Origin of the sequence: Chroogloeocystis siderophila 5.2 s.c.1 (assembly GCF_001904655.1) — a bacterium.
Taxonomy (GTDB): domain Bacteria; phylum Cyanobacteriota; class Cyanobacteriia; order Cyanobacteriales; family Chroococcidiopsidaceae; genus Chroogloeocystis; species Chroogloeocystis siderophila.
In genome coordinates this window covers 1-230,686 of sequence record NZ_MRCC01000002.1, presented here as the reverse complement: position 1 = coordinate 230,686, position 230,686 = coordinate 1, and the positions used below count along the sequence as shown (strand labels likewise).

Below are 230,686 nucleotides of genomic sequence, written 5' to 3'. Positions count from 1 at the left end.
TTTGTAATGTAACGACATGACCAATTTTATCCATACCGCGACGTCCCGCACGCCCTGCCATTTGGAGAAATTCTGAAGGGTTAAGCAGTCGGTGGCCGCGATCAGTGCGTTTGGAAAGCGTTGAAATTACGGTTGTCCGCGCAGGCATATTAATTCCTGCGGCTAGCGTTTCGGTTGCAAACACAACTTTGATCAGTCCCTGCTGAAACAGTTCTTCGACTAACCCTTTCCAAGTTGGTAGTATCCCTGCATGGTGTGCGGCAATTCCGCGATAAAGTGGTTCGATTTGCCCTGCGCGTCCGGCTTCCGGATTGCGGGCAAGAAACGCATCGATTTGTTGCCTCAGTTGTGCGGCTTCCGCTGAGTTAACTAGCGACATTTCTAAACTTGCGACAGCTTGGTCGCAGCCTCGACGGCTGAAGATAAAGTAAATCGCTGGTAGCATATCTTTCGCTGCTAACCGCGAAATTGTGTATTCCAAACTCGGTGATTCGAGCCGCGCTCCATTTCTCCGCCCACCCCGCGCATGACTTGCATCGCCGCTACCTGGCTTGGGCTTCAAACGCGGGTTAATTTTAGATTTGCTGTTGTCGAGAAGTGGAAATAATCCTTTGGGGTTGCAAAAGTAGAATTCTAAAGGAACTGGGCGAAATTCTGAGTAGATGAGTTCTGTAGGACCGTGAACTTGATTGATCCAATCGGTGAGTTGCTGGCTATTGGCGATCGTTGCAGAAAGCGCGACTAACTGAATTGTCGAAGGGCAGTAAATAATCGATTCTTCCCAAACCGTACCTCGCTGGCGGTCGTTCATGTAGTGGCATTCATCGAGGACGACAGCTTCGACATCTACCAAAGAAGTTCCAACTTCCCCGATGGGCGTGCCATAGAGCATATTACGGAATATTTCTGTAGTCATGACTACAATTGGCGCATCGCGGTTGATTGAGGCATCGCCGGTGAGGAGTCCTACCATGTCTGCCCCAAAGCGATCGCGAAAATCTCGCAGTTTTTGATTAGAAAGTGCCTTTAACGGAGTTGTGTAGAAAACTCTTTTCCTACGGCTTAATGCCCGATAAATCGCGTATTCCCCAATTAATGTTTTTCCCGAACCTGTCGGCGCGCATACCACAACCGAGCGACCAACGTTCAATGCTCGAATTGCTGCCAACTGAAACTCATCGAGTTGGAACGGAAATATCCTTTCTAAATTTAGTTCGGGAAATAGTTGCGAATTCACTCAATAATTACTTTTCGGCGATTTACTGATGCGATTAACTTACCTTGACTTGATTAAATTATAAACGTTAAAAGCATCCCATAATTTTTCTAGTCCTTTGCGCCCAATTCTTGCGATCGCTCTGCTGCGGCTTTAACGGCTGCCATCAGCGCTGCTCGAAATCCCCCACGTTCTAACTCGGTGACTCCGGCGATCGTTGTGCCGCCTGGACTTGTCACGCGGTCTTTCAGTTCGGCGGGGTGTATTTTGGTTTCTTGTAACAATTGTACTGTTCCGCGTACAGTTTGTAGTGCAAGTTGAGTTGCGAGCGCGCGTGGTAAACCTGCGGCAACGCCACCATCAGATAATGCTTCTACGAGTAGAGCAACATACGCAGGTCCCGAACCTGATAACCCTGTGACTGCATCCATCAACGTTTCTGATACTTCTACGACTTCTCCAACTGCAGAAAATAGCTGCTGTGCCGTTTGTTTGTCACGCGCACTGGCAAGCGACCCTGATGTAAACGCCGTCATTCCAGCGCCTACAGTGGCTGGCGTGTTGGGCATTGCGCGAATTACGGGAAGTTGAGGAAAAGCCGTTTCTAACTGCGATAACGAGACTCCTGCTAAAATGGAAATGATCAAGGGTGCTGAGGCTAGAGGTGATGCTGCTAACTCAGCCGTAACAGCAGCAAATACCTGTGGTTTGATTGCCAACAACAGCGTAGATACCTGCTGCGCAACAACTTGATTGTCATCCGTAACTGATACACCATATTGCTGCGCTAAGTAATCGCGTCGTTCGGCTGATTTCTCGCCGACGATCACCTCGGTTGGTTGATAAATTTTTTGAGAAATCAAGCGGGATAAGAGCGCTTCTCCCATTACCCCGCCACCAATCATGCCAAGCTTAACAGACAACTGAACGATTCCTGTATTAAAAACAGTATTAGCAACAGATTCAATAGAGTTAGATTCAAAGTGCGATCTTAACTCGACTGCGCAATTCGAGTCGAATCTGCTGACCAAGCGTGGCTGTTGACCGTTGTTGTCCTTTCTGTACGCACTTGAGTTTGGGGAACTTCTTGCACAACTCCCGATTGAGTTGTGACTTGGACGCAAATAGGAGTAAACAGAAAAATACTGTCGCCGACACGCTCTTGATGACCATCAATTGCATAAGTTCCCCCAGCAACAAAGTCAACCGCTCGTTGAGCCAGATCGGGATCCATCATTGTCAGATTAAGGACAACTGATTTACGCTCGCGCAAAGCTTGAATTGCTTGCGGCATTTCTTCAAATGAACGGGGTTCCATCACGATCACTTCATACATCCGATTTCCAGCCTCATGCATGCCGATCACGTTGTTCATCGAAGCTGCTCCTACTTCGGAATTAGGTTCTAATGTAATTCTTTCACGTACGCGCCGCCGTGGGCGAAATTCTTCTTCGACTGGTTGCGGAGCCTCAGCCTGATAAGGATGGCGGTAGCCATTATCATCGACTTCGTATTCAATTTCATCATCGATATACGGATCGTCGTCTAACCCAACAATCTTTTTGATCTTCGTAAAAATTTTGCTCACTGTTTCACTCTCCCTGTCTATTCACAACTATCTAGTTAACTGGGAAAACTTATTTTTATCAAGTAGAAATGTGATCGCCTAATTTAGATTACTTTATTCGCCATCCTTTTTTATCTAGGTCATATGCTCAGCGAGATTCTTAATTTTGAAGTGCATTCGCAAACCCAGGATTTCTCCTGATTTTGTCGCATTTTCGATTAAGAAAAGCTCTTTTAAAGAGTGTGAGGCATTCGAGCGTAAGAAGCTTTAAACCAATTAAAGTTAAAAACTTAACTTGTCGCCTTTGATTTAAATTACATAGTGCTCTGGTTAATACTATCTTTTTTATCTGTAATTCAACCGCAATCCCACTGAACTTTCCCTACTTTTTAAGTTACTTTCGTGCTATAATACCCTCATAATTGACTTTCCGATTCGGTAGAATTGTTTATGGTTGGTCTTGCACCAAACAGAATACGCCCTAGTCTCACCATCGTTGCTCCGGCTTGCACTGCGAGGAGATAGTCGTCAGACATTCCCATTGAGAGGTGGTGCATTGGCATATTAGACCAATGTTGTTTTTGAATGTTCGTTGCAAGTTCGCGCGTCTGCTCGAAAAGATTAAGAATTTCTAAATCACTCAATCCTAGCGGTGGAATTGTCATCAAACCTTGAATATTTAAGCGATCGCATTCGTTAAGCGCGGGTAAATCTTGAAGCAGTTCAGACACACTCCATCCCGTTTTATGCGGATCGCTGCGCAATTTTACCTGCAAACACACTTTTGGCTGACACGACATCTGTAGTGCCAGTTGATTCAAGCGTTGTGCCAGTTTTAAGCTATCAACCGAATGAATCCACTGAAATTGCTCTAAAGCTTTTTTGGCTTTGTTGGTTTGCAACCGTCCGATCATGTGCCAAGTAACATCGGTTAAGTCGTGTAGCTGTGCTTGCTTACTCGCGGCTTCCTGAATGCGACTTTCACCAAAATCTCGTACTCCCGCTGCATAGGCTTCGCGCATCGCTGCGACTGAGACTTGTTTGGTGACAGCGATCAAGCGGACTGTGTGTGGCAGTTTTTCGCGGATTTGGGTAATCCGTTCAGCAATCGAACTCATTGGAAGGTACGTTGCAAAATTATTTGTAGCTGGTCGTATTCTTGGGTTTGTCCGGTGCGACGTAGCATACGTAAGCGATTTTCTAATAATAAACGAGCCTCAGAGCGACCAACTGGCTCAAACTTCATTCCTGATGGTGTGGTCGATACCAAAAAGAATAGTCTTTGCGCATAAAGCGTCGTAAACAGTTCCTGGTGTTCCTCAACAAAACAGACTCTGTACAATAGACCGAAATTTGGATGATTGATGTAATGTTCTGTACTCATTCCCTCTTGGTATAACGAAGATTTAGCTTTGTTGAGACTACCCGATTCACAGTGCTGATGATATCTTGATTTGGGTTCTGTATTCTACTATTGGGTAATGAATAATTGGCGAAAAGAAAGCTGTTAAAGCTTAGCTATGGAAATTGCTACCAATAACTAGCCTTGTGCTAACAACGTTGAGTTTTACTCACTTATTCATGAATCAAAATCACCGTAGCGATCGCATAATCGCGATCGTGGCTTAAACTCAACTGCCAAGATAAATGATTCCAAGTTGCAACTAACGCAGCAGCTTTCCCGTGTAAGTATACTGTAGGTGCGCCACTCGTGTGACGCCGAATCTCTATTTCGGTGTAACTAATACCCCGCCAACCTGTTGCTAGTGCTTTTGTCACGGCTTCCTTCGCCGCCCAACGCCCAGCTAGCTGATGAATCGAAGGGCGACTAGGTGAGTTAATCGCGTATCCGCAATCGTATTGTTCGGTTATGGTATAGACGCGGTGCAAGAAGCGATCACCGAACCGATCAAGCGCTGCTTGAATGCGGGGAATATAAACAATATCAGTTCCTAGTCGAATCATTATAGTAGAGGTCAGAGGTCAGAGCGGCAAGGCAGTGCCTTGCCCGTAGGGTTCAGCGTTGATTAAGGTTGAAAAGTCATGAAGTGTTGAGTTTAAGAAAGTTAAGAAAATCTAATGCTTCCCAACTATGAGCGCGAACAATTCAAAACTCAAAACTAGCCACTCTCTTACTCACCCCTCATCCCTAGTTTGATTTAATGCGGCAAGTTGTGCTTGCGCTTTATACAGCGATTCGTACCATTCTTTTTCTGGGTCGCTATCAGCAACGATCCCAGCACCAACTTGACCCCAAACTTTTTGAGTCGCTGGGGTAGAGGTAGAAGACGCCGGAGCAAGTAGCAGTGTGCGAATTAAGATATTCAAGTCTATGTTACCGCGCCAATCGAGATAACCACACGAACCATAAAATAAGTTGCGGCGGACAAGTTCGAGTTCTTCAATAATTTCCATACAGCGAACCTTTGGGCAACCTGTAATCGTTCCACCAGGAAACATTGCTTGAATTAAGTCTATTGGGCTGTAATTTGCATTTAAAGTGCCTTTAATATTACTAACAAGGTGCATAACGTGGCTGTAGCGCTCGATCGTGAGTAATTCATCAACCACTACCGAACCCCAGTTACATACGCGCCCTAGGTCATTGCGTTCGAGATCGACAAGCATGATGTGTTCGGCGCGTTCTTTGGTATTTGAGCTCAACTCTTGAGCAAGCTGGCGATCGCGATCGGGTGTGGTACCACGTGCTCGTGTTCCTGCAATTGGTCGTGTTGTTGCTTGTTGTCCGACAAGCTGCACTAATCTTTCAGGCGAGCAACTCGCGATTTCTCCCCAGGGCGATCGCCAGTAACTCGCAAACGGCGACGGATTGATTTTGTGTAATGTTTGATAAATTTCCCAGCCTGAAGCGGTTGTCTCGGTTTCAAACCGCAGCGAAAGATTTGCCTGAAAAATATCTCCAGCTTGGATGTACTTTTTAGCACGCCAGACTGCGTTTTCGTACTCGGTCTGAGACGTGAGAAAGAGTGGTGGGGGAGATGGGGGGCAGGGGGGCAGAGGAGCAGAGGAAGATTCTACTAGATGATGTTCTAACTTATCTAATTGCTGCGGATCGGAGGTTGCCAGATAAAGAACTTGTTCCCAATGATCGAGGACGGCAAAGCACTCAGGTTCGTACCAAAATGCTACCGGAAATGGCAATAGATCTTGTTTGAGAGTTGGCAGTTTTTCGATTTCCCAAGCTAAGTCATAGCCTAGCCACCCCAGCCAACCTCCTGTAAATGGTAACGTTGGCTGGGGTGGTATGACGAGCCAATTTGCAGCGCTCAGGAGCCGCTGACGAAGACACGATAGAACTTCGCCCACTGCTGGAGTCCACATTTGCAGATGATCGTTAATTGTCCGAGGTTTACCGGCACAAATCGAGTAGCGAGCTTGTGGTAAGCGCTCTAAAGGTGACGGATAAGGACTTTCCAACAGCGTTGCAATGGTATCATTTGCAAACAGGGCAGCAAAAACTTGTGCTCCAGTACGATTTTTGAGAGGAAGCGATCGCCAATACCAAGGTTGCATTTATGCTTCGTTACCCCAAACAAATCTTGCGCTCCAGAAAGCTATTAAACACACTATGGCAATCCAGTCACGGCTTCTTAAGCGTAGATCGTGCCATTGTACGCGATGTTCATTCGGGCTTGTAAAACCGCGTACCATCATCGCATTAGCCATTTGTTCGGCTCGGAGTAAGAGATTTTCTAGCAACCGTTCTGCTACCATCATCCAGATTTTTACTGCACCTTTCAACCCCAGTTTTTTCCAATTAATTGCTCGCGTACGCACTGAACGCGCTAAATTTTGTACTTCTTCTAAAACTAAGGGAATAAACCGCAATGATAGCGTCAGTGTCAAAGCAACTTCTGTTACAGGAAACTTGAACCAGCGTAAAGGTCGCATCAAGCTTTCCATCCCAGCGGTAATTTCCTCAGGAGCAGTTGTCAATAAAAATAAATTAGTACTGTAAATTAAGGTAAACAGTATCGTACTTAAGCGAATTGCCAAAACCAAAGAACGACGAGTGACAGTAATTGGTCCGCGCTGAAACAGAACGTACTGATAATCCGAAAGTTGCGGTATAAAACTCAACTCATCACTGGGAAGGCGGGGTTGATAATCGATGCTGAGCGTATCTGGACTTGCAGCACCGAGTAATAGGACAAAAAAAGCTACTGTCAATAGCCAGCCCATCTGCTGACGCCATACTCGTAAAGGAATTTTAGCTACAAGCGTAATCAGCACAAGCAATCCCACAAGCATAATCCGCCAAGCAGAATTTGCCAGAATGGGCATGAGTAAGAAACTCAATAACCAAGCCAACTTTACCCTAGGATCTAGCCGATGCAACCACGTTAGCGGTTGTTCTAGGTAAAGCCCCATTGGTAGCGATCGCAGTAGATCCATCTTGTGAAGAGGTCAGAGGTCAGGGAGGATAGAGAATTATGAGTAGCGAGTTAGGAGTTTATGAAAAATTCTAATTTCTCCCAACTATGAGCGCGAACAATTTAACACTCAGCACTCACAACTAACTACTAGCCGCTGTTTACACGCGGGTAGCACGATTTGCGGTATTTTCTACGTCACGGGCTTTTTTACTACGCCATAGTAGACGGATGGGAGTCCCGTTAAAGCCGAGTTGCTGTCGAAATTGACGTTCGATGTATCGCCGATAGTTCGTGTTAAACCGCTCAGCTTCATTCACAAACAAGGCTATTGATGGAGGTTGGGTGCTTACTTGCGTGCCATAGTAAATTTTACCTTGACGCCCTTGACGCGTCGTAGGCGGTGAATGCCATCTCACAGCTTCTTCTAAGATTTCATTAATCACCGAGGTAGAAACTCGGCGTTTGTGCGCTTCGGCTGCTTGCATCACAAGTTCTAGAATCTTCTCAACACGCTGTCCTGTTTTAGCACTAACAAAGATCATTGCTGCCCAATCGACAAAATGCAGTCTTTCTTTTGTGTGCTTTTCGTAGTCATAGATTGTGTACGAGTCTTTTTCGACAGCATCCCATTTATTCACAACGATGACACAAGCCCGCCCTTCTTCTACAATCCGCCCTACAAGCTTTTGATCTTGTTCCGTCACACCATCAAGCGCATCAATGACTAATAAAACGACATCTGCACGACGAATTGCTTTAAATGCGCGATTGATCCCAAAAAATTCGGGACCGTACTCGACGTTTTTCTTTTTGCGAATACCAGCAGTATCGATTAAGCGGTAAACTTTTCCCTCGCGTTCAATCACAGTGTCAATCGAGTCACGGGTTGTACCAGAGATAGGACTCACGATCGCTCTTTGCGTCCCAACAAAGGCATTTAACAAACTCGACTTACCTACATTCGGTCGTCCCACAATCGCCACTTTAATTTCGTCGGTTTCGGGAAGTTCGCTTACGGGTGGTATGTAGGTAATTAATTGATCGAGTAATTCTCCGGTACCGCTACCATGAATTCCAGAAACAGGATACGGTTCGCCGAGTCCTAATTCCCAAAATTGCGCAGCTTGGGCTAAACCTTGGTCGGGTGATTCGCATTTATTAACGGCTACAAGTACAGGAACCGGTTGTTGTCGTAGCCATTCGGCGATCGCTTCATCAGCGGGAGTTGGTCCTGTTTGTCCATCTACGACAAAAATTGCGGCTACGGCTTCTGCTAATGCTAAGCTTGCTTGTTCTCGAATTAAAGGTAAAAACTCAGTATCATCATCAAAAACGAGTCCGCCCGTGTCAACTACGACAAATTCGCGATCGCGCCAGTACGCATTCGAGTAAGTGCGATCGCGCGTGACGCCAGGTTCATCGTAGACAATCGCCTCGTGCGCGCCAGCTAAACGATTGACTAGCGTTGATTTACCCACATTTGGGCGTCCAATAATAGCAACAATGGGCAAAGACATAATTGTGGCTGCAAGCTTCAGTCTTCTATTCTAGCTGCTTTCTTAAGGAGGCAGTAAACCGAAGGCAGTTTTGAATTTGTATCAATAAATTTTGGAAATGGCAACTGGTCACTAAAAGTGAAGGGTTGTTAGTAACTAGTCACTAACAACAGCGTAATGACACCGATATTCTGGTTATTTTACCGGAGATGATCATTAAGGCTCAACACTTTCTTCTGTTGTTGGAATTTTTTGCCCTATTTTAGGTTCTTTCCCTGCGAGTAAGCGCTGTATATTGCTGCGATGGCGCATAATCACATAGACACCAGCAGCGATCGCAAAGAGCAGATAAGGTAAAGGCTGACCAAAGACAAGCATCAACAGTGAAACTGCGATCGCACCTGCAATCGAACTGAGTGAAACAATTCGCGATATTGCTAAAACTAAACCAAATACCGCAGCAGTAGACACCGCAACTTGCCACGACATTGCGAGTAATACGCCTAAACTCGTCGCTACCGATTTGCCACCCGTAAAGCCCAACCAAATCGATTTACTATGTCCCAGGATGGCAAAAATCCCCGCAAATGCTACCATCCATGCTAACCAGTTTGTCGGATTGACATCAGCAGGAATCAGGTTTTGACTTGCGGCAAAATTGAAACTCCAGCGAACAAGGGCGATCGCTAAAATACCTTTCAACGTATCAATCACTAACACAAAAAAACCAGGACCTTTTCCAAGCGTCCGTAGTACATTTGTCGCGCCAGTAGAACCCGAACCATGTTCGCGAATGTCAATACCTTTTAACACTCTTGCTGCGGTGTAGCCTGTAGGAATCGAACCCAGCAGGTAAGCCACTAGCAAAATTGCTGCACACAAAATTAACCAAACTGCCATATAAGTATAGTGGGTAAAAATTAGCACAACTTGAATGTTAGTAATTGGTCGCTGGTAACTGGTAAGCGCGAAAAAACATTTAGCAATCAACAACTATACATGACCTATTACCTCATTATTAGCCTGCTTTTTTGCTGAAACCCCTACAGTTGAATAGTATATTGCTCACGTGTGCGGATCTTCTGCAAATTCACAATATTGCGCAATATCCTGCTGCGTAGCTTCACCCGTTGCAATATATTTTTCTGCAAGTTGCTCAGTAGACATTTTCATAACGGTTGCGACTCCTGAGCCTCCTTGAGATAGAGGAGCATCGTTTTCTTTTCTACAGACAGTTGCTGCAAGCCTAAGTGTTGACATATTGCAGGGATTTTCACACCCAGCGCATAATTCATACCTCGACTTGCAAACATTCGCGAAATAGCAGGGTTGACGCGGTTAACTGAGTGACAAGCCGCTGCTTTAAGAGCGATCGCTCTTGCAGTCGAAAAATCAGGTTCTTCAATTACAAGCCATCCACCAGGCTTGCGTAAATCGATCATTCTAGAGAGTGCAACATGAAAGTCAGGAAGATGGATGAGAACGTAACGCGCATGAATCAAGTCAAAGCCACCGTTTTCTAGTAACAATGCCGGATATCTGCTTTTATCACTTCTACGTTTGATCGCTGAATGTTTGCCATAAACCGCGGATCGACATCAACCGCTGTCACTTTACCGTCGCTTCCTACGATCACTGCTAGCCATTGCGTGATCGAATACTCGTTCAATTGCCCGAAGTCGTTCAAGTTCTGAGGAATGCTGAGTATCAGTAAACACATATATTGATTCTGACATTCATTTCTTCTTTACAATGCAACTTCAGCCAGCCAATCATTCCAGCAGGCTCATTCGACTTGCTACCGCGTTCAAAAATCGTATTCTCTTTCTCTTGCCATTCTTTGAGGATCGGGAGCAAAGGCTAACCATAAGGGAAATTGCAGCAGCCCCAAGCTGATTTTATCTTCGGAATCATCAATAATAATCAATGGCATGAAGTTGCTTTTCACAAGGCGTTCAGCTTTTACGGCTACCGCTTCGGGAGTTTCAAATAAACCAACACCGCGATCAGGACCAAAATCAGGGCGCGAAATTCCTAAGCAATCTTGTAAGCCGCGTCGCCAGTCGCCGAGACGTTCGGGAGTGTTGGCTAAAATGAGCGTGCGGAGGCGATCGCCGTGTAATTCGTGTAAGACAGAAATCACCGCCGAAGCAATCAGGATATTCTGTAAGCGGCTACCCATGGTTCGTAAGGCACCGCGCCCACCTTGGGTAAAAAACCAGTTCGCGGCGCGTTCAGCATGAACAGGTTCAAATGTCCGACGCAGCTTCCACGGTGGACCATAGTAATCTGGTTCAGAACGGTATTCATCCAAGAAACGGCGAATTTGCTTTGCTGTCGATTGAAAGCGCGGTTCGGCGAATTGTGGTGCGGGTTGTAGTTCTTCAACAGGTTTGGCTTGTGGGATTTCTGCGGGTTCTTCCTTGACTTTTGAAGCTTTTGGTGCTATCTGTAATTGTTCAGCGGCTGCGGCTAAATCTTGCAAGCTACCTGTGAGATAGTCTTTAAAGCCTTGGACGCGAATTGCCAAGTCTTGCGAGACTCCTGCAAATGTGGTACGCATCTCTGCGCGAATTCGTTCTTGACGACGTTCAAGTTGTTCTACGGCGATTTGTAACGACTGTTTGCGTTGTTCGAGTTGTGCTAAAGATTCTTGTATGACTTGTTCGAGTGCAGTTTGAGTTTGGTTAACTTGCTCAAACAGTTTTTTACGCTGCGATTGGAGTGTGGCGATTTCTGCTTTGAGTTCTGCAACTTGACTTTCTAACTCGCTTAATTGTTGTTGGGCTTTGATGGCGCGATCGCGTTCTAAATCAGCTTCAATGCGCGAAAGTTGTTCTAACTCAACCAAGAAATCTACTCCAGCTTCTGATTCACTGCTCAAAGCTTCTTCTGGTAAAAATTCTTCTTGTATTTCTTCAACGTTTGCTTCTGGTACAAATTCTTGTGTAGAATCTTGACCTTGTGCTTCGTTCAAGGCTTCGTTAGCTATTTCTGGGGTTTGTGGTTCGTCTTGATTCATAAAAATGAATTTGAAATTCAGCAAGCAATTAATTAAGAAATATCATCTTACTATCTGCTAGTGACTAAAAACTATTTTCTCCTCTAGCTTCTAGCTACTCCTTTCGGAAAGCGTTGCTCTAAACAGCTTGCAAGCATTTTTGGGTCAAATATAATGGGTAAAAAATGGATGCTTTTAACTTCTTTAAAGTAGAACAGGATAGGAACATTAGACCAGAAGATTTCCCAATTTTCCCATTCTTGATAGGGAAAGCGACGAATTAAGTTTTCACCGCGATAAATATCAAGTGCTGTGTCTGTAAATTGTAGGCGCAAAGTTCCTGCTTGGAACATCAGAAACAGACCAAATAAAGCGATCGCACCGCCAATCCAAGGTGAAACGAGTAGCAGGGGAATAGCCAGGACTATGATCGCAACAGGTAACTTATAGCTGGGCGCAAGTTCAATCGTTGTTGATGAAATTGGAGAGGAAGGAGTCATTTTGCATCCTGTTCTACAAGTACACTTTTTAACTTACTTCCTATCTTAAAACCTTTAGTTATCAGATACCCCGTAGCACTGCACTACCAGTTCCTTGAAACATGATAGCGGTCAAGAGAAAATTACTGATAAAAATAGCGAGCAATGCTGTCACGACAGCAGTTGTCGTTGATTGTCCAACACCTTTAGCGCCTCCAGTTGTTGTTAAGCCCCAACTACAACCAATGATCGCAATGAGAATGCCAAAACAAGCTGCTTTGATAGCAGCGCTGCAAACATCCCACACATTGAGAAAGTTGCGCGCTGAATCGAGAAATGTGGTTTGAGAAAGGTTGTACACATTAGTAACAATCAGCAATCCCCCAATCATCCCTGTCACTAACGATAAGAGTGTCAAAGCTGGTAGCATCACGCAGCAAGCGATAACACGCGGAATAACGAGGTAATCAATCGGATCAGTTCTTAGCATATACAGCGCATCGATTTGCTCGGTTACTCGCATTGTGCCAATTTCTGCGGCAAACGCCGAACCAACGCGCCCTGCTAAAACAACTGCTGTCAGTACGGGGGCAAGTTCGCGTGTTAAGGCAAGCGCCAGCACGCCTCCCACAGCATTTCCCGCCCCAAATTGAATAAATTCTCTCGCGACTTGGATAGTAAACACAGCACCGACAAAAGCCGCTGTAACCAAGGCGATTAAGAGCGATTCGGGTCCTACAGCCGCCATCTGATCGAGTGTGTTACGGCGATGAATTTTACCTTGCAGCAAGTGAACGATGACCTGTCCACACAGCAAAATTGCTGCTAGCAGCCGCTGACTCCATACTCCTAAACTTGAATTACTGCGCGTATCACTCAAGGTGTTGATGTTAATCTAATATGGTTTTAGAGGAAAAGTTTCCCTTGTATCTCTTCAACACAATAGCAGCTTTAGCTCCGTACTCCCATCGCCAACATCCCACAAGAACCGAGCTTAATTTACTGTAAAAAACTTTTCAGAATTCTCAAAGTCGTAGTGAGTCACTCAAATATGAAGCAACGCCTGTAAAACAAGGACTAGTTAGGCATTTTTGAGCTATTGCTAAAGCGCAAAGAGCACTGGGAAACTTTACGACACTTAGAACAAGTAGATAAATCTTTTAATAGAAATTTAAGATTGTTGAAATTTGCACGCGTTGAGCGCGATCGCTCGTATTGTAGAAAGTAACAAATGTCCTTTGGCTATCAACAACGGAAATTGCCTGCATGAGCATGAGCATTTTGTCCAACTTCCTCCGTTCGCTGCTACTTTCCATTATTCTGAGTTTTATCGTACCGATGTTGATTATTGGTGCGGTATTAGTCAGTACTTCGATCGTTGGTTATATCCCTGGATTGCATGGGATTTCTCAGGCGATCGCCAACCAAGTTTTGCTGTTTTTAGCGACTTTCGGTAGCGGTAGTCCTGTTGATGGATTGATTGTCATCTCAATGACTTGTAGCCTTGTGGGAGCCTTGTTTGATACCTACGCTTTTTATCGTTATCAGAATTTACGGGGCGAGTGATGAGTAGCTAGTTATTCGCGATTAGTTTTGTTCGCGAACAAAGGTGGCGGAGGCAATTATTTTGAGAGGAACTTCTTAACTCAACACTCAGCACATTGAGAACTTATAAATCCTCTACCTCCTCTACACCGAAGCTTTGCTGCTATAACAATGGGGACGGAAAGATGAACTTTTGCTGTGCAAACAACCGAACATACTCGCTTTCTTGCATTTGATACCTTGTTATCAGGTTGAGCTAAGTAACTCAACTAACTGAAAAATCAGTGCTTAGAGTTTCCTTAAGACTTGAGTACTCACTTCAAATCAAGATCTATTAGCTATTAAGAGAAAGCCCAGATTCGGAGGTAAAGAAAATGGCATTAATTCGTTGGGAGCCTTTTCGCGAAGTTGATAGTTTACAACGGGACATGAATCGCCTATTTGACAGTTTAATGCGTGCAACTGACGGTGAGCCAGCCAGCAGTATGGCGTTTGTCCCCGCCGCAGAGATCGAAGAAACTCCCGAAGCTGTTCATCTCAAGTTAGAAATTCCAGGAATGGAAGCCAAAGACTTGGATGTACAAGTTACAGCCGAAGCGGTTGCAGTCAGTGGAGAGCGCAAGTCAGAAACGAAAACCGAAGAAAAAGGCATGACTCGCTCAGAGTTTCGTTATGGTTCTTTTAGAAGAGTGATTCCTTTGCCGGCTCGAATTAAAAATGACGAAGTTCAAGCAGAGTACAAAAATGGTGTTTTGAACTTGACTCTACCCAAAGCGGAAGCTGAGAAAAACAAAGTTGTGAAAGTAAATATTGGTTAAGGCTGTTGGATAAATACAACCTAAGTGTGGTAAGTCCTGAGTGCAATCTCAGGCTTTTTTGTTGTTATAGCAGAGGACAGAGATCATACCATTTCACCAAATAAAAGCTCCAATTGTAGCAAATTTACAGTGATATGGTATCAGAGGTCAGGGATTAGGGTTAAACTTCGCTCAGGGCAGTCACTACGAGCTTTTATAGTGTCCTAACTGTTTACAATGTAAATCCTCAACTAAGGCGACAAAGCGATCGCGAGTTGTTGCCAACGCGATACAGCTTTACCAATGACGCTGAGTTCTTGCATTAAACGGTCAAAACGTTCTGGTGTTAACGATTGTGGACCATCTGATAAAGCTTTTGCAGGGTTGGGATGGACTTCAATCATCAAAGAATCGGTTCCTGCTGCAACTGCGGCAAGCGACATCGCCGGAACGTATTCTGCTTTACCTGTACCGTGGCTGGGATCGATCATGATTGGTAAGTGTGTCAGTGATCGCAATACAGGAATAACTGCTAAATCAAGTGTGTTGCGTGCATACTGCCGATCAAAAGTCCGAATTCCGCGTTCGCACAAAATAACATTGGAATTTCCGGCAGCTAAGATATATTCTGCTGCCATTAACCACTCTTCAATTGTTGCAGACATGCCGCGCTTGAGTAGCACGGGCTTAGGTTGCGCGCCGACTTTTTTGAGCAGCGAGAAATTTTGCATATTGCGCGCCCCGACTTGAACAACATCTGCAACTTCGACAATTTTGTCCAGGTCAGCCGCATCCATAACTTCGGTAATAATTCCTAACCCACTCGCTTTGCGTGCTGCTGCGAGTAATTCTAAAGCACTCTCGCCATGTCCTTGAAACGCATACGGCGAAGTTCTAGGTTTATATGCACCACCGCGGAGGAACGTTGCACCTGCGGCTTTGACGCGCCGTGCCGTTTCGACAATCATTGCTTCATTTTCTACCGAGCAAGGTCCTGCTACTACAACGACAGGATGATGTTGTCCAAAGTAAACTGTACCGTTAGGGGTGGCAACAGCTACCTCACTGGCTTCGCCATGACGGAACTCGCGACTGACTCGTTTAAAAGGTTGCTCTACGCGTAGCACTTGTTCAATCCAAGGGCTAATCTCTTGAATTTGCAGTGGATCTAGACTTGCGGTGTCTCCCACCAAGCCTAAAACGACTTTGTGCTTGCCAACAATCTTTTCCGGTGTTAAACCCCACGTAGTAAGTTCTTCGCTTACACGAGTGATTTCGACTTCGGGAGAGCCGACTTTCATGACTACAATCATGTGTAAATTCCTTGCTCAGTATTTCGGTGCTCTATGCTCTGTAAAAATAAATCCTACACAATTCAAATATAATGCCCATTCGCTCACCGCATGAATTACGAATGAACGCAGCAATCTTGGGCGATCGCAGTTATTGAAAGTCAAGTTCTAAAACCGTTACACGTTTTTCTGTCGTCTTGAACGCCAAGCTGACAGCATCCGTCCCCAGTTGCTGGTGAACTCTTGCCAGCCTAGCATACTGCCCACAATTTCTTCATCCCAAGAAGCAGAAAGGACACCGTAGGATAGACCCAATACACCTAAACCAAAAAAGCCCATACTGACTAGTAAAACTGCTACGTTTGGCAATTTAAACCAGCCGTGACTGACAATTAAGTAGCTGACAATAAACGTGGACATACCTAACGCCGTTGGTATACCACAAAAAGCTGCCATGCGTCGCGCCATGCGATCGCTCACTACTTTTGGTACAGCCATTTGCGCTCGTGTTACCGGTGGGGATTGATCGCTTTTAGTTGCTACTTCTTGTATTTTTTTGACGACTGGTGCTTGTTTTTTGGCTTTTGCCGTTTTTTGATTTTTTTTACTCGGTTCAAAGGGCAAACGCTTATTTTTAGGTTCAGGTGCCATGCAATCGATTACTCCTTAACCGCGAATACCAAGGCGGCTAATTAAATTTTGATACTGTTCTCGATCTTCTGTTTGCAGATAGGATAGCAAACGCTTGCGCTGACCGATCAGTTTTAATAATCCTCGTCGAGAAGAATGATCTTTCTGATTGCTTTTAAGATGTTCGCTCAAGCGGTTAATGCGCTCAGTCAGCATCGCAATTTGAACAGCCGATGAGCCAGTATCAGTTTCGTGCAGTTGATAGTTAGAAATTAACTCTTGTTTGCGCTCTTGCGTCAAAGTCATGGTTTACTCGATTAAGACTAAATAGATTTATTGCAGCAATCTCTCATGTTACCACAGCCTTCACAGATGTGAGAGGGGCTAAGAGTGGAGGATGCTACGCCAACCTGCGTTTCAAAGGTCAGGGGTTAGAAAAGAAATTTCGTCTTTTTGTTGGAACCACTGTTGATATTGATGAACGAACATGATACGTGAGCTATTATTCCTGAGCTTCGGTTGTGGCTTAACTCAGCCATGCACGACAGGTCTTAGTGTATAAATTCATACTTAGCAATTTGTGAAGTTGCGATCGCCTAAACTCACAGTAATAGACTGCACTCATCAATTACCCCAACAATTGTTGTCAGCCAGCAACTTTTGATCTAGAACCTCTTGTAGATACGCGATACTTTCTGTATGTAAACCGAATTTTAAAGACGTAGCGCAATTATTTCTCTTCAAAGTTAGTATGAACATCCTAAAATAAACTATCAATAAGTTCTTTAATAAAATATCTACTAACTTTTAAATATTAACTTATCTAATTATACAAAAAAGAAGAAGTGGTAACGCTTCTTCTCCAACAGATTAATTGCTTAATTTATTTTATGTTGCTAACTGCTCTAATAATTGTTGCTCAGTTGATACTTCTACTGTTTGGTTATCATTTGAACCATTATTTTGTAATTTAGTAGAAGCTGAAGAAACGTTATCTAATATGGGCTTGCGAGTTTTGAGATTGAACTTGTAGCCATGAGGTAAGATATGCAGTTTAGCACCACAAACAGCTAAAGCCTCATCCTTTAGTATTTCGTTAACATTGGTATGATTAACATTGGAATCATCTACAACTGTAACTGAACCTTCCCCAACAACTTCAAATTGGTCATCACTTACAACTATAGCGGTATTTTCATCAATACCAAATCCTAAAACAGCAGGCTGTTGTGCTAGCGCCGCAATTAAGCGTCCTAAGCGCCCGCGTTGTGAGAAATGTTGATCGATGACAACTCCTGGAAGAAAGGCCATACCAGGACCTAAGTCTACAATTTCCATGCGAGGGTTTGTCTCAGAGTCGCCTTCTACAATCATGACATCAGGCATCACCGCCGCTCCCGCGCTTGTTCCGCCAACAACAATTCCTGTTTGAAAGCGTTCGTGAATTTTTGTATCAATTTCTGTATCTTTTAAAATACTTGTAATACGGGCTTGATCCCCTCCAGTAAAAAATACACCTGTTGCTTTTTCAATTGCTTCCAATGCTGTTGAAGAGCTAGCATCTTCACGTGTTTCTGTATCTATTATCCGTACATCTTCAGCGCCTAAACGCTCAAAAATTCTAATATAATTTTCTCCAACTTCGCGTGGTAGTTCGGTTGCGGCTGTCATAATCACAACTCTAGCTTTTGTTCCTCCTGCACGGCGAACAAATTCACGTAAAATCGTGCATTCTCCCTCTTTATCTTCGGCTCCACCGATAATCACCAATTGACCTTTTGCTTGGCTTTGTGCCATATTTCCTCCGATTGTTGCTGAGAATCAGGACTTAAGCATCATCGACGGACGTTTGAGTTTCAACCTTTGTTAGTTCTCTGTTCACCTACTTCTAATGACAAAATAATCTTACGTAGAAAAGAACAAGAACTTGCATAAATCCTGCTTATACATGTTAACTAGACCATAATAATTTTGTTTATGCTATTACCCTTTGGTAGATTTATATACAGAAGATTAAAACCTACGGTGTCTGAGTTAACACGAATTGCAGAATGGCTACAAACAACTTTTATGGACATAAAAAAGACCCTAAAACTAGGATCTGTTACTAACGGCAGGTATATTTAAGGTTAAAATTTTTATTACAAAGTACTTATTGATTGCCTACACTGAAGAAGCTTCTCTAACACGGCTTCGCAAAATTAAGTTGTCTAGGAAAGCGCGCGCCCGTTTAAGCGGAAGGTGCCTTGGTTTTCCTTTAAAAACAATTTGATACTCATTTTTGGTTGGACCATCACCATAACCTGAGATGAGTTTTCTATGAAATGCTTCTTCTGCTAGTTGCCGAATTTCTTCTCGAAGAGCAGCTTCCATATCGTTCATAATTGTGCTGTCTCCTAAACTTCTTTAATTAATATTTATATTTACTCATGGCAGTAGTCAGAGCGCACCTTTCGCAGGTTATATATCTAAGCTAAAAAATCAACGAGATTAAACACTGAGTTGGAAAAAAGCTTTAGCCAAACTATACCCTCAGATAGCTGAAAAATAGCGCTATTAAAGTTAATCTTGGTCGCAGACGTGGCTAGTCATATTTGGTTTGATATTCAAGGACGTTCACGCGCAAGAGAATGCTAGCCATACCAAAACAGCTTGTGCATTAATTGCACATATCTATAGCCTTCGGCTTCTCCAGAGGTAATTAGTAAGCAGTGAAGTTGAGGCGCAACTGAGCGTCCATAATGATTTTTGGGAGAAACTCGATGGTACAAAGCGCAAGTACAGATGTAGTTAGAGTGAATGCTAGAGCAACTGATGTCTTTGATATCTTTAATTTAAAACATTACGAAGGTCCTAATCGTTATTTAGAAACAGGCGCATTAGTCTTTGATTTAGCGCTGACAGAGTATCAGGAACCTTTAGCCATAGAAGATTATATTGCAGCAGTAAGCGATCGCTATCCGCAACTGCGTACCGAACAGTATCAATCTCACGCACATTTGTTTGCCCGCACAGTGTCCGAAGTCGGGAAACTTGACATGGGCTTACATTTAAGTCGTTGGAGTATTGAACACCATCTAGAGTACGCCAGCATCGCAGTGCAATCATTGCATGGTAAAACAGTCCGCGCAGTTGTTTATTTTGTTTGGGATTGGTTTGAAGCTATTACACAAAACCGAGAAATCATCTACGATGAGCAGATTAGAGTCCTTCAAGATAAATTCCGGCAATCAGTTTACGGTGGTCCTACAGTTTATGCTTTATTGCGCACCGCTGATCAAAAACGCATTCCGACATTTTATCTGTGGGATGAAGGTTTGATGCAATATGGCTATGGTAGAAAGCAAGTACGCGGTGTAGCCACAACTTTTGACTCTGATAGTCACCTCGATTCAGACTTTACCACACGCAAAGATGACTGCAAGGCTTTTCTCGCTACGCTTGGTTTTCCTGTTCCGAGTGGCGATCTGGTAACTTCGCTCAAAGAAGCCTTAGCAGTAGCCACAGACATTGGTTATCCCGTCGCCGTGAAGCCAGTAGTAGGACATAAAGGAATCGGCGTCACCGCAGATGTGCAAAATTCTGAGGAACTCAGATCTGCTTACAATAGGGCAGTCAAGGCGATTCCCGAAGATCAGCCGGTTCGGATCATTGTTGAAAAGAGTATCTCAGGGTCAGATTTTCGATTACTTTGTGTTAATGGTAGGTTTGTAGCTGCAACCGAACGGCGTCCTGCATCGGTTGTTGGTGACGATGAATCGACAATTGCCGAATTAATTGAGCGTGAAAATTGTAAACCAGCGCGTCTTGATACACCCACCTCTGCAATGAGTAAAATTCAGTGCGATGAGGCAATGGAACTCTACTTAGAAGAACAAGGTTTATCATTAGATAGCGTACTGGAAAAAGATCGGACTGTATATCTGCGTAAAGTTGCTAATCTTTCTGCGGGCGGATTTAGTATTGATGCAACGCGCAATGTTCATCATGACAACATTATTTTGGCACAGGATATTGCCCAGCATTTTCGATTGACTTGTCTTGGTATTGACGTCATTACGTGCAGTCTTGCTGAGTCTTGGAAATCAGGTAATTTTGGTATCATCGAAATTAATGCAGCGCCTGGCATTTTCATGCACCTCAATCCTGCTGTTGGTGAAAGCGTTGATGTGCCATCGCATATTCTCGAAACATTTTTTGATTCTGGCAGTCATGCCAGAATACCGATTATTACATTCAATCGCGTTTCTGTAGGAGAACTCCAAGAAACAATTGACCACATTCTCTTGCAGCATCCTGACTGGACAATCGGTGCAGTTTGTCAAGATGGTGTTTTTGTCAATCGTTCGCAAAAAGTTTTGAATAAAGTCTACAACAACAATGTTCAAAACTTACTACGCAATCCCAAGCTTGATTTACTCATTGCCGAGTATAACGAAGACGTTTTAGAAAAAGAAGGAATGTTTTACTACGGTAGTAACATGGTTGTCCTCAACGATCCGACAGAAACAGAAATGATGTTGACGCGAGATGTTTTTGAAGACTCAACTATCGTTGTTAAAGAAAGAGACAATATTTCTATTCGGCGTCGAGGCTTGATTGAAGATTACACGTTAGGTGTAGGTGAGCCATTCACACGAGTCTATCTTAAGGAGATCGGCACAATATTATAAAGCCTAGCAATTAAAATCGCACCTCGCTCAACTAAAAAACAATGTTAAAAAACGTATGAAGATAGGTTTCGTTTGTATAGCTGCGGTGTCAACCGCTGAGCTTATTTCCATTGAACAGACGTTAGGATAATGTGCGTAAAACCAAAAGTGAGCTACACGAATGAAGCTCACCTGAGGAATGCTTAACGCATTTAGCTAACTCATTACTGTTGCCAAACAAACACTTTGGCTTCGTAACCTCCAATGTCAAGCATCATGCCATCGTCTCCAGACTCTATATCGTAGTCTCCTGTCCATTCATGCCACGTACCAGCCGCAGGGAAGTTAGGCACATGATAACCACCGAGGAAGTTTTCTGAGAAGTTCGCAATGACAACAACACGCGAACCTTCCTCATTCCAGCGCGTGTAAGCGAGAACTTTAGCTTCTGGATTTTCGTGAAAGAAGTCAATATTTTCGGTGTAAAGTGCATGATTTTGCTTGCGTAGCCCAATCATTCCTTTGTAGTACTCAAATAAACCACGATTGAGGTCGTTGCCTAGCAAAGTCCAATCAATTTTGGCAGAATCAGGAGTTTTAGACTTGTATTCGCCAAACTCTTCACCCATCCATACAAGTGGAACGCCGATTGCTGTCATTAAAATGGCGACCCCAAGTTTGATCCGCTTGAATGCTTCTTCATCAAAAATTTCGCGATCGCCTAACTCGACCATCAGGTGGTTGTGGTCGTGATTTGTTAAATAATTAACGACGTTCACTGTCCCCATGAAGCCTTGACGTTTACAGTCGATGACATCCTTGAGGCGTTCTAAATCAAACGTGTCACCGCAGATATGTTCTAAAACACAGTGATAAAAGCTATCATGCCAGCAACCATCCATTGGTCCATCAGCGTTAGTAATGCTGGGAGTTTCGGGAATATGTTCGGCAACGGTATAAAATGGCTTCATATCAGCCGTCTTTTTGGCTTCTTGCACAATCCAGTGCATAAAGTCGTAGTTAGCAATTTGCCGTGCGGCATCGAAGCGAATACCGTCTGTGTGATACTCCTGAATCCAGAAACGGACATTATCACCAATAAATCGCCGTGCTGGATAAGTTTCTAAATTTTCGTCGTAATGCTCATAATTAAATTCTGGTCCCCAGTTGTTATCAGGATCGCGAGGAGCATGATGATACCAATAATCATGATCAATTTGTGTCAGTGGGGCTGATGCCTCGGAGTGGTTATAAATACCATCCATAATGACGCGAATTCCTCGCGCATGGCATTCATCGATCAAATGTTTTAATCCCTCTGTTGGACCGTAACTCGATTCTGTAGCGAAGAAATGCCGAGGGTTGTATCCCCAGCTATGATCTCCTGGGTATTCTTTAACGGGCATAAGTTCGATCGCATTAATGCCCAATTCGCAGAGATAGTCGAGTTTCTCAACAACGTGCTTGTACTTACCACGCGCATAAGGGTCATCCTCGCCCCCAGAGAAATCGCCTACGTGTAATTCATAGATGACTAACTCATGGTCTGCGGGTAATGGCTTATCATCGTGTTGCCAAAGATAGGTGTCAACGATGCGTTGTCCGTCTTTGATCCGTACAACTCCATTTTGAGTAGGGTTATCAATATCTACCGCATAAGGATCGACAACCTCAACCCATTGATCTGGTTCAAAAAACCAAGATTTGGATTGAACGCGAAATTTATATTGATAACTACCGTCTTCAAGTTCTACTTGCGTACGGAAATAACCGTCTTCACCTTTTTGCATGGGGATATCTTCCCAATTTGAGAAATCCCCGATTAAGGCTGCTCCTTTGATGTATGGAGCAAACAATTCAAATTCAATCGGAGCTGCCATAGACGTAGTTAAATTAGCAATATAGATACCCGTATTATCTTGTTTCTGGTCGCATCAGTCTATAAGCCCCAAGAAGTATGTTGCTCTATATATGTGGCTTTCTCCACAATCAAGCGATAATTAGCATTTAAGATAGTTTAAGATTGATTTCTCCTAATAATCGCTGTAAATCGAATTTTATCAAATTCTATATTTATATATGTAATGATGTTTTTCGAGGCAATAGTATTTTTTATTACTTGTTTTTTAATATTTATTCAGCAAAAATACATAAGCATTGAATAATGTTTACTGAATTTTTTCGACAAAAATGCCGTTTTTCTTCAAGAATTACTTTGATTTAACCAATGCAATGACACCTGCGATCGCACAGTTAATACAATGCCAATCCGGTTGACAGCCTCACACGTTCCTCCGTACTACACCATTTGGCAACGTAGAGAAAATACACTTTATCGGTCGGAATATGTGGTTTTATATCAAAAAAGTTCTGCTAAAATTGGCTGAACGATAAATACTTTGATAGCAGCTATATGAGCTTTCCGGTACGACAAGCAGCGCAGCACTCCGCAGACGCAATGTTTTACTACTTTGCGTACGGTTCTTGTATGTGTCCGGTAGATCTCAAGCGATCACTCGGTGAAAAAACGCACATTTACGTAATCGGGCCCGCCCAGCTAAAAGGATATCGTCTGGGATTTTATTCGTATTCGGCGCTGCGTCATTCGGGAGTTTTAGACATCATTAAAGACAAAAGTGCTGTTGTAGAGGGCGTATTGTATCAATTACCCTGGCGCTTAAGCGCTCATTTAGACGAACGCGAAGGCGTGCTACAAAATTGGTATCGTCAAGAAATTATTAGTGTTTCCAGCAGCGATCGCCTATATCAAAACGTTCGTACTTACGTAGTTGTCGATAAACTAACCGAAGAACTCGCTCCAAACGATTGGTACTTTAACGTTGTGCTGCGGGGTGCAGTGACGTGTGGACTCACCGAGCAATACTGCTGGAACTTATTCAATCATATGCATCAACTACAACAGCGCTACACTCATAATCAGATATTGCGCTCAGCTTGAGCAATTAAGATGTCACGAGGTAAAAGTCAAGGATCAGCACAATGAATCGTTGTCCGCATTTCCTGACCTCTGATCCCCGACCTCTGACCCCTCTCTATCTTCATGCAAGCCCAACGAGCTTTTCACTCAAATCCCACATCCGCTCAGCTTTTGTATCATCACTCGCCTGGGGAGAAACCTTTTGCACAAATGGCTTACCATCTTTCTTCTGGCGATTACCCCAACTCCAATAAACACCCGACTGTTTGTATTCAGGATCGATGACTACCGCTGCGACGCGCTCACCAGCTAATTCTTGCGATACATACCCTCCGGTGATGTACTTTTGAAACAAAGGGAAAAGTTTCTGAAACAGCGGATAGTGATTGCGAAAGAGCGGAGTATCAGCAACACAACCTGGATACAGCGAAGTGAAAGTAATTCCAGTTGCATCGTGATAACGTCGATGTAACTCTCGCATCGTCAAGACATTACAAACTTTGCTATCTTTGTAAGCTTTTACAGGTTCAAATTTCTTACCATCAACCATTGAGATTGGGGCTTTGAAGCCCTCAGCAAAACCATCTAAGTTTCCTAAGTCAGGGCGCGGGGGAATCTTACCACCCAATTCATCAGGATTATGCGTCACAGTTCCCAAAATGACGACTCGCTTATCCGTAGCCGGTGAATTCTTGAGATCTTCAAGCATAAGGTTGCACAGCAGAAAATGACCAAGATGGTTAGTCGTCATTGTCAACTCATAACCTTCTGGGCTGCGCTGTGGCTCTTTTAACAAAGGCATATAAATCGCAGCATTGCACACCAAAGCATCTAATGATTTGCCACTTGCCCTAAAGTCGTTTACAAACTTGCGAACGCTATCGAGCGAACCAAGGTCAATATGCATAACAGTGTAGCTGTCTTGTGGTATTTCTACACTTTCAGCAGCGTCTTTTGCCTTCTCCAAATTGCGACACGCCATCACTACGTGCCATCCTCTTTGAGCAAACGCTTTTGCCGCGTACAAACCAACTCCTGACGATGCTCCTGTAATGACAACTGTTGACTTGTGATGTTGTTCCATGCTACGTTCCAACTCCGTTAACTGCTTCTAAGCTTTTCTTAGGATCTCACACCACTGATCCAACTTATATGTAGATATGTAGAAATGAAACTATGGTAAGAATGTGAAAATAAACGTAACTCAAGGGTGGTAATTGATGGTTAATTCTCCCATGACCTATTACCCATTACCAAAAGACGACTAACTACTAACTTCTAATTTTTCGATTATTTGCTCTTGTTGAGTTGCTTCAGGGTGAGTGCTTACCCGATGTTGAACAGTCAATACCGAGCAAGGTGCATGATGCAAAACATAGTTGCTCACACTACCCAAAAGTAGCTCGCTTAAGCCAGAAAGACCTCTACGCCCGATGACAATCAAGTTAGCTTGCCAATCACGCGCTGTACTGCATATCGTGCGACCAGGACTACCCGCACATTGATTAAACTCTGTGGTGATGCCTGCAACTGTTGCTTGGTCTGTATATGATCGCAGTAACTCTAAGCCATGTCTTTCCATTTCTTGCCACTGCTGTTGATACAGTTCCAACGTGCGATCGCTCACGCCAGGATAATATCCCATTGTGGGAAATATCGGCACACTTGCACTTCCTTCGGCTTCTCCTGATAGAACGTGCAACAGCATTAACCGAGCATTACTAACTTTTGCCAGACACAGCGCTTCTTCAAATACAACTTTACCAATTGCAGAGGTATCCATTGCAACGAGAATTCGGTCGAACATATAAACTGCCTCCAACTATGCATTGTCATTCGTACCAGAAAGCAGGATAGCAATAACCGTTGGGTATACTTCTAATTTATGTATATATACAAAGAATTTGAGGAAATTGTGGGGAAACTTAAAAAATGGCAACTCCACTAACTTGGCTGACAAAGCATAACTAGGACGCGTGATGCGTCAGGCGCGATCGCGTACCAGCCCAGCATAATTTTCATCTTGTTGCTCACTCCTAAGTCGCCAATATTTAAGCTTTTTGAGAATTTAATCCAGAAAGCTGATTTTTGAGAAGTTATAACGATGATTGCACGCTAATACATCGTTTTCATATCCCGCGATAACACTTATATCTAGCTTTCTTGCTTAGATAATTTCAGTATTGATACGGTTACTGAGTTAATTATAGCAATGTCATGATCGACTCAACTTAACGAGGAGTGGTATTTGTTGCAATCAAAACAGAGTAGGAACTGTGGTTTGCTTCACGCTCTGAATTGCGAGTGAAAATAAACGCATATTTTGACATAGTTACATGATTAATATTATTGAATAATTTAAATGATAAACGATATTTAAATGCTTAGGATTTTAGTAAGCCATTCCAGTTAAGTATTCAATTTATGGCAACTGGTAGTACACAAAAATGTAGCGAGAATTCAATATTATGCTTGCTGAAACAATCAATAATACCGATTTTGTCAGTAAACTGGCAATATTAAAGCAAGAAAGATTTAGTGGAAAATTAATACTCAAAGACATTCAAGGTCAAGAGTGGAATATTTACCTATTTCTAGGGCGGATTTTATATGCTACAGGTGGTAATCATCCTGTCAAGCGGTGGCGAAGAAATCTACTGACTTACTGCCCCCAAATTGATGTAAATGCCCTCAAGTTTCCAGAAAATACTGACAATAGTAGTGGTGAGATCTCTTGGGAATATCTTTTGTTGTATTCGGCAGTCGAACAACAACAAACAACGCGCGATCAAGCAGCCAAAATTATTACTTCAATTGTTGCCGAAGTGTTATTTGATATCACTCAAGCAACAAATATTACAGGTAAAGTAAAGCCAGATAATCTCTCGGTTCCGCAACTCGTATTGCTCGAACCAGGACAAGCAATTGCCGAAGCCCAAAACGCGTGGCAAAACTGGCAAAAAGCAAAACTCGCAGATCGTTCGCCCAACCGCGCCCCGATCATTCGCGAACCCGAACAGTTACAACAGCAAGTCTCACCAGCAGTCTTTCAAAACTTGACAAAATTACTAGACGGACAGCGATCGCTACGCGATATTGCAGCGGGAATGAAACGTGATGTGATGGAAGTCACTTCTTCACTTCTACCTTATATTCAATCAGGCTTAATTGAATTTGTAGATATTCCTGATGCGGCACCACCAATTTCCCCACCTGCTACCGTCGCATCACAACCAACTATCGCTTCCTCAAAAGCTTTAATCGCCTGCGTCGATGATAGTCCGTTAGTTTGTCAAAGTTTAGAAAAGATCTTAACAACCGCAGGCTATCAATTTATCTCTATTCAAGACTCGTTACGCGCGATCGCAACATTACTAACTCGCAAACCAGAGTTAATTTTTTTAGATTTAGTCATGCCAAATACAAATGGCTATGAAATTTGCAGTCAATTACGCAAAGTGTCTGTGTTTCGCGATACGCCAATTATTATTCTCACTGGTAATGATGGCATTATTGATCGCGTTCGAGCCAAACTTGTTGGTGCCACAGATTTCTTAAGTAAACCAGTGGATGCCCAAACGTTACTAGAAGTAACACAAACGCACCTCAACAAAACTCCACAGGTGTAATTTTGTTGCTTTGAGATTTACCTGACAACACCCTCGTGTCAGGCAGCTTAGCGCTGCTTTTAGCACAACGATAAACACAACTAGTTATTATTTCTGAGGTTAAACGATGAGTACAGTTTTAGTTGTTGATGACTCGATTACTGAGATCGAAATTATCAGTAGCTGTCTGCGTCGTAGCGGCTTAAATGTCATCACAGCGTGCGATGGTGGCGATGCGATGAACAAACTCAGCAGTCAAAAACCAGATGCGATTATTTTAGATGTCGTGCTACCCGATAAAAGTGGTTTTGAACTTTGCCGCGATCTGAAAGCCGAAGCAAGCACCAGTAAAATTCCTGTCGTGATCTGCTCAACCAAAGGCAGTGATATGGATAAATTCTGGGGTAAAAAGCAAGGTGCAGACGCGTATCTATCTAAACCTGTCGATCAAGAAGAACTCGTACGTACTGTTAAACAACTAATTCAAAGTTAAGGCAATAATGATCGCCTCGCCAGGAGATGAGCCATGATATCGGAGTTTTTGACAAGAGGCACGACACCTAGCATTGCAACTGAACAAACCACAGGTGTCACTCAACAGTTTTTGCGAGTACACCTCGTTCCTGATACAACAGCTATGCTGGCAGTGAATCAGATAACCGAAGTGCTAACGATCCCGATCGCTCAAGTTGTCCCGATTCCCCATATGCCAGTTTGGGTGTTAGGTGTTTATAACTGGCGGGGTGAAATTTTGTGGATTGTCGATTTAGGACATTTGTTAGGGCTGACTCCATTGTCGCAACAAACGACCTATTATTCAATTTATACCGCTGTCGTTATTCGTAATGCCCAGTCAGAGAAATTTACCCCAGGAAATCAAAATACCGGTGAAAAGATGCTGGGATTGTTGGTTAATCGTGTAGAAGATCTCGAATCCTGTAACCCAGATATTATTCAATCTCCTCCACAATCAGCAGTTAAACCTGAATTAGTTCCTTTTCTGCGTGGTTATTGGCTCAAACCAACAGGTGAAATCACAGTGGTGCTTGACGGCAACTCAATTATTGCGGGAATGGCTCAAAACTAAATTTTTCATACATGGTCTTTTTACTAAATTTAGCTCAATTTGTGCATAATTTTTGTTTTCGCTAATTGTTATTTGCCAACAGCAATGCGCAATTAGTCATTCGCGTGCTTGCCGTATAAGCAAGCGACTAAAACATACATCACATCAAGCCTTTGTTTCCAGGTTTTGATGTCAATAACTATATTTTTTATTAGTTTTTACCTATGGTTCCCTCTTCTGAACCCCATACAAATACATCTACAACTGATGCTCCGAATTCCTCTGAGCAAGGTACAGTGGTAATTCATAACCAGTTACCGCAAACCGAATGGGTTACGCCTCAACAAGATACAGATACGATCGCGGAATTATCACCGCCAGTAGACCCCAACGAAACCAAACAGCGCAAGTCCAAGGGAATTAGCTTACGGTATAAAGCAACCGCACTGGCAATCGCAATAGGAACTTTACCTGTCCTAGCAATTGGGGCGACTGCATATCGGTTTGCGCGCCAAGCATTTGTCAAACAGGTGATTCAAGGGCAAGTTGAAAAAACATCTCTCATCGCCAATAAAGCAAATGGCTTTATGCTAGAGCGTTATGGAGATTTACAAACGTTATCAAGTTTGGCAATTTTTACCGATCCGCAGTTGCGATCGCAAACAACGCTGGAACAAAAGCAAGAAATTCTTGATGGTTACATCAAAAATTACAAAGCATACGACAGTATTGCTGTACTCGATCTTGAGGGAAATATCTTATTTCAATCGCAAGGTGCTGCGCTACCAAATCAGGGCGATCAATTGTATTTTCAGTTCGTTAAGAAAAACGCAAAATCCTATATTGACCTTCCCACAAAGTCGCCAACATCTGAAGAACTCGTTATTCATGCTGCGGCACCCATTCGCGATCGCACTACAAGTGAAATGATTGCGATTTTGCGTACGCGGATGCCTGTCAAGCAACTTGCAAACTTTCTTTTAACTGAAGGTGTCGAAGATGAATATCATATCCTTGACGCGGCAGGAGAAGTCTTTATTGCAACTGGTGAAGAGTATCGACTTGGTAGAGAATTTTTCGAGCACTTCCCTGGGTTGGCAAAACCTCTCATCACTAGAAAATCTGGCTCTGAAATTGTGACAGATATAAAAGATAACAAGGAAGAAATCGCTGCGTATACTCCCACGCAATCGCTTGAAGGACTACCGGATTTGTACTGGCAAATTGTTCTTCTCAAAGATACCTCGATCGCTTTTGCACCTCTTCAACGCTTAGAAACAACACTCATACTAGGAACTGGATTAACCGCGCTGCTGGTTGGTTTACTGGCTGCATACCTTGCTAACCGTGCAACTAAACCAATTTTAACCGCAGCCGATACTGTAGAACGACTTGGAGAAGGAGAACTTGACAGTCGGATTCCTGTTAAAGGCAATGACGAACTTGCCACTCTAGGCAGTAACATCAACTCAATGGCAGCCCGATTACAGCAATTACTAGATACTCAAGCCGCTGAAGCCGAACGTATAAAACAAGTAAAAGATATTACAGTTAAGCTAGTTCAATATACACAAATACAAGACATTTTTGAGTCTGCTGTTATGGAGGCTCGTCAAGCCCTCAAGGTTGATAGAGTTGTTGTTTATACGTTTGATGAGCGATGGCAAGGTACAGTGGTTGCGGAATCAGTTGTCGCCGGATTTCCGCAAGCCTTGGGTGTAGCTATCAACGACCCCTGCTTTGCGGATAAATATGTAGAACGCTATCAGCAAGGTCGGATACAAGCTACAGATAATATTTACACAGCAGGTCTTACTGAGTGTCATATTAACCAACTCGAACAGTTTGCAGTCAAAGCAAATTTAGTTGCTCCTATACTGCAAGACGGTCAGCTTTTAGGCTTATTGATTGCGCATCAGTGTTCTGTACCGCGATCGTGGCAGCAATCGGAAATTGATTTATTCTCCCAAGTTGCATCGCAAGTCGGCTTTGCTTTAGACCGTGCTAAGTTGCTAGAACAGCAACAAACTGCTAAAGAACAGCTACAACAACGCGCGCTAGAGCTACTGCAAGAAGTTGACCCTGTCAGTCGTGGCGATCTCACAATCCGCGCCAAAGTGACTGCGGATGAGATTGGCACAGTTGCTGACTCTTACAACGCTACTATCAATAGCTTACGGCAGATCGTTGCTACAGTACAAAATGCAGCGGCGCAGGTAGCTAATACAACGTCAAGTAATGAAGTTGCTGTCGCTGAGCTATCAACGGAAGCATTGCGGCAAGCAGAAGAAATTGCGCTGGCACTCGAAAAAGTTCGCCAGATGTCATTATCAATTCAAGCTGTTGCCGAAAGTGCCGCCCAAGCCGAAGCAGCAGTACAACAAGCGAATGAAACCGTACTTGCAGGCGATCGCGCAATGAACCGCACGGTGGATGGTATTGAGGCGATTCGCGAAACTGTGGCAGAAACATCCGCTAAAGTACGACAACTGGGTGAATCTTCACAAAAGATTTCCAAGGTTGTGAGTTTGATTAGTTCCTTTGCCGAACAAACAAGCTTGCTATCACTCAATGCAGCGATTGAAGCGGCACGTGCTGGAGAAGAAGGACGTGGATTTGCTGTCGTTGCGGATGAAGTTGGTTCGCTCGCACGCCAATCGGCTGAAGCTACAGCAGAGATTGAAAAGCTTGTTGCAGAAATTCAAGCTGAAACAAATGCCCTAGTAGCTGCAATGGAAGCTGGAACCGAACGAGTTGTGACTGGAACTCGTTTAGTTGATGAAACGCGTCAAAGCCTTAACAAAATTACAGTTGTCAGTGCTCAAATTAGCTCTTTGGTACAAGCAATTAGCGAAGCATCGGTCATGCAGTCACAAGCATCTGAGGAAGTTACAAAAACAATGTCAGATGTAGCAGCGATCGCTGATCGCACTTCTAATGAAGCAACGCAAGTATCTGCCGCCTTTAAGCAACTACTAGCAGTCGCCGACGAAATGCAAACGAGTGTTGGTCAATTTAAAGTTAATTAGGGAATCAGGGCAAGTGGCTAGTTATTTTTTCGAGCCTCCCCCAATTCCTGCACTCTAATTTCTATATTTATTTATAACTATGTTAGAGCATCGCCTTGAAGAATCTGTAAATAATAGTAGAACTAGTGATTCGGCGTCTAGCAGCTTAGACTCTGAAGCACTAGAAGTAGACTTAAGAACGTCAAAACCAACTTCTCCCCAACCATTGCAGCCCAAGTCTAAAAACGCCTTTTCGTGGCTGCGTCGTGGTTGGGATAACCTCACTTTTAGAACTAAGCTGACGCTACTTTTAGTTGGTAGTGCGGCAATACCTGTACTTGTGGTGACGCAAGGTTTGATTTCTCTAAATCGCGATCGCGCTTTAGAAGATTTGAAACAAACTTTGCAGCAACAAGGACAAATTTTTGCAAATGAGTATGTTCTTTGGACGCAAGTAGATACAGAAGCGCAAGCAGAAAATCTAGCTAAAATCTTACAAGCAACCGAAATTGACCTCAATAATCCAGCGCAAGTAGCAGCGCGTCGGGAATTTATAGAAGATTACTTAGTTATTAACAAGAATAAGGAAAATCCTGAGTTAACTAAAAATTTTAAAATTATTACCGATGCGCAAGGTAGAACAGTAGCACAAAATATTTTTGTAATTGATGAAAATTTTACAAATCCACCACTTTTACCTGCCTCAAATCAAGAACTACAATTACCCAAATATCGTCAGCTTTCTTTACCTACAGGCATTTCTCTCACTGATATTCCGATTGTCCAAAATGCGCTGAAAACAGGACAACCTCTTGCCGGTATAGAACTAGTTAAAAGTCAATCTCTGCAAAAGCTAGGCTTAGATAAACAAGCGAATATTGGGTTACGGCAACAACCTAATCGAAACTTGCCCGAAGAAAAAACGCCATTTCCTGAAGGAAAGTATGAAATTGATGGTGGAAAGGCTGGTTTACTGAGTATGGCTGTTCACCCCATCAAAGCAAATAATCGAGTTGTTGGCTCGGTTGTTATTGGTACTTTACTTAATCGCAACTATGGTTTAGTCGATAAGTTTTCGCAAAACTATAACGTGCCTACAGCAACAGTATTTGCTAAAGATTGGAGGGTCGTCACCAACGTTCCTTATACAGATAATAAAACACGAGCGATTGGTACGCGAGTTGCGCGTGGGGTAGCAGAAAAAGTCCTCGACCAAGGCGAAGAATTTATTGGGGAAACAAGTATTATTGGCAGGCAGTATCTTGCATTTTATACACCGCTTTACGACCATCAGCAAATTCTTAATCCTCAACAAGCAAAGCCTGTAGGAATTGCTTATGTTGGCGAATCTTTCTTAGACGCAGAAAACCAGTTGGCAAACCAACAACTAATTGCCTACAGCATTGGAGGTGGTATCCTTTTCATCGTTGGTTTGATTTCGATTCCGATCGCGAATTCGTTTGCGCGTCCGATGCGGAAGTTGTCGAGGTTTGCACAGCAGGTAGCATCAGGTGAAGCGGGATTTGATTTAGATGCAGATAGCGATCGCCAAGATGAACTCGGCGTCCTTTCACGCGAAATGAATATCATGGCGCAAAACATCGCCGCCAACTTAGAAGCCCGTCGTCAAGAAGCTGAACGCGCCAGAATCCTAAAAGATATCACGATTCGCCTCAGTCAAGCGCTTGGTACGCAAAATACATTAGATACCGCAGTAAAAGAAATTCGTTTGGCACTCAAAGCGGACCGCGTTGTTGTATACAGCTTCGATGAACAATGGCAAGGTACGGTAACTGCTGAATGTGTTGCTGATGGTTTTCCGCAAGCTTTGGGGGCTAACATTGCCGATCCTTGCTTTGCGGATCGCTATGTGGATAAGTATCGTCGGGGGCGCGTTCAAGCGACAGAAAATATCTATACAGCAGGCTTAACTGAGTGTCACATCCAGCAACTCGAACAATTTGCGGTTAAGGCAAACTTGGTCGCATCAATTATCACCAACGGGAAGTTAATTGCTTTATTAATTGCACATCAATGTTCCGCACCGCGTGCTTGGCAACAAGTCGAGATTGATTTATTCTCGCAGTTAGCAACTCAAGTCGGATTTGCGTTAGACCGCGTTAATCTTCTAGAACAGCAGAAAGCCGCAAAAGAACAGCTACAACGCCGTGCGTTAGAGCTATTGATAGAAGTCGATCCGCTCACGCAGGGGGATTTGACGATTCGGGCAAGTGTGACTGAGGATGAAATTGGGACGATCGCCGACTCATACAACGCAACGATCTCCAGCCTCCGCCAAATCGTTACGCAGGTACAAGAAGCAGCGCAGCAAGTTGCGATAACAACGACGACAAAAGAAAGTTCGGTTGCTGAACTCTCACAAGAAGCATCGCGCCAAGCCGCAGAAATTACGAGTGCCCTAGCACGAATTCAGCAAATGGCAAACTCGATTCGCGCGGTTGCGGCGAGTGCGGAACAAGCAGAAGCGGCGGTACAACAAGCAAGCCAGACCGTAGCTGAAGGCGACACCGCGATGAACCGCACCGTTGATGGAATTTTAGCGATTCGCGAGACTGTAGCACAGACGTCTAAAAAAGTCAAGCGACTGGGTGAATCTTCGCAAAAGATTTCTAAAGTCGTCAACCTGATTAGTACATTCGCAGATCAAACAAACTTACTCGCGCTCAACGCCGCAATTGAAGCCGCGAATGCTGGCGAACAAGGACGGGGTTTTGCTGTCGTCGCCGAACGCGTCCGCGCCCTCGCCCGCCAATCTACTGAAGCAACCGCAGAAATTGAAAAGCTGGTGACAGACATTCAAACCGAAACAAATGAAGTCGTCGCAGCAATGGAAGCTGGTACAGAACAAGTCGTCGCAGGTACGCGGCTTGTTGATGAAACGCGTCACAGCCTCAACAAAATTTCTGATGTCAGCAACCAAATTAATGAACTCGTCAAAGCGATCGCAACAGTTACAGTCGAGCAAAGCCAAGCCTCCGCCGAAGTCACGCAAACCATGTCGGATGTTGCGGCGATCGCTAATAAAACTCTAACTGAAGCAACGCAAGTCGCGGAATCTTTCAAAGAACTCTTAGCCGTTGCACAAAAACTCCAAGCTAACGCTAGTCAATTCAAAGTGAATTAAAGAGGCTTCGATCCAATGACTCAAATTTCTCCCAAGCTTACCACTCACGATCAAGCGCAAAACGCCATACATTTGCCTCCTGCACACAATAGCAACAAATCAACACCGCCACCACCAAAACCACATTCGCGTCGCGTCAGTTTGCGGGCTAAAGCAACTGCCTTGGCGATCGCGCTGAGTACGCTACCAGTGATCGCGGTAGGTGCAACGGCTTATTACTTTGCTAATCGTTCCATTACTCAGCAAATTATTCGTCAGCAGCAGTCTACTGCAATTGACCTTGAAGACAGATTAGAGTTATTTGTCCAAAGTCGCTTTTTAGATGTACAAGCGATGGCTAATCTCGATGTCTTCGCCAATCCACAGACACGTTCGATTACGACTCGCCAGGCAAAAGATACAACTCTCAATAACTTAGTTACAGCATACAACGGAATTTACGACAGCATTGCAGTCTTTGATCTCAATGGTGATGTTATAGCGCAATCTAAAGGTAAACCGATTAACAATCATCGTAATTCAGTGTATTTTCAGGAAGCACTGAAAACGGGTCGCGCTTATCTGAGCGAACCAAAAATTGCTGACAATTCATCTAGTGTAGTTCGTACTTTCACAATAGCTGCCCCAATTAAAGATACTGCAACAGGAGAAAATATTGGTGTTATTCGCGCCAGAATGCCGCTAGCTGCTAATAAATTGCTTGATGTTGATAACCGGCGTCAGGAGCAGTTTTACGTGGTAAATTCGGCTGGTCAAATTTTCTTAACATCAAACGAAGAAGCTACAGGAAAATCTTTTGAGCAGCAATTTCCCAAGTTATTTAATCTAGTCCAAGCAGGTAATTCTCTCGATATTGCATCAACTATTGAAAATCAATCAACAGCAAATAAATTAGTTTCTTATGCAGCTGCTGAAGAATTACAAGAATTACATAATCTGAACTGGGGAGTAATCGTTAGTACTCCTAGCAAAATTGTATTTTTACCTCAACGGCAATTACTACTAACTTTCTTACTAGGAACAGGTTTAACAACATTGCTCGTAGGTGTTCTAGCAGCTTATCTTACCAACCGTGCAGTCAAACCAATCTTAAAAGCTAGTGATGCTGTTACTCAAATTAAAGAAGGCAAGCTCGATACTCGTGTTGTCGTCTCCGGCGAAGACGAATTGGCGATGCTGGGTAATAACATTAACAGCATGGCAGCAAGACTGCAACAATTGCTCGACAACCAAGCAGCAGAGGCAGAACGTACTCGGATTGTTAAAGATATTACTTTACGCTTAGGGCAATTTCCTCAAATACAAGACATTCTTAACACTGCTGTCCAAGAAATTCGTGCAGAACTCCAAGCCGATCGCGTAGTTGTGTATGCTTTCAATGACAAATGGCAAGGTACTGTTATTGCTGAATCAGTTGCTGAAGGTTTTCCGCAAGCTTTAAATGCAGATATAGACGATCCTTGTTTTGCCGAAAAGTACGTCGAACGGTATCGTCAAGGTCGAGTACAAGCGACAGCCAATATTTATACAGCAGGGCTTGGTGAGTGCTATCTCAAACAACTCGAACAGTTTGCAGTTAAAGCCAACTTAGTTGCTCCAATTATTCAGGACGGTCAGCTTTTAGCTTTGTTGATTGCGCACCAATGCTCTGCACCACGGAATTGGCAACAAGGTGAAATTGATTTATTCTCGCAGCTAGCAGCACAAGTCGGCTTTGCACTCGACCGCGCAAAGCTCTTAGAACAGCAAATCAAAGAGAAAGAAAAACTGCAAAAACGCGCACTTGAACTGTTAATGGAAGTCGATCCGCTGAACAAAGGGGATCTGACGATTCGCGCGAATGTTACTGAAGATGAAATCGGAACGATCGCCGACTCATACAATGCAACGATTTCCAGTTTGCGACAAATCGTCAATAAAGTTAAAGTTGCAGCAGAACAGGTGACAGCAACGACTAACTATAGCGAAAGTTCAGTACAAGTTTTATCGCAAGAAGCCGTAAGACAAGCCGAAGAAATTAGCGCCGCACTAAACCAGTTACAAGCGATGGATGACTCGATTCGGGCTGTGGCACAAAGTGCAAAACAAGCTGAAGTCGCAGTCCATAAGGCAACCGAGACTGTAGCTGCTGGTGATGCGGCGATGAACCGCACTGTTGATGGTATTGAAGCGATTCGCGCTACAGTTACAGCCACTGCAGAAAAAGTAAGGCAACTTGGAGAATCTTCACAGAAAATTTCTAAAGTCGTCAACTTGATTGGCAGATTTGCGGCACAAACGAACTTACTCGCGCTGAAAGCTTCAATTGAAGCTGCGCGGGCAGGAGAAGAAGGGCGCGGATTTGCGGTACTCGCGGATGAAGTACGCATCTTAGCAAGTCAATCTGCACAAGCTACCGGAGAAATTGAAAAGCTGGTTCTAGATATTCAAGCAGAAACAAATGCGGTCGTCGCGGCCATGGAAGCAGGAACCGAACAAGTCTCTAAAGGTACTATGCTTGTAGACGAAACGCGTCAACATCTTACCCAAATTACGGCTATTAGTGAAGAAATTGGCAACTTAGTGCAAGCAATTAGCGAAGCATCGCTTGTGCAATCGCACGCTGCGCACGCAGTGACACAAACGATGAATGATGTTGCCGCGATCGCTAATCATACTTCGGGTGAAGCGACTCAAGTATCGACTGCATTCCAGCAACTATTGACAGTCGCCGATCAACTACAAACTAGCGTAGGGCAATTTAAAGTCAATTAAGTTTAGAGGCTAGTGGTTAGTGATTAATAGCTAGTGACTAGTAGAAGTTTATCCTAGTTGCCTCTTTTGATCTCTAATCTCGCAATCACTATTTTTATTTCTTGATATTTAAATCTTTATAAATATGGCAATTGATTCTGATATCCGCGACCAAGCTTATCAGTTTTTTATCCAAGAAGCACCTGAACTACTACAGGCAATTGAAACAGATTTATTGACCTTAAGAGAAGACCGCAATACTGCTAAAATTCATAATATGATGCGTGCCGCACACTCTATCAAGGGTGGGGCTGCAAGTGTGGGATTGGATGTCATTAAAACTTTGGCGCATAGCCTCGAAGATATTTTTAAAGGTCTGCATAATCCCGAATTAGAAATTGATGCTGATGTCGAAAGCTTGTTACTTCAAGCATACGACTGTCTGCGTTTACCACTTATTGAGCAACTCAATACAGGACAATTTGATGCAGAGGAGGCTATGGCAAGTGCTGAACCAGTATTTGCACAAATTGAAGCAAAAATCGGAGAATATCTCAAAGGTTCGACAGAAATTCCAAGTTCAGTAGAATTGGGTGTTGATATTGCGGCATCAATTTTTGAAGTAGACGTAGCACAAGGCATCGATCGTTTAGCACAAGTTTTAGCTCAATCACAAGATCGAGCAAACATCGAAGGCGAAGTACGGGCGCAGGCAGAAGTTTTTGCAGGTATCGCCGAACTTCTTAATCTACCTGGATTTGGGAAAATCGCCTCGACAACCCTCGCTGCACTCGATGCGCATCCATACGCCGCGATTCAAATCGCCCAAACCGCGCTAGCCGATTTTCAGGCAGCACGCTTAGCAGTTCTTGCAGGCGATCGCGCGCAAGGTGGAACTCCATCAGATGCTTTAACCCAACTTCTTAAGCAACCTACGAAGGATACTGTAGAACCAGTACAACCATCACTCTTTGAACCCAGCAATGATCTTCCTGTCGCAGGCTTGATGCTTGATAATTTGTTTGGTGGAACGACTGTAGAACCCACAATTGCATCGCCCACAAATCAAGTTGAGGTAGTTGAACAAAAATCTATACAACAAGTCGCACCCGAATTAGTGGCTCCAGCGGCAAGTTTGGATGATGTTTTTGGTAGCTTTGGAGAAGCAGCGACTATTATTTGTGATACCAATTCAGCCGCAACGGTAGAGCAATCAACTTCTAAACCAGCAGATATTACCGAGATATTTGCCGACGCAGCAACTGATGTATCAATACCAGTAGCAACACCAACGGTATCGCAAAAAGCTAACGCTGCTAAGACAACGAAACTATCTGCATCGCCAAAACCCGAACTCAGCACAAATCCTGGGACTACGACTCAGCTTTCGGTACGAGTTGACTTAGACCGACTCGAACGCATGAACAACTTAGTCGGTGAGTTAGCGATTAATCGTAACAGTCTTTCGCTGCAAAACGAACAACTACAAGCAACGATTCAAGAACTCTTACGCCGCTTTACTAAGTTCCAAACAATGGCACGGCAATTACGCGATCTGTCTGATTTAATGGTCGTTGCACCTGAGCATAATGCCAGGGGTCGCACTGCAAGTCATGGCGTTACGTTACCTGCAAAAGAACGCTCAGAGAACCTAGTTACCGCTTCTAGTGCTACTACACTACTTCCCTCGTTGGCATCTTTTGATTCATTAGAGATGGATAGTTACGGCGAGGTTTACTCGTTGTTGCAAGCTACGTTAGAAGACATGGTGCAACTCGAAGAAACTGTAGGTGACGTTGTGCTTCTCGCGGGACAATCGAGCGAAACAATTGAAGGACAGCGCCAAATGCTCGCACACTTGCGCGATGAGTTGATGTGGGCAAGAATGCTACCTTTAGGTGAGGTACTCAACCGCTTTCCTCGGATGTTACGCGACTTGTCGCGATCGTATGATAAACCCGTTGAGTTAAAACTGAGTGGAACTGGAGTTTTAGTCGATAAGGCAGTATTAGAAAAGCTTTACGATCCTTTGTTGCACTTAGTACGTAACGCGTTTGATCATGGAATTGAACCTTCAGATGTCCGTTTAGAGCAAGGTAAATCGGCTCAAGGCAAAATTGAAATTCGTGCTTACCACCAGGGAAACCAAACGATTATTGAAGTTCGGGATGATGGTCGAGGCTTAAATTTAGAGCGGATTCGTGCTAAGGCATTAGAAATGGGCTTGTTGTCTCCAGAGCAAGTCAATACAGCATCATCTGCACGCTTGTTAGATTTAATTTTTGAACCTGGGTTTTCTACCGCCAAGCAAGTTAGTGAGTTATCAGGTAGGGGTGTCGGACTTGATGTTGTCCGCGCGCAATTGCGATCGCTTAAAGGTAACGTCACAGTAACTTCTGAGCCTGGAAAGGGTAGCGTATTTAGTTTGCGGATTCCGCTGACACTGACAATTGCAAAGTTACTTGTTTGTTTTGTCGGTACGAATGCTTATGCTTTGCCTTCAGACAGTATCGCAGAGATTTTAATTCCTGAAGCTAACCAAGTCAAAAACTCAAGCGGGTATCGCTTTTTGCACTGGCAAGACCGTATTATTCCGATCTATCGTCTAGCTGAAGTGATTAGATATAGCTGTCCGCTACCTCAAACGGTGCCTAACCTTAACTTAGAAGCCGTTCCCACGCCAGAAGATTGGGCATCTCCAATGTTGTTGTTGGAGCAAGAAAATAATCTTATTGCCGTCGAAGTTGACCGTTTAGTGACTGAGCAAGAGTTGGTTATTAAACCTTTTGGTAAGGCGATCACACCGCCAAATTACATCTACGGCTGTACAATTTTAGGTAATGGCAGTCTCATTCCAGTGATCGATGGTGCAGAAATGCTAGCATCTTTTACTGGAACTAAAACAGAGTTTTCCCTAACCACATTTAATTCAGAGCTTGATTTACCTATCGCTGCTGCTAGTGATAGTACTTCTATAACTCCTATTAAAAGAGATACAACTACGACGGTTCTAGTTGTTGATGATTCAATTACCCTTCGCCAAACATTGGCACTCACACTTCAAAAAGTGGGTTATCGCGTTTTGCAAGCACGCGATGGACGCGAGGCGATTGAACAATTGCAACAATCAGCGGTTCAACTTGTAGTATGTGACGTGGAAATGCCGAATATGAACGGTTTTGAGTTTCTTAGCCATCGTCGTCAAGATCCACAACTTGTCCGTATTCCTGTTGTAATGTTAACGTCACGCAGCAGTGATAAACATCGACAGTTAGCAAAGCATTTAGGCGCAACTAATTACTTTACCAAACCTTATATTGAGCAAGAATTTATGACAGCAATTAAAGAAGTTATTCAACAAAATACAGCAACAATAGTATCGACTGTTTAGCTAATTTAAGTAGGCAGGCATCATTATATATGATATGTATTTATGTTTGGTAATGGGTAATGGGAACTTAATTTATATTCTTACCAATTACCAATGACCAATTTTTCACTTACTTAATTATCAGAGTTTTTCTAAAGGTTAAAACAAGTAATTTGAAATGAAAAACGCATTCATTAATTCAAGACTTTATAGCTTAAAGCATTCGCACAGCCAAAGTACTGTTAAATCACAAAAAATAGTTGTGTTTAGCATGGGTAATATTCACTTAGCATTACCCAGTGATGCTGTATATAAAGTAACAAATCAAATACCCGTTTACGGTACAGGGTTTAATGGTGTGGGGTTAGCGCATCTTGGCGATCGCCAAATTACAATTGTTGAACTACATCGACGCTTCTTTACCGCTAAAGGCAAATACTTAATCATTGCTGAGAGCAAAGCAGGAGAACTTTATGGTATCCCTGTTGCATCCGTGCCAACGTTGATGGATATACCGTTATCGAGAATTCAAGTTTTGCCAGACTCGTATCGTCATGCCGATTTACTGGCGATCGCAACTCATGTTTGTCATATTCCGCAAGCAGACACGCTCTTGACAGTATTCCTACTTGATGTCGAGCAATTACTGCCATCTTCTTAAATCAAGTATAATTACGTAGAAAGGAATATAAAAATGAAAGCTCCGCTACCTAGTAACGAAGAAGCTAGGCTGAAAGCCCTATACGAGTACAAAATTCTTGATACCGCTCCCGAACAAGCATTTGATGACTTGACTCGCTTAGCTTCGCAAATTTGTGAAACTCCGATTGCCGCAGTCAGTCTCGTCGATTCTGACCGACAATGGTTCAAATCAAAAGTAGGTTTAGATGCCTCAGAAACCTCACGAGAGGTTGCATTTTGTGCGCATACGATTCTCCAATCTGATTTGTTTGTTGTTCCAGATGCTCAGCAAGATATGCGCTTCTCGAATAATCCCCTGGTAACATCAAGTCCCCAGATTCGGTTTTACGCTGGCGCACCGCTCATCACTTCAGAAGACGTTGCGGTTGGTAGTTTGTGTGCGATCGACTATAAGCCTCGCAATTTAACACCAGAACAACAAGAAGCGCTCGAAATTTTGGGTCGTCAAGTAGTTACACAACTCAATCTCCGCCGTAACGTAGCTATGTTAGAAGAAGCGCTACGACAACGCGAAGAAACGGAAAAAGCGCTAAGAGCGAGTGAAGAACAATATCGTAGTTTGCTCGATCTTTCCTCGGAAACGATCGCTGTCCACATTGAGGGAAAAATTGAATATATCAATGCTGCGGGGGCTAGGCTTTTGAGTGCAGTTACTCCAGAAAAACTGATTGGCAAACGGTTTTTAGATTTCGTCCATCCCGATTCGAGAAAAGCTGTCGAATCACGACAAAATCAAGCAGTTGCTATCAACCAAGAAAAATTAATTCGGCTTGATGGTCAAGTTGTTGATGTGGAAATGACAGAAGTACCGATTATTCATTTAGGCAAACCCGCAACGCAGGTAATGATTAGAGATATTACTGTACTCAAGCAGATGAAAGAGGCAATGTTGCGTGCGACAGTGGCTGAACTTGTCAAACAAGAACTGGAAAAAGAAATTACTGAGCGCAGACAGCTAGAAGAAAGCATGAAAGAGTAATTGAAATTTCGCTTTTTATGCGATCGCCCAAAAGTGGGTTACGGTCTTCTGCACTCGGCAAAGGTTGCAAATGTTGATGATAATTAAGATACAGCAACCCAAAACAAGTTATGAGTGCAACCACAATTACTGACAATCCATTACTAATCGGTAAAGGTCTTCCTCCATTTGAGCAAATCAAGCCTGATTGTGTTGTGCCAGCAATGACACAGCTACTAGGCGAGTTGGAAACCGAACTGGCGACATTAGAAGCGAATGTCAGTCCCACTTGGAGTGGTTTAGTTGAGCCACTAGAGCGCATTACAGAGCGTTTGCGCTGGAGTTGGGGTATTGTTGGGCATTTAATGGGTGTCAAAAATAGTCCTGAACTGCGCGAAGCCTACGAAACGGTACAGCCGAAAGTTGTGGAATTTTATAACAAGCTCAATCAAAGTAAACCACTGTATGAGGCGTTTAAAGCTTTACGGCAAAGCGATCGCTGGGATAGCTTAGATACTGCACAACAGCGAATTGTGGAAGCCGCGATTCGAGACGCTGAACTTTCTGGCGTGGGATTAGAAGGAGAGAAGCGATCGCGCTTTAACGAAATTCAACTTGAACTTGCCGAACTTTCAACCAAGTTTTCTAATCACGTTTTAGACGCAACAAAAGCTTTTAGCTTGACACTCACAGAACAAGACGAAGTTGATGGTTTACCTCCGAGTTTAAAAAGTTTAGCAGCACAAGCTGCACGGGCTGCTGGTGAAGAAAATGCGACACCCGAAGTAGGTCCCTGGCAGATTACTTTGGACTTTCCGAGTTTTGGTCCTTTTATGCAGCACAGTACTCGCCGCGATTTACGCGAGAAACTGTATAAAGCTTTCATTAGTCGCGCATCATCAGGCGATTTAGATAACTCACCGCTGATTGAACGAATTTTGCAATTACGTCAAGAAGAGGCTAAATTACTTGGCTTTAATAGTTATGCAGAGTTAAGCTTAGCGAGCAAAATGGCTCCGAGCATTGAAGCAGTAGAAAACCTCTTAGAAGAATTGCGGAGTGCAAGCTATGATGCAGCAATGCAAGAATTTGAAGAACTAAAAGCATTTGCTGCGGCTAAAGGTGCTGATAGTGAATTGAAACACTGGGATATTAGCTATTGGGCAGAACGCCAACGCGAAGAAAAGTTTAACTTTACAGCGGAAGAATTGCGTCCTTATTTCCCGTTACCCCAAGTTTTAGACGGGCTATTTGGTTTAGTTGAGCGAGTTTTTGGTGTCACAGTGACTGCTGCGGATGGTCAAGCACCGGTATGGCATCCTGATGTGAGATATTTCCAGATTGCGGATGAAACTGGGGCGATCGCATATTTCTATCTCGATCCCTACAGCCGTCCCGCAGAAAAGCGCGGTGGGGCTTGGATGGATGATTGCATCGGTCGTGCTAAAATGACTGAAGCAGGAACAACTTCAACGCGCAAACCCGTAGCTTATCTTGTCTGCAACCAAACACCTCCTGTCGATGACAAGCCAAGCCTAATGACTTTCAACGAAGTGGAAACTTTATTCCACGAATTTGGGCACGGCTTGCAGCATATGTTAACGAAAGTCGATTATGCTGGGGCAGCAGGAATCAATAATGTTGAGTGGGATGCGGTCGAATTGCCGAGCCAGTTTATGGAAAACTGGTGCTATCATCGCGATACTTTGTTAGGAATAGCAAAGCATTACGAAACCGGTGAAACTTTGCCTGAGCATTATTATCAAAAGCTAGTCGCTGCACGTAACTACATGAGTGGTAGCGCGATGTTACGGCAATTGCACTTTAGCTTAGTTGATCTCGAATTACACCACCGCTATCAACCTAGTGGTAGTGAAACTGCTAACGACATTCGTAATCGAATTGCTAAAAATACTACTGTGTTGCCACCGTTACCAGAAGATGCCTTTTTGTGTTCGTTTGGTCATATCTTTGCGGGTGGGTATGCAGCAGGTTATTACAGCTACAAGTGGGCAGAAGTTCTCAGTGCGGATGCTTTCGCCGCTTTTGAAGAGTCGGGGTTGGAACCTGAGCAAATCGCTGCCACAGGTAAGCGCTTCCGCGATACAGTACTCGCGTTAGGTGGTAGTAAACACCCGATGGAAGTCTTTCAATCTTTCCGAGGACGCGAACCAAGTACTGAACCTCTACTGAGACACAGTGGCTTAACTAAAGCTGCTTAGTGGTTAACTATAAATTAATTGCAACCAAGCGGTAGCACTTGAGTGTACCGCTTTTTTAGTTGCGAACAATATCACAATAAATATTAAGTCGTCGATATGCGAAAAAGTCATGTCTAACCCGCAGCAATCTGATCTTACTGTCGAAGCAGCGCAGGCACTTTTGAAGGACTTCAACTGTATTGGTGGTAAATTGGTAACTTCTGAAGCTGAAAAAATACTAATTCGTCAGGCTGTGTTGGTTGTCAGTCGTTTTTCTGATTACCAAATCTTGGGGATTTGTGCTGATACAGCAACACAAGGTATAGCAGCCTTGGCAAATTATACAAAAGCCTTAGGCTATCAGCCTAAGCTTGATTTAACTGCGGTTGATGGTGCTGTTTACATTAAATTTAATCCAGTGACCAGTTTGTGTTATCTCAATCCTTATTCTGGTGAACATCGAGGTGTTCTGGTGTCATGTCATTCTCCAGATTCAGGAACCATTAACGAGATTTACGGGCATCTGCCGCTAGATTTATTTGACTAGGGTTTTTAGGGATTTCACCTTATCAGTGCCGATCACCGTGTTACCTGCGAATATAGTTAGGTTACTGTACTAGCAGTAGGAGTTGAATAGACTTCGTGCTGATACACAGTTATTTACCGCGTTAGTAGATCTTATTGTTTTTCTGAAAGAATGATGAAACGTTTCTATCGACTTGCAGTAGTTGCTTTCGTGTTCTTACTTCTTGTCAGCTTTCCTACGGATGCACGCGCAGCTAGTTCCTCGTCTATTTCACGTGGCGCGGCTACTGGAGAAGTTATCGGCAAAGATTACTCAGGGCAAAACTTGCAAACTGCTGAGTTTGCCAATGCAGATTTAGAAGCAGCCAATTTTAGTAATGCCGACTTGCGCGGTGTGGTATTTAATGGTGCAAAGTTGATGAACGCAAATTTGCATGGAGCCGATTTTACAAATGGTATTGCTTACATCGTTGACTTTACGGGGGCTGATTTAAGTGATGCTGTTATGGAAGAGGCGATGATGCTGCGTTCCATATTTAATGATGTTGAGATTACTGGTGCTGATTTTACAAATGCAGTTCTTGATAGAGCCGTGGTGAAAAAACTTTGCGCGCGAGCAAGTGGAGTTAATTCAAAAACAGGTGTAGCGACACGCGATTCGTTGGGTTGCTAAAAGTAAGGTGCGATCGCACCCCAACTCAAACGGAATGCGATCGCACCTGCTATACATAGATTTTTTATTCAAATATTAATATAAAAAGCCATAATCGATCAACTCAATCTATAACTCTATTAATTTTTATTTATCAAAATAACTCATTAATACATCGCATTTTTTCTATCTACTATTAAATAACTTCTTTAATACTGACTAATAAAGACCTGAACTTCTCTGTATCGACAACTCACGAAACATTCTTATATCTTTATATTGTTTATTACGTTCTTATTAAAAAATGCTTGATTAATTGTTAATATTTTTGAACTCATCAATACTAAAATTATGTAAAAAAAATTATTTTCTTTGATAAAAATAGGTCACATATTAAACTTAAAAAAATACAAGCTGCTTAAGTTATTTTAGAAACTGACTATTTCAATACAAAATAAACTTATTATGAAAACTATTCAAGCTGTTGCTCGATACTTGCCAGAAAAATGTGGAGGAATTCAAATTCGTCTTAGCGAACTATTACCAGTTCTCCAAGCATATGGGGTAGAAAGTAAAATAGCAGCGGCTCAAGATGGTAAGCATGAGAATACTTACATACATAATGGAATAGAAGTATATCGCTATCCTGTGTTTCCTCAACCAAAAGCAGAACCAAATCATGGAGAATTATTACATGGTAGATTTGAGTATTTTGAACGTTGGTTGAAAGAACAAAAAGCGGATATTTATCATCAGCATCAATGGACTCCAAAATGTGGTTTACCGCATCTACGCCTTGCTAAAGAATTAGGTATGGTAACAGTTGTTTCAATTCGTTTACCTAATCCTGTTTGTCAGCGAGAAACTCTAATGCTAAATGGGCAAGAAGTATGTGACGGAAAAATAGACGAAGTAAGATGTAGTCATTGTTGCGGCGTGCCTTCAGTAATATCAGATAGCGCAATTAAAAAGTTAGCCCATACGCCTTTAAGTATAAGTAATATAGCAAGTAAAATACTACATCAATTTAGAAAAGTACCTGCACCAATCAATAATGCTGCAACAGCTTTGCTAACTCCTGTATCGCTGCCAGCTTATATAGCTGCTCGAAGACAGGGTTTATTAGAAATGGCAAAATTTGCCGATTGCATAGTGACGTTGAGCGATCGACTTTATGAAACACTGCTACTTAACGACGTTCCTCAAGAGAAGTTGATCATTTGTAAAACAGGCGTACCTGATGTTTTTATTACATCAACTCAAAACGTAAAAAAAGTAGCAAATAAAGCTTTACGAGTTGTGTTTTTGGGACGCTGGAACCGCAACAAGGGAATTCATATTTTAGTAGAAGCAATCAAATCTCTACCGACTGAGTTACCAATTGAACTAACAATTTATGGTAGTGCAGTTGATGATGAAAAATATCGAGAAGATATTATACAAAGTATTAAAGATGAATCACGTATTTGTGTTGCGGAAACCTTAACACGCGAAGAGTTACCCTTTGTTTTAGCAACATATGATATTTTAGCTTTGCCTGCACAATGGTTTGATGTAAGACCGATGTCCATTTTAGAAGGCTATGCTGCGAAGCTACCTGTTTTGGGTTCGGATGTAGGGGGCGTTAATGAACTTATCAAACACAATATTGATGGTTTGTTACTACCTCCTACTGATGTTAAAGCTTGGGCTGAAGCTTTTAGGCAACTATCTACTAACCCAAATTTATTATCTAAACTTCGCCAAGGAATTCAACCTATTCGGACTATGAGTATGGAGGCTATAGACACAGTAAATTTGTATCAAAGTATTTTAGAGGAAAAAGCGTCACAAGCAAAAAGTAGCGTCAGTGATAGACTAAATTTTACACAAGTTGTTGGAACGATGTAGTTTCTAAGCAATTATTGAAGATAGCTGCGATACAGTAAAAAAAATAATTTACTACGTTAAAATATACGATTTATTAACTTTATTACGTTGAAAAGTATACTTATTCAATATTATTAAATTTGATTTACTACAAGTATGAATGCCGTAAAAGCCCTATCTACTTCACAGTGGTTTTGCTGGAAAGAAGCTGTAGTTATTACCTTAGTAGGATGGGTACCATTATCTCTAGGGAGATCTCTGCGTGGGCTAATATATCGTTCTATTTTTGCGCAGTTTGGAAACGCTGTACAAATCAAATCAGGAGTTGAATTAATTCATACGAGTGGTATCACTATTGGGAATAAAGTCAAAATTGACCGTGGTGTTTCTTTAAGAAATGAAGGGCAAAATAGTATTATTCGGTTGGGCAATTCTGTCAAACTGGATCTTGGCGTTATCATTAAAACTCATAGTAATAGTGAAATAGAAATTGGCGATTGTACATATATAGGTCCCTACACTTGTCTATCTGGAAAATACATCAAAATTGGGAAAGATTGCCGGATTGCTTCGCATTTGGGGATATATGCAAATAATCATACCTTCATCGATCCTAATCGCAAAATTAAAGAACAAGGTAGCACTTATAAGGGAATTGTCATTGAAGATGATTGTTGGTTAGCCAGTGGAGTCAGAATTGTAGATGGTGTAACGGTTGGTCAGGGTAGTGTTATTGGTGCAGGAGCAGTTGTAACTAAGGATGTTCCACCTTATTCGATTGCGGTGGGTGTACCTGCTAAGGTGATTAAAAGCCGAAAGCCAAGCGAACAAGCCATAACAAGTATCCCAGAAGATGTTGCTACAAACGATAATCCGTTGTCTGTATCGCTGAGCCGGAGTTTGGCTGAAGTAGAGAGAACTTCTCAACAGAAGTTGCAATATCCATCCCCTAAAGATAGTGCGATCGCTGTGACTCTACAAAACTTACTGTACAAGTTACTCGAATGCACTGGTAAAGCTATGAATGTCACCACAGTCACAGTTCTACTGCGAACCGAGGATCAGCAACATCTGGAAGTATGTGCCTCTGTTGGACTTGAAGATGAGATTGCAGCAGGAATTAAAATTCCGTTTGGGCGGGGTTTTGCTGGTCGCGTTGCAGTTAATTGCCAACCAATGATAGTAGAAGATATATCAACAATAGAGATTTTTAGTCCAATTCTCCGCAATAAGGGACTGCGATCAATACTTGGTGTTCCCTTGCAGATTAATGGACAAGTAGTTGGAGTATTTCATGTTGGTACGACTCTTCCGCGTCAATTCACTAGCGATGAAATTAAACTTATACGGCTTATGGCAAACTGTATCGCGTTTCTAGTTACTCGTGCTGAGATAACATTGGCTAATGTATCTCAAGCTTCAGAAGGATTATACTGGTGGTCTAATTTGGCTTGTTTATTAAATCCATTGTGGCAGCATCATTGCAATTCTTTTACACACGGTAAATATGCATAAATACGCCATGTATCGCTGTACCAAATGGGTATTTTTTTTATAATTATAAATGTTGAATTTTGAATTGAATAAGCTGAAATTTAAAACTCAACATTATAGATTCAATAATAGCGCTTCGGTTACACTCTGTTTGGTTACTGAGCTGCTCAGGCTTAAACTGCTTTAACTTATTAAAATTAGGTAAAAACTGTACTACATTCAACAGCTTTAGGGAGCTTTGCTGAAGAGAAATTCATAGTAAGAAGTCTAAGCGTTTGTTGCGAATACGAATCTAAAATTTTACACTATTTTTTCTTTGATATAAAAATATTTTTTTGCTTGCTTACTAAATTTAAGCGTAGTTAAAATTGGTTCTTTTACATTTGAAGTGACTATTTTTTAGTATAACAAAACTTACTAACAATTTTACATAAAACATGAACTTTGCCCTATCGACTTAATTTTTAACTTGAGGGCATAGTAGCAATATCCTGTTTCCTAAAGTCCTACTTTTTTTAGTAGGATTTTATTTATTTAAATGAATTTTGCAATTGTTTAGGAATTTGTTATGAGAATTGCTTTTATTGTTGGGATTTTTCCTCTTTTGTCCGAAACTTTTGTTTTGAATCAAATTACTGGTTTAATCGATCGAGGACATGAGGTAGATATCTATGCTCTACGACATCCACTCTCTAATTGCAAGATGCATCCCCATGTAGAAAAATATAATCTTCTCGCTCGTACCCACTATACTCCTGCTATACCAAGTAACGTGTTTTGGCGTTACTTGAAAGGTTTTGCGTTACTCTTTACCAATTTTCACAAAGCTCCTTTAATTTGTTTGCGATCGCTTAATTTTTTCAAATATGGTGGCGCCGCAACTTCCTTAAAAATTTTGTATACTGCAATACCGATGCTTGGGCAAAAACCGTATGACATTATTCACTGTCAGTTTGGCTGCTACGCACTTGAAATTTTAACGCTGCGTGACATTGGAGCGTTACAGGGAAAAATTGTCACATCTTTTCGCGGTTGGGATATTAGCCGCTATGTCAAGCAATATGGCGATCGCGTTTATGATCGCCTTTTGGCTACTGGAGACTTATTTCTTCCTGTTTGCGACTTTTTCCGTACTTGGCTGGTTAAACATGGTGGTGATAGCAAGAGAATTATTACACACAGATCGGGAATTGACTGCAATAAGTTCTTCTTTACACCTCGGTATCTAAATTCTGATGACTCGATTCAAATTGTCACTGTAGGTCGCTTAGTTGAAAAAAAAGGCATAAAGTATAGCATTGAAGCTGTTGCTCAATTATCTCAAACATACAAAAATATCCATTACTACATTATTGGCGATGGTGAATTAAAAGAAGAGTTGCAGCGCCTGATTCACGCTTTTGGTATCAGCCATATTGTTACTTTACTTGGTCGAAAAAATCAGCAGGAGATTATTGAGATACTTACTAATTCACACATTTTTGTTGCTCCTAGTGTAACAGCGCAAGATGGAAATCAAGAGGGTATACCCAACACTTTGAAAGAAGCAATGGCAATGGGTTTACCAGTAGTTGCAACTAGACATAGCGGTATTCCTGAGTTAATAGAAGATAGTGTTTCTGGGTTTTTGGTTCCTGAGCGTGATGCTGATGCGATCGCCCAAAAATTAAGTTATCTGATTAAACATCCAGAAACATGGGCAGATATCGGTTTAGCTGCTCGAAAATCTGTAGAAGCTCAATATGAAATACAAAAACTTAACAATGAGCTAGTTGACCTTTATCAAAAATTACTTGCAGATAAATCAGTTACTTATCTTCCTTCTGGTAAATCATATTATAAAGTAGCTTAATTTTTATCTATTTTAATAGATCTGTACTTATATATAATTTATATAGTTATATGTGAAATTCAATATTGTCTCCTCCTCTTAGATAAGCTTTGATAAAGTCAAAAGAATACAGCATAGCAATCATAGCAATCCTTCTTTGCTTCAAAATACAAACATTATGCTTTGCTTTTGGCAACTTAATTATCCGCTATATTTCTATAGTTTGTTAGACAATAATTTTGGCTGAAAAGTCATAAATTTTAATCTACTCAAGGACTTTGAATTATGGAAAAAAGTAAAAATGAAGCACCAAAAAAGACCATGATATTCATCGTTGGAACATCTCGTTCTGGCACAACTTTAATGAGGCAAATTCTTAGCAAACATTCAAACGTTTACATCTCTAAAGAAACTCATTATTTTGATGATTTACGTGTCAAAATGTCTGGACGAGAGCAAAAACCATTATCTTCTCAAGAGATACAAGTTACTGAAGATTACTTTCTTGCTCTAACCCATAAGGCATATGAAGCAAAAGGAGATCCGGAGCAAGGTTGGATGGATCGTATGAAGTTACGTTCTTTAGCTCAGCAAATAGGCTGTGGAACAGATTCGTATTTTGAGGCATATTGCCAGCTTTGCGCTCAGAACAAAAACAAAACTATATTTGGAGAAAAAACACCAAGACATATCTTTAAAATAGCTGAAATTTTAAACCGCTATCCTGATGCAAAAGTTATTTGTATGGTTCGTAACCCAGGAGGCGTCATTGCTTCCTATCGTGACTTTTGGAAGAGTCAATGGAGATCTGATAGTAGTAGCAAGTCACTTACAGAAAAACGAAGAATAAAGAACTCGTATAATTTGATAATTATTAGTTTAATTTGGAAAGCGGCTCTTAATGCAGCACTCAAGGCACGTGCTCAATTTGGGGAAAGCCGTGTTTACATTCAGCAATTTGAAAACTTAGTTACCTGTCCTGAGTCATCGCTTAAATCCTTAACAAACTGGCTATCTTTAGATTATGAACCCTCGATGCATACAGTTGGTTTAGTAAATAGCTCGTACTCAAACTCTTGGAGTAATGGTTCTGGTTTGTCTAGTGAACCAGCATATCGCTGGCAAGAAAAACTTAGTGATGCAGAAGTTGCAATTTTTCAATTTTGCTGTGGACAGCAGTTGCTAAAAGCAGGCTATACAAAACAGCCAGTTCGTCTTCCATTTCTTCTAATTCTTTGGCTATGGATAACTTTACCTTTTGCTGGATCACGAGCTTTATTAGCTAATACAAATAGAATTAATAATATACCTCAATATGTTTGGCGGCGATTACGTTTAGTGATTAGCTAAGGTTGACATAATTTGCTTCAGTTTAATTCGGAAAAACAAACCCCAGTTCAATATTGGGGTTAATTTGTTACGTTTTTAACCAAGAGTATACTTATCTACTAAACAGCTATAGTTTCTAAAGCTTTATCAGATGGTGTTTTGTGCTGGTTTGTTGTCTTTTTCAAAATTGCGATGTACTCGGTGTTCTCTGCATCGATTGTGCCTAAACTTAGCAGCCTAGTTATTGACTTAATTGACGACCATAAGAAACCTGTAACAAAATATGTTTTTCGGAGTCTCATTTGTTTGGGCGACTCATAAGGACTAAAATACTCAACGGAAAGCTCGTTGTCTTGAGCAAATTTCTTAATTGCTGCTGCCGAAATAGAAGATTTTAAGAAAGTGCGAAAAGGTGCTCTATCTTCGATACCTGCTAGTTGCTGACCAAAGATAAATCTATATGACCAGACATGAAACCAATGAGGCGTATACTTTGTAATGATTCCCTTTAATGAGAATACATTAGGAGAAGCAATAATAATTATTCCATCCTCTTTGAGAGCTTTTTGGCAGTTTAATAAAGCTTTTTCTGGTTGTGGTAGATGCTCTAAAATCCACCAGCATACAATTAAATCAAAACTAGATTCAGGGAAGTTATAACTTTGTATATCACCTTGTATTTTTTCATTGAGAGTGTTGTTTCTTTGAAGTTGCTTCTCTGAAATATCAATACCGACCATATTCTTGTTTTGCGCAATATGAAGGCGACTACAAGAGCCACAGCCTACTTCTAACACCTTTAAATAACTTTTATTTGCTAGTTCCTTGTCAAGAATTCTCTGTGCTTTGCTGATCTCATTTTGTAATATTTTGGCAGAACTTTTCATATTTTTCTTCCTACAAACTACTTTGATATAATTCCAAAAATAGGGCTTTTGTAACAAAAATTTTAACTAGAAATTGGTAATACCAATCTCTTTTCCTGTTTCAGTAAAGGTTCCCGAAAGACAGTACCAAGAAAAATTAAACCAGGAGCTACGAGATAGGCAGTCATGTTGAGGCTATCAACAAACGTATTGCAAAATATAATTAGAAGAATCTGAAGGGCACTTTTAGCCGTTTGGCTTTCTTGGGAACGAACAACTAAGCTTATAAAGCTACATGATAAAGACACGCCAAGAGCTAAAACACCAACAATCCCATTAATAAATAGTAAACCAGTCCAATTATTATGAGTGCCAATATTAACATCTACAATTCTACTAGGACCTGAATCGGTAACACCATGACCAGTAATTGGGGCTTCTGCCCAACGTCGGATAGCAATTCTGTCTAAAGCTTCGCGATCGCTGTTAGAATTGGCACGTAAACTCCGCATCCAATCTTTAAATGATGCGATCGCATTAATTAAACTTGGTGCTAATAATCCAGTAACTAAACTGGAAAAACCAGCTGTTAGCCAAAGAAATGGGCGCTGAAAACTAGACAAAATCTGAGTAGCGATCCAAGCTGTAGGTAAAGCTAACATATTGACTCTAGAACCAGAAAACCAGCACATTAAAATTGAGGTAACAATTCCAATCCATCGCAGTCGTCGATTTTTTTCTAAAAGACATAAAGGTAAAAATACATTGCCAACAAACCCAACAACAGTAGCCCATGGGGCAAATAAAGGAAGGCGAAGCCAACCATTTTCAATGGTATAAAAAGTTACGAAAAAACCTAACCTTGCTCCACCAAAAAAGTTGAGGGGAGCAGTATAAGAAATATTGAGACTAACTAATGATGCTACATAGCAAAAAGTAAGATAAATGAGGGATTGAAGACATAATAGACAAACTGCACGGCACACTAACTTTGGTCTAATACTTAGGCAACCAATGAGAGGAAATATGGCTAGAAGTGCCCATCCTTTAGCCCAACCGAACGTAGCTTTTATGAGACTTGCTCTTCCCAAATTGAAATCGGCATGACCAAAAATAGTGGCAAATTCTATCGCTGCCATTGCAATAATCCATACCCAAACTTCCCAAGGGATAGCGATCTTACCAGTTTCAAATGCGTTGTCTTTTTGCAGCCACGCCTTTTTAATCAGATAACAAGCGAGTATCCAAGCGATCGCGGGTGGAACGTAGTAAAGTAAGCCAGTAAAATAGAACCCGTAAGTACCCAGAATAGAATACCAAATGACTTTCTCTTCAAAATTACAAGGTTTCATTGGTACAAGTTATTGTGTGAAATCATTTACAAAACTTACTTTCGTGTCACCTCACTTACCTGGAAAATGACGTCGCAAGTAAGCGATCGCACTTAAACTGATTTACCCTTTGCCAGCTGGGTACAGCAATTAAGCAGGCTCAACTTGTCTAGGAAGTCTTGATGGGGACTGACTTAGCCCGAAGAGTATGAGTCCAGTAGTCAAAAATAGAGAAGCAAAGCTAGCACCTGCAAAAACATAGAATGATTTAGGCGAACTCGGCGATGTTGGTAAGCTTGGTTCTTCGATTAATTGAATCTGAGGATAAGAACCAAAGACATCAGAACTGCGAAGATCGAGTTGAGTAATTGTTGAGGAGAAGATTGCTTCTGCAATTTGTACATCTCGCCGGAGGTTGTTTTCTACAATTTGTTGCTGCGTCAAAGCTTTGAGCCGATTCTCAAGTATTCCCATTTGTCTATCCAATTCGAGTGCTTGCGACTGTAGTCCTTGTTTATCTGCTTGCACTGAAACTAACGTATGTAGCAACTGCTGTCGCGATGGGCTGTTATTGAGGTTAAGTTGCTCTAAGTATTCTACCGTTACGGGTTTATTAAGCAATGCCTGACTGCGTGCTAACATTGCTGTCTGAGAAGCTGCTTGTTTCTCTTGCTCGTTAATCACTGACGGATTATTGGGTGTCAATCGCGAGTTTAAATCGACTAAAGTAGCACTAGACTTCCCGTTGTCACTTAAAATTTGTTGAAAGTAGGGATCAGTTTGCAGGTTAAAAGCCTCTGCCGCTTGTTGCGGTGATAGCTCTAAAGTCGTTGACAGTTGCTGCAAACGAGCGTCTGACAATTGATGTTGCGCGATTATTTGAACTTGCTCTTTGCGCAATGCTTCAATATTAGAAGAAAGCTGGGCAATTTGATTGTCAGAGTTTAATTCCGAACGAGCTTGGAAAGTAGAAAGGCGTTGCTGAGCTTCTTTTAGCTTTTGCCCTGCCGTAGAAAGGGCAGATTGTAGCCTAACATCTTTTTGAGCCGCTTCTTGAGTTCTGAGTTCGTTGAGTCTTTCCTCTAAAGCTTCATGCAGAGCTAAAGATTTTAGCTGTGCTTCATTGGGGGTGGTTCCCTCAAATTCAAACTGGAGAAGCATTGTATCATCCATAAGCTTGATTCGAGGTTCGCCAAAGTCATCTACATCCATATTCAGCTTGCTAGCTGCAACTTGTAGTACAGGCTGGGTTGTAGCGATATATTGATAGTTGGCGCGGGGATCGTCATATTTACTACTGTATGGCGACTGAGCAGATGAAGAAGCGGTTCCAATCCCAGGTAAGTTAACATTAGCTTGCTCACCGCCTTTAGGCAAGGCAACTGTCCAAGAACTCGTGTATGTGCGTGGTGCAGTTTGCAAATAAAAAAAAGCGATGCCCCAAATAGTCGCATTGACTATACCCAAACCTAGATAATTCAAAGCCTTCCAATTTAATTTTGTAGGCACAAAACGAGGAATTCTTAAAGTTTCTGTCATCTTGGTTGATCTTGATTAACAAGTAGTGAACAAAAGTAGGTTTAGCTTGCTCATTGTGGAACGATCTTTGCTTTGTCATGCTGAGTGCAGCAACGTTTCACTTAACATGAATTTATGCTTGATGTAAGGTTCTATATGGTGTTTTTAGCCGACTAACGCAGAAGCTGTTTTCAACATTGATTTACCTTCACAATATTCAGGAATTGCAGCACCCATAAGGTTAAGGATTGTCGGTGCTAAATCGAGTGCATGACCTACTGGTAAACTAGAACCAGGAACAATATCTGGACCTTTTGCTAAGAAAAAGCCTCTAGAACGATGGCTACCTGTGCGGAAATAGGGAACGGGACCAATCCTTCCAAAAGAAGGGCTATCAACTACATCAGTTGCGTGTTCTTCTTGCCAAATCACGACTAAATCAGCATCAGGTAACTTAGGATCTTTATCAGTGGCATCTTGACGCGTACGAATTACCTGTTTGACCATTGGCTTACCCGTGCGCGCATCGATGAGCCGATACAGATGTTGGCTCAGTTCATCGCATACTGCTTCATATTCGGCGGTTGTAACAATTCCTGCGGGTTCTCTTCCTTGTAGATTAATCCGAATGTACCCTTCAGAAAAGCTTGGTAGTGCAAACGCTTTCATTTGCGACCACAAAGGTTTATACCAAAGTGCGGGTTGATAGTACAGAGGCTCAGATTGCTGCTGCAATTGAAATGGAGAAACTAAATCTGGTTGTTGGAAGTTAAGATATGGCTCTAAGCGACCAAAGATTTTACCTGGAGTATTTTTCCGCAAGAAGCTTCGCAGTGGGTTGCGATCGCATTTTAGACTCCAAAGTGCTCCGAGAGAACCTCGCTTAGCTCGTCCTGTTATTAATGGTGGTGTAAGAGGTGTTCCTAATTCGCCTGCAGCTATTCCTATCCGACCTGGAAAGTTAATTCGATACAGTAGTTCTGGTAGAAACACCATACTGGGAAGATCCATGACATTGCTACCCATGCCATGTCCAGAAAACACCAAGACATAAGCATTCTCCGGTACTTGTGCTACGATTTCGCCGATCGCTTGATCCACAGCTTTGAAAACTGCGAGTAGAGGATCGTCAGTCGTATCGGCTAGTAATGAGTACAAGGGATGATCGGGTTGACTGAGATGCCAGAAATAATGTGCTGCTGAATGCGTTTCACCAAAGGCTGTTAAAAATAAGTCCCATGATTCTCGTTGAAGTAGATCTTGACAAATAGCAGCGCGACGAGAGATTCCTGTTATCAGCCCTTGACTGAGGCGGTGCAAAGCAGAAATATCTAAACAGCTAGCAAAATCTTTGTGTAAGGTGGGATGTTTACCATGTTGACGTTCTAGCTCGTGCAACAGTTGTGGAGGTTGTGATTCGGTCGCTGCTAAGGGAGAGTGCGCTCCCCAAGCATGAACCTGTATCCCGTTGACTTGTTCGCTGGGTCGGGAGTGCGGTACGTCAAAAATTGCAACTCGGTAATCTTCGTTGAGCGCATAAAACGGAGGATATTCCGTAAAATCATAAGCGCCAATTTCTGTAATGTCATAGCTGCCTTGACGCAATTTTACAGGTGCCCAATAACCTGTTTTCTGCGGAGAACAACCTGTCAAAAAAGTTGTCCAGGGCGTCTCGGCTCTGTAGTGGTCAAAATTGCGTAAATGGGTATAAGTTCCCTGCTGGCGAAGGCGACAAAGATTTTTGAGATGACCTTGAGACATCCATGCCTCAATGAGTGAATTATCTGCTGCATCCAAGCCAATAGCAATTACAGGAGTCTTCATAAAGCTTTTGTTTGAATAGACAAAAATGGAGAGTAGGACTTGTCTAAGACTTCACAAACTGACACAACTTACGGACTGTTTTGATGGGTTATCTAGTTGCGATCGCTGTTTGTGCCAATATTAGAATTGCAATCATCACGTTTAAGCTATGCAAAATAGAATGTAGTAATTTAATTTGATGTGCTGTTACTTCAATGTGGTGATTCAGAGTGAAAATAAAGATTGCTATCTCAAAAATGAGAATTATTGCAACTATGCATATGATCCTAAAAAGACTCATATGTTTCAATACAGATAAGTTCAGGAACTAGGTAAATATTTCAGGGTTTACCTTTGAACTTAAAAGACGCGTTGTATAAATTATGATATTATCACAAATAAATCAAGTCGTTATTGATACTATTTTTGAAGCTTTTTAGTTAAAATTAATCAAGTTTTGTTTTACTAAAGTCGTACTGAAGCTGATGGTAATTCCACAGTTTACCTCGTTTTTCTAAAAGTTCTTGATAGCCTCCTTGTTCCACAATTCTACCTTGTTCAAGCACTACTACAGAATCAGCTTTGACAATAGTAGAAAGACGATGTGCGATCGCAATCACAGTACGTCCAAGTGAAAGCTTTTCTAACGATTCTTGAATTAATCTTTCGGAAACTGAATCTAACGCACTCGTTGCTTCATCGAGAATAAGGATTTCTGGATTACGCAACAAAGCACGCGCGATCGCAATTCGTTGGCGCTGACCTCCAGACAGTAACACTCCGCGATCTCCTAGCCTCGTATCTAAGCCGTCAGGGAGCTTGAGAATAAATTCCAAAGCATTCGCATGTCGTGCCGCCTCCCAAACAGCTGCTTCATCGACATTCTCTGTACCATACGTAATATTTTCCCGTACAGAAGTATTAAAAATGAATGTATCCTGGCTCACGATTGCCATTTTGCGTCGTAGCGAATTCATTTTAAATTTCTGCAACTCAACGCCGTCAATTAAAATCTTGCCGTAAATTGGATCGTAAAAGCGCGGAATCAAGTCTGCCAGCGTACTTTTACCTGCACCAGAAGCACCAACTAACGCAGTCGTCTGTCCCTTTTTGATTGTTAGTGTAATATTTTGCAACACTAAGTTTTGAGGATTATAACCGAAATCCACTGCTTTAAAATCGATAGCTTTTTTAAGTCCATTAAACTGAATATGACCATCTTGTAAATAAGTTTTATCATCAGTTCTTAGAAGTTCTTTAATATTTGCCAATGAACCCTGAAAACTTGTAAATCTTGACCAAGCCCCGTTTAAATGTGCAACGACGGGTGCTAAACGTAATAATATAAAAACAAAGGTTAATATTGAGGCAAGCTGAAAATCTCGATCCGAAAAAGAAAGTGTAACTGCGACAGCTAAAATAATTAATAAGACAGTTGTAGAAACTCCTTCTGTTAGAGGCTGTACTACTGAAGCAGCTACTTTTGCTTTAGAATTTGCGTTAAATAATTCATCAAGAGCAGTATAAAAGCGCTTGCGTTCATACTCAAGTGATGAAAATGCTTTTACAGTACGTATACCACTGATAAACTCTGTTGAAATTGATGTAAATTTTTGCGATGCTTGGACATTTTCAAAACTAGCTTGCCTTACCTGTCTTCGTAGTGTCGCTAAACCTGTAGCTAATAAAATAAACATTAAAAGTGAAATAATAGTTAGCTGCCAAGACAACCAAAACATCGATGCTACATATACTACTAAGGTGAATCCTTTAGCGATAAAAATAGAGGCAACATTACACGCTAAACGAATTTGATTGACTTCATTGTGAAGGCTATTTAGTAGCTCGCCAAGGCGCTTTTTAGCAAAAAAGCTTAGACTCAGGCTGTGTAGCTGTTCAAATAATTGTTTGCGTAAGCGATATGTCAAATTAATTTCAGAAAGGCTAGTATAATAGTTTCCCAAATAAATGAAACTAGAACGTAGCCACACAGCCAGAAAAATCAAAGCAGTCACTCGGTAAAGCCTATTCAATGGTGATAAAGTTCCACTTAAAAATAAAGTGTCTACCCAGCGAATTTTTGTTTGAATATTGGCAAGATTATCTGGCTCGGCAAAGTTCGATAGAAACAGCGAGATTAGACCAATTGTAACTCCTTCAAAGACTGCTGCAAGTAAAGAAAATGCAATGGCAGCGATCGCAACGAGGCGGAAGTGTTTAAACTGACGGAGAATAAGGTGGTTATTTCTCCAGAATCTCGTAGCTTTCAGTAGCCTGTAACTCAATAATGTTGGTTTGAGGCGCACAGCTTTATTCAAGGATTTCTCTCAGAGTTTGTAAAAATCTATACAAGCTAATCAACGTTAATTAGCTATTAAATAGGGAAAATGTGAGCAAGGAAATTTTAAGTTTGCCTTGCTGACAAGAGAATAGATAAATCTTCAGTAATCTATCTCAGTAAATAACGCTTGTAAGGTATCCAAATCAGGAACGGACTTTCCGTTAACTCGTTTCATCACACCAAAGCCATGATTGTAATCCCACATAGACCAACCAATGTTGTATTTTTCAAGCAGCGATCGCACATCGCGAATCCATGTATTGCGATCGTCTGGAGGAGCAACTCTGCGATAAACACCAAACTCATTACACGTTAAGCGTACTTTATGTTCTTTTGCCCAAGCAGCAGCACTACTAATCAGTTCTTCAAGCTTTTGAGCATTCCACCGTTGTTTACCATATTCTTGTAAACGCTTTCTCGCAGTTTCATTCTTGATTTGTGGCAAAATCGATGCAACTGAAACTGGATTTGAAGGGTAAGGAACACTACGAAAATACCGCAACATATCCCATCCCCAAGTTGCACCTTGGCTAACAAATGGTTTTGGTGTGTAGAAGTGGAAGTTATAGATTACATTAAGATCTTTAATTGGAGATAAAAGTTGTAAAGCTTCGATACCATCCCAATTTCTTCCTACGCGCAGGTTCCCACTAGCAATTAAAGTGTGTAAAGGCGCACCAGAGCGCATTGCTGCTAGTAGTTTGGGTTGAATACCATACCAAACTTTAGGATCTTTGACATCTGGTTCATTAAGTACTTCCAAGAAAACAAGTTCCGGATCTCTTGTACTCAAATGCTGCGCCAACGATTTCCAAAATTTAGCTACATTATTTACAAAGATAACGTCATTATAGAGGCGTTGCTTAAATCGAGCTTGTGGATGAATATCTACAATTACTCCAAGATTTTCTGCCAGAATCATATCCAATGCTCTATCAAAGTCTTTTAAATTATCTTGATTGAGTTTTTCTGCCTGCTTTTCATTAAATAAGACGTTGGGATCTATAGGTACACGCACATGCCTAAATCCCATCTTTTTTATTTGCTGTATATCTTGAACAGAGACACGGGTTTGAAAGTTTTTATGAGTTAAAGGAGCTTGAGCAAACCAATGTGAAAGATTAATACCTTGAGTAAGGCGAGAAAAGCGCTCCTCTTTCACACCTAAGGTAGGTGATGAATTAAGTGTTAATATTCCTACAAATAATAAACCTATAGAAAAAAAAATCCAAAATTTTTTGCTTTTTATACAAGGCGACCAACTTATATTGAGCATAGTATGCCCCCATGCCTAATTATTTCTTAGGTGATTTTAAGGTAATTTGAAGTGAATTTATTTTTATTTAAATAACCATAATATAAAAGCCAAGGCAATGTTAAATTAGTCACAATTTGCCGATCTTCGACACTCATTTTTTCTTTCCATTGTTCATCTATTTTAAGCTGAGTAGCTCCAGCGTTGAACCGATTATTGTTTCCTATTGCTGTGTGATTAGTTGTAAGATTTACTATATTTTTTCCTTTGATAGGTAATTGTGTTACATCCTCCTGAACTAACTGAAGAATCTGTTGTAAAGCTACTTTTGGTCTTTGGATAAAATCTTCATAGTGCAATCTTAGGTAGTGATTTAGAGAGGAACGCCAAAATAACTCTACTGCTGAGTTGCAAGCATTCCAAGTAAGACAACCCTCAACAATACTATGCTCTTCCCAACGATGTTTTTTACGCAGTTTGCGTTTTATACATGAATACTGCACCGCACGAGGATCGCGAACGAGATGAACAATATATAAATCAATTGTCGGCAGCATACTAAGCGTGTAACTATATAAAGGAGATTTGGAAGAATCAACGATAACTTTACTGCCAGTAGTTGACTGAATTGCTTGATATAGTTTCTCAATACTTGACAAATATTTTTTAAACCTTGGTTTTAATACTTGTTTATTTCCAGGAAGCAGCATGAAAGGGAAATGCTTGCGTTTCTCTTGCAACCCTACTATTTCTTGAGCATTAATGTGCTGCATACCTCCAGGATATTTATTAAAAACTTCTTGCCAAAAACTACAGTCATGGAATCTACTTCCACATCCACATCGAAAGTTCTTTATTAAATTTTCCTCCCAAATACAACGTAATTCTCCCGCTGAAAAGAAACTTTCAATTTCTCCTAAGATATTAGCAAGGATAGTACTGCCACTAAATGAATAGCCAGCGATATAAAGTACTTTAATTTTATTGACTTGCATAATGAACACTATATTGTGCAGGAATAACAAATTAAGTTATGGTATTAGCTCAAAGCTTTAAGCAAGGTATCTTAGATTTAGGATCAGTCTGGGTTTATAGCTTAACTAGTTTGTGGAAATTTAAACAATGGATCTAATGCGCTAGCGACCTGGATAATCTTGAAGTATAGGATTTTGAGTAACTTTGATTCGTTGTAAAACCAGCTTTTCTAGCAGGCGATTTAATGGCAACGGTAGGAGCCAGAGTGAATAGGCAGCTATATATGTTAAAAACATACGTTGCGGCTCCTCAATAAGTATGCGCCAGTAAGTTAGCAAGGATTTGTTTAATAATTGCACAGCTACAGCACCTGATTGCATCCGAACTGCTGTACGTGCTGTTATTCTCAGTTGATATGCCTTAGATTTCTTTTCCCATTTAGCAATGATTTCTGGTGCAAGATGGCGCGATCGCGCAAGAACTTCATCCCAAACTTCAACAGTTCGCAAGAAATTAGCAGAAATTCCCCCAGGTTTCACCCGATAGAGAGTAAGCACTTCAGATATGCCTTCAATTTTCCAAGACGTTAAAAGTCCGATCCGCAGTAAAATTTCATTATCTTGCGATGCGCGGTTACGTTCCTCGAAATAACAGTTTTCTAAGGAATTAGCGAAATTGCTTTTAAATTTAATTGCTTCTAGTGTTTCGCGGCGAAATACTGCGGATGATCCATTGCCAAGAGGGTTACTACATAGTAAGTCGGACACCGTAATATTTTTGAGTTTTGGCGTTTGATAGCTCCCTAAAAGTTGCCCAGTTTCATTAATGAATGCTGATCGACTGAAGCTAACTCCAACATCTAAAGAGCTTTCTAAGTGAGCAATGTGCTTAGCAAGCTTTTCTGGTAGCCACAGATCATCGCCGTCAAGAAAAGCTAGATACTCTCCTTGAGCATAACGAATACCAGTATTAAGGGCTTTAGATGGACCTCCATTTTCTTGACTAATAATTTTAACTCGCTTGTCTGTGAACTGCTGGCAAATTTCTTGAGTGCGATCGCGCGAACCATCATCAACAACGATAACTTCAAAATTCTGATAAGTTTGTGTAAAAACAGAAGTTATTGTTTTTTCTATATACTTTTCTACTTGATAAACCGGAATGATTACTGAAATTTTTTTCATTTGCAACTCGCTGTTAAATATCCATTAAGTATTCACCGTCATATATTGCTTGGAAGGAATATGGATAAACTTAAGCTATGAGTAGGTGTTAATGGATTCAAGATTTTTAGCTCGAAGTGTCTTAACTTCCTGTAATATTCTTTCAGAAAGCTTTGGCGAGAATAGCAGTATTAAGCCAATTTTCATGAGTAGTACTTGTGTTTTTTTTGTTAACAATAGTGAAGGCTGTAAAACAATTGCTTGCCGAAGTTTTTGATATGCTTGTTTAGCTCCATTAGTGCCGGAAATGTAATTCAAGCATAAGTGAGCTAAAAACTCATAGATATTGGCTAAACTCTGATTCTTCAGAAATTGTAATTCTGAAGTCGCTAGGCGAAATCCACGTTCATGAACAATCAAAAGATGTTTTTCCATGACTTCAACTTTAGATGACATGGCAGTGGTAGATTGGCGATAAATAATTTGATACTTAGGTACGACAACAAAAGCACAGTGAGCGGCTAAACGTAGCCAATAATCCCAATCTTCGCAAGAGCGTAATGTTGGATCGAAGTATCCTACGGATGCGATCGCCTGTTTGCGTATCATTATATTAGAACCACTCGCAATAAAATTACTCAACAACAATTGAGGTAAAACATTGCCCTGAAAATACAGTTGCTCTCCTTGATGAAAAGCTGTACCTTCTTCGTTTAAATACAGTGTCCAGCTATAAACTGCATCAGCATCTGGATGCTGTTGTAAAACAGCTAATTGCAACTCTAATTTATTAGGCGTCCATAAGTCGTCAGCATCAATAAATGTAATAAATTCCCCTGTTGCATTGGCGATACCTCGATTTCGGGCTACAGGCAATCCACCGTTTTCATAGGACAACACTTTCATGCGTGGTTCGCGTAGGTGGGCTAGTAGCTCTAATGTAGAATCTGTTGAACCGTCGTTAATGACAATCAGTTCAAAATTAAAAAATGTTTGCTTTTGAACCGATTCAACAGTTTTTAGTATAGTTTTTTCGCCATTATAAACAGGAATAATAACGGATAGTTTAGGCATACTTTATACAAAGCAGTTTTTTATTCTAATTAACTATTTAAAAACTTAGCTTGAAATTGACGTTTTTACAAATGATTCTTGCTTAAAGAAATACCATTTATGTGTAATTTTGATTAGTTTTAAAGCTATAGTTTCTGTGGAGTTATAAATAAAATCTGGGAACAGGAAAAGAAAATAGGCTGCTGCCAAAGTGAGGAGTGTTCGGCGTGGTTCCTCGAATAAAATACGCCAGTACGTAGCCACAGAATGATTAATTAGCTTTACTGCTATGGATGGCGATCGCAGGGTGATGGCTCTACGTGCCAAGTAACGCAATTGGTAGGCTTTAGCGGGCTTTTCCCATTGAGAAATTAACTCTGGGGCAAAAGTACGTATTTTTTCAATGGCTTGTTGCCAAGACTTAAACTGTTCTACCCAATTCGCTGACAACCCAGAGGAATTGATTCTATATAACGTTAAAGCTTCTGGAATCCCTTCAAATTGCCAGAAGGTTTGAACTGCAATACGTAGCCAACATTCAACATCCTCTGAACGTCGGCATTGAGGATCAAAATAACAACTTTCTCCTTGATCGCCTTGCTGCTTAAAAAACTTAATTGCTTCAAACACTTGTTTTCGGATGACAGGTGCAGAGCCATTTCCAATCGGGTTACGGCAAAGGATATATGATGGTGTAATTCCTTGTAGCTTCTTAGGAATTTGATAAACACCTAAATACTGCCCTGTTTCATCTATAAAGACAGAGCAGCTAAAGCTTACTCCAACAGAAGGAGAATTCTCTAAATGGCTCACATGTTGTTCTAACTTTTCTGGCAACCATAAATCGTCTCCATCTAAAAAAGCTAGATATTCTCCTTGTGCATGATAAATACCAGTGTTTCTTGCTCCAGCTAAACCCCGATTTTTCTGATGAATAATTTTAATTCTGGAGTCTCTAAACTGTTGACAAATTTTTATACTCTGATCCGGAGATTCATCATCAACGATTAGAAGTTCAAAGTCTGTATAAGTTTGCGCTAGCACTGAAGATACTGTAGCAGCAATAAACTTTTCAACATTATAAACTGGAATGATAACTGATACTTTTGGCATAAAGCTTGCTGGTTTAATAATGTTTCTGAAAAACTAGGTCTATCGCGCACACAAAGATTGTTCTACATAGCACTACTTTTCTCTTGAAAAACAACTAATAATGTTTTCAATATCAGCTTAATGTCATAGAGAATACTCCATTTTTTTTGATAATCTAAATCTAGTTCTAATACGTCATTAAAATCACAGATTTCTGAACGACCATTAGTTTGCCATTGACCAGTGATACCTGGTTTAACATTAAGACGCTGCCACATCTGCACAGTATATTGATCTACTTCGTCACAGGTAGGAGGTCGAGTGCCTACCAAACTCATATCTCCTTTAAGAACATTCCAAAACTGAGGAATTTCATCTAAGCTTGTTCGCCTCAAAAAATTACCAACCCGCGTAATCCTTGGATCACTTTTGCTTTTAAAAAAAGGACCTTTGACTTGATTTTCAACTTGCTTTTTCAAATCTTCAGCATTGACAACCATCGACCGGAATTTCCAGATGCGAAAACGTCTTCCTAGTAAACCACAGCGGGTTTGACTAAAAAAAATAGGACCAGGGCTATCAAGTTTGATCGCGATCGCGATAGGTATGAATAGAGCTAATACTACCCCTAAGCCAACTATTGCTCCTATGATATCTATTGCTCTTTTAAGCCTAGAATTAACTGACAGATGAACCTTTACTAGCGGATTTTTTATCTTTTTGCGCTCAATTAAGGAAATAGCATTACTTTCAGTATCAAAAAATATTGGTTGAATTCCAGCAGCAATTAACGCTGTCTTAATGTGTGAGTCAATACTCCAAATTATTATATTAGTATTTTGGTATTGAGCTTTCTGGAGAATTTGAATTAGTAAGCCTATACCACTACTATCAATAAAGGTGGTTTGGCTACAGTCAAGGATAATATGTTTTGGGGTATGCAGCAAAAGGTGTTGAAACACTTTTTCTAAATTGACAGCACAAGCTAAATTTAAGTTGACAGGTAGCTGAACTAAAGGAACCTTATTCAAAATTGATAAATGCACATCTTTACTTAATAGAGGTGTTTCTAAAACCATAGATATTTCCTTAAAAAGTTTAGTTTAATTCAATCTGAAAAACTCACTATTTGTTTGGCTAAATATAGCTTTTTCATTATTTAAAACGGTCATGCAGACGAGCACAAATAGTTGTAGCTGAAATGAGTGTTACAGGAACTATTCGAGGTAAAGCTAAAAATCTTACTAAATCACCTGGAGACCAAGCAATAGGAACATTGAATTGAGCAAGAGCTTCTGCTAGCTCAATTTGATGATCGTCAATATGTTCTTTAAACTTTTGGCTTCGAGGCACTAAAATATATGGTTTAGCAGTAGCAGATAAGAGAAGAATAGTACCTTCTCCGCAATGTCCTATAATTATACGGGCTTGTTTCGTAAGCGCCTGAAACTGTTCTGGTGCTAGCAAAGGATAACTCTTAACTCCAGTAGGTACAGTAGTAGAACTACCATACTGAACTACAACTTCTTCAGATATAAACCCACGCTTGGTCATGACTTGAATCCATGACATTAAGCGGTTAAAAGGAAATTGTTCAGTACCAACGGTGACAAGAATCATAGTAGTAGATATGAAAGGAGAAATTCCTACTCAAGAACTTATTATTTCTGCTCTTGGATACCGTGCTTGCAATTGTGGCCAATGTACATATAAAGTATCTAGAAATGGTAAAGCTAATCTAGCAGATAAGCTCAATTGCTTTACTCGTGTAATAGACTCGATAAAAACTGTTTGACTACCTAACAGCTTTGCTAAAATCAAAAAAGGTACTGCTACTCCTGCACCTGTAGAAATAACTAAATGTGGTGTCTCCTGAGAAAGAACTTGCCAGGCTAAAAAAACATTGCGTACCAAATTGACTAAATTGCGATTTGTAGGACTCCACGCCCAATACACTGTTTCTGCATCTAGAGTTGCTTTGGTATTCTCACTATAAAACGTCACCCAGATCCGCTGATGATTTCTCCAAAAAGGATATAAGTTTTGCATTGCCTGAAAATGTCCCCCAGTAGAGCAAACGAGTATAACTTTCATTGTTTGCTACCCAGCCAAATTGCTGATGAAATAGGAATGAAATATAAAACTGAATTTATGGTGATGTTACGAGTGCAGTAGATTCACTACAGCTTGCTCAATAAACATAACTCAATTCGTTAGTTTTTATATGTTCTACTAATAATAAATAATTGTCTATACAGAGAAGTTCAGAGGTTGGTTGTTTTTAGATTGCTGAACTTAAGACGTACTTTAAACCACTGAAGAGACAAACATAGATATATATGTGAGAGAACTGCTAGAAATTATTGTGCTATTTAATTCAGTATTGTAAGCTCTCTTATTGAGTTACAATTCGTTTTCCTGGTAGAGTATGTATCAAATAGTTTATTTCTTTTTTATACAAGTGTTAATTGCTAACATTGTCTTGTCATTTCTATCTATCTGTAGATATGTGCCAAATCTTAATTTATACAACTCCCTCAATAGAGCTTCTTATGAAAACAAAGTGAATATATAAATTCACTACTTTATACTATAACTAATACAGCATAAATGCTAAGCGAAACTGATATAGTTATATAATGAAAAAGAAAGTATATTGATGTAGTAAGCTCTTTTATTAAAAAGCTATCATTAAATATTACGAAGCTTTTAATACATTCAATTGCCCAAAATCTTATAGATGTTATCAATGTTATTGCTGTCAGTTTTGACATCTATGCTAACTATATGAGTATCAAGTTTTTATCATTTTAAAGTAAAAATATTAGAAATTGATTAATTTTTATTAAATCTACGGAAAAGTTTTCTAGATAACATGCTTAGAAATGCAGTACAGCTTAATGTAGTACTTATTAGCTTGGCTCGGAAACTATTTTGGAAAAAAATATATGCAAGTCTCAATACAACTATCTACATTATCTAATTAGGGTTCTTTAAGAAAGTAGATTTCTACTTAGTCAGTTTCTTCAAAACATGCGTGTATCTAGTTATCATACTTTACTTTTGTGATGTAGATCACTGACATTAAGAGATAATTAACATAACGGTAGTTTAGATGGTGGTGAGTGAGTTGAATGTAGTAATGGTAGGATTGCATAAATGTCTTCCTTCGAGTTGTTCTTTCCGCCTTGATTTGGATAGAAGTAGTAGATTAGATAAAGCTTACCGATAACTTCAGCTAATCTGACAACGTAGATCTTAACTTTAGGAAAATGGATTCTATAGCACTTCGTAGCTAAGTACCCTGCTTGATTTGTCTGCTAGATGTAAGAACTTTGGCTGTAGTAAACCTATTTTCTACTCAATCTCTCAAGCTCTATGAAACCTCTACCTTTAAAATCAACTCAATTCTCACCTAATAATATCTTGATGATATGTTGTTATTTCATTTCAATAATTCAACTACTTCATTATTGGAATACATCTGTGAGTTAGGCATGATTTCATAGCTAATTAGTTATCTTTTAGGGATAACTCATACCTATTAATAATCAAGCATTACTCTCTGGAATATGTTTGTAATCCTAGTAAAACTAAATAAGTAAGCATTTCTATTTGCGATCGCTGGCTTGCAGCAGCAAGCTGGTTGACTTGGTCAAGGGGTATCTGTTGTTGTAGTAAAGCTAAAGATTGCTCTAACTCTTGAGCCAAAGTGCGGTTATTAATACGAGCATTTTCTCGTAATTGTTGACCAATGGGTGATAGAAGCAGAAAACTTAACAAACCAGATATAAATCCAGACCGAGAATTGCGTTCGCGCTGTGCTTGAATTTGGATAGCTCTTAGTAATTCTTCTGACATGTAAAAGGTAGGGCGACTGGTTGCATCAGGATTGTGTCGTCCGTAACCATTAGTCATAGCTTTATTTTCTGAATATGGGGGATACATTGAGCTTCTTTTTTGTAAACACTTACTTTCTTATGTATCAATTTTTAAAATATGGCTAGTCAATAAAGTTCTGGAAATCCACTTAATAAACTCTGATAATCAAGTACAAAACTTCTAAAGAACAAAATAAAAGGAAGAGTTATGATTAATTGCTTGAGGATTTTGCAGCAATACAACTGCTAAGTTCTGGGAAATGTGAGTTTTTTTATGAATTTAAGCGAAATTACTTACTAATTGTTTCCAAAAGAACAGATTTGCTATATTCTTGTTTACTAAAGTATGATTTAATGCTTTGCAGCTTCCCGTAAAATATCGTCCTTCCGATAGCGGAGAAAATATTCCCTAACACTAAATAATCTAATTTTTATTTAGCATTCTAATTTTACTAAGCCGAAGAAAAAACATTTATTTTTCTTCAGAAAAGGAACAAACTTTAGGCAGATAGAGGTAAAGATGAACTATTCGGAATCTGACTTAGATTTAGATAAAAAAGAAGAATTTAAAGCCGCAGACAATGCTGTTTATGCTGTAAAAGGTAGTTACTTAACAGATATTCAAAAAATTATTCTTAAAGGTGCGTGGCTAGGTTATACCTATGAAGAAATTGCTGACAAAGAAGGATACAGCGATAACTACTTGAAACGCGATGTTGGACCTAGATTATGGAAAATTCTCTCTGATGCTTTAGGGGAAAAAGTTAGTAAAAAGAATTTTCGCACTGCTCTGCAACGAAAACTAGAAGAAGCAAAATCGACACTGCCTCCAACGAAAAAAATTACTGACACTTGCAGGGATTGGGGAGAAGCAGCTGATGTCGCAATCTTCTATGGTCGTACCCAAGAGATGGTTGTATTAGAGCAATGGATTGTCAGCGATCGCTGTCGTGTCGTCACTATTTTAGGCATGGCAGGTATTGGGAAAACAGCCTTATCAGTTAAATTAGCTCAACAGATTCAAAACAACTTTGAGTACGTTATCTGGCGCTCTTTAGACCAAGCTCCGCCAATTAAAGATATTTTGGCAGAACTCATCTACTTTCTTTCACAAAACACAGAGATTGATCTACCAGAAAATATTAGTTTGCGATCGCTACGCCTACTTGATTATCTACGCAAACATCGCTGTCTACTTATTCTAGATGGTTTAGATGCGATTCTACGTCATCGAGATCAGGAACAATTTCACCGAGAATACGAAGGCTACTCGCAGTTGATTCGGTGCATAGGCGAAACAGCGCATCAAAGTTGTTTATTGTTAACTAGCCGCGAGAAGCCAAGAGATTTTTATCTTAAAGAAGGCGAACATCGCTTAAAAAGCTTACAACTAAGTGGCTTAAATCTAGAAGAAGGACAGCAAATTTTAAAAGATAGCCAATTACATGGAACGAGGGAAATCTATGCAAAAATTATGAATATTTATGGTGGTAACCCTCTATTACTAAAGATGGTTGCTCCGATTGTTCAAGATGTTTTTGATCGCGATATTACAGAATTCTTAAAATCAGGGAAAACAGTCTTTAGCAATATTAAAAATCTATTCGATCAAGATTTTGAGTGTCTCTCACAGATGGAGCAAGGTATTATGTACTGGTTAGCAATTAACCGCGAACCAGTGTCATTGCGAGAATTAGCCGAAGATATTCTCCAAGAAGTACACCCGTTAGAATTAGCCGAGGCTTTAGAGTCGCTGCGGCAACGCGCGCTGATTGAAAAAACGTCAGGACTGTTTACGCAGCAACCGGCGATCGCTGAATACGTCACCGACCGTTTTATTAAGCAAATCTGTTTAGAATTGAAAACACAAGAATTAGCGCTTTTCAAAAGTCACGCTTTAGTCAAGGCTTCTGCTAAAGAGTATATTAGAAATGCACAAACACGCTACATCCTGCAACCGATAGTTAATCAGCTTTTTGCTGATATGGGAAGTCGCAAGAGTATTGCTAATCACCTCAACAAAATTATCAAGAACTTGCAACGATCCCCACTGCAACCTGGTTATGCCAGTGGTAATATTTTGAATCTCCTTCGCCATATGCAGGTCGATCTTAAAGGCTATGACTTTTCACACCTCAAAATCTGGCAAGCGCGTCTTGATGGCGATTTACATCAGGTGAACTTGGCATCATCAGATTTAGATAAATCAGTCTTTTTGGCGAATTTTGGTAGTATTGTAGCGATCGCATATAGTTCTAATGGACAATTCTTGAGTGCAGTCAATACAAGTGGGGCAACATATATCTGGCACGTTCCGCAAATGAAGCTACGGCACCTGAGTAAAGGATACAATTCTTGGTTGCGCATCGCAACTTTGAGTCCAGATGGACAAACGCTCGTTTGTGCTAGCGATTGCATAGTCAAGCTAGGTGATGTCAATACTGGTCAATGCATTAAATCTTTGCACGGACATCGTCATCCCGTTGGCACAGTTGCGGTGAGTTCGGATAGTCAAATGCTTGCAAGTGCAAGTTGTGATGGCACCATTAAATTATGGTCTACTGATACTGGCGAATCGATTACCACTTGGCGCGGAGGAACAAGCCATATAACCTCCTTGGCGTTTAGTCCTAACGGTGAAATTCTCGTTAGTGGTAGCAACACTGGCACAATCGAGTTATGGTCGATTAGCTCACAAAGACGTCTGGCAACATTACACCAGCATACCAGCGCGATTTTGACAGTGGCGTTTAGTCCGGATAGTCAAACTTTAGCGAGTGGTAGTAGCGATCGCACCATTAAACTTTGGTCGGTGAGTACGGGTGAATGTCTTAAGACATTAGACGAACATACTAGTGAAGTTCAAGCGGTGGCATTTAGCCCAGACGGTCAAACATTAGCAAGTGGTAGTAGCGATCGCACCATTAAACTTTGGTCACTCAGCACCGGCGAATTGACAACACTCAAAGGACACACAGGGCAAATCCGCGCAGTTACGTTCAATCCTGATGGTCAAACGCTGGCTAGTAGTAGTAATGACCAAGCGATCAAAATCTGGGAACTTAGTACTGGTGAATGCATTAAAACGCTACGCGCATATGCAAATTGGGCTGTATCGCTTGCTTTTAGTGCTGATGGGTTAATCGCGAGTGGTAACAACGATGCATCTGTAAGGTTGTGGAATCCTCACGATGGCGAAATCCGAACAGTGCAAGGTCATACTGGGCGAGTACAATCGGTTGCTTTTAGCCCAGACTGTCAAACATTAGCGAGTGCGAGTAACGACCAAACACTAAAACTTTGGTCAGTGAGTACAGGTGAATGTCTGACAACCTTATATGGACATCAAAACCAAGTGCGATCGGTAGCATTTCATCCCGATAATTCGACAATTATTAGTGGTAGTGATGATTGCACTGTAAAGTTGTGGGATGCTACAACCGGCGAATGCTTGAGTACAATGCACCATCCTAGCCAGGTACGTACCGTTGCGCTAAGTTCCGATGGTCAAGTGATCATCAGTGGTAGCAAAGATCGAACTATAAGACTTTGGCACGTTTCTACTAAACAGTGCTACCAAACCTTATGCGAACACACCAGTGATATCAAGGTTGTTGTCTTAAGTCCTGATAATCAAAGCTTAGCAAGCGGTAGTGATGATGGAATCGTCAAAGTTTGGGATGTTCATACAGGTCAATGTTTGCAGTCGTTCCAAGTAGATACTAGTACGATTTGGACAATTGCGTTTAGTCCCGATGGTCAGATACTAGCAACGAATGGTGATCATCATAGTGTGAAACTATGGGATGTCAAAACCGGTGAATGTCTAAACGCGTTACAAGGACATAAAAGTTGGGTGCGTGCGATCGCTTTTAGTTCTGATGGTTTAATCGCAAGTAGTAGCCAAGATGAAACAATCAAGCTTTGGCACGTCAACACCGGAGAATGCCAGAAAACGTTAAGAACTGCTAGACCTTACGAAGATATGAACATTACTGATATTGAAGGTTTAACCGATGCTCAAAAAGCAGCTTTAAAAGCGTTGGGAGCAGTCGAGCGATCGTAGCCCGCTATCCAATCAAACGGACATAAAACATCAACAGCAATAAGGGTTTGGAACAACCAAGCCCTTATTAAACGTTTTTGATTGATGAATGATGCTTAAGATAGAACATGAATAGATTAGTAACTTTTCTACTAACTATTAACTAATAGCAACAATACTGATAGTCTGTAGATTCAATCTAAAGATATGCTTCTCAGCAAGCGACCATCGCCCTCACCATAAATTCCTTTCCTAAGGTTAGGTACAATATACTACATATCAATCCTATAACTCAAGTTTAAGATAGCGAGAAGCCCCCCAAAATTGGAGAGGCTTGGCAAAAGTTGAAACACGTAGCGCTGAGATGGCAGAGGTTGAGGAGCAAAAGCAGGTTTTTGGAGTTGATATTAGAGATATGTGTCCACAGTAGAAAATGAGTTAGAGGATAAGAATACACTAGTTAAAATTACCTTGCTTGCGATGATTGTAGTGAAGGTAGATAATTATCTACCCGTGAAAAAACTTTTTGTTTAATATATTTCATTAAACCCATTCTATAAGAAACTACATCTTCATCTGCTGCTTGTAATCTTTCTGCTCCAAATTGCAGAACTCGCTTTGCTCTATTATCCCAAGTGAAGTTTTGCACCTCTTGAAAAGCACACTCAGCAATAGCATTAGCTAGCACAGGATTTTCAAATAATGCCAATATAGCTTCTTTAAAGGAAATAGGATTATCTGGCTCTGCCAAAAGAGCATTCTGTTTATCTCTTGCTACTGTCATGATTGTTGGTAAGGCTGAAGCTACAATTGGTCTTCGAGAAACCATGTAATCAAAGAGCTTAAGCGGACAAGTAGCTCCCGCTAAATTCCAGTACTTACTTGTAGGCAGAATTAGGACATCTGCTGCATATAAATAGGAAGCTAACTTCGTCTGATTGACGTGACCAACGAGTATTATATTGCTTAAACCAATCTTTTTGTAATCTGCTTGTACTCTTTGAATATCATCAGCCCAACCGCCCACAAGTACAAATTTATAATCTGGTAGAAGACGGGCAGTTTCTAAAATTGTTGGAATCCCTTTATATTCATACAAATGTCCTGAGTACAGAACTATTTTATGTTTTTGGCAGATAGATAGTTTCTTTCGGGCTAGTTGTTTATCTTGATATGGTAGAAAATTTTTCAGATCAACTGCATTAGGTGCAACTAGTATTTTACTTCTTAGAAATCCATGCTGAATATAGTTTTCAGCTAACTGAGGCAAGGTCGTCACAATACCAAGCAATTTTTTGTTATTTAAAAGTGCTTGATAAAAAGAAGTAGTTCCTTCAGGTATTGGTTCGTGCCATTCCCATAAAACAGGTACGCCAATTTTTAACAAAAGCGCAGCGATAGTAGGAGTACGAGTATACACAACCGATGGAGACTTCAAACAAGCATATAAAATTGCTAGCTTGTAGAAAATTTCATTTTCATAATTATAAGGAAATGGATACTTAATTTTGAAGTGCATTGGTAAGCGTACAAGCTTAAATTTATGATGCAATCCATACCATGTTTGAAAATCTGAATTCATTCCTTGAATAGCTGACAAAATATCTCCAGAAGTCACCAATTCAAAATCTTCAATATTTTGCGAAAAGGCTTGTGCCATTTTAGCTACTTGTATTGTATGAGCCATTTTTGATGGCAAATTGCCTTTTGACAGATAAACCAAACTTGATAAACTTTTCATTTGCTTCATCTACAAAATAGTTAACACTAACTTGAATACCTACTTAATATTCTATGAAAAGTCGATTTTATGCAATTATAGAAAAGTTCAGGTGTATCAAACTAAGTTCTATGTAAAATAGTTTTGTCATCTACTATTCCTGAATAAACCCAACTTTTTATATGTAGACAAATGTTGATTAAAGTCAGAGAATAGAAGAAACGGAATAAAACCTAAAAAATTACTTTTACAATACACAAAGAATTTTATGCATTTTGCATACGTGTATTTTCCTATATTTTAGGCATGATTAAATATGTTTGTTTTTACCCTCATTTAAGATTATCGTAAGATGTAAAACTTGTAGTTATAGAGAGGTGAGGAAGTGTTAATATTTCAACCAAAAGATATCAAGCGAAAAATCGTAGGCGATCGCTTTCGAGCCTTGCCTGGAATGGTTAACTATCCCTTACGTCAATGGATGTTTTCTTTTGCTACAACAAACCTTGGTTTACAGACAATTTCAAAAGAAAAAATAATAGAAAAAAGTAGTAAATACAACGTTATTAGGTTTGGCGTAGGAGAAACAATCGTAGCTAGAGAACCAGTTGAAGGTTCAGATATTTTACCAAAGCTAATGACGAATCACATTGGTAAATTTACATTACAAAAGCCATTTATATCTGAATTTACAGAAGCCACGCTTGTTGGCTCTACAGCTGTGGGCTTTAACAAAAGTGGTCATGTTATTTCAGAAACAGTTTCTCCAAATCGCTTGAGTAAAACTTTACCCATCAATACTATACTTTCAAGAAAATTAATTCGTCACAAAATTCCTCAAATAGATACAGCTAGTTCTTTAGTCAATATTTACAACCGCAACTATTTTCATTGGATAGTAGATTGTTTACTTAGACTTGAAGGAATTGAATATTACCATGCACAAACAGGAAGAAAACCACTTTTAATTATTGATTCAAATCCTCCAGCTTGGAAGATAGAGTCCCTGAAACTTTTGGGATACAAGCCTGAAGATTATATCTACTGGAATGGATTTGGTATCAACATCAAAAGACTAGTAGTATCTTCTTTCCGTAGAGAGAAAAGCCTTATATCACCAGTAGCGTGTCACTGGCTACGTCAGCGCGTACTCAGCAATCTTCCTAAATCACAGGATAAAAAGTCTTACTCTTCAAGAATATATATATCACGCCCAAAAAGTGCAGGTCGTCAAGTTATTAACGAAGAGGAAGTTTTAACGGCTCTAACTCCGCTCGGCTTTGTGTCATACACTTTAGAGAATATGAGCTTTACTGACCAGGTAGCCCTCTTTTCACAGGCAGAAATAGTAGTCGCTGCTCATGGTGCTGGTCTGACAAATATAGTATTTGCGCAGAAATTAATCGTTATCGAACTTTTCGGTTCAATGGTTGCTCCTTTTTATTTCTTATTAACGCAAGCATTAGGTTTTCAGTATGGATGTTTGCTATCAGAACCAGAGATAAACAATCAGTATAGTGAAAAGTTTAAAGGATTAGTAGTCAAGATTGATAAATTACAGCATCTGGTAGTTCAAATGATGAAAGAACATTCTAGTAAATAATAAAAAAATACTAAATAGTTCCAACACATTTTGATAAACAAAATAAACTACTGATTTTCAGCAGAATGTAACAATCTAGCTTTGAAAACAGTAGGTACGTACTCATATTTAATTTGCTTTTGTACATTGACAAAAATAAATTACTCAGTTTATCCCTAAAATAGGAGAGCTAGAATGACAGCACATATTACTCAAAAAAAATTAGAAGATACAACTAGCGGATTACACTCATCAAACAAATATTCTTACGATTCAAGTTTGAGGCTAATAGATGAAGTATTGGTTTGCCCACTTGACAAAGGTGAACTCATACTACAGCCTCAAGGATTAATTTGTAAAGTTTGCAACACAAAATATTATCAAGCTGAAGTTGATTCAAAGCCTAATAACCTAGATTTTCGTTGTCTTAGTCATAAATCTCAAGTTAGCATTGAGTTTCAGATACCACAACCTTTTTTGAGCGAACAACAAATTAAAAACCTTGGTTATGCAACAAGAGTAGAATACAAATGCATATCGCGTGAGGAGATTAGAGATAAATATCAAACAAAATTGCAGAAAGAGATATTATATTATATTGCTCAAATTAGAAGTGAATTGGGGTCAAATATAAAAGCTTTAGATCTTGGATGTGGCTCTGGTGGTAATAGAAGTTATCTTAACTCTGTAGGAATTGAAAATGTAATCTCAGTAGATTACTCATCGCCTGAAGCAGATATTTTAGTTGATGCACACCGTCTTCCTTTTAAAGATTCTAGTTTTGATTTCATTTTGACGACAGCTACTATAGAGCATTTTTATAATCCATTTATTGCTTTTGCTGAAATTAGCCGCGTTTTAAAGCCTGGTGGGGCTTTAATTGCTTCAGGTAGTTTTTGGGAGAGTTGGCACGATCAGTCTTGTTTTCACTTTACACCAAATGGGTTTTTCATACTCTGCAATTCAGCAGGACTTACATTAGAAGATTTATGGTCTGGCTGGGGATTTATCCCAAGTATATCTTCGCATGCTCTAAATTTAAGAAAATTTAAAAAATATACTTATAAGCTACAAGATTTATTTGATGCATTCTTACGCCTACGTTGGGGTAATAACTTTGCTTTTAAACACCGTTTAAAAACTAGTGGTTCATTTGGTATTTATGCAAGAAAGAATGATTACTCTGTATAAGTCAAAATATCAAAGTTTTAAACAAAATATTTGAGTCACTGATTAACGATAGTTATCAAAAAAAGTTTGGCTCGATTATTCGGAGAGAATTTTGAAAATAATCTACATTTCAGAAGGTAACTTACCCTCGCAAGAAGCAAACTCTATACAAGTTGCCAAAATGGCTCAAGCTTTTGCTCAAAAGGTTGAAGACTTTGAACTCATTACCTTAGGTGACTTATGGTCACTTGTGCAAAACAATAAGTTTGATTTTCAGAATTGGTACGGATTAACAAAAGAATATAAAATTACGCAACTACCTTTACTTTGTAGAAATAGTTATCCATTTCCCCGAAAATATCGCAACAAGTTTCGCAGTCAGCATTTCTCGCGTTGGGCAGCATTCTATGCTGCCATGAAATCTCCTGATTTAATTTATACTAGGTCAAAGCAAGCAGCAAAAAATGCACTAAGTTTAGGCTTGAATGTTTTATACGAATGGCATCTGCCTGTAAAAGATGACTTTTTCCCAAAACAAACCTTTACGAAACGCAATTTTCTAGGAATTGTGACTATCTCTCAACAATTAGCAAGCGAATATGTTACAGCAGGGCTTCCTCTGGAAAAAGTAATAGTTGAGCATGATGGTGTTGATTTAACACATTTTCTTCCTTATCAATTAAAAGAAGAAGCTCGGCAAAAATTACAACTTTCTTTAAGTATACCAATAGTAGTCTATGCAGGTCATTTGTATGACTTTAAAGGAATACCAACGATTTATCAGGTTGCGCGGTTGATGCCAAACTGTTTATTTCTATTATTAGGAGGCTGGCAACATGATATTGAACAAGCCCGAAAAGTATGTCAACGCGGTCGCCTTTTTAATGTAAAAATTATTGGACACGTACCTCAAACTCAACTCCCGACTTATCTATATGCCAGTGATGTTTTGATCTTGCCAAATAGTGGCAAGCATGTTTGGTCGATGACAACTTCACCACTCAAGTTGTTTGAATATATGGCAACACATAGACCTATCGTTGCTTCTGCCCTACCAAATATTACAACTGTTCTACAACATAAGAAAAATGCCCTCTTAGCTGAACCCGATTGTCCTCAATCATTTAAGCAAGCCATAGAAGAATTACTCACTAATCCTCAAATGAGCAAATCCCTTGCACAACAAGCCTTTCAAGATGTTCAATACTATACCTGGGAACAGCGTGCTGAACGTATTCTTCAGTTTTTCACAAAGAAACTATAAGAAAATTATTACTCTACCTAGCCGAATTTTTATCCTTAAGTTTTGAGTAAGCTAGGTTTTAAATCTGGTCAATGTAAATTAAAACAAAATTAAGGAATTAATATATGCTTCAAAAAATATCGACAAATTCTCATAGTTATGCTAATAACATTTCCAAGAAGATATCTCGGAAAGGCATTTACAGCTTTTTAGAAAATGAGTTCGATCAAATTCAAGCAAAAGAAAAAGTTTTGAATATTGGTGCAGGAGGAGATATAGGGTTGTTATTAAAAAAATATGCCCATAAAAATGATTTTCAAATAGTTTCTTTTGATATCGACGAGCGAACTAAACCCGATATTGTAGGAGATATATGTACTCACAATTTTAATTGTAAGGATTTTTTTGATTTTATTGTTGTTTGTGAAGTTCTTGAACATGTTAGTGCACCTCACTTAGCTATTGAACAAATTTACACTTTATTAAAACAAAATGGTAAATTGATTTTGACAGTTCCTTTTATTTTTCCTATTCATTGTCGTCCTTACGATTATTACAGATTTACAAAGTATGGGTTGAAAATACTATTAAAGAATTTTAGGAATTTAAATATTGTTGAAAGAAATTCATGGGCAGATGCTATTCATGTATTGATTATAAGATTGGTTAAAGAGAAGAAAAAATCTACTAAAATAATTGCACCATTTTTAATTATTTTTTCTTATCTTTTTATTCCTCTTAATTTGTTGTTATCCAAACTTATTTCTTCAGACTTTATAACAACAGGCTACTTGGTAACTGCTAAAAAATAATTAAGATAAACATTTATGAGCATAGATAATTTAATTAACTGTCCTTTCTTTATTGTTTTTGAACCAAGATCTGGCTCTACTTTGCTGGCAAATTTGCTAGTTAAATTTGCCAACATAGCTTTGCCCCCAGAAAGTAATTTCATTAAAGTTGTTTTAACAAACTATTCTAAAGAGCTAATAGAAAACGAGCAAGATTTACAGACAATAATTAAGGTCTTATATAAAGATGCAAAGTTTAATGATTGGCAAATTCATGCCGAGGAAATAATTCAATTTATTCAACCCAGTTTACCAGTTAGTGTAAAAGATTTCATTTTATCTATATGTACAGTTTACAAAGAAAAGAACTTTTCAAAAGCCAAACTATTTGGATTAAAGCATATTTACTATTTATCAGAATTTGAGAAAATGAAATCAATGTTTCCAAACTCTAAATTTATTGGAATTATCCGAGATGGAAGAGGAGTTTTTAACTCGCAAAAAAATAGTATATACTCAGCTACTGGCAAACCATTTGAAACAGATCCTTATACAGGAGCAAAGCGCTGGTGTACAACTATGAGTCTACTAAAAAAACTTAGCAATAAATATCCAAAAGATACAACCACCATATACTATGAAGAATTAGTTAATTCTCCAGAGGAAACCGTTAGATTACTATGTAATTTTTTAGGTGTTATTTATCAAGGAAATCTAGAGGTAAACAAAAAATATGTAGTTCCTGAACGATATGGCAATTTACATAGCAATATTGATCAAGAAGCAATAACTGATCGCATAGATGGATGGAAAAAATCTTTGTCAAAGAGCGAAATTTATACGTTTGAATCTGTTGCCTATAAATATTTAACTTCAGCGGGTTATAAATTAATAAACAATTATTTTCTTCTTAGAACGAAGCACATTAAAGAAGTTTGTCAACGCTCATTTAAATACATATTAAACACGTAAATTGCAAATCTGATTTATTGCATTTAATTTTGATATCTTAGTAGAGTAATCTCATAATCTATATTCCAACGCACTCGTCGCCATGATTGTGTAGATATTCTGCTATTCTTTAGCCTATGGGCAAGTATCGCTACATTTTATTTCATAAGCCATATGGTGTTTTAAGCCAATTTACCGATCGCACTCACGAAGCAAGAAGTACACTCAAGGACTATATCGCGGTTCCTGGAGTGTATCCTGTTGGGCGTTTAGATTGGGATAGCGAGGGGTTGATGCTATTAACGAACCACGGACAGCTTCAACATCGACTCTCGCATCCACGATTTGAGCATCCCCGCACGTATTGGGTACAAGTTGAAAGAATTCCTGATGCTGCGGCGCTGCGTCAACTACAGCAAGGAGTCGTGATTGATAACTACCAGACACGACCAGCAATTGTGCGTTTATTCGATACTGAACCAGCAATTGCACCACGATCGCATCCGATTCGCTTTCGCAAAAATGTTCCCACCGCTTGGCTAGAAATGACACTCACCGAAGGTAAAAACCGTCAGGTACGGAAAATGACGGCGAAAGTAGGGTTTCCGACTTTAAGATTAGTGCGAGTCGCGATCGCAGATCTCAAACTTGGCGATTTACAACCAGGACAATGGCGCAATTTAACACCACCAGAACAACAATCTCTCCTAAAACTCTTATCGCCGCGATCGCACCAAAGTAGAGGTCATAATAAATAAATTAAATATATAAGTTTTTAGTAATTGTGGGCATGACGAGTAAATTGTGGCAAGTTGGATGTGTTGTAGCTGCTTACAAAGTGCTATCGTGCCTCAAAGCTATTTATATAGCAATGGAAGTAAAGGTTAGGACATTATTCAAGTTTTGAGTGTTGAGTTTTGAATTAAAGAACTTCTTAACTCCACACCTACGGTAAGTATGCCTTACCCTCATAACTCCCTATCTTCCCTCCCTAATCTCTGACCTCTGACCTCTGACCCCTGCTACAGTATGCTAATTTGCCCCCAGTGCCAGTTTGAGAATCCCAACAACAACAAATTCTGCCAACAGTGCGGTACTTCGCTGACGCATAAATTTTGTGCAGAGTGCGGTACTACTGTGGCATTAAATCAAGAACGGTGCCAAAAGTGTAACGCACTTACTGGAAAGATCTACTTCGCGATCGCACAACAATTGCAGCAGCCGTTGACAACTGCTACCGTTACTGAGACAACAGTCCAAACCGCAGTGACAATTGTAGACAAAACTGCTGATTCAGACTTCGCACCACAACAATTAACAGTTGGGGCATTTTTAGATCAACAACAGCGCTATCAAATTCTTGATATACAGCCCGCAAGCGAATCAGTCAATCAAACCGAAGTTTGCTTGCGCGTCCTCGATTGTCAACCATTGCAAGTATCACCCCTCCTCGCGGGTGCAGCCACCGTCACAGAAATTCCAGCGATCGCGCAAACTTATTTAACACTTCAAGCGCAGCTGCATCAAACATTACCTGCGATTTACGATGCGTGGCAAAGTGATGGCGGACAAATTGTGTTGATTGAGGATCGTTCTGATTGGCAACCGATGATCGCATTGTGGCAAGAAGACAATACTTCTTTGCTACAAATTCTGCACTGGTTGCACGAGATGCTGCAACTTTGGGTAGTACTCGAACCTTGTCAATGTCGGCAAAGCTTGTTAAAACTCAATAATTTGCGCGTCGATGAAGACGGTGTTTTGGCACTACAACGCTTGTATGCTGAGGAAACTGAGGTTACTTTACAAGATTTAGGACAGATTTGGTTTGAGTTATTTCAAGCATCGCAACAAACTCAGTTTATCGCAATAGTTGAACTTCTCAACGAGTTACAAAGCAGTAAACTGCAAACAATCGATGCACTGCGATCGCGTCTAGAAGCAATCGCCGCAGTTCAAGATCAAAGCGAATCGACAAACATTGTTCAAGACTCGCTAGCAGAAATCAAAGACACTCAAATTTCTGCCGAGAATATGCCAACAGTATTGTTACCCATGACATTATCTAGCCTCGAAGACGCAGGTAGTACGGATGTCGGTCGCCAACGCGAACACAATGAGGATTTTTTTGGGATTGCAACAACAATTAATAAACAAGACACTCCCAGCGATCACCAACTCCAAGCGCGTGGGTTATATATTCTTTGTGATGGTATGGGCGGACACGCTGGCGGTGAAGTTGCAAGCAAACTCGCGGTACACGCAATCAAAGAGTATTTTGAAACGCACTGGGAACCTGAAAAACTACCGGAGGAAACTACAATCCGCGAAGCGGTACAATTAGCCAATCAAGCAATTTATGAACTCAATCAACACGAAGCGCGTTCCGGTGTCGGACGCATGGGAACAACTCTAGTCATGGCTTTGATCCACAATACCAAAGTTGCCGTCGCTCATGTCGGTGATAGTCGCCTCTATCGTTTATCGCGTCAGCGCGAACTTGAACAAATCACGACAGATCATGAAGTCGGACAACGCGAAATCTTACGCGGAGTAGAACCTGAGATTGCATATGGACGTCCTGATGCTTACCAACTGACGCAAGCTTTAGGACCACGCGAAGCGAGTTATGTTAATCCTGATGTTCAGTTTCTTGAACTTCACGAAGATACCTTACTGATCCTTACCTCGGATGGTCTTTCGGATAATAATTTGTTAGAACATCATTGGCATACGCACTTAGAACCATTGCTCAGGTCAGAAGCAAGTTTAGAGCAAGGTCTTGCTAATTTAATCGATTTAGCAAATCATTGCAATGGTCACGACAATATCACCGCGATTCTCATCCGCGCAAAAGTTCATCCAACAAGTGATGATTCGGAACCTACAATGCCTTTGGCATAATGCTCGTGACGATAATTTAATCTACTCAACTAGGCTTAGTGTGGTCGCACTGTACTTACTAGATCCTCAACGAAAAACACCACTACAGCAGTGGCAATTTGATTCTGAGTCGCGGATTCGGATTGGACGTTCTCCTGATAATGACATTGTATTGAGCGATCCAATGGTTTCTCGCTACCACCTCGAATTGCAGTGCGTTCATACTGGAGATCCTCAACGTTGGCACCTGACGAATCGCGGTACGAATGGCACTTTTGTTGATGGAATCTTAATGACGCAAGGTCTTGTGCGCGATCACGCGATGATTCAACTAGCGCGCGGCGGCCCAATCCTCCTATTTCACCTAGAAGCAACAATTGTACCCGCTAACTTGCAATGCGATCATAGCGGCAATCTTCCCAACAGCCTATTTTGCACTCGCTGCGGTCAACCTATCACCGTCGTGCGGCAAATTCGGCAATATCAAGTGCTACGTATCCTCGGACAAGGCGGTATGGGAACAACTTATTTAGCGTGGGATGCAACTAAAACAATTGCCAATTCACAACTTCTCGTTTTGAAAGAAATGAACGCGGATATGGCAAAAATCGCCAAAGCGCAAGAGTTATTTGAACGCGAAGCACGTACCCTCGCAACTCTACAGCATCCAGGAATTCCCAAGTATTATGATTTCTTCTTACAAGACGGTAAGAAGTATTTAGCAATGGAATTAATTCACGGTCAAGACCTCGAAAGACGTGTCTTAGAACGCGGACCTGTGACCCCAGCACAAGCGATCGCCTGGATGGTACAAACTTGTGATGTTTTAGATTATCTCCACACGCAAGACCCACCACTGATCCACCGCGACATTAAACCCGCAAATTTACTCGTCCGCCGCGCCGATAACTCTATCGTTGTCTTAGATTTTGGTGCGGTCAAAGAAAGCAGTACAACTCCTGGAACTCGCATCGGTGCAGAAGGATTCGCCGCCCCTGAACAAGAACGCGGACAACCATTAACACAGTCGGATCTTTACGCTGTAGGCGCTACACTGATTTTCCTACTGACTGGAGAAACTCCCTTTAAGTTTCTCAAACAACGCGGTCGCGGATACCGCTTCGACCTTTCCAGCGTACCCACAATAACACCCCAACTACGAAGAGTGATTGAACGAGCAACAGAACCAATTCCAAGCGATCGCCATGCTACCGCCCCCGAATTGGCTGCTGCCCTCAAATCAGCTAATTGTTAGATGCCTTTACTCTTCATCCCAAGCTTCAACTGCGAGTAATTCGCTCACAGGATCTTGCATCGTGAATCCGAAATCTAATAATTCTTGCTTCCAGTAATGCCATTGATTACCGTAGAGCAGAGCGATTTTCCAAATGCTATCACTTGGTTTAAGAATATTTGATTCTACCAGCGATCGCACGTGATGTTGCAATTTCACCATCGGGTGAATAACTTGCTGAGACATAACCTCGATTTGATGTTAATAATGTTTGGTCAATTCTCGACTAGAGAAGCGCGTTCAATTTGATTTAATCTGCAATGCTCAAGCTTCCCTTAGCACGAAAAGCATTTCTATTTACTTACACTACCACAAAGATTTCTAGATGGTATGTTGATTTGCCCCAAAGTACGGGAATCACTACCACAATCGCCTTGTGTACTCATGTAAACCGCAATGCTACTTAGTCGGAACATTCATTATTAAAGCACGTCAGAGTAGAGGCGATACAAAATTATGCTCAATGCTTTTCTACTCACTCATACATATATGGCAATCAAGCAAAACGGTTCTGGGTAATTCATGCGATCGCACCTTTTAGGCAAGTGGGTGGTTTAACAATAGACACAATACCGAGTTGTTATTAATTTAGTTATGGATGCTTACCAAAAGACTTCGCGCAAGCGTTTTCAGCAAATTGTCACCTGGGTGTCAATTATTGCTTTTTTTGGTTCAACCGTGTATGCTGCAATCGGCGCGATCAATCAGGCTGTAAAACCTACAAATAACACAGTCGTATCGCCAGAATCGCAACTGCCAGCACAAGCACGAGGCTATGAAGTTGTTTTGCAACGAGAACCTAATAACCAAGCTGCACTAGAAGGATTAGCCCTGACACAATTGCAGATGAACAACCCAAATGCCGCGATCGCACCTTTAGAAAAACTCGTACAGTTACACCCAGGTCGCCAAGACTATCAAAACGTGCTTGCACAAGTAAAGCAAGCCAATCAGAAATAGCGTTTTATTTGATATATCAAGCGATCGCTTTTCATAGAAAGGTACTTTTGGGCGATCGCATACACCTCGATCCTAGCTGCGACTTCATAAAAAAATTAATTGATGATATAAATAATGAAATTATATCTGATACAGCCATTGAGCTTCTTTGTAGCGATCGTTTGGGTCACGTTTATTAATTGCTGATGTATTAATTGCGGCAACTGCTTTGATTGCTAATGCTTCTTTACTTAGTAAAAATCAGCGATATTATCGCTTGATTCAAAATTTGCATCTTCTACCTTATCCTTAATATAGAAATATTTGCGATCACCCGCAGCCTATTACCTCAAGCAATTACACTTTGTTGGAAAATTCATATCAGGTAAAGATATAGTTGTGATGGACAAGCATAAATAGTACAATCCTAAAAGGAATAGCTCTTGGTGTAGCGATTATATTAGTTCTTATGTAATACATTAAATAAGTAAAAGTTTTCTGAATCAGTCCACAAAGGTGGATCTGGTATGTATAGAAGCGAATTTATTCGCAAATTTCTTTCATACAGATTTATGAATCACAGATGCCTCAGGCGAAAATTCGCTCTAAATTTAACACAAATTTTGGTAACACATCTTCACCAGATAAAGTTGACGGAGCTTGTAAAACTTCGACTGGCTGTGCTTGACGGTAGATTTCAACTTGGCGGTCTTGCGGATCAATTAACCACCCCAAACGTGCCCCATTCTCTATATATTCTTGCATCTTTGCTTGCAACTGTTCAAGACTATCGGTCGGAGAACGTAGTTCTACTAAAAAATCAGGGCATAGAGGTGGGTAGCCGTCTTGCTGCTGCGGGGTAAGTGCATCCCAGCGATTTTGCCTCACCCAAGAAGCATCTGGCATTCGCTTAGCACCATTGGGTAAAACAAACATAGTGTTGGAATCAAAAGTTTTGCCTGCGTTGCTAGCCAAATTCCAAGCCTCTAATTGGTAACAAAGGTTGCTATTCCTGCTTCCAGAGGTTCCTCCTGTAGGTGGCACAACAACTAAATCTCCTGCTGCTGTTTGTTCAAAATTCCACTCTGGGTTAGTTTGAACAATACGTTCAAATTCTGCATCCGAAAGCTTTAATGAATTGATAGTCAGGCTGCTGTTCATTGGAATCTTAATCTACAAGCAATCCTTCTGGTTCAAATGTATCACCTAATTCCGCAGTAATGGCATTTGTTTGCTTCGTTGCTGTTAATCTCAGACAAGATTTTGCCTCAATTTGGCTTTGTTTAGTTACTATTGAACATTACCATAGAAGCGATCGCACTTTAAAGTTGAAACTATTGTTTAGAGTTTAAGCGATCGCTCCTAGAAAAATACCCTTTAGGCAACCAAACGTTAGTCGATGCACATAAGTTAAATCAAGTAAGATTTTCTTAATATGTAGATAAGCGACAATCATACTCACTTTGAATTTTGTTGTAGATAATTGAGATATGGAACAAATATTAAACTGGAAGATTGAACAATCGTTATTAGAGAAAGTAACTGCTTTAGCGCGTCAAACAGGGCAATCACCTGAAAAAATTATTACTGAAGCTGTCAAACAGTATATTGAAGCAGCAACGATACAACAAACCACCGAACCGGATCCTCTTATAGGGTTATTCTCTAGTTCGTCTGACTTGGCAACCCAAGCTGATGATATTTTACAGCAGGAAATCACTCAAAACTCAGGATGGACATGGAAGGAGCCATCGTAGTTGCAGATACGGGTTTTGTTGTTGCTTTGCTCAATCGTTCTGATATTAGACATACTGAGGTAATAGCAGTTTATCTACAGTATCAGCAAATATTACTACCTCAAACTGTTTTAGCTGAAGTGACTTACTTGTTAGGTCGAGATGCAGGTATTTTGACTGTAGTTGCCTTCTTACGAGGAATAGCTGCTAGTCGCTTTAAGCTTGCAGCACTGACTAACTCTGATTTGGAGCGTATAGCTACAATTCTTGAGAAATATGCTGATAGTCGAATTGATTTTGTAGTTGCTAGCGTTATGGCTGTAGCTGAACGCTTCAATATTAGAACTATACTTATTTTAGATCAGCAAGATTTCAGAATATTTCGTCCACAACATTGCGCTATGTTTAATATTTTACCTTAGTGGTAAATACGCGATCGCACTCTTCAAACGATTCGTGAGATTCTTTTTTCACTGATTGCGCAATGTCTAACTTCCATTTTCTTCACCTTCTACAGTATTGCTATAATAAGTTCCTAGTGCTTTCATACTTCGTTGCGTGTTCAAAACTTAATACTAATACTCCACCTGGTAAGACTTCAATGTATCTAGCAAGCCATTGAAACACCAATTCTTGACGAAGTATTTCAAATAACCGTCTAAGTTGAATTGCGTTTGCTTCCACACAGATATCTCTCTACAAAGCAATTACCCATTACCTAATCTTACTAGAACCACTTCCACAGTTATTAGCATCAGTTGGACTCGCTACTAAGTCCATTCCTTTTTCATTTGCCTCACACAAAATTGCTTGAGTAAGTTCTGACGCAGTAAAAACACCACCTGCATACCCTTTAAGTTTAGCGTTATCTGCTTGTGCTTTATTCGCAACTCCTCTTTGAATGTTATTAACGGCTGTTGCTGAGTAGATATAATTTGCGCTATCTTCCACACCAATACCTAATTTTTCAATAGCAGTACTATCACTTTCATCTTCCACAAACTTTTGATTTTCAAAATAGTATGTTTGCTGAGCGCGATTCATAGCACCAACATTAGTTTTAGCCTCAGATTGTCGTGCTTTTGTGGTTTGACCAAGAAATGAAGGCATTGCGATTGCAGAGAGGATGCCAATGATAATGATAACAACAAGTAATTCAATAAGGGTAAATCCTGCATTTGTAGCATAAGGCATATCTTTTCTTAAGCTTTCTGTTATAAATTTTATCATCTGGATTAACTACCAAATAGTGTTTTGAACTACCTGCTTAAAGCTCAGATGAACAACTTTAAGTCAGTTAATTACAATATATAAATTTAGTTAAATAAGTTGCTAATCGCTAAGATAATTATAAAGATATAGAGAGGCGGAAGACATAAGTTTTCCACCTCTTAATGTTGAAGAAATTAATTTCAACTAAAATTAACTCAGCTTTTTATCGCTTCCTGTACAGCTATCTGCATTTTCTGGAGTACCTGCTGCTGCTTTTCCTGCTTTCTCTGCTTCACAAAGAATAGCGCGTGTAGAATCACCTTCTTTAAAAACTGCACCAGCGTAGCCTTTAAGATCTTCATTTTTAGCTTCAGCTGTGTTTACTACACCTTTATTATCAGCCCCAATAGCTGTTGCTGCATACTTGTAGTTATCAGTTTCCTTAATGCCAATACTTAAGTTCTCTATAGCCTCATCACCAACAGCAAATTTTTGATTTTCCAAATAATATGCTTGTTGCGCTCTATTCATCGCACCTACGTTTGTTCTTGCTTCAGAGGCACGTGCTTTAGCAGACTGGTTGAGGAAGGAAGGCAATGCAATAGCTGACAAAATACCAATGATGATGATGACAACGAGTAATTCAATTAAGGTAAAACCTTGTTCTTTTTTCTTGCCGCTTAGGTGTTGTAGTAACTTTACTTTTAGTTCGGTTTTCATGGTGAGCTTTTCCTTTCGGTATATGTTTAACTTTTAACCTCTAGATATAACTTGCCCACTTATGATCAAATACATATCACCCCCAGAAAATTTTTTTGACTTTGTAGCTGCAATTTTGATACAGGAGGCTCTAACCCTTATCTAGACAGCAATTGATATACTAGCCCCCTAAATTCCCCACACGTGGGGGACTTTGAGTAGTATAGAAGCCCCCAGAATTGGGGAGCCAGTCCGTTGCGGGGGTTCCCCCTGTTGTAGGAACTGGCGTGGGTTGAGTGGTAACTCCAGGTTTTTGATGCCGATACAACAGCTTAAGTCTAAAGAACAAGCTCTAATTCAGGCAGGAGTTTCAATACAGGGTTTTACGACAATTCAAATGGCAATTAGTGTATAAAATGTTTTAGCAAAACCAGTATTTTCTCTGAGTTATTTAGGTTTATTTAGACTCACGTTAGCCGATACCGTTTTTCCTAGCGAGAAGCAGCGATCACCTACACGCCTTCTGTGGATGTGATAGGAAAGTGCGATCAGGGCAATTAACAAAAGTGCGATCGCCCCTTAGATCAGTCAAACACACTAGCTATCTCCGGCTTGTGTTTTTTCGATTACAATTGCATTTCTCACTTGCTCATGCAGAAGTGGTACTTTATTGTGCACCACATGCCACAAAATTGTTGTACTTAGGCGAAAGTAAGTGTGAATGAGAATGTCTCGTAAACCAGCAATCTTACGCCACTCAATCTCAGGATAGCGATCGCGTATCTCTTGAGGGATGTTTTTTGCTGCTTCGCCAATCATCTCTAAATTACGCATCACAGCATCAAAAGTGCGTTCATCTGCAATAAACTCCTCAAAATCCATTCCATCTGTGTAGCGCTGTACCTTGCTGCGACTTTCCAATATGTCTTCTAAAGACAGTAGGTAATGTCGCAATTTCAATCAACTCGCCCTTTGGGTTCGGGAGTTCGCAATCGACGCAAAGCGCCAAGACTGCGACTCCCTCACTTTCGACGTGTGAACGCAAAGATGGATGAAGTGTCTCGTTTTCGACTAAATCAACATTTCTCCCTAGCAAATCCTCCAAGTAAAATTTTAAATTCATGTAACTGTCAAAAGTAGGTGAATCTTTAAATTCAACTAGAATATCGATATCGCTTCTATTCGCGCTTCATCCCGCGCCATCGAACCAAATAAACCCAGTGACTTGACACCAAACCGCGCATAATCTGCGCTGAGGCTATTGAGAAGTTGCACACCTCATTTTTGTTCATCTTCACCTTCACCTTCAATCCAACTTTGCCTATGCTTGTGGCAGTTCCACATAAGGCATTCTACAGTTACTCCTATAGTTTCACTTAATAGCAACCAGAGCGCGAGCGCATAGTGTGAAGGATAAAAGCGCAATCGCCTCAATTAGCTACCCACCCACACAACTTAGGTAAAATTAAATCAGTATATTCTTTATATTCTTTACAACCTTTTGCTTACTATTGAAACATGACCGAACTACTTCGCCGTGCGATCGCAGAATCAGACGAGCAACTTTCAGGCGATCACAACTCGGTTCGCATCAGTACTAATTACCGTACGCGGGGTTTGATGGAGTCAGGTCAAATTTACTGGTTTTGGATTGGAGTGGATAGTGAATATAATGAATTGCTCCGACGGTTGTGAGTTCAAATCAATTTTGGTGAACAATATTAGCTATCTGCGGCTTGTGTTTCAATTGCGATTACATCTCTGACTTGAAGAGTGCAGAAGTAGCACTTTATTGGGCACTACATCCCACAAAAAAATAGATGCTTTTAGTTAACGTCTTCCTAATTAAGTCTCACTCAACTCCTGTAATATTATTGCTAGCTTTCTTTTTAAATCAACCAAGTTTTGCTCTACTAAGTTCCAAACCTCATTGAGATCCACACCCAAATACCCGTGAATTAACACATCTCGTAGCCCAGCTACCCGCCGCCAGGGAACTTCAGGATAACTTTGCCGTAGTTCTTGAGAAAGTTGCTTAACAGCTTCTCCTATTACTTCAAAATTGCGAATCACCGCATCTTGAATCATGGGAGTTTTTAAGAAAATATCCTTGCCCTCTTGAGTATATAACTCAATCCGCTCAATCCGTTGAATAATATCAGTTAAGTAAAACTGATCGTTCTTCACAAGGGCAATGCTTCGCGCACAATGCGATCACGGATACTTGCTTGTAGTCCTTTCTCGGTTGCAACTTCCACTTTTGTGCCTAACAAATCTTCCAAGTCTTGCATGAGTGCCACACGATCCAACAGACTGCGGCTCGATTCTAGTTCTACCAAAAAATCAATATCACTATCTAATCGCGCTTCACCTCGCGCTACTGAACCGAAAACCCTAACATTAGACGCTCCATGTTGAGCAGCAATGCAAAGAATCTCTTCTCGCCGTCTATCAAGTAACTCGCGAATTCCCATAACTATTTGAGACTTAGACAGAATCTATCAATATCGCTATATTAATTTTATCGTCACAATCAAGAAAAAGCAGGGGTACAGATTAGTATCAATCAAGACCCGCATTCCGCATTATTGATATTTCTCAGTCAAATAGGCTACGTAATCCTCTTGAGGATCAGTCTCCTGGTACGCTGCCGAATTTGCGATCCCTCGCAATCGAGACAGATTTCCTTGTTTGGGCTATAGTGTTGAAGAATCAAAACCTTCGCCTAGATTCAAGTTGTTTTCTACCCAAGCCGCGAATGTCCTGCAAGGTTCAAATTCTTTCTTCCTGACGTTCCTCCTGTCGGTGGCACAATTATTAATTCTCCATCTGCTGTTTGCTCAAACTGCCACTCAGGATTTGCTTGAGCAATTTGGTCAAATTGCTCGTCACTTACTTTCAAGCTGTGTAGAGTTAATTGCATAGTTTTTTTCTGCTACCAGTTATTTGCGTTTACTCCTACGTGAATTGTATAATTTATGTTATGGCTATTGAGAAGTTGCATCACCTCATTTTTGTTCATCTTCACCTTCACCTTCAATCCAACTTTGCCTATGCTTGTGGCAGTTCCACATAAGGCATTCTACAGTTACTCCTATAGTTTCACTTAATAGCAACCAGAGCGCGAGCGCATAGTGTGAAGGATAAAAGCGCAATCGCCTCAATTAGCTACCCACCCACACAACTTAGGTAAAATTAAATCAGTATATTCTTTATATTCTTTACAACCTTTTGCTTACTATTGAAACATGACCGAACTACTTCGCCGTGCGATCGCAGAATCAGATGAGCAACTTTCTGGTGATCGCAACTCGGCTACTTACTGAACTCGAAGATGAACAAGCGTGGAAAACCCGCTTTGAAGCAACAACCGATCAACAATGGGATCAACTGGCTGCTAAAATCCGGCAAGAGATTGCTAATGGTGAAACTGTTCCACTCGATGACCTTTTTCCCACATAATTAATGCAATCAAATGTAACTAAATCATTCCGCCAACTGTGCAAGAACAAGCAGTAAAAGCCTACAAGCTTTGGCGCGAAGATTCTTACCACAACAGTCTACAATTTAAAAGAGTTAGTCAACGTCAACCGATTTACTCAGGTCGTATCAGTACTAATTACCGCGCGCTCGGTTTGATGGAATCAGATCGTATTTACTGGTAGATTGGAGTGCAGAGTGAATATGGGGAGTTTTCAAGACAAAGGTTATCCTCCTCTGCCTCCTGCCATATCAATCGCGATTCCACAACACACAATCTCATGCGATCGCCTATGACAATTACCACACTACCGTTCTACAAGAATATAACCACGACTTTCCAAACCAATTAGCGCGTTACTCAGTACATCCAAAGCCTCATTTTCACCGAATGGCTCAAGTGTTGCCAAATTCACAGGACGTAATTGCTGCCAACGTGCTATTAGAGATTGCATTGATTGCGATTCCTCCCATAGAGGTAACAAACACGCTGCAACGGTACTATCGATCGATACGTGTTTTTCTGGGATAGGTAAGTACTCGCTAATTTCAAATGTATTTAACCGTGCGATTGATTCAAGTAGTTTTTGTCTAATTTCCAGTGTTCGTAACTGCGGTACAAGGTGAATTTGTGCCGTTTTCCAGTCAGATAACTCCCATTCGGCAACTGGTATAAAATCTGCACCTTGCTGCGGATGACCACACCAAAAATCTAATAACCGATGCACCGGATGCAACAATTCAAATAAAGTCAATTGTTCTTCGATACTAATTTCCGGTAAACTCATTGCTAGAAATACTGGTAAATCATCCGGTTCCTTGAATAATTCCATCAAGTTCCATTGTCGCCAATTGACCATGCTGATAAACTCAAGCTCAGCTTTATGAATTGCTGCAAATGTTTCGGGAATTGTATAGCCCTTATCTCCCTGGAACAAAAGATTCATGAGAATGCGCTCTGGATCAGCTTCTAACGCCGAACTCCACGTATATGCTTTGAGTTTTACTTGATCTTTCAAAGCATTCATCGTGTCGCGCACCAAGTCAATCTCTAAGTCTTCAGGGTTGTCATCCATCAACCCCATCATCTTGAAAACTTCTTGGGCGCGGTAGTAGTAAGTGCGTTGCAGTGAACTATGTAGATTAGCGCGAATAATTCCATCCGGTTTGAGAACCGACTTCATCGCCTGTAAACCAACCGCTGGTTCACTTAGCAAATACAACACATCATCACAATTAATATAGTCAAACTGCAAACCTAAACTGGGTAAGTCTTCAATACCACACAAATGAAATTGTGCATTGTCAAAACCGTGATATTGCAACCGTTGTTTCGCAAGTTCAATCGAGTTTGCAGAAATGTCTACGCCAACAATCTTTGCACCTGGATTCGCTTCGGCTAAAATCAGTGATTTATACCCTGAGCCACACCCTGCATCAAGAATTAACTTATCTTCGGTACTAATAACTTTCTGATTTCTCAAATAATACGCATTCACCAAGCTATGAATATACAGCGCGATCGCATCATTCTTCGGTGACTTCTCCAGCGGAATTCTGGGGTATGGTCCAGTATCAAACTGCTGCCGAATTTTCTCACTAATCTCAGTCAAAACTTGATTCATATCCTGCAATTCCTCCTGCTTACCTCAATTGCTAATATGCCCAGATATGATAAAAATCTTGCAAACGCACGGCTGTATTTCTGATGCAAAGGGTGGATATGTAGAGTAACTGAAGTGCGATCGCATCCGTTTAGTGCAATGTGTTGTAGTTGATAGTGGCACACAATATTTATATGTGCATTGATTGGAGAGTCGCACCAATGACTGCTATTACTCTGAATCTACATTCGGTTGTTGACTTAACGGATGAGCAGTTTTATCAACTTTGTCAAACCAACCCAGATCTCAAATTAGAACGCACCGCGACTGGGGAAATTGTGATGACACCACCAACTGGCTGGGGAACGGGAAAGAAGAACACTCAACTGATAAAACAATTAGCAATTTGGGCTGAGCGCAAGCAAACTGGAGTAGCATTTGATTCTTCTACTGGTTTCGAATTACCTAATGAAGCAATTCGTTCTCCTGATGCAGCATGGGTAAAACAAGAAAGAATCGATGTTCTCAACCCAGATCCTGATAAATTCTTACCTTTAGCTTCTGATTTTGTGGTGGAGTTGATGTCTGCAAGTGACAATATAGAAGCAACCCAGGCGAAAATGCAAGAATACTGCGACAACGGCGTACGCTTAGCATGGTTAATCGACCCGAAAAACCAGTGTGTGGAAATCTATCGTCAAGGACAGCCAGTAGAATTATTAAACTCACCTGTCAGCTTATCGGGTGAAGACGTGCTACCAGGGTTTGTTTTGGATTTACAAAATATCCTTTAACCTCAATCTCGATTTAAAATCCGCAACGATACGACTAGCCCTCTATGTAACTTTTTGTTATACTAAGCTAAGCGTAGTCATTATGAGTTTATATAAGCGTCCATGACAAATCCAACAGTAGAGAACTTAGTAATCATTGGTTCTGGTCCAGCTGGGTATACCGCCGCAATTTATGCTGCACGAGCTAACCTCAAACCGATTGTATTTGAAGGCTTTCAAGCTGGGGGTTTGCCAGGTGGACAGCTAATGACGACGACAGAAGTAGAGAATTTTCCAGGCTTTCCCGAAGGAATTACCGGACCAAATTTAATGGATCGGATGAAAGCGCAAGCCGAACGCTGGGGGGCTGAATTATATACTGAAGATGTCACTTATGTTGATTTAAGCCAGCGTCCGTTTACGGTACGTTCAGAAGAGCGCGAGTTTAAAACGCATAGCGTGATTATTGCCACGGGTGCGACAGCAAAGCGGTTAGGATTGCCGTGTGAAGGCAAGTTTTGGAGTCGCGGAATTTCAGCGTGTGCAATCTGCGATGGTGCAACACCGATTTTTCATGGTGCTGAACTCGCGGTTGTGGGTGGTGGAGATTCCGCAGCTGAAGAATCGATTTATCTCACCAAGTATGGATCGCAAGTACATATGCTTGTCCGCAGTGACAAAATGCGTGCCAGTAAAGCGATGCAAGACCGCGTTTTGAGTAACCCCAAGATTCAAGTCCATTGGAATACCGAACCAATCGATGTGTTTGGGAATGATAACCACATGGAAGGAGTCAAAGTTCGGAATACGCAAACTGGCGAAGAAAGCAAAATTCATGCCAAGGGGCTATTTTATGCGATCGGTCATAAACCAAATACATCACTCTTTCAAGGACAAATCGAACTCGATGATATTGGCTACGTTGTCACAAAGCCAGGTTCGCCAGAAACGAGCGTTGAAGGTGTCTTTGCAGCAGGTGATGTGCAAGACCACGAGTATCGTCAAGCCGTTACGGCGGCAGGTTCAGGTTGTATGGCAGCCATGTTAGCCGAACGCTGGTTATCTTCTAACGGTTTAATTCAAGAATTCCATCAAGCTGGAGAGAATTTACACTTAGATAATGAGTTAGTTCACGAAGCAGTCAAGACAGAACAAAATGGCGAATTTGATGTGAGTGCAACGCGTCATGAAGGCGGTTATGCTTTACGGAAATTGTTCCACGAGAGCGATCGCTTAATCATAGTCAAATATGTTGCACCAGGATGTGGTCCTTGTCATACATTAAAACCAATTTTGAACAAAGTAGTAGATGAGTTTGATGGCAAAATTCACTTTGTAGAAATTGACATTGACAAAGAGCGTGAAATCGCAGAAACTGCCGGTGTCACAGGCACACCCACCATTCAACTGTTCAAAAATCAAGAACTCTTAATGGAAGTTAAAGGCATCAAACAAAAAAGTTACTACCGCCAGTTGATTGAAGCCAATTTGTAATTTTGCTCATCAACATCATTGCTAATAGTCCGCGCAGGCGGACTTTGTTTTTGCAGCGGCGATTTCAATCGCTCATGGAGGAGCGAAGGAATTCGCGGCGACACAAACAAAACCCACCGGCGTGGGTTTCTTTAATATTTGATATCGTTACGCGTGCGGCGACACTGGTCAAAAACTCAGGCAATTCTGTAAAAATGGTCAGCAGATCCTGCTTGTCGAACGAATACTGATGACCGTAACTAAACGCCAACTTCCGCTACTTTTTAGAGTGTCTGGTAGTTCCAGCGTCTCGATGCAACTGATGCGTATCGGGTTCATTATTACTCTGATTTTTGTGCTGATTGCTATCTTAGCTCCTGTATTTCAAGCTTGGGGATGGATTCAAAATCCCCTCGAATCACTCAATAATCCTAGTCACGTACCACCTTCAGCACAGTACTGGTTTGGCACGAATCGTGAAGGTTACGATGTCTTTTCGCGCACGCTGTACGGTACGCAAGTGGCGTTGCAAGTTGTTGTTCTGGCTACAGTATTGAGCCTAGTAATCGGCGTGCCATTAGGACTTGTCAGCGGGTATCTAGGCGGTAGCTTGGATCGCGTATTACTATTTCTGATGGATACAATTTATACTTTGCCTGGGTTGCTACTATCGATTACACTCGCGTTTGTTGTAGGAAGAGGTATATTAAATGCAGCGATCGCAATCAGCATTTCCTACATACCGCAGTATTATCGTGTCGTTCGCAACCATACGGTGAGTGTCAAAACCGAATTATTTGTCGAAGCTGCCCAGGCTATGGGAGCATCAACTTGGCGAGTCATTTCGCGATACTTATTTCTAAATGTGATTCAAAGTGTACCTGTATTATTTACGCTGAATGCTGCGGATGCGATCTTAACGCTGGGAAGTTTAGGCTTTCTCGGACAAGGTTTACCGCCACGCGTTCCTGAATGGGGACACGATCTTCGTCAAGCGCTGCAAGCACTACCAACAGGCATTTGGTGGACAGCATTTTTCCCAGGAATGGCGTTAACGTTACTCGTTGTTGGGCTATCGTTACTGGGTGAAGGTTTAAGTGAGTTTATCAATCCGCGTTGGCGAAAGCAAAGATGAATAACCGAGATAGTAAAACTGAGTTGTAATTAATGTTGCAGTTAGGATTAACCGCTTTACTCGCATTTTATGTTGCTTGGAATTTGGGGGCAAACGATGTCGCTAATGCGATGGGAACTTCTGTAGGATCAAAAGCTGTCACCCTCCGCCAAGCTTTAATTATCGCTGGAGTTTTAGAATTTACTGGTGCTGTCTTGTTCGGTCATGAAGTATCAGAAACTTTAGCAACACAAATCGTCAATCCGGAATTATTTGCCGCAGAACCGCAAGTTTTGTTAATAGGAATGTTTTCTGTATTACTAGCGGCTGGTTTATGGTTGCAAATCGCGACATCAAGAGGCTTTCCTGTTTCTTCTTCTCATGCAGTTGTCGGGGCGATCGCTGGTTTTAGTTGGGTTGCTGCTGGCGTTCAAGCAATTGATTGGTCATTAATTGGGACAATTTCTTTAGCTTGGGTCGTCACTCCGCTTGTGAGTGGTGCGATCGCTGCGTTGTTTTATCGCGTTATCAAACACTCGATTCTTGATCGCCAAGACTCGATACAGCAGTTAAATGAGTGGATTCCTTGGCTGAGTGTTACACTTCTGAGTGTGTTTGGCATCATTGTGCTTCCTAAACTAAGTCAACCAATCAATACATTTTTTTACGAACAACTGCATTGGAACATTCCCAAACACGATTTACCGATTGGAATTGGTGCGATCGCCGCAGCTTCGCTAACAATAGTGAGTTGGCGGCAATTGGATCAAAATATTGTGCGGAAATCTCTTTCGCCTACACAAAATATTGTTGAAAAACAACTGGCAAAATTTCAGCTACTAAGTGCGTGTTTTGTTGCGTTTGCGCATGGTTCTAACGATGTCGGGAATGCGATCGCACCTTTAGCAGCCATTAACTACATTAGTCTGACGGGTACAGTTCCCATCAATGACATGATAATTCCTTTGTGGATTTTAGTTTTAGGTGGTGCAGGAATTGTTACAGGTTTAGCCATTTGGGGGAAAAAAGTGATTGGGACAATAGGAGAGGGAATCATCCCGCTGCAACCGAGTGCTGGTTTTTGTGCTGAACTTGCGACAGCAACAACGATTTTACTCGCTTCGCGTTTTGGCATTCCGGTTTCTACTTCCCATGCGCTTGTTGGTGGTGTCGTTGGAATTGGCTTAGTTCAAGGTAATAAGTCAATTCAATTTAATACTGTGCAAGGAATCGTTATCGCATGGTTGATTACGGTTCCTGCTGGTGCGTTATTAGGTGCTAGTATATTTGCGATCGCTCGTAACTTCTAATCGCCAAAATCTACTTGACGATTACCCTGATTCGGATAGTTTCTTTGAGGTAGAAGTTTCCACGCAGCAGCATCCGCAGCCCAGTTGCGAAATACTTTTTGCCGTGCAAACGCTTTAGCAAAGTTCCAATTATAAACTTGCTTCCAAGCACTTGACCATTGAGCAGTTTCGTCAGACTGTTGTAAGGTGCGGATTTCTACTTCTAAAGCTTCGGCGTAGCGTTTCAGAATTGCCTCTAGCTCGCTAAAGTGTTGTTGGGGCGATCGCATTTCCTCCCATCCCGTAGATTCTACACACAGTTTTAATCAGAATTGATATTAACACTCAGTCATTGAAATTTGAGTCATTCTACTAAATTAGTATCTGCCACTGTGTTGCTTGCGCATGACACAATCTTTGTGCGCTAATACAGTAGAATTACCGATTTGATAGCGTTGAATCCAATCCCAACCCCACCGAACCATTGGTGCATGACAAATTCCGCATACATATTCGTCAATAGTATTAAGTTCTGCACCGATGAGATACTTAGTAGCATCTGGGAAAATACCTGATGCTTTGAGAAACTCACAAATGACTCGATAAGGATCTACACGACACCACCAACTAGCCACTTGATAAATTTCATATCCTAATTGATTCAGAAATTCATTGTTTACTGATGTTCTTGGCTGATTTCTACTTAAGAATTTACCTTCACCAACAATTTCTATTCCTAATAACCTGAGTTGATTAATATTATGTGAAATAATCCATAGTTGATCGAGTATATGCGGGATTTTCTTCTCTATAGTTGTCGTTGGAATAATAAATTGTGTAGAAATTAACTTAATGCATTTATACCAGTTTGCATAAGTATGTATAAAACTTGGCGAATAAGATTTACTTAATAAAAAATCAAAAGCATTACGCTGCATTATTTCATGAACAGCATAGTATGTTTCATACTGCCCGTAACAGAATTTATGTTCTTTGAAATAGTTCTCATCAACGGTATAACCGCGTTCTCTAGCAGCCTGAAAAACATAAGCTTCATTAATTTGTCTAAAATACTCTTCTTTACTTGTCGGGACAATTTTGTACCCTGAATTAAGATACTCCCATCCGGTTTTAATTGCTTTAAAAACTAATTCGTGTTCGCCAATATCTTCGTATATTTGCTCAACATATTCATACGATTGCTTAATTTCTTCAAGAGGAAGTTCTAAAGAAACTTGTTGACGGGGTGAACTGAGAATAATTGGAGAACTTCTCAGCGGTATATTTGTTAGTTTTTCTAGTTTCTGAATATAATCATGAATCTTTTCAGCGCGTTGAATTTCTAAAATAGGCATAACAATAATATTGGTGGGAATATAATGTATAAAAATATACGTATATCTACTATGTTTGTCTATGTGCGATCGCCTGGATTCTTAAAAACTTTATTAAAATCCATGCAGAGTAAAGATCTTAAGTAGAAACACTGAGTTATATAAAGACACTCAGCCGAAAGCAGACCTATATACTAATGCACAAGTTGTCAACTGAGAAGCCTGCCTTGTTTGCCCTTCATACCTAAACACAAATCTTATTGATTCAGCACTAGTTAGATGCTTACACAAAAATCTGACTATATTTTCTACCTTTGGACACAGTAGATGCGGTAGCTAAGTCAAGCCTTAATAACTTTTGTTGTAATTCTACGCTGTCAAGACTAGAGTTGCTCACTCAGTACAATATTACTCATTGTTCTGCTTCCCAAGTCGCAATCGGTCGCAGAACTTGCGGAATTTCACCTTGTGACGCAGGAAACTCCAAAGTTGTTTCTTTCAAGCCAAGATAACCCGATTCTGAGAAAGATAATAGCATACGACAAAGTGCGAGCCAAACCTCGGATTCGTATTCCCAATCACGATACCGCGATGCTTGACCCGCAATCGAACGCAATGCCCAAAAATAGCTATTTCGTACTATCGAGCCACCTTTTTTGAAACTTGGCACATCCTCATGGTGAAGGAAAAGAACCATATTTTCAATTCTGGCTCGCATAGGTGTTGATTAACAAACGATTGTAGATTATTCATGAGGAGCGAGGAGGTAGGGGTGAGGAGCGAGGGATACCTTATACATAAACGTAGGGGATTGAAAATTGATGTCTTGTGCGTCGGGACAAAGCCTTCTCCACACAATTCTTTTTTCTTCTCCACGAATAAATTTGGAGGCTTCAGACCACTTGACGGGGCTGCGAAACTTGCATTTTCCCCTCGCTCCTCACCCCTTTTTGGTGACTTGTTAAAAATCAGAGGTGATACCTATACGATACGTCCTTCCAGGCTGATAGATGCGGTTGGATTTTTCGTAAGCAACATCTGCCAAGTTTTCCACAAACAATGTTAGCGCAAGATTGCTAAACAATGGCACTCGGACACCCAAATCCAAATTCAACCACGATGGAGAAAAATCAGTATTACTTTCGCCTGGATTGTTAAAAAATGCCCGCCGCGCCCCACTAAAGTAACTTGCAAATAAATTAACTTGCCATCCCTCTGATTGATAGCCGATTCCTAATTGTGCGACTGAATAAGGGACAAAACCTAGCTGTAATCCTTGTTCGATACCGCTCGCAATTTTGGCATCGGTATAAGTATAGTTAAGAAATGTTGACCACTGGGGAGCAATTTGCCACCGTAGCGCCGCTTCTAAACCATTAGTATTGACTAAACCAATATTTGCCCAGCGCCCAAACTGAATTCCGAGGCGATCGCTTAAACGACTACCAAAATAAGTAAATTGTCCTAGCAAATTTGCTGCAAATCGCACATCAACGCCTGCTGTCCATGACGAACCAGTTTCGGGTTCTAAGTCTGGATTTGGTAGCCAATTGTGAACAGTATCATAAACATATAACTGATCTAACCCAGGGTTGCGCTGTACTGACACCCAGCTACCGCGCAAGGCGACATTTGGACTAGCAGCCCAGCGTAAGCCCACACTAGGATTGAAATAACTACCATATTCACTCGTGAAATTTTGCCTGAACCCTAGTTCAGCTTGCAAAGCATCGCTAACACTCCAGGTATTCAACGCAAATAATGCTCCTTCAAATCTTTCGCGATATTCAGTTTCATTGAGAGCTATTCTATTAGGAGCAGTGCTGAATACATCGCCATTTAAGTATCGATTGCGTAAATCTAATCCCCACCGCAAGTTATTTGTTGAATTAAATTGCCATTCGTGTTCTACTCTTGCAGTAATTGATTGCGAATCTAGGATACCTTGACGATAAAAAATATTTTGCGTAGGACCATAGGTACTAAAATAGTCTTGATTGTAAGAAAGTGTCGTTCTTAAAATTGAATCTTCGCTACCACCGAGTAAGCTGCGCAAAGATAACCCAACGTTTAAAACATCGTGGTCTAAGCGATCGCGTTGTAAGGGAAAGCCAAAGTAAAGTAAACCCCGACGACTACTAATTTTATACGCATCCAAACTCAGTGTATTGTTTCCATCTAAGTCTAAAATGGCACTTCCATAATAATTACTTGTCGCCGTATCTCCATTGAACAATAATCCTTCAGCATCGCGGTTAGCTGCACCTTCCGGAACCGGATAGCGGTTTTCAGCCGAGAATTCTTCATAACCAAAATTAAGCCTCAATGAACCAAAAGTTCCGCCGTAGCTAGCGCGATAGTTCGAGCGATCGTAGGAACCAAATTCTGCTAAACCATTGAATCGCGGTATTTCTGGTCCTTGTTTTGTGATAATATTAACTACACCGCCAAACGCTTCTGAACCGTATAAAGTTGAACTCGTACCACTCGAAAGTTCAACTCGTTCGATTGCATCGACGGGAATACTATTTAAGTCAAAACCACCGTGATAAGTACTGATATTTGTATTGATAGGTCTGCCATTAAGGAGAAAGACAGACTGGTTAATTGAACTTCCGCGATAGAATGTCCCAGTATGAATATCTGCGCCAAAGCCAACATCATTAATTGCAAATCCTGGTAAGTTGCGCAAGACTTCGGCTAAACTATTTGGTCTTTGCTTTTGAATTTCTTCTTCGGTAATTTCGTAAATGGGAGTCGAAGTAGCAGGAAAGGGATCTCTTGCGCCTTCTACCTCAATTAAAATTTCATCATCAATAATGACAGGATTCGTTTCATTTGTTGGTAGCTGCTGAGTAAGTAGTTCTGCGCTGGTGGGTGGTTGGACTTCACGCAGTTGAGGAATAGAATCTCGATACTGTCGGAGTCGTCTTAGTAAAGTTTCTTTAGCGACAGCAGGATTTGAGTTTTGCGGCGCTTCTTCTGCAACAGCAGAAAATGCGGTAAAAATTAAGTTTAGTAGTACAACCCAAAATAACGAGCAAGGTAGTTTCACTGTTGTTATCTCAAAGATCTCACACCAAAAGGACATTGAAGCGATTACGATCGCCTGAATTAAACTAATTGATGTGACTTTTGCAGTCAAAAGACAAGCTGTCATACGAAAGCAATGCGCTAGTGTCTCATGACTAAATAACTTTGCAGTCAGTTATGCTGGCAATTTGCGATTCGTTGGTGTTGAGTTGAATTTTTCGCAGTAGCTTTAAAATTTTTTGTGACGCTGCGGTTTTGCCTTGACGTAGGTAGCCTTGAGAAGCTTTTTGTAGATCTGCGATCGCGGCTTGCTGATAACCTAGTTGATAGCGGGCAAGACCTCGATTAACGTAAGCGGCAATATTTGCCGGATTCAGGCGGAGTGACTGTGTGAAATCATTGATAGCGTTGTGTTCGTCGCCATGTTGTTGACACGCACATCCTCGGTTATAGTAAGCACGTGCATCGTTGCCGTTGAGACGAATAGCTAAAGAAAAATCAGCGATCGCGCCTTCGTAGTTTTGTAAACCAAAATAAGCTAATCCGCGATCATTGTAGATGTCTGCTACAAAGAATCGTACTTGGTAGGGAATTTGAGACAACGCTTGATTGTAACTTGCAATCGCACTTTCGTAGTGACCGATTGCTGATAAGGCAATACCACGATTGTAGTAGGCGCGAAAATCGTAAGGTTTGTGCTTGATGAGGTAATTGTAATTTACAATCGCTGCTTGATAGTTGCCTAGTCGGTAATGTGCGAGTCCGCGATGTAAGTAAGCCTCTGTATGGTTAGGATTTAGTTCAATAGCGCGATCGCAGTCTGCAATTGCTGTTTGATACTGCGCTAGGTAAATATAGGCTAAACACCGATTGCTATATGCTGAGGTCAAATTATCTTGAATCGCGATCGCTTGCGTAAGATCTTTAATTGCTGCGGCATTTTCACCATGTAGCATTTTTGTAATGCCTTGGTGTAACAATTCTTGTGCGGTTGACGACGTCGTTTGTAGCGGTTGAGCAACGCATGGTTGTGTGTAGACCAACACACTCAAGAAAATCAATAAAACTTGACAAAACAGCTTTATCATCTTTGGTTACTCAAGGCAGACAAGGGTTTATGAGTCAAAATTGATTCTCATATGCGATCGCTCAACCCTCGTCGCTTTCGATTATGTCCAACCTTTAGCTGCCTGTTCTAACACATATGCTGCCACATCTTCAATTTGCTGATCACTAAGACGTCCTTTAAATGCTGGCATGGCATTTTTACCATTTTGCACTTGATGAATAATTGCTTCCATCGAGTTCATACTGTACTTTTCTAAGGCATCTTGCTTTAAGGTTTTTTGGGCAACGACAACGTTACGCCCACCCATATGACAAGCAGCACAATTCGTACTAAAAATTTTTGCACCACTTGCAGCATCAGCGGCTAACACTGGACGGACAAAAGCTAGACAGGCGATTGCCAAGCTAAGTAAGATTGCTGTTAAAGTTTTTTTCATGCTTCTCCTCTTCAGCCAAAATATCGGTGCAGACGCACCCACATGTTTATCCATTGGATATTATCGACAATGGACGCAGTAGCGTCAAAAGACACGTTGTCAAAGTGAGATTTGCTTCCTCAATCCCCCGTGGGTGACTTTGAGTAGTCAGTTCCTTTTCGATAGGACATTCAATCATTTTTAAACAACCTCTTCACACGAGCTAGGTTGTTAGATGCAGACCCAAATTCTGATAGTGTGGAAGAATGCTGAAACATATGCCATTGTGGAGTTTGTAGCAGTTATACTGTTCAAAATTGACAAGCTTGCCATCTGATATGTGTCCATTACCTGACTACAGTCCAAAACAACTATCACTCGGTCCACTAGAAGCAGAAATTTTAGAGATTATTTGGGAACTTGGTGCAGTTACGGTAAAAGATGTCCACGATCGCATTCTTGCTGATCCCAACCGCGAACTTGCGTATACTTCTGTGACAACAGTATTGCGGCGCTTAACCGAAAAAGGTTGGTTGGCGTGTGATAAAAAAGCCAAAGCGTTCTATTGGCGTCCTTTAGTGACGAAGCAGCAAGCACAAGTGATCAAAGCGCACGATCAGTTACATCGCTTTTTAGCGGTGGGAAATCCTGATGTTGTTGCGGCTTTTGTCGATAGTCTCGATCAAACAAGTCTAGAAAAATTACAAGCGATCGCCAAACGAGTTCAAGCTGCACGTCAAGCACGGGAGGAGAAGTAATGCACTTACTAATTATTTTAGTAGCGTTAGTAATTGCTTGGTCGTTGAGACAGCATTTACCTGTACTAGAAATGAGCAATTGGCAACAGCGCTTTGAAAGGACACTATTTTTGTTTTTATTTCCTCCTTTGTTATTATTGATGACGGCGATCGCTGTCTTGTGCATGGGACCACAAGGACAAATGGTCGGGTTACAAGCAGGCTGGTTTAGCTATATTCTTGCAGCAGCTTGGTTAGGAATTGCGGCATTTTTTTGCTTGAAACTCGGTTGGCAAGGCTGGCAAGCAATTCGCCGCGCGCGCGAATGCCCTAAAATTAATTTTGAAGGGACAGACCTTCGCATTCTTGATACAGAAGCTTTATTTGCAGCACAAATTGGTTTTTGGCAACCCGAATTAGTTGTGAGTCAAGGATTACTCAAAATTTCACGCGAACATTTGCATTCTGTATTAACGCACGAGCAAGCACATTATTATTATCGCGATACGTTCTGGTTTTTCTGGCTAAGTTGGATTCGCGATTGTACAGCTTGGCTACCGAATACGAATGCGTTGTGGCAAGAATTGTTAATTTTAAGAGAACTGCGTGCAGATTGTTGGGCGGCGCAACAAGTCGATCCGCTGCTGCTTGCGGAATCTTTACTGATGGTTGTGAGCGATCGCACGCTTGAACCGGATATCTTTTGTGCGGCTTTGGCTTCGTACCAAGTCGGCGATCGCCTAGAACAAAGAATCAATGCGTTACTATCACCACCATACGACATCACCGAACCCAAATTACAATCTTGGAGTTGGTTTATTTTCGCGTGTTTACCGCTATTTACCGTAGTTTTGCATTCTTAGTATTCGTCCCTTAAATTTCTTACAAGTAGAGGAAGATAAACGTAACTTAAGTTCGTTATGGGTAACTGGTAATTGGATTAGAAAAGTTTTGAGTTTTACATTTGAATTAAGAAAGTTTTTTAACTCATAACTCACCCCCCTCTACGAGTAACTTTTTATTCGCGATTACCAGACCTTAACAAGTGTGATGTTTAACTTAGAGCGAGCAATATTATACTGTTTCAGCTAAAGCTTGACGCAATTGGTCGCAAGTTTTTTCAATTGCATCGATACTTCCAGGATTGACAAGTCCGTAGTAATCAAAAGTATAAACTCGGTTATTCTTAGCTGCGTTTAGCTGTTTCCAGAAAGATTGAGATTTAAAAAAGTCTGCAACTCCTGGTTCAGTATCAACAACTAATAAAACATCAGGATTTGCCTCAAGAATTTTCTCAGGTGAAAGTGTAATATAACCACCAAAACTACTTTTTCCTTGCATTTGCGCAGCTAAGTTGTTTACTTGAAACTGATTTAATAAATCTCCCGCCCAACTCGATTTATTCGGTGTTAATATTGGTTGTCTACTAACGAGTACCAATGTAGAAGGACTTTGGTTTGGTTTATTTGCTAAAAAAGTTTGATAGCGGTTTAACAAAGGTTGCGGATCGGCACCGATTAGCTGTGCTAAAGATTTTGTTGTTTCATTTAAACTTTCCCAGCTATCTACAGTAGTTAAAAAAACTGGAATCCCTAACTCTTTTAATTTTTGAGTCGTTTGTTCAGCAAAACCTGCCGCACCTACAACTAAGTCAGGTTTGAGTGCGACTATTTTCTCTAAATTAGGAGGAATACGCCCTTCACTTACACGACTAATATCTTGAAACCGCGAGTCATTCTTAAATAATCGACTTCCTGATATACCAACAAGCTTTGTCGAATCAAGTTGATAAATAATATCTGCTGTAAGCGAAGAAAGTGCAACAACTCGCGTTATTGATTGTTGTGGTGTTACTGCAACCGAAGAATCGACAGCGGTTGAAGAGGAAAGCTGTGTTGAGTTGCAGCCTGCTACAAATACTATGAGCAAAGCTATGAAACTCATTATTAGGCGTTGATACATTTTGCTTCCTTAAATACTGAAAATCGGTTTTTTTGAATTATTTTCAAAATCGCCACGCTACACCAACTCCAATCGATCTTCCTGGTTGGGCAAAACGGTCAATATCAGGTCTTTCAAATATATTACGGACATCAGCATATTGAAAGTATTTTTGATCGAACAGATTAAAAACTCCTAAATTAATCGTGAGATTTGGAGAAATATTGTAATAACCAATCAAATCAAATACTGTGTAACTACCAGGAATAAAAGGAACTTGCGGGGGACTTCCTGGAACTTGCTGGATTTCGCGCTCAACACGCGGTTTACCGACAAAAGTTGCAATTAATTGCGTACCCCAGCGATCGCCTAAACCACGATACCGTAAACCAGCAATCGCTCGAAAGGGATCAACTGAACTCAATGGAACTTTGGCGGTAAGATCGTCACCAACAGCATAAGTTAAAGCACCAATTAAACTGAAACCGTCTAGGTTACGATCGAATCGATACTCAGCGCGTGCTTCTGCACCATATATTCGTGCTTCACTCACGTTCTGTGTTTGAAACAAATTGACGACTCCAACGCCAGGAATTTCTTCAACTCCAGCAGGTGCAAATGTTTCAATAAAGTTGTTGTAAGTATTGTAAAAACCAGTCAAACTAAAATTAGCTTGAGGAGAAACGCCCCGTACGCCCAGTTCAAAACTATGACTCGTTTCGGGTTCTAAATCTGGATTTGACAGCGTGCGATAGCGAAAAAACGGGTTAAGGAGGTTACTAAAATTACTATTTATTTCACTATAAAGCGGTGCACGAAAACCGCGTGCATAGCGTCCGACAAGCGCAATTTCTGGGGTTAAGCGGTAAACTAGGCCCAGACTAGGTGATACCGAAGAAGTACTCAAATCAGCGGCTTCTGCACCTCCACGGATAAAAGTTTCATCAGGATCGGTAACTAAGTTGTAGTAATCGTAGCGGATACCTGGAATCAAACTCAATGTCTCGCCAATTTCGATTTCGTCTTGTAAATATAAACCCAAGCGTAAAGTGTCAGAATCTGGAAAATCTTTGGTAGGAAAGACATCAGGTGGAATAATCCGCGTCGTTTCACCTGTCAATAAGTTTGTTTGCACGCGATCGCGTGGTCTTTCGTTACGAGTTGTTGATAATTCCACTCCGTACGTTAGCCGATGGTCAACATTGTTACCTGTGGCAAAGCTACTTTGCAATTGTAAACTTGTACCATAAGTGCGATCAACAAAACTATTTCGCGTATTGCGTAATACCGCAGTTCCATCGCGTAACAAACGTTCTTCTTCACCGATTTCGCGTGTTTGTGCATCTTGGTAATAAACTTGTAGCCGTGCTAACTCTATAGGCGAGCCATCTAAATTATTGTATTCATACCCCACACTGAATCGAGTCCGATTAATATCGACATCCTCGACAAAGCTGCGAATACCAGGTAGTAGATTCACTTCTCGTGTATTCGTTGTTGTTGTTTCGTCTAAAGCTTCCCCTGTAAAATTAAGCGCGTGGCGATCGTTAAAACGATAAACTAATTTACCTAAGTAATTATTTCTACCTGTGTATTGCGGATCGACAAAATCGTTATTTCCCCTAACTAGCGTTTCACTACTATCGCGGCGAGTAAAGCTAAACAAAGTTTCTAAATTATCAATTCTATTAGCTAAACTAACCGTGTGTCCCCAACCTTGATTCTCGCCATTAAAGTTACTTGCTATACTCGTAAACGAATTTCTTCCGAAAACATCGAGGAGATCTCTCGGTTCGATTGTTCTAAAAGTAACAACGCCACCTATCGCATCGCTACCATACAACGCCGAGGCTGGACCTTTGATAATTTCTACCGTTTGTAGCGTTGATAAATCGAAATAATCTCTACCTAGTTCAAATACACCAAATTCAAATCTCCCTGGCTGACGAATTCCATCAACTTGAATCAAAACTCGATTACCGTCAATTCCCCGAATGTTGAAATCTTGTAAACCGTAGCGCAAGTTATTGCGTACTGATACTCCTGGTTCGTAGCGTACAAGATCGTCCCAATCTTGAACAAGATTTTGTTGTACTTCTGACGAGTCAATAACTCTAATCGATGCAGGTGAATCTTGGACTGAACGCGGTGTGCGAGTTCCTGTGACGGTAATTTGAATGTCTGGTGTTTCTGCCGTTTCCTCAGAACATACTTCTAGTTCGTCATCCTCTATCTGTTGGTTGTCACCTGCTGGAGAACAGATAGGTTCTTCTGCTTCTGTTGACTGCGATGTTAACCATTGCGCTGACTTTTGATGCAACTCAATTTCATTCGTCCGTGGTAATTCGCGTAATATTGGCTGTGCAACCGCAGCCGATAGCGATATCCAACTAACAAAGACGGTGTTTAAGACAAATAGTAACCCTTTCAATGTTTGCCTTCCCTGAGATTGCGATAAATATAAATATTTGTGATAGGTCAAAAACTGAGTGTAACCAGCCCTCAGTAGCTAATAGCTCATCTGACAATCCTAAAAGCTTGGAAGTTGATATTAATTCTCATTAATGAGATTATGCCAGATATGATAAAAATTATCAATAGGTTTAACTAAAAATTCCTGCCCTGAGTTAAGTGCAATGTTGCGCCACTGCGGCTGCATCAAGCCTAATTTTGTGGCAATGAGTTTTGATGAAGTCTATTTTTGATGCAAAATAAGTCTATGAAAACCAAAAGAATACGTAATGTTGTATTTCAACTTCATCGCTACATTGGTTTATTTGTAGGATTAATTACTGTAGTTGTAGGGTTAACAGGTAGTTTGTTAGTCTTTCGCCAAGAAATTGATCGCGTTCTAGTTCGTAGTCAGTTTGGAGAAGTAGTACCGCAACAATCATTAATAACACCAACAGAATTACTTGAGACTGTCAGCACAACTTTGCGCGATCGCCATCTTATCCTTGATTCATTGAGTATACCGCTCACTACTAACGCACCTTATGCAGTATGGCTAAAATCAATTGATGAAAAATGGACAGAAGTTTTCATTAATCCTTATACAGGAGTTATCTTAGGTACACGTCAATGGGAAAACTCACTTTATGATGTCGTGTATCGTTTGCATTATCAACTTTTAGCAGGCGATATCGGTTTAACCGTTGTTGGAATTGTTGCATTTTTGCTACTTCTTCTTTGCATTACAGGAATTATTTTGTGGTCGGGATGGAAAAAGCTTATTAATGGCTTCAAAATTAAATGGAAAGCCCATCCCCAACGCGTGAGTTTTGATGTTCATAAAGTTATCGGAATCGTTACTGCTTTATTCTTAGCCATGATTGCTTTTACAGGCTTTTGTTGGAATTTTGCTGTCTTCACCCAGCCAATCATTTATGCTCTCACTCAAACGCCTCAACTTGCAGAACCAACTTCTACGCCACCTACTACGCCCAAGTCACCAGTTACACTCAATGAAGTTTTAATTAAAGCTGATGCGGTGCTTCCTGGTGCAGTGACAACAAATATCAGTTTACCAAGTACACCTGAAGGGATTTTTAGAATTAGCAAAAAATTTCCTCATGAGAAAGGATATGGTAGGAGTGAAGTTTATCTAGACCAGTATACTGGTGATATTTTGCGAGTTCGCGATGCGCGCGCATTACCTTTAGCCGAAGCTATTTTGAATGTCTTTGCTCTCGTTCATCATGGTACTTTTGGCGGTTGGCTGACGCGCTTTTTTTATGTCTTTGTTGGACTTGCGCCGACAATTTTAATGGTGACAGGTTTTGTTATGTGGTGGAGCAAAAAAATTAAGTTGCCGTCAAAACACAACCACGAATCATCATCGTAATTGAGTAATCAACAGGCAACTCTTAGCCAAATGCACCTAACTGAATATCAACCCACTATTATTAGTTGTTGCTTGATTCTACTTTAGAGGTAATGAAATTTATTGTCAATAATTTTGCGAGACTTTACTGCAACTCGTTGCAGCTAAGGTCTTTGTGCTGCGATCGCCAGTCTTGCTCCAGGAACTCGGCGAATTTGATCCATCACCGCAATCACTTGACCGTGATTGACTTGTTCGTCAGCATTGAGCACGACAACGGCTTCTTGATTTGGTGCAATTAAACTGGAGACTCGACTTTCCAATGTCCCTAAATCGACAGGTTGGCGATTCAAGGCAATTTGACCGCGATTATCTAACGTCACAGTAATTGTAGACGAGCGTTGAACTTGCGTTGTCGTTGCTTTCGGCAAATTTACAGGCAAACTTTGCGATCGCGTGAGAAACAGCGTAGACATAATAAAGAATGTCAAGATGGCAAATATCACATCGATCATCGGTACAATGTTGATCGTTGCACCGTTTTCTGGCTCATCTGGTAGGCGCATAAGTTCTCTCCTGCTGCTCGTAGCGACGGCGATACAATAATTCCATCTGCCCGCCGTATTCTTGAATCAGTGCGGCTTGACGTTGGTAAAGTCCGCGAAAGGTATTCGCAAAAAATAGTGTAAAGATAGCAACAACAAGTCCCGAAGCTGTTGAAACTAACGCTTCGCTAATACCCGATGTCACGCCAGCTGTCTGCGTACCGCCAAGATCGCCTAAATTGAGCGAAGCAAACGAGTTAATTAGACCCAATACAGTACCCAAAAGACCTAAAAGCGGAGACAGACTGATAATTGTGTCAAATATCGTATTAAACCGCTTGAGTTGCGGTATTTCTGCTTGCGCTTCACTTTCTAAAGCCAAACGAAATTCTTCAGGATTCGGTTGTTCGAGTTCGAGTGCTGCCAAAAAAATTCGCGCCATGGGTAAATCTGCATTCTGCTTGAGTTTGTCGATCGCACCCACAACATTATCTTTACGGTAGAGATTCAATACATCTCGCACCACTCGACCTTGACGGCGATTTATTCTTGCCCAAAACACAATCCGCTCGATAATTAGCGCGATCGCTATGATAGAAAACGCCAGCAGCGGCCACATCACAATGCCGCCTGCCGCAAATAGATTACTTATTCCCATGTATTGTCTCTAGATTCACAAATCAAGTCAGGTTCAGTCTTGTCACTTTTTATCAAAACTGAAACAACTTCTCAATAGTAGATTAAATCAAGTGACAAATAATTTGAACTTTATTACATATTTTTCACAAAGTTATGAAAACACTTTTTGCCTTAACGTCACTGCATAAAAAGAAGCAAAGAACCAGGGTAGAGTTACAGCCGTTTTTTTTATACAACTACCTGCACTCCGCAGCCAAAGTCATTAAGTACTTTATCTCTTTACGCTTATGTAGTTCAACAAGCATATGAAAATTTATAATTATTGCTATTGAACTTATGAATACATATTCAGTAAAAAATTAGACAGTTCAACCAAAATAATTGGAGATATGCTCTTGACAGAACTACTTAAAAAATATAGGCTAGGGATTTAGTGAGAAAAAGTAGCAACAGAGTATGAGCCTTTCCAACATTGCGATCGCGCAGCGAGAGAAGGAAGTAAAGTCGCTAAGATCCTTTTTGATGTACAGCTTGATCGGCTCACTAGCGTTGCATGTTGGAGTTTTGAGCTTGACGATTGACAATATTTGGAATCGGACAGCCGAGCTAGAAGAAGAACCCATCGAGGTAGTGCTTGTCGATCCGCCAACGCCATCTCCAGAACCCCAACAGGAGCCGCAGCCGCAACCGCAGCCAGTGATTAGAAACGTTGCACAGCCTCCGCCTGTAGCGCCACCACAGTCAGCCCAACCGCAAGCCGCAACAGTCGTTCCCCCACCGCCCCAACCAGTACAACAGCCGCAAACGCCACCAAAACCTGTAGAAAGTGCGAGACCAGAGCCAGCACCGCAGCCGGTTCCATCACCAACCGCGCCTACGACACCTGCGGTTCAACCTGTACCCCAGCCTACGCAACCTAACCAGCAACTCACGGCTGAATTGCGATCGCTGCGTGACACGCGACAAGCTGCAACAACGACAATTCCGGCACAAAGTTCGCAACCTGCACCCACAAATACTGCTCGACCGAGTGTTCCGAGTACTCCTACGCAAGCGCCATCCGCCAATAATGCAACTATAGCAGCAGGTTCAAGACCAAGACCAGCAGCACCTGCACCGAGTGCGCCTAGTAGTGGCAATACTGATTCGGGTTCAGGTCGTTTAGCGTGTCGCGATTGCAGTAAACCAAGATATCCAGAACGCGCAAGACGTCAAGGTGTTGAAGGGCGAACCGAAGTTAAAGTCGATGTCGATGCGAAAGGGAATGTGACGAACGTGCAAGTCGCGCGTTCGAGTGGTAATAGAGAACTCGATGAAGCCGCAGTTAGAGCCGCGCGAGATTGGAAATTTAGTTCGACTCGCGAAGGAAGACAAGGAGTTTCTGCAAAAGTTGATTTTGCCTTAGAAGGATCGCAGCGATCGCGCCAACTCGAACAAAATCGCAGACAACGCGAAGCCGCGCAGAAAAAACGCCCAGTACAGGCGAACACGCCACAAACACCGTCAAATCGTCAACCCGCAGCATCAAGCCCGCAGCGACCTCCACAACAAGCCGCAACCCAACAACAGCGCCGTGTAGAAACGGCACCACCACGTCGTGCGAGCGATCCTGCACCACAACAAAGAAGGCGACGCGTAGAAGCTGCTTCACCAACACCTCGACAGCCCACGAAACCCGCACAACAAGCCGCGCCCCCGCGTCAATCTAATCTCCGCCAATCACTGCGACGTCAGCAACAACCTCAGCCACAGCAAGCAGCACCCGCAAACCAAGGGCAAGGTAATCAAAGTAGTTTACGCGATACGCTCCGTCGTAGTAGAGAGCAATCGTCCACGCCGCCTAGCGCGAGTGAGTAACGACAGCATATGTTCCTTGAGGCATTTCTTGCATCTCTACCTTGACTCCTGCCTCGCGTATCCATTTTTCTAGTGTTTCCATCTCACCAGGGCGATGAGCATCGTCGAGTAAGATTGTGTTTTCGCTAGCAAAATACTGCTTCATGACGGGCAAAAGCCCATAACGTCCTCCTGGGGTTTTACCTGGAGGACCATCACAAATAGTTAACTCAAATTGCTGCGGCAAAATACTCAAAGGCGGTTCGTACCAAAAGAAATCGCCATAGTCATGTATTGGCGCTAAACAAACATTGACTGCGGGTATACTATATTTTTGCAATACATTGAGAACGTGCGATCGCCACTGCGGCATATGTTCTAATGAGAAAACCGCAACTCCACGGCGACCGGCAAGCAATCCTAAAATAATCGTTGTCAATCCACTACCACACTCTAGAATTGGACCCGACGCCTGAATTGCTCTTTTGGCGACCTCCTCAAGATAGTCTATGTTAGCTACAAAACCATAATTTCCCCAACCAAGTTGCAAGTTCGCCAACATTTTGCGTGTCGGAATTTGTCCTATTGGCATCGATGCAATTTCTCTGATTGTACGTTGAAACAAATACTGCAACCAAACTCCTCTAATATTCTTTTTGTAAGGAGGAGGTGACAAACGAATTAATAGCTGAAGCATATGCAATTCCCTTTTCAGAATTTACTAATAAATCCATACTTAATTTCAGTATTAAAAGAATTAATTATATCGTTTCTTTTATTTTTAAAAAATCTAAAATTCTTACTGGAAAATCATCTCACTACTTAATACCTAATTTTCCCTAAGATAAAAAATATGATTTTGGTAAATTGGAACTTGGCTTTAAGCGAATCAATTATCTAAACAAGCGATAACAATTGGAAATGAAGATATCATCTAATTTAAATATTTTTAAGTAGTTTAGAATACATTTTTTCGATTAAATCTATATGCATATTAAATCTTCCTAAATAATTAATTAGGATAATTGATGATATTACTAGGTATTAATACAGTTAGAGGCAAAGAATTAAATTCATCTTTAGGTTTGAACTTGTTACCCGAATCAGGCAAAAAAAATAGGGGTTCTTCTAGAACCCCCAGATTGCTATGTAATTTTAATGTTTTGAGCAAAATATGCTGATTATTCGCCTAAAACAGCTTTTGCCTTGGCAACTACGTTATCAACAGTAAAGCCAAATTTCTCCATACAAACTGAACCAGGAGCCGAAGAACCATATTGGTCAATACCGATCGCAATACCTTCATCACCAACATAACGGCACCAGCCGAACGTCGAGCCAGCTTCGACTGATACGCGCTTCTTCACCGCTTTGGGGAGTACCGATTCTCGATATTCTGCGTCTTGTTCTTCAAAGACTTCCCAGCAAGGCATCGAAACGACTCTCACTTTCTTGCCTTCAGAACGCAACTGCTCAGCAGCTTGGACACACAGTTGAGTTTCGCTACCTGTACCAATCAAAATCAAATCAGGCGTGCCGTCACTATCAGATAAGACGTACGCACCTTTAGTTACACCTTCAATCGAAGAACCTGCAAGGTTTGGTACAGCTTGGCGTGTCAGCGCTAGAACTGAAGGTCGTGTTTTATTGCCATAACGCTTACCGCGTGCAGCTTTAATCGCGACTTTGTAAGCGCCAGAAGTCTCATTACCATCCGCAGGACGGATCACATACAACTCAGGAATCGCGCGTAAAGAAGCAAGGTGTTCAATCGGTTGGTGTGTTGGACCATCTTCACCCAAGGCGATCGAGTCATGAGTCATGACATAAATGACGCCAGCTTCAGACAACGCCGAAAGACGAATTGCCGCACGCATATAATCGGTGAACACGAGAAAAGTTGCACAGTAAGGAATAAGTCCAGAACCGTCGAGTGCCAAACCGTTACAAATTGCGCCCATGCCATGTTCGCGCACGCCAAAACGGATGTAGCGATTTTCGTATTGACCTTTTTGGAAGTCGCCAGAAGACTTGAGTAATGTATTATTTGAAGGAGCCAAGTCAGCCGAACCACCGATAAGTTCAGGAAGAACTTCCGCGAGCGCATTTAAGCAATTACCCGAGTGTACGCGGGTGGCAATTCCTTTATCTTCTGGACTATAGGTAGGTAGTACTGAATCCCAACCTTCGGGTAGTTCAGCTTCGTGCATCCGCTTTAAAAGACGCGCTTCTTCAGGATATTGCTCTTTGTAGCGTTCAAATAATTGATTCCACTCTTGTTCTAATTTTGCACCGCGATCAATCGCCTGACGCCAGTGATTTAGCGCATCTTCAGGAACTTCAAACGGCTCATACTCCCAGCCGAGGTGTTCGCGCGTGGCTTTGACTTCATCCGCGCCCAACGCTTCACCGTGCGCGTGGCGGGTATTAGCTTTTTTCGGTGAACCGTAGCCGATTGTCGTTCTTATCTTAATTAAAGAAGGTTTGTCGGTGACAGATTGAGCGACTTCAATAGCTTTATGAATCGCATCCAAATCAGTATTACCATCTTCGACTACCTGGACGTGCCAGCCGTAAGCCTCAAAGCGCTTACCAACATCTTCGGTAAATGCGAGATCGGTCGAGCCGTCGATCGAAATGTGGTTGTCGTCGTATAATGCAATCAGTTTACCGAGTCCCAAGTGTCCAGCTAACGAACAAGCTTCGCTTGAGACGCCTTCCATATTGCATCCATCACCTAAAATCACATAGGTGTAGTGGTCAACGATCGGAAAATCAGGTTTATTGAACTTAGCTGCTAAGTGAGCCTCCGCCATAGCAATGCCAACGCCATTGGCAATACCTTGACCCAAAGGACCTGTTGTAATTTCTACTCCAGGGTTCATGAAGTTTTCTGGGTGTCCAGGAGTTTTTGACTCCCACTGACGGAACTGCTTGAGATCTTCGAGCGTCAAATCCTCATAGCCTGTTAGGTATAGCAAGGCATACAGCAACATACTGCCGTGTCCTGCGGATAACAAAAAGCGATCACGATTGTACCAAGTAGGATTTTTGGGATTGAATCGCATAAATCGATCCCATAAGACAAAAGCCATTGGAGCCGCGCCCATCGGCAGCCCCGGATGACCTGACTTTGCCTTTTCTACAGCATCGATTGCGAGAAAACGGATTGAATTAATACAAAGTTCTTCGAGGGATTGGGTTGCAACAGCCATAGTCTCTTATTGTTAACGACGGGTTAGCACGCTCATGGAGTGGGCTGAAATTATAATCCTCAGAGATTGCCCTAAGCACTTATTAACGATCATCCCATTGTTCTGGATTGACAGGCAAGCATCCTTGCTCACACAATGCGTAATAAGTTGCTCTCCTTGAGTTTTTTTGCTACAAAAGCGCTGAGATGTACTACAGTAGCTCACTGTTCAATTGCACCTAATCGTTGAGGGCAATCGCTCGCAGCATTGCTTTGATAAAGTTAGAAAGACATACCCCAGCACTACTGATGTCAAGATAATTCTAATTGAATCGATGATTTTCTTAGCGTCCAAGCGGGAAAAGGCGATCGCGCTAAGAGATCCAAACACGTGCGATTTTACCTTTTCCCTACTGATCGTGCGAAACCGTAAGGCACATAACTAAAACATTCTTTAGCCTGTAAACTTCTGGAACACTAAAGTTACATTATGCCCGCCAAAGCCAAACGAATTTGACAAAGCAACGTCTACTTTTTGGGTGCGCGCAACGTTAGGTACGTAATCCAAGTCACACTCTGGATCGGGGTTGTCTAAGTTAATAGTCGGTGGTAGTTGGTCATGCGTGATCGCTAACACTGTCGCTACCGCTTCGATTCCTCCCGAACCGCCTAACAAGTGTCCAGTCATCGACTTTGTTGAGCTAATTGCGACTTTATACGCATGGTCGCCCAATGCTTTTTTCATCGCGGCGGTTTCAGTTGTGTCATTCATCGCGGTACTTGTACCGTGCGCATTGATGTAGTTAACTTGCGTTGGATTCAACAATGCATCTTTCAACGCCAGTTGAATTGCCCGCGTTGCACCTTCGCCACCTGGTACGGGTGATGTCATATGATACGCATCACACGTCATTCCGTAGCCGACAATTTCCGCATAAATCCGCGCGCCGCGACTGCGGGCGTGTTCGAGTTCTTCTAGAAGTAGAATGCCTGCACCTTCGCCCATTACAAAGCCATCGCGATCGCGGTCAAAAGGACGACTTGCGTGCGCTGGATCGTCGTTGCGCGTTGATAGCGTTCGGGCTGCGGCAAAACCTGCAACGGATAACGGCGTCACCGCTGCTTCGGCACCACCACAAAGCATTGCTTGCGCATAACCGCGCTGAATCATCCGAAATGCATCGCCAACAGCGTTGGAACCCGCAGCACACGCAGTGACAGGACACGTATTAGGACCTTTAGCACCGACGTGAATTGCAGTTAAGCCTGCTGCCATGTTCGCGATCATCATCGGCACCATAAATGGGCTACAGCGATCCGGACCACGATTGAGATATACCGTTTGTTGGTCTTCTAATACCTTAATGCCACCAATGCCAGTTCCAATGATGACGCCCACTTGTTCTGCGTTCAGTTCATTAATGACAAACTGTGCGTCCGCAAGCGCTTGTAAACTGGCTGAAACTGCAAATTGAGCAAACCGGTCCATGCGCTTGGCATCTTTGTTGTCAAGGTAATCGTGGGGATTGAATCCTTTGACTTCACCGGCAATGCGGCATTTGTGGTGGGAGGCATCGAACAAGGTAATCGAACCTATGCCGCTACGTCCATTTAACAACCCTTCCCAGTACTCACCTGGAGTATTGCCAATTGGCGTAATCGCGCCGATACCTGTTACGACAACACGTTTTTTTTCCTTATCTGTCATACTTCAGTTGAGCCAGCTTCCTGACTGAATAACGCAGAACAAATGAATTTCTAGTTTTGAGGATTGGCGCGTTCTACGATTTTTTATCGAAAAGTGCGATTGCGTATTTCGCGCCATTTAATACGTGGTTCACACCTAAGCCGATGCTGTCACTTTGTTACTGATGTAATCTACAGCTTGTTGTACCGTTGTAATTTGTTCTGCTGCCTCATCGGGGATTTCAATATCGAATTCTTCCTCCAAAGCCATCACGAGTTCAACAACATCGAGCGAATCAGCCCCTAGGTCATTCGCAAAGTTCGCGGCTGGTGTTACCTTTTCGGCTTCTACACTGAGTTGCTCAGTCACAATTTTCTTGACTTTCTCCAAAATTTCCGCTTCGCTCATAAATATAAAGTCCTCAAGCAGTTGCAAAAACAATCCCCCGATCGGGTCGATATGCTTAAAATCATATTTATCTTATCGAAAAGCGCGATCGCTTCAACATATCATAGGGTCTGTTTTCCTACTGTCACTAACGACAAATCAGGAACTAACGACTAAAAGCTTAGGGGTTACGATAGAAAAGCAGCGTTTTATTTCCTAATTTTTAGCTTCTAGCTCTTAATTTTTTATGTCTTTTCATCTAAAATACGCCTACTTCCCTGGCTGTGTTGCACAAGGTGCCTGTCGAGAACTTTATCAATCTACGCAAGCTTTAACTCAAGCCTTAGATATTGAACTGATCGAACTCAAGAAAGCTGCGTGTTGCGGTTCTGGCACATTCAAAGAAGATTCGCTCTTGCTAGAAGACACCGTTAACGCGCGTAATATCGCGCTAGCTGAAGAATTAAACCTTACTCTCCTAACACATTGCAGCACCTGTCAAGGTGTGATTGGTCATGTTGATGAACGTTTAAAAGAGTTTCAGCAAACTCAACCCGCTTACCTCAAACAAGTCAACGACTTATTGACGCAACAAGGCTGTCTACCCTATCGCGGTAGCACTACGGTTAAACACCTGCTTTATGCACTTGTTTCCGATTACGGGATAGATGAAATCGAAAAGCGCGTGTCGCGGCGCTTAAGTAATATCAAGTGCGCGGCGTTTTATGGTTGCTATTTACTCCGTGCCCAAAAATCAATGCCTTACGATGACCCTTACAATCCGCAAGCAATGGAAAATATCTTTCGGGCGATCGGCGCAACACCGATCTACTACCGTGGACGAACTCAGTGCTGTGGTTGGCCGCTTTCTAGCTATGCCACGACCCAAGCGTTTAAAATGGCAGGAATGCATATTCAAGAAGCCCTAGCAGCTGGTGCAGATTGTCTGGTGACACCGTGTCCTTTATGTCATCTTAATCTTGATTCGCGTCAACCCGAAGTTGAAAAAGTCATTGGTAAAAAACTGGGTTTACCTGTGTTACACCTACCGCAATTAATTGCTTTATCATTGGGTATTGAGCCTAAAAAATTAGGTTTAGAAAAACACATTGTCTCCACGCGTCCTTTATTAGAAAAATTAGGCTTTTAATTTTGAATAAACCTCTTATGTGAAGAAAATATGATTGTAATTCTGAACGAAACGCAGGAAAGTGTCTGCGCAGTATTACCGCAGAGTAGAATCTTATAAAATTTTTGTTTTGCTCAACATGACAGTATGACAATTTTAAGTATTTGCGCAGGAGGTTTAATACCATTTCATTTTGTAGTTACTACAAATAGGAAGCATTTGAGTGAAATGGTATAATTAATAAATTTTTTAGTAGCAACTTTTATTACAAAAAAAATGCTGAGTAAGTCAAGAATATAATAACTACTCAGCATTTTTCTTTAATCAAATAGTGACAGTACCTTAGCTCAATATTTGGTACTATTACTGACTTAAGTTAACTATTATTTTGAGCCTCAGATTCAGTTGTTATATCTAGTGTATGAGTTGAGTCAGAACCGGTGATCGCTTCTTTATCTCCTGTTAAGTTGATGTGTACGACACGGTTGATTGCTTCAGCGACCTTGGGTAACATCAAAGTTAAAATTCCATCTTTGTAGCTTGCTTCTACTCGTTCGTTTTCAACAGCTACTGGTAATGGAATCGTCCTTTGAAACTTACCATAACGAAACTCGGAATGCCAGAATCCACGGTCCTCTGTTTGTTGTTCTTGACGAGTTTCACCCGCAATTGTGACTGTATCGCGGGCTACTTGTACATCAAGATCTTTAGCGTTTATTCCAGGAATCTCCGCACGCAAGATAATATGTTCTTCACGATCTTGCATTTCAATTGCAGGCATCCAGTTTGCTTTTAATTCTCGATTGAATCCTGCAATTTCGTCAAACATCCGGTCCATTTGACGCCGCAAAGCATTAATTTCTTGAAATGGTTGCCAATGTACTAATGCCATAGTCAAGTCACCTCCACAACTCAGCGCCAGCGGCTGAATTAATTTGTCACTCAACAATGAACTGTTCAATACAAAATGAGAAAGATGGTGCGTTCGATACTTTTTGCTTGCACCTTTACTTCCATATTAACTAAATAAAAAATGAACGAGTGCGGATAACCCTACTTATCTTGTCGGACTAATAGTACATTTATTGTTTTTTGCTCAAACTGCGTTGCAACTGCTTGAGAGTTTGATAAATGTCTGGTAAACGCGTGTAGACAGCAGATGCTTTGAGAAAAGTTTTGTGTGGTAGCGCAGGATTCCCAGAAACAATTGTTCCAGGCTGCACATCACTGTGAACACCAGCTTTAGCAGAAGCAACCGCCCCATCTCCAACTTTTACCTGATTGGCAATTCCTACTTGACCGGCAAGAATAACTTGATTGCCAATTTTCACACCACCAGCTAAACCAACGTGCGCAGCAAAGGCACAATTCGCACCTACTTGGCAACCATGACCAATTTGTACTAGATTGTCAATTTTTGTATTTTTACCAATACGTGTTTCTCCCACTGCTGGGCGGTCAACCGTGCTGTTGCAACCAATTTCTACACCGTCTTCTAATACGGTGTAGCCCGATTGTTCCATCTTTACCCAACCTGTCGGTGAAGGAACAAAACCAAATCCTTCTGCACCAATAACTGCACCACTATGAATGACACACCCAGCCCCAATCTGAGTGCGCTCGTGAATTGTACAATTCGCATGAAGAATCGTGCGATCGCCGATTTGAACTTCTGGGTAAATAACAACGTTGGGATAAATGCAGACGCGATCGCCAATATTAACACCTGCTTGAATAACAACGTGCGCGCCAATATATATGTCTTCACCAAGTTTTACGGAAGGATGAATCACTGCACTCGGATGAATTTCAGGTGCAGGGTGAAACGGTTGATAGTAAAGCGCGATCGCTTGTGCAAAAAGTAAGCGTGGTTGGGAGGTTGTAATCCAAGCGAGACCCCGTGATTGTGCTTGTGTTTGTAGAGCTTCATCTTGCGGCAAAATTAACGCACTAGCACCAGTTGTCGCAACGTGCGAGGCAAATTTGGCACCTTCGATATAGCTCAAAGTTCCCGTTGTAGCTTCTTCAACTGGTGCTAATCTAGGAAGGTCAGGGTCGCAATCTTTATCGAAACTAAGGCTATTATTGGCAGCAGCTTCACCGAGTTTTTCAACAACTTCGCTAAATTTCATCTTTGACTTTTATAGTTTCAAAAACTAATGTAGAGGTCAGAGGTCGGAGGTCAGAGATCGGGGAAGGAATCGTATCAAAACTTAAAACTCAAAAATAATTCCTAGACGACTCCGATTGCTTGACCCGCCAACCAAGCCGTTGTCCAAGCACTTTGAAAGTTAAATCCTCCGGTAATGCCATCAATATCAAGGATTTCTCCAGCAAAGTAAAGTCCTTGACACAGCCGACTTTCCATTGTTTTGAAGTTGACTTCTTTGAGACTGATGCCACCGCAGGTGACAAATTCTTCTTTGAAAACTCCCTTCCCTTGAATCAAGTATTGTCCTTGTGTCAGTTCTTGGACGAGTAGATTTAAGCTTTTATGCGATATTCCCGACCAACGGTCTTCGCTGCCAAGATTAATCCGCGATACTAAATACTGCCATAGACGACGCGGTAATTCAAAAGGACAGTTACTCGCGATCGCCCGTTTTGCCCATTCGGTTTTAACAGCAAGCAATTTTTGGCGGATATCTTCAGGGTTACATTGTGGAAGCCAGTTGATTATTAGAGTTGCATGATATTTCGCGTCATAAAGCACCCGCGCCCCCCATGCAGAAAGTTTGAGAACCGCAGGACCACTTAAGCCCCAGTGGGTGATGAGCAATGAACCTGTTTGTTCGAGTTTATGGCTACCAACGCTTAACTTTAAACGGACGCTGTTGACACTGACTCCAGCTAATTCGCGCAGATCTCGATCGAGAATATTAAATGTGTAAAGCGATGGTACAGGCGATTCAATGTGGTGTCCTAAAGACGCGGCGATTTGATGACCGACTTTGTTACTACCTGTTGCGAGTAAGACGCGATCGCACGTTATCACTTCTCCCGATTTTAATTGAATTGCAAATCGCGAAGTAGTACCAGCAAATGCCTTAACGGAAACAACCGCTGCACCTATACGAATTTTGATTCCTAAAGCGATCGCCTTTTCCATCAAACAATCAACAATCGTCTCTGAGTCATCGGTGACAGGAAACATTCTGCCATCAGCTTCAGTTTTGAGTGTTACTCCCTGTGCGGCAAACCAATTAACAGTATCGCGGCTTTGAAATCGCGAAAATGCGCCACGTAAAGCTTTACCACCTCTCGGATAATTTTGTACTAAGGCGGCTGGTTCAAAACACGCATGGGTGACGTTACATCTTCCTCCACCCGAAACACGCACTTTCGCTAATGGTTGGTGACTTGCTTCTAAAATAATGACTTGCGTATGAGGATGCGCTTGGACTGCCGCGATCGCACCAAAAAAACCCGCCGCGCCTCCTCCAATAACAACGATTAACGGTTGCAACTTTCCTAAAATTTCCTCTAGTACCTTCTACATATCAACCTAGCGTTATACTGCTTCTCCTTGCCAGTCGCTTTGTAGAATCGCCCATAGCTTTACATCTTCAAATACTCCCCATTTTTCGGACTCGCTGACGTAACACTCCTTCTTGTACAAATCCATTTTTCTGCAATACTTTGCCAGAACTTGGGTTTCTCATTATGTGATAGGCGTAGAGCCTATTGAGTTCTAAATTTTCAAATCCAAAGCAAAGTATGGGTTGTAATGCTTCGCTCATGTACCCTTTTCCCCACATCTCAAAGGCTAACCAAAAACTCAACTCGGCTCGAGAAGGTTCTGGCTCAATATCGCGAATCTCGATCGCTCCACAAAATGCTGGTTGAGATTTGCACTCAATGACAAATGAACCCGAATTCCCCGCTTCAAATTCTGTAAGTCGTCTTAACACTTAACGCCCAGCTTCACCTTCAGGATAGGGATGAGGAATAGAGATCATCGTATCGGCGATCGCCCGAACGCTGGCGCAGCGTTGTATTGAGGGTATATCTGCCTGGGTTAGTGAACGTAGGTTCAATCTACTCGTCTCTAATGTCGATTGAGTAAGCATGACATAACAGCCAAGTCAACTGTTGCAACGATTTTCAAGATGCTCATGTGAGAATTTTTACATATTTCTTACTTTTTACTTTGCTGAATTTGATGCAAGTCACTCGTTCGTCAAGTAAAGGACAAGTGATCATTCCAAGAGTCTTACGTACTGCTCATCACTGGGAAGTTGGTCAAGAACTAATTGCCATTGATGTCGGCAATGGTATTCTCCTCAAACCTAAAAAACCTTTTGCAAAGACAACATTAGCGCAGGTTGCAGGCTGTTTAAGCTATCGGGGAAAACCAAAAAGTCTCGATGAGTTAGAAGATGCGATTCGCCAAGGAGTGATGCAACAGTGGCATGCTCGCAGTTGATACAAACACTTTTGTACGTCTCTTAACACAAGATGATGAACCGCAATACGATAAAAGCCTTCAGATATTTCAAAAGCAAGACATCTTTGTTCCAGATACAGTCCTGCTCGAAACTGAATGGGTATTACGCTTTGCTTACAATTTCAAACCTAGTGAAATTTGCCAGGTATTTAGGAACCTTCTCGGGTTGCCTAATGTTCATCCAACAAACGCAACTTTAATAGCGCAAGCTTTGCGGTGGCACGAGAATAGTTTAGATTTTGCTGATGCACTTCACTTAGCGCAAAGTCAAAGCTGTTCTGTACTTTACACATTGGACGCTAAGTTTGCGAAGCGTTAGATTTAATTACACCGTTGGATAGTTAGAAATTATTTTGTTGATTTGTTTATCTAGTCTTTGCTAAAAAGTTCAGCATGGCAGTAGCTACTGCCTCTGGTGCGTCAATTAAAAGATCGTGACCGCCACGCTTTAGAACCACAAGTTCAGCATTGGAAATACCTTGCGCAAGTTGTTCGGAAAACTTAATTGGCGTGAGAATATCCTGCTGACTTACCAAAACTAGTGTAGGGCAAGTAATTTCCTGTAAACGGTTTAAGGTGTTGCTACTAATAATCGCTCGACTTTGATGATACAATCCGTGTGGAGTGGGTGGGAAAGGATACTCAAGTTTCAACTTGAGTGCTTCTTCTACAGCGCCAGGAATCAAGTAAAAATCTTCACTAACTGCCCAAGGTAACACTACATAAAAATAAGCTTCGGGATCTAAAATGCGTGGAAGATCACCAAGCGTTTCAATAATGCTACAAAATCGGCGATCGCCTATGGCAAAAGTCGCCAACAGCATCAAACTATGTACCTTTTCTGGGTGTGCTAATGCTAACTCTTGGGCAATTTGACCACCCATCGAATGACCAGCAACATGAACTTTACTCACACCGATATGTTCGAGTAGAATTGCCGCATCTTTTGCCATTTGTTTGATGCTGTATGGACTATCTGGCGCAGAACTTTGTCCGATACCGCGATTGTCTAAACGAATAACTTGATACTCCGTGACGAGTGAGGGCATTAACAAATCCCAGTGCGCATAGTCGCAGGCGAAACCAGGAATTAATAGTAAAGGCTCGCCTGTTCCCTGAATGTTGTAGAATAATTCAATTCCGTTAGCCTGAAGTTTGGGCATAGCAATCTGAACACAAACCTAATTTAAAAGCTGGTAATTGGTAACTGATCATTGGTCTTGGGTAACAATTAGTAATTAGCAATTGGCTATTAGCTTTTTTTCCGTGCTAACTGCTAACCGCTAAACGCTAACAGCTTTTCAATTACCCATTACTGAATCGTGTTTGCTGATTGGTTAAACAACAAATTGCGTGACTTCTCAATATCGAGTGTTTGGTCTTTAAATGCTTCGGCTTTTTCATAAGCACGAATCGTTGCAGGACGTGCTTTAATCGCCTCAAACCAGCGCTGCAAGTGAGGGAAGTCTTCTAGCTTCTGCCCTTGGCGCTCATAGGGTACAATCCAGGGATAAGCTGCAATGTCCGCGATTGAGTAGTTATTACCAGCAATAAACGTGCGATCGCTTAATCTTTTATTCATGACTGCATACAAGCGTCCTGTCTCATTAACATAGCGGTCGATTGCATAAGGAATCTTTTCTGGTGCATACTGACTAAAATGATGATTTTGCCCTGCCATTGGTCCTAAACCACCCATTTGCCAGAATAACCATTGCAAAACTTCAGCACGTTGGCGGATATCTGCTGAAATCAGTTTTCCAGTTTTTTCGGCTAAATACAGTAGAATCGCTCCTGATTCAAACACTGAAACGGGTTCGCCGCCATCAACGGGTGCGCGATCAACAATTGCAGGAATACGATTGTTCGGAGCAATCTTAAGAAATTCGGGCTTAAACTGATCTCCCGTGCCAATATTTATAGGAATGATCGTATAAGGAAGTTCAACTTCCTCTAAAAACATTGTAATTTTGTGACCGTTGGGCGTTGTCCAGTAATAAAGATCAATCATTTTAGTCTCTCTTAATTGAGTACAAAGTTTGATGGTTGCGATATACAACTTACAGTAATTTCAGCTTGCTTCGTTTGCTGACTTCAACTGAAAATTCTCGTCATAATCTGCTAAAGCAGGATAAGCGATCGCTGGCGTTTTATCAATCGATAAAAGTCTTTGTTGGTATGTTTCTAAATAATGCTGTCTTTGTTCTTCGCTTACACGATTGACTGCCCAAGCGATAAACGGTGGTAATACATCAAATCCCACATAATGAAAGATTCCATGATGAATAGGAAACAAGAGATCGTCAATAAATCCATTTAATCCTGTTTCGCTATATCTAGTTTCAGGAGCACCAGTAGTCAATGACAACATTGCTTTTTTGCCTTGAAACGTACCGTTGTCATACCATTTCCCACCACCATAAATACGTCCCATCGCGAATACTCGATCAACCCAGCCTTTAAGAATTGCTGGAACAGAAAACCACCACAGGGGAAACTGAAAAATGAGCACATCGCACCAATCTAGTTTTTTCATTTCTGAGCGAATATCGAGGGCGAAACCGTCGATTTCAGTTGCATACAATTCTTCAGTTTGTTGTTTAAAGTAATCTTGATTTTTTTGAGATGTAAAATTACGACGATCTGAAACAGGATTAAATTTCATGGCATACAGATCAGAAATTTTAACTTCATGTGCTGCATTTTCTAGTACTACTTTGGCATGACGAGTTAATGCACCATTAAAGCTTTTTGGTTCGGGATGTGCGTGAACAATAAAAACTTTCATGCAGGTATATTCCTTACAATCCACTCGCGTATTGAATTGGTAAATTCAGTTTTTCCTCTTGGTGCAATTCTTGCGCCGCACGATATGCCCAGTAAGGATCGCGCAACATCTCACGCCCAATTAGAACAATATCAGCACGTCCATTGCGGATAATTTCATCAGCTTGCATTGGGCTAGTAATTGAACCTACCGCCGCTGTCGCGATTTCAGCTTCGTGGCGAATTTTCTGGGCAAAAGGCACTTGCCAACCCGCACCGAAAGGATAGTTTTTGTAATCTGGAGAATTAAAACCCGAACTACAATCAATCAAATCTACACCTTCGGCTTTGAGCTTTTTCGCAAGTTCTACCGAATCTTCAATTGTCCAGCCGCCTTCTACCCAATCCGAACACGATAACCTTGCGGTTAATGGGAAACGTTCTGACCAAACTTCGCGTACAGCTTGCGTTGTTTCTATTACAAAGCGAATACGGTTGACATGGCAGCGGGCGCGGAGGTTTCCTCCGCGACATTAGCTGACAAAACTACCACCATACTCATCAGTGCGGTGATTTGCCAAGGGTGAGTAAAAGCTGTGTGCTAAATAACCGTGAGCAAAATGTAATTCTAACCACTCATAACCTGCTTCTAAAGCACGTAATGCCGCTGCGCGAAACGCATTTTGCACTTCTTGAATATCTTCTTTAGTCATTTCTTTCGGAACCCGCCATAGCTTATTACCAAAAGCTAGGGGACTCGGTGCAATAGTTTCCCAACCACCTTCTTCGTCTTTAAGCGAATGATCGCCTTCCCAAGGACGCGCGGCACTTGCTTTTCTACCAGCGTGGGCAATTTGAATGCCTGGTACTGCACCATGCGCTTTAATAAATTGGTTGATGCGTTGTAGCGGTTCGATGTGCTTGTCTGCCCAAATTCCTGCATCACCTGGAGAAATGCGTCCCCGCGCTTCGACTGCGGTAGCTTCGGCAATAATTAATCCTGCACCACCTACTGCACGCGAACCTAGGTGAACTAAATGCCAATCAGTTGCTACACCATCGTGCGAACTATACTGACACATGGGGGAAACACCAATACGGTTGCGTAATGTGATGTCTTTGAGTTGATATGTATCAAATAAGTGTGGCATTGTTTTCCTCTTTAGTAATTAAAAGCGGATGCAAATTTTACCGAAGTGCGAACCACTTTCCATATATTTCAGCGCTTCTGGTACTTCGTGGAAAGGATACACGCGATCAACGACAGGACGTAATTTATGTAATGCGATCGCCGAATTCATCGCCGCGAACATCTCACGCGAACCAACATAAATTCCCTGTACGCGGACGTTTTTCATCAAAATGGCTGCGGTTGCAACTTCACCTTTACCACCGCTTAAAACCCCAATTAAACTAATTTGTCCGCCGTGACGTACCGCGTGTAGCGATTCGGATAACGTTCTTGCGCCGCCGACTTCAACGACATAATCAACACCTTTATCATCGGTGAGTTCGCGCACTCGACTACCCCACTCAGGAGTTTGTTTATAGTTAATTGTTTCCGCTGCGCCCATTTTGCGGACGCGTTCTAGTTTCTCATTGCTACTTGATGTGGCAATTACCTTCGCACCCGCAAGGAGGGCAAATTGCAACGCAAATATCGAAACTCCGCCAGTTCCTTGCACCAATACGGTATCGCCGGCTTTTAAATTACCCGCGTGAAATAGCGCATTCCATGCAGTGACAGCCGCACAAGGTAAACTTGCTGCTTCTTCATCAGTGAGATGTTCGGGTACGCGAACAACACCATCTTCATGCAGTAGTGCGTACTCCGCTAGAATTCCTTCAATTGCACCGCCTAAAGCCGATTGCGCAATTTCTTGTGTCAGTTCGCCGCCGATCCACTTTTGAAAGAAAAGTCCCGCAACGCGATCGCCGACTTTCACGCGCGTTACACCTTCGCCTACCGCGACAACTGCGCCTACACCATCAGAAAAAGGAATTCTCGGTAAAGCTAGCTTTGGATCGTATAAACCTTTGACGACCATCAAATCTCGGTAATTCAACGAAGCCGCGCGCATTTTTACAAGTACGTGTCCGTAACTCAGTTGCGGATCGGGGCGTTCGGTTAGTTTTAGAGTATCTATGCCAAATTGTTGAATTTCGTATACCTTCATCGTACTTTACCTTGTCTTAACTTTGACGTTAACGTCAACAAAAATCAAAAAAAATTACTGGCTATTGATTTGCTCAATACATTTTTGAATTTTAGTAATATTAAAAAGCAACTCTGAACGAAACTGCGCGAGTGCGCTCAATTTGTCGTCAGTTTCTTGGAGATGTGCTTGTAAGATTGTTAACACCTTTTGCTTAGCTTTGAGTTCGGTTGGATCTTCAAAGTACAAGTCAATCACGCTAGCAATTTCTTCGAGAGTGAGTCCAAGTGCTTTGAGACAATCTATTTTTTGTAGTCGCAGTAACTCAGCTTCCGTGTAATAGCGAAAGCCATTTCCCTCCCGTTCACTTGGGTTGAGTAGTCCTAAGTTTTCATAGTAGCGAATCGTTCTTGGAGTTACGCCAGCTTTTTGCGCTAGCTCTCCAATTCGCATTTTTTCAATCACTTTGTTTACTGATGCACCAGATTGACGTTAACGTTAACTTGTAGATTACTGCGTTTTTCCCCTGGTGTCAAGTTTTGTTGTCATTGACTAAAGGCTTGCAAAAACCAAGCAGCAACAGTGGTATTATCAGTGTCGCGGCTGCGTTGTAAACCTTCTTCTAAACGCGTGATCGCGAGTCCTGGTAATACACTTGATTCGCTAATTCGTTGGCTACCGCCATTTGAAAGAATTTTAAAAGCTATAACTTGCGCCTTATTCACATCTACTACCCAGTATTCACCAACTGCTAAATCTTCGTATAGTAAACGCTTCTGCCCGATATCATCGGTTAGCGATGTATCTGCTACTTCAATGACTAAATCTGGAGGTGGATTAAATTCAAGATTAACAACAGAAGAACCAGTAGGAGCGCTCGTTACTCGTTCTCCAACGTAGTAAGATGCATCTGGTTGGGCTTCCTTAATACCTGGTTGACGATAGCTGCAGTTAATTAGTAACTTCAACGGTATTCCTTTAGCAATACCAAATAAGTTTACAAGTAGAACAATTAGTCCATTATCTAAAGAATGATTAGTCCCTACAGGCGACATTTCTAACCTTAATTGTCCGTTGTAGTAATAGCATTTGGCTTTTGCATATTCAGGTTGTGTTGTCGCTTGTATAAATTCTTCCCACGTACAATCTACCCAAGTATCTGTAGGTAGTTGTGTTTTGAGTTCGTTCATAGTGCTAAGTATCAAGCGTAAGTTTCCAGCATTCGGTAGCGATCGCCCAATCTTCTTGAGTATTGATAATTAAAACGCGCACTGTAGAATCATTTGTTGCAATATCAGTATCGCCTGGAGAATCAGCATTTTGAGCTAAATCGAGCTTTAAACCTAAAAAAGCGAACGATTCACAAGCCTTAGCACGTAATTGAGCTTGATTTTCACCAACACCACCTGTAAAAACCAACGCATCTAAACCGCCCAAAGTTGCTAGCATTGCACCGATGTGTTTACGTAGCGAATGCACATACATATCAAAAGCGAGTTGGGCGCGCGAGTTACTTGATGCGATCGCGCTTTGAATTTGGCGCATATCTTGGGATACTCCAGAGATTCCTTTTAAGCCAGAATTATGATTGAGGATTTCATCGAGCTTATCTGCGTCGAGTTCGCGATCGCGCAATAGGTAAATTAAAATACCAGGGTCAATTGAGCCACAGCGACTTCCCATCATCAAGCCTTCTAGAGGAGTAAAACCCATTGTCGTGTCAATGCTGACTCCATCACGAATAGCGGATAACGAACAGCCATTTCCTAAATGACAAATAATCAGCCGTAAAGACTGTAAATCGCGCTTTAGCAGTGTTGCAGCCCGATGCGCGCAATATTGGTGACTGATACCGTGGAAACCATAGCGACGAATACCTTGCTCAAACCATTCGTAAGGACCTGGATAAACTGCTGCGCTTAATGGTATCTGACTATGAAATGCAGTATCAAACACGGCAACTTGCGGTAAAGATGGTAGCAGTTGTTCAATCGCTTCAATACCTTCAAGGTTCGCAGGATTGTGCAAAGGCGCAAAATCAGATAAAAGCAAAATAGTATCTTTGACTTCAGGAGTAATCAGAGTTGCTTCGCGGTAATCTTGACCGCCATGGACAACGCGATGACCTGCAATATCAATTTCACTGAGATCGTCAATAACCTGCGTTTTACCGCTTACTAAGGTATCGAATAAGTAGGAAATGACTTCAGGGCGCGAATCAGTTTCGAGTTCGGTTTCTAAAACTCTATCTTGAGCATTAATTTTAATAGCAGCTATTCCAGGATGTCGGCTCCAGTCTACTTTCGCTTCCCATACGGGATGCGGGGGCGAGTCGGGTAAAGGATCGCTCAGTTCGTATAAACAACTTTTTTGGCTACTCGATCCTGCGTTAAGGACAAGGATTTTCATAGAAACAGCCTTTTTTCTTACATGACTACTGTAGCGATCGCGATGCTTGAAGATGTGTTGTGAATAGCACAGAGATATTTTTTGTTTGATTAGCCAAGCAATTGTGAATACTCATATGAGTGTTTGGAAAGTTTAACGCAAAAATCCTCACCCGCAAGATAAAATCAAAATAATTGGCAGTTAAATTGAAGTTAAGCTGAAATCAGTAATAGATTAGAGGTCAGGGTTAAAAGGTAATTAGGGTAATTCCTCTGAGCTTCTATAATGTCCTAAATTGCCGCTCGATTACTATATTTCGATTTCGTCTAAAAGCTAGAGCAAGTAACCCAGCAGGTATTTATGCAACTGTCAATCGACAGGAAAAAAAAATACACAATGGATACAGTGTACGAGATAGCTTTAGTCCGCCGCAGACACTAAAGGGGGCGATCACGCTGATGCTACGCTCCGTTCCAAAAAGATTAACCGCAGGATTTTTTGTCGTATTAGCGTTTGCGTTGAGTAATGCGGCGATTTCGTATCGCAGTACACAGAAACTCATTACGAACGAACAAGCGATCGCGCATAGCCATCAAGTCATCGCCGAACTAGAAACAACACTTTCAAAACTCAAAGATGCAGAAACCGGACAACGCGGCTACCTACTGACACGAGACACACAATACTTAGCACCGTATGTGTTAGCAAGGACACAAACACAAGAACAACTTGCCAAACTCAAGCAACTTACCGCAGATTCCCTTAAGCAACAGCAACAAATCGCCCAACTCGAACAAGCCATGAGTGCGAAATTTGCCGAACTAGAACGCACAATCGACTTAGAGCAAAAAAATCAATTTGATGCAGCAAGAGCTATTGTGTTATCGGGTCGTGGTAAGCAATTAATGGAAGATATTCACCAAATTGTCGGCGAAATGGAAAAAAGCGAGCGACTTAGACTACAACAACGCGCGCAACAATCGCAAAATGGCTTTCGCGACGAAATCGTGACATCCTCAGTCTCAATGCTACTCAATGTCGGATTGTTGGTACTGTTGTATTACTTGATTCACCGCTATATCCAGCAACGCCAACACGCAGAAGAGTCACTGAGAAAAGCGAACCAAACACTCGAAACGCTGATTCAATCATCACCCCTCGGAATTGTAGCGCTCACGCCTAGTGGAAAAGTGAGTTTGTGGAATCCTGCGGCTGAAAGAATTATGGGCTGGAGTCGTCGCGAGATCGTTAACCAGTATTTGCCGATTTTTGACAATCAACAACTTGATCGTCACCTCCAAGCGCGAATCTTACAAGGTGAAGCAATTAGTGGTGTTGAACTGAGGAGTTACAAAAAAGATGGTCAAGCGATCGCGATTTCGCTTTCTACCGCACCGTTGCGCGATGCTAGCAATCAGATTAATGGCATTATGGCAGTGATTGCCGATATTAGCGATCGCTACGCCGCCGAACAAACAATTCGCGAACAAGCAGCGTTACTTGATATTGCGGTCGATGCGATTTTTGTTCAAGACTTAGAAAACCGAATTTCTTTTTGGAATAAAGGCGCAGAACGTTTATATGGTTGGCAAGCGCGCGAAGCTTTGGGGAAAAATGCTGATGAACTTTTACACGACGAACCAGCATTAAAAATTGTCGTTTTGCAAGAAAAGCTCAACACAGATGGCGAATGGCAAGGCGAGTTGCGTCAAGTCGATAAAAATGGGAAACAAATTATTGTAGCCAGTCGCTGGACATTAGTCCGCGACGCGCAAGGAAATCCTAAATCAATATTAGTTGTTAACACGGGCATCACCGAGAAAAAAAGGCTCGAAGCACAATTATTACGCGTACAACGTATGGAAAGTATTGGTACGCTAGCCGGTGGAATTGCCCACGATCTTAATAATGTATTGACACCGATTTTAATGTCAGTACAACTATTACAAATGAAGTTTAGCGATACCCAAAGTCAACATTTACTCAACTCATTAGAAAGCAATGTCAAACGCGGTGCGGCATTAGTTAAACAAGTTTTGTCTTTTGCACGTGGTTTTGAAGGCGATCGCGTTACTTTACAAGTCAAACACTTAATCTCAGAAATTGTCCATCTCATTAAAGAGACCTTCCCGAAATCAATTGAAGTTGTCACCGATATTTCTCCTCATTTATGGACAATTTTCGGTGATGCGACACAACTACATCAAGTATTGATGAACTTAGTAGTTAATGCGCGAGATGCGATGCCCAAGGGTGGCACTTTAAGTATTCAAGCAGAAAATACTATAATTGACGACTACTATGCTCAGATGAATGTCGAGGCAGCGGTGGGGTGTTATGTTGCGATCGCTGTCACTGATACAGGTATTGGCATTCCACCGGAAATCATCGAGCGAATTTTTGAACCATTTTTTACAACTAAAGAAGTCGGAAAAGGTACTGGATTAGGATTAGCTACGGCACTAGGAATTGTAAAAAATCATGGTGGATTTGTGAATGTCTATAGTGAAGTTGGCAAAGGGACAAAATTTAGCATATACTTACCTGCAAGCAAAGCAACCGAACCACAACCAACCAAAGATAGTGAACTTCTATTAGGAAATGGTGAATTAATTTTAGTTGTTGATGATGAAACAAGTATTCGCGAAGCAACGAAGCTTTCTTTAGAAGCGTATAATTATCGCGTTATAACTGCAAGTGATGGTGCTAAAGCCTTGAAAATTTATGCTAAGTTTCAAGATGAAATTGCAGTAATTTTACTTGATATGATGATGCCTTCTATGGATGGTACGCTTACAATTATGACGTTACAAAAGATAAATCCTGTAGTAAAAATTATTGCCATCAGTGGACTTAGTTCTAATGAAAAAATAGCTGCAAAAACTGGTTTAGGTGTACAAGCTTTTCTACCCAAGCCTTGCACAGCAAAAGATTTATTAGAAACTTTGCATTATGCGATCAAAAAGTAGAAGTAATGAGAAATTACGCCTTTTGAAAATGGATAATCAGTAATGGTTCATCGGTAATAGATATTTTCCCAATGACCAACGACCAGTTACCAATGACTACTTAATGGCTAGTATAAGTGTGGAGAGACAATAGGCGTAAGCCATCCACTATGAAGATTTTAATAGTAGAGGATGACGAATTTATAACTGAAGCGCTGCGCTTAGTTTTGGCACAGCAGCACTATGCAGTCGAAACCGCGAACGATGGTGAAGCAGCTTGGGAGTTAGTACAAGTATTTGCGTACGACCTAATTTTGCTTGATGTCAAGTTACCGAAACTAGATGGTATTAGTCTTTGTCGGCGGTTGCGATCGCGCGGCTATCAGATGCCGATATTGTTAATTACCGGACAAGATAGCAGTCACGATCGCGTCGTTGGTTTAGATGCAGGCGCAGACGATTATTTAGTCAAACCATTTGATCGCGAAGAATTGGTAGCGCGGGTTCGTGCGCTGTTGCGGCGTGGCAATCTCACCTCAGCCCCACTCTTAGAATGGGGAAAACTCCGCCTCGATCCAAGTAGTTGTGAGGTAACATACGACCAACAACCGATTCATCTTACACCCAAAGAGTACGCGCTTTTAGAACTATTTTTACGCAACAATCGCCGCGTATATAGCTGTAATGCCATTTTAGAACACCTCTGGTCGTATGATAAAACTCCAGGTGAAGAAGCAGTAAGAACGCAAATTAAAGGATTGCGACAGAAATTAAAAGCTGTAGGAGCCAGTGATCTCATCGAAACAGTTTACGGCATCGGCTATCGCTTAAAACCACTCGAAACCATATCTGTACCATCCGTAGAAATTGGCAAACAAACGCAACAACAAACTTTATTCGCGATCGCTGGTGTATGGCGTCAATTTGAAGAACGTGTTAGTCAGCAGGTAGCCTTACTCGAACGCGCAACTGTTGCACTGTTGCAAGAACAACTTAGTGACGAACTACGCACAACAGCCGAATACGAAGCGCATACTTTAGCTGGTTCTTTAGGCACATTTGGCTTAGGTGAAGGTTCGCGTATTGCCAAAAAAATTGAGCGTATCTTTCAAGCACAGTCAATTTCAACCGAAGCAGCGGCGCATTTGTGTCAATTAGTAACAGCGTTACGCCAAGAAATTCAGCGCCCCGAAGCCCAAATTATGGCGACAGAACATCAACAGGAGACATCGCCTTTACTGTTAATTGTTGATAGTGATCGCCTGCAAGCCGAAGAGTTAGCCAGTATTGCTCAACAACAAGGAATACGCACGCGAGTTAGCACAAACCTCATCGCGGCGCGCGAAGCCATTTATCGCGAAAACCCGCAAGTCGTCTTATTGGATATTGCGATTTCCCCAACAACCGAAGAAAGTTTACAACTGATAACCCAACTCCACAAGCAAACATCATCAGTTCCCGTTTTAGTTTATACCACACGCGATAGTTTAGGCGATCGCCTCGCAGTCGCTAAGAGTGGAGGACGCTATTTCTTACACAAATCAACTCCACCTGCACAAGTGATTGCCAAACTTGCTCAAATTTTACAAAGTAGCGATCGCATTGCCAAAGTGATGGTTGTTGATGACGATCCGCAAATTCTCGCGACTGTGCGCAGTCTACTCGAACCTTGGGGGATGAAAGTCACAACGCTAGCCGATCCACGTTGCTTTTGGGAAACTCTAGCGGCGACTCTCCCCGATTTACTGATTTTAGATGTCAAAATGCCCCACATCAATGGTATTGACTTGTGCCAAGTGGTCCGCAACGATCCGCAGTGGAATGGTTTACCGATTGTGTTTCTTACAGCTTACAACGATACAGATGCGGTTAATCAGGTATTTGGTGCAGGTGCGGATGACTTTGTTAGTAAGCCAATTGTTGGTCCTGAATTGGTGACTCGGATTGTCAATCGTTGGGAACGTATTAAGCTTTTGCGAAGTCTTGCAGAAATCGATCCACTCACAGGTGTATTTAACCGCCAAACAGCAATTCAAGAATTTGAGTCATTACTCAACCAAGCCAAAGCAGACGATCAACTGCTTTCCTTAGCAATCATTCGTTTAGACTCTTTGCAACAGATTAATATTCATCATGGCTATGCGACAGGAGATGCATTACTACGGCGTGTTGGACAACTCTTGCAACAATTCTTTCACGAGCAAGCGATCGTCTGTCGCTGGGCAGGAGCAGAATTTATGGTAGGAATGTACGGTACAAGTCGCAGTGATGCTAAAGCAAGATTAAGCGCAGTGCAAGAAACGCTGTATCAAGAAGTTGTTGCTAATGGCACTGGTGAACTGAACTTTAGTATCGGCTTCGCGCACTATCCTGAAGATGGTACTGATTTGCAATCGCTTTACTCAACGGGAACCACAGCACTTGTACCGATAACTATTGCAGCAACTTATGCTTAGCTAAATATCCTACTAGATCTCATTTGATTCTGGTGTTTTGCGTAACTGTTGCAAGCCGTAAATTTCTAAAATCATGAATGCAAAAACAGCGATCGCACTTGCTGCAATCAAGTCTTTACCTGCTAATGTCAGTACACTATCGAAAGAAAATAGCAAAACGACACTCGTAATAATCCAATCAACTTCGATTAAAATAATTGCCCACACAGCGATCGCATTAATCGGGCGATACGAAGCAACTGCGTAAACGCCAATTCCCACCAAAAATATCCCAATTCCTAAAATTTCTAACTGCTGAGGTAACGCCAACCCGAACATAACAAATGCATGAGTAGCAAAATGATACCGCTAAGAACGCACGCAAAACTATCAAGTTTCAAGGTTGTTTCTAAAGATAGTGTGGTAGCTACAACTTTTTTAAGCATGGCTATTTTGAAGATAGAAGGTTTACACAGCGGCTGATATGACGCTTTTGAACCGCTTACCCTGAATTATTGAAGCTAAATTGAATAGAATCAATTACCTCATAGGTAATAAAAGTGATAGACTGCAAAAATTGCAGCCATACACAATAGACCTCCTGCATGAAGAGAATCGCGAATAAATTCGTTGTACTACGGCTAAGGCATGTCTTACCCTCTCAAAAATCTTGTTTTAGTGTACGAAGGTACACTTTGCCTAGATAGCCCCCAACTTTAGTCGCAGGGCATCTGTGATTATACCAATCAAATTCACACCCATCTAATGCCGCAATCAATCGAAAATAAACATAATTCTTTTGGGCATTTTTTTGCGACAGTGGCGTGATCGCCGAGGTTTAAGTCAGCTTGATTTAGCACTCATTAGCAATGTTTCGCAGCGACATATTAGCTTTTTAGAATCTGGACGTGCAAATCCTAGTCAAGAGATGATTTTGGAATTAGCAACAGTCCTAGATATTCCGTTAAGAGAGCAAAACGTAATGCTTAGTGCAGCAGGATTTGCACCAATATACTCCGAAAGCGACCTTCACGATCCTCAAGTTGAGCCAATTTGCAAAGCTTTAGACTTTATGTTGAAAAAACAAGAACCATATCCAGCTGTCGTGATAGATCGATATTGGAACTTACTACAGAGTAACGGCGCTGCCACACATTTAATGAATTTGTTGCTCCCTCAAGCCTTACAATTTGATCGCGTTAATTTGATGCGCTTGATGTTTGATCCTCATGGATTGCGCCCTGTGGTTGCCAATTGGCACGAAGTTGCAGCACATTTAATTCGGAGAGTCCATCGTGAAGCGGTTGTAGAGGGACAAAGTGAAAAATCAGTTGCATTGCTCAATGAATTACTGGCATATCCTGATGTACCGCAATCGTGGCGCGATTTGCAATGGGAATGGCACACACCGTTACTTACTGTGAATTTTGTGAAAGGCGATCGCCAATTTAATTTCTTCTCAACGATCGCCACTTTAGGAACGCCTTACGACATTACACTTCAAGAATTACGAGTGGAATGCTTATTTCCCGCAGATGATATCACTGCAGAAAATATGAGAAAACTACAACCAGGATAGTTCACTCATACGTCAACAAATATCAACTACGAACGGCTTCTAGAATACGCGAAAAGTAAAAGCGAGTGCGTGTCATTGCTTGTCGTTGAATTGTAAAACCTTGGCTATTGAGAATCTTTATGACATCAGCTTCTTTGTGTAAATAAGCACGAGTCGCTTTACTTGGTCCAGGAAAGAAACTGCCAATCTTTTTGAGTAAACTTAAAGCAGGAGTTTTAGGCGCAAAGCTGAGAATCAAGCGTGACTCAGACAACGAACACAAATGCGAAATCATTTCTACTGCTTGCGCTTGTGGATAGTGAATCAGCACATCTAAACAAATAACACTGTGGTATTTGCCGCTGAGGTGTTCTAAATCTTGCACTGCAAATGTAAGATTGTCTGTGTTAGCTAATTCTGCCGCAGCGCGATCTTTAGCTTCTTCCACCATTTTCTCTGAAATATCACTCGCAAAAACTTTAGCACCAGCTTGCGCTAAAGGAATACTCAGACTTCCCACACCACATCCCGCATCGCAAATCGACATTCCCGCTAAGTTATCGTCTTGCAACCAGTTGAGAACTGTTTCGACGGTTTGCTGATGCCCGTTACGGATATCAAGTTGTACTTTATTGACTTCACCGTCGCCATAAATCCGTCGCCAGCGATCAAACCCTGTAGAGTTGAAGTAATCTTTAACTATTGTTTTATCGTCTGCTACGTTCATAAAACTAGATTTATCATGAGTTCCCAACGCTTTAACTTATCACGGGTTGGTGACTGGGAGCAGAGGAAGCAGGGGAGAAGTGAGTTACTGTCTTCAATTCAAAACTCACCACTAGCCACTAATCTGCACCAAGTTAATTCTTTTGTCGTTTCATACCAACGCCAGCGTAGTAATTGTGTTGCCCAATTGCCGATGAATTCTGGTAAGTGAATTGCTTTACGAGGTGCTATTGTAGCAAGCGCGATCGCACTTTCGACATCACAAATATTCCAACTTACCAAGTTTTGAACTCCTACGAGTAAAGGCAGTGTTGTTCCGGCTAGCGTACTGTCAGCTAATCTTGCAGTCCCACTAGTAACTGTAATTTGGCGCGTATCCCAAGGATAAGTTCCATCAGGTAATCCTAAAGGTGCTAAAGCGTCACTCACGAGAAAGATTTTTTGTGCGTAATCGCTTGCTTTCAACAAAATTTTCAACATTGTGGGGCAAACGTGCTGTCCATCGGCAATTAAACCACACCACACCCCAGGATATACGATCGCCTCTCCTAACAATCCTGGTTCGCGATGATGCAGCCCTGGCATCGCATTAAAAGCATGAGTTACCATTGTTGCACCTCGATCGAACGCGCGTTGTGCTTCTTTTGCAGTGGCTTGTGAGTGACTGAGGCTGATGGTGATGCCAAGCGAACGCAGATAAGCGATCGCCTCTCCAGTCGCGTCTAATTCGGGTGCTAGGGTTATTACTTTAACAATCGATGCATAGTCACCAACAACACGCTGAACGTTATCAATCGTCAGCGGTAATAAATATTCAGCTGGATGCGCGCCGCGTTTATGGTAATTCAAAAATGGTCCTTCTAGATGCACTCCCAAAATTTTGGCTTGCTGCGGTTCATCCTTTTGCATAAATTCGCCAATAACAGCAAGCGATCGCTGAAAATTGTCAATCGAAGTTGTCACCAAAGTAGGTAAAAAACCATCAACTCCCTGTTGCCACAAAAACTCACAAACCGCCGCTAACTTAGAAAAATCTTGCGCTTGAATTTCGGGAAAAGCTAGCCCCAGTGCCCCATTAATCTGTAAATCAACACCGCCCAAAGATACCCAATCGCCTGCGACATCTAAACTCTGCGTCGATGATATTGCTTCACGCATCGGTAAGATCTGAGCGATTCTACCCTGCTCAACACAAATTTGCTGTAAACCTCGATAACCTGGTAGCCGTGCATTAATGATATGCAAATTATTATTGATCGCCGTTAATTTTGTCATTACTTGTAGCAAAAGACATTGCAGGGGTCAGAGTTAGTAAGCTGCTAAGTATGTTCTAGCCATCCCTTCAATATATTTTTAAAATCTTCGTGTCCTTTGAGACTTGGTGGTTCGTTTTTAATATAAACTTCATACGCAACAAAAAAATCCTACTCCACAACTAACTTTAAGCCCTTGTAGGCAGTCATGACTCAACCACTCATTGGGATTATTATGGGCAGCGATTCCGATTTGCCCACGATGAAAGAGGCGATCGCGGTTTGTTCTGACTTTGATGTCGCGTGCGAAGTTGCGATCGTGTCAGCACACCGCACGCCCGAACGCATGGTAGAATACGCCAAATCTGCCCATCAACGCGGGATAAAAGTCATTATTGCGGGTGCCGGTGGTGCGGCGCATCTCCCAGGGATGGTTGCGGCTTTAACTCCTTTACCTGTGATCGGAGTTCCCGTTCCTAGCCGCCATTTACAAGGCGTTGACTCGCTGTACTCGATTGTACAAATGCCTGCTGGTATTCCGGTGGCGACTGTGGCGATCGGCAATGCGAAAAATGCCGGATTACTCGCGGTGCAAATTTTGGCAACGCATAATCCGGCGTTATTGCAACAAGTGCAAGCATACCGCGCCGGCTTAACGACGATGGTGATGGAGAAGCAAGCCAAGTTAGACGAACTAGGCTATCAAAAATACTTATCTAATTTGTAATAAAACGTATCAGTCAAAAAAGATGCATTTTCTGCATAATTCTGACATAAAGAACACAGAGAATTGCTTTTTCCTGTTTTCTTTATGCTTTTCTGCTGTTGGCGGTTGTTTACTAGGCTTTGGTTTTTATTCCAAATTAGCAAAAGTAATCCGCGAGTAACTGTAATTAATTATACAGATTACTAGCTTAAAAAAATACAAAATCAAAGTCGCAAAACTATCAATAATTCTTCTGAGAACTTCTCTCGCAACCCTGTCAGGGGCAGGAATTATTGAAGTCTGCTTGAGCAAGAAGGCTGATAGATCGAATACGTCTGTTGGTACCGCTTGTGCAGCTTAACTTAAAGCATAAATAGCTATCAGATTAAAGCTTTGGATGTGTTTTCGCAGTTGAAGGATCGGTTCAAGGAATGAAGCTAAAATTAAAGCAAAAGAAAAGATGGAGAGATCAAAGGCGACCATTGTCAGCAAGTCGGTACGCTAACTCATCGGTAAGGACAAATACATTTTTTGCAAAGTTGTACAAAGCAATCAAGCGGCTATCTCCTACCTGGCGAGCCTGCATTCCGCTGTCAATTTTTATAGTCTTAGCGTGGGGTTACGCTGCTGTTGCACAAGATGCGCCTGCTGGTGGTCTTGGCACACCACAAGACTTACTAGATCTTAGAGTTGGCTTAGATACCTTGTGGGTGTGTGTTGCTGCATTTCTAGTATTCTTTATGAACGCTGGTTTCGGAATGTTAGAAACTGGCTTTTGTCGTCAGAAAAACGCGGTTAACATTCTGGCAAAAAACTTGATTGTGTTCGCGCTATCGACGGTTGCATTCTGGGCGATCGGCTTTGCGCTGATGTTCGGCGATGGCAATGCTTTCTTTGGCACAAACGGCTGGTTTTTGACAGGTGCAGACAACAGCCCAGCCACAGGAGATGCATATCAAGGCGTTTTTAGCGCTCTAAACTGGACGGGCGTCCCCCTTGGTGCAAAATTCTTATTCCAGTTGGTATTCGCGGGTACTGCGGCAACGATCGTATCTGGAGCTGTTGCTGAGCGGATCAAGTTTATTGACTTTTTGATTTTTAGCCTTTTACTTGTAGGAGTTGCCTATCCGATCACAGGTCACTGGATTTGGGGTGGCGGTTGGCTTGCAGATGCTGGCTTTTGGGATTTTGCCGGTTCAACCGTTGTTCACTCAGTCGGTGGTTGGGCGGCTTTGATGGGAGCAGCGATCTTAGGTCCCCGTTTGGGTAAATACCAAGATGGTGTTTCGGTCGCAATGCCAGGACACAACATGAGTATTGCGATGTTGGGTTGTCTGATTCTGTGGTTAGGCTGGTTTGGGTTTAATCCTGGTTCGACGATGGCAGTCAGCCCCAGTATTGCGCATATTGCCTTAACAACAAATATTGCAGCGTCAACAGGTGGAATCGCGGCGACGATTGTTGCTTGGGTATACCTAGGTAAGCCGGACTTGTCGATGATTATTAACGGCATTTTGGCAGGGTTGGTAGGAATTACCGCACCTTGCGCATTTGTAAGTTTACCTTGGGCAGCTGTTATTGGTTTAGTTGCAGGGATTATTGTTGTCTTCTCTGTAACTTGGTTTGATAAAATCCACATAGATGACCCTGTGGGTGCTACCTCGGTTCACCTCGTGTGTGGTATCTGGGGAACTCTAGCGGTCGGTCTATTTGCCGAAGGCCCTGGCGGCGCATTGAACCTATATGAGGAAGGTGCAGGTCCTATTCGTGGGCTATTGCTGGGTGGTGGTTTTGGTTCCTTATGGCCACAAATCATTGGGGTTCTCTCGGTCGGCGGCTTTACGGTTTTGATCACAACGATCTTCTGGTATATCCTGAAGGCTACTTTAGGAATTCGCGTTACACCGCAAGAAGAAATCGAAGGTCTAGATATTGGCGAACACGGTATGGAAGCGTATAGTGGTTTCCTTAAAGAAGCCGATGCTAGCGGAATGGCTGACCCTAGTGCCTACGGCGCAACGCGACGTCCTGGGGATGTGTCTAGTACTTACTAATGTTGGTTAACGTCCTACTTGCCATTTCTCCATAATTTCTTAACCGTCGCAAGTCTGTGGCGGTTTTTTGTTGTCTTTGAGTATGAGTTTCTAACGACAGCATCCAATTAGTATCTGGGCATTTTATGATCGAGTGTAAGAAGCATCAGAGTACGAGGCAACACCTGCATGGATACAAAAGCTTTTAAGCGATCGCTCCAACATTCAGAAAACTACCACCGCAAAGGATTTGGACATCAAGCTGAAGTCGCCACGCAGCTGCAATCAGAATATCAAAGCAATCTTGTGCAGGAAATTCGCGACAATAACTACACGCTGCAACAGGGTGATGTCACGATTTATTTAGCGAAAGCCTTCGGGTTTTGCTGGGGTGTTGAACGGGCTGTAGCGATGGCGTATGAAACTCGTCAGCACTTTCCCCAAGAAAGAATTTGGATTACTAACGAAATTATTCATAATCCTTCAGTAAATCAGCGCTTGCGCGAAATGCAAGTCGGATTTATTCCGGTAGAAAATGGCAAAAAAGATTTTTCGATTGTTGAATCGGGAGATGTTGTTATTCTTCCGGCTTTTGGTGCAAGTGTTCAGGAGATGCAACTATTAAATGATAAAAGTTGCACGATTGTTGATACAACTTGTCCTTGGGTATCTAAAGTTTGGAACACCGTAGAAAAGCACAAAAAAGGCGAATATACCTCGATTATTCATGGTAAATATAACCACGAAGAAACTTTGGCAACGAGTTCTTTTGCGGGCAAATACTTAATTGTCTTGAATTTGGCACAAGCCGAGTACGTTGCCAATTACATCCTCAATGGCGGCGATAAAAACGAATTCTTAGCTAAGTTTAGCCGCGCGTGTTCCACAGGATTTGACCCTGAGCGCGACTTAGAACGCGTCGGAATCGCTAACCAAACGACAATGCTTAAAAGTGAAACCGAGCAAATCGGTAAACTCTTTGAGCGTACGATGTTGCAGAAATATGGTCCTATTGAGTTAAACGATCATTTCCAAAGCTTCAACACGATTTGCGATGCGACACAAGAACGCCAAGACGCCATGTTTGAACTAGTCGAAGAAAAACTAGATTTAATCGTTGTCATTGGCGGCTTTAATTCTTCTAACACGACTCACTTGCAAGAAATTGCCGTAGAACGCGAGATTCCGTCATATCATATTGACAGTAACGATCGCATTGGTCCAGGTAATCGTGTTGAACACCGACAACTGAGTGGAGACTTGGCAGTTACAGAAAATTGGCTGCCAGAAGGTGCGATTGCGATCGGTATAACATCTGGTGCTTCTACTCCTGATAAAGTCGTAGCCGACGTTGTTCAAAAAATATTTGATATCAAACTCAGCTTAGCCACAAAATACCGTTAACGCGAGCTATTTTCAACCTACGGCAATTACCAAGTTCAATCGCAATAGATTCACAATCGCTATCTTCAAATATACTCACATTAAACTGCCATTAACTCGGCATGTTCAATGCGGGTTCCCAGTACTTTCAGAAACTCAGCTAACCACCGAGGATGGGCGGGCCATGCTGGAGCCGTCACCAAATTACCATCGACAACAGCTTCAGTCACCGGAACCTCAACATACTGTCCTCCTGCGGCTTGCACTTCTGGAGCACACGCTGGATAAGCACAGCAGCGCTTTCCACGGATTGCCCCTGCTGCTGCCAAAAGTTGTGCGCCGTGGCAAATAGCTGCAATAGGCTTATTGGTCTTAGCAAAATGTTGAACCATAGCAATAACATCTTGATTGAGCCGAAGGTACTCTGGAGCGCGACCGCCGGGGACTACTAAGGCATCGTAGTCCGCAGGCTTTACTTCAGCAAAGTTAGCGTTGAGCGTGAAGTTATGCCCTGGCTTCTCCGAATAGGTTTGATCTCCTTCAAAGTCGTGAACAGCTGTGCGAACCGACTCTCCAGACTTTTTATTGGGGCAAACCGCATGAACGGTATGACCTACCATCTGTAACGCTTGGAATGGCACCATGACTTCATAATCTTCCACAAAGTCCCCAACGAGCATCAAAATCTTAGCAGCCATGTTCTGTCCTCCTTTACTTGGTTTATTCCTCTTCTGTCACTCCTGCTGGAGCGAATTCTAAAATACTGATGTATCATGACTTTCCTATTTTGGTAAATCAAATTTGGCAAAAGGGCGAAACCTAAATGCAGCAAGACATCTGAATTTTACTATCGCCAATGTGACAAAAGAGGGTTATGGTCAATCTGTTTTTGACTTTAGCAAAACCGAGCAGGAAATCTCCCTGACGCTTCTGTGACTGGGAAATGAGAGCAAGTATATGTTAGCTCATCCTGACTAGCTATGTATTGTTTGACAATTTCTAAAGGCGCACTGCCACAAGAGACGATAAACTGCTGCCGTCACCACAGGCTTGTCCCCCAATAAAATCGAGCCATCGGCACAGAATGGGAAAAACTAGTTACATTTAGTTACATTGAGCGGTTCAACAACACCCTGCCTCAGCGAGTTGGGCGCTTAGTTCGTAAAACCTTGTTGTTTCTTACTTTTTAGGACTACCTGGAGACGTATAAAGTAATTGGAGGAAGTACTACTCTGCCATCAAAAAACCTGGCGTTGCTCTAAATGAGCCGTTATGTCCTGGCGCGATCGCCAAACTGGATGTAATTCTTTGCGAGCAAACAACTGCAATTGCTCTCCTACATGAGGCGAATTCGGTTGAGTTGCGTTGCCATAACTGGTGAGTGCCATTGCTCGTACTGGGTTGGAGAACTCAATCGCGGCGATATAGGAATCACCCTCAATAGCTTGAAAGCGCCCATTAGCAGTCGGCGCAAAATTGAGAACGCGGAAGATACCAAGTTTTCCAGGATCACCATTGGCTGGCAGATCTCGATCGACGGACTTGAGCCGGAAAACATCGCCCCACGGTACATCTAGCACTCCATAAGCCTTATCTACCTTTGCTGCGGCGATCGCCAGCGCCTTCACCGCCTTCTGAGGGTCTGCTAAACCGTCGGGTGTGGTCTGTGGGGCTTCCTCTTTCCAAGGAATTGCGAACGCTTCTGGAAAGTCCATTTCGTCCGTCCACTGAGCAAAGAGTACTGCACCTTGGCTATCTGCATTCGCCTGACGATCCCAGGTTTCCAGGATATCGGCAGCTCGACGCGCCGATTCATCTCCAAACTTCCTAGCAGCGGGAATCAGGTCATCTAAAAGCCGATCTGCCAGTTCCATCCGAGTTGAGTGCTTGTACTTAACCATTTCCTCAAAAGAAATGCTTTCATCCTCATTCAGCATCTTGGCGGAACGCTGCGCGCGGAAAGACATCAGACCGCGTGGAGCCATATAGGGAGGGTATTTATCCGGATTCAGCGCGCGTGGGAACGTTGTTGTCCAAGGTGGATCGTTGGCATTTTGCAACCAACCGCTAGCTGGGTCAACTACGCGCGGGAGATCGCGGTAGGGGTGAGTTTTTGTCCACAAAGTTTGAGAGGTGTTGCCAGGAATTATGCCCTCCCAGTCTTCAAAATTTCCCTGAGAGCGAATTGGCACTTGACCGTTAAATAAGTGCATAATATGCCCATCTCGATCTGCGTACATCACTGTAAACATAGGGAGTTGTAAGCGCTTGAGTGCCGTTTCAAATTGAGTTAGGTTTTTTGCCTGCGCCATATCCCACCACTGCTGCAGCGCCCCAGGAGAGTCGAGTCCAACAACCCGCAGTGCCAAGGCTTTACCCTGCTTCTGTGCTACAACTGGACCATGAATCGAATGTTGCACTACAAGTGATTCTGCACGCAGAGTACCATTATCCTGCTTTACCTGCAGAGTTTTCTCTTCAGTTTGGAAAGCGCGGATTTTGCCATCAAAGCGATAGCCTCCATCTGCTAGTTGCAATTCGTAAGTGTCCCATCCATCATGGGTGTTGACTGTGTGAGTCCAACCTAAGTTGTCGTTGAAGGCGATCGCCAAAACCGGAATACCGACCAGTGTTGCTCCGTAAGCATCAATACCTGGAGCAGTCAGCTGAGCTTCGTACCAAAGGAATAGATTTGACCAAGGTAAGTGTGGGTTTGCCAGCAGCATTGCTTTTCCACTGGCAGAACGCGATGGGGCGATCGCCCAACCGTTAGAAGCTTTTGAGTTGTTTTCACCTATTTTTTCAACGTTGTCATTAATGCTCTCAGGATTAACGACAAACGTAAAATGAAGCACGCGCTGCCCGTGAGCAAGTATATCCACTGGCTCGATTGGCAGCACAACCTCAACTTCGTCGTCAATCAAATCGGGATGTGCCTTAGCATAGGCATTGAGCCCAGCGGCAAATGCGTCCAGATTATTCCGGAAAGCTGGGTTTTGAGCTTTATACCAAGACTGGGCGCGTTCAGGAATCCCCATTCGTTGTACCCATCGATCTGATTCTAGATACTTCTCCCCCCAGTATTCAGCAGCGCGTCCCCGTGCTTGACCATATAGACGTAATAGTAAGTTAGCGTGGCTTTGCATCTGTGCCCAACCAAAGGCTTGGAAGGCACTTTGAGTATCCTTACCATAGATATGAGGTATGCCGTAAGTGTCCCAGAGTATTTCTGTAGATTTTGGCAGTATCGCTCTACTAGAAAACCCTACAAACAAAGCAAAGATGAAACCAAATATCAATGGTAAAAGTCGAAATGTGTTTCCTTTAACAACTCTGAATGCATAGTTTTTGCACTGATGCAGAAATTGATTAATAGGTAAATGACTTCTCAGAGCAAGCCACTGTAAAAAAGCTTTAAACATTAATATGGCTGATAAATCCTTCATCTAGTCTGTTGTTGCTACACAATCGGCGATCGCGCTTGTAAGTGTTGAGTTAGGCTTTGCAGTAGCAGGGCTTGCGCTGAATGCAGAAAGAAATGATCGCCTGAAAGCATTTGCAGTGAGGAAGCATTTGTCTGCTGTCGCCAGGCTTGGAGGCAATCAAAATCAACCTCAACATTCTGCAAACCACCAAAAACAGCGATCAGGCAGTTTAGCGGCGGCTCGGAAGCGTAAACATAAGTTTCAATAACAGCAACGTCTGCCTGCAGAACAGGGAGAAGCAGTTGCATCAGTTCGACATTTTCTAAGACTGCTTTGGGAGTACCGTTGAGACGGCGCAGTCTGTCAAGAAATGCGGGTTCTGGCAAGGTGTGAAGCAGCGGTTCTGGGGACGGAATTTGGAGAGCGCGGCAACCGGACACAAACAGCTGCACTGGTTCTCGCTCATTCTGTTTGCGAAGTAGACGAGCAACCTCAAAGCTGACGAGCGCACCCATGCTATGACCAAAGAAAGCAAAGGGTTTATCTAAGTGGGGTAGCAGAGATTGGGCGATCGCCTGAACCAGAGGTTCTAACCGCGTGAAAAGAACTAACCCGATTTGAGTTCCCCTTCCAGGGAGTTCAATTGGACAAACTTCGATAGTTTTAGGTAAACTGCCTGTCCATGTGCGAAAGCTAAAAGCGCCACCACCGGTATAAGGAAAACAAAATAGCCGCAGGCTCGCTTGAGGGTTGGACTTGGGATAGGTCACCCAAGAATTAAAGGTTGGTGTATTTGTCACGATCCGACTTGCGATCTAACAATAGAGTCTGACATCAGCCTTTTCATGCTTTGCTTGCTACTAAAACTTCTAATTGGCGCTAGTTGCGAGTAGCTTCCTGCATCTTTTGCCTTAAGCTGAGCGGTCTCATGTCAGTCCACACTTCCTTAATGTATGCCAGACACTCTGGTTTAAGACCGCTTTTACCTGCATCTCGCCATCCCAGGGGATTTTCTCGGTCAGCAGGCCAGATGGAATACTGTTCTTCATGATTGACTACAACTTTGTAAATTGTCGTGTCTTCTGTGTCGTCTCTATTCATTATGGTCTCTGCGATTCCTTTGAGATGTTTTTTGAATAAATATCTCTGACTCAACTTTATTTCTGACCTGCTGATGCTTGCACTTCCACAGCCTCGTCAACTGGAAGCTCGAACAACAGCGTATTTTGGCAGAATTTTTTCCATTCGGCAGTGATATTGTCGAAAATGATATTTTCGTCCTTGAAGATACCATCTGTGACTAGATAGTTTTCTTGCAAATAAAGAAAGAAAGTCATCATCAGTTAGCTCTCGATTGACCTCAACTTCCTTGCCATCGCACCTGTTGCTTTTCTTTTCTGGTATTTTCCGTATGCTCTGTCCACTGACTGAACTGACGTAATTGCGCTAACGAGTAAGCTTTACAGTATTTGCCCACTGTTGCCATAATGTTACCTCTTTTAAATTTATTGTGTCTCCAAGGCAGGGTGACGCTGGGTAAGTGAGACAAGATCAATACCAACTTAAGAAGTTAAATGCTACACTCCACGACCATCCGTAAATTCCGAAAAAAAGCCAGACAGTACTTTCACCAGGCGACTGACACGATACTGCTTCACTTCCTCTAACTGTTGTTTATCTCCTGAATTTCGAGATGTGATTACAGAGCCGCTTACCTCCACCCTAGCCTCGTATGCGCTTCTCACACTTCCAACTGATACCGCGAAATCGATGCGAACATCAGCCCACTCTTGGTTGGCTTCATCGCTTGCCAGCACTTGACCCGCTTTGTGGTAATTGAGCCAGTCCCAGCCCTCTTGCATCCATATCTCTCGTTCCACGATTTGCGCAAATGTGGATAAACCACCCCATCCCCGATAGTAAGGATAAAGTTTTTTGACAGAACCCTAAGTACAGGACAAAAATTGTAGTGAGTGAAGAAAGTCATCAGATTTCAAGTCTAAATCAGTAAAAATGGAACGAAGATGATCGAAGCCATAACGAAAAATAGTCGCTTGCCGTCGTCCATGTTTCTTCACCTGGAGAGGACGGTGAGAAGATAACCACTCGCCAGTTTTGATTGCCCAACATAAAGCCAAAGCCATCAAAGCTAAAAGTTTACTCAAACGCTGATGGTCAGTAAAATGAGTTGATTCGAGACAAAATCCTCTAGTCTTAAAGTTGCCAAAGAGAGTTTCAATTCCCCAACGTCGAGCGTAGTCAGAAATAGCCATTGTGGGGGAATCGTCAGAAATAATGATTAACAGTTCACGATCAATCATCCAGACGCAAGGCGGACACATAAACTAAACGACCCCAAACCCAACGACGACTGGACAAAACCTCCGATTGACCAGCTTGGAGATGAGAAAACACAATCGAGGCTATTAGGCTTTGTTGACCGTCATGGATTTTCTGATTGGCTTTAATTCTGAGCCGAAAAGGTATGATGGGGTCAATCATCAAATAGGTTAACCATTCTTTGCCGATAAATTCTCGGTCGCCACACAGATAAGCAATTTCTGCATCAGGAAAGATGGCTCGAAATTTATCCAACAAGTCCATCCTTTCGTCACTGTTAGAGTTACCTTTGTTGTCCAACATCGTCCACACTCAAGGATAAGCCACACCAAGATGTACGACTCCTAAGATGAAGATGTTGAAGCGAGTTTGTCCAAAAGACCATTCTGTGCGGTCTATGCTGAATACCCAAGGCTGCGGAATCTTCATCAAAGCGACAATCAATTTAGCCACCGAAGGATAATCTAAATCAAATTTCCGAAAAAAACGTTGTAGACGCTTATAGTTTGAGTTAGTTTTCGCGCTTGTGCGAAATCCTGTGGCTAAGGAAACCAAGTTTACTGTTTTCACTCTGATCAGGGCGATTAAAAACAAAGCTAGAAAATTGAGTCGAGCACCATGCCAGGGCAAATAGGGTTTCCAAGTGTCTCGAAGTAGGTTAACTTGGTTCATAGGGTCAGGACTTACGCAAAAGCGGCTTTAAACTGAAGCAATGAGCTTTACCAAATTAGATTACTGCCAGTATCTGTTAAGCAGCCCTATTAACTATACGGTGACAAACTTGGCTGACCATCTAGAGGGGATCACTCATGACCGGATCAACCGCTACCTAAGGGGCGAGAAATTGACCCCACGGTTGTTGTGGGACAACGTCAAACCGTTGCTGTGTGCCTCCCAGAATGCCTATCTTTTGTTCGATGATACTGTGTTGGATAAGCGGCATTCAACCTCAATTGAGCTAACAAGGCGGCAGTACAGTGGCAATGAGCATCGTGTGCTGCGAGGCATTGGACTGGTGAGTTGTGTGTACGTCAATGGGGAAACCGGACAGTTCTGGGTGATTGATTACCGCCTGTATGAACCCGATGGAGATGGACACAGCAAGTTAGACCACGTCAGTGAGATGCTCACCGGCGTGGTGTACAGCAAGCAGTTACCGTTTAGCACAGTGTTAATGGATAGCTGGTATGCCACACAGAAGCTGATGGCGCAGATTGACCAGCTAGAGAAGCGGTATTACTGTCCGCTCAAAACTAATCGACGAGTGGATGATAGCGGCGGCAGTGCACCGTATGTGCGGGTTGATGAACTCGTTTGGCGGGACGAAGAATCGCAACAAGGTAAGCTCATCAAGGTGCGTGGCTTCCCCAAAGACAAGAAGGTGAAACTATTCCGCGTCATTGTTTCCACCAACAGGACGGAGGAGCGTCGTTACCAACGACTGTTCTCAAGCTTCAACCGATGCCGTACAAGATGCGTGCGGAATCCGTTGGAAGCCAATCGGAGTTTCACCGTGAACTGACGCAGTTAACTGGAGTCGAAGCTTGTCAGTGTCGTAAAGCTCGGATTCAACGCAATCATATTGCTTGTGCTTTGCTCATCTGGAGTCGTCTCAAAACGATCGCCTATCAAACGGGCAGAACGATTTATCAGGTCAAGCATGGAATGCTCTCAGATTACTTGATTGAGCAACTCAAGCACCCATCCGTTCAAATGTCTCTTGCGTAAGTCCTGATTTACTCTCGCTAACTTTGCTGCTGTAGGTTTTTGGGGGCGTTCGATTTCGATTTCTCCGACATCTACCACCATGACTTTCCATTCCCAACCCGGTTGAGACAACTGTCGCTGACTCGGAAGCCGGAACTTGCCACACTTGACTAGCAAGTCTTCAACTTTTCGCACGATTCGCCCCACTGTGGTTTCGTGTACTCCCCAACTGACTCCAATGTGAAATTGGCTGCGATACTCTCTCCAGTACTCCAACGCCACCAGCAGTTGGTCTTCGACACTCAGTTTGGCTTGTCCACCTCGTTGCCCTTGACGATCAACATGGGGACGCAACACCGCAACCATTTCGCTAAACGTTTCCCGGCTTACTCTACACAAGCGCTTCAACTTAGGCTTCGATAGATGTTCCATTTCGCGATATCGCATATCTGCTTCTGACCTTAGCTTCTATTCAGAAGCTACCTCGCTTCACTGCGATCCTCAACTGTCACACTCTCTTCCTATTCGTGCACGAGGTCTAATATTTGACTTTGCACTGTTTTTTCTATGCCTTCTAGGTCTGTCAGCTTACTTTATATCTGCTTCTTCATACAACAATGTTGCCAATTCTTTTAAGCAGGCTTTGAGCCTTTCTTGTTTATCCTGGTTCATTGTGAGTCATGCAGACTGTTTTATCTGTTCTTCTATTCTCCCATAACTTGTATCTCTTGTGACTCTGTGGTTCGTTTCTAAAAAATCTCGTAACTTACACACGATTACTATAAGATGTTCGCTCGCGTAAACTCTGCAATGCTGCGATTTGTTTTGCTTGTTCATCAAGACGAATTGAAAGGCGATCGCACACCAATTCACATAACTCAAACGCAATTGGATCAGCGATTTGATAGAAGACATTACCCCCTTGGGGAGTGCGAGTCACAATACCTGCTTGCAGCAAGACTTTTAAATGCTTCGAGACATTCGCTTGTCCAAGTCCAGTGATGGCGATAATTTCAGTAACGTTTTTTGCGCCTGAAGTCAGACTACTCAAAACAGTTAATCGACTTACTTCAGATAAAACTTTAAAATATTCTGCAACAGGGGTAAGAGCTTGAGGAGATTGCATGAATATCCTTAAAACAGCATAAGATTGAAGAAATGCCACTATATTGCGTATAAGTAATATAATGGCAGCAAAAAAAAGCGCAAAGCACACATTGAATACAACCACTACTCATCGTGGGCAAAGCGATGATAAAGGAAATCAAGCGCGTAGTTGCGTAACTTGTAGTAATGCGGATCTTCCATAATGCGGGCGCGATCGCGTGGACGCGAAAAAGGAATTTCCATCACTTCCCCAATCTTTGCATGAGGACCATTCGTCATCATCACCAAGCGATCTGCTAAAAATAAAGCTTCATCGATATCGTGCGTAATCATCAACACTGTACAGCGATGATCGTTCCAAATTTTCAACAATTCTTCTTGCAATTCCTCTTTGGTAATCGCATCCAACGCCCCAAAAGGTTCATCTAAAATCAACACTTGCGGACGAATTGCCAAAGCCCGTGCGATACTCACCCGCTGTTTCATTCCTCCTGAAAGTTGCGGTGGTTTTTTATCAGCAGCTTCGCTAAGTCCGACCATTGCTAAATGTTCGCGGACAATCGCCCTTTTTTCGGCTTGGGGTTTATTTGGATGAACTGCATTAACTGCTAAATAAACATTTTCAAACGCCGTCCGCCAAGGAAGTAATGCATAGTTTTGAAATACTACCATGCGATCGGGACCTGGTTTAGTAATCGGTTTAGAACCTAATCGCACTTCTCCCGAAGTTGGGTGATTAAACCCTGCAACCATGTTGAGTAATGTTGATTTACCACAACCAGAGTGACCGATGACACAGATGAATTCACCTTCAGCAACAGTGAGGTTAACACCATCTAAAACGGTGTACGGTCCTTTTGATGTAGGATAAACCTTCGAGACATCCTCTATTACCAAAAAAGGTTCGCGTTGCGTCGCAACTGACACAGTTTGTTTCGCTGTCTCGGTATAAGCAAAAGTACGATTGAACATTTCAATTTCAGATTGTAGATTTCAGTTAGATTAACAAGGTGGATAATGCCACCATGGAATTTAAAATGAGGTATCTTCCCTCACCTCTCTTTCACGCAGCTACAAGCGGGCGTCGCGAATCAAGCACAACTTCAGCAATTGAGAAATCGCGTTTGATTGCTAAATCGTTGAGATAGCCAATTGGATCGTCAGCATTGAAGACACTACCGTCAAATAGCTTAATCGGCTGGCGAGTGTAACTGATATCTAAACCCAATTCTCTAGCAGCAGTACTGAACACACCAACTTTACAAATGCGTTCGACGATTTCTACCCAATTTCTGGGAAATGGAGTATCACCCCAACGCGCCAGTTGCGTCATAATCCACAGTTGTTCGGTACGACTGGGACGATTAATTGCTGAGTCTGCATAAAATTGGTGATGTGCGTATTCTCGCATCGGACGATCAAGACTACAAGTAGAATGATCAGGCGCTTCAATCTGGATGTAATCTAAATCGGTGCTGACATATTCGCGTCGTGCAACAATTTCGCGGACTTCTTCAGAATTTGCCGGATTTGCACAGTAACGACAAGCTTCTAAAAGTGCTTTAACCAAGGCAATGTGCGTATTAGGATACGCTGCTGCCCAATCTTCGCGGACGCCGAGAACTTTACCAGGATGTCCTAGCCAAATTTCTAAGTCAGTCGCTATGGTAAAACCAACACCTTCTTCCGCAGCGCGAATATTCCAAGGTTCTCCAACGCAGTAACCGTCGATTGTTCCGGCTTGTAAATCTACGATCATTTGTGCAGGAGGAATCGTTTTGAGAGAAACATCATGATCTGGATCGATACCACCTGCTGCTAGCCAGTAACGTAGTAAGAGATTGTGCATCGAACTTGGATGTACCATCCCCATGCGATGCTGTTTGTTGGCAGTCGAATGCAGATAGGCCTTGAAATCAGATAATGTGTAAATGCCTTGCTCGTAAAAGCGTTTATCGAGCGTGATCGCATTTCCGTTACGAGTCATGGTTAGCGATGTCGCAACAGGTAACGGGCGGTTTTCGTGTCCTCCTAAAGTTAACCACATTGGCATTCCGGAAGGCATTTGTGCGGCGTCTAAATATCCGCCACTGATACCATCAACAATTCCGCGCCAACTGGTTTCGCGGACCAGAGTCACTTCGTCTAAACCATGCTTTGTAAAAAAGCCTTTTTCTTTCGCCACTGCAACAGGGGCGCAAGCCGTGAGGGGAACAAAACCAATTTCGAGGTTGACTTTTTCTAAGCCGTGACGGGAAATCGCCGCAGTTTTCCGCGCCCGAATCTTCTTAATACGCTTCTGTTGATTAAGGAAATAAATCATCTCACTGCGTAAGCTGTAGTAGCTGGGGTGTTCAACAACTTCCATGCGCTTACGGGGGCGCGGAATATCAACTTCGAGAATTTGACCAATCTTTGATTCGGGTCCATTGGTTAACATCACAATGCGATCTGATAGCAATACAGCTTCGTCGACATCATGCGTCACCATGATCGCGGTAACGTGGTTTTCCTCACAAATTTGCATCAGTTGTTCTTGCAAGTTACCCCGTGTTAATGCATCTAGCGCCCCGAAAGGTTCATCGAGTAGAAGTAATTTCGGACGGATTGCTAAAGCGCGGGCGATCGCAACGCGTTGTTTTTGTCCGCCGGATAGCATTTCTGGAGGTTTATCGGCGTGAGGACGCAACCCAACCATATCGATGTGTTGTTCAACGATCGCACGGCGTTCCCCTGCTGGTAAATCTTTCATTGTTGCATTTACCGCTAGGGCAATATTTTCACGCACTGTGCGCCACGGTAGCAATGAATAATTTTGAAAGACGACCATGCGATCGGGTCCTGGTTTGGTGATGCGTTGTCCTTCTAACGTGACAACACCATCTGAGGGTAAATCTAAACCCGCTACCATATTTAATAAGGTTGATTTACCACAACCAGAGTGACCGATTAAGGAGACAAATTCGCCTTTTTTGATTTGGAGATCGATGCCTTTGAGGGCCACGTATTGCCCACCGCCGGCTAAATCAAAGACTTTATCGATGTTATCGACAGCAACGAATACAGACATAGTGGTTCGGTAGTTAGTAATTGGTAATTGGGATTAAGTTTTTTGTCCTTGGGGTACGATCAGGGTTTCGATCCATGCCATGAGTTTGTCGAGGAGTAAACCGACGATACCGATGTAAACGAGGGCTAAAATCACTTCACTGACGTTGTTGTTTTGGTACGCTTCCCAGATGAAGAAGCCGATACCGACGATACCAGACATGACGATTTCTGCGGCGATGATTGCTAGCCATGCTAAGCCGATCGCAATCCGTAAACCTGTGAAAATGTATGGTAATGCAGCGGGAATAAGAATGTTGAAGAAATACTCTTTACGTGTCAGTTGCAACACTTTCGCGACGTTGTTGTAGTCTTGGGGAATCTGTTTAACGCCTACCGCAGTGTTAATTAAGATAGGCCATATTGCAGTGATGAAGATTACAAATAATGCTGCGGGTTCGTTTTGGCGTAATGCGGCCAAGGAAATGGGAACCCATGCTAGAGGTGGTACAGTTCGTAGTAGTTGAAAGATCGGGTCTAAAGCTTTGGACATGACTTTGCTTGTCCCGATTAAAATGCCTAAACCAATACCAACAATTGCTGCTAAAACGTAACTAATTGCTACTCGCTGTAAGCTTGCTAGGATTTGCCAAAATAAACCTACATTTGTTCCACCTAAGTCAAAGAAAGGCCAGAAAATCAATATCCAGGTATCTTGAACAACTTGAATTGGTCCTGGTAAAGTTGCACCAGGTGTTAAAGAAAATAGTTGCCAAATAACAAGGAAGATGGTGATCGCAACGATTGGCGGTATAAGATCGGGAAATTGTTTATTGATTCGCGATATCCAAGGATTTTGTAAGCCTCTAGCGGGACGAGTGCGTAATGTTGTCATTAACTTGGTTCTCCTCAATTAGTATTTGGTGATTGGGAATTGGAATTCTGGAAGCTATTACCGCTTATCCATTACCCTTAAACGTTGACTCGCTTGATTTTCAAACTCTGAAGATAAGCGTTAGGATTTGCCGGATCGAACCTGATTCCATCAAAAAATTCTTCGACACCGCGTGATGTGTTAGTCGGAATATCTGCGGCGGCGATACCAAGTTCTTGTGCGGCTTGTTTCCACAAATCTTCGCGATTAACTTTATCGATTAACGCATTAGCATTTGTTAAGGTATCGGGTGGTAAAAAGCCCCAGCGGACGCTTTCGGTTAAGAACCAAAGATCGTGACTCTTGTATGGATAGGAAACACTACCGCGTTCGTCTTTCCAGTAAAGTGTTGCCATTGATCGGTCATCGATAACGCGATCGCCCATATTGATCTTGCCCATGAACGGATCTAAAAGCACCTCTTCTGGTACATTAAAGTAGTTTCTGCTAGAAAGAATTTGTGTCAGTTCTTGGCGGTTATCGAAGTTATCGCACCATTGTTGGGCTTCCATAATTCCCTTTAATAAAGCCTTCGTCGCTTTGGGATTTGCATCAACCCATTCCGCCCTAATCGCTAAATATTCTTCAGGGTGGTTTTTCCACATCTCTGCGGTGAGTGCTGCCATATAACCAATACCATCTGTAACAATACGGTAAGGCCAAGGATCACCGGTGCTAAATGCATCCATTGTTCCTGTTTTCATGTTGGCGACAGTTTGTGCGGCGGGGACTGTGAGTAATTTCACTTCACTATCTGGATCAATTCCACCTGCTGCTAGCCAATAGCGAATCCATAAATCTTGATTAGCATGTGGAAAAGTATACGCTGCTGTAAATTGAGTTCCTGCTGATTTTAATTGCGCAAATAATGATTCTTTCCCAGCTAGTTTTAAGCCGATACCTTGGGCTTGATGTTTACTGGCGATCGCAATTCCGTTTCCTTGTGTATTTAGCTGACACAAAACGTACATCGGAATACGGACATTGCCTTTGGTAATTCTGCCTTCAGAGATAAGATAAGGCATTGGCATTTGCCATTGTCCACCATCAATACCACCACCTGCTGAACCAATCTCAACGTTATCTCTAGCTGAACCCCAGTTTGCTTGTTTTGATATTTCGACTTCGGTCATCCCATATTTCGCAAAAAAACCTTTTTCTAGTGCCACAATTAAGGGAGCCGCTTCTACAATTGGGATGTAACCTAACTTAATTCTGGGAGTTTCTGGACCTTGTGCCGGATTACTATTCGTAGCCGCAACTTGTTGAACTTGAGTTGTGCTACCTGTTGTTCCAGGCGGATTTCCTAAGCATCCTTTAAGAAAGATTGAACCTACCGCAGATGCTCCTGCCGTTAAAAGAAACTTACGACGGGATTGATTTGTAAATTCGTTCATACTCTCCCCAAAAAATTTTATAAGACGAATAAGTTATTCATTGAAAATCCTATTTAGTAGGAAATTCTAAAAAATATTACTGATAACTGAGTTATGAGCGACCCCATTAAAAAACTGCTGCAACCCTTAAAAAACTTGCAGCTAATGCCTCAGTTAAGCTAAAAACATTCGCTAGCTGTCTAGCTATGCGTTAAATGTAACTTTATCATCTTTAATTGATAATTGGTTCACCTAAAACCACAAATTATTAATGAAAAATTTAATGCTATGTATAGGGATATCTAGAGGTAATTTTTACTGTCTACTATTAGCAAATAACACTCTTAAGTTTTATTTATCAATACTAGCTAAGTAATACCAGGTGGTATATTTTTTTTGCAAAATTAGCTGGCGATCGCTAAGTATGCTGTGAAGGTAATAAGTACAACAAATGCTTTTGTTTTAGGCTGGTAATCAGCCACAACTTCTGACTACAAAAGCTTTTAATTTTTCTAATGAGAAATATAACTTAATTACTTATGCAAAGTTGATACATTACGAATACTGTCACAACAAGTAAGCTAAATTAATTACTAACATAGTTGCTAAAGTCATTCTAAGTGAGGGAAATTCATGGCGGATATTGTTGATATTGCGGTAAGTGCAGGTTCATTTAATACCCTAGTAGCAGCCGTACAAGCGGCTGGTTTAGTAGAAACACTCAAAAGTCCTGGTCCTTTTACGGTTTTTGCACCAAATGACGATGCTTTTGCAAAACTTCCACCTGGTACGGTGCAAACATTAGTGCAGAATATTCCTCAACTCACGCGGATTCTGACATTTCACGTTGTTCCAGGTAAGCTGATGAAGGCTGATTTAGCTAAAGTTGATTCGGTGACTTCTGTTGAAGGTTCACCCATTAGGATTGATTGTTCTGAAGGGTTTGAGGTGAAGAATGCTACGGTAATCGCGCCCGATATTGAAGCTGATAATGGCGTCATTCACGTGATTGATACCGTTATTCTTATGGGATAGATGAGAAGGGTGGGTAAGACTCACCCTTTTAGTAAAATTTTTAGGTCAATAAAAGCACCAGCATAAACAAGGCAATATGGAAGAATTACTGGAACTCAAAGAACTTCTTATCCAAAAAGATTTTGAAGGTGCTTATGCTTTGGTTGAAGACTTAGAAGAAATGGGGAAGAAGGGCGTTGCTCGAAATATTCGTTCTTATGCTAAAGTCTTACTGTTGCAACTAATCAAACAACAAGTTGAGCAGCGTACTACCAAATCTTGGGATATATCGATTCGCAACAGTATCAGAGAAATTAAAGATCTCAATACTCGTCCATCAAGTAAAGGAACCTACCTTAATAACGAACAGTTGCGTGAAGTAATTGCAGGTGCGATAGATAGCGCTATTGATCAAGCCTCAATTGAAGCTGCAGAAGGGATATACGAAGCGCGACAGATTGAGCAAAAAATAGCTCGAAACGAACTGGTTAAACGTGCGATCGCACTGATTCACGAATAGTAATTAAGCAAATATCTGTTTGACAGGAAATTGTAAATTAGCTAATATTGGTGAAACAAGTTCATCGTTTGCAAATAGTGTTGCAACTAATGTTAAAGCTGCTTTTTCGCGCCGATAAATTTCAACTTGTTGTTTTTGCCAATCAACTATCCAATATTCTTGTACGCCTCTAGAGGAATAGAGTTTTAATTTCACTTCTTTGTCACGGCGTTCGTTATCACCACCACTAGACAAAACTTCCACAACTAATTCCGGTGCAGCCGTAAGATGTCCTGCATCATCTAATAATAGGGCTAATCGCTCATTACTTGCCCAAACAACATCGGGAATCACATTATCAGCATCGGAAAAGATAATTCCAGGAGCGATCGCTACTTGTCCTAAACCTGTAGACTGTGACCAAACATTAAGTTTTTGGTAGATATTGCCACAAACCCGTTGATGGTTCCAGTGCGGCGCTCTTGTCACAAACAACTCTCCATCAATTATCTCATAGCGATTGCCGTTATCAGGCAACAACTCTAAATCTGCTGTTGTCCAGCGTAGTCGTTCAGTTGTAGGCTTCATACAAGCCCCCTATTGTGGGTAATAGCTATATTTTAGTTGATACAACAATAGGGTAAGCATTGCTGCCTACCCCGTAAATGCGATCGCTTCTTTTCTGTAATCAATTACCGATAATCTTGCCGCTGAATATAGCGTAAACGAGCAGCATCGCGAATACCATATTCTGGGCGCGTGAAGCGATTTAATTGGGCTTCAAAAAACTCGCGATTTGCTTGTAAGTGTTTTGGATTTGGATCGTCTAAAGGATACAACAATGCAGTACGTAATGCTTGAATAACAGCAGAAGTTACGCAATACATGGAACGTTGAAAAGTGATACCTAATTGAATCAGCATATCTTCTTCACCGCGACAGTGTTGGTGATAGTAATCAACCAAATATTGCGGCAGAAAATGCAACATATCTTGCATTAACAATGTGGGCGGAATACCCGCAGTGCCAACAGGGAAGACATCGGCGTAGAGAATACCGTAGTGAAAATCTTTTTGATCATCAGGAATTTGTCGGGCTTGTGCGTTGTATGATTTTGTACCTCTAAAAGGTGAAGTGCGATAGAATACCGCTTCAACATACGGTAATGCAGCTTCGTACAACCACGTAAAACCTTTTGATTTGGGAATAATTTCGTAACGTTCGCCGCGAATATAGACATGGTGGTAAATCGGACGTCCGGCTACCGCAAAGATGCCGTTTACTAAGAAATTCATTGCATCGGGTACAGTTTTAAAATCACCAGCATCGTAGCGATCGCTCATTTCAAAAAATACTGGTGCCATCACTTCCCAGAACAAGCCCAAATTGCTGTAATATGACATCTGGCGACACTGTTCCAAAAACATATCAGGAAACAGTTTATACATCCCCAACATTAAGGGATTGCCCTGAAAGTAAGCTTTGATTGCTTGATCAGCGTTCGCTTTGTATTCGTCGCTGTCTAAGTACGAGTCAAACTTATTGTAAGGTGCATACATGCCGCGATGCCACAACATTGCCCGCATACATTCTTCCGCAAATTCCATATTGATGCGATCGTGGAACCAATGATGCAGCAGTTTAGGCATTTTGAAGGTTTCGCCCTTCTCCATAAACTCTAGCAGTTCAGGATGCGCTGTTGCTTCGCCTTTTTGCCAAATTCTTAAATCAGCATCGTCACCTGCATAGTGATTGTGCAGTTCTAAATACTCTTTGGGAATGAAGTATTTGAAAAAAGGAAAAGGATCGAGAAAGACGCGTTCAGCTATATACAGTAAGTCCCGCCAATAGAAATCCATTGGTACAGCATAAGCTTTATAGATGCCGATAATTTGCATCAAGTTTTCTGGTGTATCGGGTAACATTGCCCCACCAGCTTCTAGACGATGAATAACCTCGGCAAATTCGTGTTGTGAGGGCGGTAGTTTAGCGGTTGAAGGTTGAATTGTTGCAGTCATAGAAATTCGTAGTTCGTAATTCGTGATTCGTAGTTTACAGTGCTTAAGATTGTAGAAGTTGAGTAAATTCTTTTGGATAAGTAGTAAGTACAACTAACAACTAGTCACTAGCCACTAGCCACTCACTCACCCCTCGCTCCGGACTTCGTCCCGCTGCGCTAACGCTCCTCGCTCCTACTTCTATTGCAGGAATTGTTGCTACCATTGCAGTAGTTGTGGGTTCACTCCAACGCACTAACCAAGTCGGCTGTACTCCCAAAAAGATAATCAAACCTGCCAAAATGAAAGCTGGGATTTTTTCAGACCAAAATACTTTAGGATAGTATGCGAGATTGTTGTCGAGTTTTCCAAAACAAGTGCGGTTGAGTAGAATGACAAAGTAAACTGCGGTTAACCCTGTTGCGACAACGCACAAAATGGTTTGGATTGGAAAAACAGAGAAACTGCCCTGAAAGACAATAAATTCGGCAATAAATCCCGTCATTCCTGGAATACCCGCGCTAGCCATACCGCTTAAAACAAGGAGGGCGCTAATCACTGGTAAACCGCGAATTGGACTCATTAATCCATTTAGCTTATCTAACTCACGAGTCCCCACTTTAGTTTCGACAACTCCGACTAAGTGGAATAGGATCGCCAAAATGATACCGTGACTAACCATTTGCGAAACTGCACCGACAAGCGCCAAAGGAGTGCTAGCCGCTGCTGCTAAGAGTACGTAGCCCATATGACCGATTGAACTAAAGGCTACCATGCGTTTGATATCTTTTTGCGCGATCGCTGCTAATGCTCCATAAATCGCACTCGCTGCACCCCAAATTGCCAAAGTTGGCGCGAGAGTTGCCCAAGCTTCGGGAAATAAGCCCATGCCAAAGCGTAAAATACCATAAGTTCCCAACTTTGCTAAAACTCCACCCAGCAAAATTGCAATCGGTGCAGAAGCTTCGACATAAGCATCAGGTAGCCAAGTATGGAAGGGAACTAAAGGAATCTTGATGCCAAAACCGAGAATGATACCTGCTAGCAATATGACTTGTAGCGTTGAAGACAAAGTTTGCGTTGTCAGCGTATCGTAAGCAAAGCTAGAAGCACCAGTCAGCCACACCATACCTAAAAACGCAGCTAAAATTAGCGCACCAGATACAGCAGTGTAAATCAAAAACTTGATTGCAGCATAAGCGCGTTTTTCTCCACCCCAGATAGAAATGAGTAGGTAGAAAGGAATTAATTCAAGTTCGTAGAACAAGAAGAACAGTAAGAGGTTTTGGGCGGCGAATGCACCTGCTACCCCACCACTAACGAACAAAACAAGTGAGTAGAAAAGTCGCGGACGTTCGGTTTGCTTGGCACTACTATATATTGCAATCCAGGTAAGTAGGCTATTAAGTACCAGCATCAGAATAGATAAGCCATCGGTTCCGAGTTGATAGCTTAAACCTAAAGTTTCATTCCAAGGAATGTTTTCTAAAAACTGCATTCCTGGAGTAGTAATGTCAAACTTGACTAACAGAAAGATATTCCAGACAAAGGTAAAACCAGCAACGAGGAGTGCTGCAAGACGAATACGTTCTGTGGGAATACTTTTAGGAAGGAGTGCTATAAGTGCCGCGCCTAAAATAGGCAACCAAATCAAAACACTGAGCATAAAATCTATTTACCTAAAATTTTTAATGATGTTTAATACAACTCAAGAATTGAGAATGACAGAAATGTAGGAATACATTAAATTCAAAAACTGATCTCCCCAAAACTGCCAACTCACTAAAACTCCAAACAAACCTACGCCTAATAACACGGTAAAAGCGTAAAACTGTGTTTGTCCAGAAGTGCTGTACTTTAATCCTTCTCCACCGAAAATTGAAATTAAACCAACTAAATTAACGATGCCATCAACAACAAAGCGGTCAACAATATCGGTAACTTTAGAAATGATATCTACACTAAAAACAATGCTCAGACGGTACAGGTTTGGTGTGTAGAAGTCGTATGCAATCAGGTCTTGTAAACCTTTCCAAGGTAGACGCACGGGTTTTGAGATCAGATTACCTAAATAAACAACACCACCAAGACTACAACCAAAGATACTCGACCAAATTAATAGTAAAGCCACATCTTTATTGAGCATTTCCCAACTCGGTAAAAGTGATAAACTTTGCAACACTAAAGGAAGATGCAACGTAAAGCCAAGTAGAATCGTCATTGGTAGAATCATGGGCCAATGTACTTCAGGCGATCGCTCGCTCATTTGCTTAGGCTTGCCACCAAACACTAACCCAAATTCTCTTGTCAAACTAAACGCTGTCAAAGCATTGACGACGATAATTACTCCCACTAACCAAGGTTGCGTTTCCCACAATGCTGACGCAAGTTTGAGTAATGCCCAAAAACTACCGAGTGGCGGAAAACCTACTAACCCTAGCGTACCAACAATAAACGCGATACCCGATACCGGACGACGCGACCACAATCCACCGAGTTGCGTTACATCTTGGGTAATACTATTCCAAACAATTGCACCCGTACTCATTACCAAAAGTGCTGCGGCGACAGCATGAGTGAGTACCAATAATAATGCTGCTTCACTTTGTTGTGTACCAACAGCGATAAACACCAAACCCATGTATGCACTTACTGAATACGATAGGCAACGTTTGATATCAATTTGAGCGATCGCAATCAAAGATCCACCAATTGCAGTTACTGTACCAATTCCCACCAACGCAGACATAACAATTGGCGATAAGGCCAACACAGGTTGCAATTTAATTAATACCCAAGCACCACTCGCGACAACGACGGAATTCCGCAAAATTGTACTAGGAACAGGTCCTTCCATTGCTTCATCTAACCACAGATGTAGCGGAAACTGCGCGCATTTACCCATTGGTCCGGCAATTAATGCTAAACCGATGAGAGTTATCAAGGTTGGATCGACGTTTGCAGTCGCCGCCCACTCTGCAAGTTCAGTAAAGTTCCAAGTTCCTGCTAAGGGTAACAGCGCCAACACTCCCATTAACAGAAATAAATCACCAACGCGCTTTGTTAAGAAGGCATCTCTTGCACCTGTCACTACTAAAGGTTGACTGAACCACAACCCTACTAATAAATAAGTTCCCAGTGTTAGGATTTCTAGAATCACATAGCTGAAAAACAGCGAGTTGCACAACACCAGCGCGCACAATCCAGCTTCAAATAAACCGAGTAGCGAATAAAACCTTGCCCAACCCCAGTCCATTTCCATGTAACCGAAGCCGTAAACTTGCGCGAGCAAATTTATCCCCGTAATCACAACGAGTGCGGCGACACTCACCGAAGATACTTCGATGGCAATAGTCAGGTCTAAACCCGCTGTATTCAACCAAGGAATAAATATTTGTTGGGGTGGTTGATGCCAAGTTGCTGGCAAGCTCAGTAAGCTATGTAAAAATGCCAGAAATGTCATTATAAAATTGACATATCCTGCGGGTCTTGGTCCTGTACGTCGTAAGATTCCTGGTGACCAAGGTACAGCTAGAAGCCCACCAATTAATGCATAGCACGGTACAACCCAGACACTCTGGATGAGAAATTCCATCGGAATTGCCTCTAAAGTTCGAAACGACTAAAATTTTTCATACTAACGCATGAGACTTATGAAACCGGAATAGTACCAACTCACGCTTTAGTTATTTAGTTATTTGATTTAAATAAAAGTTTAACTTTTTGAGTGTTAAAAATAAATTATTGCTTCAGTGGAATCTACGATAGTTTCTATAATTTTTATTTATTAGTAATGCCTATCACGGAGTTTACTAATAGTAATCATTGATTTTTATCTATACTACTTGTTAACTATAAACTTTAATCAATGGTCTGTATAGATGAAAATCTATGTATAAGCTGAGTGTATTGGGAAGCGATCGCACCATCTTTGCTACAACGAGAAAATCTTTAACAAGATAATGGCGATAGCAATCTCAACTATAATTAGCGAGCGGCTTTAGGTTTCGCATCACACATCGCCGATTATTGCAAGCGATGGAAAATTGTTGAGTTTGCATTGTTCGGCTCAGTTTTAGGCGATGACTTCGGACTTGATAGCGACATTGATGTTTTAATGACTCTTGAGCCTGATCGCGGTTGGAGTTTATTTGACTGGCTAGATGTAATGAATCAAAAGTTATACTCTGGTTTGATATCGCGCAACATCAATTCTTCTAACGCTTGTCGTGGTGTAATTTCTGCTTGTAATAATCTGTAAACTTGTGTTGTAATTGGTACAGAAATATGCTGTTGATGTGCTTTGGCGATTAAAACTTGCGTCGTATTCACACCCTCGGCTGTTCCTTCTAGACGTTCGAGAATTTCTGCTAAATTTTTACCCTGCGCTAGTTGATAACCTACTTGGTAGTTACGACTTAAGGGACTGTTGCACGTTGCAAGTAAATCGCCCAAGCCCGATAAACCGTAAAAAGTCTCGATTTTTGCACCCCAAGCAACACCAATGCGAATAATCTCAGTAAGTCCTCGCGTTACAAGTGCGGCTTTAGCGTTCGTTCCTAAGTGTAAACCATCACAGACACCCGCAGCGATCGCAATGACATTCTTGATTGTCCCGCCGAGTTCTACTCCAATTGGATCAGAATTAGTATAAACGCGAAACCGATTGGAAGAAAACACCATTTGCACCGTTTCTGCTGCGGTAATATCTGTACTAGCGACAACAGTTGCAGCAGGTAAACCTTGCTGAACTTCTTTTGATAAATTAGGACCGCAAAGCACAACAATGGGATGATCAGGAAATGCAGCTTGCCAAATTTGCGCGGGAGTTAACGTCGTCGTTGGTTCTAACCCTTTGGTGGCTGTCAAAAAAATTGTTTCTGGTGCAAATGATAAAGATCGAATTTGTTCGACAACCGATCGCACGCCTTTCATCGAAATTGCCGAAACGATAATATCTGCACCGTCAACGGTTTCTGCTAAACTACACTCAAGATGGCGCGACCACAAACGGACATTGTGCCCTGTGGCAGATGCCAAGTTTGCCAAAGTTGAACCCCAAGCACCAGCACCCAAAACTGCAACTAATTTTGGTTGAATTCCCCTGTTATTGCTAAGGGAATCTACATCACTGCTAATCAACTAACTCTAACTAAGTAGGTAAACAAATTATTGACCCCACGTTTCTAGGTTAAGTGACAGGGGATAAGGAGATGCATTATTGTGTGCTTCTCCATATACCAATTACCCATTACCATCTTGTACATTACGTTTATTTTCAGCCACTTACTTAAAATCGACTGCGTGGATAACGTTGCATTAATTCTCTTACCTGTTCAGCATGATAAGAACTGCGAGTTAAGGGAGAAGACACGACTTGCAGAAAACCTAACTCTTCTCCAAACTGTTTCCAAGCATCGAACTGTTCTGGCGTAACGAATTCAGCAACATTCAAATGTTTCTGACTTGGTTGCAAGTATTGTCCTAATGTGAGAATATCGCAATCAACCGCACGCAGATCTGCCATCACCGCGCGAATCTCCGCGTCAGTTTCCCCTAACCCAACCATTAATCCTGATTTAGTATAAACCCAAGGGGCAAGCTCGCGAGAGCGACGCATTAATTCTAAAGTGCGATCATAATTTCCCTGCGGACGTACCCGACGATACAGCCGAGGTATCGTTTCTGTATTATGATTTAATACCTCTGGTTGCGCTTGTAAGATTATCTCTAACGCATCCCAGTTGCCACACAAATCAGGAATCAGTACCTCAATCGTTGTCTGTGGCGATACTTCGCGAATTGCAGTAATACACCGCACAAACTGCGACGCGCCACCATCAGGTAAATCATCGCGATTTACTGAAGTAATCACAACATGATTGAGTTGCATCCGGCGTACTGCTTCTGCAAGTCTTTCGGGTTCTGTCGGATCGATGGCTTTGGGTGTTTTTTCAAAATCTATATCGCAATACGGACACGCACGGGTACACGCAGGTCCCATAATTAAAAATGTAGCAGTACCTGCGTTGAAACACTCGCCAATATTGGGACAAGATGCTTCTTCGCACACCGTATTGAGTGCTAAATCCCGTAAAATCTCTTTAACGCTGCCAACACGCTCCCATTGAGGCGCTTTGACTCGCAACCAATCTGGCTTAACAGTCACGATTGACGACTATATTAATAATGTGAATCAGTTACATCTTAGCAGGCAAAAACGCCCTAGTTGTGAATAGCAAGTTACAGGGCGACTGAATAATTATGTCTGCGCAGGTTAGTAATGGGGAATTGGTAATAGGATTTAATTAGCTGTTGCCTATCGCTTCGGTGTAAGCGCTACCTTTTAAGAGTCGATCTAAAGTCATGATACTGAGTGCGCCGGTAACACAAACACCAAATAGCGGAATGATCACTGTTGGAAATGTCGCGATATTCTCTATCAGAGGGACTTGCAGTAAATTAAAGGTTAAACCTGTGCCTACAGCGATCGCAAAGTCCAATACACTAAAGATGTGAAACATCGTGTACCTACCGCGAAACCTTAGTAAGAGAACCACAGGTACTAATAATCCTACTGCTAAATCGCCATAACCAGCATTGGCGACAAACCTTTCTGGAAGTAAACTTTGACTTCCATAATACAAAAACCACAGCCCAGCAGGAATCCGCCACAGATGGAATAGAGTTAAATACTTCAAATCAAGCGACCTGATATAACTATGAAAATCTGCATTTGAGTAGTACACCGCAACAGGAATTGTGATTCCCGTAACGACAAGTACCGCAATCCAAATCAAGTCAATCTTGGTAAAAAAACCACAGTACCCTGCAATTAAAACCGCAATTCCCCAAAGTGACAATACTAGAAAAAACCAACGCTGGGTAATCGAATGTTGACGTGTCATCATTTTGAACTCCTTGAGCTTAAGTGCATATACACGTAAAATGCCAAAAAATTAACTTTCGCGAAGTAACGATACTGTGTCAGACAAATGAGATAATAATGTTTGCCAACGGTCTTGACCTAGTTCCTCAATGACTTGAGCTTGTGCTTGTTGCCATAACGGCAGTGCTTTAGCTAAGGCTGCTTGACCTTTTTGCGTTAAACTAACAACCCGCACTCGCTGATCTTGTCCTGGTTCAATATGAATCAAACCTTCGCGTTCTAACGGTTTGAGATTGCGCGTGAGCGTTGTTCGATCCATTACCAACTCTTGCGCTAAGCGCGTAATGGATACACTTTCTGTAACACTGAGGGCGGCTAAAAGTGTAAACTGATTCGCCAAAATTCCACTCGGTTGCAACACTTGATCGAAAAGTTGCGTAATCACGCGCGATGCTTTTCGCAGATTGAAGCAGGTACAGTCACTAACGACGGTTTTGATTAGTTGGTCTTGCATAATTTAAGTGTATATGCACTTAAGTAGGATGTCAAGTGAGTTGCTAGTAACTCACCCCTCCACAAACAGTTAAACTAAAAACAGGAGAGAGGACGCGACTTATGAGTGAAAATCGTTCTCAATGGGATTTGGGTAGGTTTGTCCAAACCCTGACCTTTTTTGAGGTAATTCCTTTTATCGGGTGGTTACAGCGCTTGATTCCAGGATCTCAAGATTCTGCAATTGTACCAACGGGAGAAAAGCGAGTGGGAGTTGTGTTAGTTGCTGGGGCGACAGGTGGTGTTGGTAGGCGCGTGGTAAAACGGCTACTCGATCGCGGTTACAAAGTGCGATCGCTTGTTCGCGATGCTGAAAAAGCCAAAGAAATCCTCGGTGACAACGTTGAACTGTATGTCGGTGACATCACAAAGCCAGAAACACTAACTCTAGAAATGATGGCAGATGTGACAGCGGTTATTTGCTGCACTGCCGTACGCGTTCAACCTATGGGCGGAGATACCCCAGACCGTGCCAAGTACAATCAAGGTGTTAAATTCTATCAGCCCGAAATCGTTGGCGATACTCCAGAATCGGTAGAGTATATAGGTGTCAAAAACTTAGTTGAAGTAGCAGCAAAACACTTTGCGACAGTTCCTGCTGATGAAAAACTGATTTTTGATTTTACGCATCCATCCGAAGAGTTAAAACGCATTTGGGGTGCAGTAGACGATGTTGTGATGGGCGGTGTGAGTCAGAGTGAAATTCGATTTGTGGAAAATACTGCCTTATTTACTGGTAACGTCTCTACCGCCAATTCAGGCGGCTTTGCTTCTGTGAGAACCAAAAACTTGGAACCACCGTTAAATTTATCAGGTTATCAAGGAATTAAACTGCGCGTGAGAGGCGACGGAAAACGCTACAAGTGCTTCATCCGCACCGATACTAAGTGGGACGGTACAGCTTACTCGTATTCGTTTGACACGGTCAACAACACTTGGATGGATGTCTATATTCCCTTCGCAGATTTAACTGCGGTGTTTCGTGCCAAAACTTTAAAAGATGCGCCGGCGATTGATGCTAGTAGAATTGCTTCGTTGCAACTGATGTTGAGTAAGTTTGAATACGATAGCCAACTCAACCCTAGATTTACACCAGGAGGTTTTGCGTTACAAGTCGAGTCGATTAAAGCTTATGGTGGTGCTAAGTTGCCACAGTTTATCTTAGTCAGTTCGGCAGGAGTCACGCGTCCTGGACGTCCAGGAATCAACTTAGAAGAAGAACCGCCAGCAGTAAGATTAAACGATCAACTAGGTGGAATTTTAACGTGGAAGTGGCGCGGTGAAGAATCACTAAGACACAGTGGTATTCCTTATACAATCATTCGACCGTGTGCTTTAACTGAGGAATCTGGAATTCAACCGCTAGTTTTCGCTCAAGGAGACAATATTAAGGGTAAAGTTAGCCGCGATTCAATTGCTGAACTTTGTTTGCAGGTGTTAGAACAACCACATGCTTGTAATGTCACGTTTGAAGTCACAGCAAAAACTATCACTTCAAGTTCTGGGGGAGATTTATCGCAGTTGCAACCCGATTAACACTCGTCGTTATTGTTTTAATGATCGACTACATACGGTACTGCTTTAGTCGAATCATCCAAAAAATCTTTCCTCTGCATAATCTCGTAGAGGTTAATGTCTTCTTCGATTAAGCAAGCGTGTCCGCTATACGGTAAAAATACTGTTTGAACATTATCGAAAACTCTAGCCAGGTGTCGTGCTTCAGCAACCGACGGTAAAAGGCGATCGCGTCTACTCGCTACAACCAAAATCGGTTGAGTTAACTGGCGTAGCTGCGCATCACTCACATCAAATTCTTGCACTAAAGACAACCGCCATAAAACAGTTTCTGGTGGAACTGATCGCATCACGTGGAGGAGATCTTGGCGTTCAGTTGGGGCAATTCTATCAAGGGAAGCAATGAAGGGGAGTAGCCCTAACGCGCCAAACGGATAAACCCAGCGCGGAACGATATGAATTAACTGCGATGCCCAACCATACCACGAACGACGATGAAAAGAAGACGCAGGATTCACTAAAATAATTCTGTCAAAAAGTTGTGGTGAGTGGAGTGCGACTTTGATCGCGAGACAACCGCCAAACGATTCACCACACAAATAGACTTTGCGTTGCGGATTTTTAGCAATTTCTAGTTCAATTAAATCGACGACTTGTTGACTAAGATCTGCCCAACTTGTTAAATCATCCAAAGGAATCGACAAACAACGAACATCAAATGCAACTTCTAAGCCTTCGGTTTGCGATCGCAGCAGTCGCCCCGTTCCATCCATTCCTGGTAGAAATACAAACAAGGGATACTGCGACTGAACTTTGTTCGGTGTCAAAAAAACAGGTTTGCTTTCAATTTCTGACATTGTTAAATTTGGATAGACTTAACTCTGCTGTAAATAAATAGGGATCAAGGAAAAGAAGTTTTATATTGGTTTATTAACTAGTTATTGAAAACTTAATAAAAATTCCTAGTAGAATCCTTGGCGTAGTAGTTGCGCAATTTCCGTTTGGCAGTAATGTGTTAATTCCCTCACGGCTTTTTTTGCCTGCTTGCCTTGATATTCCATCTGCTGTTGGTGTGAAATCCAATAGGGACGTCCAACTAAAACCGCAACACGACGATAAATCACTAACGGATGCCAACCCGACTGATCGAACAAAGGTTCCGAAGGATCGAACAAGCTGAGTAGCTTTAAAGGCACTGCCGAAGTGTTGACTTCTTCTAAAGAGGCGATCGCCATCGGTAGAATCGTTAAATCTGTTACAGGCTTTGACAATGTACCAGGTGTCGTAGCGCGTAAAGCCAAATGCGCGAACCCACGCTGAAAGTTACCCAAATGATCCGGCTGCGTAAAAGTCACCATCGGTTTTGTTCCTTCTGGAAACACGCCCACGACTTGAGAACTATTTAACAAATGCAAAGCCTGCTGAAAAAAGCCTTGCTGTCTTTTTTCTCTTGCCTCTAGCGGAAAGCATCCTAGAAGATCTGTGACGATTTCGCGCATAATTGGTACTTGAGCCATATAGTGATGGCAGGCAAAGCGAATCGGTCGCTCTAAAGCTGCCATGAGAATTGGTGCGTCCATAAAGCTGCGATGATTGCTCACCACAAGCACAGGACCACTGCGAGGAATGCGATCCTCGTAATAGCGAAACATTTGAGTTCCTACCGAAGCAAGAAACCCTTGAGAAACCTGCAAGGCGTTATTTGCACTCATGCGTTGCCGTGTCAATTATGCGTCTAGGATATCTGAAAGCAGATTAGCTTTACTTAACTAAGATGTTACATTTATTCATCTTTGGCGGCGAGTCCCAGAAGTAAGAACTAGCCTAAATGTACCTGTCTTCGTCCGCATTTGAGCAAATCAGGCATTATTTGCTAATAGTTTGAGAAAAATAACCATAAAATTGGTATAATCAGCTAAGTTTTACAAGTTTTAGGCAAAATTCATCGAGATACTTCGTCACTGTTTCTAACAGCTTTATCTTTATCGGCTACTACTTTAGTCAAACGCGAGAAGACATTTTTATCTAATTAGAATTCGGTAACAAAAATACATACCTAGAGTCTCTGAGGTATGATCAAGGAAATTTAAGATTATTTATAAACTTTGCATGATATCTGCGAGTAAAACAACAGAAAAATTTGCACTGACAACACCACTTTATTATGTGAATGACCTACCACACATTGGTAGTGCTTACACAACAATCGCTGCGGATATACTAGCAAGATTTGCGCGGTTACAAGGTAAGTCTGTCATGTTTGTGACAGGAACCGACGAACACGGTCAAAAAATTCAGCGCACCGCCGAAAGTAAAGGGCGATCGCCACAAGCTTACTGCAATGAAATTGCCGCAGGATTTGTTGCACTATGGGAAAAACTTGATATTCAGTACGATAGTTTTATCCGCACAACAAGCACAAAACACGAAGCGATCGTTAAAGAATTTTTTCAACGTGTTTGGGATCAAGGAGATATTTATAAAAGTAGACAACAAGGCTGGTATTGCATTGCGTGTGAGGAATTCAAAGAAGAACGCGAACTCTTAGATGGACATCGTTGTCCAATTCATACCAACAAGCAAGCCGAGTGGCGCGATGAAGAAAATTACTTTTTTCGCTTGTCACGCTATCAATCGCAGCTAGAAGAACTATACCAACAACACCCCGATTTTATTCAACCAGAAAGTCGCCGTAATGAAGTTCTCAACTTCGTTAGCCAGGGACTGCAAGACTTTTCAATTTCACGTGTAAACTTAGATTGGGGATTTCCCATACCCGTTGATCCCAAGCAAACAATTTATGTTTGGTTTGATGCGTTAGTAGGATATCTTACCGCGCTACTTAATCCCGACGACGAACCAAACTTAGAAAATGTCCTCAGTCAGTGGTTGCCAATTAATTTACATTTAATTGGCAAAGATATCTTACGGTTCCATGCTGTATATTGGCCCGCAATGCTGATGTCTGCAAGGCTGCCAATCTCCCATAAGGTATTTGGGCATGGATTTTTAACTAAAGATGGGCAAAAAATGGGCAAAAGCCTTGGTAATACTCTTGATCCCATTGCTTTAGTTGAACGCTACGGCGCAGACGCGGTACGATACTACTTTTTTAAAGAAATTGAATTTGGCAAAGATGGAGATTTTAACGAAACGCGCTTTATTAATGTGCTAAACGCAGATTTAGCCAACGACTTGGGCAATTTGTTAAACCGCACCTTAAATATGGTGAAAAAGTATTGTAACGGAAATGTCCCTGATTGCTCAAGTGACGATATTCCCGCTGACCACCCATTAAAGGCGATTGGCTTAACTTTGGGCGAAAAAGTTGCACATAACTACGAAGCCCTAGCCTTTAATCAAGCGTGTGATGCTATTTTGTCTTTAGTAAGAGCAGGTAATAAGTTTATCGACGAGCAAGCCCCCTGGACACTTTATAAACAAGGACAGCAGCAACAAGTAGAACAAGTACTCTATACTGTACTCGAATCGATTCGATTAGCAGCCTATTTGCTATCACCGATTATTCCTAACGTGTCCAGCAAGATTTATCAACAACTTGGTTTTTCTATAAACTTTAATGAAAAGTCACAAATTGTTGTGACGCCCTTTAATAGCCATGCCAAGTGGGGACTATTAAGCGTAAACGAAAAATTAGGCACTCCAAAACCCGTGTTCCAAAGACTCGAATTGCTACAAGCAATTTAGTTATCACCTGATACAACTATACTGGCAACTTAATGATGGCTAAATTAATCAAGTCTTAATATAAGTTGTCATGTCAAATATAACAATCTGGTGTAACATACTTTATCTAAAACAATCATTTCTTTTATAAAAAATCTTAATAATATCGAGGCATAATAAATCATGTTAAATTTTGAATCGGATTCGATTTTCACGCCTGAACAGGTGCTAGAAAATCGAGGTAGAGTCGCGATTTTCATCGATGGCTCTAATTTGTTTTACGCTGCCCTGCAACTGGGAATCGAGATTGACTATACAAAACTCTTATGTCGGCTAACAGCGGGTTCTCGGCTGCTGCGCTCGTTTTTCTATACCGGAGTAGATCGCACAAACGAAAAGCAACAAGGCTTTTTATTGTGGATGCGGCGTAATGGGTACAGAGTCATTGCGAAAGACTTAGTACAGTTACCCGATGGCTCAAAGAAAGCTAACTTGGACGTTGAAATCGCCGTTGACATGATGGCACTCGTTGATTCTTACGATACAGCAGTATTGGTGAGTGGCGATGGCGATCTCGCTTATGCAGCAAATGCGGTTAGCTATCGCGGTTCGCGGGTAGAAGTTGTCAGTTTACGCACGATGACAAGCGATAGTTTGATTAATGTCTCGGATCGCTATATCGATTTAGAATCGATTAAAGACGATATTCAAAAGACACCAAGACAAGACTATCTCTATCGCCCAATTCCGACAATGGAAATTATTGAGCAACCACCACAAGCAGGAATTATCACACCTGATGGCATACCAAATATTATGCCAACGTCACAAGAGTGAAGAATCACGAGCGAAGATAGAAATATGAATCGTTTCTATCTTTTATTCTCTATTCGCCGTCACGCCACAGCGTCTCTATTGGCAATTGTGCTGGTAGCGATCGCTATGGGCTGCCAAAATCAAAACCAAACCGCGCAAAAACTTTCGCAAGACACAACGACTGTTCAAAAAGTTGACACTGAGTTGACTTTTAACAATGTCGATTTAGAACAAGCAGACGAACAAGGACAAACGGTTTGGAAAGTGAAAGCGGTGCAAGCAACTTACAGTCAAGATCAGCAAGTCGCACAGGTCAAAAATCCGACAGGAGAATTATTCCAAGATGGCAAGTCTGTCTATCGAATTCAAGCCCAAGAAGGCGAAGTTCACCAAGATGGAAAACAGCTATTCCTGAAAGGACAAATTGTAGCGACAGATCCCAAAAGTGGCTTGGTACTGCGCGGTAATGAGTTAGAATGGCGTCCCCAAGAAGATTTGTTGATCGTCCGCAACCAGTTAACGGGTAGCCATAAACAGGTACAAGCTGTAGCGCAAGAAGCAAGAGTTTTTAGCCGCAAACAGCGCGTTGAACTGCAAGGGAAAGTTGTTGCTAACACAACCGAACCTGCTACGCAACTGCGCACGGAACAATTGACTTGGTTAATTCCAGAAGAAAGATTGATCGCTGATCGCGCGATTGCAATTGATCGCTATCAAGACAAAAAAATTACAGCAAGATCGACGGCGAATTCGGGTGAGTTCAATTTAAAAACCAAAATTGCGACGTTGAAAGAAAATGCGCAAATTGCACTTGTCGATCCACCTGTACAAGTTGCCAGCAACTCCGCCGTTTGGGATTTAAATATAGAAACTGTTACGACAGATCAACCAGTACGCGTCGTGCATCATCAAGAAAAAATGACGATGACAGCTAAACGAGGGCGGATGGATTTGCGACAGCAAATTGCTTATCTCAATGGCGATGTTGTAGGTTCTGGGCAAAAAGGTCAAACGATCAACTCGCAAAGGCTAACGTGGACGATTCCGACGCAGTTAGTTGAAGCCCAAGGTAATGTTGTCTATCGTCAAACGCAACCGCCAGTTAGTTTTACAGGTGATAAAGCTGTCGGAAAACTGCAAAATGAAAGTTTGGTTGTCAGTAGTAGTGGTAGTGGTCGTCGGGTAGTGACAGAGATTATACCATAGAGGCTAGCCTCCGTACAAGATCTCATTGCGGCTGGCTGCGCCCAGCGGGATAGGAATGCTGTTAGAGGATCTAGGAGCGATTGCGGCGGGAACTGTAGCGGTGACTTGCCATTGCTTTAACAATCTTTGCAATAGTTGATCTTGTCTTGCGCGTAAGTCTTCGACATTCGTTCCGCGATTGATAATGGTAAACCAAACTAAACCGCGATCGCGTGTGGGTAAAACTCCGGTTAAAGCACTGACATCGCGTAATGTCCCCGTTTTAATCACCGCAGCTTGGGGAATGCGTCGCGCTTCCATTGTGCCTCGGCGATCGCGGCCTGATACAGGAAATAAATCAGCAACACTCAGCTGCGCAGGCAGTAACTTGCGCTGAATTGCCATTAACATTGCACACGCGGCTCTTGGCGATATGCGGTTTTCGACTCCTAAACCTGAACCGTTAATCAATTGAATTTCTTGCCGTGGAACTTTGGCAGCGGTTGCTGCTATCGATTGTACTACCTGCGCGCCTCCAAGATTTTGGGCTAGCATTTCTGACATTTCATTGTTGCTGTAAATGTTCATTTCCTTGAGAATTTCGGACAAGGGTAACGAACGATGGCGCACGAGCAAGATTTGTTTAGGATTGGGTAAGGATGCGACATGGACAGTACCTGCGATCGCAACTTGCGGGCGCGGCGTTCCTTGGGGCATGGTTAAGTATTGTGCGGTGACTTCACGCGACCATGTTGCTGCGTTCATCGCTTGCTGTAACAGTTGACCAGCTTGTAATGGGTTGGTTTTGTAATTCATGGCGAAATTGCCACTAATCACTAAGTTGCCGGTGATACGCTTGATCCCCATGCGGTTGAGACTATTACCAAGGGCGATCGCTTCTTCCCACACAAAAAAGGGATCGCCCCCGCCTTGAATGACTAAGTCTCCTCGGACAACGCCATTGTTGATCGGTCCAGTTGCGCTAACGAGCGTTTCAAATTGGTGACTTGGTCCCCATGTTTTTAAAGCCGCAAGCGACGTCGCCACTTTGGTAATCGAAGCCGCAGGTAAAGGTTGAGTTCCTTGATTATTTGCAAGTAATACAGGTCCAGATTGTAACCAAATTCCCTGATTGTTTCTCTCTAAGCCCGTAGCTTCTAATTGCTGCAAATACGCTTGTACAGTATTAGCGGCAAAAGGATGAGAATCAGGTGCCAGGACTAACCCAGGGCGGCTATTTAATGTAAAAAACTCCAAAGCATCGACAGGTTTAGGTTGCACCCCCGCCATTTCCAACCACAATGAAATTAGTCCTGAACCAAAAAGTTGCAGCATTCTTGACTTGCCTCACCAATAAATACCAATCCCAATTTCAGGAGACGATTCTAACTCTAATTAGGTGTCGATAAATTTAGGTAGAGAGTTTCAATTTGATGAACGGAAGCATTGCGCTAAATTTGCGCTTGAGAAAATTACTCCGACTTTTCAAATGTTTTTACAAAAATGCTTGAACTACTACGCCAGTATGCGTCTGAGCAAAATATTAATTATCTGTACAATTTTTAATCTCTAACCTGTAACGTTTAATCTGATAGAATTTTGTAGGTTTCTAGAACTTTGAGCAATGGGAGCGACTCGCGCACGGATCGCAATTGATGCTATGGGAGGGGATTATGCCCCTACCGAAATTGTTGCTGGCGCACTGCGCGCACGGGAAGAATTAGGGGTAGAAGTTTTATTGGTGGGAGATCCCCAGCAAATTAAACCTGTTCCACATCAAAATCGTTTAGACCAAATTGCTATCATTCCAGCGGAAGGAACGGTAGAAATGCATGAGGAGCCGCTAAGCGCCATCAAACGCAAGCCTAAGGCTTCGATCAATGTAGCAATGGATTTGGTGAAGCAAAAGCAAGCCGATGCGGTAGTTTCTGCGGGTCACTCAGGAGCCGCGATGGCAGCTGCGTTGCTCCGCTTGGGACGCCTGCGAGGAATTGACCGTCCTGCGATTGGAGCAGTTTTGCCGACGATGATCGCAAGTAAGCCGGTGCTGATTCTTGATGTCGGGGCAAACGTTGATTGTCGCCCGAAGTTTTTAGAGCAGTTCGCGCTGATGGGCACAGTTTACAGCCAGTATGTCTTGGGGATTACAGCACCAAAAGTAGGGCTACTCAACATCGGTGAGGAAGAATCTAAAGGCAATGACTTGGCGGTAAGAACTTACCAACTGCTAAAAGAGAATAAGCAAATCTCGTTCATTGGTAACGCCGAAGGACGAGATGTCCTTTCTGGTCGCTTTGATGTGATTGTGTGTGATGGCTTTGCGGGTAATGTTCTGTTGAAGTTCGCTGAGGCTGTAGGAGAGGTAGCAATTCAAATTCTTCGCGAAGAACTACCGCAAGGGTTGCACGGACACATTGGCACCGCCCTACTCAAGTCAAACCTCAAGCGAATCAAGCAGCGGATTGACCACGCCGAACACGGTGGAGGATTGCTCCTGGGTGTTGCGGGAGTATGCATTATCAGTCACGGCAGTTCCCAAGCACCATCAATCTTCAATGCGATTCGCTTAGCGAAAGAAGCAATTGATAACCGAGTCCTGGAGCGAATTCAGTCACAAAATCGCGGCGTAAATCTAGAGGTCAAGGATCAGGGGTCAGAGGTCAGGGGGTAAATTGCGCTAGAGGAAAAGTGAAGATAACAAATCACTCCACTAACCACTAACCACTAACCACTAACCACTAACCACTAACTCCTCACACCTGCATCTGAACTATGGAGAAGAATGTTGCAAAATTTTGGGGTAGCAATTACAGGGAGTGGTTCAGCCGTACCAACTAACTTCCTCAGCAACGAAGTACTCACGCAGTTAGTGGAAACTTCAGATGAATGGATTGCGACACGGACAGGAATTCGTTCGCGACGCTTAGCAACAGCAAATGATTCTTTGCAAGCGATCGCCACTCAAGCCTCTTTACAGGCGATCGCAATGGCAGGCATCGCACCAACCGACATCGATCTAATTATTCTGGCAACTTCAACTCCGGATGACTTGTTTGGTAGTGCGTGTCAAATTCAAGCGGCTTTGGGCGCAACGCAAGCCGTCGCCTTCGATATGACCGCAGCGTGTTCGGGTTTTGTGTTTGGATTGGTCACTGCGGCACAGTACATCCGCACAGGTGTCTACCAAAATATTCTCTTAATTGGGGCAGACATTCTCTCGCGCTGGGTTGATTGGGAAGATCGGCGGACGTGCGTTTTATTTGGCGACGGTGCAGGTGCAGTCGTGATGCAAGCGAGTAAGCGCGATCGCTTACTTGGATTTGAACTTAAAAGTGACGGCACGCAAAATCGATGCCTCAACCTTGCCTATCAGCCTCAAGTGCAAGCACTCGTCAACGATATCGATGTTGCTAAAGGCAATTACCAACCGATCACGATGAACGGTAAAGAAGTGTATCGCTTTGCCGTACAACGCGTTCCAGAGGTGATTGATAAAGCACTGTTTCGGGCTAATCTCAAGGTAGACCAAATTGATTGGTTGCTGCTACATCAAGCAAATCAACGTATCCTCGACGCTGTAGCTGATCGCTTGCATATTCCTCACCATAAGGTCATCAGCAATCTTGCCCACTACGGCAATACTTCAGCCGCTTCAATTCCTTTAGCACTTGATGAAGCCGTACGCGCTGACAAAATCAAAGATGGCGATATTATTGCTGCTTCTGGTTTTGGTGCGGGATTAACTTGGGGTGCTGCAATTTTTTCATGGGGTAGATAAGCCACTTGCTAATTGCTAAAAACATGACTAAGACTGCATGGATATTTCCTGGACAAGGTTCCCAAAAAATTGGTATGGGAATCGATTTATTAGAAATCGACGCAGCTAAAGCGAAATTTGCCCAAGCTGAAGAGATCTTAGGCTGGTCAGTGACTGACGTTTGTCAAAGTGAAGATGATATCTCGCGTACGCTTTATACGCAGCCCTGTCTTTACGTTGTAGAAAGTCTGCTCGTAGACTTGATGCAACAACAAGGTCAACGCCCCGATCTTGTTGCTGGACACAGCTTAGGAGAATACATTGCGCTCTACGCAGCAGGCGTTTATGATTGGGCAGCAGGCTTAACTTTAGTCAAACGGCGAGCCGAATTGATGGACAATGCGGCGGGTGGGATGATGGCAGCTTTGATCGGCTTTGATCGTGACGAACTCGAAGCGCAAATTCAACAAACTCCCGATGTTGTCCTAGCAAACGACAACAGTTCCGCGCAGGTGGTAATTTCAGGAACTCCTAACGCCGTGAACGCAGTTCTATCGCAAGTGAAATCAAAGCGTGCGGTTCCCTTAAATGTTTCAGGCGCGTTTCACTCTCCTTTGATGGCGGCGGCGGCGTCTGAATTTGAGGAAGTTCTGCGCACCGTTGTTTTTAATACTGCGCAAGTTCCCGTACTATCAAACGTCGAACCAACTCCTGCTGTGGATGGTGAAGTCATCAAAGAACGCCTGCAGCGTCAAATTACTGGCGCTGTTAGATGGCGCGAAACTTGTGAATACTTCCGCCAAGAAGGAATCGAGCAAGTTATAGAAATTGGTCCTGGTAATGTGCTAACTGGTTTGATCAAACGTACCCACACTGACTTAATCTTAAAGAATGTTAGTAGTGCGGCAGACCTCTCTGCTTAGCAGTTAACTAAAACTGAGTGGCTAGTGACTAGTGCGTGAGTTTTGAGTTACCCCTCATTTTATTCTTCCTCTGCCCCTCTACCACCCCTGCACCTCTGCTTTTTTACTCTCTGACCCCCAACCTCTAACCCCTGACCCCTCTTTATGGCTCGAAGCCGCGAACCTTTTGTTAGTCTACTCCTGTACTACGCCTTCAAGTGGTCAGTTGTTAATCCCATGCTGCGCGTTTACTTTCGAGGACGTGTTTATGGTGCAGAAAATGTCCCTCAGGAAGGACCATTAGTCGTCGTTAGCAACCATGCAAGTGATTTTGACCCGCCAATTCTATCATGTTGCGTGCGCAGACCAGTTGCTTATATGGCGAAAGAAGAATTATTTCAAATTCCCGTTTTCAGTCGTGCAATTGAGTTATACGGTGCTTATCCAGTTAAACGCGGTTCTGCCGATCGCAGTGCGATTCGCGCCGCTGTAAAGTATCTTGAAGAAGGATGGGCTGCGGGTGTTTTTTTGCAAGGAACTCGTACACCTGATGGCAAAATTACCGAACCTAAACTCGGTGCAGCTTTGATTGCAGCTAAAACAAAAGCACCACTTTTACCCGTTAGTTTGTGGGGAACGCATAAAATTATGCAAAAAGGCTCGACGATACCGCGTTCGGTACCCGTTACAGTCCGAATCAGTCAGATTATACCTCCACCAAGTTCAACCGATAAAGCTGAACTTCTCGCCGTAACGCAAAAATGTGCGGATGCGATCGCATCTTTACACGACCTGGGGCGCTAACCGTTATTTTTATTATCTTCTGAACTCTAATTTATAGCAATTGAAGAGATGATTAGGAGATGATAGAAGCTTAAAGTTATTGTCAAAAGTTAGCTTGTAATCCTGATCTCTAACCTCTGACCTCTGACCCCTATTATATGAGTGAACCACCAGCAAAACATTTTTGGGAACGACTCAACAATTCAGTTCTCGTTCGCTTTTTATTGTTGTTTGCTTGTGGTTGGGCTTCAATTTTACTTTTAGATTACTTTCAAACTGTCATTATTATCTTTACTTCAGCAGCTATTTTAGCTTTTTTACTCAGCTATCCTGTTCAATGGCTGCGACATTTTTTACCGCATGGTTTTGCGGTTATTGTTGTCTTCTTGGTTAGTCTTGTCGTCATTGCTGGTCTGACTATTACCGTCGGCTTAGCTGTATTATATCAAGGTCAACAATTAATTGATAGTGTCACGACTTTTTTAAATTCTTTAGCACCATTAGTAGGTCAAGCCGAGGCTTTTTTACGCGAACGTAACTTACAAGTCAATCTAGAAGGAATCGAAGAACAAATTCGCAGTCAAGCTTTAGGGTTAATCTTTTCTAGTTTAGCTACATTGCAGATTTTTCTGGCGAATCTTGTCACAATGATTTTAATCGCAGTTGTCGCCTTGTTTATGCTACTTGATGGCGAACGCCTGTGGAGATTACTTCTAAAATTTGCACCGAAGCAACAGCGATCGCGTTTAACAGGAGTCATTAAACGTAAGTTTTTGGGCTTTTTTAGAGGTCAGTTTCTCTTAATGGTTTTTTTAACAATTTCTAGTTTTTTAGTTTTTGTTGTTTTAGGAGTACCTTTTCCATTAGTATTAGCAATTATTGTAGGCGTTTTTGATGCTATACCTGGTATTGGAGCAACTTTAGGTGTCAGTATCATAACTCTAATTGTTGTATCGCAAAGTGTTTGGCTAGCTTTAAAAGTATTAGCTGCTTGTATTGTTTTGCAACAAATTCAAGATAACTTAATCGCGCCACGTGTAATGCAAGATTCGCTGAATCTTAATCCTGTTGTTGTCTTTTTTGCTTTATTAGTAGGAGCAAGAGTCGCAGGAATTTTAGGAATTTTTATTGCTATTCCCTTAGCAGGAGTTATCGTCACTTTGTTCGAGATTGATGAAATGAAAGCAGAAGTATAAAAAAATAAGTCAAAAAAAAAATGCTAGCACTTAGCAATAGAAAAAGTTATGGCTAACCTCTACTTAGTACGAGGTACCAGTATTTTTAAAGTAGTAAAATAAGCATAGACGCCAACATATTTTTGAATAATGGAAGATTTAAGAGCAGAATTAGCAGAAGGTTTAGATGAAGCCGAATGGAATTGGTTAATTCCTCATGTGCAGCGAGATGCAGTAATTTTTGTTGCAGAACAACTCGATTTAGTCGATGTGGGAGTAGCACTTGCGAGTGACAATGTAGCATCAGTGCAAAGCTGGATTGATGACCAACTCATTCATAAACCTTCAGTTACTCAAATATCAGACTGGAATGGCGATCGCACAAAGCGATTTAATAGCTTAATTGTCCAACCCTTCGTTCTCATCCAAGAACTATAACAGAGGTCAGGGTTAAAAATTAGTTAGGGTAGATGATATGACTTGTAACGCTGGCACTTTCCAAAACTCACTATTCACGGTTCCCTATTTCCTAAACTTGGAAGTGAAGCACCAGTACGCCCAGTTGTTAACCATAGTAAAGCCCTCGCGCCATCACGTAGAACTTTTTCCACAGGTTCAGGCGATCGTTCGGATGGTACAGGTACTGGTTGGAACTCCATTCCTCGGCTTCCTAAGACAATACTGCCGATCACTCTGGCGCGGCGCATATGATAGTCAGAAGTAATGAGATAAATTTTGTTAATTCCTTGCGCTTGAAACTCATCAACTAACGTAGTGAAGTTTGTAACCGTATCCACCGCACGATAGTCTAGATGCAAACGACTAAGCTCAATTCCTGCATCGGTAAATACACCTTCTGCATAGTCTTTTGGCGTTCCTCCAGAAACCCAAATGGGAATATCAGGATGTTTTCGCGCGAATTGTGCGGCAAATTTCTCACGTTTAGTAGAACCACCAAGTACCAATATGGCTTGCGGTGGCGCTAACTGGCTTTTGATTTCTTTGTAACCCCACAAAAGAATCAGTGGTAGAACTAGCATAAGATAAGGAAACAACCTGCTTCTAGATTTGCGTCTGTTCAAGGACGAATAACGTTGCTTTCTCAAATAGCTATTTTTACTCAACAGCACGATTATCTAGATTAGCAGGCAACGGGACTGGCCAGATTCGAACCGGCGACCTAGCGCTTCAGATTTGTGTGAGTTTCCTCACTCTCTGGACTATACCTTCACCATAAGCTTAAAAGCTCTTAGGTGGCGATCGTCTAGTCTCTACACCTTCCCTAGTTTGATTCGTAGTTTTAGATTGAGATTGAGATCAAAGCTAAAACCACAAATCTAGCATTGGGCTTGGCTCGGTATTTCCATAGATTCCAACGACTATAACCTAAACTAATCTAGGCATTTATCGTCAGCTAGCTCCTTAGGGTTCACCGACTTTGACCGCATTCATACATAAGGTTTCCCTTATGATGCCCGATATATCAGGAGGCGCTCGCTCTATCCTGCTGAGCTACAGCCCCATTTGTTTAACCATTATAGTCGTAACCAACTACTAAGAAAATGTTTATCAATAGTAGGGATAAGTTATTTGTTTTCCTAATCTTTCCTTAAGGTTTTTTGACAAAAATGCAAAATTTAATACAAAAAGTTAGTAAGTAAATTAACTCAGCATTTGTAGCCAACGGGAAAGCTACTCAATATTTAAATCGTTGCTAGTGTCTATTGCTACTTAATAGTTTGCCAAAAACCTTCGGTATGCAGAATTGGCAAAGTGCATTAAGGTACTAGGAATTGATCCAACTTAGAGGTGCCGTGCTAAGCAGTAATTCCTAATTTCTGACAAGGCAGGCAAATACTAGGGAGACAACCGAAATGCTCAAGCAACTTTTAACAGGTAGTTCTGTTCTTGCTTTTTTGATAGCAAGCAGTGTTACGGTAGAAGCAAGACCAAAAGAACTGATGTTGCAGGCTCAACTGGAAGAAACACCGACCACAATTCCTGCACCGGATGCCTCCACAACTCCTCCTGGCACTGGTACAAGCCCCAATCCTGGCACCACGACTCCAAGTCCAGATGGTTCTATAACCCCTCCCATACCAGGCACTCCAACAACTCCCGATACTGGTACGACCCCTGACAATGGTTCGACGATTCCCGCCCCCGATGGCACAACAGCGCCGGATGCTGGTACGACGCCTGAATCGGAAGATTCGACAACAACTCCTCCTGGCACTGGTACAAGCCCCAATCCTGGTACCACGACTCCAAGTCCAGATGGTTCTATAACCCCTCCCATACCAGGCACTCCAACAACTCCCGATACTGGTACGACTCCTGACAATGGTTCGACGATTCCCGCCCCCGATGGCACAACAGCGCCGGATGCTGGTACGACGCCTGAATCGGAAGATTCGACAACAACTCCTGAGGGTTCTACGAACCCAAGTAGTTCTGGTACTGTAGCTTGTGAACCTATTCCTATGGCAAGCCCCAGTGGAGGAGCGACTAGAGAAAGAATTCAAGCCCAGCAAGCTTGCAGTCAGCCGCTGTAATCTCTGCGCTCAAGTTGCAACAAAAATTAAGAGTCCCCCACATCCCCTTCCCCTTCTAGAGGACAAGTCCGCGTCACAGCGGACTTTTTTTTATTTGAACAACTCCAAAACATTGACTCTAGTTTGAATACCAAGTTGTATCCCAAGAACCGCCACCTGTTTCTAAACCACACAGCGAACTATAGGCAGTAATAATTGATTGCTGGGAATAACGCGATCGCACTTCTAAGCGCACCTCACCCCGCATCGTATCTTTACACGCGAAAATCAAACCGTTTTCTGTCGGCGCGCGTAAAGGAGTTCCAGGCAAATCGGTAGTTCCCGTGAGAGTTACCTCGTATTCAGAATTTGTCGCTTGCATTTGCCAGCTACCCCAGGGCTGTATTTGCCAAGAAACTTGCGAGTTCCAGGGAACAAATTCGTAAAACTTACCTTGGTAGTGAACGCCAATCATCGCCACCGATTCCATCCACCACAACACGCCCCGTCTACCGCCACCAGCAGTTAAAGCTAAGTCAGGTTCACCTTCAAAACAATTGCAATTTACCCAAAACCACTTTTTGGGAAAAGCACCACCCCAGTTTTTTTCTCCATACGCGGGCGCATTGGTAAATTCGTAGCGCTTTCCATTCCAATCGATCCAACCAGAGGCTAACCCGTGCGCCATTAAAATTTGCCACCCAGGTTCAAAGATGGGCAAAGATGACAAAAAACCAGCGGTTGATTGTTGAGGTTCGCCTTTATCTCCCCAGCCATAGATTGGCTGAATTTCATAGTGCCAACGACAATATCCAGTCGCAGGATCGTGAAAACTTCCTTGATTAAGTGTGGCTGTAGCTTGGTAGCCTTCTTTAACATAACGGTCAAATTCAGCAGGAAGTAATAAATTCGGCTGCGTGCGTAAATCTGTTTTACCCCAATGACCTAATTCGAGTTTGGATGCATTTGCCCAAAAACCTTTGACATCAGGGAAAGTCCGCCAGAGATATTCATCGTCAGGACCAAGAATTTGCGCTGCACCACCACTGTAAGGTTTACCCCCGATGGGGTCTTCGATTGAGTACATAAACGCAAACGTCTGACCGCAATCGGGCAAAGTGACACGATAATACCAACCTTCAAAAAAACGGCGATCGCTACCGTCCCAATGGTAGCCGCTATGCGGTGTTTGCGTTGAGTTCAAAAAATTGTTGGGAATACTAAGCATAAAAGCAACAACCTAATCCTTTACCAGTATGCGCGATCGCTTTGGGCGCTGCGCTATGCGCAATCACCTGCATTGGAGTTGAAATGAACAACATCGGTCAATACTACGAAATTCTTGGTTTAAAACCTGGTGTGTCGCTTGCTGAGATCAAGCAGGCTTACCGAGGCTTAGTAATGGTTTGGCATCCGGATCGCTTTCCGCATCATCCGCAACTACAGCAAGAAGCCCAAGAGAAAATCAAAATTATTAACGAAGCTTATGCAATTGTTAAATCATGTCAAACTCTTACTGACCCTCAACATTGTTTAGAACAAGGTAATGCAGGCAGTTCTTTAGAACGAGAAATATATTATAAAATCATCATATTTTCATGGACACTTTCATGGTTTATTTTAGTTGTACTTAATAGTTATCAATAGTTGTTTTTTGGAGAGGCGTACTAAGTTACGTGCTTAATAATATTAATATTAATTATTCAACACGATACAAATTCAGGATTTTCGTCAAAGATGATAAGTTTTAGGTTTGCTGGATTAGCAATAATATCTTTTGCGGCTAAATATCCAGCAATACTCCAGGTTTGATATCTTCTTGATTCTTTACCAATTAATCGCCCATTTTTACCATCGTAATATTCGGGCCATCGATCTTTCCCTAAACGTTCCTCTGCGATCGCGATCGCTTTTTGGGCAAGTTCTTGGCGATTCGTTTTTATCGCTGCCGCAGTTAACATCCATAGTAGAATAGGCCAATTTCCACCGTTGTGATACGACCACGGTCTATTTTTGGGATCACATCCTGTAATAATGCGCCATTCGGTACCTTCAACCGCTGGAAAACAGATTTTCATCGGCATATATCCTACTAAATCGTGCCAACGTGCTTCAATCAAATTCATAATTTGTTTTGATTCTTCTTCGCTGGCTAGTGAAATTAAAATTGCCATGAGATTTCCCAACGCGAAAAAGCGAAAATCCATCCTTCCAGGTCCTAGATTTCCTGCTAAATAGCCGCCATTTTCAGGCAACCATTCGGTTAACCAAGGTGGAATAGAGTCAGCATAAATATTGAATTTATTGGCAATTTCCTGACCAAATTCTTCACCAGAAAAACGATAAATTTCATTCAACCGTTGTAAATTTAACCAATAATATTCGCGTACGTGATAGCCTAAGGTTCCTAAGCGGTGTTTCACAGCATTAAGGTATTCATCGCCATTGTTATCTGGTAAAAGTAACTCTTTCGCTGCGCGTAAAGCTGCATAAAATAAAACTTGAATTTCTAAAGGATGACCGTAAACACCCATACGTCGGTCAATCATAAAAGCGCCATCGGGAACTAGCATTGTCGGGTACATCGCAAACCGATGCACCAAGCAAAGATCGAGAATAAGTTTGATTCCTTCTTGAAAATCGGCTTGATGCGCTAGCGCTAAATCTCCGGTTGCTTTAACGTACGCGCGTAACAACACAATCCACCACAAACAGCAGTCAACTGGAGGGACGCGGGCGATCGCGTGTTCGCCAAAATCAGCAACCAAGCGTTCTTCACTATCAATGTGTTCTACTTTAAAACTCGCAGGCATCAACCCAGGTCCTGGACTAAAACCATCCATTTGCTTTTCATGACTTTGGAGTTTGAGCGTTACCAGTAAAAAATCACGTACAATTTCGACTTGTCCTTCGGTTAAAAAAGCGATCGCTGAAACAACAAAATCACGCACAAAGCACTGATCATAATTGAGTGCTTCCATTTCAGGATCGTTTGCTGCAATTGTACCAACTGCACGCCCTTGATAGTACAAAAGTGATTTATCTAATAACTCTCTTGCCTCTTGCATTAATTCATGGCTAATGTCACTAGCTGTCATCTTTTTAGAACAATATGATAAGTGTGAACTGATGAACTTTTATCTCGTTCAGTAGAGGCGAATCATCTTCACTTAGTCGTAAAAGCACTAAATCTTTGTCTAAGTTTTGACTTGATAGCGCACTAATCTCCGCACATTTTCGCGTGAGAGTCCAAGTTCAGATGCGATCGTCGTTTCGAGTTGATTAAAGTCAGTCACCGGAAAGATAAAATCTAATTTTTTCAAAACAGAATCTTTTGTCAAGACTTCAACTTTAGTAAAACCTTGCTGCTGATTGATTTCTGCTTGGATGGTGACTACTGTGACTGAAAGATGAACTTCAAGTTGAGTATCGGCTTCGAGTTGAGTCGTTGTACCATAAGGACGACTTAATACATGATCTGTTAGCGCACTCGTGGTAAACCAAAAGGCAAATCCAAGTAGCGGTAGAGCTAGCCAAAACTCTAGCCCCAGTGAATACAATGCTCTTAAGAAGCGAAGTGAAATCATACGGCGGCGCATAAGGGAGGCTGAGGGGATCTTTCCGATGGCAGAAGTGCGCTGGAGCATAGCTTTTCTACTATGGGCATCATTCGTAGGCGATCGCGCTGTATGAGAATCTTACTCGTAGAAGACGACCCCGCGCAATTAGAACCGCTTTACGCTGCTTTGTCGCAAGCCGGACATATTGTCGATGGTGTTGAGGATGGAGAAACCGCGCAGTGGTTATTATCGCAAAAAGAATACGATTTACTCATCTTAGACTGGCTACTACCACGCGTTAGCGGCTTGAGTTTATGTCAGCAATTTCGCCAAGCTGGTAAAACGGCTCCTGTGTTGATGTTAACAGCAAAAGATACTACAGCCGATAAAGTTACAGGTTTAGATGCAGGCGCAGATGATTACTTAGTCAAGCCGACAGACATTGTGGAACTTTTAGCGCGAGTTCGGGCTTTAGGCAGGCGATCGCCGCTGTGGCAAGGCGATACACTGCGCATGGCAGATCTTCAATTGCACCTCAATAGTCTTGCTGTCGAACGTAATAACACAATTGTGCAACTATCGACGCGGGAATTTCAGCTATTAGAATACTTCTTTCGTCATCCGCGTCAGGTACTCACCCGCGATCAAATCGAAGAAGCGTTATGGGAATGGGGTACTGAACCTGAAAGCAACGCGGTAACAACTTTAGTTCGCCGCCTTCGCCAACGGTTACAAACTATTAATGCTGCTGACTGGATTGAGACGATCTATGGTATGGGATATCGTCTAAATCCGCCCGAAGAAGATCTCCCGAAAGAGCAGTTACATAGTTAATTAATTTATTGCCGAATTACTGATATGATTACGGGAACAGCAGCCAACTGAAAGGCAACGGAAAAACCTACCACTAAGGTAACCGAGCGATCATAGAGTAGTCCCATCAATGCACTACCTAGAAACCACGCCAAGCCATAACATAGGTAAAAAATTCCAAATGCCGAACCTCGTTGCAGTGTTGGCACCATTGCTGCAACGATCGCCTTCATAATTGATTCTTGCGCGCCCATACCGATCCCCCATAGTGCCATACCTAATAGTGCTAAAGGAGGACTACCCAAAAAAGTTAAAGGTGCGAAAAGTGCAGACAACACAACTGCGAAGACGAAGACAACAATACCATTGCGGTCAAACAATCTCCCTAAAATCAGCGCAGCGATCGCATCCATTGCCATAGCTACAGCATAAAATAATGGAATGTTTGTCGTTTGTGTCAGTCCTGTATTTTGCCAGTGGAACGCAATTAGTGGAAAGTCAGCAAAGCCAAAAGCGATCAACATGACGCCAGCTAAGTAAATCCAGAAACGACGGGGTAAACCTGTACCGGTTAATTCTACAGTTTTTGTTTCAAATTCACGCGGGTTAGGGTAGCGTCGTTGCGTCACCAGCAGCACACCTAGCCCAATTAAAGCTGGAACTAGTAGAATCGCAAAACTTTGTTGATAGCTTTGTTGCCAAGCAAGGACTCCAGCGACAGTAAGCGGACCTGCTACCGCCCCGATTTGATCCAAGGCTTCGTGTAACCCAAAGCCAAAGCCTCTACCTACTTGAGTTGCAGCGTGTGATAACAAGACATCGCGTGGCGGAGATCGTACTGCTCTACCTGCGCGTTCGGCAATTAGTAGTGCGGCTGCTGTTTCCCAGCGTCCTGTGAGCGCCAACAGTGGAATCGCTAGCGTATTGATTCCATATCCTAGTGTTGTGATTCCCCAATATTGTTGCGTGCGATCGCTGAGATATCCGGTCACAAGCCGCAGTGTATAACCAATTAACTCACCTGCGCCTGCGACTAATCCGACAATTGCCCCACTTGCACCTAATACATTAAGATATGCCCCGGCAATGCTACGTCCACCCTCATAAGTCGCATCAGCACACAGACTCACAATACCTAATAAAATGACAAAATTAAGAGCATTTGAGGTGGTTCTCATTGCCCGAAATCATGAGCCAGAAAGTATGCCATAGGAAAAACTCACCTTTTAGCTTGTTACTGAGGTTATCTAATAATAACTGCGAGGTTTTGTCAAGAATTTCTGAAAACTTACTTTAACCTTGAGTTTTGAATCCTCAACAGTTTTAAACTTGCAGGAAGTAAGATATGCCTTACCCCTTACACTGAACATCCTTAACGAGTAACTTTTCGTCTCCTCTTGCCTCTGATCCCCGACCCCTGACCTCTACCCATGTTCAATCGCAGTCGTCGAAATTTAGCGCGTTGGTTTACGCTTTCAATGGGAAGTATTCTCGTTATTTTTGCTGCGGTTGTTTATTATCAGGAAGTTGAAGACGAACTTGAAGTTATCGATCGCCTCCTCTACAAAAAAACACGTGCGATCGCGGCTAATGTTGATTATCGTTTTGAACAAGGTCAGCGGCGCGTCGATTTAGAAAACGTCCCTTGGTTAGGAAATACTCCCTTACCTGTCGATACCGAGTTAGTTTATGCTCGCTGGTACAACTCGCAAAAGCAAATTGTCCGTTTTTTTGGCACTCCCCCACCACCGCAACTGACAACCGCGATCGGTTTTCACACGATTAAAGACATTGACTACTTAGCACCGCAAAACCTATTTCAGCCCTGGTTGCGTCAAGTCACATTAGCCGTTGAGAAAAATGGTACAGTCATTGGCTATCTGCAAATTGCAACGCCTTTAGCCGCAGCCCAAGATTCGCTGAGTCAGCTACGCTTATTTTTAGCTTTAGCAGTACCAATCACAATATTCATCATTGCACTGACAGGTTGGTTTTTGGGAGGACTCGCGATGCAGCCAATTCGTCAGGCTTACTTCCAACTACAGCGCTTCACGGCTGATGCTTCGCATGAATTACGCACACCCCTAGCCGCGATTTTGAGCAATGCACAAGTCGGACTACTTTCAAGTGATCCCGATCAGCAACGTTTGCGTTTAGAGAAAATTGTCGAAGTTGCCAAATTAATGAGTAACTTAGTCAGTAATTTATTATTACTGGCTCGACAGCAGGGAACAATAGCCCCCGAAGCCTTGCAAGAAATTGACTTAACTCAACTGCTAAAAGAATTAGCACGTTATCAAATAGAACACAACGCAGAAACACTGAGCTTTACAAGCGATTTACCACCATATTCAGTTAAAGTACTCGCCGATGCAAGTTTGATTCAGCAAGCTGTTAAGAATTTGCTCGATAATGCTTTCAAGTATACTCCGGCTGGCGGTAAAGTTCAGTTACGTCTGACTAGCCAATCGCGCTGGGCGGTTATTGAAGTTGAAGATAACGGTATTGGTATTCCTGCGGAAGATTTACCGCACGTTTTTGAACGGTTTTATCGTGTTGATACCGAACGCACCAGGAAGAACGGTGGCTTTGGTTTGGGACTTGCGATCGCGCAGCACCTTGTAGAAGCGCATAATGGGCAAATTAGTGTTAGCAGTACCTACGCTCAAGGATCTACTTTTATAATCAAACTACCGCTTAAACCCTACTGAACCTGTCATTTTCTTGTCACAAGGATCGTTGTTAGTGTTGAATAAGGTAGAATAGACCTCCTGCGTGAATGCTGGGCGAATAAATTCGCATCTAAATAAACAAAGTCCACTTCCGCGGACTTACTACTAAAAATCTCATTTTAGTGTACGAAGGTACACTGTGCCTAGAGATCTCCGACTTCAGTCGTAGGGTATCTGCGATTCATGCAGGAGAGCTAATGATTTATTTTTTAATTTACCAATTGCCTACTTTATTGGTTATGTTTTTAGTTTATTTCATGCAAATTTATTTTTACCTTTTTCTATAGCATGTCACTGGATACCTAAACGTTGCGGTTTTTTTGTTGATGCAATTTGGAGCTACAGATGTTCTCAATCAGTCAAAACGCAATTTCAAAAAAAAGATTTACTAATTGGCTTGATTTCCTCTACAGTTTATACAGTTGTTATTCTCTTACTGAGGCAATTTAATATTCTGGAAAATCCATTTTTGAGTTAGTACTAGAGGAGGTTGATAAGACGCATCAAGACATCATTGTTATGCAAAAGTTAAGAGAATAAGACGGAGGATTTAAGGAAATCTTTAATCGTTGCTTTAAGATTGCCCTTTTCACTTTTATAAGGAAAAAAGTCTTGCGCTCGTACAAGCTGAATTTCATAATTCTCTACTCTCCCCTGCACCCTTGCACCCCTGCTCCTCTGCTGTCCTATACATATAAACCTTAAAGATAATAGTATTACTAGGAGGTTCACCTTGACTCAAGACTACAATGCTAATCTCCCTCAAACTGCATCGCGTGAAGAACTGCGCCACCTCGTACAAATGCAGCTACAAGCACTGCTGGAACAACAAAACTTTCAAGGTGCAAAAGCTTTACTTGTACCCGTACAACCTGTAGATATTGCTGAAGCGATCGAAGGGCTACCAGAAGCAATGCAAGCGATCGCGTTTCGTTTGCTGTCCAAAGATGAAGCGATCGAAGTTTATGAATATCTCGATCCTGTTGTTCAACAAAAGCTCATTGAGGAATTCAAACATCAAGATGTCTTGGATATTGTTGATAAAATGTCGCCAGATGATCGCGCGCGTTTGTTTGATGAATTACCCGCGAAAATTGTCCGACGGCTGCTGACGCAACTCAGCCCTGAAGAACGACAAGCGACGTCTTTACTTTTGGGCTATAAACCTAATACTGCTGGGCGCATTATGACCCCAGAGTATATTTCGCTCAAAGAGGGAATGACCGTAGCCCAAGCCCTAGAGCGCATTCGCAGCGTTGCTAATGTTACTGAAACAATTTACTACCTGTACGTTACCGATGCAGCACGGCGACTTGTAGGCATCTTATCGTTAAGAGACTTAGTAACAGCCCAACCAGACCAAACAATTGGTGAGGTGATGACGCGGGATGTTGTGTACGTTTATACCGAAACCGATCAAGAAGAAGTTGCACGTATTATCAAAGATTATGATTTCTTAGCAGTCCCTGTCGTTGATGCTGAACGGCGTTTAGTTGGGATTGTAACGGTTGATGATGTTATTGATATTTTAGAGCAAGAAACAACCGAAGACATTTATACGTTGGGTGGCGTTCAATCGGGTGGCGGTAATTATTTTCAAACTAACTTATTTACTGTCGCGCGCAAACGCGTCGTTTGGTTATTCGTTCTCTTAATTACAAATACAGCAACAGCGGTAGTGATTCAAAACCAAGAAGAAGTTCTTGAGCAAGTTGTCGCACTAGCAGCATTTATTCCGTTGTTGATTGATACTGGTGGTAATGTGGGCGCGCAGTCTTCTACAGTAGTCATTCGTGGGTTAAGTACTAACGAAGTCCAAGCTAACAAATTTCTAGGAGTTATATCGCGGGAAACGCTAGCAGGAGTTATTTTGGGTGTCATGCTAGCTATTGTTGTTACCGTGTGGGCTTACTTTCTTCAGGGTAATCTATCAGTGGCGATCGCTGTCGGAGTCAGTTTGTTTGCGATCGCGATTTTGGCTTCTTTCGCAGGTTCCGCGTTACCGTTTTTGTTTCGTTCGCTCAAACTCGACCCCGCTTTAATGTCAGCACCATTTATTACAACTGCGGTTGATGTGTTAGGAGTTTTAATTTACTTGTGGACAGCACGATTAATTCTCGGATTGTAAAGCTGACTTCTCACAGAACACTGTTATGCCCCCTATGGGGATGTTAACCTAAGTATAGTGTCGGTACTTTGTGGGCTATATGCGGCATCGTTGGGCGCTTCAAGTACCTACATTACCGAAATTACATATTTGAGGAATGTAAATTGGTTGCCATCCCCGAAAAACAGCAACAAGCATCTGCCCATTCTAGCAACGACCGAGTTGCCGTCTTGCTGATGGGCTACGGCGAAGTCGAAAGTTACGAAGATTTTGCTAACTATAATGAACAAGCTTTAAATCTACTAACAGCTAAATTCGCTCCAGTACCAACGTGGATTTATCCGCCTTTAGCGAAAGTACTGGCGCTATTTGACCGACATGAATGGGGTCATCAACACGATCACTTCATCTCACCCCACAACGCTATTTTTGAGCAGCAACGCGCCGGAATTGAACAGCACTTACAACAACAGTGGGGAAAGCGCATTCAAGTATTCAAAGCATTTAACTTCTGCGCGCCGTTTCTCCCAGAACAAGTCTTAACAGACATTAAAGATCAAGGCTTTGACAAAATTCTCATTTACCCGCTACTCGTTGTCGATTCAATCTTCACAAGTGGAATTGCGGTTGAGCAAGTCAACAAAGCGTTAGCAAAGCTTGCAGACGGTGACGAACATTGGGTGAAAGGACAACGCTATATTCCTTCTTTCTATAATGAACCTGCGTATATCGATTTAATGGCGCGTCTTGTTGAGGAAAAGATTGCGACTGATTTAGCCGCAGCTTACCTACCTTCACAAATTGGTATCGTGTTAATGAATCACGGTTGTCCGCATAAAGCCAAAGGATTCACCTCTGGAATTACAGAAAGTGAAGCACTATACGAACAGGTAAGAGAACAATTAATCTACCGCTATCCGCTGATTTCTGTCGGCTGGCTGAATCATGACACCCCGCTGATCGAATGGACACAGCCCAACGCGACGCAAGCCGCAAAAAACTTGATCGAACTTGGTGCTAAAGCAATTGTCTTTATGCCAATTGGCTTTGCTACCGAGAATCATGAAACTTTACTCGATGTCGATCATATCATTCATAGACTACAGCACCAGCATAAAAATATTACTTATGTGCAAATGCCCTGTGTGAATGACCATCCAGACTTTCTGAAAATGGCAGCCGAGTGGGCTAACCCTCACATCGCCGCTTTACTCTCAGAACAAGCGATCGCCGTCAACCCTCACTTAGCAGCAACGCAGGCGCATCACCACCATCATCACCACTAAAAAGTACGGGTAAGGCACTGCCTTACCCTCACAAGGCATAATTTATCTAGCCGCGAATTTATTTGCCAAGCTTCATTTCATCTGGCTCTAATAAACGAGGCTCAGTAATAATAATGCTCCATCCTTGACGCCGTATTTTCCCTTCTATTGCTAATTGTTGCAGCATTCGCGTCACTGTCACCCGTGTCGAGCCAATCGTATCGGCTATATCCTGATGAGTAATGGGTAAATCTAATAGCCGCCCCTGCTTAACATCACAACCAAACTTTTTGTCTAGCCAAATAAGAAACTCCCACAGCCTTAACATAACTGATTCTCTGCGGATGATGCAGATTAATTCATCAGTTTGTTGCATCTGCTGTACGATATCATTCAATATGCCATCCCATAAATTAGACGGCACGCCAGTACACTCTACATCAGTTAAGCATTCGATTTGAAGGGGCTGAATACGCGATATTGCTTTGCCTACGATTTCACCAGGTTTCCAATAACCTAAGACGATTAATGTTCCATCTGCCGTCCAAGTAGATGTACGTACAGCACCGCGTTCAATTTTCCACAGAATGTCTGTTTGAAGTGGAATTTGTTTTCTGCGACGAAACCTGCACTTCTGTAAGGACAGAAAAGGTGCTAAACCTGCGTCGGGTATTGCCATACTCTCTTACTGCAAAAAGTTGCAGGTTAGTACACTATATAAGCACGCTATTGCACTTAATATCGACAAGCAATAGTAGTTTTACGGAAATCTTTTGATGAAATCCTAGAATTTCTCAAAATAAACCCTAAAATTACGGTTGCAAAACATACAACAAATATGGTAATCCTACTAAGGTACATAAATGAGTTTCCTGCCAAAAAACTCTTAGCGAACCTAGTAAGCAATTTATTCACAATCGAATAACTCGTAATTCGTAATAAATTGATTTAGGTTTTAAAGCTCACACTTATCAATGAAGTAATGATTACCGTCTAATTGGTAATTCAATTAATTCTCAAGTTCCTAAACGTATAACAATTACGAATTACGAATCCTGCTACTAAGCAACGCCTTGCAGCTTACGCGTGTTTTCTACTAAACTTTGAGCGAATTGATCGAAACGTTGAGAAATTTTTTCGTCCAAAATTTTGCCGTCAGAACCGAAAGCCTTCCACGCTTGTCCGATCGCAACTTGTTCGGGAATTACCCACGCGTGTACCCAACGCATAATGACGCGTAAATCGTTCAAAGCATTACTATTAGATTGACCTCCCAATACGCTGATTAACCCGACGACCTTACCATCTAGCTGCTCAAAACTCATCAAATCTAGAGCATTTTTTAAGACACCACTTACACTTCCGTGATACTCTGGAGTTGCCAAAATTAAGCCGTCGGCTTGCTTAACCGTATTTTGTAGCTTGACCACATCAGGATAATCGGGATAGCTATCTTCTCCATTGCAAAATGGTAGTTCCATTTGCCTAAGGTCAAGAATTTCTACTTCTGCTCCCAATGCTTCTACGCGCTGTGCTACCAGTCTTAAAGCACTTTGGCTATAAGAGTCTGGTCTTAAACTACCACCAATTCCTACAATTTTTACCATCGAGTTGCTTTGTGAGGGAATCTACTTAAATATTAATTATTCTCAACAAATCTGAATTTCGGTTATCCAATCTCGTTGTGAAGCAAAGTACTCTATGTATGCAACTTATGTGCTTCTTGTAGCGACTAGATAATTAGTTGCAGTTACAGAAAAACGTAGTCGTAATGAGTATGGCTTAATTGTAGTCAAAATGCTGAGATTGTGTCAAACCCGAAATTTTGCCAGCAAAAGAACTTGAAGTATCGGTAATACTAGAGGTAGTGGTGGGAAGGCTAAACTAGATCTTGGCAAGATAAATTGTAAGTTTTTATTCACGCTCAGGCAGAACGCTCAGATGCAAGTGCTTGGGTTAAGGCAGTAGACAAAGGGCAATCAATATGAGAGGTTTGCAAAAAAAAGCATTGATGCGCCAAAGACCAGCAAGCGGTTTGGCTTTCACTGGTGCGATCGCCGCAGGTTGGATTATGTTACAGTCTACGCTTGTGGCAAGCCCAGCACTCGCGCAAAGAAGAGAGCCGAATGCTCTAACGTATGGAGAATTAATCGAAAGAATTGATGCAGGTCAAGTCGAACGCGTCGAAATTGACCCAACGCAAAGAGTTGCGAGAGTTCAACTCGAAGGACAACAAGCAGATGCGCCACCTCAAGAAGTGCCACTGCTTGACCAAAATCCCGAATTGATTGAAAGACTGCGAGCCAACCGCGTTGAATTTGAAGTGATCTCGTCTGCGGATAGTCGAGTGGCAATTGGAATCTTAGCAAATCTGCTGTGGATTTTACCATTGATGGCTTTGATGTTGTTGTTTCTCCGACGTTCGGGCAACGCATCGAATCAAGCAATGAACTTTGGTAAATCCCGCGCCCGCTTTCAGATGGAAGCTAAAACGGGAATAACATTTGTTGATGTTGCTGGAATCGAAGAAGCAAAAGAAGAACTCCAAGAAGTCGTCACGTTCCTTAAGCAACCCGAACGCTTTACCGCTGTAGGTGCCAGGATTCCTAAAGGTGTTTTATTAGTCGGACCTCCAGGAACTGGAAAAACTCTTTTGGCAAAAGCGATCGCAGGTGAGGCTGGAGTTCCATTCTTTAGTATCTCTGGTAGCGAATTCGTCGAAATGTTCGTTGGTGTTGGTGCTTCGCGCGTCCGCGACTTATTCAAAAAAGCCAAAGACAACGCGCCCTGCTTGATCTTCATCGATGAAATCGACGCGGTAGGAAGACAACGCGGTACTGGAATCGGTGGTGGTAATGATGAACGCGAACAAACACTCAATCAGCTACTCACCGAGATGGACGGCTTTGAAGGCAACACAGGAATCATTATTATCGCCGCGACGAACCGCCCTGATGTGCTCGATGCAGCATTACTGCGCCCTGGCAGATTTGACCGCCAAGTCATTGTCGATGCGCCCGATGTTAAAGGACGTCAAGAAATTCTCAAAGTCCATGCACGAAATAAAAAGCTTGACCCGAATGTGTCGTTAGATGCAGTCGCACGGCGGACGCCAGGATTTACCGGAGCCGATTTAGCCAACTTGCTCAACGAAGCCGCAATTTTGACCGCACGGCGACGCAAAGAAGCGATTACATTATTAGAAATAGATGATGCGATCGACCGCGTTGTCGCAGGAATGGAAGGGACACCACTTGTCGATAGCAAGAGCAAGCGACTCATAGCCTACCATGAAGTAGGTCACGCATTGCTGGCGACACTACTCAAAGACCACGACCCCGTGCAAAAAGTCACGCTGATTCCGCGCGGACAAGCGCGAGGACTAACATGGTTTACTCCGAGTGAAGACCAAGGATTAATTTCGCGCGTGCAGCTTTTAGCTAGAATTACGGCGACACTTGGCGGTAGAGCAGCTGAAGAAATTGTCTTTGGTAAAGAGGAAGTTACAACAGGTGCAGGTCAAGATTTACAACAACTTACAAACTTAGCACGTCAGATGGTCACTCGCTTTGGGATGTCTGACCTAGGTTTACTTTCACTCGACAACCAAAACAGCGAGGTCTTTCTAGGGCGCGATCTCATGACTCGCTCAGAGTATTCTGAAGAGATTACAGCACGTGTGGATGCTCAAGTGCGACAGATTATTTCTCATTGTCACGAGCAAGCATTAACAATTCTGCAAGAAAACCGCGTTTTGATGGATCGGCTAGTCGATTTACTGATTGAACGAGAAACAATTGACGGCGATGAATTTCGCAAAATTGTAGCCGAATACAAGCAATCTCAAGACCAAGATGCGCTTGTTGCTAGTTAGTTACAACTGAGATAATTTCAAACATAAGAGCCGATAATTTCAACTTGCAGGGTATAAATTATCGGCTTTTTATTGAGCTACTGACATACAGCAGTCGAGCTATATGTTAGGACATTTTTAAAATCTCAACATCAGCAATTTTCTTGGTTTTCACCTTCTATAGCAGTTAGCGATTTCTTCTGTTAGCTCTTAGCTTTTTTAAAAGCTTTATCGAGTAATACATTTACTCAATATACTTGTCCTAAGCTGAATGCGTTTTGCTAGACCTCTTACCATAGTAAGAGCTTTAAGCCGGCTTTTAATGATAGCGCAGATTCTCTGATCCCTTATCGAATCCTTGCAGAAGATTGTAGCGTTCTACCCGATTGCTGAGCATACATAGCTCGTAGAACAAGTGCAGGATCTACATAGTTGTTGGCGTACTTGAGCCCCCAATGTAGGTGCGGACCTGTGGTGCGCCCTGTCATTCCTACTCGACCAATTCGCGCGCCACTATGAATGTATTGACCTTCCCAGATTTGAATTCCACCCTCGCGGTCAATTAAGTAGCGATTTCCGCCCTGTGCTTCGACATGACCTTGCATATGGCAATAAGTATGCTCCCAATCACCAGATTGCACAATAACATGCGTTCCACAAGCAGTACGATCTGAAACTTTAACAACCTTCCCTGACCACCAGTTACGAATATAACTGCCTTGCGGTGCCGCGAAATCTAGCCCTCGATGAAACTCCCACCCTGAACCCCCAGTCGCAGAACGACGATATCCAAACGGGGAAGAGTAAGCTTGAAAATTTTCTACCGGAAATGAAGCATTCTGCCAAGAATTACTAGTAGCAACCTGATTTTCTTCAGCTGCTACAACTTGGATGGTGTACTGTTGCCAAATTAAGCTCGATGCACTTAAGATTCCTAACGCAGCTAGAAGAAGACTTTTTCTCAAACGAATACAATTTTTAGTGGGTTGATAACTAGATGCAGATGCTTGCTTCATACATTCACTCCTCAACATAGACAATAGTCTTCGGCTAGTAGCTTTGACAATTGATCGTCTGTAATCTCTGGGTTAGTAATACGATTGCTCTATCAGTTAAAAGTATTACTTAATGTAGTTTCACGCACATGCAAAGCACGATTGCGCAGCACTAGAAAAATATGATCGCCTTATTTGAGAACAAGGGGATCTTTCAAAGAGCAATTGAGTGGCTTCTCAAAGCAAAAGTTCCCTTCCCTGATAGAAAGATTTTTAAGCATTTTTTAATAATGTGTTTTAATAAACGAGGCTACTCTCAATCTTATTTAGGCTCCCTGCCATAGCAAACATCTAAAGAAATTAGCGTCAGATCCACTTGCGATCCAAGCGCAATTTTACTGATATCTTGCGACAAAATGATACTAAAAACTTATCGTAATACTAGAAAACATACGGTAGTGGCAGTTATGTTTTTTGTGCTTATAATAAAAGAATTTACTATAACTCTTAATTAGATTCTAAAAGTAGTTAGTCTACACCTCATGTTATTGCAAGTCACAACTGATAAGCAGCATATTTCAGTTTGGCGATCGCATGATTAATTATTTCACTAACGCTACCTCAATCTTGAAATATTAGAAATTAAGGCAACTGTAAAAGAGCCGTGCGTTATTAACAACACAGCTTGGATGAGTGATACTCGTTCGATACACTATTCGCGCTTCATAGCGCTTGAGTTTGATGAAATTAATGGGCAGGAGGAGAATCGAACTCCTATGACCGTAAGGTCGCCACATTTTGAGTGTGGTGCGTCTACCAGTTTCGCCACCCGCCCTTGGGTGCAGCTTTATGATTATAATCCATAGTGTGACTTTCTAACAAGTTTTGATAATCTCGACTTGATGCCCAACGATCGATTTCTCGTGCGCGTAGTACGGGTAGCGGATGAGTGAGTTGTGATGTCCGCGCTGATTTGAGGACTTCGCCTAATTCGGTGTTGCTGATGTCGTCATAGGCACGGGCTTGTGCAAGAAACGCATCTAAGTTGAGTTGCGGCGCGAGTGTCGGCGAACCTCCCGAAAGCTTCATCAAAAGCGACATGACGATCTTTGGATCTTGAGTGGCGAGGAGTGCGGCGCGATCGCACGTAAATTCGGCGCAGCGAACCCACTCTAAAAGTTGTGCTTGAAGTGCCTGCGCAACAAAGCCGCCCAAATTAGGCAACTGTCCTGCGGCTAAAACAACCAAATTGACTAACGTCAGATACACTCCATGATCGCACTTGAGATGACCTAATTCATGCGCGATCACTGCCTGAATTTCCTCAGGAGTCAGCAAATCTAATAACGAAGTATGCATGACAATAAAGGGCTGCTTACCACGCATGGCGAACGTGTAAGCATTCGGGACTGGGTGCTGACGGACGTACAACTGTGGCGGTTCTAAATCCAACACTCGACAAGCTTCGATTAACAGCTTGTAAAACTGAGGCAGTTGTTGCTCGCCGACTAGGATGCTTGAGGCAATATTTTCCACATAAAAAAACTGTTCTGCCATTTGTCCTAGCAGGTTGCGCACAATGATATCAGCGCCAGGGATTTGTTTGAGAGCTTTAGTTGCCTCCAAATCTAATGGATGACGAAACTCGTCGGCTTTTAAACCAATTAATTGAGTTTTAGAGATCATGCGCCGTTTTCGCTTGCGAAGGAATAGAGGTATGACAGCAGGTTAGTACCTGCTGGTGCGATCGCGTTGTGAACTAATACGCTATGTGTTCAGTATAACGAATCACAGCTTTTTCACTGCGGTTCGCAATCATCCCTTTGTGTACGATGCCAAAGTTGTGAGTCACTTCAACTCAATTGTTCATCAGTCTTTCTCAGATAAAACAGAATAACTCGTTAAACCTGCACTACCTGCATCTGCACCAGCCGGAACGCGCTCTAAGACCGCCCCTAAAGAAAGTAGTTTCACTTCTAGCTGTTCGTAGCCGCGATCGAGATGATGTAAGCACTGAATAACCGTTTTACCATTTGCTGCCAATCCAGCTAAGACAAGCGCTGCGGAAGCACGAAGATCTGTTGCGATGACTGGTGCGCCAGATAACATCGAAACACCTCGTATAAGCGCATGGTTGCCTTTAATCCGAATATCTGCGCCCATGCGATTTAGCTCGGCGACATGACGCATTCGGTTTTCAAATACAGTTTCAGTTATTAAACTATTGCCTTCACTCAGTGTGAGTAACGCCATAAACTGGGCTTGCATATCGGTAGGAAAACCAGGGTACGGCAAGGTTTCAATATCAGTTGCTTTAATCGTGTCTCCTGGAATAATGCACAAGCGATCAGGTGCTTCAGTGACAATTTGCGCGCCAGTTTCCTGAAGTTTCGCAATCACCGCAGTCAGATGCTCTGGAACGACAGGAGACAAACTAATCTCCGAATGCGTAATCGCTCCAGCGACTAAGAAAGTTCCTGCCTCGATGCGATCGGGATTGATAGTGTAGTCTGTTGAATGCAAGCGAGGAACTCCAGCGATTGTAATAGTATTTGTTCCTGCTCCGCGAATACGCGCCCCCATCGCTCGACAAAAATTGGCTAAGTCTACGACTTCTGGCTCTTGTGCTGCGTTTTCAATCGTTGTTTCCCCTTCTGCCAAGGTAGCGGCCATCATAATTGTCTCGGTAGCACCGACGCTGGGGTAATCTAAGTAGATTTTTGCGCCTTTAAGTCTGCGTTGACTTCCCGTGACGTAAGCGTGAACGATACCGTGTTCAATTTGCACATCGGCTCCCATAGCTTGTAAACCCCGAACATGGAGATCCACCGGTCGAGCGCCAATTGTACAACCACCAGGTAGGGGAATGCGTGCGACTCCTAACCTCGCGAGTAATGGACCAATGATAAAGAAACTTGCTCGTAGCTGGCTAACTAGCTCATACGGAGCTTTCGAGTGACTAATCGTACTCGCATTGATGTCTAAAACATCACCGTGATGCTCAATCTTAACTCCCAATGCTGCTAAAATTTGTCCCATGCGCTTCACATCGACAAGGTTAGGAACATTGCGAATGCGGCAATCCTCAGGACAAAGTAGGGCTGCGGCGATGATTGTCAGCGCTGAGTTTTTTGCGCCACTAATCTTGACATGACCCTTTAATGGATGCTTTCCCCAAATCTGTAGAACAGAAGCGTCAGCATCAGATAACGTGTGGGCGTTTGGTAAGCCGTGAGAGGTAGTAATAGGTCTATCCTCCGTAAAGAATTCGGTACTTTTACAAGTTCAAAGTTGGTTTTGATTCTACATTGACATTTGCAAAAGTTAAACCTTCTGAGTCATCGCATATTAATTTCATCGTTGCTTGAAACAAAAGAGTATTTACACGATTGTCTTATTTTTCAATGAATGATAAAGTTTACGGTTTTGAACATTGCGATCGCCAATAAAAAGCAGAAAGTATTTACGAATGTGATGTCGTAGGAGGTTTTGACCCACTGCGCTATGAGGGGTTACACAATTTCGTCCTTACACCAGCGTTTCTAGGTCATTGCTAGAAGTCTGCCCTCTGCGTTTTGCGTTCTTAACATCCCGAACTAAGACAAACTAATATTGACACTTAGACAAATTTGAGTGATAATGAAAAGCTACGTTAAAAATATACGAGCGGAACTGGCGGAATTGGCAGACGCGCTAGATTCAGGTTCTAGTGCCGCAAGGCTTCCGGGTTCAAGTCCCGGGTTCCGCATTATTTTCTGTATAAATAAACATTACAGACAGTGCGTTGATTAGTTCAGTTATGCTCTTAGGAGAAATGCTGCTAAAGAAATTTGCAAGCTAGTAGGTTTAATACCTTCATTCGCAATCAGGTTAAGCTTGTTAGTATCCTCCACAAGTTGAATCACAAAATTTCCATCGTCTAATAATGATGAAAAACTAAGTTTTATCCAGGTATAAATCCAAATACACCAAGCTGTTTCAGGCTTAATAAGCTGTGCATTTAGCTAATAATTCCTGACCGCGATCGCCCATTTGTTCTAGGTGTTGAAAATTTTTTTGCCTAGCTAAAAGTAAAGGTGTACTCCTGTACTCTGCCCGTTCCCCCAACGATTAATTGAAGAACAGGTAACACCTAATTCAGCCGCAAACTGTTCTTGTGTCAGCGCAGTTTCTAACCGTATTTCACGAATGAGCTTCCCAGTTTGTGGCTGATTCATTTCTAAAGTTTTGACTGACATCTAACTTTTAATCTCCAGCTTGGACACTACATGACGTAGCACTTGACGTATCACGTTGCGCATCATATTTGCTAGAAATAGTCACTGTCAGTAGTAAAACTGCGTAAACTAAAATCTAAGAAATTTACCGATAATTTATGAAAACTTTAAACTTAATTGCGGACAATACGGAAAAAATATTAAAATTTTGGCTTTGCTGAATCAATGTATAAATTGCTAATCCAGATGCCCTTCGACTGAAGTCGGGGCTACCAAAACGAAGTGTGCCTTCACACACTAAAATAAAAGTGTTATCAAAAAATATACGGAGGAAATAGGGTTTATTTAGCTGCGAATTCATTTGCGGTTCTCTTCATGTAGGAGGTTTACATAATTCAAGAATTATTCATACTCTTATCTGGTAACATCGAAATTTTTAATTCTGAGATATCAAAGTAAAAAAAAATGCTACAGATGTAGATAGGCGATCGCACTTAAACTTCTCTTGACCACTAGTTAGCCGCATACTAAAAAATCGCGCAATTCATCTCGCCATAAAGAAGCTATTTTTTGATCAAAATACTCTATCAAGTACTTGTTGATACTGAAATACAAAGATTTTTGCTAAAAATTGCTTTCTCTAACAGTGTAAGAACGGATATTTAGTAAATTATCCACAAAAGATTCTAGATACGAAAATACTTTTTATAAAAATGTCAGAAAAACTAAAATTATTTTCCTACGATATCCGTATTCTTACGAAGTTGAAATATAAATTTGTTAATAATCAAAGCTAGCTTAAAGAATGAGTTTTAATCACTTATTCAGTTACCATTATCTGGCTAAGAAGATGTGATTGCACAAGCCTAGCTCCCCCATCCTAAAAACCTCTAAAATCAAAGTCCCCAAGATTGGGGGATTTAGGAGGCAATCAGGAGATTTACGGGGTGAATGAACTATCCAGAGCACTTCTTAGACATCCTATTTACGGGTTAAAGAAGGACGTAAAAATGCGCGTAAAGCAAAAAACTCAACTTGAAAAAGTCCCCTGTAGCTGATAACTTTGAATTCACTCGGCTGTAGCCTGCTACAAATTGTATGCTCACTAGTTTGCAAAACCCGCTAGTCAAGCAGCTTCGCAAGTTGCATTCCGCAAAAGAACGGCGGGACCAAGGCGTATTTTTAATCGAAGGAACGCACCTACTTCAAGAAGCTTGTCGGGTAAAGTACCCTTTAGAGACTGTGTGTTGTACTCCAGAGTGGCAAAGTCGCAACCCAATAATATGGCAACAAGCTAATCAACAAGCACAACGCGGGGAAATCGTCAGTGAAGAAGTTTTACAGGCGATCGCCACAACTGTAAACCCTGATGGCGTTGTCGCAACCGCACACCGCAGTTTGGATCGCATCCAAGTACCGTACAACGGTTTAACTCTAGCTTTAGAAAACGTGCAAGACCCAGGCAATGTAGGGACAATCATTCGTACGGCTACAGCAGCTAGTGCGAGTGGATTGTGGTTAAGTGCCAATAGTGTCGATATCTACAACCCAAAAGTTTTAAGAGCTACAGCCGGACAGTGGTTTCGTTTGCCGATCGCTGTCAGCGCTGATTTAAAAACAACGGTGCGCGAATGTCAACAAGCAGGAATGCAGGTCATCGCTACACAAGCAGATGCACCATTAACTTACTGGGAAGTAGATTGGCAGCGCCCTAGTGTCATCTTGCTGGGAAATGAAGGCGCAGGCTTATCCGCTGAATTAGTTGCGCAAAGCGATCTTTGTGTCAGAATTCCGCAAAACGCAGAAGTCGAATCTTTGAATGTGGCGATCGCAGCTGCTTTGATGTTGTATGAAGCGCAACGCCAAAAGATGTTTTCGACGGCACAATAAAGTTGTTTTGCGACTTGTTCGCAATATCTCTTTCTTTAGTTGCTTTTTTCTCGCGCACTACCTTGGCAAGATAAGCATAATCATTTTCAATAAGTTATAGAAGCAACAAGTCTTCGCCTGCTGTGCTTACGGGAATTATTTTATGACTCTGAACAATAGTGAGAAAATTTCTTATTTAATCAAAAAGTTGAATAGAAAGTAATTCTCAAAATTAACTCTAACACAGTGCGACAACTTCAACTTACAGTGCGAACTTGATAGCACAACAACTTTAGACCACATTTGACAGTTTGATACATCAGTTTCAGTTAATGATTTATGCAAATCTCTAGGGGCATTTCAGCACATCGACCACCGTTATTTCTACTTGTTGCAGGTGCAATTACTGCGGTTGCTATTGCGATTCCGTTAACGTATTTAGTCATTCGCACGGCGGGTGTCGGTAGAGAAGAATTATCTGATTTGCTCTTACGTCCGCGAACTGTGACGGTGTTACTCAACAGCGCTGGAATGGCAGCAGCCGTTACGATATTTTCTGCATTGATTGCAATACCACTAGCGTTTTTAACCATCAGGACAGATTTACCTTGGCGGCGATTTTGGTTAATTGTGACGACTCTCCCTTTAGCTGTTCCGAGTTATGTAGGTAGCTTTGCTTTAATAGCAGCATTTGGACCAAGAGGCAGCTTATTGCAACTATTGCTAGAACCATTAGGAGTGCAACAGCTACCTAGCATTTATGGCTGGTTTGGCACAATTTTAGCCATCACTTTATTTACTTACCCATATATTTTGTTGAGTGTCCGTGCAGGATTACACGGAATTGATCCCGCCATCGAAGAAGCTGCGCGGAGTTTGGGATATAGTAGACGAGACACATTTTTTCGCGTCATCTTGCCGCAGTTGCGTCCTTCGATAGTTGCCGGATCGCTTTTAGTTGCATTGTATGCGTTACGCGATTTTGGTACGCCCTCGCTGATGCGGTTTGATGCTTTTACACGCGTCATCTTTCTGCAATACAGGTCGAGTTTTAACCGCAATTTAGCCGCTGCCCTCGCTTTAATTTTGGTCGTATTAGTGTTAGGAATTTTGTGGCTAGAAAATAAGGCGCGATCGCGGGCAAGGTACTATAGTCGCGGTGCTTCTCGCCGTGCTTTACAAATCAAACTCGGATATTGGAAACTACCAGCGCTTTTGTTTTGTGCAGGAATTACGCTGATTAGTTTAGTGTTACCCGTTGGCGTGACTTTGTTTTGGTTGATTCGCGGCTTAACGGTGGGCGGTGGAGATGCAGTTAATTTGGCTCAAGACATGATCCAACCTGCGCTTAACTCAATTGGGGCAGCGGCACTCGCGGCGATCGCGGCAACAATTTGTGCATTACCCGTGGCTATTTTGGCAGTGCGTTTTCCCAGCCGGATAACTGCTATAATCGAGCGCTGTAGCTACGTCGGCTTTGGCTTACCAGGAATTGTTGTTGCATTATCGCTCGTGTTTTTAGGCGCTAACTATCTTCCTTGGATTTATCAAACTTTACCAATCCTGGTTTTTGCCTATTTAGTCTTATTTTTACCACAATCAGTCGGCACAGTCCGTAGTTCGCTGTTGCAAGTCAATCCCCAACTCGAAGAATCTGCCCAAGTCTTAGGAAGAACTCCGTGGCAAACTTTGCGGGAAATTACCTTACCACTCGTCCGCCCAGGAATATTAAGTGGAGCAATATTGGTATTTTTGACCGCAATTAAAGAGCTACCTGCAACATTGTTACTCGCGCCGATTGGTTTTTCAACACTCGCAACCAAGATTTGGACAGCAACAGAAAACGTTGCGTTTAGCGATGCCGCAGCGGCAGCGTTGACGATGTTGTTAGTTTCCTGCGGATCTACTTTATTTATGCTTTCTCAAGAGCAATAGTAGGAGGTTAATTGCATTTTATGGGACACGAGCAAGTTATTCTTCGCGTCGATGATGTTACGAAACAGTTTGATCAACCACCACCAGCGGTTGCGAATGTCAGCCTTAATCTTATTCAAGGAGATTTACTTGGTTTACTAGGTCCATCAGGTTGCGGTAAAACAACGTTGTTACGGTTAATTGCTGGGTTTGAGCGTCCGCAATCAGGAAGAGTCGAAATTGCGGGAAAAACTGTCGCTGGTGCGCATTGGATACCTCCAGAACAGCGTTCGGTAGGCATGGTGTTTCAGGATTATGCACTATTTCCGCACTTAACCGTAGGTGATAATGTTGCGTTTGGTTTGCGATCGTCGCATAAAAAGCGCAGCGATCGTGTCGATCAACTTATAGAACTTGTCGGATTAGCAGGATTAGAAAAACGCTATCCGCATGAATTATCCGGCGGACAACAGCAACGAGTCGCTTTAGCACGCGCCTTAGCACCAGAACCCGCCCTGATTTTACTCGATGAACCGTTGAGTAATCTGGATGTGCAAGTCCGCTTGCGCTTGCGCGAGGAATTACGCGAAATTCTCAAAGTAACCGGAATTTCGGGGGTTTTTGTCACGCACGATCAAGAAGAAGCCTTAGCGATCGCCGATCAAGTCGCAGTGATGCGTCAAGGTAAAATTGAACAACTAGGTACACCCGAAGAAATTTATACGCATCCACAAACACGCTTTGTTGCAGAGTTTGTCACTCGCGCCAACTTTCTACCAGCCAAGCGCCGAGGACACCTGTGGGAAACCGAAATTGGCTGTTTTACCGCGCGCAAAGAGACAGAACAAGGAGAAACAGGCGACTTAATGATTCGCGAAGAAGATTTAATCTTACAACCTGCGGATAGTGCGCCTGTTATTATTCACACTCGTAGGTTTTTAGGACGCGAATACCGCTACTGTTTGCACACTGCATCGGGTAAAAGATTACACGCGCGCACATCAGCCGAAGTCGTCTTACCAGTAGGAACGCGAGTCGAGTTAGCCGTTGCTGAACAAGCAATTAGGTTTTTTCCAACCAATGCGGTATCAGAGAATTTGGTGATGAATTCAGTTGGTTCGCATTGATTTAGCGGAGCATACTTACATCGTGTCGTTGACTAGGTGCAGGTCGGGTAATGGTTAATGGCACAGCACTTAGCGTTTCTTCTGTTAGCATTTAGCAGTCAAATAAAAGCTAATAGCCAATAGCTAATCACTATTCAATGACCAATGACCAGTTACCAAACATCAACCTTATCGTTACGTTTGTTTTTACCCACTTAGCCTTTAGTATTTGTGAGTGTCAAGCGTAATTACTAGGAACATTAGAAAAAAGATGAGATTACTTAACGAAATATATCTTTAGATAGAAGAAAAAAGCATTACTCTAGACAGAGCCGAGGACGCGATCGCAGAAGTTATTCTAAAGACGATTCGGGTGTTGGGTAATTAAAGCTACTTTAAAGCTACGTAATAACCGCAACAACATCTACCGTTTTTATCTCGTTCATCTCTGTGAGGAGAGTACTTTTAAAGCTATGTCTACTAACCCTAACGATTACAAAAGTTATAACCGCGAACGCCAAGAGACACGCACTGATGCAAATGGCAATACTCACACTACATGTACAAACGAAACTGTAAGCGGTGGTAATAACGCAGAAGCTTACCGCGAAGGGTATGTTCAAGGTCAAGTATCCGAAAACCTCTATCAAGAAGAAGTTTTAGCAGCAAGAGACAATGAAAACGCCTCGCGGGGGTTACTTCTTGGTATTCTCCTTGCTTCACTCGCAGCTTTAACCGCAGGCGGAATTTGGTTACTCAATCAACGCGAAGAACCTGTACCTACCAACACAAATATCGTCGTTCCAGCACCGCGTCAGGAACCATCACCCGCAGCAAGTCCTGCTCCCGAAAACCAAACGACGATTATCGAACGCACAACCGAAGTTCCCGTTCCGGTTCCTGTTCCTCAGCAACAAGCCCCAGCCCCTCAAGCGCCAGACATCAATATTACTGTTCCTAGTCCGGCTCCACCCGCACCAACAACACAGCCAGAACCTACACAACCACAGACACAAGAAAGTAGTAATGTTCCTGCACAAGCTGTACAAAGCAGCAGCGATACCGTTGCTTCGCCTGAAAGTACACCAGCAACGAGTACAACAGAGAGTAGTTCTGGAGAAACTAGCAATACAAGTGCTCAGTAAACCGCTTGTACGAGTCTTTAACCCCCACTGTATCTTCTTCCCAGAATTAGGGGCAATTGAGAGCAGACGAGGGTTTCTAAGTAACTTCAACCCCGATGTGGATTCGCGCGTACTCGGTAGCAAACTAGAAAAAGATCTTGCGAGAAGCCACTGCCGCTGATTTTGTAAACTAGTTTACAAAAATATTACAAAAAATGAATGTCAATAAACTTTACTAAATCGGAAGCTTATTCTTAAAAAAGGGATGCTAATTTATAAATCAAGGCACTAAACAGTTGATTAATAAAAAAATTAATTAGTACCTGTGCCTCCTGTACTAATCACACTGCAATACCGTCAAGTTTCTTGACATCCAATTGTTTTAGTTTCACCCTTGTATTCATTATTTATTGTTAATTATGGAGGTGTTTGAACATACAGCCGAAACGACTATTTGGATAGTTCTGGATGTACAAAGCTTGATAAGTGAATTGCAGATAACGTCCACAGTAGTAAAGAACATTAGTTGATTTTATTTCTAAAGTCGCCAACTCTAAAGACAATAAAACTTCTTTAACCCGCTGTAAGTTGCTAATTCATTCTGGTAGCTTGGCGGGTTAACTTTATGTAAATAGCAATTGAAGAGGTATTTAGAACATGGAAAAAGATCAATTCTATTACTAGACCTTCTGCATGAATCACAGACGCCCTCCGACTTTCTTCAGGGCTATCCAAGCAAAGTGTACCTTCGTACACTAAAACAAGATGTTTGAGAGGGTAAGGCATGCCTTACTCGTAGTCCAGGGTTTATTTAGCTAGCGAATTTATACGAGATGGCATTCACGCAGAAGGTTTACTGATGAGTGATGATTAAAATAGTGAGTGTAGGTGAAGGGTGACTAGCAACTAAGCACTAAGTTTTTAAGTTGTCTATCTAGTGCTTAGCCAATAACCTGAATTGGCCCTTCAACATTGCCACTAAAAAATTGTTGAATGAGAGGATTGTCAGAAGTATCAATATCTTTTACAGAGCCTTCCCACTGAACTTTTCCTTGGTAGAGAAAGACAATACGGTCTGCGGTACGGCGGATCGTACTATCTTGATGGGTGACGATCGCATAAGTACTACATACCCCAGTTGTGCATTGTAGCTGTCGAATCAAATTTTCAATAACTGTAGATGCAATTGGATCAAGACCGGCGGTAGGTTCATCGTAAAGTAAAACCGCTGGAGAGTCCTTGACATTATCGGGATTAGACATAATTGCACGAGCAAAACTGACACGCTTACGCATTCCGCCGGAAAGTTCACTTGGATAGCGATCGCCAACTCCGGTTAAGCCGACCATTTCTAATTTTTGATTAACTAACTCGCGAATTTGCGATCGCGATAGTTGTGAATGTTGATAAAGCAAAAAACCAACGTTTTCTTCGACGGTTAATGAATCAAACAAAGCTGCCTGCTGAAATACCATCCCAATACTAATAGGATCGGCAGCATCTTCAATGAGTCCTTTGCGCTGCTGTCCTTGGATATAAACTTCTCCTGCATCTGGTGCTAGCAATCCAGCAATAATGCGTAATATTGTAGATTTACCTGTACCCGAGGGACCAATAATCGCTAAGGCTTCTCCTTGATAAAGCGTTAAATCGGCTTCATCTAAAACGACATTGTTACCGAATGCTTTACTCACGCCTTTAAGTTCAATGATCGGCTCAGCCATTCTTAAGAGGTTGGGGGTCGGGGTCAGAGGTCAGGGAAGCATGGGAGACTGAGGGTTGTAAAACTTTCTTTCAGTTCAAAACTCACATATCTAAAACTAATAATAATGCCTCCCAACGTTTGCACTTTCCAGAACTAGCCACTCACTCCTCACTCCTCTAAGTTACCTGATAAATGAAGTTGAAGCTTGCCCACGCGTTGACGTCTAAAGCGTAGGTATCAGGGGCGGCTCCAATTGTGTCGGGAGCGATCGCGCTTGCTGTTTGTAAGTCGCGTAGTAGGGCTTGGGTAACTTCTAGAGGGTTTGACAAGATACTAACGTATTCTTCACCGCGCAGATCTTCGCGTGCAGCATCCAAAGCAGTAAGCGTTTGAGTAAAAGGACTTCTACTGAGAATCAGCTGAGTTTCGCAAACCGCAGGTGGTCCGTGCAGTATCCACTCAAAATCAATCTCGGTTCGAGGTACGCTTATAGTTGTCTCTGGCGCGATCGCCAACTCTTGTGTCGATGCGGTATCGGTAGAACCAGAAGCAGCAAGGGCTTTTCCTGGATAAAGGACGATCGCATTTTTGCTGCTATCTAAGCCTAGCAGTAATAAGTAGACAGGGCGATCACCATGATTAGTTATTTTATATTTAATCCGGCTGCCGATCGATAACGATGGAATACCTGAAGTCGTCGAAACAATGCTTGGTGTCGTACTTTCGACTCGGTTTTTCGCTTGCAATCGCTGTGTTTCGCGCTCGATAATTGGCTGTTTTGGTGCGCTGACAACTTCGAGTGTTGCCTTAATATCTAAGTCAGAAGTTTCATTACTCGTTAGCCGCCACCACTTTGCTGCTAAAAGTGTTTGCAATTTCGGAATTAAGCGCTGTACGGCTACTTTAACGGCTTCTCCAGCTTCACCCGCAGTATTAGGAATTAATTCGTGGGATAGCGTAAATAACCCGTAACGGCTAGCGGTAGTTGATTGAGTATCGTCTTGAATTCGACCAAACAGACAATCTGCGAGTTGTTCTCCTGAAGTTACTAACGTTACAAAAGAAGCGGTAGCAAACGCGCTGGTCGCATCGACGCGCTCGATGCGTTCGAGTCCAGGGTCTAAGGCAACGTTAAGATTAATATTGCGTGGAACGATGCGAATCGCCTCTTGAACTAATTGACCTGGTTGTAGCGTGTTGGTATTTTCATTGTCTGCAACCAGCAAAGCTTTTGCGGTTAACCCTGCGCGCGATCGCATTTGTAGCTGCGCTTGATCTACACCTGTTTCACTGCTAGAAGGTGTCACAACTTTAAACCGCGAGTTGACGCCGTAGTACTGCAAAAGCGTTGGCTGTAATCCTGCCAACCATAATTGTGCTGCTTTACCGTTATCTCCTACAGCGATCACGACACCATCAGCGCTGACATCAGTATTAGGCGTAAAGTGAAGTGCGATATCAGCTTGTTCTTGACTTTTTTGCCCGCACAGTTGTGGTTGCTGTTTTCCGACAACTTGCTCGACAACACTACTTGCTTTACTTAAGCTCACGTGAATCGTTGTTGCTGGGGTTGCTTCCCACAGTGATTGAGTTAAGGCATAGGTAAATAACCCTGCGCTAAAGCCACTCCATTGCGCCTCAGCAGCAGGTTGATCTGTTTGCGATGCAGTGATAAATAATCCTGGTAAATCGAGTGCAGCATGAGGCGGAACGAGTAACCGATATGGTGCGATTTTATCGATAAGTTGTTGCTGAAGTTCTAGTTCGAGGGGATGAATTTGCGCGGGCGCGATTTGTGGTGATGAACGAATTCGCAAGTTCCCGAAGGGTGCTGTAGGAGGTGTATAAAAGCTCGTATCGAGAATTGTTGTTACATTCTCTGTCTGAAGCGATCGCAACATCAACCACAGCGTTTCTTCTAAAACATCATTAACGATTGGCTCGGCTGACGAAGTGATAGGACTATCCACCGGTACTAAGCTACTGATGGTGGAGTATAAAGTTTTAGATGCTAGCAGTTGGCTGAGTTCGCTATTCTCTTGTAGATTCTGATCTTCTACGTGTTCCTCCTCAAGTTGAATGCGACGTCCATAACCGCTGTAGTGAAACACAACAATATCGCCTGGTTGTGCTTGTTCAACTAAATGCTGCATAAATGCGGCTTCAATTTGCTGCCGAGTTGCTTGTTGATTATGCAATACAACAATATCTGCTGGTTGAAAGCCGAAACGATGAATGAGGAGTTCTCTTTGAAGTTCAACATCAGTCGTACAACCGTTAAGCGGCGTAACCGAGTATTCATTAATACCAATCAACAACGCCAATTTTCGCGAGGTAGATTGTGCCAAAGCCGAGCCGTAGCGATCGCTCAACCTGAACAAATCAAACTCGCTGATCCCTAGCGTGGTAACTATCCCGCCAACTACTTTTAAAAAATCCCGCCGCTTCATATTTTAGCTATTAGCCATCAGCTTTTAGCCTAACAGAGACTAGGAGTGAGAGATGAGGGATGAGGGGATGAGGGGTGAGAGAACATCATATGTATTTCTCCTCTGCTTCCTCTGCTTCCCCTGTACCCCTACTTTGCTTCTACAGGTATACGCATTGCTTTTGCCAATTCTGCGGCTACTTCAGGACGCGAGAACTCTGGAGGTGGTAATTCTCCACGACGAAGCATTTCTCTAACTTTAGTTCCCGAAAGGTGAACGCGCTCTTCGGGTTTACTCGGACTCGTTTTTGTTGTTGCCATTTGCAATGTACGCTTGCAGTAGAAAGCGTGTTCAAACATCATAGGTGTAATACCTAATTCCGCAGGCTCAAACTCGTCAAAGATGTACTGCGCGTCGTATGTACCGTAGTAGTCGCCTACACCTGCGTGATCGCGACCAACAATAAAATGAGTACAACCGTAGTTTTTACGAACTAGAGCATGGAAGATCGCTTCACGCGGCCCCGCATAACGCATTGCGGCAGGGTTAATTGCTAAAATAACGCGGTCTTGTGGGTAGTAATGTTCGAGTAAAATTTCGTAGCAGCGCATCCTTACATCGGCTGGAATATCATCTTCTTTGGTGGCGCCAACTAAAGGATGCAAAAATAATCCATCGACGGTTTCTAGTGCGCATTTTTGAATGTATTCATGTGCGCGGTGGATGGGGTTACGTGTTTGAAACCCAACAACGGTTTTCCAGCCTTTTTCTTTAAACATTTGTCGCGATGCGGCTGGATCGATTTGATAGTTGGGAAACAAAGAATGAGGATGACGTTCGAGTAACCAAACCGGACCTGCGAGATTTACTGTTCCTTGGTCGTAGACAACTTTGACACCAGGGTGCTTGATGTCATCCGTACGATAAACGTTAACGGCTTCTTTCGCTTTGTCGTAGTGGTATTTTTGTGTGAGTTGTAAGACACCAATAAATCGACCACTGGTATTGTCCAAGCGGATTAAGCTACCTTCTTTGAGCGGTTCGGCGATCGCTTCATCCACTGAAAGTGTAATTGGAATTGACCACGGTAAACCATTCGCTAACCGCATTTCAACGACTACGCGCTCGTAGTCTTCGTGTTCCATAAACCCAGAAAGCGGACTGAAGCCACCAATTGCGATCATTTCTAAGTCAGAAACGGCTCGCTCGTCAAGTTGAACTCGCGGTAAAGAATCAGCTTTGTCCAAAAATTCTTGCTTTTGTTCAGGTGTGGCGACACGATTGATCAATTGCATTCCGTGGGGAGCAATGCCGTCTCGATAACTCATCTTTTTTTTAGATTTTGTTTAGATTTGCGCTGCAAGCATATAGTAGCAAGATGTTGCCCAATAGAGAAGCAGTTGTAGCAACAAACTGATGATTATCTTTATTAGACTGAAGTGAATGCCAGAGGCTTTGAATGACTTATTACCAGAATAGAACGCGCGTTGCCAACGTTTGGGACGCTCAATGCGGGTTTCGGTGACATCACAACAGCGAAGAACCACTGCTCCAAGCGATGGACGGACGGCTCAGACCATCACATCGTTTTATCCTGGCTGAATTGCTGAGAGGATGTTTTAAAAGTGGGGGCTATTGTAAAAAAGCTCACAAGGCTTAAGCTGAAATTTGTAGACATCAGCACCTTATGAGCGAATGACTAAAGCATATCCTAATGATTTAACGTGGTTACAGTGGGAATTAATTGCCGATTTATTTCCAGAAGCGAAATCCGGTGGTCGTCCTCGTGCCACAGCACTGTATACTGTCATGAATGCCATTGTGTATATACTGTGCCAGGGATGTACGTGGCGTGCAGTGCCTGGAGATTTTCCAGCTTGGTCAACAGTCTATGGCTACTTCCCAGCATGGCATAAGGATGGCACTTTGTTGAAAGTACATGACAAGCTTTATTAGTGGGTGAGAGTGTCAGCAGGGCGGGAACCGAGTCCGTCAGAAACAGCAACAATGATTTCTACCGCAGTGGGTTATGACGCCAGTAAACAAATCCATGGACGCAAGCGGCATCTGAGCGTGGATTTGTTGGGACTAGTTTTACGGGTCTTAGTCACTCCTGCGAGTGTTCCCGAACGTAAGAGGCGAAAAAAGTACTTAAACGAGTTCATCGCATGGGAGACAAAGTGAAGCAGTGACGCACCATTTGGATGGATGACGGCTATCGAGGAGAAAACTTTATGCATTGGGTAATGGATATGTTTAAGTGGATTGTGGAAATTGTCCTCAGACCTTTAGAGAAAAAGGGTTTCCTCGTCTTACCAAAACGGTGGGTAGTAGAAAGAACTTTTGGATGGCTTAATTGGTGTCGGCGCTTGAGTAAAGATTATGAAAGACTACCCGAAACCTCAGAGACTTTTATCTATATGGCGATGATTCGTATTATGGTCAGACGACTAGCATAATTTTTTACTGGACTCGACTTTTATAGCTGTACTAAGCTGTGTTAGGACATAAAATAGAATGGGCTGTCTTGACAGTGAGGAACGCCGATGTCTGCCCCCTACAGCGCGGAGATGCGCTCCAAAGCAATGGCTGCGGTGAAACAGCGTGAACGGAAAACCGATGTTAGTAAGATGTTTGGCATCAGTCGCAATACATTTGACTAATCGCTCAAGCGCGAAGCCCAAACTGGAAACTGCCGAGCCATGACAAACTATCAGCAAGGGTGCCGTCACAAGATTACGGATTGGAGCGGTTTGGGACATTCATTAGCGCAGCCTGGTGGCAAGACACAAGTACAACTCGCGGCGTTATGGGGCGAAGGTGTGACACAGCAAAACATCCGTGCAGCAAGGCAAAAGTTGGGTATCAGTCGAAAAAAAAGACCTACGGCTATCAAGAACGCGATGCACTCAAGCGTGAAGCCTTCCGAGAACAATTGAAAACCAAGGCGGCGGGTGCGATTGTCTATGTTGATGAAGCAGGCATTGATCACATGGCGACGACTATCCGTATGGCTACTGTCCGATTGGGCAACGCTGCTACGCTCACAAGTTGGCAAGCGAACTTCTCGTATTAGTTGGATTGCTGCACTCAAACAAGGCAAGCTGTTTGCACCTCTGACATTTGCTGGCTCCTGTAACCGAGATTGGTTTGAGATGGTAGTCCTACAAAAGTAAGGATAAGTTGTAATGATGTACAAAATACCAGATAGCTCCCATGTGGTTATCCAGTTTTTTAGAGAAGGATAAGGTTTTACGGACTAAACGAGAAATACGTTGTCGAAGCGTGCAGTTAAACCGCAAGGGTCAAATTTGTTTTACCACTGTTCTTACTAACGGTTCGATGTCTAGACTGGGGAATTATTTGCTTATACGCATCCCAAAAGTCTGTATAGCAAACCGCGCATTGCCGATATACTCCGGGCAGTGACTGCCATAATCCTTCTAGAACCTAAACGTGAGCGATCGCCGACAAAGACCCCAACAATTTCTCCTGTTTTCATCTCTAAGGCTAACCAAATCGATTGTTTGTTACCTTTGTTGCTGACAAATGACCACATCTGATCACACGCTCGCTCATAGTCAAGCGCCCCTTTTTTTGGCCAAACATCTACTTGCCTGGGAGTAGCATCGTATTTTGTATTTACATAAGTTTGTAGCCAACCTTCGGATACTCCAGTCACTCTGGCAATCCCCGCCAACGGTATTTTCTCTAACAGCAACTTATCAATCCACTCCGTAGTATCCTGCCCAATCACTTTTTTGGTTGGATTCAAAACAAATTGTCTGCCACAGGCTTTGCACTTAAAGTTCTGCCCACCGTTATGGATTCTGCCATTTTTCACGCAAGAAGTTGACTGACATCGTGGACAATTTAAAGCGGGTGCTGACATAGTTGAGAGTAAAAAGACCTCTCTTCTATTTGATTCGTCTTATGGTTAGACGAATGACAGCTTAAGATTGTGTTGAAAAATCAGCTCTTAGAAGAAATTCCATAGCAAGCCAGATATTCTTCTTTTGCACATATTTCACAGATGAGCCAACATTTAACACGTAGTTGTAATTTCTTGAGTTGATTCACTCAGCTTCTAGACATTGTATACTCTTACTCAATAACTATATTTTCAAACCTAATTTTTAACCCCAAATAGATTGACAAAGAACCTTTGTCAGGATTATAGTAACGAATGGCAGTTAGAATTGAATTTCTAACTGTTAGCTCATTATTTTTTCACTTTTTTATAAGGGGAAACCAAATGGAGGCTTCTGGTAGTAGCTATTTAACTGCCACTGAAGAAACTATCGTGTTAGACGAAGACCCTGAACCACATTTAAGTTGGGGTCAGCTGACGATCGCCTTGATGAATTTGCCAGTGTTGGTTCTAGCGTAGAGCCACTAGGTTCATCTCTGGTCGTTGGCTGGCACAGCGACTGTAAAGATAAGGAGATGAATCATGCGAGGATTTACGTAGCTATGATTATTTGTACTGCTTGGTTTCTGGTGGACTGACCAAAAGCCAAAAAATTGAATATTTGTGTTGAATGCTGAAGTGCTTGCCAATTGTAGCCTTGTTTTGTATGGAGATTGATTGGGAATAATTGCATCCCTTAGTTCTCTTGGAGTTTTGGTGGAAATTGCAATCTAAGCTACTAGCTGGCGCGGGTAATATTGCGTTGCGATATGCCGATAACCAACAGTCAAAACTCTGATGAAATTGGTTTAAATTGCACCAGCAAACAGCAACAATTCCTATTGAATTTGAATCTTGAGTGGTTCATAAATAGGCTATCCTTCTATGGCTTCAATTTAGAAATTTAGCATTATTTACACAGGTTTAGTTCCCATTAAATTTTGCTTTTTAGCAGTTCATCAATGGGTTAATTTCCTATGTTTTGAATTTAGAAATTTGGCACCCTTTATTTTGAGTAATTTGTTCTGAAGTGCTTGGTTCCATGCAGCCTCCCAAAGCTGCCAATTTGCACATCCGTTCAATGAGGCTCTTGATGAACAAGCCAATTCCCCCTCTCTGCTTGCAGCGTTGCAACAAACCTACTGCAATGAAGGAAAACGTCTGATGAAAACAACAAGAAACGCCGCTGCTGGCAAGCAGCGCAAGCAACTGAAAGGGATTGAAGCAGCTACTAGAAAAGCGCTTTTACGTATTTCAGAGCAACTGATTGCCACCGCCCGTTTGAAGCCAGAGGAAGCACTGGGATACCTCGGAACAAGTACAGCCGGACTGAGCCTGGAAGAAGTAACCCGTCGCCGCAGCCAGTATGGCTTAAACGAAGTCACACACGAGAAGCCACCCACCTGGTATGCGCAGCTTTTTCAAGCGTTTCTCAATCCTTTCATTAGCATTCTTGCGTTTCTGGCAGCGATCTCTGTCGTCACTGACATCATCATGGCAGAACCAGAGGATCGCAGCTATGAAACGGTGATTATCCTCTCAATTATGATCGCCGTCAGTGCTCTACTTCGCTTCTGGCAAGAATACCGCTCTACCCAAGCGGCAGAGAAACTCAAGGCATTAGTACGAACTACGACTACTGTATTGCGGCAGGGACGGAAACCGCAGGACGTCCCCATGAGTGAGATCGTGCCAGGTGACATTATTCAACTGGCAGCTGGCGACATGATGCCTGCAGATATGCGGCTGATTGGCTCTAAAGATCTGTATGTTAGCCAATCTGTGCTCACGGGAGAGTCGCTGCCCGTAGAGAAATATGACACGCTGGGGGGCGTTGTTGAAAAGCGAACGGATGTTTACACTAATGAGTTCCAGAATCCTCTAGAGCTAGATAATATCTGCTTTATGGGAACTAACGTTGTGAGTGGGAGTGCTACCGCCGTCGTCGTCGCAACGGGAGATAATACTTACTTTGGCTCGATGGCAAAAACCCTGGTAGGTAAGCGCGCTCAAACGAGCTTTGACAAGGGCATCAACAGTGTCACCTGGCTGCTAATTCGGTTCATGCTGGTGATGGTGCCGATCGTTTTTTTGGTCAACGGGCTAACCAAAGGTGACTGGTGGCAAGCCTTCTTATTTGGCGTGTCGGTGGCGGTGGGACTCACCCCCGAAATGTTGCCGATGATCGTGACGGCAAACCTGGCAAAGGGAGCTGTGTCAATGGCGAACCGAAAGGTAGTGATCAAGCGACTCAACGCGATCCAAAACTTTGGGGCGATGAATATCCTCTGCACTGACAAAACCGGCACGTTGACTCAGGACAAGATCATCTTAGAAGTGCATTTGGATATCCACGGACAGCAAGACGATCGGGTGTTGGAATATGCCTACCAGAACAGCTTTAACCAAACCGGATTGAAAAATCTACTGGATGTGGCAGTGCTGGAGTATGGGCAGGCAAGGGGATTGCAAGCAACTGAGAGTGCTTACCGCAAGGTAGATGAAATTCCCTTTGACTTTGTGCGGCGGCGGATGTCGGTCGTGCTAGAACGCGATCGCCAGCATGTGCTGATTTGCAAAGGTGCGGTGGAAGAGGTACTGAGTATCTGTACTCGCATCATAGAGAATGGTCGCACTTGTCCGATTACCGATCAAGTCAAGCGCGAAGCCAAACAACTCACGAACCACCTCAACGCAGACGGATTGAGGGTGCTGGCTGTAGCTTATAAGCAAACCCCACCGCGCTTAGAACCCTACGGTACAAAAGATGAAGCTGACCTGGTTTTGGTGGGATATATCGGCTTTCTCGATCCGCCCAAGGACTCAGCTGCAAAAGCGATCGCCGCGCTCAACCAAAATGGCATAGAAGTGAAGGTAATCACTGGTGACAACGACATTGTCACCCGCAAAGTCTGTCGTGAAGTTGAGTTAGACGTGCAAAGAGTTTTGCTCGGTGCTGATGTAGAAAAGATGTCTGACGAAGAATTGGCAGAGGTAGTTGAACAGACCACGGTGTTTGCCAAAATGACCCCACTTCAGAAAGCGCGGGTGATTCGAGCACTGCAAAACCGAGGACATACTGTCGGTTATCTGGGCGACGGTATTAATGATGCAGCCGCCCTGCGTGATGCTGATGTGGGCATCTCTGTAGATACAGCAGTAGACATTGCTAAAGAGTCAGCAGATATCATTCTGTTAGAAAAAAGCTTGGTGGTGCTCGAAGAAGGTGTCATTCAAGGACGCCGTACCTTCGGCAACATCATCAAGTACATCAAAATGACAGCAAGTTCTAACTTTGGCAATATGTTCAGCGTGTTGGGTGGTAGTGCCTTGATGCCCTTCTTGCCAATGCTGCCAATTCATCTACTGACGCAAAATTTGTTGTATGACATCTCACAGATCTCCATACCTTGGGACTCAGTAGACCGCGATTTCTTGCGGAAACCGCGCAAGTGGGACCCTAGGAGCATCGCAACTTTTATGATCTTCGTTGGTCCTATTAGCTCAATTTTCGACTACACCACGTATGCATTGATGTGGGGTGTATTTGGGGCAAATACTGAGGCAAACGCACCATTGTTCCAATCGGGCTGGTTTATTGAAGGATTGCTGTCGCAGACGCTGATCGTTCACATGATCCGCACAGCGCGGGTGCCCTTCGTTCAAAGCATCGCATCGCTACCTGTATTGCTGACGACGGGGGCAATTATGGCTATTGGCATTTACATTCCTTTTTCCCCCTATGGCGCAGCGATCGGATTGATCCCATTGCCCAGCAGTTACTTCCCCTGGCTGTTTATGACCTTGTTGGGCTACTGTCTACTGACACAATTCATCAAGGGCTTATACATCCACCGATTTAGATCGTGGCTGTAAGACAGGCAAACGTGAAGCTTTGTTCGCTCCAACTCATCAATTGCTCACTGATCGCAAATTGTATCCCGCCGTTCATTAGTCACGACGGTATCAACTGATATCATTTCTCGCTCATTCTGACAACAGATCCACGCTCCAAGTTCCATGCTTACTCTTTGCAGCAAACCAGGAGGTAGCCATGAATAAGTTTGATTTCTTCTATCCCCGCTCTCGTTATCGGGGAGAATTCATTCCAGAACATATCGCATTTAATCTTCACTTGCAGTACTTCGCCCACCAGGTGTCGCTACTGTGCGGTCTACAGACGAATGGTAAGGTTGCACCGAGTGATGCGTATCACAGATTAGTAGAACTCTGGCAACAGTTTGAGGAATATACCGCACTAAATCTTGGCGATTTGAATAGCCATCAATCAACGCTCGATCAAATTGAAATTGAAGAAGTTTAGATGCACCTTACACCAAGGAGATATAACTATGACCCGACAAAATGCACTGCGAGATATTTTGCAGCAGCCGACGCTAGAAGCAATGAAGCAAGCAGTCAATCAACTAAACGTGGGTGAGTTAGTCAGTCTGCTTCCCACGATCGCACTTAACAAACGAGTCTTGCTTTTTTTGCTGCTGGAGGAACCAACTGCACTGCATGTCTTTAGAGGTCTTCGCTTCGAGGAGCAGCTTATTTTGCTGTATGCCATGGAAAGTTCAGAGCAGAGTTGGCTTTTAAATCTGTTAGAGCCAGATGAGCAGGCAGTATTGCTCGCCATTTTACGCCGAGGACAATTCCGCCTCAGCTATGCAACCGCTGACATCTGAGGTGATGGCACTGGCAAGCTGAGTGAATCCACGCATGATTCAATCATGCGCTAACGCGCAAAACAATTCTACACCAAGAGGTTTAACACCTATGAAAACTGACATCATTTTTTTAGTGATTGCAGCTTGCCTGACTTTGGCTATTGTTCTGGGCATAATGCTTCTTCCGAGCAGTGGGGTTAAGTCTAAAGAGAGAGATTTCAGCGATCTGTAATTTCTCTTACCCTGAATCCTTGCTTTAACAAGTGAACTTGATGACTGGGCTGGAAACGGGTGACAAATCACCCTAAGACGCTTGCGCGCAGATTTAACAATGGGAACAGCTAAGTAAATGGGTGAAATCAACTTCATTTAAAGGTTGGTAATTAGTAATTGGTCGCGGAAAAAACGTCTATTGTCCAATTACCCATTACCCGTAGTTATGCCCATCTACTTATCTCGTTCTCCAACACAATTGGACATTCAATCATAGGAAATATATTATGCAACGAAACACACTGAATGACTTACTGCGACCCAAGGCACTGGGAGCCGCAAAACGAACCGCAAATCAGCTGAGCGTGACTGAGTTGGTGCGATCGCTTCTTGAAATTGAACCGAAAAAGCGGGTGCTGGCGTTTCGGTTATTAGAGAAAGATAAGGCGATCGCTGTCTTTGAATTTCTCCATCCTGACGAACAGGCAAACTTGATTCAGGCAATGGAGGATCCCGAAATTGTTCCGATCTTGGAAGCTCTCGATCCAGAGCAGCGGGTGCGGCTATTTGAAGAACTGCCTGCCAAAGTCACCAAACGACTGTTAAGCCAACTTAGTCCTGAATCGCGTGCAGCTGTTGACTTGCTGCTAGGGTATCCCGAAGGCAGTGTGGGGCGGCGGATGAGCCTGCGCTATCTGGCAGTGCGAGAAACAACCACAGCCGAGGAAGTACACGCCTCAGTGCGGGAAACAAACCTGCGGGATGATGAACTGGATATGGTCTTTGTAATTGACAAACAGGGATTCTATCGCGGCTTTATTCGCACAGTGCGCCTGATTAAAGCCAATCCTGAAATGCCGATTGAGCGGTTAATCGACGGGAAAGACATTGCCATTGGTGCTACGGCTTCTGAAATGCAAGCGGCTCGTTTGCTCAAAGATTATAACTTGCCTGCCATCCCCGTACTTGATAGCGAAGGACGGCTAGTAGGGGATATTACCTTTAATGACGTCATTGACCTCATTGAAGAAGAAGCCTCCGCTGCTGCCCTTGCTCAAGCTGGAGTCGGTAATTTACTAGGTCGCGATCAAGCTTGGAGTGAAAAACTGGTTCGGGGTTCCATTCGCTATGCTGTTCAGCTGCGGATCGCCTGTTTGATTATTACCCTGATTGGCGGCATGGTCGTGGGAGGAGTGATTCAAAACTTTGAGGAAGTTTTGGAAACGGTCGTCGTCGTTGCCGTTTTTATTCCGGTAGTAATGGATATGGGTGGGAACGTGGGCACTCAATCGACAACTATCTTTGCCCGTGGACTGGCATGGCAGCATATCGACATCCGGCATTATGGCAGTTACTTATTCCGAGAATTCTACATTGGCGCGATCATGGGTGCGATCTTGGGCGTTGCAGGTGGTGCGATCGCCTATATATGGCAGGGAGCACCTAACGGAGTACCCCAACTCGGCTTGGCTGTCGGGATTTCCCTGTTTGCGGTTGTCACCCTGGCGGCGGTCTTAGGCGCGCTGCTACCCTGGCTTTTGTTAAAGGTGGGGTTTGATCATGGACCAGCCGCCGACCCCTTTATTACAACTATTAAAGACTTCACTGGGCTGTTGCTCTACTTCTATCTAGTATCCTTGCTGCTTGACATTCAAACCTGATGTATTTTTATTTCACCTTATCCAGTGCCTTCTGTAGAGGTAGAGTTTGCTTCTGTCAATAAAAGAGCGCTTTAAATAGTGAGTCAGATTGACCCACTCATTCAGAAAGCAGCCCATGCAACGAAATGTTTTCAATGACTTACTACATCAACCCAAATCTCTAGCAGCTACAAAGCAAACAGCCAATCAACTGCCTTTAGCCGTGTTGGTGCGATCGCTTCTTGAAATTGAACCTCACAAACGCGGTCTAGCATTTCGGCTGTTGGAGAAGGACAAGGCGATCAATGTTTTTGAAGCCCTAACCTATGACCAGCAGGCAAGCCTGCTTCAGGGCATAGCCGATCCTGAAGTTTTACCCGTTTCTCAGTCTTTGCAGCGGGAGTCTTCTGAAGAGATTGTCTACTCTCTCCTGAATGCTCCTGATGGGTAGTAAAGAGAAAAGACAGGAGATATTAACAATGGTGTTTAAACCTCACAATCAGAGATATCTTTGGAAATTGGGCACTGCCATTGGAATTGGTAGCGCGATCGCTGCTGTCATCATCTCAACCTCCAAAATTGCGCAAAACAAAGCAGAATGGTACGACTGGCTGATTGTCAATAGCTGCTGCATTCTTTCTTGCCTTGCCTGCAAGGCTATTCTAGTTGCCAGGTACGTCACGCCAACTGAGGGATGTGGGATGGATGAATGGAGAATCCATCACTCAGAGTTAGAAATGAGCTACATGAGTTGGCAAGGCTATATAACGTATCAAAGCTTTGCAGGGTATCGAGTTAGAGATATCCAGCCGACATCATCCCACCATCAGAACTCGCTGTTTGCTGATACTAGAGTTCCACCGCAAGCCTGCATCGATTTGGCAATTTTGGATACGCAATGGGCTGAATTATGTGCTCGACAGGCAGAGTTGCAGTATGTCAAGCTGCTCAAGCAAGGCATTCCACCTCACGATGCTTTTATCCGCGCACTGGATCGCTCAGTTTGATGGGCAAACAATAATCGTCAATGGCTTTAACACGATTGAGCAGCCTTATTCAGCAACAAAGGAGGTGAACTCATGTCTCAACTATCAATGCCTTTTCAAGATTTTACACAACAGCTTGCTAGTTACCTCAGTATGTCTGCAACAGCACGACCATTGACTGAAGATCTAGAACAGCGCATATTAGCGCTCCAGATTTTAGGAGAAGGCTTGGCAGCAATTGTTCTCAATGATTTACCACCAACGGAACAGGCAGAGTTACTCCAAGCGATGGAAGTATCAGAGTTAATTGGGGTGCTAAAAGCAATGGAAACCGAAAGGCGATATCATCTGTTTGCCACCTTACCTACTGAGGTGACAGAACAATTGATCGCAAATCTGAGGGCAGAATTTCAGATAGCTCTCCACTGGCTGTTTGGTAATTTGATGACTCAACCTGCTGCAACAGTTGATAAGAATGACTGTGGCGATTAGACAGGTAGACTTGCCTCGTTTTTGTACGGCTCTGCCTGCGGGAGGTGAAGCTTGAGCAAACGAACTCTAAAATCGCGCTTGATTGCAGTATTTCAGCGTTCTTATCGCCGCAGTTGGATGTCATCCCGAATTTACTGGACATTAGCTAAACGCGAATCCCGCGAACTGCATCGGGAAATTTTCCAGCAGTTAGCGCTGAAAGCTGAACGCTCGGCAGTTCGTTATGCAATTCGGCTATCTCGTTTAAGAGGAAGTCTGCCATCAAATCAATATTCGCTTGGAGATCGCCTCTGGTGTTGGATATTGTCACACTGCCCTTTGCGCTGGGCACTTGCTTGGCTAGGATGGCTAGAGAAACGCAATATCAAAGATTTACACACCTTTCTGGTGTTAAAATGGCGCACTCTCTCAAGATCTACAGATCGCTCACAGCAAAAAACTCATGATGAATACTAGCCTCATGCTGTCTCAATTCAACCATTCAGCGATCCAAACATTTAAACGGCGAGAGTTTTTGCCACTTAGCACAACTACACTCTGGCAAATCGAAACCGGAGCCGTTCGCACATTGACTTTTACTGAAAATGGATTAGCGATCCCGCTTGGTTTATGGGGTACAGGAGATATTGTCGGTCAGCCCCTTGTTCGTATTTATCCTTGCCAAATTGAGTGTTTAGTTGATGTAAAGGCGCATACTCTGAATTTTGGACAGTTTGAAAGTCTCAATCAGGTGATGCTGTCTCACATTTATCAAATGCAAGATCTGCTTCAGATGCGCAGTGGACAAGTTCCACAACGTCTATGGCAATTGTTGAAATGGCTAGCTCATAAGTTTGGCAGCGAAACGAAGCAGGGAGTTCTGGTTGAGATCCGTCTGACGCACCAAGATATGGCAGATGTAATTGGCACCACAAGAGTAACAGTAACACGCTTGCTACAGCAATTTGAGCAAGAAGGTGCAATTAGCCGATTAGGTAAACGCGGTTTCTTGTGGCATTGCTAAAGAGTTCCTCTCATCAGGTGCTAGCTGTCCTGGAACTAAGACCTCTGGGGAACTGGGGCAGTTAGTACCTTTTCTTAACGTTTTTGCCAATTCTGTCAATATTCACCAACAGCCAACACGGGAGCGATCTTCTACATCACCAATATATTCAACCAGATGACCCATTGTAACCGTCGTTCTGCTAAAACATTGGGGTGTCCAACTGGCTGGGATTTTCACGATGTCTGGTTTTTGCTTAAATTTGCGCCATACCTGGACTAGCTTTGGTATGCCATAATGCCAGAATTGCACAGCTATGTACAGTGCGGTACAAGTCATTACAGCGGAAGAGAGCCATTCCAGCCAGGGAAGGTTACAACCCAGTCGAGAAAGACCCACAATTAAGGCATCATCGAGAAGACTAAAAATGAAAGGAAATAATTGACGAAATAAATTTGGGGGTAGTCCTGAATAAGTAAGGATAGTAGAGATGGCTCACTCTACTTCAATCATGT

Annotated in this window: 203 protein-coding genes, 2 tRNA genes and 8 pseudogenes (1 of these 213 cut by a window edge); 93 read left to right on the top strand and 120 right to left on the bottom strand. The window is 42.4% G+C overall.

All coding sequences use genetic code 11. The features are described 5' to 3' along the window. The 15 genes from NIES1031_RS02860 to NIES1031_RS02795 form a co-directional block, all read right to left on the bottom strand. A protein-coding gene (locus NIES1031_RS02860) for a DEAD/DEAH box helicase (RefSeq protein ID WP_073548010.1) crosses the window boundary here: on the bottom strand, positions 1–1,237 show its start. 1,442 nt of this gene lie to the left of the window's left edge; 1,237 of the gene's 2,679 nt are visible here — the first part of the coding sequence; the start codon lies at positions 1,235–1,237; its stop codon lies beyond the left edge, outside the window. Positions 1,238–1,326: 89 nt separating this feature from the next. Then, positions 1,327–2,139: a pyrroline-5-carboxylate reductase gene (proC, locus tag NIES1031_RS02855; protein ID WP_073548114.1), complete on the bottom strand. Its 813-nt coding sequence runs from the start codon at positions 2,137–2,139 to the stop codon at positions 1,327–1,329. A gap of 68 nt (positions 2,140–2,207) precedes the next feature. Then, positions 2,208–2,804, bottom strand: a complete 597-nt coding sequence (locus NIES1031_RS02850) for a cell division protein SepF (protein ID WP_073548009.1) — start codon at positions 2,802–2,804, stop codon at positions 2,208–2,210. 395 nt (positions 2,805–3,199) lie between these two features. Further along, the gene (locus NIES1031_RS02845) at positions 3,200–3,901 is read right to left on the bottom strand and encodes a YggS family pyridoxal phosphate-dependent enzyme (protein WP_073548008.1); all 702 of its coding nucleotides are present in this window, start codon (positions 3,899–3,901) and stop codon (positions 3,200–3,202) included. After that, positions 3,898–4,167 carry a transcriptional coactivator PipX gene (gene pipX / locus NIES1031_RS02840; RefSeq protein ID WP_073548007.1) on the bottom strand — a complete coding sequence of 90 codons (270 nt, stop codon included), beginning with the start codon at positions 4,165–4,167 and terminating at the stop codon, positions 3,898–3,900. Before pipX ends, NIES1031_RS02845 begins: the two co-directional genes overlap by 4 nt. 191 nt (positions 4,168–4,358) lie before the next feature. Further along, complete coding sequence (gene acpS, locus NIES1031_RS02835; RefSeq protein WP_073548006.1) at positions 4,359–4,748, bottom strand: holo-ACP synthase; 390 nt, start codon at positions 4,746–4,748, stop codon at positions 4,359–4,361. Between the two features lie 171 nt (positions 4,749–4,919). Then, positions 4,920–6,317 carry an anthranilate synthase component I gene (locus tag NIES1031_RS02830; protein ID WP_073548005.1) on the bottom strand — a complete coding sequence of 466 codons (1,398 nt, stop codon included), beginning with the start codon at positions 6,315–6,317 and terminating at the stop codon, positions 4,920–4,922. Next, a complete protein-coding gene (locus NIES1031_RS02825; RefSeq protein ID WP_073548004.1) occupies positions 6,318–7,199 on the bottom strand; it encodes an energy-coupling factor transporter transmembrane component T family protein in 882 nt (293 codons plus the stop codon). A gap of 139 nt (positions 7,200–7,338) precedes the next feature. Next, entirely contained in the window at positions 7,339–8,697 is a 1,359-nt protein-coding gene (gene der, locus NIES1031_RS02820; protein WP_073548003.1) for a ribosome biogenesis GTPase Der, read from the bottom strand. Between the two features lie 195 nt (positions 8,698–8,892). Next, positions 8,893–9,576, bottom strand: coding sequence for a glycerol-3-phosphate 1-O-acyltransferase PlsY (gene plsY, locus NIES1031_RS02815; protein ID WP_073548002.1), 684 nt, complete (start codon positions 9,574–9,576; stop codon positions 8,893–8,895). A 269-nt stretch (positions 9,577–9,845) separates the two neighbouring features. After that, positions 9,846–10,205 carry a methyltransferase domain-containing protein gene (locus NIES1031_RS24690; protein ID WP_218596647.1) on the bottom strand — a complete coding sequence of 120 codons (360 nt, stop codon included), beginning with the start codon at positions 10,203–10,205 and terminating at the stop codon, positions 9,846–9,848. Continuing rightward, positions 10,196–10,396, bottom strand: coding sequence for a hypothetical protein (locus tag NIES1031_RS24685; RefSeq protein ID WP_218596646.1), 201 nt, complete (start codon positions 10,394–10,396; stop codon positions 10,196–10,198). The genes NIES1031_RS24690 and NIES1031_RS24685 overlap by 10 nt, the downstream gene beginning before the upstream one ends. Positions 10,397–10,483: 87 nt before the next feature. Then, entirely contained in the window at positions 10,484–11,698 is a 1,215-nt protein-coding gene (locus NIES1031_RS02805) for a DUF3086 domain-containing protein (protein ID WP_073548001.1), read from the bottom strand. Positions 11,699–11,781: 83 nt separating this feature from the next. Next, the gene (locus tag NIES1031_RS02800) at positions 11,782–12,177 is read right to left on the bottom strand and encodes a DUF3119 family protein (RefSeq protein WP_073548000.1); all 396 of its coding nucleotides are present in this window, start codon (positions 12,175–12,177) and stop codon (positions 11,782–11,784) included. Positions 12,178–12,238: 61 nt separating this feature from the next. After that, on the bottom strand, positions 12,239–13,036 hold the full coding sequence (locus NIES1031_RS02795) for an MlaE family lipid ABC transporter permease subunit (protein ID WP_073547999.1): 798 nt from the start codon (positions 13,034–13,036) through the stop codon (positions 12,239–12,241). Between the two features lie 386 nt (positions 13,037–13,422). Here NIES1031_RS02795 and NIES1031_RS02790 point away from each other — a divergent pair, with 386 nt between their 5' ends. Beyond that, positions 13,423–13,722 (top strand): hypothetical protein, encoded by a 300-nt coding sequence (locus NIES1031_RS02790; RefSeq protein ID WP_218596645.1) that lies wholly within the window; start codon positions 13,423–13,425, stop codon positions 13,720–13,722. 353 nt (positions 13,723–14,075) lie between these two features. Beyond that, positions 14,076–14,519 (top strand): Hsp20/alpha crystallin family protein, encoded by a 444-nt coding sequence (locus NIES1031_RS02785; protein WP_073547997.1) that lies wholly within the window; start codon positions 14,076–14,078, stop codon positions 14,517–14,519. Positions 14,520–14,749: 230 nt separating this feature from the next. Here the strand turns inward: NIES1031_RS02785 and aroF are convergent, their stop codons facing one another. From aroF to NIES1031_RS02760, 5 genes are all read right to left on the bottom strand, one after another. After that, a complete protein-coding gene (gene aroF, locus NIES1031_RS02780) occupies positions 14,750–15,811 on the bottom strand; it encodes a 3-deoxy-7-phosphoheptulonate synthase (RefSeq protein WP_073547996.1) in 1,062 nt (353 codons plus the stop codon). Positions 15,812–15,967: 156 nt separating this feature from the next. Further along, positions 15,968–16,441 (bottom strand): PAM68 family protein, encoded by a 474-nt coding sequence (locus NIES1031_RS02775; RefSeq protein ID WP_073547995.1) that lies wholly within the window; start codon positions 16,439–16,441, stop codon positions 15,968–15,970. A 15-nt stretch (positions 16,442–16,456) separates the two neighbouring features. Further along, entirely contained in the window at positions 16,457–16,726 is a 270-nt protein-coding gene (gene rpsO, locus NIES1031_RS02770; protein WP_073547994.1) for a 30S ribosomal protein S15, read from the bottom strand. Positions 16,727–17,308: 582 nt separating this feature from the next. Beyond that, positions 17,309–18,217 (bottom strand): cyanophycinase, encoded by a 909-nt coding sequence (locus NIES1031_RS02765; protein ID WP_073547993.1) that lies wholly within the window; start codon positions 18,215–18,217, stop codon positions 17,309–17,311. Between the two features lie 366 nt (positions 18,218–18,583). Continuing rightward, positions 18,584–18,802 (bottom strand): hypothetical protein, encoded by a 219-nt coding sequence (locus NIES1031_RS02760; RefSeq protein ID WP_015187893.1) that lies wholly within the window; start codon positions 18,800–18,802, stop codon positions 18,584–18,586. A gap of 380 nt (positions 18,803–19,182) precedes the next feature. On the opposite strand from NIES1031_RS02760, the gene NIES1031_RS02755 reads away from it, so the two are divergent. Next, entirely contained in the window at positions 19,183–21,093 is a 1,911-nt protein-coding gene (locus NIES1031_RS02755; protein ID WP_073547992.1) for an ATP-binding protein, read from the top strand. Between the two features lie 203 nt (positions 21,094–21,296). On the opposite strand, the gene NIES1031_RS02750 is transcribed toward NIES1031_RS02755, so the two are convergent. Further along, entirely contained in the window at positions 21,297–22,952 is a 1,656-nt protein-coding gene (locus tag NIES1031_RS02750) for an alpha-amylase family glycosyl hydrolase (protein WP_073547991.1), read from the bottom strand. 533 nt (positions 22,953–23,485) lie between these two features. On the opposite strand from NIES1031_RS02750, the gene NIES1031_RS02745 reads away from it, so the two are divergent. Continuing rightward, positions 23,486–24,031 (top strand): gamma-glutamylcyclotransferase, encoded by a 546-nt coding sequence (locus NIES1031_RS02745; protein ID WP_073547990.1) that lies wholly within the window; start codon positions 23,486–23,488, stop codon positions 24,029–24,031. Positions 24,032–24,131: 100 nt separating this feature from the next. Here the strand turns inward: NIES1031_RS02745 and NIES1031_RS02740 are convergent, their stop codons facing one another. Further along, complete coding sequence (locus NIES1031_RS02740; RefSeq protein WP_073547989.1) at positions 24,132–25,094, bottom strand: protochlorophyllide reductase; 963 nt, start codon at positions 25,092–25,094, stop codon at positions 24,132–24,134. A 180-nt stretch (positions 25,095–25,274) separates the two neighbouring features. Continuing rightward, positions 25,275–25,817 (bottom strand): universal stress protein, encoded by a 543-nt coding sequence (locus NIES1031_RS02735; protein ID WP_073547988.1) that lies wholly within the window; start codon positions 25,815–25,817, stop codon positions 25,275–25,277. 661 nt (positions 25,818–26,478) lie between these two features. Between NIES1031_RS02735 and NIES1031_RS02730 the strand changes: the two genes are divergently transcribed. From NIES1031_RS02730 to NIES1031_RS02655, 17 genes and pseudogenes are all read left to right on the top strand, one after another. After that, positions 26,479–27,639, top strand: a complete 1,161-nt coding sequence (locus tag NIES1031_RS02730) for a response regulator (RefSeq protein WP_073547987.1) — start codon at positions 26,479–26,481, stop codon at positions 27,637–27,639. A 106-nt stretch (positions 27,640–27,745) separates the two neighbouring features. Continuing rightward, entirely contained in the window at positions 27,746–28,111 is a 366-nt protein-coding gene (locus NIES1031_RS02725; RefSeq protein ID WP_073547986.1) for a response regulator transcription factor, read from the top strand. 33 nt (positions 28,112–28,144) lie between these two features. Then, positions 28,145–28,705, top strand: a complete 561-nt coding sequence (locus NIES1031_RS02720; protein ID WP_073547985.1) for a chemotaxis protein CheW — start codon at positions 28,145–28,147, stop codon at positions 28,703–28,705. Between the two features lie 203 nt (positions 28,706–28,908). Next, entirely contained in the window at positions 28,909–31,713 is a 2,805-nt protein-coding gene (locus NIES1031_RS02715; protein ID WP_073547984.1) for a methyl-accepting chemotaxis protein, read from the top strand. A gap of 79 nt (positions 31,714–31,792) precedes the next feature. Next, positions 31,793–34,837, top strand: coding sequence for a methyl-accepting chemotaxis protein (locus NIES1031_RS02710; protein ID WP_073547983.1), 3,045 nt, complete (start codon positions 31,793–31,795; stop codon positions 34,835–34,837). A gap of 15 nt (positions 34,838–34,852) precedes the next feature. After that, positions 34,853–37,591, top strand: a complete 2,739-nt coding sequence (locus NIES1031_RS02705) for a methyl-accepting chemotaxis protein (protein WP_073547982.1) — start codon at positions 34,853–34,855, stop codon at positions 37,589–37,591. Between the two features lie 124 nt (positions 37,592–37,715). Beyond that, positions 37,716–40,961, top strand: a complete 3,246-nt coding sequence (locus tag NIES1031_RS02700) for a hybrid sensor histidine kinase/response regulator (RefSeq protein WP_073547981.1) — start codon at positions 37,716–37,718, stop codon at positions 40,959–40,961. A gap of 157 nt (positions 40,962–41,118) precedes the next feature. Further along, positions 41,119–41,601, top strand: coding sequence for a chemotaxis protein CheW (locus tag NIES1031_RS02695; RefSeq protein ID WP_073547980.1), 483 nt, complete (start codon positions 41,119–41,121; stop codon positions 41,599–41,601). 33 nt (positions 41,602–41,634) lie between these two features. After that, positions 41,635–42,621 carry a GAF domain-containing protein gene (locus NIES1031_RS02690; RefSeq protein WP_073547979.1) on the top strand — a complete coding sequence of 329 codons (987 nt, stop codon included), beginning with the start codon at positions 41,635–41,637 and terminating at the stop codon, positions 42,619–42,621. A 110-nt stretch (positions 42,622–42,731) separates the two neighbouring features. Next, the gene (locus NIES1031_RS02685; RefSeq protein ID WP_073547978.1) at positions 42,732–44,822 is read left to right on the top strand and encodes a M3 family metallopeptidase; all 2,091 of its coding nucleotides are present in this window, start codon (positions 42,732–42,734) and stop codon (positions 44,820–44,822) included. Between the two features lie 109 nt (positions 44,823–44,931). Then, positions 44,932–45,348, top strand: coding sequence for a DUF1824 family protein (locus NIES1031_RS02680; protein WP_073547977.1), 417 nt, complete (start codon positions 44,932–44,934; stop codon positions 45,346–45,348). A gap of 153 nt (positions 45,349–45,501) precedes the next feature. Continuing rightward, on the top strand, positions 45,502–45,999 hold the full coding sequence (locus NIES1031_RS02675) for a pentapeptide repeat-containing protein (RefSeq protein WP_073547976.1): 498 nt from the start codon (positions 45,502–45,504) through the stop codon (positions 45,997–45,999). A gap of 444 nt (positions 46,000–46,443) precedes the next feature. Continuing rightward, positions 46,444–47,868: a glycosyltransferase gene (locus NIES1031_RS02670; RefSeq protein ID WP_073547975.1), complete on the top strand. Its 1,425-nt coding sequence runs from the start codon at positions 46,444–46,446 to the stop codon at positions 47,866–47,868. A 135-nt stretch (positions 47,869–48,003) separates the two neighbouring features. Next, positions 48,004–48,657, top strand: a pseudogene (locus tag NIES1031_RS26280) (acyltransferase); the annotation flags it as partial. Beyond that, positions 48,631–49,362: a GAF domain-containing protein gene (locus tag NIES1031_RS26275; RefSeq protein ID WP_407919478.1), complete on the top strand. Its 732-nt coding sequence runs from the start codon at positions 48,631–48,633 to the stop codon at positions 49,360–49,362. The pseudogene NIES1031_RS26280 and the gene NIES1031_RS26275, both read left to right, overlap by 27 nt. Positions 49,363–49,909: 547 nt before the next feature. Next, positions 49,910–51,193, top strand: coding sequence for a glycosyltransferase (locus NIES1031_RS02660; RefSeq protein ID WP_073547973.1), 1,284 nt, complete (start codon positions 49,910–49,912; stop codon positions 51,191–51,193). A 264-nt stretch (positions 51,194–51,457) separates the two neighbouring features. Continuing rightward, entirely contained in the window at positions 51,458–52,522 is a 1,065-nt protein-coding gene (locus NIES1031_RS02655) for a sulfotransferase family protein (protein ID WP_073547972.1), read from the top strand. Between the two features lie 98 nt (positions 52,523–52,620). Here the strand turns inward: NIES1031_RS02655 and NIES1031_RS02650 are convergent, their stop codons facing one another. The 14 genes from NIES1031_RS02650 to NIES1031_RS02585 form a co-directional block, all read right to left on the bottom strand. Next, on the bottom strand, positions 52,621–53,388 hold the full coding sequence (locus tag NIES1031_RS02650) for a class I SAM-dependent methyltransferase (RefSeq protein WP_073547971.1): 768 nt from the start codon (positions 53,386–53,388) through the stop codon (positions 52,621–52,623). 62 nt (positions 53,389–53,450) lie between these two features. Further along, a complete protein-coding gene (locus tag NIES1031_RS02645; protein WP_073547970.1) occupies positions 53,451–54,719 on the bottom strand; it encodes an O-antigen ligase family protein in 1,269 nt (422 codons plus the stop codon). A gap of 129 nt (positions 54,720–54,848) precedes the next feature. Then, positions 54,849–56,237 carry a GumC family protein gene (locus NIES1031_RS02640; RefSeq protein WP_073547969.1) on the bottom strand — a complete coding sequence of 463 codons (1,389 nt, stop codon included), beginning with the start codon at positions 56,235–56,237 and terminating at the stop codon, positions 54,849–54,851. A gap of 144 nt (positions 56,238–56,381) precedes the next feature. Beyond that, entirely contained in the window at positions 56,382–58,040 is a 1,659-nt protein-coding gene (locus NIES1031_RS02635) for an alkaline phosphatase family protein (protein WP_073547968.1), read from the bottom strand. A 425-nt stretch (positions 58,041–58,465) separates the two neighbouring features. After that, positions 58,466–60,337, bottom strand: a complete 1,872-nt coding sequence (hepA, locus tag NIES1031_RS02630; RefSeq protein ID WP_236738696.1) for a heterocyst formation ABC transporter subunit HepA — start codon at positions 60,335–60,337, stop codon at positions 58,466–58,468. Between the two features lie 123 nt (positions 60,338–60,460). After that, positions 60,461–61,636, bottom strand: coding sequence for a glycoside hydrolase family 5 protein (locus NIES1031_RS02625; RefSeq protein WP_084544239.1), 1,176 nt, complete (start codon positions 61,634–61,636; stop codon positions 60,461–60,463). Positions 61,637–61,662: 26 nt separating this feature from the next. Then, positions 61,663–62,610: a sulfotransferase gene (locus NIES1031_RS02620; RefSeq protein ID WP_073547966.1), complete on the bottom strand. Its 948-nt coding sequence runs from the start codon at positions 62,608–62,610 to the stop codon at positions 61,663–61,665. A 141-nt stretch (positions 62,611–62,751) separates the two neighbouring features. Next, the gene (locus NIES1031_RS02615; protein ID WP_073547965.1) at positions 62,752–63,774 is read right to left on the bottom strand and encodes a glycosyltransferase family 2 protein; all 1,023 of its coding nucleotides are present in this window, start codon (positions 63,772–63,774) and stop codon (positions 62,752–62,754) included. A gap of 75 nt (positions 63,775–63,849) precedes the next feature. Continuing rightward, the gene (locus NIES1031_RS02610) at positions 63,850–64,827 is read right to left on the bottom strand and encodes a glycosyltransferase family 2 protein (RefSeq protein ID WP_073547964.1); all 978 of its coding nucleotides are present in this window, start codon (positions 64,825–64,827) and stop codon (positions 63,850–63,852) included. A gap of 45 nt (positions 64,828–64,872) precedes the next feature. Then, positions 64,873–65,919 carry a glycosyltransferase family 2 protein gene (locus tag NIES1031_RS02605; RefSeq protein ID WP_073547963.1) on the bottom strand — a complete coding sequence of 349 codons (1,047 nt, stop codon included), beginning with the start codon at positions 65,917–65,919 and terminating at the stop codon, positions 64,873–64,875. 62 nt (positions 65,920–65,981) lie between these two features. Beyond that, positions 65,982–66,977 (bottom strand): sugar transferase, encoded by a 996-nt coding sequence (locus NIES1031_RS02600; protein WP_073547962.1) that lies wholly within the window; start codon positions 66,975–66,977, stop codon positions 65,982–65,984. A gap of 76 nt (positions 66,978–67,053) precedes the next feature. Then, positions 67,054–67,518 carry a glycosyltransferase gene (locus NIES1031_RS02595; RefSeq protein WP_073547961.1) on the bottom strand — a complete coding sequence of 155 codons (465 nt, stop codon included), beginning with the start codon at positions 67,516–67,518 and terminating at the stop codon, positions 67,054–67,056. A 30-nt stretch (positions 67,519–67,548) separates the two neighbouring features. After that, the gene (pssD, locus tag NIES1031_RS02590) at positions 67,549–67,992 is read right to left on the bottom strand and encodes a PssD/Cps14F family polysaccharide biosynthesis glycosyltransferase (protein WP_073547960.1); all 444 of its coding nucleotides are present in this window, start codon (positions 67,990–67,992) and stop codon (positions 67,549–67,551) included. Between the two features lie 1,464 nt (positions 67,993–69,456). Next, a complete protein-coding gene (locus NIES1031_RS02585) occupies positions 69,457–69,816 on the bottom strand; it encodes a hypothetical protein (protein ID WP_236738695.1) in 360 nt (119 codons plus the stop codon). 483 nt (positions 69,817–70,299) lie between these two features. Between NIES1031_RS02585 and NIES1031_RS02580 the strand changes: the two genes are divergently transcribed. After that, the gene (locus tag NIES1031_RS02580) at positions 70,300–73,845 is read left to right on the top strand and encodes a helix-turn-helix domain-containing protein (protein WP_073547958.1); all 3,546 of its coding nucleotides are present in this window, start codon (positions 70,300–70,302) and stop codon (positions 73,843–73,845) included. Positions 73,846–74,290: 445 nt separating this feature from the next. On the opposite strand, the gene NIES1031_RS02575 is transcribed toward NIES1031_RS02580, so the two are convergent. Then, the gene (locus NIES1031_RS02575; protein ID WP_073548112.1) at positions 74,291–75,565 is read right to left on the bottom strand and encodes a glycosyltransferase; all 1,275 of its coding nucleotides are present in this window, start codon (positions 75,563–75,565) and stop codon (positions 74,291–74,293) included. Between the two features lie 364 nt (positions 75,566–75,929). On the opposite strand from NIES1031_RS02575, the gene NIES1031_RS02570 reads away from it, so the two are divergent. The 8 genes from NIES1031_RS02570 to NIES1031_RS02535 all read left to right on the top strand — a co-directional run bounded on the left by NIES1031_RS02570 (position 75,930) and on the right by NIES1031_RS02535 (position 85,419). Then, on the top strand, positions 75,930–77,147 hold the full coding sequence (locus NIES1031_RS02570; RefSeq protein WP_073547957.1) for a glycosyltransferase family 61 protein: 1,218 nt from the start codon (positions 75,930–75,932) through the stop codon (positions 77,145–77,147). A gap of 174 nt (positions 77,148–77,321) precedes the next feature. After that, positions 77,322–78,317 carry a methyltransferase domain-containing protein gene (locus NIES1031_RS02565; protein WP_073547956.1) on the top strand — a complete coding sequence of 332 codons (996 nt, stop codon included), beginning with the start codon at positions 77,322–77,324 and terminating at the stop codon, positions 78,315–78,317. A gap of 91 nt (positions 78,318–78,408) precedes the next feature. Then, entirely contained in the window at positions 78,409–79,560 is a 1,152-nt protein-coding gene (locus NIES1031_RS02560) for a glycosyltransferase (RefSeq protein ID WP_073547955.1), read from the top strand. Between the two features lie 104 nt (positions 79,561–79,664). After that, positions 79,665–80,351, top strand: a complete 687-nt coding sequence (locus NIES1031_RS02555) for a class I SAM-dependent methyltransferase (protein WP_073547954.1) — start codon at positions 79,665–79,667, stop codon at positions 80,349–80,351. Positions 80,352–80,366: 15 nt separating this feature from the next. Further along, positions 80,367–81,302, top strand: coding sequence for a sulfotransferase family protein (locus NIES1031_RS02550; protein ID WP_073547953.1), 936 nt, complete (start codon positions 80,367–80,369; stop codon positions 81,300–81,302). Positions 81,303–81,418: 116 nt separating this feature from the next. Next, entirely contained in the window at positions 81,419–82,039 is a 621-nt protein-coding gene (locus NIES1031_RS02545; RefSeq protein ID WP_073547952.1) for a pseudouridine synthase, read from the top strand. 271 nt (positions 82,040–82,310) lie between these two features. After that, positions 82,311–84,185 (top strand): serine/threonine phosphatase, encoded by a 1,875-nt coding sequence (locus NIES1031_RS02540; protein ID WP_073547951.1) that lies wholly within the window; start codon positions 82,311–82,313, stop codon positions 84,183–84,185. A gap of 40 nt (positions 84,186–84,225) precedes the next feature. After that, positions 84,226–85,419: an FHA domain-containing serine/threonine-protein kinase gene (locus NIES1031_RS02535; RefSeq protein ID WP_073547950.1), complete on the top strand. Its 1,194-nt coding sequence runs from the start codon at positions 84,226–84,228 to the stop codon at positions 85,417–85,419. 6 nt (positions 85,420–85,425) lie between these two features. On the opposite strand, the gene NIES1031_RS02530 is transcribed toward NIES1031_RS02535, so the two are convergent. Continuing rightward, positions 85,426–85,644, bottom strand: coding sequence for a DUF4327 family protein (locus NIES1031_RS02530; RefSeq protein ID WP_073547949.1), 219 nt, complete (start codon positions 85,642–85,644; stop codon positions 85,426–85,428). 408 nt (positions 85,645–86,052) lie between these two features. On the opposite strand from NIES1031_RS02530, the gene NIES1031_RS02525 reads away from it, so the two are divergent. Beyond that, positions 86,053–86,418, top strand: coding sequence for a tetratricopeptide repeat protein (locus tag NIES1031_RS02525; RefSeq protein ID WP_073547948.1), 366 nt, complete (start codon positions 86,053–86,055; stop codon positions 86,416–86,418). A gap of 567 nt (positions 86,419–86,985) precedes the next feature. On the opposite strand, the gene NIES1031_RS02520 is transcribed toward NIES1031_RS02525, so the two are convergent. Then, positions 86,986–87,558 (bottom strand): Uma2 family endonuclease, encoded by a 573-nt coding sequence (locus NIES1031_RS02520; protein WP_073547947.1) that lies wholly within the window; start codon positions 87,556–87,558, stop codon positions 86,986–86,988. A gap of 329 nt (positions 87,559–87,887) precedes the next feature. Between NIES1031_RS02520 and NIES1031_RS02515 the strand changes: the two genes are divergently transcribed. Next, entirely contained in the window at positions 87,888–88,154 is a 267-nt protein-coding gene (locus NIES1031_RS02515; protein WP_084544237.1) for a ribbon-helix-helix domain-containing protein, read from the top strand. After that, complete coding sequence (locus NIES1031_RS02510) at positions 88,136–88,555, top strand: type II toxin-antitoxin system VapC family toxin (RefSeq protein ID WP_236738694.1); 420 nt, start codon at positions 88,136–88,138, stop codon at positions 88,553–88,555. Before NIES1031_RS02515 ends, NIES1031_RS02510 begins: the two co-directional genes overlap by 19 nt. Positions 88,556–88,847: 292 nt before the next feature. On the opposite strand, the gene NIES1031_RS02505 is transcribed toward NIES1031_RS02510, so the two are convergent. The 4 genes from NIES1031_RS02505 to NIES1031_RS02490 form a co-directional block, all read right to left on the bottom strand. Next, on the bottom strand, positions 88,848–89,363 hold the full coding sequence (locus NIES1031_RS02505; RefSeq protein ID WP_073547945.1) for a type IV pilin-like G/H family protein: 516 nt from the start codon (positions 89,361–89,363) through the stop codon (positions 88,848–88,850). 192 nt (positions 89,364–89,555) lie between these two features. Then, a complete protein-coding gene (locus NIES1031_RS02500; protein WP_073547944.1) occupies positions 89,556–90,065 on the bottom strand; it encodes a type IV pilin-like G/H family protein in 510 nt (169 codons plus the stop codon). Positions 90,066–90,641: 576 nt separating this feature from the next. Next, positions 90,642–90,965, bottom strand: a complete 324-nt coding sequence (locus NIES1031_RS02495; RefSeq protein WP_236738693.1) for a HepT-like ribonuclease domain-containing protein — start codon at positions 90,963–90,965, stop codon at positions 90,642–90,644. Then, positions 90,916–91,167: a nucleotidyltransferase family protein gene (locus tag NIES1031_RS02490; RefSeq protein ID WP_073547942.1), complete on the bottom strand. Its 252-nt coding sequence runs from the start codon at positions 91,165–91,167 to the stop codon at positions 90,916–90,918. The genes NIES1031_RS02495 and NIES1031_RS02490 overlap by 50 nt, the downstream gene beginning before the upstream one ends. Before the next feature lie 395 nt (positions 91,168–91,562). On the opposite strand from NIES1031_RS02490, the gene NIES1031_RS24140 reads away from it, so the two are divergent. Then, positions 91,563–91,739, top strand: coding sequence for a hypothetical protein (locus tag NIES1031_RS24140; RefSeq protein WP_178378028.1), 177 nt, complete (start codon positions 91,563–91,565; stop codon positions 91,737–91,739). Positions 91,740–91,889: 150 nt separating this feature from the next. Here the strand turns inward: NIES1031_RS24140 and NIES1031_RS02485 are convergent, their stop codons facing one another. The 3 genes from NIES1031_RS02485 to NIES1031_RS02475 form a co-directional block, all read right to left on the bottom strand. Further along, the gene (locus NIES1031_RS02485; protein WP_073547941.1) at positions 91,890–92,231 is read right to left on the bottom strand and encodes a HepT-like ribonuclease domain-containing protein; all 342 of its coding nucleotides are present in this window, start codon (positions 92,229–92,231) and stop codon (positions 91,890–91,892) included. Next, positions 92,228–92,518 carry a nucleotidyltransferase family protein gene (locus tag NIES1031_RS02480; protein ID WP_073547940.1) on the bottom strand — a complete coding sequence of 97 codons (291 nt, stop codon included), beginning with the start codon at positions 92,516–92,518 and terminating at the stop codon, positions 92,228–92,230. Before NIES1031_RS02480 ends, NIES1031_RS02485 begins: the two co-directional genes overlap by 4 nt. A 269-nt stretch (positions 92,519–92,787) precedes the next feature. Next, positions 92,788–92,967 (bottom strand): PDDEXK family nuclease, encoded by a 180-nt coding sequence (locus NIES1031_RS02475; RefSeq protein WP_073547939.1) that lies wholly within the window; start codon positions 92,965–92,967, stop codon positions 92,788–92,790. Positions 92,968–93,329: 362 nt separating this feature from the next. Here NIES1031_RS02475 and NIES1031_RS02470 point away from each other — a divergent pair, with 362 nt between their 5' ends. Together NIES1031_RS02470 and NIES1031_RS26530 are read left to right on the top strand one after the other, a co-directional pair. Next, entirely contained in the window at positions 93,330–93,506 is a 177-nt protein-coding gene (locus NIES1031_RS02470; protein WP_330219932.1) for a hypothetical protein, read from the top strand. A gap of 38 nt (positions 93,507–93,544) precedes the next feature. After that, positions 93,545–93,709 carry a ParE family toxin-like protein gene (locus NIES1031_RS26530; RefSeq protein WP_422614091.1) on the top strand — a complete coding sequence of 55 codons (165 nt, stop codon included), beginning with the start codon at positions 93,545–93,547 and terminating at the stop codon, positions 93,707–93,709. Positions 93,710–93,832: 123 nt separating this feature from the next. On the opposite strand, the gene NIES1031_RS02460 is transcribed toward NIES1031_RS26530, so the two are convergent. Then, positions 93,833–95,149 (bottom strand): class I SAM-dependent methyltransferase, encoded by a 1,317-nt coding sequence (locus tag NIES1031_RS02460; RefSeq protein WP_073547938.1) that lies wholly within the window; start codon positions 95,147–95,149, stop codon positions 93,833–93,835. A 200-nt stretch (positions 95,150–95,349) separates the two neighbouring features. On the opposite strand from NIES1031_RS02460, the gene NIES1031_RS02455 reads away from it, so the two are divergent. The 4 genes from NIES1031_RS02455 to NIES1031_RS02440 all read left to right on the top strand — a co-directional run bounded on the left by NIES1031_RS02455 (position 95,350) and on the right by NIES1031_RS02440 (position 99,798). After that, complete coding sequence (locus tag NIES1031_RS02455; protein WP_073548110.1) at positions 95,350–95,922, top strand: Uma2 family endonuclease; 573 nt, start codon at positions 95,350–95,352, stop codon at positions 95,920–95,922. 102 nt (positions 95,923–96,024) lie between these two features. Then, a complete protein-coding gene (gene trxB, locus NIES1031_RS02450) occupies positions 96,025–97,395 on the top strand; it encodes a thioredoxin-disulfide reductase (protein WP_073547937.1) in 1,371 nt (456 codons plus the stop codon). Positions 97,396–97,687: 292 nt separating this feature from the next. After that, positions 97,688–98,509 carry an ABC transporter permease gene (locus NIES1031_RS02445; protein WP_425320687.1) on the top strand — a complete coding sequence of 274 codons (822 nt, stop codon included), beginning with the start codon at positions 97,688–97,690 and terminating at the stop codon, positions 98,507–98,509. A 32-nt stretch (positions 98,510–98,541) separates the two neighbouring features. Beyond that, positions 98,542–99,798, top strand: a complete 1,257-nt coding sequence (locus NIES1031_RS02440; protein ID WP_073547935.1) for an inorganic phosphate transporter — start codon at positions 98,542–98,544, stop codon at positions 99,796–99,798. Here NIES1031_RS02440 and NIES1031_RS02435 read toward each other — a convergent pair. From NIES1031_RS02435 to petJ, 6 genes are all read right to left on the bottom strand, one after another. Next, complete coding sequence (locus NIES1031_RS02435) at positions 99,795–100,067, bottom strand: hypothetical protein (protein ID WP_073547934.1); 273 nt, start codon at positions 100,065–100,067, stop codon at positions 99,795–99,797. The genes NIES1031_RS02440 and NIES1031_RS02435 overlap by 4 nt on opposite strands. An 87-nt stretch (positions 100,068–100,154) precedes the next feature. Next, the gene (locus NIES1031_RS02430) at positions 100,155–101,132 is read right to left on the bottom strand and encodes a hypothetical protein (protein WP_073547933.1); all 978 of its coding nucleotides are present in this window, start codon (positions 101,130–101,132) and stop codon (positions 100,155–100,157) included. A gap of 391 nt (positions 101,133–101,523) precedes the next feature. Beyond that, positions 101,524–101,829, bottom strand: coding sequence for a hypothetical protein (locus tag NIES1031_RS02425; protein ID WP_073547932.1), 306 nt, complete (start codon positions 101,827–101,829; stop codon positions 101,524–101,526). Positions 101,830–102,072: 243 nt separating this feature from the next. Then, a complete protein-coding gene (locus NIES1031_RS02420; protein ID WP_073548109.1) occupies positions 102,073–104,166 on the bottom strand; it encodes a TonB-dependent receptor plug domain-containing protein in 2,094 nt (697 codons plus the stop codon). 133 nt (positions 104,167–104,299) lie between these two features. Next, positions 104,300–105,232, bottom strand: coding sequence for a tetratricopeptide repeat protein (locus NIES1031_RS02415; RefSeq protein WP_084544235.1), 933 nt, complete (start codon positions 105,230–105,232; stop codon positions 104,300–104,302). An 81-nt stretch (positions 105,233–105,313) separates the two neighbouring features. Then, on the bottom strand, positions 105,314–105,649 hold the full coding sequence (gene petJ, locus NIES1031_RS02410; RefSeq protein WP_073547931.1) for a cytochrome c6 PetJ: 336 nt from the start codon (positions 105,647–105,649) through the stop codon (positions 105,314–105,316). 317 nt (positions 105,650–105,966) lie between these two features. Here petJ and NIES1031_RS02405 point away from each other — a divergent pair, with 317 nt between their 5' ends. After that, positions 105,967–106,386, top strand: a complete 420-nt coding sequence (locus NIES1031_RS02405; protein ID WP_073547930.1) for a BlaI/MecI/CopY family transcriptional regulator — start codon at positions 105,967–105,969, stop codon at positions 106,384–106,386. Further along, a complete protein-coding gene (locus NIES1031_RS02400) occupies positions 106,386–107,228 on the top strand; it encodes a M56 family metallopeptidase (protein ID WP_073547929.1) in 843 nt (280 codons plus the stop codon). The genes NIES1031_RS02405 and NIES1031_RS02400 overlap by 1 nt, the downstream gene beginning before the upstream one ends. A 211-nt stretch (positions 107,229–107,439) precedes the next feature. Here the strand turns inward: NIES1031_RS02400 and NIES1031_RS02395 are convergent, their stop codons facing one another. Next, on the bottom strand, positions 107,440–108,309 hold the full coding sequence (locus NIES1031_RS02395) for an ABC transporter substrate-binding protein (RefSeq protein ID WP_236738692.1): 870 nt from the start codon (positions 108,307–108,309) through the stop codon (positions 107,440–107,442). A 61-nt stretch (positions 108,310–108,370) separates the two neighbouring features. Next, complete coding sequence (locus NIES1031_RS02390; protein ID WP_073547927.1) at positions 108,371–110,737, bottom strand: TonB-dependent hemoglobin/transferrin/lactoferrin family receptor; 2,367 nt, start codon at positions 110,735–110,737, stop codon at positions 108,371–108,373. Positions 110,738–111,025: 288 nt separating this feature from the next. On the opposite strand from NIES1031_RS02390, the gene NIES1031_RS02385 reads away from it, so the two are divergent. Beyond that, positions 111,026–112,150, top strand: a complete 1,125-nt coding sequence (locus NIES1031_RS02385; protein WP_073547926.1) for a PepSY-associated TM helix domain-containing protein — start codon at positions 111,026–111,028, stop codon at positions 112,148–112,150. A gap of 143 nt (positions 112,151–112,293) precedes the next feature. Here the strand turns inward: NIES1031_RS02385 and NIES1031_RS02380 are convergent, their stop codons facing one another. Next, on the bottom strand, positions 112,294–112,695 hold the full coding sequence (locus NIES1031_RS02380; protein WP_073547925.1) for an ExbD/TolR family protein: 402 nt from the start codon (positions 112,693–112,695) through the stop codon (positions 112,294–112,296). Further along, positions 112,679–113,332 (bottom strand): MotA/TolQ/ExbB proton channel family protein, encoded by a 654-nt coding sequence (locus tag NIES1031_RS02375; RefSeq protein WP_073547924.1) that lies wholly within the window; start codon positions 113,330–113,332, stop codon positions 112,679–112,681. Before NIES1031_RS02375 ends, NIES1031_RS02380 begins: the two co-directional genes overlap by 17 nt. Before the next feature lie 437 nt (positions 113,333–113,769). On the opposite strand from NIES1031_RS02375, the gene NIES1031_RS02370 reads away from it, so the two are divergent. Then, the gene (locus tag NIES1031_RS02370; protein ID WP_084544232.1) at positions 113,770–115,170 is read left to right on the top strand and encodes a TonB family protein; all 1,401 of its coding nucleotides are present in this window, start codon (positions 113,770–113,772) and stop codon (positions 115,168–115,170) included. On the opposite strand, the gene NIES1031_RS02365 is transcribed toward NIES1031_RS02370, so the two are convergent. From NIES1031_RS02365 to acpP, 4 genes are all read right to left on the bottom strand, one after another. Beyond that, positions 115,154–115,846 (bottom strand): hypothetical protein, encoded by a 693-nt coding sequence (locus NIES1031_RS02365; protein WP_073547922.1) that lies wholly within the window; start codon positions 115,844–115,846, stop codon positions 115,154–115,156. The two genes, NIES1031_RS02370 and NIES1031_RS02365, sit on opposite strands and share 17 nt — an antisense overlap. Positions 115,847–116,330: 484 nt before the next feature. Then, positions 116,331–118,364, bottom strand: coding sequence for a transketolase (gene tkt / locus NIES1031_RS02360; RefSeq protein ID WP_073547921.1), 2,034 nt, complete (start codon positions 118,362–118,364; stop codon positions 116,331–116,333). 432 nt (positions 118,365–118,796) lie between these two features. After that, positions 118,797–120,050 (bottom strand): beta-ketoacyl-ACP synthase II, encoded by a 1,254-nt coding sequence (gene fabF, locus NIES1031_RS02355; RefSeq protein WP_073547920.1) that lies wholly within the window; start codon positions 120,048–120,050, stop codon positions 118,797–118,799. Between the two features lie 135 nt (positions 120,051–120,185). After that, positions 120,186–120,437 carry an acyl carrier protein gene (gene acpP / locus NIES1031_RS02350; RefSeq protein WP_015187814.1) on the bottom strand — a complete coding sequence of 84 codons (252 nt, stop codon included), beginning with the start codon at positions 120,435–120,437 and terminating at the stop codon, positions 120,186–120,188. A 226-nt stretch (positions 120,438–120,663) separates the two neighbouring features. On the opposite strand from acpP, the gene NIES1031_RS02345 reads away from it, so the two are divergent. After that, complete coding sequence (locus tag NIES1031_RS02345; protein WP_073547919.1) at positions 120,664–121,566, top strand: CoB--CoM heterodisulfide reductase iron-sulfur subunit B family protein; 903 nt, start codon at positions 120,664–120,666, stop codon at positions 121,564–121,566. Positions 121,567–121,921: 355 nt separating this feature from the next. On the opposite strand, the gene NIES1031_RS02340 is transcribed toward NIES1031_RS02345, so the two are convergent. The 5 genes from NIES1031_RS02340 to NIES1031_RS24675 form a co-directional block, all read right to left on the bottom strand. Continuing rightward, the gene (locus NIES1031_RS02340) at positions 121,922–122,437 is read right to left on the bottom strand and encodes an Hsp20/alpha crystallin family protein (protein ID WP_073547918.1); all 516 of its coding nucleotides are present in this window, start codon (positions 122,435–122,437) and stop codon (positions 121,922–121,924) included. Positions 122,438–122,627: 190 nt separating this feature from the next. Then, complete coding sequence (gene lpxD, locus NIES1031_RS02335) at positions 122,628–123,677, bottom strand: UDP-3-O-(3-hydroxymyristoyl)glucosamine N-acyltransferase (RefSeq protein WP_073547917.1); 1,050 nt, start codon at positions 123,675–123,677, stop codon at positions 122,628–122,630. Positions 123,678–123,778: 101 nt separating this feature from the next. Next, positions 123,779–125,011 carry a BaiN/RdsA family NAD(P)/FAD-dependent oxidoreductase gene (locus NIES1031_RS02330; protein ID WP_073547916.1) on the bottom strand — a complete coding sequence of 411 codons (1,233 nt, stop codon included), beginning with the start codon at positions 125,009–125,011 and terminating at the stop codon, positions 123,779–123,781. A gap of 100 nt (positions 125,012–125,111) precedes the next feature. Next, the gene (locus NIES1031_RS24680; protein WP_218596644.1) at positions 125,112–125,456 is read right to left on the bottom strand and encodes a GNAT family N-acetyltransferase; all 345 of its coding nucleotides are present in this window, start codon (positions 125,454–125,456) and stop codon (positions 125,112–125,114) included. Next, complete coding sequence (locus NIES1031_RS24675) at positions 125,457–125,615, bottom strand: hypothetical protein (protein ID WP_218596643.1); 159 nt, start codon at positions 125,613–125,615, stop codon at positions 125,457–125,459. A gap of 92 nt (positions 125,616–125,707) precedes the next feature. Here NIES1031_RS24675 and NIES1031_RS02320 point away from each other — a divergent pair, with 92 nt between their 5' ends. Beyond that, positions 125,708–125,971: an AbrB/MazE/SpoVT family DNA-binding domain-containing protein gene (locus tag NIES1031_RS02320; RefSeq protein WP_073547915.1), complete on the top strand. Its 264-nt coding sequence runs from the start codon at positions 125,708–125,710 to the stop codon at positions 125,969–125,971. Beyond that, positions 125,958–126,311 carry a type II toxin-antitoxin system VapC family toxin gene (locus NIES1031_RS02315; protein WP_073547914.1) on the top strand — a complete coding sequence of 118 codons (354 nt, stop codon included), beginning with the start codon at positions 125,958–125,960 and terminating at the stop codon, positions 126,309–126,311. Before NIES1031_RS02320 ends, NIES1031_RS02315 begins: the two co-directional genes overlap by 14 nt. Before the next feature lie 46 nt (positions 126,312–126,357). Here NIES1031_RS02315 and NIES1031_RS02310 read toward each other — a convergent pair whose 3' ends face one another. The 8 genes and pseudogenes from NIES1031_RS02310 to NIES1031_RS02275 all read right to left on the bottom strand — a co-directional run bounded on the left by NIES1031_RS02310 (position 126,358) and on the right by NIES1031_RS02275 (position 133,323). Next, positions 126,358–127,155 (bottom strand): alpha/beta fold hydrolase, encoded by a 798-nt coding sequence (locus tag NIES1031_RS02310; protein ID WP_073547913.1) that lies wholly within the window; start codon positions 127,153–127,155, stop codon positions 126,358–126,360. A gap of 149 nt (positions 127,156–127,304) precedes the next feature. Further along, complete coding sequence (locus NIES1031_RS02305; protein WP_073547912.1) at positions 127,305–128,003, bottom strand: glutathione binding-like protein; 699 nt, start codon at positions 128,001–128,003, stop codon at positions 127,305–127,307. A 60-nt stretch (positions 128,004–128,063) separates the two neighbouring features. Continuing rightward, positions 128,064–128,780, bottom strand: a complete 717-nt coding sequence (locus NIES1031_RS02300; protein WP_073547911.1) for an NAD(P)H-dependent oxidoreductase — start codon at positions 128,778–128,780, stop codon at positions 128,064–128,066. 13 nt (positions 128,781–128,793) lie between these two features. Continuing rightward, positions 128,794–129,909 (bottom strand): annotated as a pseudogene (locus NIES1031_RS02295) (NADH:flavin oxidoreductase/NADH oxidase). An 18-nt stretch (positions 129,910–129,927) separates the two neighbouring features. Further along, the gene (locus NIES1031_RS02290) at positions 129,928–130,935 is read right to left on the bottom strand and encodes a zinc-dependent alcohol dehydrogenase family protein (RefSeq protein ID WP_073547910.1); all 1,008 of its coding nucleotides are present in this window, start codon (positions 130,933–130,935) and stop codon (positions 129,928–129,930) included. A 54-nt stretch (positions 130,936–130,989) separates the two neighbouring features. Next, positions 130,990–131,367: a MerR family transcriptional regulator gene (locus NIES1031_RS02285; RefSeq protein WP_178378027.1), complete on the bottom strand. Its 378-nt coding sequence runs from the start codon at positions 131,365–131,367 to the stop codon at positions 130,990–130,992. Between the two features lie 92 nt (positions 131,368–131,459). After that, positions 131,460–132,104 carry a Uma2 family endonuclease gene (locus NIES1031_RS02280; RefSeq protein ID WP_073547909.1) on the bottom strand — a complete coding sequence of 215 codons (645 nt, stop codon included), beginning with the start codon at positions 132,102–132,104 and terminating at the stop codon, positions 131,460–131,462. Positions 132,105–132,108: 4 nt separating this feature from the next. Continuing rightward, entirely contained in the window at positions 132,109–133,323 is a 1,215-nt protein-coding gene (locus tag NIES1031_RS02275; RefSeq protein WP_073547908.1) for an acetate/propionate family kinase, read from the bottom strand. Between the two features lie 437 nt (positions 133,324–133,760). On the opposite strand from NIES1031_RS02275, the gene NIES1031_RS02270 reads away from it, so the two are divergent. Both NIES1031_RS02270 and NIES1031_RS02265 read left to right on the top strand, forming a co-directional pair. Next, a complete protein-coding gene (locus NIES1031_RS02270; protein WP_073547907.1) occupies positions 133,761–136,271 on the top strand; it encodes a PAS domain S-box protein in 2,511 nt (836 codons plus the stop codon). Positions 136,272–136,420: 149 nt separating this feature from the next. Beyond that, positions 136,421–138,706 carry a response regulator gene (locus tag NIES1031_RS02265; protein ID WP_073547906.1) on the top strand — a complete coding sequence of 762 codons (2,286 nt, stop codon included), beginning with the start codon at positions 136,421–136,423 and terminating at the stop codon, positions 138,704–138,706. 12 nt (positions 138,707–138,718) lie between these two features. Here the strand turns inward: NIES1031_RS02265 and NIES1031_RS02260 are convergent, their stop codons facing one another. After that, positions 138,719–139,024 carry a hypothetical protein gene (locus NIES1031_RS02260; protein WP_073547905.1) on the bottom strand — a complete coding sequence of 102 codons (306 nt, stop codon included), beginning with the start codon at positions 139,022–139,024 and terminating at the stop codon, positions 138,719–138,721. Positions 139,025–139,484: 460 nt separating this feature from the next. Here NIES1031_RS02260 and NIES1031_RS02255 point away from each other — a divergent pair, with 460 nt between their 5' ends. Continuing rightward, on the top strand, positions 139,485–140,264 hold the full coding sequence (locus NIES1031_RS02255; protein ID WP_218596642.1) for a helix-turn-helix domain-containing protein: 780 nt from the start codon (positions 139,485–139,487) through the stop codon (positions 140,262–140,264). Between the two features lie 22 nt (positions 140,265–140,286). Here NIES1031_RS02255 and bchM read toward each other — a convergent pair whose 3' ends face one another. Beyond that, positions 140,287–140,970 (bottom strand): magnesium protoporphyrin IX methyltransferase, encoded by a 684-nt coding sequence (gene bchM / locus NIES1031_RS02250; RefSeq protein ID WP_073547903.1) that lies wholly within the window; start codon positions 140,968–140,970, stop codon positions 140,287–140,289. Positions 140,971–141,068: 98 nt separating this feature from the next. Continuing rightward, the gene (gene nagA, locus NIES1031_RS02245) at positions 141,069–142,244 is read right to left on the bottom strand and encodes an N-acetylglucosamine-6-phosphate deacetylase (RefSeq protein WP_073547902.1); all 1,176 of its coding nucleotides are present in this window, start codon (positions 142,242–142,244) and stop codon (positions 141,069–141,071) included. Positions 142,245–142,430: 186 nt separating this feature from the next. Here nagA and purE point away from each other — a divergent pair, with 186 nt between their 5' ends. The 3 genes from purE (at position 142,431) to NIES1031_RS02230 (ending at position 146,365) form a co-directional block, all read left to right on the top strand. Further along, complete coding sequence (gene purE / locus NIES1031_RS02240) at positions 142,431–142,949, top strand: 5-(carboxyamino)imidazole ribonucleotide mutase (protein ID WP_073547901.1); 519 nt, start codon at positions 142,431–142,433, stop codon at positions 142,947–142,949. A gap of 410 nt (positions 142,950–143,359) precedes the next feature. Then, a complete protein-coding gene (locus tag NIES1031_RS02235) occupies positions 143,360–144,982 on the top strand; it encodes an ammonium transporter (protein ID WP_073547900.1) in 1,623 nt (540 codons plus the stop codon). Between the two features lie 168 nt (positions 144,983–145,150). Next, positions 145,151–146,365, top strand: coding sequence for a 4-hydroxy-3-methylbut-2-enyl diphosphate reductase (locus NIES1031_RS02230; protein ID WP_073547899.1), 1,215 nt, complete (start codon positions 145,151–145,153; stop codon positions 146,363–146,365). Positions 146,366–146,445: 80 nt separating this feature from the next. Here the strand turns inward: NIES1031_RS02230 and NIES1031_RS02225 are convergent, their stop codons facing one another. From NIES1031_RS02225 to NIES1031_RS02195, 8 genes and pseudogenes are all read right to left on the bottom strand, one after another. Further along, the gene (locus tag NIES1031_RS02225; RefSeq protein ID WP_073547898.1) at positions 146,446–147,042 is read right to left on the bottom strand and encodes a DJ-1/PfpI family protein; all 597 of its coding nucleotides are present in this window, start codon (positions 147,040–147,042) and stop codon (positions 146,446–146,448) included. Positions 147,043–147,582: 540 nt separating this feature from the next. Beyond that, positions 147,583–149,766: an acylase gene (locus NIES1031_RS02220; RefSeq protein WP_084544231.1), complete on the bottom strand. Its 2,184-nt coding sequence runs from the start codon at positions 149,764–149,766 to the stop codon at positions 147,583–147,585. 38 nt (positions 149,767–149,804) lie between these two features. Continuing rightward, entirely contained in the window at positions 149,805–150,569 is a 765-nt protein-coding gene (locus NIES1031_RS02215) for a thioesterase II family protein (RefSeq protein ID WP_073547897.1), read from the bottom strand. Positions 150,570–150,648: 79 nt separating this feature from the next. Next, the gene (locus NIES1031_RS02210; RefSeq protein ID WP_073548105.1) at positions 150,649–150,870 is read right to left on the bottom strand and encodes an MbtH family protein; all 222 of its coding nucleotides are present in this window, start codon (positions 150,868–150,870) and stop codon (positions 150,649–150,651) included. Between the two features lie 56 nt (positions 150,871–150,926). Next, the gene (locus tag NIES1031_RS25385; protein ID WP_236738691.1) at positions 150,927–151,109 is read right to left on the bottom strand and encodes a hypothetical protein; all 183 of its coding nucleotides are present in this window, start codon (positions 151,107–151,109) and stop codon (positions 150,927–150,929) included. 20 nt (positions 151,110–151,129) lie between these two features. Continuing rightward, the gene (locus NIES1031_RS25910) at positions 151,130–151,255 is read right to left on the bottom strand and encodes a hypothetical protein (RefSeq protein WP_269085988.1); all 126 of its coding nucleotides are present in this window, start codon (positions 151,253–151,255) and stop codon (positions 151,130–151,132) included. Positions 151,256–151,346: 91 nt separating this feature from the next. Beyond that, the gene (locus tag NIES1031_RS02200) at positions 151,347–151,631 is read right to left on the bottom strand and encodes a hypothetical protein (RefSeq protein WP_218596641.1); all 285 of its coding nucleotides are present in this window, start codon (positions 151,629–151,631) and stop codon (positions 151,347–151,349) included. Positions 151,632–151,715: 84 nt separating this feature from the next. Beyond that, positions 151,716–152,781: pseudogene (locus NIES1031_RS02195) on the bottom strand (IS4 family transposase). Between the two features lie 40 nt (positions 152,782–152,821). Between NIES1031_RS02195 and NIES1031_RS02190 the strand changes: the two are divergent. Then, positions 152,822–153,837, top strand: a pseudogene (locus tag NIES1031_RS02190) (IS701 family transposase). On the opposite strand, the gene NIES1031_RS02185 reads toward NIES1031_RS02190, so the two are convergent. From NIES1031_RS02185 to NIES1031_RS02160, 7 genes and pseudogenes are all read right to left on the bottom strand, one after another. Beyond that, positions 153,781–154,263, bottom strand: a complete 483-nt coding sequence (locus NIES1031_RS02185; RefSeq protein ID WP_073547896.1) for a transposase family protein — start codon at positions 154,261–154,263, stop codon at positions 153,781–153,783. The pseudogene NIES1031_RS02190 and the gene NIES1031_RS02185 overlap by 57 nt on opposite strands. An 83-nt stretch (positions 154,264–154,346) precedes the next feature. Continuing rightward, positions 154,347–154,488: pseudogene (locus NIES1031_RS23590) on the bottom strand (ISKra4 family transposase); the annotation flags it as partial. Positions 154,489–154,582: 94 nt separating this feature from the next. Further along, complete coding sequence (locus tag NIES1031_RS02180) at positions 154,583–154,942, bottom strand: ArsR/SmtB family transcription factor (protein ID WP_073547895.1); 360 nt, start codon at positions 154,940–154,942, stop codon at positions 154,583–154,585. A 104-nt stretch (positions 154,943–155,046) separates the two neighbouring features. Continuing rightward, entirely contained in the window at positions 155,047–155,895 is an 849-nt protein-coding gene (locus NIES1031_RS02175; protein WP_073547894.1) for a nitrate ABC transporter ATP-binding protein, read from the bottom strand. A 91-nt stretch (positions 155,896–155,986) separates the two neighbouring features. After that, the gene (locus tag NIES1031_RS02170; RefSeq protein WP_073547893.1) at positions 155,987–157,993 is read right to left on the bottom strand and encodes an ABC transporter ATP-binding/substrate-binding protein; all 2,007 of its coding nucleotides are present in this window, start codon (positions 157,991–157,993) and stop codon (positions 155,987–155,989) included. 33 nt (positions 157,994–158,026) lie between these two features. Then, the gene (gene ntrB, locus NIES1031_RS02165) at positions 158,027–158,866 is read right to left on the bottom strand and encodes a nitrate ABC transporter permease (RefSeq protein WP_073547892.1); all 840 of its coding nucleotides are present in this window, start codon (positions 158,864–158,866) and stop codon (positions 158,027–158,029) included. A gap of 77 nt (positions 158,867–158,943) precedes the next feature. Beyond that, entirely contained in the window at positions 158,944–160,302 is a 1,359-nt protein-coding gene (locus NIES1031_RS02160; RefSeq protein ID WP_073547891.1) for a CmpA/NrtA family ABC transporter substrate-binding protein, read from the bottom strand. Positions 160,303–160,914: 612 nt separating this feature from the next. Here NIES1031_RS02160 and NIES1031_RS02155 point away from each other — a divergent pair. Together NIES1031_RS02155 and NIES1031_RS02150 are read left to right on the top strand one after the other, a co-directional pair. Continuing rightward, positions 160,915–161,316 carry a fasciclin domain-containing protein gene (locus NIES1031_RS02155; protein ID WP_073547890.1) on the top strand — a complete coding sequence of 134 codons (402 nt, stop codon included), beginning with the start codon at positions 160,915–160,917 and terminating at the stop codon, positions 161,314–161,316. Positions 161,317–161,392: 76 nt separating this feature from the next. Then, entirely contained in the window at positions 161,393–161,815 is a 423-nt protein-coding gene (locus tag NIES1031_RS02150; RefSeq protein WP_073547889.1) for a DUF29 family protein, read from the top strand. Between the two features lie 3 nt (positions 161,816–161,818). Here NIES1031_RS02150 and NIES1031_RS02145 read toward each other — a convergent pair whose 3' ends face one another. The 4 genes from NIES1031_RS02145 to NIES1031_RS02130 all read right to left on the bottom strand — a co-directional run bounded on the left by NIES1031_RS02145 (position 161,819) and on the right by NIES1031_RS02130 (position 167,386). Beyond that, the gene (locus NIES1031_RS02145; protein WP_073547888.1) at positions 161,819–162,382 is read right to left on the bottom strand and encodes a Uma2 family endonuclease; all 564 of its coding nucleotides are present in this window, start codon (positions 162,380–162,382) and stop codon (positions 161,819–161,821) included. 104 nt (positions 162,383–162,486) lie between these two features. Further along, complete coding sequence (locus NIES1031_RS02140; protein ID WP_073547887.1) at positions 162,487–163,812, bottom strand: CO2 hydration protein; 1,326 nt, start codon at positions 163,810–163,812, stop codon at positions 162,487–162,489. A gap of 100 nt (positions 163,813–163,912) precedes the next feature. Beyond that, entirely contained in the window at positions 163,913–165,457 is a 1,545-nt protein-coding gene (locus tag NIES1031_RS02135; protein ID WP_073547886.1) for an NADH-quinone oxidoreductase subunit M, read from the bottom strand. Positions 165,458–165,499: 42 nt separating this feature from the next. Then, positions 165,500–167,386: an NAD(P)H-quinone oxidoreductase subunit F gene (locus NIES1031_RS02130; protein ID WP_073547885.1), complete on the bottom strand. Its 1,887-nt coding sequence runs from the start codon at positions 167,384–167,386 to the stop codon at positions 165,500–165,502. Positions 167,387–167,809: 423 nt separating this feature from the next. On the opposite strand from NIES1031_RS02130, the gene NIES1031_RS02125 reads away from it, so the two are divergent. Next, positions 167,810–168,052, top strand: coding sequence for a nucleotidyltransferase family protein (locus NIES1031_RS02125; RefSeq protein ID WP_073547884.1), 243 nt, complete (start codon positions 167,810–167,812; stop codon positions 168,050–168,052). On the opposite strand, the gene NIES1031_RS02120 is transcribed toward NIES1031_RS02125, so the two are convergent. The 4 genes from NIES1031_RS02120 to NIES1031_RS02105 all read right to left on the bottom strand — a co-directional run bounded on the left by NIES1031_RS02120 (position 167,965) and on the right by NIES1031_RS02105 (position 171,194). Continuing rightward, positions 167,965–168,933 carry an NAD(P)H-dependent glycerol-3-phosphate dehydrogenase gene (locus NIES1031_RS02120; protein ID WP_218596640.1) on the bottom strand — a complete coding sequence of 323 codons (969 nt, stop codon included), beginning with the start codon at positions 168,931–168,933 and terminating at the stop codon, positions 167,965–167,967. The genes NIES1031_RS02125 and NIES1031_RS02120 overlap by 88 nt on opposite strands. A 148-nt stretch (positions 168,934–169,081) precedes the next feature. After that, positions 169,082–169,960, bottom strand: coding sequence for a lipoyl synthase (gene lipA / locus NIES1031_RS02115; protein ID WP_073547883.1), 879 nt, complete (start codon positions 169,958–169,960; stop codon positions 169,082–169,084). 139 nt (positions 169,961–170,099) lie between these two features. Next, positions 170,100–170,702: a hypothetical protein gene (locus NIES1031_RS02110; RefSeq protein ID WP_073547882.1), complete on the bottom strand. Its 603-nt coding sequence runs from the start codon at positions 170,700–170,702 to the stop codon at positions 170,100–170,102. A gap of 48 nt (positions 170,703–170,750) precedes the next feature. Next, positions 170,751–171,194 (bottom strand): MarR family winged helix-turn-helix transcriptional regulator, encoded by a 444-nt coding sequence (locus NIES1031_RS02105; protein ID WP_073547881.1) that lies wholly within the window; start codon positions 171,192–171,194, stop codon positions 170,751–170,753. Between the two features lie 101 nt (positions 171,195–171,295). On the opposite strand from NIES1031_RS02105, the gene NIES1031_RS02100 reads away from it, so the two are divergent. Beyond that, positions 171,296–172,768 carry a CIA30 family protein gene (locus tag NIES1031_RS02100; protein ID WP_073547880.1) on the top strand — a complete coding sequence of 491 codons (1,473 nt, stop codon included), beginning with the start codon at positions 171,296–171,298 and terminating at the stop codon, positions 172,766–172,768. 17 nt (positions 172,769–172,785) lie between these two features. On the opposite strand, the gene NIES1031_RS02095 is transcribed toward NIES1031_RS02100, so the two are convergent. Continuing rightward, a complete protein-coding gene (locus tag NIES1031_RS02095; protein ID WP_073547879.1) occupies positions 172,786–173,604 on the bottom strand; it encodes an alpha/beta fold hydrolase in 819 nt (272 codons plus the stop codon). A 105-nt stretch (positions 173,605–173,709) separates the two neighbouring features. After that, positions 173,710–174,459: a lysophospholipid acyltransferase family protein gene (locus NIES1031_RS02090; protein ID WP_073547878.1), complete on the bottom strand. Its 750-nt coding sequence runs from the start codon at positions 174,457–174,459 to the stop codon at positions 173,710–173,712. A gap of 397 nt (positions 174,460–174,856) precedes the next feature. On the opposite strand from NIES1031_RS02090, the gene metG reads away from it, so the two are divergent. From metG to lptC, 3 genes are all read left to right on the top strand, one after another. After that, positions 174,857–176,455, top strand: a complete 1,599-nt coding sequence (gene metG, locus NIES1031_RS02085) for a methionine--tRNA ligase (protein ID WP_073547877.1) — start codon at positions 174,857–174,859, stop codon at positions 176,453–176,455. A gap of 162 nt (positions 176,456–176,617) precedes the next feature. After that, on the top strand, positions 176,618–177,271 hold the full coding sequence (locus NIES1031_RS02080) for a LabA-like NYN domain-containing protein (RefSeq protein ID WP_218596639.1): 654 nt from the start codon (positions 176,618–176,620) through the stop codon (positions 177,269–177,271). 24 nt (positions 177,272–177,295) lie between these two features. Further along, positions 177,296–178,456, top strand: coding sequence for an LPS export ABC transporter periplasmic protein LptC (lptC, locus tag NIES1031_RS02075; RefSeq protein ID WP_073547875.1), 1,161 nt, complete (start codon positions 177,296–177,298; stop codon positions 178,454–178,456). Positions 178,457–178,459: 3 nt separating this feature from the next. Here the strand turns inward: lptC and NIES1031_RS02070 are convergent, their stop codons facing one another. Then, positions 178,460–179,770, bottom strand: coding sequence for a D-alanyl-D-alanine carboxypeptidase (locus tag NIES1031_RS02070; protein ID WP_073547874.1), 1,311 nt, complete (start codon positions 179,768–179,770; stop codon positions 178,460–178,462). A 289-nt stretch (positions 179,771–180,059) separates the two neighbouring features. Between NIES1031_RS02070 and plsX the strand changes: the two genes are divergently transcribed. From plsX to NIES1031_RS02040, 6 genes are all read left to right on the top strand, one after another. Beyond that, positions 180,060–181,106 carry a phosphate acyltransferase PlsX gene (gene plsX / locus NIES1031_RS02065; RefSeq protein WP_073547873.1) on the top strand — a complete coding sequence of 349 codons (1,047 nt, stop codon included), beginning with the start codon at positions 180,060–180,062 and terminating at the stop codon, positions 181,104–181,106. Between the two features lie 111 nt (positions 181,107–181,217). Next, positions 181,218–182,213, top strand: a complete 996-nt coding sequence (locus tag NIES1031_RS02060; protein WP_330219931.1) for a beta-ketoacyl-ACP synthase 3 — start codon at positions 181,218–181,220, stop codon at positions 182,211–182,213. Between the two features lie 23 nt (positions 182,214–182,236). Further along, positions 182,237–183,115, top strand: a complete 879-nt coding sequence (fabD, locus tag NIES1031_RS02055) for an ACP S-malonyltransferase (protein ID WP_073547872.1) — start codon at positions 182,237–182,239, stop codon at positions 183,113–183,115. A gap of 144 nt (positions 183,116–183,259) precedes the next feature. Beyond that, a complete protein-coding gene (locus NIES1031_RS02050; protein ID WP_073547871.1) occupies positions 183,260–183,898 on the top strand; it encodes a lysophospholipid acyltransferase family protein in 639 nt (212 codons plus the stop codon). Positions 183,899–184,035: 137 nt separating this feature from the next. After that, positions 184,036–185,073, top strand: coding sequence for an AI-2E family transporter (locus NIES1031_RS02045; protein WP_073547870.1), 1,038 nt, complete (start codon positions 184,036–184,038; stop codon positions 185,071–185,073). Between the two features lie 129 nt (positions 185,074–185,202). Further along, positions 185,203–185,490: a DUF2288 domain-containing protein gene (locus NIES1031_RS02040; protein ID WP_015189810.1), complete on the top strand. Its 288-nt coding sequence runs from the start codon at positions 185,203–185,205 to the stop codon at positions 185,488–185,490. 74 nt (positions 185,491–185,564) lie between these two features. On the opposite strand, the gene NIES1031_RS02035 is transcribed toward NIES1031_RS02040, so the two are convergent. Further along, complete coding sequence (locus tag NIES1031_RS02035) at positions 185,565–186,182, bottom strand: YdcF family protein (protein WP_218596638.1); 618 nt, start codon at positions 186,180–186,182, stop codon at positions 185,565–185,567. A 744-nt stretch (positions 186,183–186,926) separates the two neighbouring features. Between NIES1031_RS02035 and NIES1031_RS23585 the strand changes: the two genes are divergently transcribed. After that, on the top strand, positions 186,927–187,607 hold the full coding sequence (locus tag NIES1031_RS23585; RefSeq protein ID WP_143167687.1) for a hypothetical protein: 681 nt from the start codon (positions 186,927–186,929) through the stop codon (positions 187,605–187,607). A 118-nt stretch (positions 187,608–187,725) separates the two neighbouring features. On the opposite strand, the gene NIES1031_RS02025 is transcribed toward NIES1031_RS23585, so the two are convergent. Continuing rightward, on the bottom strand, positions 187,726–188,814 hold the full coding sequence (locus NIES1031_RS02025) for a tocopherol cyclase family protein (protein WP_073547868.1): 1,089 nt from the start codon (positions 188,812–188,814) through the stop codon (positions 187,726–187,728). A gap of 83 nt (positions 188,815–188,897) precedes the next feature. Between NIES1031_RS02025 and NIES1031_RS02020 the strand changes: the two genes are divergently transcribed. Then, positions 188,898–189,233 carry a J domain-containing protein gene (locus NIES1031_RS02020; protein WP_073547867.1) on the top strand — a complete coding sequence of 112 codons (336 nt, stop codon included), beginning with the start codon at positions 188,898–188,900 and terminating at the stop codon, positions 189,231–189,233. A 56-nt stretch (positions 189,234–189,289) separates the two neighbouring features. Here the strand turns inward: NIES1031_RS02020 and NIES1031_RS02015 are convergent, their stop codons facing one another. Next, a complete protein-coding gene (locus tag NIES1031_RS02015; protein ID WP_073547866.1) occupies positions 189,290–190,684 on the bottom strand; it encodes a glycoside hydrolase 100 family protein in 1,395 nt (464 codons plus the stop codon). Between the two features lie 99 nt (positions 190,685–190,783). Next, a complete protein-coding gene (locus NIES1031_RS02010) occupies positions 190,784–191,173 on the bottom strand; it encodes a hypothetical protein (protein WP_073548101.1) in 390 nt (129 codons plus the stop codon). A 102-nt stretch (positions 191,174–191,275) separates the two neighbouring features. On the opposite strand from NIES1031_RS02010, the gene rppA reads away from it, so the two are divergent. Then, complete coding sequence (rppA, locus tag NIES1031_RS02005; protein ID WP_073548100.1) at positions 191,276–191,980, top strand: two-component system response regulator RppA; 705 nt, start codon at positions 191,276–191,278, stop codon at positions 191,978–191,980. A gap of 5 nt (positions 191,981–191,985) precedes the next feature. Here the strand turns inward: rppA and NIES1031_RS02000 are convergent, their stop codons facing one another. Continuing rightward, positions 191,986–193,137 carry an MFS transporter gene (locus NIES1031_RS02000; RefSeq protein ID WP_073547865.1) on the bottom strand — a complete coding sequence of 384 codons (1,152 nt, stop codon included), beginning with the start codon at positions 193,135–193,137 and terminating at the stop codon, positions 191,986–191,988. Between the two features lie 252 nt (positions 193,138–193,389). On the opposite strand from NIES1031_RS02000, the gene NIES1031_RS01995 reads away from it, so the two are divergent. The 4 genes from NIES1031_RS01995 to NIES1031_RS01975 all read left to right on the top strand — a co-directional run bounded on the left by NIES1031_RS01995 (position 193,390) and on the right by NIES1031_RS01975 (position 198,084). Continuing rightward, on the top strand, positions 193,390–194,670 hold the full coding sequence (locus tag NIES1031_RS01995) for a sensor histidine kinase (protein ID WP_073547864.1): 1,281 nt from the start codon (positions 193,390–193,392) through the stop codon (positions 194,668–194,670). Between the two features lie 193 nt (positions 194,671–194,863). Next, positions 194,864–195,169 (top strand): DUF7980 family protein, encoded by a 306-nt coding sequence (locus NIES1031_RS26585; protein ID WP_073547863.1) that lies wholly within the window; start codon positions 194,864–194,866, stop codon positions 195,167–195,169. A gap of 255 nt (positions 195,170–195,424) precedes the next feature. Further along, positions 195,425–196,819, top strand: coding sequence for a magnesium transporter (gene mgtE / locus NIES1031_RS01980; RefSeq protein ID WP_073547861.1), 1,395 nt, complete (start codon positions 195,425–195,427; stop codon positions 196,817–196,819). A 143-nt stretch (positions 196,820–196,962) separates the two neighbouring features. Further along, positions 196,963–198,084, top strand: coding sequence for a ferrochelatase (locus NIES1031_RS01975; RefSeq protein ID WP_073547860.1), 1,122 nt, complete (start codon positions 196,963–196,965; stop codon positions 198,082–198,084). 58 nt (positions 198,085–198,142) lie between these two features. Here the strand turns inward: NIES1031_RS01975 and NIES1031_RS01970 are convergent, their stop codons facing one another. Next, positions 198,143–198,742: a Crp/Fnr family transcriptional regulator gene (locus NIES1031_RS01970; protein WP_073547859.1), complete on the bottom strand. Its 600-nt coding sequence runs from the start codon at positions 198,740–198,742 to the stop codon at positions 198,143–198,145. Positions 198,743–199,124: 382 nt separating this feature from the next. Next, entirely contained in the window at positions 199,125–199,670 is a 546-nt protein-coding gene (locus NIES1031_RS01965; protein ID WP_073547858.1) for an NADPH-dependent FMN reductase, read from the bottom strand. Between the two features lie 404 nt (positions 199,671–200,074). On the opposite strand from NIES1031_RS01965, the gene ftsH reads away from it, so the two are divergent. Next, positions 200,075–201,937, top strand: coding sequence for an ATP-dependent zinc metalloprotease FtsH (gene ftsH / locus NIES1031_RS01960; RefSeq protein WP_330219935.1), 1,863 nt, complete (start codon positions 200,075–200,077; stop codon positions 201,935–201,937). A 326-nt stretch (positions 201,938–202,263) separates the two neighbouring features. Here the strand turns inward: ftsH and NIES1031_RS01955 are convergent, their stop codons facing one another. The 4 genes from NIES1031_RS01955 to murA form a co-directional block, all read right to left on the bottom strand. After that, positions 202,264–202,932: a M23 family metallopeptidase gene (locus tag NIES1031_RS01955; protein ID WP_073547856.1), complete on the bottom strand. Its 669-nt coding sequence runs from the start codon at positions 202,930–202,932 to the stop codon at positions 202,264–202,266. A gap of 730 nt (positions 202,933–203,662) precedes the next feature. Then, positions 203,663–203,746, bottom strand: a tRNA-Leu gene (locus tag NIES1031_RS01950). Beyond that, the gene (locus tag NIES1031_RS01945) at positions 203,725–204,597 is read right to left on the bottom strand and encodes a M48 family metallopeptidase (RefSeq protein ID WP_073547855.1); all 873 of its coding nucleotides are present in this window, start codon (positions 204,595–204,597) and stop codon (positions 203,725–203,727) included. The genes NIES1031_RS01950 and NIES1031_RS01945 overlap by 22 nt, the downstream gene beginning before the upstream one ends. Before the next feature lie 183 nt (positions 204,598–204,780). Further along, on the bottom strand, positions 204,781–206,157 hold the full coding sequence (gene murA / locus NIES1031_RS01940) for a UDP-N-acetylglucosamine 1-carboxyvinyltransferase (protein WP_073547854.1): 1,377 nt from the start codon (positions 206,155–206,157) through the stop codon (positions 204,781–204,783). A gap of 420 nt (positions 206,158–206,577) precedes the next feature. Here murA and NIES1031_RS01935 point away from each other — a divergent pair. After that, positions 206,578–206,659, top strand: a tRNA-Leu gene (locus NIES1031_RS01935). Between the two features lie 316 nt (positions 206,660–206,975). Here the strand turns inward: NIES1031_RS01935 and NIES1031_RS01930 are convergent. Continuing rightward, complete coding sequence (locus tag NIES1031_RS01930; RefSeq protein WP_218596637.1) at positions 206,976–207,149, bottom strand: helix-turn-helix domain-containing protein; 174 nt, start codon at positions 207,147–207,149, stop codon at positions 206,976–206,978. A 1,077-nt stretch (positions 207,150–208,226) separates the two neighbouring features. Between NIES1031_RS01930 and NIES1031_RS01925 the strand changes: the two genes are divergently transcribed. The 4 genes from NIES1031_RS01925 to NIES1031_RS01910 all read left to right on the top strand — a co-directional run bounded on the left by NIES1031_RS01925 (position 208,227) and on the right by NIES1031_RS01910 (position 213,162). Further along, positions 208,227–209,018, top strand: coding sequence for a TrmH family RNA methyltransferase (locus tag NIES1031_RS01925; RefSeq protein ID WP_073547853.1), 792 nt, complete (start codon positions 208,227–208,229; stop codon positions 209,016–209,018). Between the two features lie 318 nt (positions 209,019–209,336). After that, complete coding sequence (locus NIES1031_RS01920) at positions 209,337–210,932, top strand: ABC transporter permease (RefSeq protein ID WP_073547852.1); 1,596 nt, start codon at positions 209,337–209,339, stop codon at positions 210,930–210,932. Between the two features lie 20 nt (positions 210,933–210,952). After that, on the top strand, positions 210,953–212,038 hold the full coding sequence (locus NIES1031_RS01915) for an ABC transporter ATP-binding protein (RefSeq protein ID WP_073547851.1): 1,086 nt from the start codon (positions 210,953–210,955) through the stop codon (positions 212,036–212,038). A gap of 452 nt (positions 212,039–212,490) precedes the next feature. Continuing rightward, complete coding sequence (locus NIES1031_RS01910; RefSeq protein WP_073547850.1) at positions 212,491–213,162, top strand: hypothetical protein; 672 nt, start codon at positions 212,491–212,493, stop codon at positions 213,160–213,162. A gap of 920 nt (positions 213,163–214,082) precedes the next feature. Here NIES1031_RS01910 and NIES1031_RS01905 read toward each other — a convergent pair. The 3 genes from NIES1031_RS01905 to sat all read right to left on the bottom strand — a co-directional run bounded on the left by NIES1031_RS01905 (position 214,083) and on the right by sat (position 218,603). Continuing rightward, complete coding sequence (locus NIES1031_RS01905; protein ID WP_073547849.1) at positions 214,083–214,865, bottom strand: ABC transporter ATP-binding protein; 783 nt, start codon at positions 214,863–214,865, stop codon at positions 214,083–214,085. A gap of 157 nt (positions 214,866–215,022) precedes the next feature. After that, positions 215,023–217,296 (bottom strand): caspase family protein, encoded by a 2,274-nt coding sequence (locus NIES1031_RS01900; RefSeq protein WP_073547848.1) that lies wholly within the window; start codon positions 217,294–217,296, stop codon positions 215,023–215,025. Between the two features lie 128 nt (positions 217,297–217,424). After that, the gene (gene sat, locus NIES1031_RS01895) at positions 217,425–218,603 is read right to left on the bottom strand and encodes a sulfate adenylyltransferase (RefSeq protein WP_073547847.1); all 1,179 of its coding nucleotides are present in this window, start codon (positions 218,601–218,603) and stop codon (positions 217,425–217,427) included. Between the two features lie 367 nt (positions 218,604–218,970). Between sat and NIES1031_RS23150 the strand changes: the two are divergent. Together NIES1031_RS23150 and NIES1031_RS25380 are read left to right on the top strand one after the other, a co-directional pair. Continuing rightward, a pseudogene (locus NIES1031_RS23150) lies at positions 218,971–219,734 on the top strand (IS5 family transposase). 87 nt (positions 219,735–219,821) lie between these two features. After that, positions 219,822–220,430, top strand: a pseudogene (locus NIES1031_RS25380) (transposase); the annotation flags it as partial. A 9-nt stretch (positions 220,431–220,439) separates the two neighbouring features. Here the strand turns inward: NIES1031_RS25380 and NIES1031_RS23140 are convergent. After that, a pseudogene (locus NIES1031_RS23140) lies at positions 220,440–221,167 on the bottom strand (IS1 family transposase). Positions 221,168–221,530: 363 nt separating this feature from the next. Here NIES1031_RS23140 and NIES1031_RS25905 point away from each other — a divergent pair. The 11 genes from NIES1031_RS25905 (at position 221,531) to NIES1031_RS01815 (ending at position 230,192) form a co-directional block, all read left to right on the top strand. Then, positions 221,531–221,665 (top strand): hypothetical protein, encoded by a 135-nt coding sequence (locus NIES1031_RS25905; RefSeq protein WP_269085987.1) that lies wholly within the window; start codon positions 221,531–221,533, stop codon positions 221,663–221,665. Between the two features lie 648 nt (positions 221,666–222,313). Further along, the gene (gene mgtA / locus NIES1031_RS01855; RefSeq protein WP_218596636.1) at positions 222,314–225,061 is read left to right on the top strand and encodes a magnesium-translocating P-type ATPase; all 2,748 of its coding nucleotides are present in this window, start codon (positions 222,314–222,316) and stop codon (positions 225,059–225,061) included. Between the two features lie 178 nt (positions 225,062–225,239). Beyond that, positions 225,240–225,509 (top strand): DUF7219 family protein, encoded by a 270-nt coding sequence (locus NIES1031_RS01850; RefSeq protein WP_073547843.1) that lies wholly within the window; start codon positions 225,240–225,242, stop codon positions 225,507–225,509. A 28-nt stretch (positions 225,510–225,537) separates the two neighbouring features. Beyond that, positions 225,538–225,876 (top strand): magnesium transporter MgtE N-terminal domain-containing protein, encoded by a 339-nt coding sequence (locus tag NIES1031_RS01845; RefSeq protein WP_073547842.1) that lies wholly within the window; start codon positions 225,538–225,540, stop codon positions 225,874–225,876. 91 nt (positions 225,877–225,967) lie between these two features. Next, positions 225,968–226,090, top strand: coding sequence for a hypothetical protein (locus tag NIES1031_RS25900; RefSeq protein WP_269085986.1), 123 nt, complete (start codon positions 225,968–225,970; stop codon positions 226,088–226,090). Between the two features lie 268 nt (positions 226,091–226,358). Then, complete coding sequence (mgtE, locus tag NIES1031_RS01840) at positions 226,359–227,732, top strand: magnesium transporter (protein ID WP_073547841.1); 1,374 nt, start codon at positions 226,359–226,361, stop codon at positions 227,730–227,732. 115 nt (positions 227,733–227,847) lie between these two features. After that, positions 227,848–228,162 carry a magnesium transporter MgtE N-terminal domain-containing protein gene (locus tag NIES1031_RS01835; protein ID WP_073547840.1) on the top strand — a complete coding sequence of 105 codons (315 nt, stop codon included), beginning with the start codon at positions 227,848–227,850 and terminating at the stop codon, positions 228,160–228,162. Between the two features lie 28 nt (positions 228,163–228,190). Beyond that, positions 228,191–228,718 (top strand): hypothetical protein, encoded by a 528-nt coding sequence (locus NIES1031_RS01830; protein WP_143167686.1) that lies wholly within the window; start codon positions 228,191–228,193, stop codon positions 228,716–228,718. A gap of 72 nt (positions 228,719–228,790) precedes the next feature. Then, positions 228,791–229,189 (top strand): magnesium transporter MgtE N-terminal domain-containing protein, encoded by a 399-nt coding sequence (locus NIES1031_RS01825; RefSeq protein WP_084544227.1) that lies wholly within the window; start codon positions 228,791–228,793, stop codon positions 229,187–229,189. A gap of 51 nt (positions 229,190–229,240) precedes the next feature. Beyond that, on the top strand, positions 229,241–229,645 hold the full coding sequence (locus NIES1031_RS01820; protein WP_073547837.1) for a hypothetical protein: 405 nt from the start codon (positions 229,241–229,243) through the stop codon (positions 229,643–229,645). Then, the gene (locus tag NIES1031_RS01815) at positions 229,632–230,192 is read left to right on the top strand and encodes a Crp/Fnr family transcriptional regulator (RefSeq protein WP_073547836.1); all 561 of its coding nucleotides are present in this window, start codon (positions 229,632–229,634) and stop codon (positions 230,190–230,192) included. Before NIES1031_RS01820 ends, NIES1031_RS01815 begins: the two co-directional genes overlap by 14 nt. The last annotated feature ends 494 nt before the right edge of the window (positions 230,193–230,686 follow it).

Bases quoted from the DNA above. Each gene is read 5' to 3' on its own strand.
- NIES1031_RS02845 (WP_073548008.1), bottom strand. From the start codon at position 3,901: ATGAGTTCGATTGCTGAACGGATTACCCAAATCCGCGAAAAACTGCCA.
- pipX (WP_073548007.1), bottom strand. From the start codon at position 4,167: ATGAGTACAGAACATTACATCAATCATCCAAATTTCGGTCTATTGTAC.
- acpS (WP_073548006.1), bottom strand. From the start codon at position 4,748: ATGATTCGACTAGGAACTGATATTGTTTATATTCCCCGCATTCAAGCA.
- NIES1031_RS02830 (WP_073548005.1), bottom strand. From the start codon at position 6,317: ATGCAACCTTGGTATTGGCGATCGCTTCCTCTCAAAAATCGTACTGGA.
- NIES1031_RS02825 (WP_073548004.1), bottom strand. From the start codon at position 7,199: ATGGATCTACTGCGATCGCTACCAATGGGGCTTTACCTAGAACAACCG.
- der (WP_073548003.1), bottom strand. From the start codon at position 8,697: ATGTCTTTGCCCATTGTTGCTATTATTGGACGCCCAAATGTGGGTAAA.
- plsY (WP_073548002.1), bottom strand. From the start codon at position 9,576: ATGGCAGTTTGGTTAATTTTGTGTGCAGCAATTTTGCTAGTGGCTTAC.
- NIES1031_RS24685 (WP_218596646.1), bottom strand. From the start codon at position 10,396: ATGTGTTTACTGATACTCAGCATTCCTCAGAACTTGAACGACTTCGGG.
- NIES1031_RS02805 (WP_073548001.1), bottom strand. From the start codon at position 11,698: ATGAATCAAGACGAACCACAAACCCCAGAAATAGCTAACGAAGCCTTG.
- NIES1031_RS02800 (WP_073548000.1), bottom strand. From the start codon at position 12,177: ATGACTCCTTCCTCTCCAATTTCATCAACAACGATTGAACTTGCGCCC.
- NIES1031_RS02790 (WP_218596645.1), top strand. From the start codon at position 13,423: ATGAGCATGAGCATTTTGTCCAACTTCCTCCGTTCGCTGCTACTTTCC.
- NIES1031_RS02785 (WP_073547997.1), top strand. From the start codon at position 14,076: ATGGCATTAATTCGTTGGGAGCCTTTTCGCGAAGTTGATAGTTTACAA.
- aroF (WP_073547996.1), bottom strand. From the start codon at position 15,811: ATGATTGTAGTCATGAAAGTCGGCTCTCCCGAAGTCGAAATCACTCGT.
- NIES1031_RS02775 (WP_073547995.1), bottom strand. From the start codon at position 16,441: ATGGCACCTGAACCTAAAAATAAGCGTTTGCCCTTTGAACCGAGTAAA.
- rpsO (WP_073547994.1), bottom strand. From the start codon at position 16,726: ATGACTTTGACGCAAGAGCGCAAACAAGAGTTAATTTCTAACTATCAA.
- NIES1031_RS02765 (WP_073547993.1), bottom strand. From the start codon at position 18,217: ATGGCACAAAGCCAAGCAAAAGGTCAATTGGTGATTATCGGTGGAGCC.
- NIES1031_RS02760 (WP_015187893.1), bottom strand. From the start codon at position 18,802: ATGAACGATATGGAAGCTGCTCTTCGAGAAGAAATTCGGCAACTAGCA.
- NIES1031_RS02755 (WP_073547992.1), top strand. From the start codon at position 19,183: ATGGTACAAAGCGCAAGTACAGATGTAGTTAGAGTGAATGCTAGAGCA.
- NIES1031_RS02750 (WP_073547991.1), bottom strand. From the start codon at position 22,952: ATGGCAGCTCCGATTGAATTTGAATTGTTTGCTCCATACATCAAAGGA.
- NIES1031_RS02745 (WP_073547990.1), top strand. From the start codon at position 23,486: ATGAGCTTTCCGGTACGACAAGCAGCGCAGCACTCCGCAGACGCAATG.
- NIES1031_RS02740 (WP_073547989.1), bottom strand. From the start codon at position 25,094: ATGGAACAACATCACAAGTCAACAGTTGTCATTACAGGAGCATCGTCA.
- NIES1031_RS02735 (WP_073547988.1), bottom strand. From the start codon at position 25,817: ATGTTCGACCGAATTCTCGTTGCAATGGATACCTCTGCAATTGGTAAA.
- NIES1031_RS02730 (WP_073547987.1), top strand. From the start codon at position 26,479: ATGCTTGCTGAAACAATCAATAATACCGATTTTGTCAGTAAACTGGCA.
- NIES1031_RS02725 (WP_073547986.1), top strand. From the start codon at position 27,746: ATGAGTACAGTTTTAGTTGTTGATGACTCGATTACTGAGATCGAAATT.
- NIES1031_RS02720 (WP_073547985.1), top strand. From the start codon at position 28,145: ATGATATCGGAGTTTTTGACAAGAGGCACGACACCTAGCATTGCAACT.
- NIES1031_RS02715 (WP_073547984.1), top strand. From the start codon at position 28,909: ATGGTTCCCTCTTCTGAACCCCATACAAATACATCTACAACTGATGCT.
- NIES1031_RS02710 (WP_073547983.1), top strand. From the start codon at position 31,793: ATGTTAGAGCATCGCCTTGAAGAATCTGTAAATAATAGTAGAACTAGT.
- NIES1031_RS02705 (WP_073547982.1), top strand. From the start codon at position 34,853: ATGACTCAAATTTCTCCCAAGCTTACCACTCACGATCAAGCGCAAAAC.
- NIES1031_RS02700 (WP_073547981.1), top strand. From the start codon at position 37,716: ATGGCAATTGATTCTGATATCCGCGACCAAGCTTATCAGTTTTTTATC.
- NIES1031_RS02695 (WP_073547980.1), top strand. From the start codon at position 41,119: ATGAAAAACGCATTCATTAATTCAAGACTTTATAGCTTAAAGCATTCG.
- NIES1031_RS02690 (WP_073547979.1), top strand. From the start codon at position 41,635: ATGAAAGCTCCGCTACCTAGTAACGAAGAAGCTAGGCTGAAAGCCCTA.
- NIES1031_RS02685 (WP_073547978.1), top strand. From the start codon at position 42,732: ATGAGTGCAACCACAATTACTGACAATCCATTACTAATCGGTAAAGGT.
- NIES1031_RS02680 (WP_073547977.1), top strand. From the start codon at position 44,932: ATGTCTAACCCGCAGCAATCTGATCTTACTGTCGAAGCAGCGCAGGCA.
- NIES1031_RS02675 (WP_073547976.1), top strand. From the start codon at position 45,502: ATGAAACGTTTCTATCGACTTGCAGTAGTTGCTTTCGTGTTCTTACTT.
- NIES1031_RS02670 (WP_073547975.1), top strand. From the start codon at position 46,444: ATGAAAACTATTCAAGCTGTTGCTCGATACTTGCCAGAAAAATGTGGA.
- NIES1031_RS02660 (WP_073547973.1), top strand. From the start codon at position 49,910: ATGAGAATTGCTTTTATTGTTGGGATTTTTCCTCTTTTGTCCGAAACT.
- NIES1031_RS02655 (WP_073547972.1), top strand. From the start codon at position 51,458: ATGGAAAAAAGTAAAAATGAAGCACCAAAAAAGACCATGATATTCATC.
- NIES1031_RS02650 (WP_073547971.1), bottom strand. From the start codon at position 53,388: ATGAAAAGTTCTGCCAAAATATTACAAAATGAGATCAGCAAAGCACAG.
- NIES1031_RS02645 (WP_073547970.1), bottom strand. From the start codon at position 54,719: ATGAAACCTTGTAATTTTGAAGAGAAAGTCATTTGGTATTCTATTCTG.
- NIES1031_RS02640 (WP_073547969.1), bottom strand. From the start codon at position 56,237: ATGACAGAAACTTTAAGAATTCCTCGTTTTGTGCCTACAAAATTAAAT.
- NIES1031_RS02635 (WP_073547968.1), bottom strand. From the start codon at position 58,040: ATGAAGACTCCTGTAATTGCTATTGGCTTGGATGCAGCAGATAATTCA.
- NIES1031_RS02625 (WP_084544239.1), bottom strand. From the start codon at position 61,636: ATGCTCAATATAAGTTGGTCGCCTTGTATAAAAAGCAAAAAATTTTGG.
- NIES1031_RS02620 (WP_073547966.1), bottom strand. From the start codon at position 62,610: ATGCAAGTCAATAAAATTAAAGTACTTTATATCGCTGGCTATTCATTT.
- NIES1031_RS02615 (WP_073547965.1), bottom strand. From the start codon at position 63,774: ATGAAAAAAATTTCAGTAATCATTCCGGTTTATCAAGTAGAAAAGTAT.
- NIES1031_RS02610 (WP_073547964.1), bottom strand. From the start codon at position 64,827: ATGCCTAAACTATCCGTTATTATTCCTGTTTATAATGGCGAAAAAACT.
- NIES1031_RS02605 (WP_073547963.1), bottom strand. From the start codon at position 65,919: ATGCCAAAAGTATCAGTTATCATTCCAGTTTATAATGTTGAAAAGTTT.
- NIES1031_RS02600 (WP_073547962.1), bottom strand. From the start codon at position 66,977: ATGGTTTTAGAAACACCTCTATTAAGTAAAGATGTGCATTTATCAATT.
- NIES1031_RS02595 (WP_073547961.1), bottom strand. From the start codon at position 67,518: ATGATTCTTGTCACCGTTGGTACTGAACAATTTCCTTTTAACCGCTTA.
- pssD (WP_073547960.1), bottom strand. From the start codon at position 67,992: ATGAAAGTTATACTCGTTTGCTCTACTGGGGGACATTTTCAGGCAATG.
- NIES1031_RS02585 (WP_236738695.1), bottom strand. From the start codon at position 69,816: ATGACTAATGGTTACGGACGACACAATCCTGATGCAACCAGTCGCCCT.
- NIES1031_RS02580 (WP_073547958.1), top strand. From the start codon at position 70,300: ATGAACTATTCGGAATCTGACTTAGATTTAGATAAAAAAGAAGAATTT.
- NIES1031_RS02575 (WP_073548112.1), bottom strand. From the start codon at position 75,565: ATGAAAAGTTTATCAAGTTTGGTTTATCTGTCAAAAGGCAATTTGCCA.
- NIES1031_RS02565 (WP_073547956.1), top strand. From the start codon at position 77,322: ATGACAGCACATATTACTCAAAAAAAATTAGAAGATACAACTAGCGGA.
- NIES1031_RS02555 (WP_073547954.1), top strand. From the start codon at position 79,665: ATGCTTCAAAAAATATCGACAAATTCTCATAGTTATGCTAATAACATT.
- NIES1031_RS02550 (WP_073547953.1), top strand. From the start codon at position 80,367: ATGAGCATAGATAATTTAATTAACTGTCCTTTCTTTATTGTTTTTGAA.
- NIES1031_RS02545 (WP_073547952.1), top strand. From the start codon at position 81,419: ATGGGCAAGTATCGCTACATTTTATTTCATAAGCCATATGGTGTTTTA.
- NIES1031_RS02540 (WP_073547951.1), top strand. From the start codon at position 82,311: ATGCTAATTTGCCCCCAGTGCCAGTTTGAGAATCCCAACAACAACAAA.
- NIES1031_RS02530 (WP_073547949.1), bottom strand. From the start codon at position 85,644: ATGTCTCAGCAAGTTATTCACCCGATGGTGAAATTGCAACATCACGTG.
- NIES1031_RS02525 (WP_073547948.1), top strand. From the start codon at position 86,053: ATGGATGCTTACCAAAAGACTTCGCGCAAGCGTTTTCAGCAAATTGTC.
- NIES1031_RS02520 (WP_073547947.1), bottom strand. From the start codon at position 87,558: ATGAACAGCAGCCTGACTATCAATTCATTAAAGCTTTCGGATGCAGAA.
- NIES1031_RS02515 (WP_084544237.1), top strand. From the start codon at position 87,888: ATGGAACAAATATTAAACTGGAAGATTGAACAATCGTTATTAGAGAAA.
- NIES1031_RS02510 (WP_236738694.1), top strand. From the start codon at position 88,136: ATGGAAGGAGCCATCGTAGTTGCAGATACGGGTTTTGTTGTTGCTTTG.
- NIES1031_RS02505 (WP_073547945.1), bottom strand. From the start codon at position 89,363: ATGATAAAATTTATAACAGAAAGCTTAAGAAAAGATATGCCTTATGCT.
- NIES1031_RS02500 (WP_073547944.1), bottom strand. From the start codon at position 90,065: ATGAAAACCGAACTAAAAGTAAAGTTACTACAACACCTAAGCGGCAAG.
- NIES1031_RS02490 (WP_073547942.1), bottom strand. From the start codon at position 91,167: ATGAATTTAAAATTTTACTTGGAGGATTTGCTAGGGAGAAATGTTGAT.
- NIES1031_RS24140 (WP_178378028.1), top strand. From the start codon at position 91,563: ATGACCGAACTACTTCGCCGTGCGATCGCAGAATCAGACGAGCAACTT.
- NIES1031_RS02480 (WP_073547940.1), bottom strand. From the start codon at position 92,518: ATGGGAATTCGCGAGTTACTTGATAGACGGCGAGAAGAGATTCTTTGC.
- NIES1031_RS02475 (WP_073547939.1), bottom strand. From the start codon at position 92,967: ATGCAATTAACTCTACACAGCTTGAAAGTAAGTGACGAGCAATTTGAC.
- NIES1031_RS02470 (WP_330219932.1), top strand. From the start codon at position 93,330: ATGAGCAACTTTCTGGTGATCGCAACTCGGCTACTTACTGAACTCGAA.
- NIES1031_RS02460 (WP_073547938.1), bottom strand. From the start codon at position 95,149: ATGAATCAAGTTTTGACTGAGATTAGTGAGAAAATTCGGCAGCAGTTT.
- NIES1031_RS02455 (WP_073548110.1), top strand. From the start codon at position 95,350: ATGACTGCTATTACTCTGAATCTACATTCGGTTGTTGACTTAACGGAT.
- trxB (WP_073547937.1), top strand. From the start codon at position 96,025: ATGACAAATCCAACAGTAGAGAACTTAGTAATCATTGGTTCTGGTCCA.
- NIES1031_RS02445 (WP_425320687.1), top strand. From the start codon at position 97,688: ATGCAACTGATGCGTATCGGGTTCATTATTACTCTGATTTTTGTGCTG.
- NIES1031_RS02440 (WP_073547935.1), top strand. From the start codon at position 98,542: ATGTTGCAGTTAGGATTAACCGCTTTACTCGCATTTTATGTTGCTTGG.
- NIES1031_RS02435 (WP_073547934.1), bottom strand. From the start codon at position 100,067: ATGCGATCGCCCCAACAACACTTTAGCGAGCTAGAGGCAATTCTGAAA.
- NIES1031_RS02430 (WP_073547933.1), bottom strand. From the start codon at position 101,132: ATGCCTATTTTAGAAATTCAACGCGCTGAAAAGATTCATGATTATATT.
- NIES1031_RS02425 (WP_073547932.1), bottom strand. From the start codon at position 101,829: ATGCGAGCCAGAATTGAAAATATGGTTCTTTTCCTTCACCATGAGGAT.
- NIES1031_RS02415 (WP_084544235.1), bottom strand. From the start codon at position 105,232: ATGATAAAGCTGTTTTGTCAAGTTTTATTGATTTTCTTGAGTGTGTTG.
- petJ (WP_073547931.1), bottom strand. From the start codon at position 105,649: ATGAAAAAAACTTTAACAGCAATCTTACTTAGCTTGGCAATCGCCTGT.
- NIES1031_RS02405 (WP_073547930.1), top strand. From the start codon at position 105,967: ATGTGTCCATTACCTGACTACAGTCCAAAACAACTATCACTCGGTCCA.
- NIES1031_RS02400 (WP_073547929.1), top strand. From the start codon at position 106,386: ATGCACTTACTAATTATTTTAGTAGCGTTAGTAATTGCTTGGTCGTTG.
- NIES1031_RS02395 (WP_236738692.1), bottom strand. From the start codon at position 108,309: ATGAGTTTCATAGCTTTGCTCATAGTATTTGTAGCAGGCTGCAACTCA.
- NIES1031_RS02385 (WP_073547926.1), top strand. From the start codon at position 111,026: ATGAAAACCAAAAGAATACGTAATGTTGTATTTCAACTTCATCGCTAC.
- NIES1031_RS02380 (WP_073547925.1), bottom strand. From the start codon at position 112,695: ATGCGCCTACCAGATGAGCCAGAAAACGGTGCAACGATCAACATTGTA.
- NIES1031_RS02375 (WP_073547924.1), bottom strand. From the start codon at position 113,332: ATGGGAATAAGTAATCTATTTGCGGCAGGCGGCATTGTGATGTGGCCG.
- NIES1031_RS02370 (WP_084544232.1), top strand. From the start codon at position 113,770: ATGAGCCTTTCCAACATTGCGATCGCGCAGCGAGAGAAGGAAGTAAAG.
- NIES1031_RS02365 (WP_073547922.1), bottom strand. From the start codon at position 115,846: ATGCTTCAGCTATTAATTCGTTTGTCACCTCCTCCTTACAAAAAGAAT.
- tkt (WP_073547921.1), bottom strand. From the start codon at position 118,364: ATGGCTGTTGCAACCCAATCCCTCGAAGAACTTTGTATTAATTCAATC.
- fabF (WP_073547920.1), bottom strand. From the start codon at position 120,050: ATGACAGATAAGGAAAAAAAACGTGTTGTCGTAACAGGTATCGGCGCG.
- acpP (WP_015187814.1), bottom strand. From the start codon at position 120,437: ATGAGCGAAGCGGAAATTTTGGAGAAAGTCAAGAAAATTGTGACTGAG.
- NIES1031_RS02345 (WP_073547919.1), top strand. From the start codon at position 120,664: ATGTCTTTTCATCTAAAATACGCCTACTTCCCTGGCTGTGTTGCACAA.
- NIES1031_RS02340 (WP_073547918.1), bottom strand. From the start codon at position 122,437: ATGGCATTAGTACATTGGCAACCATTTCAAGAAATTAATGCTTTGCGG.
- lpxD (WP_073547917.1), bottom strand. From the start codon at position 123,677: ATGAAATTTAGCGAAGTTGTTGAAAAACTCGGTGAAGCTGCTGCCAAT.
- NIES1031_RS24675 (WP_218596643.1), bottom strand. From the start codon at position 125,615: ATGCTTACTCAATCGACATTAGAGACGAGTAGATTGAACCTACGTTCA.
- NIES1031_RS02320 (WP_073547915.1), top strand. From the start codon at position 125,708: ATGCAAGTCACTCGTTCGTCAAGTAAAGGACAAGTGATCATTCCAAGA.
- NIES1031_RS02315 (WP_073547914.1), top strand. From the start codon at position 125,958: ATGCTCGCAGTTGATACAAACACTTTTGTACGTCTCTTAACACAAGAT.
- NIES1031_RS02310 (WP_073547913.1), bottom strand. From the start codon at position 127,155: ATGCCCAAACTTCAGGCTAACGGAATTGAATTATTCTACAACATTCAG.
- NIES1031_RS02305 (WP_073547912.1), bottom strand. From the start codon at position 128,003: ATGATTGATCTTTATTACTGGACAACGCCCAACGGTCACAAAATTACA.
- NIES1031_RS02300 (WP_073547911.1), bottom strand. From the start codon at position 128,780: ATGAAAGTTTTTATTGTTCACGCACATCCCGAACCAAAAAGCTTTAAT.
- NIES1031_RS02290 (WP_073547910.1), bottom strand. From the start codon at position 130,935: ATGAAGGTATACGAAATTCAACAATTTGGCATAGATACTCTAAAACTA.
- NIES1031_RS02285 (WP_178378027.1), bottom strand. From the start codon at position 131,367: ATGCGAATTGGAGAGCTAGCGCAAAAAGCTGGCGTAACTCCAAGAACG.
- NIES1031_RS02280 (WP_073547909.1), bottom strand. From the start codon at position 132,104: ATGAACGAACTCAAAACACAACTACCTACAGATACTTGGGTAGATTGT.
- NIES1031_RS02275 (WP_073547908.1), bottom strand. From the start codon at position 133,323: ATGAAAATCCTTGTCCTTAACGCAGGATCGAGTAGCCAAAAAAGTTGT.
- NIES1031_RS02270 (WP_073547907.1), top strand. From the start codon at position 133,761: ATGCTACGCTCCGTTCCAAAAAGATTAACCGCAGGATTTTTTGTCGTA.
- NIES1031_RS02265 (WP_073547906.1), top strand. From the start codon at position 136,421: ATGAAGATTTTAATAGTAGAGGATGACGAATTTATAACTGAAGCGCTG.
- NIES1031_RS02260 (WP_073547905.1), bottom strand. From the start codon at position 139,024: ATGTTCGGGTTGGCGTTACCTCAGCAGTTAGAAATTTTAGGAATTGGG.
- bchM (WP_073547903.1), bottom strand. From the start codon at position 140,970: ATGAACGTAGCAGACGATAAAACAATAGTTAAAGATTACTTCAACTCT.
- nagA (WP_073547902.1), bottom strand. From the start codon at position 142,244: ATGACAAAATTAACGGCGATCAATAATAATTTGCATATCATTAATGCA.
- purE (WP_073547901.1), top strand. From the start codon at position 142,431: ATGACTCAACCACTCATTGGGATTATTATGGGCAGCGATTCCGATTTG.
- NIES1031_RS02235 (WP_073547900.1), top strand. From the start codon at position 143,360: ATGAAGCTAAAATTAAAGCAAAAGAAAAGATGGAGAGATCAAAGGCGA.
- NIES1031_RS02230 (WP_073547899.1), top strand. From the start codon at position 145,151: ATGGATACAAAAGCTTTTAAGCGATCGCTCCAACATTCAGAAAACTAC.
- NIES1031_RS02225 (WP_073547898.1), bottom strand. From the start codon at position 147,042: ATGGCTGCTAAGATTTTGATGCTCGTTGGGGACTTTGTGGAAGATTAT.
- NIES1031_RS02220 (WP_084544231.1), bottom strand. From the start codon at position 149,766: ATGTTTAAAGCTTTTTTACAGTGGCTTGCTCTGAGAAGTCATTTACCT.
- NIES1031_RS02210 (WP_073548105.1), bottom strand. From the start codon at position 150,870: ATGAATAGAGACGACACAGAAGACACGACAATTTACAAAGTTGTAGTC.
- NIES1031_RS25385 (WP_236738691.1), bottom strand. From the start codon at position 151,109: ATGATGACTTTCTTTCTTTATTTGCAAGAAAACTATCTAGTCACAGAT.
- NIES1031_RS25910 (WP_269085988.1), bottom strand. From the start codon at position 151,255: ATGGCAACAGTGGGCAAATACTGTAAAGCTTACTCGTTAGCGCAATTA.
- NIES1031_RS02200 (WP_218596641.1), bottom strand. From the start codon at position 151,631: ATGCAAGAGGGCTGGGACTGGCTCAATTACCACAAAGCGGGTCAAGTG.
- NIES1031_RS02185 (WP_073547896.1), bottom strand. From the start codon at position 154,263: ATGCGATATCGCGAAATGGAACATCTATCGAAGCCTAAGTTGAAGCGC.
- NIES1031_RS02180 (WP_073547895.1), bottom strand. From the start codon at position 154,942: ATGCAATCTCCTCAAGCTCTTACCCCTGTTGCAGAATATTTTAAAGTT.
- NIES1031_RS02175 (WP_073547894.1), bottom strand. From the start codon at position 155,895: ATGTTCAATCGTACTTTTGCTTATACCGAGACAGCGAAACAAACTGTG.
- NIES1031_RS02170 (WP_073547893.1), bottom strand. From the start codon at position 157,993: ATGTCTGTATTCGTTGCTGTCGATAACATCGATAAAGTCTTTGATTTA.
- ntrB (WP_073547892.1), bottom strand. From the start codon at position 158,866: ATGACAACATTACGCACTCGTCCCGCTAGAGGCTTACAAAATCCTTGG.
- NIES1031_RS02160 (WP_073547891.1), bottom strand. From the start codon at position 160,302: ATGAACGAATTTACAAATCAATCCCGTCGTAAGTTTCTTTTAACGGCA.
- NIES1031_RS02155 (WP_073547890.1), top strand. From the start codon at position 160,915: ATGGCGGATATTGTTGATATTGCGGTAAGTGCAGGTTCATTTAATACC.
- NIES1031_RS02150 (WP_073547889.1), top strand. From the start codon at position 161,393: ATGGAAGAATTACTGGAACTCAAAGAACTTCTTATCCAAAAAGATTTT.
- NIES1031_RS02145 (WP_073547888.1), bottom strand. From the start codon at position 162,382: ATGAAGCCTACAACTGAACGACTACGCTGGACAACAGCAGATTTAGAG.
- NIES1031_RS02140 (WP_073547887.1), bottom strand. From the start codon at position 163,812: ATGACTGCAACAATTCAACCTTCAACCGCTAAACTACCGCCCTCACAA.
- NIES1031_RS02135 (WP_073547886.1), bottom strand. From the start codon at position 165,457: ATGCTCAGTGTTTTGATTTGGTTGCCTATTTTAGGCGCGGCACTTATA.
- NIES1031_RS02130 (WP_073547885.1), bottom strand. From the start codon at position 167,386: ATGGAATTTCTCATCCAGAGTGTCTGGGTTGTACCGTGCTATGCATTA.
- NIES1031_RS02110 (WP_073547882.1), bottom strand. From the start codon at position 170,702: ATGATGACACGTCAACATTCGATTACCCAGCGTTGGTTTTTTCTAGTA.
- NIES1031_RS02105 (WP_073547881.1), bottom strand. From the start codon at position 171,194: ATGCAAGACCAACTAATCAAAACCGTCGTTAGTGACTGTACCTGCTTC.
- NIES1031_RS02100 (WP_073547880.1), top strand. From the start codon at position 171,296: ATGAGTGAAAATCGTTCTCAATGGGATTTGGGTAGGTTTGTCCAAACC.
- NIES1031_RS02095 (WP_073547879.1), bottom strand. From the start codon at position 173,604: ATGTCAGAAATTGAAAGCAAACCTGTTTTTTTGACACCGAACAAAGTT.
- NIES1031_RS02090 (WP_073547878.1), bottom strand. From the start codon at position 174,459: ATGAGTGCAAATAACGCCTTGCAGGTTTCTCAAGGGTTTCTTGCTTCG.
- metG (WP_073547877.1), top strand. From the start codon at position 174,857: ATGATATCTGCGAGTAAAACAACAGAAAAATTTGCACTGACAACACCA.
- NIES1031_RS02080 (WP_218596639.1), top strand. From the start codon at position 176,618: ATGTTAAATTTTGAATCGGATTCGATTTTCACGCCTGAACAGGTGCTA.
- lptC (WP_073547875.1), top strand. From the start codon at position 177,296: ATGAATCGTTTCTATCTTTTATTCTCTATTCGCCGTCACGCCACAGCG.
- NIES1031_RS02070 (WP_073547874.1), bottom strand. From the start codon at position 179,770: ATGCTGCAACTTTTTGGTTCAGGACTAATTTCATTGTGGTTGGAAATG.
- plsX (WP_073547873.1), top strand. From the start codon at position 180,060: ATGGGAGCGACTCGCGCACGGATCGCAATTGATGCTATGGGAGGGGAT.
- NIES1031_RS02060 (WP_330219931.1), top strand. From the start codon at position 181,218: ATGTTGCAAAATTTTGGGGTAGCAATTACAGGGAGTGGTTCAGCCGTA.
- fabD (WP_073547872.1), top strand. From the start codon at position 182,237: ATGACTAAGACTGCATGGATATTTCCTGGACAAGGTTCCCAAAAAATT.
- NIES1031_RS02050 (WP_073547871.1), top strand. From the start codon at position 183,260: ATGGCTCGAAGCCGCGAACCTTTTGTTAGTCTACTCCTGTACTACGCC.
- NIES1031_RS02045 (WP_073547870.1), top strand. From the start codon at position 184,036: ATGAGTGAACCACCAGCAAAACATTTTTGGGAACGACTCAACAATTCA.
- NIES1031_RS02040 (WP_015189810.1), top strand. From the start codon at position 185,203: ATGGAAGATTTAAGAGCAGAATTAGCAGAAGGTTTAGATGAAGCCGAA.
- NIES1031_RS23585 (WP_143167687.1), top strand. From the start codon at position 186,927: ATGCTCAAGCAACTTTTAACAGGTAGTTCTGTTCTTGCTTTTTTGATA.
- NIES1031_RS02025 (WP_073547868.1), bottom strand. From the start codon at position 188,814: ATGCTTAGTATTCCCAACAATTTTTTGAACTCAACGCAAACACCGCAT.
- NIES1031_RS02020 (WP_073547867.1), top strand. From the start codon at position 188,898: ATGAACAACATCGGTCAATACTACGAAATTCTTGGTTTAAAACCTGGT.
- NIES1031_RS02015 (WP_073547866.1), bottom strand. From the start codon at position 190,684: ATGACAGCTAGTGACATTAGCCATGAATTAATGCAAGAGGCAAGAGAG.
- NIES1031_RS02010 (WP_073548101.1), bottom strand. From the start codon at position 191,173: ATGATTTCACTTCGCTTCTTAAGAGCATTGTATTCACTGGGGCTAGAG.
- rppA (WP_073548100.1), top strand. From the start codon at position 191,276: ATGAGAATCTTACTCGTAGAAGACGACCCCGCGCAATTAGAACCGCTT.
- NIES1031_RS02000 (WP_073547865.1), bottom strand. From the start codon at position 193,137: ATGAGAACCACCTCAAATGCTCTTAATTTTGTCATTTTATTAGGTATT.
- NIES1031_RS01995 (WP_073547864.1), top strand. From the start codon at position 193,390: ATGTTCAATCGCAGTCGTCGAAATTTAGCGCGTTGGTTTACGCTTTCA.
- NIES1031_RS01970 (WP_073547859.1), bottom strand. From the start codon at position 198,742: ATGGCAATACCCGACGCAGGTTTAGCACCTTTTCTGTCCTTACAGAAG.
- NIES1031_RS01965 (WP_073547858.1), bottom strand. From the start codon at position 199,670: ATGGTAAAAATTGTAGGAATTGGTGGTAGTTTAAGACCAGACTCTTAT.
- ftsH (WP_330219935.1), top strand. From the start codon at position 200,075: ATGCGCCAAAGACCAGCAAGCGGTTTGGCTTTCACTGGTGCGATCGCC.
- NIES1031_RS01955 (WP_073547856.1), bottom strand. From the start codon at position 202,932: ATGAAGCAAGCATCTGCATCTAGTTATCAACCCACTAAAAATTGTATT.
- NIES1031_RS01945 (WP_073547855.1), bottom strand. From the start codon at position 204,597: ATGATCTCTAAAACTCAATTAATTGGTTTAAAAGCCGACGAGTTTCGT.
- NIES1031_RS01930 (WP_218596637.1), bottom strand. From the start codon at position 207,149: ATGTCAGTCAAAACTTTAGAAATGAATCAGCCACAAACTGGGAAGCTC.
- NIES1031_RS01925 (WP_073547853.1), top strand. From the start codon at position 208,227: ATGCTCACTAGTTTGCAAAACCCGCTAGTCAAGCAGCTTCGCAAGTTG.
- NIES1031_RS01920 (WP_073547852.1), top strand. From the start codon at position 209,337: ATGCAAATCTCTAGGGGCATTTCAGCACATCGACCACCGTTATTTCTA.
- NIES1031_RS01915 (WP_073547851.1), top strand. From the start codon at position 210,953: ATGGGACACGAGCAAGTTATTCTTCGCGTCGATGATGTTACGAAACAG.
- NIES1031_RS01910 (WP_073547850.1), top strand. From the start codon at position 212,491: ATGTCTACTAACCCTAACGATTACAAAAGTTATAACCGCGAACGCCAA.
- NIES1031_RS01905 (WP_073547849.1), bottom strand. From the start codon at position 214,865: ATGGCTGAGCCGATCATTGAACTTAAAGGCGTGAGTAAAGCATTCGGT.
- NIES1031_RS01900 (WP_073547848.1), bottom strand. From the start codon at position 217,296: ATGAAGCGGCGGGATTTTTTAAAAGTAGTTGGCGGGATAGTTACCACG.
- sat (WP_073547847.1), bottom strand. From the start codon at position 218,603: ATGAGTTATCGAGACGGCATTGCTCCCCACGGAATGCAATTGATCAAT.
- NIES1031_RS25905 (WP_269085987.1), top strand. From the start codon at position 221,531: ATGGAGGCTTCTGGTAGTAGCTATTTAACTGCCACTGAAGAAACTATC.
- NIES1031_RS01850 (WP_073547843.1), top strand. From the start codon at position 225,240: ATGAATAAGTTTGATTTCTTCTATCCCCGCTCTCGTTATCGGGGAGAA.
- NIES1031_RS01845 (WP_073547842.1), top strand. From the start codon at position 225,538: ATGACCCGACAAAATGCACTGCGAGATATTTTGCAGCAGCCGACGCTA.
- NIES1031_RS25900 (WP_269085986.1), top strand. From the start codon at position 225,968: ATGAAAACTGACATCATTTTTTTAGTGATTGCAGCTTGCCTGACTTTG.
- mgtE (WP_073547841.1), top strand. From the start codon at position 226,359: ATGCAACGAAACACACTGAATGACTTACTGCGACCCAAGGCACTGGGA.
- NIES1031_RS01835 (WP_073547840.1), top strand. From the start codon at position 227,848: ATGCAACGAAATGTTTTCAATGACTTACTACATCAACCCAAATCTCTA.
- NIES1031_RS01830 (WP_143167686.1), top strand. From the start codon at position 228,191: ATGGTGTTTAAACCTCACAATCAGAGATATCTTTGGAAATTGGGCACT.
- NIES1031_RS01825 (WP_084544227.1), top strand. From the start codon at position 228,791: ATGTCTCAACTATCAATGCCTTTTCAAGATTTTACACAACAGCTTGCT.
- NIES1031_RS01815 (WP_073547836.1), top strand. From the start codon at position 229,632: ATGATGAATACTAGCCTCATGCTGTCTCAATTCAACCATTCAGCGATC.